The sequence below is a fragment of the Legionella busanensis genome, from assembly GCF_900461525.1.
Lineage (GTDB): Bacteria > Pseudomonadota > Gammaproteobacteria > Legionellales > Legionellaceae > Legionella_C > Legionella_C busanensis.
Window position 1 is genome coordinate 1,849,115 of sequence record NZ_UGOD01000001.1, and the last position, 230,686, is coordinate 2,079,800.

Below are 230,686 nucleotides of genomic sequence, written 5' to 3' on the forward strand. Positions count from 1 at the left end.
AGAAGCAAGAACGACGCCCATGGTTAAGAGGTTGGGCTCTATATTAAACAAATAAAATAGATAAAAAGCGATTAAAGGGTGCAAAATTAATTTAATGACGACTGGCACAATAAGAGCAGATAAATTCCTAACTCTAAATATAACAAGCATCTGCCCAATACCTAGTAATGCACAAGGTACGCCTGCTTCACCAAGTAGATGAGTAGTCTTTAGGATAAAATGAGGTAGATGCAAATTAGCATAAGAAATTAAAATACCTGCTGCAGCACCATATAATAGAGGATTTCTAACAATTCTTAGCAGCGTCTGCAAAAAAGCTTTTTGCATGCCATATTTGTTCCTCTCTAAAATAATAATTGCTAAAGAAAAAGGTATTAACGTTAACAGAGTAGATAAGGCAGCAGTAATTACCCCTTCTTGCCGAAACAAAATAAATAAAATAGGAATACCAATGAAACCACTATTTGGGAATACTGAACCTAAACTGGCTAAAGTAGCTAAGTTTATATTTTTAGTTTTATAAAAAACATAACTAAAAATAGGAATATATAAGCCTAACATCGATAAAATAAATGCAATAGAATAGTTCTCATAGCTACTAAAAGTAATAGATGCTGTGGCAAATGATGAAAATAAAAGTGCAGGAACCCCTAAATAATATGCAAATTTATTAAGTACTTTATACCCTTCCGTACCTAATATTTGGCTTTTTTCTATAATTACGCCACTTAAAATAATAAGAATAAAAGGTAGTAACTCCAAGATAACAGAATACATATTCTCCTTTTTGGACTTATGTTAACTCTAGCTATACTAATAGTATTATTACTCTAAATTTTCTTCTATGAATATTGCAGAGCATATTTGTAATTATTTAGCACTATATCAAGTTCGCTATATTTTTGGATACCCAGGCGCTGCAATTTTACCGCTTATGGAAGCAATAAAGAATCATCCCTCACTCGAATGGGTTTTAATGCGAAGTGAGTCAACTGCTGCTTTAGCTGCTTCAGCACAAGGTAAATTAACAAAAAGCTTAAGCGTGTGTGCCTCTACTTGTGGTCCAGGCGTAACTAATTTATTAACCGGCTTACTTGATGCACAATTAGATCATTCTCCTGTCCTCGTCATTTCAGGATTACCGATTACCAATAAGCATAGCTTAGGACATTTTCAGAGTGTTGATCAGCTAAAATTAACAGATGCTTGCTGCGGTTTTAATGCTATTTGTGAGAATGCTGCTCAAGTTCCTCAATTATTACAAACTGCAGTAGGCTATATTCTTCGTTATAACCGCCCTGCTCACTTAGCTATTACGCCAGATCTACAACTTACCAAATTCACTCGACAAGAATTGAAATCTGCGCGTTTACATTACCAACGCTTACACCGCAATATACAGCTTTACCGCCCGCCCGAAATGGCTTTGGATGTCGTTGCCGACACTATAAATTCTTTTAAGAAAATAGTTATTGGCGTCGGTGCTCGGGCACATGGTGCAGGTAAAGAAATTGAAAATTTTGCTGAGAAGATTTGTGCGCCAATAATCAGTACATTTGCTGGTAAAGGTGTAATTCGGGAAGATCATTCCCTTTATCTTGGTATTCTAGGCTTATTTGGCGCACCTGCAAATAACTTAGCTTTAGATGGTATAAGAGAGGCGGAAGTTATTATTACCTTTGGCGTTGATGATCTTATCTATTTATTAACAGATACAGATGTTGATCAAACGCGTGAATTAATACAATGTGAACCTAATTTTTCCTTATTAGATTATCAATTCATAAAAAAGAGAATGTTATTGGGTGATATCGCTGAGATTGCTCTAGGCCTTATAAATAAAGTAAATTCTCATTCAACCATTAGCCATAACATAAATTTACAACCCTCGCCACCAACTAAATTAAAGAAAGAAACACCCTTTGTTTCACAAGAATTATTTTTTAATAAGCTTAACAATTTTATCGACGCTCAAAAAACAATCATAGCGCTCGATATTGGTGATTCTACTGTTTGGGCAACGAAATACTTAAAACTAAAAAAACGTCAATTAGTTTTAGTAAGTAACCGATTAGGCGTTATGGGTTTTTGCTTACCTGCCTTAATCGCTGCAAAATTGACTAAACCTGAGGCAAAAGTTGTAGGAATTATTGGAGATGGAGCATTACAAATGGTCTTAGCTGATCTACTCACTGCCACCCAATATGATTTGAACGTTATAATCATTGTTTTTTGCAATAATCTCTTACAACGAGTGGCAGCACAACAAAAAGATAAATATGGCGTAGACTTGCTTAATCCTGATTACCGTTCCTTAGCTAAGAGTTGTCATATCACGGGTATAGACATTAAGAATAACAATGAAATAGAGGAAAAATTAAATGAGGCTTTTTCTATTTCAGAAGGACCGATCTTAGTGGCAGTTTATACCGACCCAACTGTCTTTGCACCGATGAGTCAATGGAATAATTAAAAATAGAGGATAGCGGTGATACAATACAGCGTAATTAAGACACCGCCACTATATTACGGTAACTTATTGATAATTTTTATTTTTATAAATTAAAAATAGTCCTTAATTAAAATCAGCTAGATAGTAGCTTTAATTTTCTAGCAAAAATTTAAAATTACTCCTACTTAATTGATTTTATCTAACTAACTCTTTATCACTTAAAAAAGATTAAAATTTAATTAATTTGTATAAATATTAACTATAATTTTATGTATCATGAGACTTACATAAGCGGAATTATAGATGTCGCAAGATAAAGTTGAAGATAAAGGTAGATATATACGAATAATTAAAAGTGATTATTATGTCATTATTCTTTCTAATCAGGAAATGGACGCAACTAATATTGCCGAAGTTTCTAAGAAAAATAATCATGTCGCAATCATTATCATTCAAGATAAGCAAGTGAAGATATATGGGTATCATCCTACCGTAGACAATATAGCCCCTGGAGAATGGCGTCTTCAACAATTTTGGCTGCCAGAAAATTTATTAAACGAGCTAAAAAACTGTATCAATTTAGACAACGAAGTCCAAAACTTAATTAAGTTATCTGAGCTACCCTTGGGAATCCAACAATTAATAACCGAGAATCATCAAGAAGTGCATACAAAGAGAAAACGTGTACCCACGTTAGATGATGAAAAAACTATTGGAAAAATAACAAAGGAACAAAAAAGTTTAAAGCCATTCCACACCGAAGTACGTCAGCAACATTTCTTTCATGAGGCTTCCTTAAAACCCTCTAAGCAATCAATGTCTACCCAAAATGAAGAATTTAAAATACCTTATATTGTAGCAATACAAGGCACAAATTATAAAGTACGTCGGGCTGAAAAAGTTATTAAGGAAATATCGTGGACTGAAAGTAGCCTGACTACCACTCCCTCGAAAGCTGAAATTGATGTAAGTTCTATAAGGATGGAAAACATTCCTACCTGTGTGCAGAATTTTAATCCAAATGATACTCATACACTCTTTATACCTAGTGAAGGACAAACCAAGGAAGATAAAGTGCAACAAGCTCTCGATATGAGACTAGGTGGACCCTTAAAAGGTTTATTACGCTCTTGTGGAGAGCAAGGAAAAATTGAAGCATTTCTGGGCGCTACTAAGGATATGATAAATTTTTATCGTAGTAGAGGCTACGAATTAGTAGAAGAAATATGGTTCCCCTCTACGGGCAGGTATTATACTTTTTTCAATAAGGCGAATACAGACTTCGTGATTACTTTAGGAGCAATTCAAAGTCAAGCTAATTTAATTTCACAATTGCTAACGCTTAAAATGGCAGCTGTTAATGTTGAGCACGTCAAAGTATATGGTGACACTAAAAGTGTAGAGCATGAAATTACCCAAGATATTTTAAAATTTAAAGAAAAAATTATAGCAATGGGAATAAATTTAGCAGAACAAAATACAGCGCTGGTTATTGCAGGGAATGGAGAGATTATTGGCAGGGAACTTGAAAAATTAAAGCATGATATTGATATTGAAAATAAAATAACATCCGACCCAGGAAGTAGATGTGTAATGACCTATTACCCACTCAAACAAGCAAAAGGTTCTGTACAAGGCATTATTAACTTAAGTATGCCTTATGGTGAAGTAATGGGGCCTATGTTGACTGACATGGCTGATTTTTTAAATGTACGTGAGGTATTTTTAGCTGGTATAGGAGGTGCAATTAATAAAAAGGATGAAAAATTAGAAGAGAAGGAAGTTGAGCGACATATTGGAACTTATCATGTTTTTTTCAAAACGACTAATCCGGAAAATGGTATGGAATACATTCTGGATAGGGATGAAGTAATTATGCCCCCTATAGAGCAAAAATGTTTAGGATGGCTTAATAATGAAAAGCAAGCCTTACATGTTCATGTGGATTCACCCTTTATAGAAACGTTCACGTGGCTTGAAAAACGTATAGAAGAAGGTTGTACTATAGTTGATTGCGAGACCTTCTTTGCTATCGAAAGAATTAAGGAATGGAATGATAAGCATCCAGAAGATAAGATACATATTATGCCTGGCCTTCTTGTATCAGATTATGTCGGACATAAATCACTTGAGGGCCTAACACCCGATACTTGTAAGCATGTAAGGCCTTTTATAAAGCATTTTATTAAAAGCATAAAAGCAATGGCGCAGGAACTATCCGAAACAGATCTAATGCAATTAGATATTAAAAATTAATTTATGGTATTTCTAAGATAATAAAAAAAAAATTAAATTTTACCTATCCCTTTGTGATATCAGTGATTGTTTTAAATTTTTGTTAAAAAGGCCTGATTTGCAACAACCTCTTGGCTTGTTGAATTAAAGAAAGCTTCCCCTAATTCTCGTTTGATCCCTAATAAATCTTTACTAATACGTGATTGATAGGTTGTAAAAATTGCCATTAATTTTTCACACATTGTTTTACAATAATGATCTTGACTTAAAGATGGCTTAAAGCCTAAAGAACTATAGGTGGATAATGTTTCAGCATGTAAAGTATCTAAAACGCCAAAGTGAATACGTTTTACTCCTAAATCATTGATAAGATTGGCACAAGCTGCTTCATCCTGAGCGCGAGCCTTTAACGCCTTTATACAGGGCGATAAAGTAATAACAAACACAGCATCTCTTGAAGGCTCACCATAGCGCTTTTTAAATTGATAATAAGCATTACGTTCAGCATGACGCCAATAGTTGCCATTACGGCTACTGGTAGCAAATACTTTTTTATCACCATCTAATAAACAACAAGCAACGATACCGGTGTCTGGATTATTTATCCATGTATTTTTCAAATACAATATTGTTTCTTTAAGAATGGTATCTAATACATCCAACGATTGATTACTAGAAGGCTTAAATTGTAACATCATATTCTCACTTAAATTGACAACGCTGCTTAAATTCAATACGTTTTTTTAATTTATCTTTGATCTTAGGCCATTCGCTTTTTAACATACTAAATAAAACGGTATCAGTCAGTTGGCCATTATGATTCATCATATGCTCGCGTAAATACCCCTCCTCTTTCGCACCTAAAGCCAAAATAGCTTGATAGGAACGTTGATTGTTAGGATCAGTGCTAATTTCAACTCGATTTATATCCCAATTATCAAAAGCTTGATTTAACATCAACATTTTTGCTTCAGGGTTAATTGCCGTGCCCCATACCGCTCTAATATACCAGCTAAACCCTAAGGCTAAGCGTCGGTGAAATAAATTAATATCATAATAAGCTGTACAACCTAATACAGAATTATTATCTTTTTGCCGGACAACATACGTTATTTGATTGCCTTGTTCTTGGTTGACAAGACAATCCTCAAACCATTTATGAAAATTAGAGCCAGCAGCAGAAATGGGCATAAACTGCCATATTGCCTCATCATTTGCTGCGTATTGTAAATCCTTTTTATGCAAGACAGAGATAGGTTCTAAATAAATAACGCTGCCTGTTAAAGTATCTTGAGTTAACATAAAATAAATCCCTAGAATTAACCCCTGTTATTGCTTAGCAAATAATTTGTTTTTAAACTAAATAGAGTAAATTTTGTATCAATATCATAAACATCTAGCTTTTCATAGTTTTTTAATTTTTGCGCTAAATAGACTGAAAAAGGCATCCCCATGCATTCTATAGCAACTTTAAAAAAGCACATTGTTCCTATAAGATACAATAAATTTTGTTGAGATATTAAACCATAAAAAGCAATATAACCGAATGCAACACTATCAAGTCCGCTCGCTATGACAGTTGATAGCAAAAAACGTCCTCCCATATAACGCCCTTGAAACCTAATTTTTAATTTTGCAAGAATATAGATATTTGTAGGTTCTGCCAGCCAATAACTAATAAATGAAGCAAATATTATACGGGTATTTAAAGTCATTAAATCATCAAATACGTTATTATTTGTTGCATAAGATGGGCTAGGAAGATGAGTAACAAGTTGACCATAAATAATAAATATTAGGTTACAAAGAAAAGCGAGCCAAATTGCTCGGCGCGTATGTTTATAGCCGTAAACTTCAGTAATTAAATCAGCCAGCAAAAAACTAAATGGAAAAATTAAGGTGCCAGCATCCGTATCTAAAGAAAAAAGATGTATTAAACGTATATCAAACCAATTTGCAAGTAAAAGGCAAAAGGTATAAGCCACCGTCAGTAACCAAAGAACATCTGAATGAATAAGTAAGCTTGATGAGTTGCCAGATTATTGAATTATCATGGATTACTGTTAATAATTAAACTTGCTTGTATATAAATTGACAATTATAACACTTTGTACTGTATTTATTCTAGTTTGGGACGAGAGTTAAGACAATCACTGGATAACATGTAGCCTTGATGCAGCGTAGCGAAATCAAGGTTGAGTTAATTAAATTATTTAATAGATAGTGACTATCTAAATATAGTTATGATAAAAGTCTTAAAAAAACCATTTTAAATATAAGTACTTAAAAAATAGCGTCCCTGAATGATAGTTAAATCCTTGATTACGTTGCGCTGCATTAAGGATACATATACTAATTATTAAATATTGCAAAAAATGTATATAATTTACTATAATTGTATAAATTATGATATATTTAGAAGTAATTTATGCCTGAAGACATCCAAAAATTACCTGAGGCTGAGGCTCTAATCAAGTATATAAGAGACACAGAGACTAAAAGACAAGAAGAGGCTAAGAATTCAGCACAAGATAATTCCAGTATGTTTGACAAAGCTAGAGCGGAAGTATCAAATGAGATTTTAAAATACGTCGATGAATTAGAATCAAATTTACTTGCAGCTAAAATCAATCAGGATAAAAAGGCCCAATCACAAATATTAAATTCACTTAGAATATTAAACTTTACTATTGATGCATATAATCTTCTTAATGGCTCTCTAGGTATTGTGGATTCAGCCCATAAACTATTTTTGGGAAATACCACCATGGTTGACCAGAAGCATTTAGTAAATCTAGGCAAAAACGTTATAAAAACCGCAGAAAATTTCAATAAGCTGCTTGATGCCTCATCAGTCAGTTTAGGCGAAAAAGTTTTGCTCACAATGAAAGCGTTTGCCTTTGCTGTAATAAGCGGTATAAGCGGATTTTTGAAGGGATTGGTAGAGGGCTTTAAAAAAGAAGATGGATTGCTAAATAAATTAAGTAGCATGGCCCAAAACTCGGTGGTACAAGGCTTGTCGAGTTTTCATGATAAATTTGCTGATGAATTAGGTAAAGCGGCTGAAAATACGACAAATTCATCAACAAATAGCGAAAAAGACATTGAGATGTTACCTATAGATTCTCGAAATTATCAGCAATAATAAAGTTAATATATTTTTCTAATAAAGCACTTTTTAATGTATTTTATTAAGTAGTAACCTAATTTACAGTAGCTTTTATCAACTTTTAATTTCGACTTAATTTTTTTAAAAATAGCTAAAATTAATAACCTTTGATTAAACTACGTCGCTTTAAGAGCAGGTATGCTTACTTTAAAATTAATACTTAGTTTATTCATTTTTTCCTAATATATTATATTGACAGAAAATAACCTATTGATTAATAATCGCACACCTTTTTGATAACTAAATTAACTCTAATCAAAATTTATTTTTTACTTTCGCTCGTTAACAATAGGAAATTTTGTATATGAAATATATTCAACTTCCAGAATTATATTCCAAATTTTCTCACCTTAGTAATACTAAATGGATCATCTCAAAATCTTATTTAGATGAAAATGATATAGATTCTCAATTATGCCTTCTAAAATGCGATTCTGAACTAACTGCACGAAAAATTGTAGAACAAACCCCATTAGGAAGAAGTTTACCGGGAAATGAATATAACATCGGATCTTTAAAGGTATTAGGTAGGTATGTACTCGCTACAAAAAGCTTATTAGAAAATTTTTTTGCTAGTAACGCTGTTTTTATTGCTCATAGAAAAGTCAAACCATTATTTTATATTACTCGCAATAATCACCTAATTAAATTAAAGATTAACGAACAATTTAGTGGGATGGATGATGAGGAAAATTATTTGGATGCCTTTTGGGGCGCAAAAAAAGCAACAGGAAAAACAGAAAATCCTATAACGACAGGCTATTTTTTTAATCATCTCTATGGAGAAGATTTTAGCCAAATTTTGTGGCTAGAAAGTGGTACTTATGATGGAGAAAAAATGGTATCTGCTTATGGTATCCAAGATAAAGAAGAAGCCACTACCCTTCAAAAGATAATTTTACAGAATGCTGCTGAAAAAGGAATTACTCTTACCCCTACTAACTTAGGTATTGAGCAAAATATTCTAGTCGTACCATTAAAATTGTTAACTAGTATTTATGGCCAAATTAGGCAGGTTGATTTGTGTAATACTTACACCAAACACGGTTTTGAAGATGAAAGCGCAAAAATGAGAGCCCCCTGTATTCGCACTATTTACATGAAATGGGATCAAAAAAAATCTACATCAAGTAATCATGGTATGAATTTAATTAATACAAGGGATACCGTTTTAAAAAACTATTCACCAGTATTTTTTAATCCTGAGTCTTCATCTACTCAAGAAAATACAAAAATTACTAGTCCTACATTAACTAACTAGTAACATTCATCATAGCAACAATGATACTGCCTTAAAATATGCAATTTTAAAGGCAGTATTTTTAACTAACCAATTTACTAATCTCTTACCCTCAATAATTATGGTTGAGCCATAAAATATTAAAACCTCTAATTATTTGTAACGTACTACATTGATCTAAAAGAGTATATAAATTATTTATCTAGAAATGTTTACATAAGAAATTATTAGTTTTTAATTTGCTAACATGTGTTTGCTTTGCAAATTGAATCTTCTAATAGATGCTTTTTTTGATTTTGATATTTATAATCTAGCCTTAATTTTACTTAATACTAAGGCTTTCTAATGCTCAACCATCACCTGATAAATGCAAAAAAAATTATCGTTATAGGTGATGGTCCTGCGGCTATGATAACTTGTATTAAACTCGCTCAATTGGGTGTTACTGATATAACCTTAATTGGCCCCCGTATTGGTTATTATATCCGTTCAGGAGAATTTAACCATGAAGTATTTGAGAGCGTAAACAAGATTATTTATCCTTTATCTATTAAAATCCCACCTAGTTACTATGGCTCTTCTGCCAATTACATTAGAAACTTAGAAAAGCAACTTTACACACATATAAAGCAGTTAAATATTAAATGCGTCAAGAAAAAATTTGTAACATTTATTAATAACAAACAGATAAAGTTGGCGAATCCTCAAAATTCAAGTGATACTGAATTAATCGAAACAGATTTAGTATTAGATTGTACAGGCGCTAAGCGCGCTATAATTAAAGAACTAAATAAGCAATCACCAACAGCACCTTTTCAAATTACACCCGTATCAGATATAAGTTATGACTTTGCTATGGCACGTTTTGACTATACTTCAAAAGATACTTCTCAAGTTAAGCAAGCAAAAAAAAATTTAGTAGATGAAATATTACTTTTAATAAAATTACGTCGACTTGGTTGGCCTTTTTATATCTTACCCGCCTTTTATCATTTCGATTGGGAATCCAATAATCCTAAACAAAATTTATATTTTCGATACCATCCGAATGCCACACCAGATACTATAAAAGAGATGGCATGTTTACTTGAAAGTTATCATAGTTTATATTTCGATGATGAAAAAATTAATGCTAACACTTTTTTTCATACGCCTTCCAAGAATTATCCTGATAAAAAAATAATTTCTACTTTTAAGCTTGCTCCCTGCTTAACCACGCCAAGCTGCTATGAAGGTAGCCCGTCTTTACCTATCGTAATTCCTCTGGGCGACTCATTATTGAATGTACCTTTTATTTATGCAAAAAGCCTTATTACCTTTACTCATGTTCTTAAGCAACTTACTTTATCTTTTATAATAGAAGATGGCGTGATTACTAAAGCTGACTTCCAACATTATGATCAACAAATACAAAATTGTTTAGCATCGCCCCTTAAAGAAATAAAAGAAGGTTTTTCAAACTTTGCAGAAAAGGAAAGTATGAGTTCAATATATGAAAAAACATCAAGTGTAAAATTATTATAACTGACTAAAAAGAGTGTTAAGTTAAAATACGCGAAAAAATAACTGTTTTTATCAATGGCAAAAAATAGATTTTATAAAATCATTACTGTCATAAATTACAGAGCAAATTTTAATATTTTTTGGTAATTTCTGAATCAATTTAATAGTAGTGCCACTATAGCTACAAGCTATCCAAAAATTATTGCCTCGCAATTGCCAAGTCATTTTATTTGTTTTGACATCCTCATTGTCTGGCGCAAGGCTTGCATTTTCACTGGGATGACCAGCATAAAACGTTACATGGCTAAATAACTGATCTGTTTGATTGATATCTAAAAAGGTTTCCCAACCCGCTTTGTGCGTTTTTATTGATTGAATAGTTTTAATAGCTTTGGGACAATTTATTGGCTGAGCTAGACTTTTAAAAGCCAACAGAATGCCGCTTATTAAAAAAATAATAAACCTGATAAATGCCTTCACAAAAACGTTTCCTTTCTATGTTGACCGTTTTTTTAAAAACTACTTTTAAGCTTTGAAGTTAAGGCAACCTAAAAAAATGAAGATAGTAAAATTCAATTGCAAACTTGTATATCTCAATAATTAATGACAATATACAAACATATTCACACTACTTCATCCGGTTCAACGAAAGCTACATTATTCCTTTGTAGCTTGTAACTCTTTATCCATTAATACTAATGCTTGTCTTTTAATATTGAAATATGATTCTTCACAAGAATCCCTAACTGTATCTTTAGAAATACACGTTGTGTAAATTGTATAAGCTAGCAACGCTTCTAATACTTCTAAAATATCTCGTGCTTTATCTTCATTATTATATTGTTCATCCTGACTTCCCACGTCTTCTATACATCTTGAAATATCATCAAACAATTGATCTTTGTAACTTTTACTCATCATTTTACCTCTATTAAAATAATCAAATTATCCATCATGCAAAAACAGCCGCCAGAGAGGGATTATGCTCTGATTCATCACGAAACTTTCTTTGCTCGGCAAAAAATCCTTGACGATAACGGCCAGGGTTTCCTGTAGCAACAGGTATATTTGTAAAATCCTTTGGATTATCGTTAAATAAAGCCTCTTCTTCCTGTGAACGCCAAAAGGCATGGATAGGATTGAGCCCTTCAATAAATCGACTACTTGCTCGCTCTAAATCTTCTGAAGTCTCTCGTATATGATGTCCTAACCATGAAGCCTTTCGAGAGATTGAGCGGCCGAATAATGTTAAATTCTCTGCAGCATGTTTGCCAACCCACGTGCTGGCGCGATAAATAGCACGCCCCGCTGTTTGCATGCCTTCTTTAAGATGATGGCCAGCAAAACCAAACGCACGCCCAATAGGTGTAGTTAATGTTTCAACGCATTCACGTGTTTGATGAGCCAACCAACCCGCTGCACGATAAAGCGTGCGACTTGCGGTAGCTAGGCTTTCTAAGACATGTCTGCCCACCCACGTACTAGCGCGATAAATAGCGCGCCCTGCCGTTTGTAAAGCTTCTTTAATATGGTGCCCTGCAAAGCTTAATAGATTTACAATTGGTCTTCCTAAATTTTCTAGACAATCTAAAATTTTGTGGGTTGCCCAACCTGCTGCACGATAAATTATCCGCCCAGCAGTCCCTAAACTTTCTAATGCATGCCGACCAGCCCAAGTAATAGCACGATATATTTTGCGAGTAGCTATTTGAATACTTTCTTCTGCGGTATACCAAAGCGATTGCAGTGGGCGATAAATATAGGCTGTAGAATCATATATCGTTTTTGATATAGATTTTGCTGCATTTGACCTAATTATTCCGTGTCTTAAGCTAAACTGTTTATCTTCACTATTTCGTTCAGTCTGTAGATCTCTCCAAAACTGGGTCCAAGTATCAGCACTGACTTTATCTTCATCTACATGACGTTTTTGTCGCATTTGCCAATACTGTTCACGTTTAAGCTTGCGATTTTGATCTTCTAATTGGTGCTGTTCACGTCGATTTTTCCAGAACAGGGTTTGTGTAATGGGCCTTTCACTCTCTTCTTTCTTTTGCTTAATAGCACGTGCTTCCCAAAACTCTTGGCGCTCTTTTATCCTTGTCTTATCTTCCTGAGCATGACTCTCTTTACGATTATCCCAGTATTGCTCACGTTCATTAAATCGTGCTTTATCTTCGACTTGATGTTGTTCATGACGGTCGTGCCAAAACGCTTCTCGCTTGGCAGGTCTTTCTGCATCTTCTCTTTTCTGATTAGCTAGACGGGTTTTCCAAAATATTTCTCGTGAAGATTTTCTTTCTTCATCTTCTTTAACATGCCGCTCTTTACGACTAGTCCAATATTGCTCACGTGCATTAAACCGTACTTTATCTTCGGCTTGATGTTGCTCATGACGGTCGTGCCAAAACGCTTCTCGCTTGGCAGGTCTTTCTGCATCTTCTCTTTTCTGATTAGCTAGACGGGTTTTCCAGAATAATTCTCGTGAATCTTTCCTCTCTTCATCTTCTTTAACATGCCGCTCTTTACGACTACTCCAATATTGTTCACGTTCATTAAATCGTGCTTTATCTTCGGCTTGATTTTGTTCATGACGGTGGTGCCAAAACGCTTTTCGCTCTTTACGCCTATTAACATCTTTTTCTTCATGCTTAATTGCTCGTTTTTCCCAAAACTCTTGGCGTTTCATTAAGCGTGTTTCATCTTCTTGAGCATGGCGTTTACTACGGTTATTCCAGTATTCCCGACGGGCAATGGTTCTATCTAGATCTTCATCAATGTGTAAGTTTAGGCGCCTTTTCCAAAACTCGGCACGTTCTTTGGGTCTATTAATATCTTCTTGTTGCAGCCTCGTTACCCACTTATGCCAAAACGCTTGGCGCTCTTTTATCCTTGTCTTATCTTCCTGAGCATGACTCTCTTTACGATTATCCCAGTATTGCTCACGTTCATTAAATCGTGCTTTATCTTCGACTTGATGTTGTTCATGACGGTCGTGCCAAAACGCTTCTCGCTTGGCAGGTCTTTCTGCATCTTCTCTTTTCTGATTAGCTAGACGGGTTTTCCAGAATACTTCTCGTGAAGATTTTCTTTCTTCATCTTCTTTAACATGCCGCTCTTTACGACTAGTCCAATATTGCTCACGTGCATTAAACCGTACTTTATCTTCGGCTTGATGTTGCTCATGACGGTCGTGCCAAAACGCCTCGCGCTTGGCAGGCCTTTCTGCATCTTCTCTTTTTTGATTAGTTACACGGGTTTTCCAGAATACTTCTCGTGAAGATTTTCTTTCCTCATCTTCTTTAACATGTCGGTCTTTACGACTAGCCCAATATTGTTGAGATTCAAGAATATGAAGTTTATCTTGCTCTTGATGTCTTATAATACGTGCTTGCCAAAAATTAGCTCGCTCTAAAGAGCGTGCCCTATCTTCATCCCGCCAAGTATTATCAACACGAAGATCGACATATAATTGACCATATTTTGCTTTATTTTCATCATTTTCCCAACTTACTTCTGGTCCTATGACTGAATATAGGCGTTGCCTAATCGTGTCGATATTTCGTGTTCTTCCCCACATATTTTTATTACTCTCAAAATCTTAATTATTTTAAGGCCATGAACTATAGCATTTGACTAATTTGAGATCAAGTAATTTATAAAAAGATCTAAAAATTACTTAATTACTCAATGTGAAAAATTTATGAAAAACAAGTCTAAATTTATTAGCATAAAAGGAGTTAAGGTACGTTTCTTTGGTAACTGGTAGATTAGGGCAAATGAGCTATTTATTCACCTGATATTGTATTTCATATCTAGTTTGGTTTTTATGGTCTTAGTAACAATAAAAAAAACTTAAATATTGTTAGTAAAGTAGATATAATCCCATGCTTTCTAGATAAGCAATCGTTACAGTAAAAATTACTGTTAGCAAAGTAAGCTAATCGTTTAACCTGTGGTTTAATGTTTCAGGACGAAGCACATGCGTATAATTGTTCTTTTAGTTGTATCATTTTTTTCCTTATCACTGGCTGCAAAACCTCACTGGGATCCTCACTTAATACCTCGGCAATCAGCTTTTTCACATAAAAACTATGTAACGAATGAAAAGATTAAATCCATTAATTACGAATCTAAAATTTCAGTATTACGCTTACAAATAAACTGGCTTCCTAATGAATCTTACCATTTAAGCAGCGCAAGCATAGAAAAATCGGGTACCCCAGCACTTTTAGCTAGGAGTACACTTAAACCTAAATGGGGAAGTTATTTAGGTATATTAAAAGACAAAAATGGCAAACACTTATATTATGATTCTATAGGTACAGGCAAAGAATATCGTAAATTAACACGCGCTATAAACTTACGCTTTCCAATCCCAAGAAATAATGTAATTTTTGAATTAATTGCTGAAAACCCACAGTCAGGGGTTATGGAAACAGTATTCGAACAAGAAATTGTCATTAGTAAATTAACAACTGATGACACTCATTATCCTGATCTTGAAGTAAAGCAGTTACTAATATCTCAGAAACCCAAAGCCCTTCGCATCAATATTTATGCTGAAGGTTATCGGCCACAAGATAAGGAACGTTTTTGGCAAGATGCTATTAAAACGGTAAACGACTTACATAGTAATAATTTTCCAGGTGTTGATTATTTTAGCTTTTATGCCGTCTTTCATCCTTCCAATAAAACACTAGGAAAACCTATAGATTTAGGACTTCCTATTCCGGAATTTGATTCTTTCTTAGGTTTATATTATCCCTATTGGAATGGCTTTGAGCGCTGGTATCATGCAGTCTATCCAACAAATGAAGATAAATTCCGCAAAGCGCTAGCAGCAGCACCTTATGATTATGCTTTAATCTTAACCAATCATGATGGCTACTGGGGCGTTGGTAATTATATGTCTCATACAGCTATACCAGCAGGCAATAAATACTATTTCACCTACCTATTATTGCATGAATTTGGACATTTTTTTGGACTTAATGAAGAATATGAAGGCGGAGGACGTACAGAATTAGAGTTTGCCCCAGATATCGACGAGCCATGGTCACAAAATATGACGTTTTTATCCGATCCTTCTTACCAAGGTTTAAAATGGCATGATCTAGTATCACCTCAAACTACAATTCCTACGCCGGATAGTGAGTGGCAAATTAATCCGCCTGTTTATGGTGCTTACAAAGGTGGTTATGGAGATTCAATCAGCACAAAAGGTGTTAATCATAAACCTGGCTTAGACTGTACTATGGAAGCAAGCGCCTCTTTTTGTGAGATATGTAAACGCGGAATCATGGATGTCATTTTATATAGTATGGGAGTAAAATCATGTATGCAAGAATGAAGAAGGCTGTTAGTACTTTCATGACATGATAATATAGCCAAAATAGACCTGTATGTGTTTATTTACTTTAAAGAGTAGCTACGATTTTATTATTAATAGCAATTTGCTCTGCTTTAAAAATTACTTAATCTTTAATTAAGCAATATGCTATATAATGCCCCCAAAAATTTATATTTTAATATGACTAATTTATCTATAAATTTTAAATCATTGATATAAAACAAATACTTCACTTATTATTTTATTTAGAAAAGCTAAGAAAACTTTCCTTTAACAGTAAAATTGAATACGTTATTTGGCAATATAATTGAATTTATTAAAAGCAGTCAGTTTAAGGTCTACTAAATGTCAAACCACTCACGACTATTTGTTGAGTTAACCAAAGATAATAAAATAATTACCAGTACTCATGAAGAAATTCAACTTAATCCCTATAAAGTTCGAGAAAAGTTAAACCATAGCGAATTAAATCTTCAAGCCTTATACAGAGAAATAATTGATTTACTCCGTGAAACTAATGATGCACAGTATGATATTGTTTCAACTTATAATAAAGAAAAAAATGCGTGGGTTAGAGATGCTACAAATGCTATACCTCTTGATCAGCGAATGCTACCAGATGCACCAGTCATTACTGCCAATAATATGCTATTACGTTGTTTATCTCGTTTACGTCCTATTGATTATGCTATTAGTAAAAAATATGAAAATAACAACCATATAGCTACTAAGTTCAGCGCCGAAATTAGAGAAAAATTTAGCCAACTAGCTTTTGAGGTACTGGTAATCGCCCAAGCCACCGATCATAATCCGATTAAGCAAGCCAAAATTAATACAAAAGAAGAAGAATTTAACACCTTTTTAGTACACAAACTCTATGACGCCAATTTAACTGCTGGTTGTAAAAACAAAGCTGATGCCAAAGACCTACTTTTTTATTATCGTAATTTATCCAGTGTCCTATATCCTGCTCGTACAATGGTCACTAAAACGTATGATAAACAGGCCAAAATTACCCAACTTGAAACACAATATCCTGTAACTTCAAAAACAGAAAAACAAAAGAGAGCCCTGCAAAAGCTAGAGACTATAATACCTTACCCTGATAAAGAGCAAAAAAATTCACATACTAGCCGTAAACCTGCTTTCCAAGAAGCAGATCAATTATTTAAGGACTTAATTGCTAGCGATGATACAGTACTTCCTGCGCAAGCACGTAAAACGCACTTGGTTAGTGCAAAAAATGCTTTTATTGTTAAAATTGAATTGATTAAGGGAAAACTTGAAAGTTCAGAACCACATTTTGAATCCTTTGATAAAGAAGAAAATAAAGGGCATGTACTTTGGCTTGCACGAATGGGCTCACCTGTTTTTGTTGGTTCTGGTGAAGATGAAAGTAATCTTCAAGAACAAACTCGAGAAAATTTAGAGCAGATTCGTAGGGCCGCAGCAGAAAAAATGGGGATTAAAGACTTTAATTTATTGAAAATCCATGTGACTTCGTTGAATACAGATAGCCCTTCTGAAAATCAGAATATTATTATTGATCATGTCTATCAAGCCACCCGTAAGAATAAAGGCAACCACGATGATGTATCATATGTTCCAACCAATTTTGATGGAACAAACCGAGCGCTCGATATCGCCCCAGGATTAGATTTTGAAGAGGAGAAGCAACCTCATGGAACAGCGCCTACCCAAAAAGCAACCCGTGTAGATAGTGCAGCCACAGTAATATTAGCTGCAAGCAATGATTCACGTACTATTAGCCTAACTCATTGCGCCAGTGGTCAAGATAGAACTGGAACAGCAATAGAGCGAGCTATCCAAAAATGGATGTATAAAATATATAAACAACTGCATGCAGAAACTAATAATATTGAATTAACCCGGGCAATTGGAGGTAATGCTGCAGAAATTACTTCTCATTACGTGCCAGGCTCACCTGGCATGAAAAGCGATTCCATTGCTAATAATTTTTTGGGTAGAACTACATTTTCATCCGAGGTTCAAGCTAGATTTTATTTAAAAAGTGCTGAAACAAATAAAAAGAACAAAGTGGGAAATGTTGATTTCCTTAATAGACCAAGCGCCCTTGCTGTAACTGAATATGAACGTTGGTATGAACAGCTTCAGAATACCTTAAAAGAAAAGCGACAATGTTCTATAAAACTAAGCAAAGCAGCTGATAATATTTTAAAGCAAGTAAGATCATTGTCAAAAGGTAAACCAGGAGAATTAGATGCGCAAAGCTTATATGATTTAACATGCGTACTGTCTACTGCATATGCTAGCTTAATCGATTTACCTAACAAAGAGAAAACCAAATATCATGCTAGAGAACTAGGAGCTTTATCACAGGGAATATCAGGCAAACCATCAAGAGCTTGGCAAGCTTTAGGCTTTGGTTTATTAGTATTTGCCTGTACTGCACTTTTAACCGTTGGCATTTTAGCTGCCATTCCATCTGGAGGCACAAGTATGCTAGCTGCAATTGCTGGTACTGCTGGGTTAATAACTGCTAGTGGTGCAGTAACTAGTTTCGGTATAGGAGTTGGTATTGGCACTGTTGCTACTGTTATTGGCGCGGCCACAGTTGGTAGTACTGCAATACATCAGGGGCGGGAAAAAGGCCTTGCTAAATCGGTAAGTAAGTTAAAACATGCCTTATGTGAAATAAAAAACGAGTTGCCCAATGAATCTATTGACCAAGGTCAAGTTTCAAGTCCCATTATTTAATTTTAACAAAATCTATTTTTCCTCAAAGCAAATTGTTCATTAATTTAAAATTTTTTCATCTAGTTTTAAAATACTCCTTAAGTATTAATAATCTTATTTAATGTTGAAAAAACTTTAATTTTTTTCCAATATTTAAATTATAATTTGCTCCCTTTTTTAATTTTATAAAAATTTATGATTACTTTGTCTTTTAGCCAAGCAATTTTACTTTTAATTAATTGCTACAAAAATGAGTTAACTGCTGAGAAGCTTAAAAAGTTATATTTAAAAGGCATAACGTCTAATGAAGACTTGCAATACGTCATAAATTTATTTAAAAGAAATCAATTCGATGAAAAATATCAAATTTCAACCAATGCCCGCGTGATCAATGAAGACCCTATTAGACGATATTTCGAAACTCATCTAGCTTTTGAAACGCTTTTAATTGTGCTTGATCAAATTGATTGGGAAGATCTTAGCACTTATTATGAAGCATTATATCGACTACTTCCTACAATAGAGCAAGCTAAATTTAAGGACTATTTAAATAAAACAACCTCAGATCATGAAGATTACCTTGTCGAAGAATATATAGATACACTATTTAAGCTTAAATCCAACACAAGTTATAATGATTTTTCTGAGATTCAAAAAAATAAATTATCTTTAATCTTTAAATGTGCATGGCTAAGCAGCTTTATTGTTAAGTTACCGAATATACCTCTTAAAAATGTATATCAAGTAGGCTTTTTTGCTGAGCAACAACGTGGCCGCCAAATAAAACTTCTTAAAGCTTCTGCTGAAACACATGGCCCGCAATTTAAAATAAGTTGCTATTCAAACAACTTTGGATTAATGAAAAATTACATGCCTATCCCAAAAAGTGATGTAATCTTTACCGAAAGTGGGTTTTCTTTTATAAAGTCAGTTGATAGAGTCAACTTTAATTTAGCAGCAGCATGGCCAAAAGAACATTTTTCAACGCTAGTGCACCCTTTTTCATGTTCTATTTCTGGCACCATGTTAAGTCAACTCCGCTGCATGAAAAAGTTAGAAAAAACTGCTCTTTTACCCTTTAACAATTTAGAAAAGTTCACTTCTTTCCTAAAATGTTTCACCTCCAGCCTGCTTTTTAGTAATGGTGGTCATAGCTATAATGAATTTCTAGCTGTGCTAAAAATACCTAAAGTTGTTTCAGCCTTTAAATTTATTGACCATTTTGAAGAGATAGATGCAATTAACCTAATGTTTAAAGGCAATGAGCTTCAATTCAACCGAGCTCTAGATAAAACAATTACCTATACCAAGGTAATTCTAGCAAAACAAGAAGTACATGATAGTTTACTTGCATCTGAAATAAGATAAATTTGCTTATAAAAATCAAATAGTTAATCTTACGAACTAAAATACAATTATTTTATCAAATAACTATTTATTATAATAATCATTAAGATATCAAAAAAGTGATAGCTATGAAAAAATATGAATTACGTTTCTGGAGCGAAACAGAAAGTGACTCTGCCCAGCAAGTAAAAAAACTACCAAAAGTAATTAATAGTAGTTCTTCTGTACTAGAAGAATTAAGACCCATGTCTGAAAGTAACGATATCGCGAAAAATATTTATACATTCATATTTTCCGCTTTAAAAGGTAGTAACCAAACAATTATACCTCTAACTAATTTTCAGTATGCAAAAGTAATTGAACTTTCAGTTATTCCAAAGAATAAGGATAATCAATTAATTCATTTAAGCATGTATAAGGTTTGCTATTCCGAGTCTAATCAACGAAAAATGAATTATTTCTTTCTAATTGATGAAAATCTTGAAGTTGCTGGTTATGCTCACTTTAGCTATATAAAAGAGGCTCAATATGTCCAATTGGCTTATCCAAATCTTAACTTTATAGCCATTGATACGATTGAATCTAAAAAAAGAGAAAGCTATTCACTAGGTACTGTTCTAGTTCAGGCAGTATTTGAGCAAAGTCTAGTAGAAGGAGCGGAAGGCCGACTTTGCCTTTTTTCAGTAAATAAATCTGGAGGATTTTACTTTAAACTCGGATTTACCGCTGTAGATGAATCCATTTTCGATAAATTATACTTCGAAGGAGCAAAGGATGTAGATGGAGGTATTATGTTTTTAACTTCTGATGCAATGACAGCATAGAAAGAAAGAGTTATGACGAACCCTATGTTAGCCAATGCTCCTAGTTTAAAGGACTCTTCAACTAATGCTCCTAGTCTAGAGACCTCTTCAATTATAAGATAACTTAATCTCATATTTAAATTTAATATATAAGAACAATAATAAAGCTTAGCTTAAGGTTATTCATTTTTTACCTATTATTTATACTAAGAATAAGGCTTTTTACAATAGAAATTTATGACTAAAAATGTTGATATTATCATTGTTGGGGCAGGAATTGGTGGTTTAACTACTGCAATTGCGTGTAATAAAGCCGGCTTTTCAACCTTAATTGTAGAAAAAGAATCACAGCCATCGGAAATAGGCGCAGGTATTTGGCTTGCTCCTAATGCTTTAGAAATATATGAGGAGCTTAACTTAACAATTAATCTCTTTGACTTAGGTTTTGCAATTAAACAAATCAAATTAGATTCTACTTATTCAGGATCATTACGCACACTTACTTTAGATAAATATAAGTTTAATATTTTAGCAATTCATCGAGGCAGACTGCAAAAATATTTAATTGATCAAATAGTACCAACTGACATTTATTTCGGAAAACGAATTACTTCTATTGAGCAAAATGAAACTGGAGTAAATGTTCAACTTAATACAGGCGAAATTTTATCTGGCAAAATTTTAGTGGGCGCAGATGGTCTGCATTCTCAGGTTCGCGATTTATTTTTTCAAAAAAATGTACTTCGTTATTCTGGCTCTAGTAGTTTTCGCGGTATAGTTAGTCTGACTACCCCTGCTGGTTCACCTGATTACACTAGTTATGAGATTTGGGCGCCAGGATGTAAATTTGGTTATTCCTTTATTAGTAATCATGAAAAGTACTGGTATATTAGTTTTAAATCTAAATCAGGAAATTATTTCCACAAAGATGAAGTTTATAACACTGCATTAGCCATTACCTCTAAATTTTTTGTTAATCACATCAATTTAATTGAACAAACTTACCCTTCTAACATCATTCAAACTGATATTTCTGATTTGCTGCCTCTTAAAGCTTGGCATAATAATCGGATATGTTTACTTGGCGATGCAGCACATGCAACCACCCCGCATCTAGGGCAAGGAGCCGCACAAGCAATTGAAGATGCTATGGCATTAGCCCTGTCGTTAAAAAAGCTAGGATTAAATAGCTGGGCATTAAAAAATTATCATAATATCCGTTATAAAAAGGCAGAATATTTAGTTAGAAAAGCAAAAATCTACGATAATATATCTGAATGGCACTACCCTGTCTTACAAGCTCTTAGAGATACCTTGATTAAAACAACTCCTAGGTTCTTTATTAATAAAACCACAGACAAGGTTTTTTTACCTGTTATTAAATAAATTACTGAGCGGCAGTAGAGAAATTTACTTTACAATAAAATAGTCTGTTCTAATCTGTTTATTTAATTAGCAAATTTAATTTGATAACATTCCAAATCATCTCGAATTAGGAATAAATTATGCTTTTAAATCAGTTTACTAAACAGCTCGCCTATCATAAAGATATTGTTTCTTCACTTTTTATAGCAGCTGCTGATAAAAATAATAATATGATTGAATCTTTATTAAAGTTAAGAGGCATAAGCTTAAATATCGTCAATGAAAACGGTGAAAATTTTATCAACACTTGGTGCAATGTCAATCCTCAACTTATTGGAGATAGAGATTTTCAACAATTAGAAATTTGGATTAATTCTGGAAAAATTGATTTAACATTTCAATTACAAGGTGCTGACATTATACAATGGTGTATAAATAAAATTGTTGAATCTAAATATGAAAGTACACAAAAAAAATATTTAAATTTAGCCGAAAAAATAATTCAATTTATGCCAACCAATCAAGAGTTACTAAACCGATACAATACTTTAGTGCTTAATAGCATGAAATCTTTATCTACCTTCAAAATAACAGAAACTTTATTATCTATTCCTGGTTTAGACTTACAAGCAAAAAATAATGATGATAAGGATATTTTCCAAGTTGCACTAGAGCTAAAAAATTTACCTGCAATTAACCTTTTAGCTGAAAAATTAAACCTTTTAAATCATAGTACTTCTCATCTTACAACAAAGGAAGTGCAATATAATCAGACAATTGAGAGATTAAAAGCATTAGTGTCAAGCTGCCTTAGTCTTATGCTTAATAACAAAATTGATGAACTGGAAGAACGATTAGTTCAAATAAACATAAAAGCTTTACATTTATTTGAAGACAAGGGTGAATACCCAGCTAACTTTGCTGAGCTTTTATTTGAATTATCAAACAACTTATCTGTTATAAATAATGGGCAATTTGCAGATGTCGCTTATAATTTAAGAAAAGTAGCTGCAGATTTAGGAGAGACGCGTGCACAAAATATTATTAGGAACTTCTCCAATAATACAGAACTAGTACAACAAGCTGCAGCAATCACTGAACTGCAAGAAGATGTAAAATCCATATACATTTCTACTTCTAGTTCTCAAGGAAAGTCACAATCATTTTTTAAACGAATCAAATCTAATTTGAAAGAAAAACCGCTTTTGGCTGGCCAATCTCATTCACATGGTGCAGTATAAGTATGGAGACAATTGCATTTATTTAGTTATAAAAAGAAATCCAAATTCTAAGCACGTTAATTAGATCGATTAGGGCACTTGTCAGGCAAAAGGTTTAAAATTAGAAAAAGTTAATAATAATAAATCCAATAGTTCACTTGTGCCCTAGAATAGCAAAATATTTCTATTTCATGGAGTAAGACTACTAATATATTCCTCAGCAAACTCTTGACGTTCTTCAAGATCATAGAGATTGAAGGCAAGTTGACTATTTTGTCTCTCGCTATAATAAAATTTGCCATTTGCATCAGCTTTGGCACTTTCCTCAAAAAATACGTATGAACTAAGTGTGTTTGTTTGTATTTTCTCAATTAATGTATTAAAGAAAGGTTGATGTTCTGGATACTTATTAGAGATAACTCGCAGAGCATTTACCATCTCTTTTTCGAACAGACCAGGATCTTTAGCAACGATAGAGCGTTCTAAAATGGATTGATGGCCGATATTATAACAGGATGTATGGACAGAGCCATATGTAAAGCGTTGAACTTGCCCTACTTTTACCGCTTGTAAAACAATTAAGAAAAATTGTTCTTGGTAATTTTCAAATGGAAAATCACTATCTTCTTCAGCCAATCCATTTAAAGAATCTAAACAATTTCTTGCAGCCACCTCTAGCTTCTGAGTTAAAGCTGTATTAGTTAGTTTTTTTTTACAACTAGCAAAAAACCAAAATTCATAGCAGCGCGATCGTCTTTGTTGATTCTCATTAAGATAATTAAAATTTTTTTTAAATTCATTAATGACTGCAGATAATAGAGCCATTATTTCTCTCCTATAATTGAAAAGCACGAATCTTAACTTGGTAAGAAATAAATTCCTACTGAAATTCAAAGTTAGAATTTTTCCAAAGATAAATATGCAATAACTCTTTATTAATTAACAAGAAGGTTCAATTAAAATAGAAGAGAATCTCAAAGCTAACAGCTTAATTTAATTAATTAAGCTGTAATTTTACAGTTTTGGTTCCTATTTCTAAAGTAATTATAAATCTTATCCGTAACTCGTTGAATTAATTAACACGTTAATTGAATAAATATTATCTTATTTGTTTATAATTTATATCCTATACTTATATTATTTAAACACCTTATTTTATATAAATGCCAAAAATTTCAACAAAAAAATCATTCGATGAACTTGTTGTCGGTATGGGCCCAATAGGTTTAGCTGCAGCCTACAATCTGGCCAGAAAGGGACATACTATTGTAATTATTGAGCAGCGTTCAGAAAATGATGTTGCGGTTAGGCCACAACCTGTCCTTATAATACCTTCGGTAAAAAAGCAATTATTAGAAATGATACGAGAAGGTGATGAGTTAAATGATAAAGATCTTAAATTCATTAATAATCTTTTAGTTTCATCAGAAGTTAAAATATCGAGTATACAAAAATTTATTTTACGCCGAATTAAATCGTTAAATAAGTATTATGAAGATAAAGGCAGTTTACCTCCTGTAACCCTATATTTTAATACTAAGCTTAAGCATCTTAATTTAGAGGCTGGCATAGCTACAACTGAATCTACTGAGAACAGTACACTTTCTACCCATCAAGCTACAAAGCAAGATGTAATAGACGAGTACACACAAATTCTTACATCTCCTGAAAGCCCAAGCCTTCAAGATTTTGTTACCTCAAAAGATATGGAAGAGGAATTGGATATTACCACAACAAATGACATTAAAGTGGATATGCAGCAAGCTACTCTAGAGCAAAAAGAGGAAATAAAAATCTTACCATCAACTAATCAAGGTGCTAAGCTTCATACTGCCCCAAGCCCTTTAAAAGAGGAAGAGCTACCTCAAATTTTTCATTTTAAACATATTATTGCTGCCGATGGCGCCTCAGCGCCTACTCTAGAACTAGCACATAAAGAGTCTCATGTAAAAATAGAAAGAAAAACACCAAAAAATAAAGAATACGTAGCTTCTGAATGTCACTTTGGTGCTTATTTAACTCTTAAAAGTAATAAACCTTTTGTACTTCCGGACAAAGATCTTCTAACTGTTTCTATAGATGGAAAGTTATGTTTATTACGTTTCTATCCTAAAAGCCATTCAAACAATAAAACTTCAGTAAAAATAGGCTTTGTTGGAGAAGTCCCCAACACTATTTATAACGAACCAAATGAAACGGAGCGTAGGGAAAAAGCATTAGCTTATGCAAAAATAGCTATAGCCAAGCGTCTAAAATTATCATCACATGAACTGGAAATAGAAATTACTCAAAGCCAGACATATAAATACTCAAAGGAAAAAGTAAAAATAGTATTTTTCAAAGGAAAAAGCTTACAGGCAACAAAAGCTTTCGAAAATCAAGGAGGCCATTATTTTTGCTTGGCAGGTGACAATTATTTTACACCTTATTACCGAGCAGGTCATGGTTTTAATGATGGTATGGAAGCTGTAGCTTTTTTAGCAAATATGCCTACAGACATTAATGACTTAGAACAATTTATGATTGATTATCAAAAATTAGTTGAGAAAAATGCTAAAGAAGCTCAAAAAGAAATGACTTTTCTCAGATATTTAAGCCCTATCCCCTTTATAGGCAGTAAACTACTTCCTCAGTATTTAGAAAACTCCGTAGCTAAATGGGAAGACAAGTATAAAATTAATATAACCTCTGTTACAAAATCAAAGCATATTAATGTACCTGTTCAGGCCGTTGAGCAAATATTCAATGACATAATGTCCTCTTTTACTTTAATTTGCAAGGGCTCGCCACAATATAAAATTGGGTTTATATCCGCTAAAAATTTAACTGATCCGATTGAACGAACATTAACTGATCTATCACTCGCGCACGGTGGTATTCCTATAGTTATTGTTGACCTAGAAAATAATAATGAGATAACAATTCAGTCCTTTATGAAAAGAGGTAGGAGCTATTTTTTAAGAAAGGAATATAGCACAGACTTTTTTCAGAATATTTATCAAGGACGACTTAGAGATAAACCAAGCACACAAAACTCTTTCGATCAAGCGCCGGAAACAGAGGATAAAGCTACTACTAAAAACCCCTTAGAAGAAGTTTTTATATCTGAAGAGCTTATCATAGTCAGGCCATCAGAAGATAATAAAGACTATTTTATACCGGAACATTATCAAAATTTATCCAATGAAGTCATAGAAAATATAAAATCAAAATTTATAACGATGCAGAATTTTGTCAAACAATACCCCAATATTTTTATACAGTATTATGTACAAATAATGACTGAATTTGTTAAAACTAAAGGCATTTTAATTAAATACCCTGAGCGTATTAGTCTTTATGGTACAGATGTCTTTAATGAAATGCAAAAAGCTGCAGCCTCATTCTTGTTTACTATTTTACACTCTGACACCTTCTATGACAAAGATACTATCCAGTTTTTTTTAAAAGGGGCTATCTCTTTAGATATCCCTGAAGTTATTCCACTTCTAGTCGCAAGAGGCGCATCCCAATTTTTACCTTTAAGCAATAATAAAACTCTATTGTTTAATCTATTAAATCTAGAGCCTCCTAATGAAGAATATCTTATAGCTTATGCAAATAAAGCTATAACGCTAGAATTTCTTATGCTCTTTGCTGAACCGTCTAACGAATTAAATAAAGAGGCTAGAAAGAATTTATCTTTAAAGGTGGTTGAAAAATTAATTATCCAAATTGGTAATGACGAAATATTTGACAATTTGAGTGAAGAAAGCCTTTTATCTTTAGTTACAAGATATGGATTATATACGAAAGACGTAAAGGAATCTTTAAAGAGCCATTTACTTAAATATTTACTTGATGACTTAAGGCCTAAACTTATCTCTGATCAAATTAAATTATCAGCCCAAGTCAAAAAGAAAGGCAGTAGTTTAGATTTTATCTCTAGCTTTACAAATGTAACTCAAAATGAAATCAGTCAATATTCTAAAACTAAACAATTAATTGATGCCATTTATTCAAGTATGCAATATAGATCTTCTTCCATAAGCAAAGAGGTTTGTAAACAATTAGTATATTTTTTATTAAGGGTTAGTAATAATTCAAAAGAAAGAGATACTGTAGTTGAGCAGGTCATTCAATTATTAAAAGAACCTCGGTTTAAAGATTACCGAGAAGCCATATTAAAAAATCTATTTAAGCAGCTTTCCCAACACATTCAAAAGTCCTCTCAAGTACTGGATGACTTAATTAATATCTTTTATTTATGCCAAAAGCTAAATTTATTAAGCACAAATCATCAAACAAGTTTTTCGAGTACAACATCTAAAGATTTGTTTAATAGTAACCTTATTACTATCCAACAACATATCAGTGTTTTACTAAGTTCAGCTACACTTGACTCGAAATTAACTCCTACTCAGGAAAAAGCTATTGACAAGATACTTAGCTTATCTTCTCCTAATTCTGGGAAAATATTTCGAGATGAGAATTCAACATCAGAATTTAAATATTTGTAATTTAATAGATAAGGTCAAAATTAAGCTAGTCATTTGTTAAATAACTAGCTTAAAAATAAATCTTTGCAAATAATATTTTCTACCATTACAGTTAATTATTTTATAGGGAAATTAATTTATTTATAATTAATAGAATAATTAATTCTATCTGATTGACTAGTTCTCGCAATGATATAATCACTAGGGGGTGAGATATCAGTGTGTTTACAAGTCTGATGGTCATTGACTAAATTAAATTTAATTGTAATTGTTCTAGAAGGTAGACTTATCGTATGAAAAACTATTTCACCCTTCATCACTCCACCTGCAGAACTCTTATTAACAGTCAAAACTTGCTCAGTTTGACTATCAAGTTTTTGCATACCACTTGGATTTAACTTGCCACCTTGTAATTTAACGGTGGTTATTAATAAATCATCTATTAAATTATTTCTTAATTTTATTTCATATCCATCACAAGGATGAGCAGAAACCATAAAAGGCACAAATGCCGCAACTAGACCGGCTAATTTGACTTTATTCATTCTTATTTTTTCCTTAAAACTATTCAACAAAGTTAAAAACAACCTATTAAATAATAAATTTATTACTTAATAGACAATGCATTATCAGGAAAAATAGCATGTTGTTCAATAGCCGAAAATGTAGCTCATTAATTATATGAGTTATTGACCTTAATATTTATTTAATTCATCTTAATGGCTTGTGTTTATTTATTAAAGGAGCTACATAAATAAGCATAAATAATTAAACATAGAAATAAAAGTCTGCAAATAGGAGAAAATAAACAATGATGTTAAACAAAATAACGCGACTAATTAATAAAAATAAGCTAATGCCTTTATTAGCCTTAAGCATGGCCTCGGCCAATTTATTTGCTTCTGTGGCTGAGGGTAATGGTACTTGGGTTTATGATACACTTTTTAGTAATCAAGGCAAAAGAATTGGCCACTCGCCAGGGCTTTTTGCTAATGATATTAATAACTTTAATCTCTCAGCAACTGGCACTCATACTATTACCAAATTATACAGTTATGGTGGAAGCCTTGAACTATATTGCAAAGGATCTGGTGGCACCTCAACAAGCACGCCTTGCACCACAAACACCATGTATGTTTATTATGATACGGGGAAGCTTTCTACAGCTGCTTATTATAATGTTTTAGGTAATGGATGTAAGCCAGTATCCATTATACCGGTTATTGATGGTAGGCTTGACGGAACCGGCGCAGATGATTATTTAAGTGCGCTTAATAATTTAGATCAGCCCACAGCCGCACTATTTGCTGATAAAGTAGCTCGAGCCCTTTGTAGTGATCCAAATGTTTCAGGCGTCCAATTTGATATTGAACCCTTTGATATTAGTAAGCCAGGGCAAGCTTATTTTTATCGACAAATAGCAAAAGATTTTGCCAGTCCTATGTGTATTGATAATGACCACCCCAAAGGTAGAACTTTTTCTGTCTTTACTTTCGCTAGTCGTGTTAATAGTACGCTTGCCCAGATTTTAAATCAGTATAACAATGGCTATGTTATAGATTCTCTTTATGATCTTGGCTCTAAACCGGGCGGCAGCGTTAATTCACCAACCGAATTTCGAAGCTATATTACCACTGAAATTCGTAATATGGTTGCTAAAGCTAACCAATATAATGTGAAATTTCAACTTGCTATTCCTGCTGGCGCATCTGTACACGAATTTGAAACTAAAAATGGTCGCTCCACAGGTTATGCCCAGCTAGATTATGTTAAAGCGGCTTATGATGTGTTTAACCAACTTAATGTTAAGTCAAATCCAAATTATATTGGTGTCGCCTTATGGGTGTGGTTAGATCAAATGTGGTGGGGAGGATCTCGATTTACACCATCTACACCTAATGAAGAAACTAAAGCATTTCTGGCTAAAAATCTATAAAGTCAATCTTTAAATTCTATCAGCAAGTAGCGTATCTTAAAATTAACTTGCTGATAAGTTTAATACTTCATCAACATCTATATTAAATAATGAATATCCTACTTAATTAACGTGAATTCGACACAAACTATATTTTATGTCAAATTTATGTTTAAACTGGATCCCGTGTAACTGCTTTGCATTTTACGGGATAACATTCGTTTAACGATACAAAAGAGCCTTTGTCTCTTTTATGTCGAACTCACGCTAATTATTTTTTTCTTTATCACCCTGATATTCTATAATATCACCTGGCTGGCAATTTAAATAAGAACAAATCGCATCAAGAGTAGTTAAACGAATCGCTTTCGCCTTGCCATTTTTTAGTATAGATAAATTAGCTTCAGTAATACCTATTGCTTCAGCTAATTCTTTTAAGCGACATTTCCTTTTTGCCATCATCACATCTAAATTAACAATGATTGTCATATCTACTCACTATATTGTTAATTGGGCATCTAATTTAAGTTGGTTCGCTTCTTTAACAATCCAAGAAGCAACTAAAATAACCATGGCGGTAATTAAAGTAGATACATTAGCTGAGCCTAAAGTAATACTTGCTATACGCTGGCCAGGAGGATTAGTAAATGTAAGTGCGGCGGTAATGAGAGGCTGATAGATTAATTGTATGACCTGCCCTACTATCATATATACACTAATACTTTTGATTAATTTTATATTAATTTGCTCAAATAACTTTCCTTCTGCATATAAGCGAAAAAGCTTAGCTAATTTATAACAAATCATAATTGTTATTGATAAAGGTAGAAATTGAATCGTTAGGATAATTAAACGATGCAGTAGAGAAAATTGCATTGCCTTATCAATATGTACTGCAGGCATCATGAGAACAAAAGTACTCATATCTAATAGTTTGGGTAATTTAAATAAAATTAAATAAATTGTAATTAAGGGGATAAACCAGCAAAAAAATTTAAAACATACAGAAAGTATTCGACTAGCTAATTGTATTTTACTCATAAAACCATCCAGTTAATTAATTTTTCTGTATTATAATAATAAAATATCGAATTACAATAATTTTTTATTAAATATTTTTTATTTTAATCTTTTTTATACTGATTATTTACGAAAAATGAGTGCTTTAAATATAATGTTAAAATCAAAATAATACCTCTTGATTACGATCTAAATGTAAAAATTTTATTTTATTAAAAAAAATTTTATTTAAAGCTATGAAAAAATTCATATTTATTACTATTATTAAAGGAAACCTAATTCTGTAATTCGTTATTTATATTTTCATCAAAACAAGGGAATGAATTAATGAAAATTGTATCAACTCGAGTATTAATTGGGCCTAACTATTGGTCGAATTTCAGACAAAAACTAATAGAGGTGCGTCTCGATCTAGAAAATTACGAATATTCCCCAAGTAATACGTTAGAAGGTTTTAATGAGCGATTAAAAAAGTTAATGCCGACTTTATATAATCATTATTGCTCTCCAGGAGTCGCCGGTGGCTTTTTTATGAGATTAGATGAAGGCACCTGGCTTGGGCATATCATGGAACATATTGCTCTAGAACTGCAAAACCTTGCCGGCATGGATTGTGCTTTTGGTCGAACCTATGGGACAGATACTGAAGGCGTTTATGACGTCATATTTACCTATGAAGCTGAAGGAGCGGGCTTATATGCAGCGACGGCAGCATTTAATATTATTGATTGCCTTGCTAAAGGCGAAGATTATTTAAATCTACAGCAAGACATTGCTCAATTAAAAACTATAGCCATGCATGAAAAAATAGGTCCGAGTACAGAGACTATTCTTAAAGAGGCTAAGAAAAAGAATATTCCCATTACCCGCTTTAAAGATACCTCATTAATTACCTTAGGCTATGGAAAGCATCAAAAACGTGTTTGGGCTACTATTTCTTCACAGACTAGCTCTATCGCTGTTGATATTGCTACCCATAAGGACATGACTAAACAGCTACTCTTAGCAAGTTCAATTCCTGTTCCAGAAGGTGTCACTATCCATTCGTTAGCTGAACTAGACGACGCCATTGATTATCTAGAATTTCCAATCGTGATAAAACCATTGAATGGTAATCATGGTCGTGGTGTTATCACAAATATTCAAACAAAAGAAAAGGCCATTTTAGCCTTTAATTTAGCTCAAAAAGTTTCATCAGAAGTCATTATTGAACAATTTATTGAAGGCTATGATTATCGTTTTTTAGTTATTAATTACAAACTTGTTGCTGTAGCGAAAAGAACACCGGCAAAAGTTATCGGTGATGGTATAAAAACTATTCAACAACTTATCGATGAGGTTAATGACGATCCTAAACGTGGATTAGCACATGAAAATTGCTTAACAACTATTAAAATTGATGAAGAAACACACTCAATTTTAGCTGAAAATAATTTAACCCTTCATAGTATTTTAAAACCAGGCGAAGTTTTTTATTTAAAATGTACAGCTAATTTAAGCTCAGGTGGTACAGCCTCCAATGTTACCCATCAAGTTCACCCTGATAATATTGCATTAGCTGAGCGAGTAGCTCGTTTAATTCAACTGGATGTATGCGGTATTGACATTGTTTGCAAGAACGTTCGCGTTCCCATTAATAAACAGCGAGGCGCAGTCATTGAAGTCAATGCTAGCCCTGGTTTTCGTATGCATGTTGCGCCCAATGAAGGTGATCCTATTAATGTAGGCGCGCCTTTTATTGATATGTTATTTCCAACAGGTAAACCCTCTCGGATACCTATTGTTGCAGTAACAGGTACCAATGGCAAAACAACCGTTGTTCGCTTAATTGCCCTTTTTGCAAAGCAAGCAAACCACTATGTTGGCTATACAACAACTGAAGGTATTTATTTAGATAATAAGTTAGTGTATCGAGGTGACTGCAGTGGTCCTTTGAGCGCTCGTACGATTCTTTTAGAACCTCAAGTGGATTTTGCTGTCTTAGAATGCGCGCGTGGCGGAATTATTCGTTCAGGATTAGGATTTGATCAATGCGATATTAGTATTATCACTAATATTACAGCTGATCATTTAGGTATTGATGGCATTGATACCTTAGAAAAATTAGTTGATGTTAAATCAGTTGTTGCTCGTAGCACGCATAAAAACGGTTATGCCATATTAAATGCTGAAAATGATTTAGTTTATGAATTAAGAACTGAATTAAACTGTAATATTGCCTTATTTGCTTTTGCCGAAAATCAACGAATTAAACAGCATTGTCAAGCTGGTGGCTTAGCAGCTTTCATAGAAGATGAAATGATTGTTGTACAGAGAGGCAAAGAAAAACTTGGCATTGCTAAGATAAAAGATATCCCGCTGACTTTTAATGGCACGGCAACATTTATGGCCTGCAATATTCTACCTGCTGTACTGGTGGGGATTATTCGCGGCTTTTCAATTAAAATGATGGCGCAAAACCTATATAGCTTTCAACCAACCGTTGAAAACACACCAGGCCGTATGAATTTATTTAATCTTGACCACTGTCAAGTCATGATTGATTACGCACACAACGAAGATGCCTATATTCAACTTAAGAAATTTCTAGACAACAAAGATTATACTAAGAAAGTAGGTATTATTGCTGCAAGTGGTGATCGTCGTGATGAAGATATCGAAAGGCTAGGCTACTATGCTGCGCAAATGTTTGATGAAATTATCATTCGTCACAATAAAAATGGTCGTGGCAGAACGAATGAAGAGCTAACAAATTTAATTACTAAAGGCATTAAATCAGTTAATCCAAAAGCAAATATAAAAGTCATTTCTAAAGAATTTGAGGCATTAAACTATGCCATGAATCATGCAGAACAAAATAGTTTAATCTATTGCTCCGTAGATGATGTATTTGATTCTGTTGAATTTATGCTGGGCCAAGAACATGTCCAACCAGCAATGCAACTTAATGAGAACATTTTTCTATGATACGACCCAAAGGAAAACTACTGATTATTGGAGGCGCTGAAGATAGAGCAAATAAGCCACCTGATATTTATGAACATCGGGAAGAAATGTCACGTTATGAAATTTTAAGTGAACTTTTATCAGATTGTAGGACTAAGCATGTTGAAGTAGTCACTACAGGCTCAGAAGTTCAAGAAGAAGTTAAAAACTCTTATAAACGTGTTTTTCAAGAAATGGGATATAATAAGGTTGGATTTTTACCCATAACGGAAAGACATGAAGCTCGCAAAAAAGAATATTTAGATCGCGTACATAAGGCCCGGGCTATTTTCTTTACAGGTGGCGACCAGTTTCGAATTTCTACTATTTTAGGCGGTACACCAATTGTTGAAATTATTAAACAACGCTACTTAGAAGATGATGATTTTATTGTGGCAGGAACTAGCGCCGGAGCGATGGTCATGTCTTCTGTAATGATCACGTCAGGTGGTTTGACTGAAGCACTTTTGTATAGAAATTTAGCCACATCTTCTGGTTTAGGGTTTTTGCCTACTTGTATTATTGATACTCACTTTATAAAACGTGGACGCTTTGGCCGTCTTGCTCATGCAATTATCATGAATCCTGAACAATTAGGCATTGGCCTAGGCGAAGATACTGCTTTAATTATTAAAAATGGCACTGATGCTGAATGCCGTGGTTCAGGTATGGTGGTTATTATTGATGGTCGATATATTAACCAAACTAATATTACTAAAGTGAAAGAAGGGCAAGCCGTTTACGTAGAAGACTTAAAAGTTCATCTTTTAGTAAAAGGATGTCATTTTTCTTTAACTAAGCGTCGACTAGCAAACCCCGCAACTTCAACTAATTTCGATTAATGATATATGGATAGACTATGAAAATAGCAATTGCAGTGCATGGCGGTGCCAGTAAAAACTCATATTTTCTTAAAGAAAATAAAGAGGCAACAAAAGAGGGTTTAGCGAAAGCTTGTCAAAAAGGATATAAAGTTTTGCAAGAAGGTGGCAGCGCACTTGATGCAGTTGAAGAAGCTGTAAAAGTACTTGAAGATAGCCCTTACTTTAATGCAGGTCGTGGCTCTGCTTTAAATTGTTGTGGTGAAATTGAAATGGATGCCTCTATTATGGATGGTAAAGAACTTGATGCAGGCGCTGTTTCCATGATACGGGAAGTCAAAAATCCTATTTCTCTTGCTCGCTCAATTATGACTAAAACCAAACATGTTTTTTTATCAGGTTATGGTGCGCTTGAATTTGCGAAAAAGGAAAACTTTTCTTTAAAACCGCAATCATATTTCATTACCACGCATCAATATGAAGAATATGAAAAACTTAATTCTCAAGAAAGCTATAAAGATTTATTAAACAAGAAAGAAACAGGTACTGTTGGCGCCGTTGCCTTAGATTCGCATGGCAATCTTGCTGCTGGGACATCAACAGGCGGCACAAGTAATAGCCTACCTGGTCGTATTGGTGATAGTTGCGTGATTGGCGCTGGTTGCTATGCAAATAACAAGACTTGCGCCGTCTCAGGAACTGGCGAAGGTGAATATTTAATAACGGGAGTTATTGCTCATACTATTTCAATGCTAACCGAATTAAATATTCCTTTACAGGAAATATGTGAACAAGTACTTAATGAGCGCAATAAAAATCAAGGTGAGATTGGCGTTATCTCTGTAAATCCTCAAGGGGATATTGGAATATCATTTAATACAGAAATAATGAAACGAGCCTGGATCGGCCTAGATGGCAAGCTACATGTGAAAATTAATAAATAACGTGAATTCGACATGAAAGAAACTAAATTTCTTTTATGGCGCTAATAAATGTTAACTTGTGAATGTGAAACATTTTTATTAGATCCAGAAATCTTATAATAATGCCAATAAAAATCTACTTAGCGCTTTTAATTAAAATTTTTCTTAATTTTTTAAAGAGTGATATTGTTTGCTTCTGATTATTTTTACTATAACTTTCAGTCTGTTGTAATCTTATCTGATCGTAACTTAATAAAAATGATAAAATTTCTTTATTAAGATGAGGTAATTTTTTTTGGAGAACTTTACATTGTTTTTGCAAAGTCATTGCAGGGCTTGTTGGAATATTAAAACGTTTAAATTCTCTCTGTAATTTTTGGTAAGCTTTGGCTAAAGGGTCTCTTCTCTTATACTGGTTCAGTGCGTAAATTAATCCTGTAAGAAAAGTAAAACATAAGAAAACAGCAACAGCGGCTCTTAATAAATCAGTTGTATTCCAATGTTCCAAGCCTAATTTTTTTAATAAGTCTAATTGCGTATCTTGATTATAAAAAAGCAGCCATCGGTCAGCAAAAAAACCAAGTGTTTCCATAAATAATTGTGAACGTTGTAACCAACTTAAACTAGCAAAGTAATTACTTTTTTGTTGAGCTAAATTAGAAGATTGTAAATCATGAATGACCTTATCAATTCGTTCTGGGGCTATAAAACTTGTGGGGTCCACTCGCTGCCAACCTACATTTTCATGCCAATATTCAATCCAAGCATGAGCATTATTTTGCTGCATATCTAAATAGCGTCCGACACTATTCCATAGTCCCCCTTGATAACCTACAACTACCCGACTAGGTATACCAATAGCTCGTAAAATAATAGCGACAGCACTTGCGTAATGTTCACAATAACCTTGCCTTGATTCAAACCAGAATTCATCCATTTGATCTTTAGAAATTAATTCACTCGGTGTTAACGTGTAGTAAAAAGGCTGCTGTTTAATATATTCTGCAAGACTTTTAATAATTTGTTCAGGATTATTTTTTAAGTTTAAAAAATTCTCTCTTGCCCAAGAAACCAGTTGGTTGTTGACATTAGCTGGTAACTGTGTGTTCTGTTGTAACTCACTTGTGCTTAAAGGGTGATAAAGTTCTTTTCCTAATTGGATCCCATAAATTAAACGCCGCTGAATTTTTTCTTGGCTGGTTAAAACTAAGCCACGATTAGCTATAAACAGTAATTTAGGGTAAGCCGCTATGGGAAACCCTAAATAAAATAACCACTTTTTTTGGTGAGGATCTAACATCACTTCATAAGCCACATTTTGACGTTCATTCAATTCTTTAAGGGGTCTTAAGTCGCTTTGCCTTGTACCTACCGAGCTCCAGCTAACACCGTTATAATAATTAAGTATCAATCCCTGCCAGTAACCATTTAAAATTGGTTTATCTCTAAAGGTGACTCGAAATGCCGTTCGATCATCGGTAAATAACTGGGTAATTGAACCTGGACTTAAATTTTCGCTAAAACCTATTTGATTTAGAGAGTGCGTAGGTACTTGCCAAAGTGGTTTTGCAATTCGAGGAAAAATATAAAAAAGTACTAAACTAAAAGGTATTGCTATCAATACATATCTAAAGCTTCTAGAGCTTAAACTCTTTAGCGAAATTTGCTGAGCATTAAGCTTTAACATTAGCAATACATTTACTAAGATGGCGATAAATAAATAAACAACCATCCAAAGATTTTGATCAACTATTAAGGAGGTAAGGATAAGATAAAAATTACAAATAATTAAAAATTTGATGTCACGAAGACTATGGATTTCAAGACATTTTAGACCAATAAACGTTGCTAGAAATCCTATAAAAAATCCGCTATTAAACATATTGCCATAATACATTTTTAATAAAATGACCGTCCCTATTATAAAAATTAATTTAATCCACCCAGGTAGCGGCGAAAAACTAAAGTAAGTAGCAATAAGCTTATAACTTATCGCGCCAATGAGTAAGAGCGTTACCCAATAGGGAGATTGAAAAAAATGAGGAAAATAACATATTAATGTTATAATTAGCATGTAACGGGTTAATAATAATAGGTGAGAATGCTTGCTCATTGTCTTCATGAGTAAGTAGCCAATTGGCGTAAGCATTGCTGAAGATGTGCTTTGCCATGAGAAAACTTAGTACTTTGTGCCCCTAATTTAAGACTATATAAATCATCTTTAGCATCAGCAGCTTGTACCCAGTAACTTAAAAAGCGAAGTTTTCCTTCTAGATCAATTGCAGGTAAATCTTGTAATTGAAAAAGCCAATAATCACCTTTTGTGCTATTCATTGTTTTGATGTACCAACCTTGGCCTTTAGCAACAGTTTTCCAAGCAATTAAATTAGGTTGAGCCCAAGGATTTTCGACTTGCTTTAACTCGTATATTTCATTATCGCCAGCTAAAGCCACTTCATTTTTTTCTGGTAGACTAACTGGCATTGGCCAAAAACCTGGAAAAACAGGCTTTGGGTATACGTAAAATTGCCTATTGAAATAAGCGTAACTCCAAACTTTAAATAATCCTAAAGGGTAAAGGCTAGTAATTTTTATAGCTGGTAATTTAAAACATCCTCTTTCCCCTGTTTTTATGGACAAAATAAATTTAAATTCTTCTAAGAGTACTTCTTCTATGGCAATTGGCTCTTGTTGTAAACAATGAAATGTTAAGTCATAACGTATTTTTTTATTAGGTTGAATTAAAAGATGGACGCGCGCTAAACTTTCTTCTTCTGTATCATCAACCGATAGTAATTTAAGCCCCAAATCTTTTAAGTTAGCATGGGCCTCCCAAGCACTTCCCATCCCGATTAAAGATAATAAAAATACCATTAAAAAAATTAAACTGATTTGATAGTTAATTGCCGCAGTAAATAAAGTGATTAATACAAAAGCGTAGGCCCAACCAAAAGCAGATGGAACGATATAGATATTTTTAGAACCAAATACCTGTGGATTGCCCTTTTGATTACGGGCTTTAAACCATTTTTCTAGTTGATTAGATAGCTTCTTGTTCATAGGTAATTATACAGGAACTTGCACACTATCAGCTAAAAGCTCTGCAGCTGATATATTATTAGGCGCTTTCTTAAGTAATAATCGATGGTTAACAACTGCTGGTAAAATAGCTTGTATATCGTCAGGCCGGATAAAAGTACGCCCTTCAATAAGGGCATAAGCCTGAGCTGCTCGAATGATACCTTTTCCAGCTCTAGGGCTTAATCCATGATTAAACCAATCTTGATTACGGCTCGCTGTCAGCAATAATTGTACATAGTCTAATACTAAATCAGATATAACAATTTTCTCACATTGTTTTTGTAGTGCCATTAATTGAGCAGGTTCAATAACTGGTTCTAAAGCTGTAAACTTTTTGTTATCTGCTGGCGACTTTAGAATTTCTCGTTCAGCATCTGGAGGCGGATAGCCAATAGCTAAACGCATTAAAAAGCGATCTAGTTGCGATTCTGGTAATAGATAAGTACCAATGTGATAAGAGGGATTTTGGGTGGCAATGACAAAAAAAGGTTCCGGTAAGAGTTCAGTTCCAGCATCTGTGGTTATTTGCTTTTCTTCCATCGCTTCAAGTAAAGCACTTTGTGTTTTAGGCGGTGCACGATTAATCTCATCAGCTAGGATTAATTGAGCAAAAATAGGACCTTTGTGAAAATTAAATGTCCTTAGTTGAGGATCAAAAATTGACACGCCTAAAAGATCGCTGGGTAATAAATCGCTAGTAAATTGAATCCTTCTATATTGCATACCAGTTAACTGCGCCAGCCCATGACTAAGCGTTGTTTTTCCCATACCTGGGCTATCTTCAAGAAGCAAGTTTCCATTTGCTATTAAACAGGTAATACCTAGTTTAATAACTTCCTCTTTACCTAAGAGAACATTGCTTAGCGCATCCTGCAAGTATTTAATCATATAAAATAAGCAATTTTTGGTAGCTATTCATTAGTATAGAACGATAAATTGGTTGTTGCTTATTATGAGCACTTTATTATCGATTTATTGGGTAGTTTTTCTTTAAAAGGGTGCTATGCTAAGACTTAAACGCTTTCTAATTTTAACTATAGACCTCGCCTAACTTGTATATTTTATGTAAGTGCAAGGCGCAAGTGTTTTGAGGAGCGGAGTTTACAGTAAATGAGCACCGGAGAAACACTTGTAACGCAGCAATCGTATAAAAGAGGCAGGTTAGCAAGAGGTCTTATATAAAACAATATTTAATTAAGGACAATCATGATTGAGCTATATTATTGGCCAACCCCAAATGGACACAAAATAACGATATTTTTAGAAGAATGTAATTTACCTTATCAAATTATTCCAATTGATATTACCAAAGGTGATCAATTTAAAGAGGAATTTTTAAAAATTTCACCGAATAATAGAATGCCTGCCATTATAGATCAGGACCCTAATCTAAATAAACCCCTGGCTATCTTTGAATCAGGTGCCATATTAATGTATCTAGCTGAAAAAACTGGAAAATTTTTGCCTACAGAGATGGCGCCTCGTTATGAATGTTTACAATGGTTGTTTTGGCAGGTTGGTGGTCTTGGTCCCATGGCTGGCCAAAATCATCATTTTTCCCTTTATGCTTCTGAAAAAATAACTTATGCAATTGAGCGATATGTACGAGAAACATCTAGATTATATGGGGTTCTTAACAAACAACTAGCAGATCGAGACTTTATTGCTAACGAATACTCCATTGCAGACATGGCTTGCTATCCTTGGATAGTACCTTATGAAAATCAGCAACAAGATTTAAACAATTTTCCTCATTTAAAGCGCTGGTTTCTTAAAATGCAAGAACGTCCGGGCGTTAAGCGCGCTTATGAGAAAGGAAATGAAATAAAAACAAGTCCGGTCATGAGTGAAGAGGCTAAACGTATCCTTTTTCAACGAGGGAACGATAGACAATCCGTGTAAACCTCATTATAGCATTTTTTACTAAGTTTTAGACAAGAGACAAGCTCATTTAGCAATGGAATGCACTAAAAGAATTAAACCAGCTTGTAAGGCAATAGGAGCTTAGGGAAAGATACTCGACTTTAAATGGTTGATATTTCTTTTACTGAAAGTAGTCCCTTAATTAAGTAATGTCATATTAACCTTATTATGATCTAATTTCATACATAAATTTGCTCTTTAAGTAGCAAATTCGCTGCTTTAATTATCAATTACATTTTACTTTAAAGTGAATTAATAAAAAGTCTATTGTATCTAGTTAATTTTAGTTATGATGTAGCAACGCTTCTTTAATGGTCGGTTAATGCGAAGATTTGGTTTAATCCTTTTAATAGGGTTTTGCTTTTCTGCTGTACAAGCTGCTGATTTTAAAATCAATAAGGTTATAGTAGATAACAAAACAGTTTATATGGTTGATGCCGGTGCTTTCCCTTATGAAAGTAATGCCGAGCAGCTTAAAGCTAAGCTGTCTACGACTTTTAAACAGCCGGTTGCTGTTAATTTTGACAAGACCAAAAAGCTCTATGTAGTAACGGTTGGCCCCATCGCAGATTTACAATTAGCAAAAACTATTCAACAAGACATAAGTGGAAGTAATACCCCTTTAACGCCTACCACCACAGCTACAACCAGTGTTCCCCTTCCTTCCTCTATACCGCCCATAAATACAGTAGTAGAAAAGAAATTATGGAATTTAAGAAATGCTGATATCCGCGCTGTTATAGCTGAAGTATCCAGAGTAACAGGCAAGAATTTTATTGTTGACCCACGCGTACAAGGTAAAATTTCAATAGTATCCGCTACACCAATTTCTGATAAAGAATTATATCAAGTTTTTTTATCTGTTTTACAAGTATCAGGTTATGCTGCTATTCCTAGTGGTCAAGTTATTAAAATTGTACCTAATATTGATGCCAAAACGGTAACAACTGATTTATTAGATGACTTACGTCATCCACCACGTGGGGATGATATGATGGTTGAAGTTGTTCCCGTACGCTTTGTACCTGCCGAACAACTCATTCCTGTATTAAGGCCGCTCATGCCTCAATGGAGTAATGTATCAGCTTACGGCCCCTCTAACATGTTAATTTTATCAGGGCGTGCAAGTAATATTCATCAGCTGGCTAATATTATCAGGCAAGTTGATACCTCAACCGCAAACGGCATAGACATGGTACCTTTAAAATATGCTCTTGCTATGGATATTGCAGGTACACTTAAAGACTTGATTAAAACCCAACCGGGCATGGCTGGCCATGCACAGGTTATGCTTGCAGCCGATGATCGTAGTAATTCTATTTTAATTAGTGGCAGCCGAACTGATCGATTGCGGTTACGCTTACTTATTTCTCGATTAGACAAACAAAATCCAAACGGTACAAATAGTAATACTCAAGTTGTTTATTTAAGCTATTTAAGAGCAGAAGATTTAGTTCCTATTTTAGCAGGTATCGCCCAAGCCAACTTTAGTGGTAATGTAGGCACAACCATTGGCACTATTACTAGACCAGAACTAGATAGTACTAATCCAGCTTCTAATCTTGTTAATAATAATTCTAATACCCAAACAACGACTACAACTACGCAAACTCCCGCCCCTTTTGCAGCCAACCCTTCTGCAACACCTAATACCAGCGGCGCTACTACTCAAAATGAAGGTACCACCAAGCCTACAGTACAAATTATTGCTGAACCTAATACCAATTCTATTATTATTAACGCCCCGGTTAGTTTAATTCGCATTCTAAAAAGCGTTATTGGTCAACTAGACATTAGACCAGCTCAATTATTAATAGAAGCATTAGTTGCAGAAGTTGATGCAGCAGATATCAATAGTTTAGGAATTGAGTGGGGAAGCGTTGGTGTTGGTTCTAGAGGAGATAATCTATTTGATTCTCCTGTGACCCCCTTTAGACCAGGATTTGCTATTATAAATTCGCAAATTAGTATTGATAATTTCCAAGCGCAGTTATATGGCTTAGTACAAAGACGAAAAGCTAATGTTTTATCGACACCCTCAGTCGTGGTACTCGATAATCGACAAGCTAAAATTTTAGTCGGTAAACAAATTTCTGTAGCAAGTACATCTTATCCGAATAATGGAGGCGGCACTACAGTAGCGAGCCCATATACTACATTTGATCGGGTAAATGTCGCTTTGCATTTATATGTAAGACCACAGATTACACGCGGTAATGGCATACATTTACAGATTGACCAAGGTAATGACACTATTGATCCGTCAACGGCTTTAGACTTAAGCAACCCTATTTTCAAAATAAGTAGTATTGTCACCTCTGTACATGTTGAAAGTGGTAATGTGGTTGTTTTAGGCGGCTTAACACAAGATAGCTTAGGAACGGATAATAATGGTATTCCGATTATTGGTGATATTCCAGGCTTGGGCAGATTTTTTCAACATAATGTGCGTTCACGTGAGAAACGTGTTTTAATGGTCTTTATTCGCCCTATTATTTTAAGAACACCACGTGACGCTGTTCATGTAACAGGCTCAAAATATAATGATTTAAGACAAGATGAGCTTGCTTTTTTACGCTCACAAGATTATGACCCGAACTACAGTAAAATGATTTTACCACCGCTTAAAGAAGCCGACTTACCCAAGCCATTTAGTCGCTCTGTGCAGCAAAAAGTAATTATGACCAAATGATAGAACCGGAAACACAAGTAGAGTTAACAAAAAAACAATTGCCCTATGCCTTTGCTAAAGCTAACGGTGTTATAGCAACGGTAGATGACAATGATCAATGCATTTTATTCCACTTGCCTAATCCATCCTTATCGATATTAGCTGAAGTTAAACGGTTTTTACAATGTGATCTAAGATTAAAAGAGGTTACAGAAAGTGAGTTTCAGCAGCATTTAACTAATTATTATCAATCTAAATCATCAATTTTAGATGCGGCAGAAGGCATGGAAGGCGATATTGATTTATCATTACTTGCAGGTCAATTACCTACTAGTGAAGACCTATTAGATAATCAAGATGATGCCCCTATCATTCGCTTACTAAATGCTTTATTTACTCAAGCTATCAAGCAAAAAGCATCTGATATCCATATTGAAACATATGAGAATCGCGTCATAGTACGTAACCGAATTGATGGTGTTTTGCATGAAGTTTTAGAAATTCAGCGAGCTATTGCGCCTTTAGTTATTTCTCGTGTTAAAGTAATGGCAAAATTAGATATCGCTGAAAAACGTATTCCACAAGATGGTCGAATTGCCTTGCGGATTGGGGGACATAATGTTGATGTACGAGTATCGACATTACCATCAAATCATGGTGAAAGGATTGTACTCCGTATTCTAGATAAGCAAGCTGCCCAATTAGACTTAGGCTTGTTAGGTATGGCGCCTGAGCCTTTGCGAATTATTCGCAACTTAATTTCGCAACCTCATGGTATTATTTTAGTAACAGGCCCCACAGGCTCTGGTAAAACGACTTCACTCTATGCCATGCTTACCGAATTAAATGAAGTAAGTCGTAATATCCTTACTATTGAAGATCCCATTGAATATGATTTACCTGGAATTGGGCAAACACAAGTAAATACAAAAGTTCAAATGACCTTTGCAAAAGGCTTAAGAGCCATTCTCCGTCAAGATCCTGACGTGGTCATGATTGGCGAAATTCGCGATTTAGAAACGGCTGAAATTGCTGTACAAGCAAGTTTAACAGGCCATTTAGTTTTATCTACTTTACATACTAATAGTGCGCTTGGGGCTTTGACCCGCTTAATAGATATGGGAGTAGAATCCTTTCTCCTTTCGTCAAGTATTATAGGATTAATGGCGCAAAGGCTGGTTAGAAAGCTCTGCTCAGCATGTAAAACGCCTCATAATTTACGTGATGATGAGAAAGAGTTAATGGGTATAACCAATGAAATAGATATTTCAAATGTATGCGAGCCTAAAGGCTGTGATATTTGTAATCAACTTGGTTACAGAGGCCGAACCGGCATTTATGAGTTAATTATTATTGATGAAAATTTACGTGGCATGATTCATAGAAATGATAGTTTGCAAACGATGGATAATTACTTACGTCCCCAAGTTCCAACAATTCGCCAAGATGGATTTAAACGGGTATTGGCTGGTGATACTTCTTTGGCAGAAATTTTACGCGTCACAAGTCAGCATTAATCAATTTTTGCTCAATTTGATATTTATTATAAATCTTAGTAGTATTAAAGATAATGCAAAAAACTTAATAAGCATTTAATTTAAAAAAAGGGGAAATGATGGATAAAGAAAAAAATCCCAACAAACCGCTTCCTGAAAATAATAAAGACAAGAAAGATATTGAACGTGAGGACGAAGAAGGTGAAGGTGGAAGGAAAGACGGACATGATAAAACATTAGAAGATACCTTTCCTGCTAGTGATCCACCAGCAACTTATTAGTTCTTTGTAAGCGTTTACTTTTAAATTTAATCTCCCCTCTAAGTATCACTGCGGGTTTGCAGCACCTAGGAGATTTGATTTCTAGATGCCGCGAACAAGTCGCGGCATCTAGGCCTTAAGTCGTAGCAGGTAGCTTTGGGTGCCGGCCTGCAAGGCCGGAACCCGGGTTTCACTGCGTTTCACCCAGGCTACTTATTGCTTATATCAAACAACTAGCTTCTTACGCCACGTAGTGCCAGTTGGCCCATCTTCTAATTCTATGTTGTGATTGAGTAAAGTTTCTCTTATCTCATCAGCTTGCTGCCAATTTTTGGCAATACGGGCTTCACGACGTTTTTCAATTAAACTTTCTATAAATTCTTTATCAATGTCAGCTGATTCGGCTTGCAAAAATTCAGCAGGGGAACTTTGTAATAAGCCCAATAGACCAGCTAATTTTTTTAAAGTATTAGCTAGTGCTGGCTTTTGAGTTTTATTAAATTCGTGGCTCAACTGAAATAAAATAGATAAAGCAATAGGCGTATTAAAGTCGTCGTTCATCGCCTTGTTAAATTCGTTTATCCATGCCTCATCCTCTTCATTCGTATTAGTAACATCTTTTATAGTCTGATAAAGCCTTGATAGCGCCTTCGCAGCATTATGAAGATTATCTTCTGAGTAATTAAGAGGGCTACGATAATGACTACTTAAGAGAAAATAACGAATAACTTCAGGATGATGATTTTTCAAAACGTCCTGGATAGTAAAAAAATTACCTGTTGATTTTGCCATCTTTTCATTGTTCACTTGCAGCATACCTACATGCAACCAATAATTGGAAAAAGGTTTATCACTAGCTGCTTCACTTTGAGCAATTTCATTTTCATGATGAGGAAATTGTAAATCTAGACCACCGCCATGGATATCAAACTGCTCGCCTAAAGCGTCCATAGCCATAGCTGAGCATTCGATGTGCCAACCTGGCCGCCCTTCTCCCCAAGGTGATGGCCAACTTGGTTCTTCGGGTTTAGCTCTTTTCCATAACACAAAATCAAGTGGTGAATGTTTTTCTTTAACCACTTTAATACGAGCGCCAGCGATAAGACCCTCTAAATCTTTATGAGATAACTTGCCATAATCTTTAAAATGCTCAACTTCAAAACAAATATCACCATTTGCACTTTGATAAGCATATCCCTTTGCAAGCAAACGTTCAATTAAATTAATAATTGAACTTATATACTCTGTAGCTCGTGGTTCAAAGTCTGGTGGTAAAATATTCAAAGCAGCTGTATCAGCATGCATAGCCCGAATATATTGTTGTGTCAGCTCTTGAATAGAAACACCACGCTCTCTAGCACGTAATATAATTTTATCGTCAATATCAGTAATATTACGTACAAATTTAACTGCATAGCCCTGACTTCTTAAAAACCTTACAATCACATCAAAACAAACCATTGATCGAGCATGCCCAAGATGACAATAATCATAAACAGTTATCCCGCAAGTATACAAACCAATTTTACCAGGTGTAATGGGATTAAAAACTTCTTTTTTACGGGTTAAGGAATTATATAAATAAAGCATGATCCTCTCTTTCTAAGCATTTAAATTGCCAGTTGTGACTAAAAAGTAATAAAACTAATAACTGTTAACTTATTTTTCCCCATGTGTCTTTTAAGTCGACTACGCGGTGAAATGCAGTGACTTTATTTTTATCAGATGTATTAACACAATAATAGCCTAAACGCTCAAATTGAAATACTTCTCCTAACGGTTGATTAACTAAGGAAGGTTCACATAGCGCTTCCTGCACTTTCATGGAATTAGGATTTAAAAATTGCAAAAAATCTTCTTCGCGAGCAGGATTTGAATCATTAAATAGTCGATCATATTGATAAACTGTTACTTTATGAGCATGCTTACATGAAACCCAATGTATAACACCTTTAACTTTTCGGCCTTCAGGATTTTTACCTAAGGTGTCAGGATCATAAGTGCAATGAATTTCCTTTATCTCATTATTATCATCATAAACTACGTGATTACAACGTATAACATAAGCATGTCTTAAACGTACTTCAGCCCCAGGTGATAAACGAAAATAACCTTTAGGTGGCTCTTCCATAAAATCACTGCGCTCTATAAAAATTTCACGGGTAAAGGGTAAGCAACGTGTTCCTGCGTCAGGATTATTTTGATGATAAGCTGCATACAGTTCTTGGGTTTCATCAGGGAAGTTATCAATGATAACTTTAACTGGATTAAGCACACATAATGCGCGCTTAGCCGTTTTATTTAATTCTTCTCGTACGCAAGCTTCTAAAATAGACATGTCAATCACAGAATCGCTACGGGAAAGACCTATCTCTTCACAAAATTGACGAATAGCAGCTGGCGGATATCCTCGTTGACGCATACCTCTTAATGTTGGCAAGCGAGGGTCATTCCAACCCTGCACAATTTTTTGTTCTACAAGCTGCCTTAATTTACGCTTACTTGTAACAGTGTGTGATAAGTTAAGTCGGGCAAACTCTGTTTGTATTGGCCTAGCAGGCACAGGTAGATTTTCGATAAACCAGTCATAAAGAGGTCGATGATCTTGAAACTCAAGCGTACACAATGAATGGGTTATTCTTTCTAATGCATCAGAAATAGGATGAGCATAATCATACATAGGATAAATACACCACTCATCTCCTGTGCGTTGATGCTGAGCATGTCGAATACGATATAAAACTGGATCACGCATATTAACGTTACCTGATTGCATATCAATGCGCGCACGTAAGACATGAGTACCATCAGGAAATTCGCCTGCTTTCATACGAGCAAATAAATCTAAATTTTCTTCAACCGTACGAGTGCGATAAGGACTTTCTTTTCCTGGTTCCTGTAATGTACCTCGGTAAGCGCGTATTTCTTCCATACTCAAACTATCTACATAGGCTTTGCCAGCTTTAATTAACAAAACAGCATAATCATAAAGTTGCTGATAATAATCTGAAGAATGAGTTATGTCTTTCCACTCAAAGCCAAGCCATTTAACATCATCAATAATCGCTTTGACATATTCATCTTCTTCTTTAATAGGATTAGTATCATCAAAACGAAGATAGCAAACGCCTTTAAATTCTTCTGCTATACCAAAGTTTAAGCAAATAGATTTAGCATGACCTACATGCAAATAGCCATTTGGTTCTGGTGGAAAACGAGTAACAACGGATTGATGTTTTCCCGTAGCTAAATCATCTGTTATCAGTTGTCGAATAAAATGTGTACGTTTTTCATTAATTTCTGTCATGGTTTACTCTATCTTATCGATGGCTTGTCGCATGTCTCTAATTAAGCTTGCACCTGCAGTATATATATCTTTATCTTCTTGATAAGCTTCTATAATTTGATTAATTAAAGCTGCTCCTACAATGACGCCATCTGCAAATTCAGCAACTTGTGCTGCAACAGCAGGTGTTTTAATGCCAAAGCCAACCATTAACGGCAAATTAGTTTGTTCTTTTCTCTGCTGATAAAGAGCCTTTACACTTGTTAAATCTAAAGCATTTGAGCCTGTCACGCCTTTTAAAGACACATAGTATAAATAACCGCGACCATATTGATTAATTAATTCCATGCGTTCAGTAGTTGTTGTAGGCGAACAGAGATAAATACTATATAAGTCATGGGCATCCCAAATGGCTGTCACTTCTTTTGCTTCTTCAGGCGGTAAATCAACTAAAATTGTACCATCAACACCTACTTCTTTGGCTCGCTTGGCAAAGCAATCATAGCCATAATATTCAATAGAATTAGTATAACCCATAAGTACAATGGGTGTGTCATTATCTTTATTACGAAAATCTTCTACCATTGTTAATACATCATCAGTCGTGATGTTATAACGCAGCGCTCGCTCCATAGCTGCTTGGATAACAGGACCTTCTGCCATAGGATCTGAGAATGGAATACCAAGCTCCAAAATATCTGCACTAGCTGCAACAAGAGAATGCATTAATGCTACAGTTGCTTCAGGATAAGGATCACCTGCAGTCAGATAAGGGCTTAACATCTTCTTTTTATTGGCTCGCAAGGCGGATATTGTTTTTTCAATACGACTCATTATAAACTCCAATTACCAAGCATTGATTTATATGCACAGACCATCAATACTTGCTACAGTATGGATGTCTTTATCACCCCGGCCCGATAAATTAACAATAATACTTTGCGTAGGTTGCATTGTTTTAGCTAATTTCATAGCATAAGCAACGGCATGGCTTGATTCTAAAGCAGGAATGATACCTTCTACTTTGGTTAAAGTCCGGAATGCATCAAGAGCCTCATCATCATTTATTGCTACATATTGCGCGCGACCTATATCTTTTAAATGCGCATGCTCAGGCCCAACGCCCGGATAATCAAGGCCTGCAGAGACAGAATGTGTATCTTTGACCTGCCCATACTCATCACAAAGTAAATAGGTACGATTACCATGTAATACACCTGGCTTACCCGCAATTAAAGAAGCTGAGTGCTGGCCAGTTTCAATCCCTTTTCCACCTGCTTCAACCCCATATATTTGCACAGTTTCATCATTTAAAAAGGGATAAAATAAGCCCATAGCATTCGAACCGCCACCAACACAAGCGACTAAAGCATCCGGGAGGCAAGCTTCTTTTTCTAAAAATTGTTGGCGTACTTCTTGGCCAATGATTGCTTGAAAATCTCTTACCATTTGTGGGTAAGGATGTGGTCCTGCAACAGTGCCAATAATATAATATGTATTATCGATATTACTTACCCAGTCACGCATCGCCTCATTAAGTGCGTCCTTTAATGTTTGCGACCCTGCAGTAACAGGAATGACTTCCGCACCTAACAATTTCATCCGATAAACATTGACTGCTTGCCGCTTAACATCCTCAGCGCCCATATATACAACGCATTCTAAACCTAGCTTCGCTGAAACAGTTGCAGTAGCAACCCCATGTTGGCCTGCACCCGTCTCAGCAATAATACGTGTTTTACCCATTCTTTTAGCTAATAAAGCTTGTCCTACCGTATTATTTATTTTGTGAGCACCGGTATGATTTAAATCTTCTCTTTTTAAATAAATTTTGGCACCTTGAGCTAAGCTTGTTAATCGCTTTGCAAGATATAAAGGAGATGGGCGACCAACATAATCTCGTAACTCCTCTTTTAACTCCGCTAAAAAGCTCTCATCATTTCGGTAAGTTGTATAGGCTGTTTGTAATTCATGCAGAGCATGCATTAGAGTATCGGCAACAAAAATACCGCCGTAAGGACCAAAATGCCCTTTTTCATCAGGGAGTTCTTTATTCATAATTTTCTCTTAATGCTTTAACAAATTGAACCATTTTATAATGATCTTTTATACCTGGCGACTGCTCGATACCACTGCAAACGTCAATAGCCGCAGGCGATACCTTGTTTATAGCTTCCTGAATATTAGCTGTCGTTAATCCTCCAGCTAAAATGATTGGTTTTAAACATGCCTCGGGAATATTATTCCAATCAAATATTATACCCGTACCACCATAATCATGCTGAGAAGGTGTATCTAATAAAAAAGCAGATGCCTGTGGATATAAGCTCATCATTTTGCTTACTTCATCTTTATTCTTTACTGGCAGCGCCTTAATATAAGGTAAATTAAATTGGCTGCAAAAGGATTCTGATTCGTTACCATGAAATTGTAACCACTGGACAGGTAATTCATGGATAACTTGCCAAACTTCTTCAACGCTAGGGTTAACAAAAACTGCAACAATATTAATAAATAAGGGTAAAGGCGTAATAAGCCTTTTAGCGTCGTCAACAGAAATCGCCCGTTTACTTCCCTTATAGAAAATTAAACCAATAGCATCAACACCTAATGATAGCGCATGGGCAATATCTTCTTGGCGCGTCATCCCACACATTTTAATCCTAGTCTTATAACTTTGCATTTAACGCTCCGACAGGAATAAAGGATTAGAAGCGTTGGCTATAATACCAAACTCTTTAGGATAAGTAACATTTACTAAATATAAACCATAAGGTGGTGCAGTTTCAGCGCCTAAACGTCTATCAGCCGCTTGTAATACTTCATGAACCCAAATAACCGGTTTTTTCCCTGAGCCCACCGCAATTAATACGCCAGCAATATTTCTAACCATATGATGCAAAAACGCATTGGCGATAATATCAATAATAACTAAGTCCCCTTGCCTTGTTACTTGTATATAATGAATGTTACGCATGGGTGTATTAGATTGACATTCTACTGAGCGAAATGAAGTAAAATCATTTTCTCCTAGTAAATATTGACTAGCTTCATGCATGTGCACATGATTTAATTGACGATATTGCCAGGTTACATTACCACGCAGCAAAGCAGGACGAATAGCTGAATTGTAAATAATATAGCGATACTGACGTGATAAGGCTGAATAGCGTGCATGAAAATTATCAGGCATTTCTTTGCCCCATCTTATACAAACATCTTTAGGCAAATAAGAATTAGCCCCTTGTATCCAAGAACGAATAGAGCGCTCTTTTATGCAATCAAAATGGATAATTTGGTTGGTTGCATGCACACCAGTGTCTGTCCGACCAGCACAAACAACATTTATCTTACAATCGGCAATACGACTAATCGCTGTTTCGATAACTTGTTGTACAGTATGTAGCCCTGTTTGCGCTTGCCAACCATGATATTGGCTTCCATCGTATTCAACCCCTAAGGCGATACGCATACGCATTTCCTACTAAAATTGGCCAATGTATAACACCATACTATATTTGTCTAGGGAATAAACGCTAAACATCTGAATATCTTCACAAAAAAATAATTAGTCTATTTCAGAGAAAATTAACCTATTTATTTAGCTGTTGTAATAATTTTTCTGCTTGTACTTTTTGTTCAGCATTACCAAACTTTATAACTTCTTCCAGAGATTGCTCAGCTGACTCAAAATCTTCCATAGCAATATAGGTTTCCGCTAGAGAAAGTAAGGTATTTAAGGCTGTTTGACTTTTAACTAATTGAGAATCAGATGATAAATTTTCTGTGTTGGCATTCTCAGCAGTGCTATTTTCCGACTTCATTTGATTTATACTTCCTGTTTCCTCAGTATTTAAAGTCTCATGCGAATCTGATAAATTTTCATTAACTGTATCTTTAGTTGTATCTAAAGAAGGATCAGTTGCTAATGGTACTGACGTTTCAGTCTTTGCAGAGTTTGCATCAGTTTTAGGCTTAATATTTTTTAATAAATCTTCTATTTGATCATCAATCACAAAATCCAAAGACTGCTCATCACGTATCATTTGCTTAGGCTTAGGTTTAATTAATTTATCTAGACCAGGCTCAAAATCAACAGCATAATCTTCTTCATTATTCAGCTTATATGGCATATGTGAATCAGTCGGCTGCTGGATTTCATTAAAAGATTCATCATTGGGCATTAAGGGGTCTTGCCCAATATCTGATTCTAATTCATTTGCCACATAATTAGCATCTTGATGTGGCTTGTTTTTTATACCAGAGGTAGCATTTTTAGTTAAATTCATCTCAGAGGAAGAATTTGCCTTCTTAATACTATTATTTACTTCCTCAATACTTACTTCCTTTGCTGATTCTGCTGGTGCTCTTGGTGCTTGAGAAATGGAGCTCTGTTGCTTTTCAATTACTTGATTATTTGCAATCGAAGCTTCATCATCACTTACTTTATCTGTATTATCTAATGAGCTTAAGGCTGGATTAGAGTGCTTTATTTCTACAGCTTTCTCCTGTTGGCTTAAGTCTATCGCTTCACTGTGGGGATTTTTTAACTGTTCCTTGTCATTATCAGTTTTAATAATTGCGGTTGGTTCAACTTCTGTAATAGGCGCAGAGTGTGCTTGCATTTTTTGTACTGTTAATGGCTCTACCGGTGAATTTTTGGTAGGTGATGTAGACTTATCTAATTCTGTTATACTGGCATTGGCCTGACTATAATCGCTTTCAGGCGATGTTTTTTTATAAGAATTATTAACAGTAGGCGGAACAATAACCGTCGTTTCAGCGTCCTCATTTAGCTCCTCTTCTTCAGCTTCGCGATGTCTAAGCCAAAGCCAGTAAAGCAGCCCATAGAGAATCACAATCGAACTTCCCCCCATAAGTAACCAATACAACCAAGGAAAACTATCAGATGAATTTAAGGAACTAGTTTGTGCATGCAAGCCCTGACGTTCTTGCATAATAACCTTTAACTGTTCCTGTAAAATCGCCATTGCTTTTTGTTGTTTCTTCACTTGCTGCTGTAACTGATTATTAGCAGCTTTTAATTTATCCAGCTGATCTTTTATTAAGGAGTTTTCTGTGCGTACAGTATCAAGTGCAGCCAAAGTAACACCGAGCCCCGCGCTAATCGCTATATTATTGCTTTTTTGTGCAGCTAAATTTTTAGACGATTTTGGAGTAATAGAAGGTATGGTGGTATTTGATGTAGTAAAGAATACTTCTGGTGCGGGTAAAGAAGCTGCGTCATTAGGTAAACTTGGGGTCTCTAAATTAAATTTTGGGAGGGGCACAATTTTAGATTCAAAGTAGGTCGTATCTGATTCCTTAATTTTAGAGTTCTTAGTAGAATTATTGATATAGGGAGGAAAAATAACATGCTTAATTTCTTGCTTATTGCGCCAAGCTACGTCATGAGCAGCTATTTCTTCTATTGCTAACCGCATAGGTATTTGAACTATCTGCTCACTAGAAGGAATTTTAAGGCGCTCACCAACTTGTAAACCATTTAAATTACCTTTGGTAAAAGCATCTAAATTTGCGCCAACAATAGCTAATATCACTTGAGGCAAGGTTGCCTCAGCAGTTTTATATCTTTGTGCAATCTGCCAAATACTTTCATTAGCTAATGTAGGCCCATAAGTTACTTCCAGACCTTCATTACCAATTTTACCATTCATATCTTGATAAACAGGTTTATCAACAACACCAGGTTCGCCAATATCTATTTTATTAATATTAACTTTTTTGCTGCCCGTTACAAAACTAGACTTTTTGACCTTATAACCTGGTGGATCTAACAAGATAGTATAGGCACGATAGATCTGTCCAGCAGGCCAGGCTAAATCAACTACAATTTGAAGATAAGGCTCTGGAATTCGTTCGGTAGAAGTGATAACAATAATGGGCTGACCATTGGGATCTTTTTTTATACTAAAGCGCAGAAATGACAATATTTCATTGGCAGTTAAGCCAATCCGTGCATATTCTTCCACTGAGGCTAGAGTTACTCTTATGTTATCTAAAGAAACCCCATCAATGTCTGTAATTGGAATCTCAGCATTAAAGGGCTGATTAAGATACGAATGTATCTCTATCTCACCCATTCCCATACCAAAAACTGATATAGGCAGCGATAATGATAAAATCGCAATACCAAGACAATTTAATTTCAAGCAGCGCTCCCTGCGAGGATTAATCCATTTAAATTATAGAAAAATAACATCTATATCCTTGTTATTCAACAAATTCACTACAAATCTCTTGCAAATAAGCATTTTGGAAAACTGTGAGTGAGAAGATAAGATTAGTCAAAAAAAATGGGCTAAAAAAAGCACTGCGTAGTGGAAGTACCCTTTCTTTCGCCTAAGTTTGGCTTTCAATAGCAATTTTAGAAAAAGACTAATAACTTATAAATTGCATCAAAACGATTAGTACTACATAATTCTTATACTTTAATTAAATAGATTAATATGAAAGCGACTCTTTTAAATGGTAGACAACTGGCATCAAAGTTAAGAACGGCTGTAGCACAAGAAATATCAGCAAGGAAAAAAACTGGTATTACTCCTCCAGCATTAGCAGTCATTTTAGTTGGTGATGATCCGGCATCTGAAATTTATGTAACCAATAAAAGGCGAGCTTGTGAGGAAGCTGGTATTACCTCTGTTGCTTTTAATCTTCCGGGCAGTACTAAAGAAGAAAAATTAGTCGATTTAATCCAAGAATTAAATCTTAATAATAATATCGACGGTATATTAGTCCAATTTCCCTTACCAGCAACTATAGATGGTGATCGCATTATTGAATGTATTACACCTTCTAAAGATGTGGATGGTTTTCATCCCTATAACGTAGGCCGTTTAGCGCAACGCATTCCTCTTCTAAGGCCATGCACACCGTTTGGTATTATTCAACTGCTTGATTTTTATGATATTCCTCTGCGGGGAAGAAATACTGTTGTCGTGGGCTCATCTAATATTGTTGGGCGCCCTATGGCTTTAGAGTTTTTACTTGCGGGTGCTACTGTAACGATTTGTCATCGCTTTACTAAAGATTTAGAACCTCATATTAAATTAGCCGATATTATTGTAGTCGCTACGGGTGTATGTGATTTGATTGAACCTCAGTGGTTAAGTAAATCGCAAGTTTTAGTCGATGTAGGCATACATAGATTAGACAGTGGTAAACTAAGAGGTGATGTTAACTTTGATGCTGCAAGTCAACAGGTAGGTTGGATAACGCCTGTACCTGGTGGCGTTGGTCCAATGACCATAGCAACTTTGCTGCAAAACACATTACATGCTCATAAGCAACAAAGGAAAGAATTATCGATCTAATTCATCCCAGTCAAATTCGCCATCCAATTCATCAATATTTTCACGTAAGCGTTTACGCTCTAGCTTATCCTCCAACATCTTACGAATACGCTTTTTATGCGCTAAATCCGCTTCCTCCTCTATTGGAAATTCAGAATAAGCATGGGCGTCATCATCAAATTCTCGATCATATTCTCTTGGTAAGTTCATCTTAGTTTCCACGTAGTTTAAATCAATTAATATCTGTTTAATTTTTTAACAATTGGTTCTTATATTTTCAATATAGATTATTTTGAAAAAAAATGTAAAAATAATTTTTGATTAATCTGCGTAGATTAGTAGCAGTTAAAGCCGTATACTTTATAAATTTTGCTAAATCAAAAAGTTATGCTCAGCTATCAACATGGCTATCATGCCGGAAATTTTGCAGATGTAGTTAAACATATTACTTTATGTCGTATCCTAAATTATTTAACCCAAAAAGATAAAGCTCTATTTTATCTCGAAACCCACGCAGGCTCTGGTTTTTACGATTTACAAGATAATAAAACAAAAAAAACAGGTGAAGTTAATACAGGTATCGTTCCTCTTTGGCAGGTCAGTAACACCTTACCACCGCTATTTGACCCGTATATAAGAGTAATTGAATCCTTAAATCCAGATAAACAATTACGTTACTATCCTGGGTCACCTTCCTTAGCTCTAGCAAGCTTGCGTAACCAAGATCGCGCCACCTGCCTTGAGTTACATCCGCAAGAATTTCATCAACTAAAAACTATACCACACTTTAATAAACGTGTTTTCTTCAGCAATACAAATGGAATTACAGCATTAGAGGCATTATTGCCACCGCCAGAGCGTCGTGGGCTTATTTTTATTGATCCCTCCTATGAAATTAAAACGGAATATAAAGAGCTTGCTAATGCAGTTAATAAAGCCCTACATCGTTTTGCAACAGGTGTTTATTGTATATGGTACCCAATACTAAGTCGGGGCCTACATGCGCAATTAATTGAAAAAATACAGGTTAATAAACCTAGGACTAAATTGCGTATTGAATTTTCATTAAGCTTACCTAATGAGGCAGGCATGACAGGTTGTGGCTTGTTAATTATTAATCCTCCTTATAACCTCGCTCAAGAAATGAAAATAATTTTGGAATATTTAACTAAAATTTTTAATCCTAATAAATCATTTTATTTAATTGAATAACGTGATATCTATAATTAAATAAATTTGTGACTTATGAAGGAATGTTGTGTTAGTAATACCATTATTAGCTTTTAGAGATAACTATATTTGGCTTCTTATTGACACTATTGGGAATGTAATTTGTGTTGATCCAGGTGAAGCACAGCCTGTTATAGATTATTTACAAAGAACTGGATTCTCCCTTAAAGCTATTTTACTTACGCATCACCATATGGATCATGTTGGCGGCGTTCCTGAGCTATGTTCAGCCAATCCTAAAACTATTGTCTATGGGCCACCCGATACAAGAATTCCTTTTGTTCAACACACTTTAAGTGATAATGACATAATTGAACTTGAACCTTGGTGTTTTCAGATTTTTAATATTCCTGGTCATACCTCAAGTCATATTTGTTATTTTGAAACCAATAAACGACTCCTATTCTGCGGGGATACTCTATTTTCTGCAGGGTGTGGTCGAGTTTTTGATGGAACCTATGAGCAATTACTTAATTCTTTAAATCTGATTAAAAATTTACCAGAGGAAACAAAAGTTTACTGTGGTCATGAATATACACGACAAAATCTACGTTTTGCTGCAACTGTAGAGCCCAAGAATTCAGCTATTCAAAAGCTGCAGCAGGAATTAGCACAAAATACTAGCACTTGTTCATTACCCTCTACTCTTTCTTTAGAAAAAGAAATTAATCCCTTTTTACGCATAAATGTGCTACCCGTAATAAACTATGCCAAAATGCATGGTTGCAAATCAGAAGAGCCTCTAGCAATTTTTAAACAAATAAGGGATTGCAAAGACAATTTTAGTTAAATTAATTCATAAATTCAAAAATTTAGCCAGAATAAAATGTAAAAAAATGTTCCTCACCTATTCTATATCGAGTACACTGTTAGGCCATTTGGCTAGAGACAGGCTTTAATATTGAAGGCTAAAAGAACTATTCGAATAAAACTAATTTTACTATTACAATTCTGCTTTCTTTTAAATCCAGTTCAAAGTGCTTCAGTTCCAACCGTTTGGGATGAGTTGCGTAATCATTTTTCAATGACTCATGAAGTTAATCAACCTGAAGTACAAGCACAGATACGCTGGCTAGTTTCTCATCCAGGCTATATTCAGAAACTTGCCCAGGCTGAGCCATATATCTATCATATAGTTACCGAAATAAAAAAGAGAAAGTTACCCGGAGAACTTGCTCTAATACCTATGCTTGAAAGTGCTTACGATCCATTTGCTTACTCTGGTGCAGGCGCTGCAGGTTTATGGCAGCTAATGCCAGGAACGGGTAGTGAGTTAGGTTTAAAACGTGATTGGTGGTTTGATGGCCGTCGTAGTATTGGCTTATCAACTAATGCTGCACTGAACTATTTAGCCTATTTAAATCGGTTTTTCCACGGTGATTGGGTGTTAGCGATTGCTGCTTATGACTCTGGGGAAGGAACTGTTCTGCGTGCCATAAAGCATAGCCGACAGAGATATCGCACACGCTTTTGGACCCTGCCTCTACCAAATGAAACGAGATTTTATGTTCCACGCTTTCTTGCTTTAGCTGAAATCATCAAATATCCGCAACGCTACCATGTTAGCTTACCCTATATTCCTTATACGCCCTATTTTGAAGAAGTAAATATTGGTAGCCAGATCGATTTAAATCATGCTGCAAAATTAGCAGGTATTACTTATAAAGATTTAATAAAATTAAATCCTGGCTTTAATCGCTGGGCAACAGCACCTTATCAACCTTTTAAATTATTAATTCCAGCTAATAAAGTAGCTGATTTTAATCGCAATCTTGCTAATTTTCCACAAGATAAACGTGTCAGCTGGACACGGCTTCAAGTACAAAAAAACGATAATATAAATGCCATTGCCAAACGCTACTTTACTACAGCAAAACTTATCCGTGAACTTAACCAACTCAAATCAGATAAAGTAAAAAAGGGACAGTATATACTCATACCTAGTACCCGCAATGCCCCTATTGCAGAACCTAAACCTGCTATGAATGTTATTGCTGATAGACCTCCAAGCACACAAAATTATAAAGTAATTCATATCGTTCAGCCTGGTGAGACATGGCAAACCTTAGAAAGAAAATATGGCATCAACGCTCAAGATATAAAAACTTGGAATAAGCTTGCGGCAAAGCAGAACTTAATTAAAGGAGAGCAATTAATTATTTGGCGTAAAACAACCACACCTGGCATTTATACAATTCTTGCCGGTGATAGTTTAAGTAAAATTGCTAAACAACATCATACTCAAATAGCAGTATTAGAAAAGTTAAATCCAAATATTAATAAGAAAGGATTAAAACCTGGACAAAAAATATTTATAGGCTAAAGCTGATAGTTGATTGTAATTAGCATTGAGCTCTCTTATATAAGAAGAGCTCTATTGACCTGTAATTTTGCCATAAAAGCGATACAATCTCTTGCAGCGTAATCTCATAAATTTTATGCAGAAGTTTAAAAAATAAACTAATATATTAGTAATTGTTTAATTATTAATGCAAAAATCTAAATTTACACTTGCAAGTTATATATAAATCATGTGTTATAATTGGTTAATTAACTAATTAAGTTGAATATTATGAAATTACTGTTTGACTTTTTTCCGGTATTTCTTTTCTTTATAGGCTACAAGCTTTTTGGCATTTATGTGGCTACAGCTATCGCTATGGTTGCTTCACTATTGCAAGTTATCCTTTTTAGATTGAGGCACCAGCGCTATGAGAAAATGCATTTATTTAGCTTAGCAATTATTTTAGTATTAGGTGGAGCCACCTTATTTTTCCATAATCCCTGGTTTATTAAATGGAAACCGACAGGTATTTATTGGTTAACTGCACTAGTGTTTCTTTTATCGCCTGTTTTTGCTACCAAACCTTTAATTCAAAAAATTATGGATAGCAATATTAGTTTGCCTACCAAAATCTGGTATAGGCTAAACTATGCATGGTCATTCTTTTTTATAATCATGGGCACAGCTAACATATATGTTGCATATCATTACGATACTAATGTATGGGTTAATTTTAAATTATTTGGTGGTGCTGGTTTAACACTAATATTCGTTTTCTTACAAGCTTTATATTTAACCCGACATGTACTAGATAAAGAAAAAGAGTCACAAAGTTCTGACTCTTCACATAGCTTATTAAAACCTGAGGAGCAACGATGAGATTGCTACTAGTTGAAGATGATGAATTACTGGGCGATGCTGTTAAAACAGGCTTAACTCAGTTTGGCTATGTTGTTGATTGGCTAAAAGATGGCGAAGCGGCTCGAGCAGCTGTGAAAGCTGAATCATTTGAATTAATTATTCTTGATTTAGGGTTACCCAAATTATCTGGTTTAGGCTTTTTACAATCGATTCGAAGCGACGGCCATACAACCCCTGTCATCATTCTGACTGCTAGAGAATCTATTGAAGATCGGGTTAAAGGTTTAGATAGCGGCGCAGATGATTATATTATTAAGCCTTTTGATTTAAATGAATTAAGTGCACGTGTTAGGGCCCTAGCTAGGCGATCGCAGGGTCGGGCTGATTCTATTTTACAATATCGCAATATTACGCTTGATCCAGCCGCTCATTCTGTTTATGTTGATGATGTTATGGTTAATGTACCAAGACGTGAGTTTGCTCTTTTACAAAAACTACTTGAAAATAGCGGCCAGGTCTTATCTCGTGAGCAATTGATGCAAAGTATCTATGGATGGGATGAAGATGTTGATAGTAATGCTCTGGAAGTTCATATCCATAACTTACGTAAGAAACTTAATGCAAATTTTATTCGTACCATTCGAGGTGTTGGATATATGGTAGAAAAGAATGAGAGCCACCACACCTGATGAAATCATCTATCCGTAAATTTTTATTAATTAACTTATTATTAGCTATCACAATTACTACAACTTTAACTGCAATCGGTAACTATTATTTAGATCAAAAAGATATTCAAGAACACCTAGATACTTTGATGGCTATTTCAGCACTGTCTTATCAAGCGTTACTAGGTGATGATGTACATCAACGCCCACTTACTAAAATCCAAGACAACTTGGAAGTTATTCCGCAAAAAATTGAAAATTTTTATCAACGTCGTTTCTTAAATGACCTACCACCTAAAAATTACTTAGACAAGTTTAACTTTCAAGTATGGACTAACGGTGGCAAATTACTGCTACATTCCTCAGCAGCACCAAGAATCCCATTAACAGCTGAAACTGATGGGTTTAGTGATAAAATAATAGCAAATCAAAAATGGCGTGTCTTTACCACTTATAATGCGCAAGCAGGCATTCGTACTGTCATTGCAGAGCGCTATGATACCCGTAATGAATTAGGTCATCGTATTGCTCAAGATGATCTTTATATCATGCTACTTACTTTTCCTCTTTCTGGCTTATTAATTTGGATTATTATTGGCCGCGGCTTAGATAGCTTAGATAGAGTTGCTCAAGAAGTAGCCAATAGAGCACCTACTCACTTAGAACCCGTAGATTTACAAGAAGTACCTGAAGAAATTAAACCCGTAATAGATGAATTAAATAAGTTATTTTTTCGATTACAAGAAGGTTTTGAAAGGGAAAAACGCTTTGCAGCTGATGCAGCACATGAGCTACGTACCCCATTAGCGGCTCTTAAAACACAAGCACAAGTTGCCTTGAATACCAACGATATTGAAGAAAAGAACCAAGCATTACAAAAACTAATTGCAAGTGTTAATCGCAGCACTCATATTGTGCAACAGTTATTAACTATGAGCAAATTAGTTCCTGAAGCAGCAAGTATCAATGATATTGATGAAGTGAATTTAGTTAAAATAACCCGCGAAATTTTAGCTATGTTAGCGCCGAGCGCTGTAGAGAAACAGATTGAACTTGAATTTGAGCATGACAAACTTCTTCCAAAATTCGAGGGAAATCCAACAGCACTCAGTATTTTAATTCGTAACCTTGTCGATAATGCCATTCGCTACTGTAAAGAAGCTGGCAAAGTTTTAGTTAAAGTTTATCAGCAAGATGAAGAATTGGTTTTACAAGTTCAAGATAATGGTCCTGGTATTCCTAGCGAATTACAAAGTCGAGTATTTGAACGTTTCTTTAGAGTGCTTGGTAATAAAACAACAGGTAGTGGTTTAGGCTTAGCAATCGTTAGGCAAATTTGTGATTTACACGGTGCTCGTGTTGAATTAGATTCGCCCAAAGAAGGTACAGGCCTTATTGTGCGCGTCTATTTTCCAATTAATTTACCTAATAAAAATGACGATCTAGATCAGTAGAGATATAGTTAAAATAATCTCAAAAATAACTTAGATTTGTTCAGCCCAGAAGAAGTTATGTTATACGCTATGAGTAGCTAATTGCCTTAATGCCTCTCTAATTAATTGTTCACAAGTTTTTTTGCCATCATCTAATTTCTTAACTACTCTTGTTGCTTCCTGGAATTTATAACCCAGGGCTTCTAAAGCACAAATTGCTTCATGTTGCTCTTGATGATTGCCTAACATACCTTGATCTGGCATTGCTAGTACTTCATTTTGTGCTAATTGATTGACGATATCTTTCATTTCAATAATAAGACGCTCAGCAGTTTTCTTACCTATACCAGGTAATTTAGTTAAAAAATTAGTATTATTTTGACTAATTGATTGAATAAGCTCTAAAGGAGTAACACTGGATAAAATTCCTATAGCTACGCGCGGGCCTACCCCATTTATCTTGATTAATGCTCTAAATACTGATCGTTCTAACTTATCTAAAAAACCATATAATAAAAAAGCATCTTCACGAACAACAGTGTGGATATGCAAACTTACAATATCATCACCACCATCCAGTTTAAAAAAGGTTTGCAAGGATGTTTCAACGTCATATCCTACACCTTGAACATTAATTACCAGCTTTCCTGGTTGTTGTTTATCAATAATCTTACCTTGCAACCAACCAATCATCTTCGTTTCCTTAAGCCTAATTGCTTATTAATATTATTTCGCATATGGCTGTGACAAATTGCAATAGCTAATGCATCAGCCGCATCTCTCTGAGGTGGGCGATTTAACAAAAGTAATCGCACAACCATATGATTAACTTGATCTTTTTCAGCTGCACCGTAGCCGACTATAGATTGCTTTACTTCTCGAGCTGAGTACTCACTGACCTTAATTCGATGAGATGCAGCAGCAACTAAAGCTGCTCCACGCGCATGACCTAATTTTAAAGCAGCATTCGGATTTTGATGCATAAAAACTTCCTCAATAGCGACTTCATCAGGGCTGTAATCATCCATGATTTGACAAATACCATCAAATATTTGTAAAAGCCGGCTGCTTAAATCTCCTTCAGATGTGCGAATACACCCACTATCAAGATAGTGTATATTACGTCTCTCTTCTTTAATAACACCATAGCCTGTTACGCGAGAGCCAGGATCAATACCTAATATGACACTCATTAATGGGCCGATTCAAATAGTGATTCAGGAAGCTCTGCATTACTATGTACTTCTTGCACATCATCTAAATCTTCCAGCATATCAATTAGCTTAACTAATGATTCTGCTGTTTCTTGGTCAAGTTTAACAGTCGTTTGAGCGCACATAGTTATATGAGATTGCTCGATTTCAAAACCTGCATTTTGTAATGCCTGCAAAACATTATGATAATTCTCAGCAGCTGTAATAATCTCAATTTGACCTTCCTCAGAATTGACATCTTCAGCACCTGCCTCAATAGCAACTTCCATTACTTTATCTTCTGGCTGACCAGTAGCAAGTAAAATTTCGCCTTGTTTAGTAAACAGATAGGAAACAGAGCCATCTGTACCTAAATTACCACCATGTTTAGTAAATGCATGACGTACTTCTGAGACAGTACGATTTTTATTATCAGATAAACAATCTACTAAAATAGCCACACCACCTGGGCCATAACCTTCGTAACGCATTTGCATCATATTATCGCCTTCAAGACCGCCTGCGCCACGCTTAATCGCATTATCAATTGTATCACGCTTCATATTAGCTTTAAGCGCTTTAACGATAGCATCCCTTAATCTTGGATTACTTGACTCATCCGCACCACCCATACGCGCTGAAACAGTAATTTCGCGAATTAATTTGGTAAAAACTTTTCCACGCTTGGCATCTTGAACACCTTTTCTAAATTTGATATTTGCCCATTTACTATGACCTGCCATAACCTACCTCTATCTACTCAGTGATAAATATTAAATTATATCCTGTCACGACTTTAAAAAGAATGACTATCAGAGACTAACTATGGTGTTAAGAACTAAAGAATAATTTAGTTTGTTTATAACTTTGAAAGACTTGTATAAAGTGACTTAGAATGCAACTATTAGCAAATTACGAAAATACAATAAATTGTAATTATTATAAGGAGAAAGGCGTGTTAGCAGGATTTGGTAACTATCATCAAACAGAAGCAATTGCTGGAGCCTTACCTCAAAATCAAAACTCCCCGCAGCAATGTGCTTACGGTCTTTACGCAGAACAACTCAGTGGTAGTGCTTTTACAAGACCTCGCCATCTTAATCTACATAGCTGGCTTTACCGCACTGCTCCTTCTGTAACCCAAGGTGATTATAGTTACCATCATGAGGCAGCATTAAAATTTATTGCCTTACAGCCGCCTAACCCTTATCGCTGGTCACCACTACCTATGCCTGCAACCGAAGTAGATTTCGTAGATGGTTTATTCTTTATTGCCGGTAATCAACTTGTAAACACTTATATTTATCAATGTAACCAATCCATGTCAGATCGCTACTTTAGCAATTATGATGGTGAAATATTATTTGTACCTTATCAAGGTAATATGGTTTTATTTACAGAATTTGGCCGTTTAGAAATTGGTCCTGGTCAAATTGCAGTAATTCCACGTGGTGTTAAATTCAAAGTAGAATTAAAAGATGATCTAGCCTGTGGCTATTTAGCTGAAAATCTAACACACCCCTTAACACTTCCGTCTTTAGGTGTCATAGGTTCTAACGGCTTGGCTAACCCACGTCATTTTCTCTATCCTGTTGCTGCCTTTGAAGACCTTAATCAACCTGTTGTATTAATTTGTAAAGCAGACCATCACTTTTGGCTTTGTCGCGGTAATTATTCACCGCTCAATGTCGTAGCCTGGCATGGTAATTATGCGCCTTACAGTTATGATTTATCCTTGTTTAATACGATTAATACAGTAAGTTTTGATCACCCAGATCCTTCTATATTTACTGTTTTGACCTCTGAAAGTAGTAGTAGCGGCATTGCTAATTTAGATTTTGTTATTTTCCCGCCTCGCTGGATGGTAGCTGAACATACCTTTAGACCACCTTACTTTCACCGCAATATCATGAGTGAATTAATGGGCTTAATTAAAGGCGAATATGATGCTAAAAAAGAAGGTTTTCTACCTGGCGGCATTAGCATACATAACTGCATGACTGCGCATGGACCAGATAGTCAGACCTATAAAACTATGGTTAATGAAGAACAAAAGCCTACTCGTTATGACAATACCTTAGCCTTTATGTTTGAAACTTCTCAGCCGTGGCTAATAAGTGAGAAAGCATACATGCATCCTGCTAGGCAAGAAGATTATTCAAGTTGTTGGCGAGGATTAGATATTGTTAGGCTATAAACAAAATACCTTAAAATTTAACCTGGTAACAGGATATCTTCATAAGGGCGATATTTAACTTCAATAGCATCCATAAATAAATTGAAATAAGGGTTATCAAAATTGCATGTCACTAAACGTAATTTACTTCTAAATCCTAGGTCATCAAAGCTATTTGGTAAGGCTTGAACTAATATTTTTACATCTAATTTTCCGTTTTCCTTTTCAAATAATCCTAATAAATTTTCTAACTCCTGCACCCATTCTTGTAAAATTTTACCTGACTCCGGATTAAGGAAATTGATTTGTAAAAATTTCCTAGCAAGGGCTTCAAGACTTACGCTTAAAAAGTTATGATTGGCTGGGGTTATAAAAAAAGCATCAGAGTGCCTAGGTTTCTTAGTAGTTACGTTTCTTAAATCGGAATTCTGTTCGGAAATTTCAATTCCCTGAGCCAAATCAGAAGAATAATTTTGTGAGTTATGAGGTGAAAAAAAACTATACCAACTTTCGTAATTTTCATTGCTGCCCTTTTTTATTAACATAAAATGTTTATAGCTTTTCAAAAAAATAGCAAGGAAGCGATTATCAGGCTCACCTTTTATAAGATTAGATAATAACTTATAATTATAATCAGTAGGAGTGTGAGTTGTTCTTTGCAATATCACAGTAATATCTTCTGCGCTTTCCCACTCCGAACCGAAACTAGTATTTAAAACCCCGCTAATATCTTGGCTCCAAAAGGATAATAATTGTTCCTCATTTGCTTGAATATCAGACAAGCGTTGTAAAAGAAAGATTAACTTACCTTGTAAGGAAGTAAGTTGCTCAATATATAAGCCTGTAAGTTGATGTTCAGGTAATTTAGTTGAATGAACCTGCTCAGATGGCTCCAAATCTATAGGAATGTTTGATACAGAAAAATCAATTTCGGAATTATTTTCTTGAGATCTATCTTGCGCTTTATAAAGACTACAAAATTCAATTAGGTAGGAGTTAGTGGTTCTCATTTCTGCTACTCTAAGCAACAATTGATACAAATAGTCATTATAAGGAATTAAACAGGCATCAATAATCCGCCTTACAGGTTTCTCCTCCGAGTGAGATTTTAAAAAGGGAGTTATCTCTTTTACCCATGCATTAACTTTATCGCTGTCTGTAAAATCTAGCATTGCTAGATTATCAAAAAATTGTTCTAACCGTTGTTTGGTAACTTGCTTTCGCAATTTTAATACATCATTTATAAAACCTTGAACTTTTCCATAATCTTCCGCTTTTAAATGTTTATTACTAAAGAGAGAAAGTATTATCCCTTTCTTATTCAATTTATCGATAATGGTAGTAACATCTGTTGAAAAAATTCCTGCAATAGTATTTTTATTAAATTCTAAGAGTTCTTCAGCTTTTTCCTTACTTATAAGGTCGAAATCTTTTATTTTTAATAAATAGTCAGATAAATCATTATTACCCAAAAATTGTTGCAGTTTATCTTTGGAGTCATCGTCTAACTCAGCTAGACCTGCTATATCAGTTCCGAGCAAACCTAAAAAGCCATATAGTCGCTTTACACTAATTTTTAGTTTTCTTGACAAAACGAGGACATCACCTGGCTCTTTAACAACGCTAAGGAGATCATTAAAAGTCACTTTAGTCGTCATGCTAATTAACCTACAAGCTAAATCAAATTTAATATAGTTAGTATAGCAATGAAAATGTAGCTATTTTTATACATTTTAATTAAATTTTAATATTTTTTTGTCAATTAAATAATCTATTTTTAGCAAAATTTATTTTGCTAAATTAAACAACAATACAATTTTTGTAATGTGCTAAATTGAAACACAAGTTACCTATTCTGGTAACTTGTTTTAACTCTTATGAATCTATTTGTAAAAACACTTTTTAGTAGAAACTAAAATAAATCTTCCTGCGTTAAACCAACCCGCTCTAATAAACCTCGCAATGTTTTTAAAGCCTCAACTTGAATTTGTCGAACCCGCTCTCTTGTTAAATCGATTTCTTTACCAACATCTTCCAAAGTTGCTTTCTCAAAACCACGCAAACCAAAGCGCCTTGCTATAACTTGCTGTTGGTTCTCAGTCAATTTATCTAGTAAAGATTCAATATGGATACGTAAATCCTCATCGGTCAACAATTCTGCTGGATTCATACTATTTTCATCAGGAATAGTATCTAGAAGAGATTTATTTTCATCATAACCAATAGGTGTATCAATTGAGGTGACTTTATCATTGAGGCCTAAAAGCTTTTGTACGTCCTCTAAAGGTCTATCAACTAGATCTGCAATCTCTTCAGGTGAAGGTTCGTGATCTAGTTTTTGGGTTAAATGTCTTGCAGCACGCAAATAAACATTAAGCTCTTTAACCACATGAATTGGCAAACGTATCGTGCGTGTTTGATTCATAATAGCACGCTCAATTGTTTGTCTAATCCACCAAGTGGCATAAGTAGAAAAACGAAAGCCACGATTAGGGTCGAATTTTTCGACTGATTTCATGAGACCGAGGTTACCCTCTTCTATTAAATCTAAGAGTGGAAGACCGCGGTTTAGATAACGTCTAGCAATTTTAACTACTAAACGTAAATTTGACTCAATCATCTTTTTTCGAGCGTCAACATCCCCTTTTAAAGCTAATTTAGCATAATGAACTTCTTCCTCAGCTGAAAGGAGCGGCGAAAAACCAATTTCACTTAAATACAACTGTGTCGCATCCATTATTTTACTTGCTTGGCGGCCGCGCTGAAAAGTTGGAAATGCTTCTTCATCGGAAAAATCAGGCTCAAACTCAACAGGCTCAATTTCGATGTCAAGACTTATATCATCAGAGGCAAGTAGGTCTTCGGCTGGCTCATTCCATTCTTCATCTGGTAATTCAGATTCTTTAATTGAATCATTATCTGCCTGCATGATTTCACCTTTGTGTTGAATTCTGTTCTGAGAAATTGGCTTTACTTTGAAACTTAATCTATATAAATATTAAATAATTATTAAATTATACCCGCGGCAAAAATTCAGTTGGATTAACTGGTTGCCCTGCTTTTCTAATTTCAAAGTGAACCCCCCAAAATTTCCTATTCACAATACCCATGTCGGCAATAATCTGGCCAGCTTTAACAATTTGGCCCTCTTTCACGCGATTATGCGAATTATTTCCATATGCGGTAAGAAATTGATCACTATGTTTAATTATAATCAAATTTCCATAACCTGCTAACCCATTTCCTGCATAAGCGACAATCCCTGATGACGCTGCATAAACAACGCCACCTTTTTTACCAGCAATATTTATGCCTTTTTTACCAAAATTTGGATTAAAGTTACTAACTACCTTACCATATGCTGGCCAAACCCAATGTCCTGTGGCTTTAGAAGGAACTTTTTGGTGAGTTAAAGGCTTAGCGATATATCTAGATTCAAGCTGCCAAGATAACGCTTTAGAGCTGTAATGTGGTATTTTTAATACTTGTCCAACATGAAGCCTTGATTTTTGTAAGTGGTTATATCTTAATAGCTCCCGAAAATCTAAATCATAGCGAAAAGCTATTGCATAAATAGTTTCTTCAGAGCGAACAACATGTTTTGCAGGCCTGCCTAGATATGAATGCCATTTTAACTCTTCTACAGGCGCCACATAATCTCGTTCATGACAACCTACTAACCCAGGAAGTAGAAATAAATAAAAAAATTTCCGCATAATCTCCTTGAAAAACAAATTAGCCTAAACAATTAAGTTAGCTATTCTAGATGTAATATTATTCGCTGATTTTTATTTCTATTTAACCTTTCTTAAACAACTAAGTCAGCTCAATCTTTTCTACCCATGTCGTTAATTCTTTAAATACTTTAAGGTGAGTCATATCTAAATGAAGTGGGGTGATAGAGACAAAGTTATGGCTAACGGCATAAAAATCTGTACCAGGGCCTGCATCAGCTTCTATACCAGGAGGGCCAATCCAATAAATAGGACGACCACGTGGGTCAACATCTTTAACGATAGGCTCTGCACCATGACGAGCGCCTAGCCGAGTTACCTGAAACCCTTTAATTTTAGATAAAGGTAAATCAGGGACATTAACATTTAATATCGTTTGTATAGGTAACATTTTAGGTCGCATTTTAGAGACTAATTTACGCGCAATTATCGCAGCAGTATCAAAATGCTTAATATTATCGCCTACCATTGAAAAAGCTAGTGCAGGGAAACCTAAATATCGTCCTTCAACGGCAGCAGCAACTGTACCTGAATACAGCGTATCATCTCCTAAATTTGCACCATCATTAATGCCTGAAACAACAATGTCTGCAACATTATCTAGGAGCCCTGTTAAAGCTAAATGCACACAATCTGTAGGCGTACCCTCTACACTATAAAAACCATTCTCAAGCCTTGCCACATGTACAGGTTTTGTTAAAGTTAAAGAATTACTAGAACCACTTTGGTTTCTATCAGGCGCTACAACATCAATGTCTGCAATTTTAGCCATTTCGTTAGCCAATGCGCGAATACCGGGTGCATATACTCCATCATCATTACTTATTAAAATTCTCATGGCCTACTCTCAGGTGATTCCAACCACTTTACTATAGCTAAACGTGTTTTTAATTCTTGCTTATCTTGATCAATTTTCTCTTTTAACATAGATTGTTTGGGATTTTGCTCCAATTCATTTTGTGTTTTTGCTAATTGTATTTGTAAGCTTAAGATTTTTTGGCCAAATCGTTGTGGATTTAACTGCAATTCAAAAGCAAAACGGTTCATATCTTTAGCGATATCATTAAGTTTGTCACAGCTTATAGAAGGCTGCTTACCAGGGCACTCTTTAAGTGTAGCTTGCAATACGCGTGGATTATTACGATAATATTCTTCATCATGAGCCATACAGCTTGTTAAAAAAAGCATCATAAGGCATCCTATTAAGCGTTTAACCATATTAACCTCTTGGTTATAAAATTAAAGATGTTAACATTAGTTACCTCGTTCTGCCATGTGCGGTTCTTGATTATTTTTGTAAGCCACTTTAATTGAATTAATTGTACCAATTGGCTATTTTACGCAATTTATTTTAAAGATAATAATTATGTTAGATTTTGATATTTCTCGAGATGAAGAAACAGGTGAGCTATATCTTGAAACGTCCATCACTGGTAAAGCGCTATTAACCTTACCTCAACTAAATAAAAGCACTGCTTTTACTTTTGATGAAAGACGAGAATTTGGCTTACTAGGAAAATTACCACATCGCGTTGAAACACTTGAAGAACAAGTCAAACGTACTTATTTGCAGTTTTCAAGTTATAAAACGAGCCTACAGCAAAATATTTATCTCAATAACTTACATGATAAAAATCAAATTTTATTTTATAAACTGGTTAGCCGCCATTTAGCGGAAATGCTGCCAACCATTTATACGCCAATTGTAGGTACAGCTGTAAAACGCTTTAGTCATGAATACCGTCAATCAAGAGGGTTATATATTGCCCACTCGGACAAAAATCAAATTGAAGAAATTCTTGGCAATCGCTCTAATCCTGAAATTGATGTTATCGTTGTTACCGATGGTGAAGGGGTTCTTGGCATTGGTGATCAAGGCATTGGTGGCATGGATATACCTGTCGCGAAACTTATGGTTTACAGCTTATGCGGCGGAATTAACCCAACCCGCACTTTGCCCGTCTTTTTAGATGTTGGCACTAATAATACCGAACTACTTAGCGATCCTTTTTATCTAGGCTGTAGACACCCTAGAATTAATGCCGAACAATATGATGCATTTATCGAAACATTTGTTAAAGCTGTTCACAAAAACTTTCCTAATGCTTTTTTACATTGGGAAGACTTTGGTCGTGGTAATGCAAGACGAATTTTAGATCGGTTTAAAAATGAATTATGTACCTTTAATGATGATATTCAAGGAACAGGCGCTGTTACATTAGCCGCTTTACTTGCAGCTTGTGATGTGACTGGCAAGAAAATACACGAACATCGTATTGTTGTTTTTGGTGCCGGCTCAGCAGGTACAGGAATTAGCGATCAAATTGTTGATGCTTTTGTGAGGCTTGGTATAAAAGCAGAAGAAGCTTACGATAATTTTTGGTTAATTGATCGCCAAGGCCTGTTAATGGAGCATGATTTAGAACTTACTAATGCGCAAAAACCTTATGCTCGCAAACTCGATGATATTGCTGATTGGTCTATTAATGAAAAACAATATCCTTCTTTAACGGATACCATTCGACATGTTAAACCGTCTATATTAATTGGTTGTTCAGCACAACCCGGCGCTTTTTCGCAAGATATTGTTGAAATTATGACTAATAATTGCGAACGACCTATTATTTTCCCACTTTCTAATCCTGATGATAAATGTGAAGCGCAGCCGGCAGATATTTTAAACTGGAGCCAAGGCAAAGCTCTTATTGCAACAGGAACTGCTTTTCCAGCTGTTGAATATCAAAATCGCCTAGTTGAGATAGCCCAATGCAATAATGCCTTAGTCTTTCCAGGAATTGGATTAGGTGTTTTAGCAGTTCAAGCTAGTCGCCTTTCAAAAAGAATGATCTGGGCAGCCGCCGAAGCCTTAAGTGAATTTGCCCCCAGTAGAAAAGATAGCTTCCTACCTCTTCTTCCTTCACTAGATGATGCCCAAACAGTTGCAAAATATATCGCCATTGCAGTTGCTAAAACAGCCCTTGAAGAAAATTTAGCCGAGCAAAATCAAGAAGCGGACTTAGAAAGAATAATTAATGATTTATTTTGGGAGCCTCGCTATTTACCGTTTCGCAAAAGAAAATCAAAAGTAGATAATTACTTATAGAATAAGTTAGTAGTGGTTTAATTTATAAACTATTTATCATTGTATTTAAGTAAAAAATTATTGCGCACTAACAGGTGTATCTCGAAATCGAACTGTCACGATTTGGGACCTTCCTCCCTGATTTTCCCAAGGTCTTGCATAGCTAAAAATAAGGGAGGTAACACTTGGAGTGACAGCACCATTTATTATTTCAAAAGTAAAAACAGTTTGACCACCGGCACCCATTAGCTCTGAGTTAGGTGGATTAAATTGATTAGAAACCAAACGCAATAATGATCTATCGTAGTTATGCAAAGTCCATTGATAACCTGTCGTTGGATTAGCAGGTAATATCACTTGAAATTGAGTATCTGTCGGCTTAAGATTTATGGTCATAGGCTTATAACTTGTAGCAGCATAAGTAGCTGTAATAATACATAGTAATATTGTAGTAGCACATATCGCTTTCATATTAACCTCCTAAGCGTTATCTACTTAAATATAAGTTCAAAATACAGGCTATAAACCATCTTTGTCTTTTATATATCACAAGACTTTCGTGTTGGTCTGATATATAGACTAAGCATCTTATATTTTAAGTTTAATGGATATAGAAAGCGTTTTGTCCCTTATACCTGACTTATTATTTTAAGTATAAGCTGAATTTAAAAACTAGTTTAGTCATCGCTTTACAAGCTATGCTAACTTGCAAAACTAAGGAAGAGTTACTGATGAAAGCAATTGGATACAAAAGAGCTGGTGCGCCTGATGTTTTAGAGGATTTAGATTTACCTATACCTAAAGCTCAAGGGCATGATTTATTAGTAGAAATAAAAGCCATTGCAGTTAATCCTGTTGACTGTAAAGCCCGGGCTTATCTTGTTCTACCTAAAGAAGGGCAATATCAAATTCCAGGTTGGGACGCAGTAGGTATTGTGAAAGAAGTGGGCGATCAAGTTTCTTTATTTAAACCTGGTGATGAAGTTTGGTATGCAGGTGCTATTAATCGCCAAGGTTGTAATAGTGAATACCATTTAGTTGATGAACGAATCGTAGGTTTTAAACCTAAAGCGCTTTCCTATAGCCAAGCTGCTGCATTACCTTTAACAACGCTCACTGCTTGGGAGTTGTTATTTGATCGTTTAAATATTAAAAAAGATGAAAAATCGACTATCCTTATCACGGGTACCGCCGGGGGCGTAGGTTCTATCTTAACTCAATTGGCAAGACAGTTAACGTCTTTAACCATTATTGGTACTGCTTCTAGACCTGAATCTCAAACGTGGGTAAAAAATAATGGCGCTCATCATGTTTTAAATCATAATCAACCTCTTAAACCCCAGTTAACTAACGTCGGAATAGATGAAGTCGATTATGTGATTAGCTTAACTCATACAGATCAACATGCTTTAGATTTAATAAATTGCCTTAAACCACAAGGTAAATTTGCTCTGATTGATGATCCTATGCAATTAGACTTTAAAGCCTTCAAACTAAAAAGTATTTCTATCCATTGGGAACTTATGTTCACTCGATCAATGTTTATGACTGCTGATTTAATTAAACAACATGAAATTTTAAACGAAGCTGCACAATTAGTTGAAAAGGGTTTAATTAAAACAACACTTAATGAGCAATTTGGTGTTATTAATGCTGCTAATTTACGTCGTGCCCATGCCTTACTTGAAAGTGAACGTTCCGTAGGTAAGATTGTCTTAGAGGGATTTAATTAGAAAGCTAGTCACTATAAAATAGTTTGAGGCTTAAATTTATTAAGCCTCAAAGTAACCTAACTGTAAGGATTTGTTAAAATTAATTAAATTTAAGTTTAATAAACTTTGTCTAACTCTTATTCTACCCTTTTATTACCGAAAACTAACTACCATCATTAAAAATGGTTGGTTGACAGGTTTTTTTTCTTGATAAATACTAGAGCCTGATGACATTAAGTATCACCCAATGTCAACAGGCCCTAACTTTTGTCTAATTTATCAGACAAATAAAACTTACTTTTATTTATTAGTAAGATATTCAAAATGAAATTATTAAAAAACGGTAAACATACTACTCTCTCGAATAGTTCATGATTTGATATCCAAATGTAAGTTTATCATTAATAAGTTTTAATCATAAAACTAAAAAGTTAAGTTTAATTTATAGCTTGTTGTCTTATCTAGTAAATCTTATTAACTCAAAAAAGGAGTTTTGAATGAAATATCTTTTATGTGGGTTAAGTGCTTTAATTTCTTTTTCAGCTTCTGCTGCTATATCTTCTAAAGCACTAACGATCGCCCAACCAACAACCTGCGTTGCTGCACAATTTTCATCTTCAGGCACTCAACATTGGAAACAAGTCACTTTAAAATTAACAAATAATTGCGGAAAACCTGTCGATTTTCAAAATGTGAGTATTACATTTAAAAGTAAAACCGCTGTGAATACAGATTTTTGGGGAGACTTTGCGCCACTTCCTTATCCGGATAATAATTTAACTATTACTTCACAGCTACAATCTGATAATAACTTTTTAGCAACACTTAACCTTCATTTCCCTACCTATCCTGGCATCCCTATCAATCCCAGCACAACAATGTTACCCGTAGGTAGTTCTATTCTAATTAAATACGGTGTTCCATCCGAAGATCATATTGAGGGAACCACCAACGTTTACCTACAAACTGCACCTAGCACCGGAACAATTCGTTTAAAGAATAGCTCTACAAAACCTACCAATGTCACTCAGAATTATGCGCTTGTTCACATTACAATGAATGGACAAAATGTACGAGATGTACAGTTAGGTTGGGGAGCAACTTTAGATCTTACTGGTTTAGCAACAGGAAATTATACTATTTCACCTGAAAATGTAACAAATACGACCGGCAGTACTTATCAAGGTAGTGCTGCACCAAGTACTGTACAACTTTCTGCTGATCAAACTGTTACTTCTACAATCACTTATACTTTAGTGCAAAATGCGGGCAAGATTAGTTTCAGAGTACAAGCCTTACCAGCGGAGTTAACTGGGTATACTGCTAATCCTAGTGTTTTATTGACAGACACAGCAACTAATACCTCCGTTTCCCAAGCCGTAACTTGGAATTCTACAACCACTGCTTCGCAATTAAAGAATGGTAGTACATATCGCTTTTCTACAGCACCAATTAATTATAACAATTATAATTGTACACCTACGTTTGCGCCGACTAGCGCTATAGCGAATGCAACAACGCCACCTATTGTTAATTTAACTTATCGTTGTGTTCAAGTTGCTCAAGCGGCCGTTACTATTAATGTACGTAATGCACCTACTACACTTACATCATTGAGAGTCACATTGACACCTAATGATAATACGGCACCTATTGCGCAAGTTATTAACCTAACAAATGGATCCGGCTCTAAAGTAATTAATTTAACGCAAGGCGCTATATATACTGTATCAGCTGAAAATGTGGCTGGCTATTCTGTTACTTTTTCACCACAGCCTTTAACTGCAACAGCTAATGCGATTGAAACAATTACATTTACTAAAAATACCGAACCTGCGGGAGGTAGGTTAATCACCTATATACCTGGTTGGAAAACACCACCTACTGCTCAAGCTTTAGCAAGTGCCGGTTATACCCATGCTATGATTGCCTTTGGTGTATTTAGTACATCCACGCCCGGCGTTATTGTTCCTGCTTTTGATACAGTTACCAAAGAATATATTCAATCTCTGCATAATGCCGGTATTAAAGCTATTCTTTCTCTAGGCGGGGCTTTAACCAGTATTCCAAATACCAGCGTTGATTTTCATCAAGTTCTAAGCGCTGCATCTTCGCCACAAGCTTTTCAACAGACTTTTATCAATTCATTAAATGGATTAATAACACAGTATGGTTTTGATGGCTTTGATATTGATATCGAACATGGCATAAATGCTGGTGGCACTTTTTCACAACCACAAGGTGATATTGCTGTTTTAGCTAGTATAATTAACACCATGTATCAGCAAAAACCTTCTTTATTAATTACCCTAACACCGCAAGTCGCAAACGTTGCAGCAACAAGTGGCTTTGATGCGACCTGGGGAAATTATGCCTCTCTAGTAATGCAAACTCACAATTCTTTAGCATGGGTTGGGATTCAATTATATAACACTGGCTGTGCATTCGGCATTGATTTAGTTTGCTATGGTCCTACTCCAACTAGCTCACCAAATTTCAGCGTCGCTATGGCTACTGACTTACTTGAAAATTGGCCCGCTACTGTTAATGGTCGCGCTACTGGTTTTCAACCCTATATTAGTTATTTAAAGCCAAGTCAAGTCGTTATTGGTTATCCAGCACCGAATGCAAGTGGCGCTAGTGATGGCTCGCCTGTGACACCCACTAGTACTATTAAGCGTGCTATTCAATGTTTAAAAACAGCAACAATAGGCAGCACAAGTTGTGATACTTATGTGCCCCCCCGTGCTTATGGCTTAATTGGTGGTGTTTTTAATTGGGAAGTGACTTATGATCAAAACAATAACTTTAAGTTTGCGACTGATCTTAAAAATTGTGTAATTAATGGTAATTGTTCTTAACTCTTCTGTGCGCCCTAAAGGCGCACATTCTCCCTTTCCAATTTACTTCCTAGTTCATAAGCTTTCTGCCTAAACTATTAAAGATAAGACAAGACCTTTAGCAAAAAACAAAAAACGCGCAGCGCACAAAACCACATGTGCATCTCGAAGATATTTTTTTAAAAACTGGCTATCTATAGCAGTTTGGAAAGAGGTCTATTTTAAAACTTGATCTTATTTACTAGACAAGCGATCATTTTGTTTTTGCCTTAAGAAGGAATTCAGCGTGGAACGTGAAATAATGGAATACGATGTTATTATTGTCGGCGGAGGCCCTTCAGGCTTAAGTGCTGCAATTAAATTAAAACAATTAGCTTCCCTTGCTAAAACTGACATAAGTATTTGTATTTTAGAAAAAGGCGCCCAGATAGGTGCTCATATTATTTCAGGAGCTATTCTTGAACCTAGAAGCCTAAAAGAGTTATTACCTGACAACTGGCAAGAGGCTCCTTTTAATACCCCCGTTAAGGAAGATATCTTTTATCTTTTTACTGCGAAAAAAGCTATTCGTTTTCCAAAGCCACCACAAATGCATAATGATGGTAATTTTATTATTAGTTTAGGTGAGTTATGTCAATTTTTAGCAAAAAAAGCTGAGGAACTAGGATGCGAAATTTATCCAGGATTCCCCGCAGCTGACATTCTTTATAACCCACAAGGCGAAGTTATCGGTGTGGCTACAGGTGAAGTTGGCATAGATAAACAAGGCAATAAGACTCCCAATTATCAACCAGGTATGCATTTACTCGCAAAACAGACCTTATTTGCTGAAGGTTGTCGAGGACAACTTAGCCAAAATCTGATGAATCGTTTTAATTTAAGACAAGACTCTCAACCGCAAACATATGGCATTGGCATTAAAGAAGTCTGGCAGGTTAAATCAGAAAAACATCAGGCTGGAAAAGTGATCCACTCTTTTGGCTGGCCTTTAAATCAGAAAACTTATGGCGGCTCTTTTATTTATCATATGGCAAATAATCAAGTTGCTTTGGGTTTTGTCATAGGATTAGATTACGAAAATCCATGGCTTAATCCCTTTAATGAGATGCAGCGTTTAAAGACGCATCCCTTTGTAAGTGATTTGTTAGCAGGCGGGGAACGAATTAACTATGGCGCTCGTGCGATTAATGAGGGAGGATGGCAATCTTTACCAAAGTTTACTTTTCCAGGCGGTGCTTTAATTGGTGATGCAGCAGGTTTTTTAAATGTACCTAAGATTAAAGGGATTCATGCAGCTATGAAATCCGGTATGTTGGCAGCAGAGGCTTGTTTTGAAACCTTAAAGAGTTCTCAAGAATCTGAAAATAAACCTATAGAGTTAACACTCTATTCGCAAAAGTTTAAAGAATCTTGGCTTGCACAAGAGTTATTTAGAGTTCGTAATATTCGCCCAGGATTTAAATATGGTTTATGGGCCGGATTAGCAAATGGCGTTTTTGAAACTATTACCCAAGGTTATGTACCTTGGACACTTAAACATCGAGCTGATCACACAACTTTACATTTAGCAGATAAAAGTAAAAAAATTGATTACCCTAAGCCTGATGGTGTTTTAACATTTGATCGCCTCTCCTCTGTTTTTTTAACCAACACCTATCATGAAGAAAATCAGCCTTCTCATCTTAAACTTCGGGAGCCTGAACTTGCTATCGACATTAATTATAAACTTTATGCTTCTCCTGAAATAAGGTATTGCCCTGCTGGCGTTTATGAAATAATTGAAGAAGAAACAGGACCACGACTACAAATTAATGCCCAAAACTGCATACATTGTAAAACATGCGATATTAAAGATCCAAAGCAGAATATTATTTGGACTGCACCGGAAGGCGGCGGTGGTCCTAATTATGTTAATATGTAAGGCCTATTTACAATACACCTATCGCCTACGTGCCGCGAACATATCGCGGCATATAGACGTAAGAATTTACTAACAAATCACTTAGCTCATCTGAATTTCATTAGTATAATTAACAATAGTTTGAGTTGGTGCTATTGCTTTTACCTTGTTGAGTAAATCAGGCATTAAACTTGAAAGCCAATTTACCATAGGATCAAAATGTGCATATAATTGTGACTGGGCGCTATATTGTTGATGAGGTAAAGAGGTCATCTTAACGATGACCATAATTAAAGCAACCATAAAAATACCTCTTACAAATCCAAATACCATGCCTAATAACCGATCAGTTCCACTTAAACCTGAGCGCTTTAACAGAAACCCTAGTAATGTATTAACTATGGCACCAATAAAAATTGTGGCTATAAGTAACGCGACAAAAGTAACAATGTTTCGTGCTGTTTTATCCTGAATATAATTTTGCAGCCATGGATCTAAATAATGTGAATAGCGAAAAGCAACCCACAAAGCGATGGCCCATACGCACAGGGCAACTAACTCTTTTACAAAACCACGAAATAGGCCCGTTAATACAGACAGTAAAATAATACTAAGTATAACTAAATCAATCCAATTCCATTGCATAATTAACTTATCCTTGTAGTAACAATGAGCCCCTGCAATTGCATTGTATTTGCTAAACGCTGTTGCAGAAGTATTGCTTGTTGCTTTTGATTTAGCTGACCTACTATAACTCGATATACCACACCATTTTTACTAGCTACTTTAGTATAAGAGGCTTGATAACCTTTGCTTTTCAATTTATTAACTAAGGCAAGGGCATTACTTTGCTGTGAAAAAGTCCCTAGCTGTACAGCATAATAATTATTGCTATTGCTTGTCTTTAAAGACTTCCCTTTCACTAATAGATTTTTTGAATTCTGAACCGGTGCAATATAACTATTGGGAAGTTGTTGCTTTTTAACAGTGGCAACTGTAACTTTTACACTTGAAGTAGGTTCCGGTGTTTTTAGTCTTTGAGTAACTATGATTTGATCATTAGGTTTAAGTGTTTCTTTAGTAGCAATAACAATTGTTGATTTTAAATCATTTAGAGCGCTAATAGGTTCAGCCTTTACTATAACAGCAGATTTACTATCATCTGGAACCGCTGGAATATTAACATGAGCAACTTTCATAGTCTTAAAGACTTGCTGTTTTTCCGGAAGAGCTACTTTAGGAGCAATAGGTTTTGGCGGTAATTGAATAGAAATAGTTTGATCAAAACGATGGCTAGATTTTTTTATAAGAGCAGGGGCAAAAATAGTGCCAATAGACACAATAACCGCAACGCCGATTAATCTATGTTTTAATCGTTCATCAATTATTAATTTCATAGCCATTCCTTAAAGTGCTAAAACTATTTTTAAAATAGTTGCTCTCATTAAGAGAGGCAGATAAGATTGCGCCCACTATTATAAAAGAGCCAAAAACTACAATTAAATCATGACCTTCTGCCTCTTTACAAGCAGCTTGATATGCCAAAAATGGACTATTATAACATATATTTAAATTTATATCGTTGGCAGCTAAAGATGAAATCAACTGATTAGCTGACGCTGCTCTTTTTCCAGGTAGTAATGTGGGATACCAAAAATGAACAACATCTTTAAGCGGTTTAATCATTCCTATAATATCTTTATCAGCAAATGCTGAAAAAACAGCATGCACCTTTACATTAGGATAATGAGTCTTTAGATAATGAGCTAAGTATTGAACTGCTTGCGGATTATGAGCTACATCTAAGAGTGTGCGCTTAAGTTTAGTAATAATTTGACAACGTCCAGCGAGTTTGATTTTTTTGATTCCATCAACATAACTATCAGCTTTAATGGGTAGATATTTTTTTAGACAAAAAGTGGCCATTAATGCAGCTGCAATTGAATTTGGATGAAAAGACATTTGAGGTATCGTAAGATTAATATTTTGATAGGAAAACTTTATTTTATCATCGACTAACTCATAGCTGAATTCTTGGTTTTTGCGATAAACAGGCGCTTCACAACTTGCTGCTTTATTTAATATACTTTTTGGTGGATTTTCATCAGCATAAATAACAGGTTTATTAGGACGAATAATACCTGCTTTTTCATAACCAATTTTTTCTAATGTATTCCCTAAGTAATCTTCATGATCATAATCAACAGTTGTAATAATTGCTAAATCAGCGTCAATACAATTGACTGCATCAAGACGGCCGCCTAATCCTACTTCAAGTATAATTAAATCTAAACATTGCTGCTTAAAATGCCATAAAGCTGCTAACGTTGCGATTTCAAAATAAGTTAATGCAATGGAACCCCTTGCTTTATCGATAATATTAAATGCTTCTATTAGTTCTAAATCGGTAATAGGCTTTTGATTAACACAAATACGTTCGTTAAAATTTATTAAATGGGGCGATGTATAGGTCGCTACTTTGTACCCTGCTTGTTTATAAATTGCTTCCAAAGAAGCAACTGTTGAACCCTTTCCATTTGTACCACCAACAGTAATAATAACTGCATTGAAATTAAGGACATCTAAGGTAGTTGCAACTTCCGTAATACGCTCTAAGCCCAGCTGGATAGTTTGCACATGACGACGCTCTAAATCATCAAGCCACTGCGATAAATTTTTTTCTTTAATCATATTACTATTTATGAATTAATTTAGAGATCAACTCTGCAATAGTAGGTCGTAGTGATTTGCGTTCTAAAATCATATCAATGTGACCATGTTCTAATAAAAATTCACTACGTTGAAAACCTTCTGGTAGCGTCTGTCGCACAGTTTGCTCAATAACACGTGGTCCAGCAAATCCTATTAAGGCATTAGGTTCAGCAATGATAATATCACCTAAACTGGCAAAGCTTGCTGACACGCCGCCCATTGTAGGATCTGTTAAAACCACAATAAAGGGAAGTTTAGTTTCGCCAAAACGAGCTAAAGCTGCAGATGTTTTAGCCATTTGCATCAAAGAAAACAGCCCTTCTTGCATGCGCGCGCCACCACTTGCAGTAAAGCAAATATAAGGACGTTGTTCATCCGTAGCTATATTTATGGCTCTGACAAATTTTTCACCAACAGTGGCGCCCATAGAGCCACCCATAAAATTAAATTCAAATGCACTAACTACAACTGGATGGGACTCCAAGTTGCCTTTCATAACTATTAACGCTTCTTTCTCACCTGTTGCTTTTTGAGCTTGGCTAATTCTATCTTTATATTTTTTTGAATCTTTAAACTTTAACCGATCAACAGGTTCTAAATTAGCTGCAATTTCTTCTCGAGGTGATTTATCTAAAAATTGATCTAGGCGCTCTCTTGCTGTAATTCGATGATGGTAATTGCAGGTTGGGCAGATTGATAAATTTTTTATAAGCTCAGTGCTATATAAAACTGAATTACACCCCTGACATTTCACCCATAACCCTTCCGGTACTCCTTTTTTTTGACTAGATTCCGTCTTAATAATAGAAGGTAATAATTTCTTAAGCCAACTCATAAACTAAACCTATACATATTGAATGGTGATAGTATAACGCGAAATTAAATTAAAAGTTAGCAGGCATTTCATAACTAACTTAAAACAGAAATTACGCCTTATAATAACTTAAAGTACCTAACGTTTAACTAAATCAAGTATCTATTAAATTTTCAATGGATCAAATTGAAATTGCCTTAGTCTATCTATAAGATTGGCAAGCTTTTTATCTTAAAAATTTGGACTTAAGCAAGGATTTGGAACATGTATTTTAAATTAAATATAAGTGATGATTTACTTACTGATATTAAAGCAATTGACCCTCATATAACTATACTTGATTTAAGCCAAATTAATTTTAGCGATAAAACAGGATTAGAAATAACTCAAATTTTTAAAGCTATTCCTCCCAAAGTTCATTACCTTAAATTAGGTTGGAATCAACTTGGTGATAAGGCTGCCGAAGATTTAGTAGCAGCTTTCGTAGCTATTCCGGCCCATATAACTACGCTTGATTTACGATGGAACAGACTAAATAAGCTTGGGGCTAACTTGAAGAAAGCGTTTGCTGCTATTCCTATGAATGTAATAGCCTTAAATTTAAGCGTCAATGATTTAGGAAACCTAAATGGCCAAGACTTGCTCGATGCTCTAGCAACTATCCCAGCAAATATAAATTCTCTTAATTTAAGTGCAAACAATTTATCTAATAGAACTACAAAAGAATTAATGCAATTACTTGCATCACTTCCTGCAACTATTACTAAACTCGATTTAGGTGAAAATGAGTTTTATATTAAAACAGGGATTGAATTAGCTAAAATATTTTCCGCTCTTCCATTTAAGCTTACTTGTCTTAATTTAAGTGGCAATGACCTAGCTAATCTTACAGCTGGAGGCTTTTCTAAAATTTTTTTTAATATCTCAGCTAAGATAAGTATACTCAATTTAAGTTCGAATAACTTAGGCAATATAAATAGTGAAGAGTTAGCACAACTTTTTGCTGCTATTCCAACAAGTGTCGTAGAGCTTAATTTAAGTAATAACGACTTCTCAAACATGTCGGGTGAAGAATTAGCATCTACACTTGCTGCGGTTTCTAAACATGTCATTACACTAAATTTAAGTGGTAATAATTTATCAAGTATGACTAGTAAAGACTTAGCAGAAGCCTTGGCATCTATTCCACCAAATGTAACCAGCTTAGATTTAAGCTACAACCATTTTGCTGAAATGAGTGGGAAAAACTTAAAACAAGTTTTAGCTGCTATTCCCTTAAGTGTCACCCATCTTAATTTAAGTTGGAATGACTTCAATTTAGAGTGGCTACAAGATGGTGTATCAAATGATTTGTTACAAATTTTTTCAGAAATGCCTACAAATATAAATAGCTTAGACTTAAGCGGAAGTAAATTGAATACTGAAAATATACTGGATTTATCTCGGTTTTTCATTGCTATACCAGCTAATATTAAAAATTTAAATTTACAAAGAACAGGCTTAAATTTAATTTCTGCAGAGAATTTTCAAAAATTAAAAGGCTCTTTAACTTATATTAAAACTTTAACACTTAGTTATAATGAAATTCATGCCATGTCACCCTGCCAACGCCAATCATTAAAGGCAATCATTCCTAATATTCGACAGATAATATTAAGTGAAAATGATCAAGATATATTAGAGCCCTTTAGTAATTTACTTTATCAACGATATTTATGGGAGCTTGGTGATAGAAATAATCCCCCTTCTCTACTTAATTGGTGTACGTTTTACACAGTAAAGAAAATGCTTAATACTGAAAGTACACCTAATAAAATCGTTTTACCTGATGAAATAAAAGAACTGACAGGCCAAGTTCCTATTGATTATCTAGAGAACGCTATACTATAACTTTTATTAATAAGCAATTTTTAAAAACTGATAGCGTAAAAGAGGATTTTATATAAAACTTAATTTAAAGTTTTGCAAAAAAAAGCCGCTAATATCATTAACCAGCAATCTCGGAGTAGTTATGATAAGATTATTCTTAATAATTATAACGATGATAGCCTGCTTAAACTCTGGCTGGGCAATAACTCGTTATGGAGAAACGCTCTGTCAGCAATCGGATTATTTCTGCCTTAAAGTTAAATCTGGCGATAGCTGGGAAAAATTATTCCCTAATTCTGAAGCATTAGATATTGTAAAAAGAGTTAATCGCATGAATGTTAGATTACGCCATGGCATGGTCATTGCCATTCCTAAAAATTTAGACCGATTAAGTGTTTATGATGTTTCACCTTTTCCGCGTTATATTGAAGGCAATAATGAAAAAACGATTTATGTTAGTCAGCAAAGGCTAGCTTGGGCAGCCTACGATGAATCAGGCGAATTAGTCTGGTGGGGACCAATTTCTTCAGGCCTTGACAAATGTCCGGGTGTTTATGGCGGCTGTACAACACCAACAGGCTCTTTTCGAGTTATAAGAAAACAAGACCTCGACTGTATTTCTACAGCTTTTCCTAGGCGAGCAGATGGAGATAATGGTGGCGCTATAATGCCCTTTTGTATGCATTTTTTCCGTGGTTATGCTCTTCATGGCAGCGATGAAGTTCCAGGCTACCGTGCAAGTCATGGTTGCATTAGAATGTTTACTGAGGACGCTCGTTGGTTAAATGAAGAATTTGTTGATTTGCCAGGTGGAGGAATGCCAGGCACTCGAGTCGTTATCGACTCTCCTAATGGATAATCAAAGTTAACTTACAAAATTAAGCCAGAAATATAAGGCTAATTACATGCAACAGAAAGAACATCATCAAGCCCTTCGTATTGGTTGGTTACGTGCTGCTGTATTAGGCGCAAATGATGGAATTATTTCTACTGCAAGCTTATTAATGGGTATGGCTGCTGCCCACACCGCTGATAAAGGGATCTTGGTTGCAGGTATTGCAGGGTTAATTGCTGGTGCTATGTCGATGGCTACAGGTGAATATGTATCAGTAAGCTCGCAAGCCGATACTGAAAAATCAGCATTACAACGAGAAAAGAAAGAGCTTGAAGAAAACTTACCTAGCGAGATTGAAGAGCTCACATCTATCTACATTAATCGGGGCTTAGAACACCGTTTAGCAAAAGAAGTTGTGCAACAATTAATGGCCAAAGATGCATTAGGAACCCATGTTCGTGATGAACTAGGCATTACAGAAATAGCAAGTGCCCAACCGCTCCAGGCTGCGCTATTTTCTGCTGGTAGTTTTACCATTGGCGCACTATTACCCTTATTAACCTTTCTTATTGTTCCTCGCTCATACCTCATTCCTGCTATGTCAGTCATGACTATAATTTTTTTAGCACTACTTGGGGCGATTGCTGCAAAGATAGGTGGGGCAAACATCATGTTAGGCGCATTACGAGTCGTAGTTTGGGGAGCAATAGCGATGGCTATAAGTGCAAGTATTGGCTTACTATTAGGTATAGTGATATAAAAAAGAGCTCAATTATTATTAAACTTTAAAATAGATACATTACCTAACTACTGTAACATAGTAAACGAACCTTCTATGCCATGTGCTGCTAACTGCATTTTAAAAGACTCTGTCATCTTTTTGTCCGAGAAAGGCCCAACTTTGACTATAAAGCGCTCTTTATGCTTTTCAATCAAAACTGGCGATGGCGTAAATTTAGTAAGTTTTTTTTGCAATATATTAGCTAAATCTTTAGAAGAAAAAGCACCTGCTTGTACATAATAATGTGCCAAAATTGATTTACCTGGAAAATCAAGCGCCTCTATTTCCACAGGTGCAGTTCCATGGGTCAACAAACCTAATTTGCTCGCTGCTGCATAAGATAAATCAATGATTCGATCCTTACGAAATGGCCCTCTATCATTAACTTTTACAATGGCTTCACGCCCATTGTTTAAATTTTTTACCCTAACATAAGTAGGAAGAGGTAATGTCTTATGTGCAGCCGTCATAGAATACATGTCATAACTTTCACCGCTTGAGGTTCGTTGACTATGAAATTTGGTACCATACCAAGAAGCAATACCTCGCGTTTTATAACCTTTGGCTGTTCTTAATACAGCGTATTTACGTCCTTCCACAGCATAAGTTTCAGGATTACCATAATGGCTTAAAGGTTCATAAATAGGTTTTACATGCTTAAATTTAGTAGGTGGTGGCCCTGGTGGAGCGCCATCATTTATATATGTTGAAGCACGGTTATTAACTAGTTTGGGTTTGCTAGCAACATTCGTAAGCTTAGCTTGCTGTCTTGAAGAAGTTTTTATAAGACGTGGCTGAGGATAACAACCAGCTATCATTATTAATGAAATCAAAATCAATACACGCATTCAGTATACTCTTTAATATTTAATATTAGACTTCTTACGAAACTCGCTGTAGGGAATCATGTAGGATGTAGCAGCGCATAAGACCTAAATACCCATAGAGTACAAGACGATTCAAGCACTACTGCAGCCTGCAAATTAGCTACTACATTAGAGTTTTCCAAAGAAGTCTACTATATACAATGCTTTGTCTGAATAAAATACTTGTCATAGGGAATTGGATGGCTAGTTAAGGCTGTGATACTATGACAACATTTTGGAATAGCGAGTATAAAAATGAGGATTTTACATACTTCCATTAAGCTAGCATTAGCTACATCATTAATTTTAAATTCAACTAACTTTTATGCTAATTCTTCTTTATCAACCGTAGCACCTTCTCCCAGCTCATCAATAGCAAACAAACCTCTTATTACACCTGCGCCTCCCATCATTAATGCTCAAGCTTTTATATTAATTGATGTTAATAGTGGTAAAATAATTGCTGAAAAAAATAGTGAACAAAAATTACCACCGGCCAGTTTAACTAAAATGATGACGCTCTATGTTATTTCAAATGCCCTACGTAATGAACAAATTCATCTTAATGATAATGTACGTATAAGCCATGATGCATGGAAAACCGGTGGTTCACGTATGTTTGTCAAAGAAGGTCAAGAAGTTTCTGTAGAAGACTTACTTAAAGGAATCATCGTTGATTCAGGTAACGATGCTTGTGTAGCTATGGCAGAACATCTAGGTGGTAGTGAACCTGGCTTTGCTGAAATTATGAATCAGCAAGCTCAATTATTAGGCATGAAAAATAGTCATTTCACCGATAGCACAGGTTTACCTGATGAAAAACTATATACTACTGCTAAAGATTTAGCGATTTTAGGTAAAGCCTTAATAAATGATTTTCCACAATATTACCATTGGTATAAGCAAAAATGGTTTACTTTTAATGGCATTCGTCAACCAAATCGCAATCGGTTATTATGGCGAAATAGCCAAGTTGATGGTGTCAAAACTGGTCATACAAGTGAGGCTGGCTTTTGTTTAGTCTCTTCTGCTAAACGCGATAATATGCGTTTATTAGCGGTTGTTATGGGCTCACCGAGTGACTCAATTCGTGCTGATGACAGTGAACGGTTATTAAATTATGGTTTTCGCTTTTATGAAACTCATGAATTGTATAAAGCTAATCAGACAGTTTCAGAGTTACCTATTTATAAAGGCAAGAATAGTAAACTTAATGTGGGTCTGTTACACGATCAAGCTATAACTATCCCTAATGGTCAGTATCAGCGCCTCAGCATTAAAACTCAAATACCTTCCACCATTGAAGCGCCTATAAAAAAAGGCGATCGTATTGGTAATTTAGTTGTTCATTTTGATGATAAAGTCCTAGATACCTATCCTTTATATGCTTTAGAAGATGTACCTACTGGCGGCTTTATTACACGGTGCAAAGATTCCGTACACTTAATGTTTAAACATTGGTTTGGTTGAGGTCTTAATGAATTCTGTTGTCTATTTAAATGGTGAATATTGTCCTGCAAATGAGGCAAAAATTTCTATTTTTGATCGCGGCCTTCTTTTTGGTGATGCTGTCTATGAAGTTATTCCTGTATATAATAGTAAGCCCTACTTCTTAGATTTACATTTAGAGCGATTAAAAACAAATATTAAGAAATTAAAAATCAATTTACCATTTCATAATTGGGATGATATTTTTTTAGAATTAATTCAGCGCAACGGTGGTGGCAATCTGCAACTATATGTGCAGATTACGCGTGGTAATTCAGGCGGGCGTAAACATGATATTCCTCAAAATATAAGCCCTACTTGCTTTGTTTTTACCTTACATAATTCTTACCCTACTTTAGAAGAAAAGCAGCGCGGTTTACATGCAAAATTATTAGAAGATATACGCTGGTTAAGATGCGATATTAAAACAACGTCACTTTTAGGTAATATCTTACTTAATGAAGAAGCTTTATCCTCCGGTGCAAATGTAGCACTACTCGTTCGGGATGGTTTTCTGACTGAAGGAAGCGCTGCAAATGTCTTTATAGCTGATAAACAAGGTATTATTAAAACGCCCCCTTTATCTAACCTTTGTTTACCAGGTGTTACAAGACATATTATTATTGAATTAATTACCGAGCTTAAGTTACCCTTTAAAGAAGAACCTATTTCTGTTGAAGCCATTTTTGATGCAAATGAAGTTTGGATAACGAGTACAACAAAAGAAATATATCCTATCACACTCATTGATGATATACCTGTTGGCACCAACTCACATAGTTCTTTTTGGGTACAATTACATAATAAATATGAACAATTAATAAAAGGTTTTAATGACAGATAAACTAATTATTGAATTCCCCTGTGATTTTCCAATTAAAATTATTGGCATCCATTCTAATAATTTTAATTCAGATATTACAGAAATTATTTTAAAACATTTTCCTAACACAGAAAGTAATCGGATAACTTATAAAACGAGTGAAAAAGGAAATTATGCTGCTATTACAGCAACAGTGTATCCTACCTGTCAGCAAGAGTTAGATGCACTTTACCGAGAACTTACTCAATATCCTGGCATAAAGATGGTGTTATGATGTTGATAATTCGTCATTTAGGTCTCCAAGACTATCTTTCTACTTGGGAAAAAATGAAACAGTTTACACTCAGTCGTGTACCTACAACAATAGATGAATGTTGGCTACTTGAGCATCCAGCAGTTTATACTCAAGGACAAGCAGGTAAAGCAGAGCATATCATTAATCCTGGCAATATTCCGATAATTCAATCAGATAGAGGTGGGCAAGTAACCTATCATGGACCAGGCCAAATTGTAGCGTATCTATTAATGGATCTTAATAGGCGAGGCTTAAGCATTCGAGCTTTAGTTAACCACTTGGAGCAAATTTTGATTTCACTTCTCACACAGCACAGTATTTTAGCAGCGACTCAAGAAAAAGCACCTGGTGTTTATGTTGATGGAAAAAAAATAGCGTCTCTCGGGTTGCGGGTAAAAAATGGCTGTACTTACCATGGCATTGCTTTAAATGTAAATATGGACTTAACCCCTTTTGCTGGGATTAATCCCTGTGGTTTTGATAAGTTAAAAATGACACAAATAAGTGACTATGTACCTGATATTAATTTTGCAGAGATTAATAATCAATTAGCAGAACTACTTTCAAGCTCCTTTAATTAACACACTATGCAATTATTTTCAGAATATGTACAACCTATTACTCACTGGCTTGAGAATCATCCTCATTGGGCCTTGCTGTTTACGTTTCTTGTTTCCTTCTCTGAGTCTTTAGCAATTGTTGGTAGTATTGTTCCTGGTTCAGTAACTATGACCGCCGTAGGTATATTAGCCGGATCAGGCATAATGCGGGTAGATTTAACGTTGTTAGCAGCTATTTTAGGCGCCATTGGTGGCGATAGTTTTAGTTATTTATTAGGTTATATTTTTAAAGATCGAATACGGAACATGTGGCCTTTTAGCAAAAAACCTACCTGGCTTACCTATGGTCAAAATTATTTCCAACGTCATGGCGGGAAAAGCGTTTTATTAGGCCGTTTCATAGGTCCCCTACGTTCCCTTATTCCTCTTATTGCCGGCATGATGCATATGAGTCAATGGCGTTTTTTGACAGCCAATGTGTTATCAGCTATTGGTTGGTCCATTTTATATGTTATGCCCGGCGTGTTTATTGGCGCCGCCAGTAGTGAGCTGTCACCTGAGATAGCTACGCGTTTATTTATAGTTGTTTTAATTTTTCTAGCAGCGTTATGGATTGTTTCTATTAGTATTAAATGGTTAATTACTAAATTAAATTATTTTTTACGTATTCAACTCCATGATTTTTGGACTTGGTCAGGCAAACATCCAAGGCTTGCGAAGTTGATTCAATTTTTAACGCCTCCAGGTGAAAGCAAGCATTATCAAACAGCTTCATTATGTTTGGGATTTGTCTTAAGTTTTTTCCTTTTTTGTTTATTAAGTTTCTTTGTTAGTCATGGTATAGGACATAAATCACTTGATGAACCTATTCACTTTTTCCTACAAAGTTTAAAAACCTATCCTTTTGATGTGTATTTTATTAGCGTAAGTCAATTTGTTAGTAATTTTAGCTTAGTAACGCTATTTCTATTTATTTCTTTCATAACTATTTTCTTTAGAGATAAGCGAACCTTTATTTTTTGGCTCAGTATTAATTTAACCTGCGCTATATTGTTATTAATTACTCATTTTTGGATTGAGAGCCCTAGGCCTACTGATCTTTTAGAAATTAAGTCAAGTAATTCTTATCCTGCTATTCATTTAACATTTGCAACGGCTCAATTTATGGGAATTATTTTATTCCTTAATAAATATGGCAAATGCCGCTTTAATCAATTTCTAACTGTTTTGTTACCTATTATTTTACTTAGTGCAGGCATTGCCTATATCTATCTAGGCGATAACTGGGTAATGGATATACTAGGTTCATATCTCGCTGGCCTAAGTATTACTTTATTTTATTGGCTTTTATATCGACGTCATGGCAGGCCTTTAGAATATAAAGGCTTTTTATCACCAGTTTTATTCTTAATGTTAATTTTAGGAACGACTATCTCTTTAATATTTAATTTTGATCCAGCTGTTCGTTCTCATCAGGTATATTTAGCACAATATGTTTTAACAGATGATGCATGGTGGAACCAGCAAAAAAATTTATTACCAATTTATCGAACTAATCGATTTGGTAAACGTATTAGTTTATTTAATATTCAATATGCGGGGATATTAAAGCATTTAGAAGCTGCCTTATTAAATGCAGGATGGCGAAAAGAAAATGAATCTTTTTTTAAGTCATTTGTTAAACGAATTAGTGGCGGCCATTCTTCCTTAGACTCACCACTTATGGCACAACTCTATTTAAATAGAAAACCAACTTTGGTGATGACTTATCAACCTGACTCTAATGGCGCAGCTGTCATTTTAAGAATCTGGCGTTCAAATTATCATTTAAAAAATTTTTATCAACCTATTTGGCTTGGATCAGTTAATGTTTACTCTACAGCAAAGAATGAAACAAGTAATGTAGCTGCTATAGATTATGTTAGCGCCTCTTTGACACACTTTTTACAAAAACGTAATATTGTACAAATTAGTTTGCCTCGCAAATTAAGGCGCGCTCCGTACTCTGTTGAACCGGTTATTTTATTAATTAAGGAAAATTTACCTCCTTTAAATGAGAATAGTAAATAGAAATTTTCCTAATGAGGGCTTTCATTATAACTTATCCTTATACTATGATTTTATAGTAGATGGACAGAAAGGAAATTAAGATGAATTATGTTAGGGATTCAATCCATATTATTTTGCCCTTAATAAGTATATTTTTACTCATACTAGGAATTAGGTATAAATATAAGAACTATGTTATTTTAGCGCTGTGGGTAACAGTTATTTCTATTGCCCTTCACTATCACCTGGCTGGTGGAGAGATACTTGGTTATTACTTTGACTATATACAAGCTTTTATTTATTCAATAAATCTTTTAACTTTACTTGCTTGTATCCTTTACTTAATTTTTTATTTTGGTAGTGAAACAAGAGCCTTTCGTTATATCAGTAGTCTACTTGGCGCTATTTCCATTATTGGTATTGGCTTACTACTCATTAATCTTTGGATTAATGCCTCGTTTATAGAAAACAGAATGCCGGGTACACCTATTCTGCAAGTAGCTGCTTTTAAAAAGTTAGATTACTGTTCTTATCGATATGTATTTTATAAAATAAGTCAGGATGGTACCTTAAAATTTATGTGCCCAAATTATTATGGATTAATCCCTGCTGTAGGTGTTTTAACTTCGGCCCCTGATTTTATTTTAAGACAGCTACCACCTAATTTGCAGAAGAAATTTCAAAGCGCAAATTTAATAAAGCATCATCCTCAGATAACAGTTTAAATAATCTATTTTTTAAAATGACCAGAATGCCTACGTTCCGAGACTTATTTGTGGAACGTAGAGTCTAACATTTTGCTTAATGGATCCCGTGAACAAGCTGACTGCGTTGATACATCATTACTTGAATCATAAATGTCTTTCCCGCGTAGGCGGGAATCCATGTACAAGTTAGCCTCATTCCTCATTAAAGGATAGATCCCCGCTTGCGCGGGGATGGCAAATAGTTTGTAAGGGATAACTTAGATACATTTTAGCTACGGTTAGCTCTTAAAATTATTTACGTAACAATACTGACTGTTTGCGGAATCTAGAATTTTTGGCTGACGTGACAAGTCGCAACCTATAGACTTACTTGAGCAACCGTAAGATATTTACATGCTCTAGGCACAAAAGGAAACGCGAAGTGATGTTCTAATGTTTAATAATTTTTGATAACATGCTGAAAAATCTTTTTTCTTAGTATTATGCGCTTCTTAGTTTTCTGCCTCCTAGCAATCTTAAGTAGCTTTGTACTTGGCATGGCTCCAAAAGTAAATTGGGATAAAGCAGTTGATAATGCCATCATTCGTTATGGACTTCGTACTGAACCTGAAATGATTCGTTTTTTTGATAAAGCCCATGTTAGCTATCCTCCTAAAGAAATCGCTCTTCTTACGTTTAAAAAAGAAAGAAAAATAGAGCTATGGGCAAAAAATGATAATCAACCATGGCATTTTATTCATACCTATTCTTTAACAGCTTTCAGTGGCCGTCTGGGACCTAAATTAAAAGAGAGAGATGGGCAAATTCCAGAAGGCGTATATCGCTTAGTTACTTTTAATCCTTTCAGTAATATGCACCTATCTATGATGATCGATTATCCTAATCATTTTGATCGTCTGCAGGCCAGTAAAGATGGGCGACACAACTTAGGCAATAATATTTTCCTACATGGCAAATCTTTTTCTGTAGGCTGTCTAGCAGTTGGTGATTGGGCAATTGATCAACTCTTTCTCTTAACGCGACGTGTTGGATTAAATCACGTTAAACTAATCATAGCACCTAATGATTTACGTATTGGTAAGGCAGCAACTTCAAACTTTGCTCAACCACGCTGGCTGCCCGAATTATATAAACAGATTCATACAGCACTTAATGAATTTCCTAGCTCAAGGAAATATATTTAAATGTGTTCTAATTAAAAGCATTATATTTTTGATTGGGGTCGCGTCTGAATGCCGCGAATAAGTCGCGGCACGTAGAAGTGCGAAGCTAAATTACACTAAGCATCTCTTAAGCTTTAATTCTAGCTTGATTAGCTTAACTTTACTCATGTTCCGGGGCTACAACAAATATTCCAGGTGCATTGCGCAAATATTCATTATAATCCATTCCATAACCAAATATATAATGATCATCTACATGGAGGCCCACAAAATCTGCATTTTCCAAGCCGTTCGGATCACGTTTATGATGCTTATCAACTAGCACTGCACTATAAACTTTTGCAGCACCCATTGCCTCTACATTTTTAATAATGGCAGCTAAAGTAAGCCCCCCATCAAGAATGTCATCAATAACTAGAACTGTGCGTCCTGTTAAGTTAAGGCTTGGCTTAACTTTCCATACCAAGTCACTCGCTTTAATATCGCCCTTATATCGAGTAGCGTGAACATAATCCACTTCTAATGGGAAGTCTAATCTAGGTAAGAGATTTCCCATAGGGATTAATCCGCCAATCATTACGCATAAGATAATAGGATTTTTATCATAAAGCTCCTGATGTATATTAATTGCCATCCTGTCAAGAGCGGCTTCTACCTCTTTAGTTGTATATAAACAAGTAGATTTTTCATAAACTTCTTTAATTTTGCTTGGAATCGACATTTAAGGACCTACTACTTTGATGGTTAATTAACGCTTTTCAGGTACAGGAAATAGGCTAACTGTACTATCTTTTCCTGACTTCTCTTTAACTTTCCCCACTCCTTGTTTACTAACTTCATCTATTCTATAGATAAAATGCATAGGAATAAATGTCCGTTTGACACTACCAAACTCAAGCTTTAAACGTTCCTCAGAAGGATCAACAACTAGAGAAGTGTTTTCACCAAAAACAAATTCTTCAACTTCGAGAAAGCCAAACATTTCACTTTCACAAATCTTACGCGCATAAATTTCATAAACCACATCTTGATTGGCGAAAATTAAACGGTATAAAGATTTTTTGGACATTAAATATAACCAGAAAATTAAATGGCTACATTATACAGCGAAAACTTATTTTTCCTACCTTCTCTTGTCAAGAAACTTAATGTTTACATGTAGGTTGAAGCGCAACCGGATTGGCACTAATTAAGGCCTCTTTATCAGTTTCTAGAGAAATTGGACCGATTAAATTTTCTTCCAATTTCCGCATAACCAAGCAATAAAAACCTGCAGGAAAAGGCGAAATCATTTTTCCTATTTCATTAAAAATCTCGAATCTTGCTAGCCATTTTTCTGACTTACAAGGCGGTATATAATAGAAAGTAGATAAATGGCATTGCATGTAGCCCCGACGCAACATAGCCCGCTTAACTGACAAAATGGAAACGGGTTTACCTAATAGGACCTGAAAATCTTTTTTACTGGTTTTACGTAACCAGTATGCCCATAGACTAAATGGATTTATACCAAAAAAAATAACATAACCTAAAGGCTTCAGTACCCGATCAATTTCATCAAATATATTCTTTGATCCCAGAATCTCTAAAGTTAATGGCGCAATAAGACAATCAATACTATCCCTATCTAATGGCAGTTGATTAAGTAACGTTACAGCAGTAGAAGTATTATTTAAATAAGGTGTTACCAGCCATTTATGTTGAAAACGAAGCTTATAAAAAAAATTATCGCCCAAACTTCCTAATTGTAGCAATGTGTCCCCATGAAGAAGCTCTTTAAGAGGACTTAATTCTGCAAAAAAGGCTTTATTAACATCGCCTCCCTGCTTAGTTGAGCACCAATCCTTTAAAGCATGAAATTTACTTCGCTGTTCCTCTAAAGACAAAATGGCGTCCTAGGCAATAAATTTATCTTTTTACCACAGAGGCTATAATACAGCAAGTTCCATCATTAAGAATAAAGCTTTAAAAGCTAGCAAAATCAATGGAACCAATAATACATAAGCTTTTTCAAATTTACTTATCTGGCTGAATTTTAAGCCTAAAAGATACAGAAAGAATATTAATGGTAATAAATTTAGCAAATAATATAAAGGGTTATAGAGTTTGTTAATTTTAAATCTGGGCTTTGAGAAAAGATTTTATTAAAGCTAATAAGAGTAAGTCCTTATTTTTATTTTAATTCTTTTATATATTTAATGCACTCTAACATAATTTTGTCTAAAATTAAGCATAGGATTATAAAAAGCCAACTACGCTATGAAAGCAACATCAGAGGACCAGTCCTTGCAAGGAATTGCCCAATTAATGGTGCATGAAAATCTTCTAGATAAGGTTAAAGCCTTAGAGTATCAGCGTATTGCTCAAAATAATCGCCAAACATTACTGCAATATCTTGTCTCTAATCATATTTTAGAATCAAGTAGAATAGCCTTAATTATTGCGAAAAATTTTGGTGTTCCTTTATTAGACTTAGATAGTATCGACCCAGATATTATCCCGATTTCTCTTGTTAATGATAAGTTAATTGGACGTCATTGTATTATTCCTCTCTATACACACGGTAATCATTTATATTTAGCAACTGACGATCCAAGTAAACAAACAGCCTTAAAAGAAGTCCAATTTCATACAGGCTTACATACCAACGCCATTGTGGTTGAAACAGATAAATTAGCTAAATTAATTGATAAGTTTCTCTATGAGAAGGAAAATGAAGGATTAGCTAGCTATGGTGCCAGCGACGAGGGCTACGAAGGTATAGAAATTAATTCAGGTGAAGAAGAGCCTGAAGAAAATACACTTAAACAGGAAGATGCGCCCATCGTAAGATTTGTCAATAAAATTATTTTAGAAGCTATAAAAAAAGGGGTTTCTGATATTCATTTTGAGCCTTTTGAGAAAGATTATCGCATTCGTTATCGTTTAGATGGCATTTTAACAGAAGTAGCAATGCCCCCAGCTAGCTTAGCAAGCAGAATAACCTCAAGAATCAAAGTTATGTCTAACTTAGATATTTCAGAGAGACGTGTACCACAAGATGGTCGTTTTAAAATGAGGCTATCTAAATCACGCGCTATTGATTTTCGAATTAGTACCTGCCCTACTGTGGGCGGTGAAAAAGTAGTTATGCGTATTCTAGATCCAAGCGCTACCAAACTTGGCATCGAATCACTAGGATTTAATCCTGTTCAAAAACAGCATTTTTTACAGACCATAGAAAAACCGCAAGGGATGATTCTAGTTACAGGTCCAACAGGTAGCGGTAAAACTGTTACGCTTTATACAGCTTTAAATCTGCTTAATACACAAGAAGTTAATATCTCTACTGCCGAAGATCCTGTAGAAATTAAACTGCAAGGCGTTAACCAAGTCAATATTAACCCTAAAGCCGGACTAACCTTTTCTGGCACATTACGGGCCTTCTTACGTCAAGACCCTGATATTATCATGGTTGGAGAAATCAGGGACTTAGAAACAGCAGAAATTAGTATTAAAGCCGCACAAACAGGACATTTAGTACTATCTACATTACACACGAACAGTGCCGCGGAAACCTTAACACGCTTAAGTAATATGGGGGTTCCAACTTTTAATATTGCTAGCTCTGTAAGTCTAATTATTGCTCAACGTTTAGCCCGGCGTTTATGCGATCAATGCAAGTCAATACGAGATGATTTAACGCCTCAAAGCTTAGTCGAGCTAGGATTTAGCGAAAAAGAAGCCCAAAGTATACAATTATATAAAGCAATGGGTTGTCATTATTGTTCAAATAAAGGTTATAGAGGACGAATTGGTCTTTTTGAAGTTATGCCAATGTCAAAAGAAATTGGCAAAGTTATTATGTCTGGCGGTAATTCATTTGATATTTTACGCCAAGCTCAAGCAGAAGGATTAACCACAATCTATCAAGCTGGACTTGAAAAAATTAAAGAAGGTATTACAACACTTGAAGAGGTCAATCGAGTAACAATTGAGTAAAATTTATGGATAAAACTAAAACTACAGTTGATACATATCGTTGGGAAGGAGTAAACCGTTCAGGCCAAAAGGTAAGTGGTTTAATTGAGTCCAATAGTATTGCTATTGCTAAAGCTAGCTTAAGAAAACAAGGCATTATTACTAATAAAGTAATTAAAAAACGTAAATCACTTTTTGATAAAAAGAAACGTAAGATTACCACTGCCGATATTACCGCTTTTACTCGCCAACTAGCGACTATGCTTAATGCAGGCATACCCCTTATACAATCTTTTGATATTATTGCACGAGGTCAAACCAACCAAAAAGTTAAGACTCTTATTGAAGAAATAAAAAAGGATGTGGAATCAGGGTTAACATTAACAGAAGCGTTAAAAAAGCATCCTAAATTTTTTAATGAACTTTATTATAATTTAGTCGATGCCGGCGAGAAATCAGGTTCACTTGATATTATGCTTGCTAAAATTGCTACTTATAAGGAAAAAATAGAAAAAATTAAGAAAAAAATTAAAAAGGCCCTAACCTATCCAATAGCGGTGGTTATTATAGCTTTTTTAGTTACGGCTGCATTATTAATTTTTGTGGTACCGCAATTTGAATCCCTTTTTAAGGGTTTCGGCGCCGATTTACCTGCCTTAACAAGAGGTGTTATTAGTTTGTCTGAATTCTTTCAAGCTTATTGGTATATCATCTTTGGGGTCATTGGTATAGCTATATTTGCTTTTATTCGGGCAAAGAATACTTCCCCTCATTTTGCCCATACAATTGATCGGCTAATGCTTAAATTTCCCATTATTGGGACTATTTTACAGAAAGCAGCAATTGCGCGTTTTGCGCGAACATTATCAATCACGTTTGCAGCAGGACTACCTTTAGTGGATGCTTTACGTGCGGTTGCTGGCGCAACTGGTAATATTATTTATGCGCAAGCAACAGATAAAATTCGCGAGGAAGTTTCAAATGGCCAGCAAATTCGTGTAGCCATGGATAATACTCATTTATTTCCAAGTATGGTTGTTCAAATGATTGCAATTGGTGAAGAATCAGGTGCGCTAGAACAAATGCTTTCAAAAGTAGCTGACTTTTATGAGGAAGAAGTTGATAATGCTGTAGATTCCTTAAGTAGCTTAATTGAACCTATTATTATGTCAATATTAGGAATTCTTGTAGGGGGGTTAGTCGTTGCTATGTACTTACCTATCTTTAAACTAGGCTCAGTGGTCTAATGGTGATTTTCGATAATCAATTTATAGAATTAAACAGTCCTTTATTTTATTTTTTTATTGCTCTTCTAGCACTCATTATTGGTAGCCTATTAAATGTTATTATTTACAGGCTTCCTATAATGCTAAAACAAGAGCAGTTGGCTGATTGTGCTGATTTATTAAATTTACCTGAAGTCAAAGATAAAAATATTAATCTTTTTATGCCTCGATCGTTTTGTCCTAACTGTCATAAAACAATTAAAGCTATTCATAATATTCCTATTATTAGTTACCTTTTTTTACGGGGTCGTTGCCATTCTTGTCGTACTTCTATTCCTTGGCGTTACCCGCTAATTGAACTATCCAGTATGTTGTTAGCTTCATATGCAAGCTGGCATTTTGGCTTTAACCTTTCTTTAGTTTTTGCTTTATTATTTATTTGGATAAATATTTGTTTAATTTTTATTGATCTTGATCATCAATTATTGCCTGACAGTTTAACTTTACTTTTATTATGGCTTGGTTTAATTGCTAATACCCAAGCTTTATTTATATCGTTACCTAATGCCGTATTAAGTGCTGCTGGCGCTTATTTATTACTCTGGTTATTAATAAAAACCTATTATCTTATTACTGGTAAAATCGGCATGGGCCATGGTGATTTTAAATTGTTCGCCGCTTTTGGAGCCTGGTTTGGTTGGACAGCATTACCTTTAATACTTCTATTTTCATCTATCACAGGTACTATAATTGGTTTAATTTATTTAAATTTTAAAAAACAATCTAAGAATACACCTATTTCTTTTGGGCCATTCCTTTGCCTTGCAGGACTTATTACCTTATTTTGGGGACAAAAAATCCTTACTTGGTATTTAAATTACTGGCATTAAAATAGTTAAAAAAAATATTTAATTTAAATTTACCATTAGCTTTTATTACGATGCTTCGCTAATGCTGAGAAAAATTCAGGTTTATTAAGTCCTATTTCTGCAAAGATTTGTGGAACTTTATCCCAGCTATTTTCTTTATCAATACTTTCAACGATAAGGTCAAAGCCTTTTCTCTTGTCAGAATCAACACCCCAACCATTGATATAGCAAAGGCCTCGTAAACGTTTTGCCTTAATATGACCTAAATTATCTGCAGCTAACAAATAAGCATGAGCTTCTTCATATAGTTGTTGCTGCTGGCGTTTATTACTAAGATTTGCAAATAATTCTTCCTGTTCTATTTTCTCGCGGAATTTTCCCTCCTCTAGAAGTTTGCTACCTAATATATACTGTGCCTCAACAGAATCTAAAGAGGCCGCAGCGCGGTAACATTCATCTACCATAACTTCGGCAAAAGGAAATTTTTTTCTGTTTTTTACCGAGCGATAAATTTTAGCCAGATTCATGTATAGATTAATTTCTTTTGCGATCGCTTCGTCAGAGGTAGGATTAAGTGCACGATCATGCTTCAAAGCTTTAATCTTTTTTTTCATGGAGCGGATAGTAAATCGAGTAAAAAAATTCATGAATATCTCCTACTAAGTTGGCGGAGGTACAGAAATTAACCAATGCAAGGTATATATACCACTAATAATTAGCACTATAAAAATCAATATTTGTAAAATTACTAACCAAGTCTCTTTACTACTATTTTTTATAGTATTTTTTCGAGGGCTGTTTTCTTCTGCTGTAGTCAAGCCATATAATTCATTTTCTATAGAATTTGAGGTTAGATAAGCAATAAACGTAGCTAAAATAGCCGGCAAGAAAAAAATTAAAAAAACAATAGTATGAGCCCCTATATCGCTAAAATTATAATGTTGTTTAAGGTTTTCACTCCAAATATAAATAAAGGATGGAACATTATAATGAAGGTGCCAAATTAAATTGGGTAAAATAAAAAGCGAAAAAATAAGCAAAGATAAACCAGCAACTAAGCTAATTATACTAATAATAAATAAAGTTTTATTATGCTGGTATCTATCATATTCCATAATTTCACCTACAAGCTTCAGCCAATTAATCAAAAATTGTATAGCCTTTTTTTACCTCTAATAATTTAATTATTGTCGCTATTTGCTGTTTTGTAATCCTATTTTTTGATAAAGGAGGCAATTTATCAATAGAAAAAAAGCTAATGTCAATAATTTCATGATCACTGGCAAATTGACCACCTAGTACTTCACACTCAAAGATACATTTATAAGTGTATGGCCAGTGAGGTGGATGCTCATGTCGCGCTGTATCCCAGAGAGCAAGGAGCCTTGTAGCTCTACATAGTAAGCCCGTTTCTTCTTGAACTTCTTTTACAATACATTCTGAGGGTGATAAATTTACATCAGCCCAACCTCCAGGTAAAGACCATTTGCCATCTTGTTTTTCTCGTACAAACAATAATTTATTTTCTTTAAAAATCACTGCCCTAACATCAATTTTAGGTGAAGCATACCCAGATTCAGCTAAAAATTTTACCTTTAAGGCACTTGCCTCTTCATCTTTTATAGTAAATAACTTTGCTGCTACACCCATCAATTGCTTATAGCGCTCTCTATCATAAATATCATTACAATAAGATAGCCCGGTTTGTGCAATAGCTTGTATTTCATTAGCAATAGCTAGTAGATTTTTGGTATTTAAAAAGGTTTCTTTCATAGTTTGTTTAGATGATTTACCATGTTGGTTTTTCAAACACTTTAAAGTCGAAATCAATTTAAAGAAGCGCCCTATAAGTAATATATAAACATTTTAGCGCTAATTTCCTGCTGCCATTTAAGGAAAGAGCCGTTTGAAAGAACTTTATTTGCCCTCTTTGAAAACCTGGTTCAAAGAAGTCTGTTATTCAAAATAGCAGAAGAAATGTTGGTTGCCAAGCAATACTCAATTTGGCATTAAATTCCATTTGCTATAGCTTTATATCCTTCATTTCCTGTTATGATAGAAATTGATTAAATTGGTGGATTTTTCATGAAACGTCATGCATTTATAATTTCAGATGGAACTGGAATTACAGCTGAAAACTTAGCGCATAGCTTACTAACTCAGTTTAGTAATATTGAATTTGAGAAACATATTACACCCTATATTGATACTTTACCAAAAGCTCAAACAGCTGTTGAGCAAATTAATCGCATTTTTGCAGAAACAGGTATTAAACCTTTAGTGTTTATGACTTTAATTAACTCTGATATAACAAATACTATTAAACAAGCAAATGCTTGTGTATTAGATTTATTTAATACTTTTCTTGGTCCCTTAGAAAAAGAATTAGGTGAAAAATCATCTTATACTGTAGGACGAGCGCATGGGTTCTCCCAAGCTTATACTTATCGAATTATTGCGGTTGATTATGCGTTAGCACATGATGATGGCATAAAAATAAAAGGCTATGAACAAGCTGATATTATTCTAATAGGTGTTTCTCGCTGCGGTAAAACACCAAGTTGTTTATATATGGCACTGCATTTTGGCATTCTTGCAGCTAATTATCCTTTTACTGAAGATGAGTTAAACTATTCACGCCTGCCTGAATGCTTACGCCCTTATAAAAATAAATTATTTGGCTTATCTATCGAGCCAGAAAGACTACAGCAAATACGTACTGAACGCAGACCTCATAGCCGTTATGCTTCTGCTGAGCAATGCCGGTTAGAAGTTGCCGAAGTAGAAGTGATGTATAAACGGGAAAATATTCCTTACCTAAATACCACTCGTTATTCTGTAGAGGAAATAGCGACCAAAATTATTAGTATAGCAGGGATACCACGTAAGTTTTGAGTACATTTATACGAGAATAATGTTGGGCCAGCTGGCCCAACCTATCACATACGATTAATTAGTAGTTTGCCAAAGTGACATAAAATCAGTAACAGGTAACGTACTTAAGACATTCGTGTCATTCATGATTTTGGCAATTTCATTAAATTTTTCATTACTAAAGCGGCTCTTAAGATTACGCTCAAATTTTTCTAATAAAACAGGTATGCCTTCTTGCCGACGACGTTTATGACCAATTGGATATTCGACTGTAATCAAATCGGTTTCACTATCATCTTTAAAAATTATTTTAAGGCTATTAGCAATAGAACGTTTCTCCGGATCATGATAATCCTTTGAAAACTGCTGATTTTCTGTGACAACCATTTTTGCTCGTAACTCATCAATACGAGGATCAATAGCTACGCTATCTTCATAATGTTCCGCTTTTAAATTACCATAAATTAAACCTACAGCTATCATGTATTGCAAACAGTGGTCTCTATCTGCTGGATTATGCAGTACTCCTTGCTTACTAATAATTCTTATGGCTGATTCATGAGTTATTATTTCAACGCGCGCAATACTATCTAATTTTTCTTGCACTTGTGGATGCAATTTAACAGCACATTCAACAGCTGTCTGAGCATGGAATTCAGCAGGGTAGGATAATTTAAACAAAACATTTTCCATTACATAACTGCTATAGGACCTTTGGAATTTAAATTCATTTTGCTTGAATAAGACATCATAAAAGCCCCATTTAGGTGCTGTTAAAGCACTTGGATAGCCCATTTCCTTTTGCTTTGCTATTAACGCCAACCTAACTGCTCGTGATGTAGCATCACCGGCAGCCCAAGATTTTCTTGAGCCTGCATTAGGCGCATGCCGATAGGTCCTTAGACTTTGACCGTCTACAAAAACTTGAGAAAGAGCACTTAACATCATGTCACGATCGCATCCTAACAGCCAACTTGCAACAACAGTACTAGCGATCTTAACTAAAAAAACATGATCAAGTCCAACTCGATTAAAACTGTTCTCAAGGGCAAGACATCCTTGGATTTCATGTGCCTTAATCATTGCAGTAAGCACATCATACATAGAAAGACCTGGACGGCCTTTATTTTGAGCTTGACGACTTACATAGTCTGCTACAGCAAGGATAGCACCTAAATTATCCGATGGATGACCCCATTCAGCTGCTAACCAAGTATCATTAAAATCAAGCCATCTAATCATAGCACCAATGTTAAAAGCGGCTTGAACAGGATCTAGTTCATAACTTGTACCTGGAACTCGTGCGCCTCCAGGAAAATCTGCACCCGGAACGATAGGTCCTAATAATTTTGCACACTCAGGAAAATTAAGAGCTAATATGCCGCAGCCTAAAGTATCCATTAGACAAAAGCGCGCCGTTTCATAAGCCGTGACACTGTCAATCTGATAATTTAAAACATAGTCAACAATATCGACAATAACCTGATCATACTCAGGCTTAATATTATCTTCAACATAGGTATTCATTTATTCTCTATCCTTAATAGCTACAAAAGGACGTGGTGCAGGGCCTGTATATTCTGAACTTGGCCTAATCAAACGATTATCTGCTCGTTGTTCAAAAACGTGGGCTGCCCAACCTGTAATTCGTGACATAACAAAAATAGGTGTAAATAAGGGCGTCGGTATATCTCCATAATGGTAAGCAGAAGCACTATAAAAATCTAAATTAGGAAATAATTTCTTTTCTCGACGCATAACTAATTCAACGTGTTCAGAAATTTCAAATAATAAAGTATCTTTTTTGGCTTGTGCTAATTTTTTTGACCAAGCCTTAATAATATCAGAGCGTGGATCAGAGTCTTTATATACCCGATGTCCAAATCCCATAATTTTTGCTTTGTTAGCTAACATAAGCATTAATTTTTCTTCAGCGTCATCTGGCGATTTAAATTGTTCTAATAATTCCATAGCAGCCTCATTTGCTCCGCCATGTAAAGGTCCTCGTAGGGTGCCTATTGCTGAAGTAATTGCAGAATAAAAATCAGCCAAAGTAGCAGCCGTTACTCTAGCTGCAAAAGTAGATGCATTAAACTCATGCTCAGCATATAAAATCAAAGAAACATCCATCATTTGCCGCTCAAGCTCAGTCGGCTCTCGACCGTGGAGTAATGAAAGAAAATGACCTCCAACCGTTTTTTCCTCACTTAAACCATTAATTTCTTTACCATGAAAATGGTAGATATACCAAAAACACATAATCCCAGGAAATAACGCAAGTAACCTGTCAGCAATATCATACTGTTGAGAAAACTCTTGCTCTGGTTCTAATGTGCCTAAAACTGAGCAGGCAGTGCGGAGTACATCCATAGGATGAGCTTGCTTTGGAATAAGCTTTAACACATTTATTAAAATAGTTGGTATATGCCTTAAGCCAATAAGCTTTTCCGTATAAGTATTTAATTCATTTTGATTGGGCAGGCGACCATAATGGAGTAAGTATGCTACCTCTTCAAAAGAAGCTCGTTCAGCTAAATCATCAATAGAATATCCACGATAATTTAGGCCACTTCCTTCTTGCCCTACAGTAGCAATAGCTGATTGTCCAACAATAACGCCAGCCAATCCGGCTGTATTATTTACCATCTTGTTCCTCCATTAATTGATCTAACTGCCTTTCATAATTATGGTAACCTAATACTTCATAGAGTTCATTCCTTGTCTGCATAGCCTCAAGCATTTTTACTTGCGTCCCGTCAGCTAATAATGTTTTATAAACTGCTAGAGCAGCTTTAGACATGGCTCGAAAAGCACTTAAAGGATAAAGAATTAATTTTATACCTACTTCAGCTAACTCTTGGGTAGTAAACATCGGCGTTTTACCAAACTCAGTAATATTTGCTAAAACGGGTACCCTAACAGCTTGGGTAAACTGCCGATAATCTGCTAAAGAGGTAATCGCTTCAGCAAAAATCATATCCGCACCTATTTCAGCATAATACTGGGCTCTCTCAATTGCGGCATTTAACCCCTCCATTGCACAGGCATCGGTTCTAGCCATAATAACAAAATTTTCATCTATGCGTGCATCGACTGCAGCTTTAATTCGGTTGCCCATTTCAGTTTTCGAAACCACTTCTTTATTAGGCCTATGTCCGCAACGTTTAGCAAGCACTTGATCTTCAATATGAATAGCAGCTACACCAGCGCTTTCCATAAGCTTTATCGTACGCGCAATATTAAAAGCATGTCCCCAGCCTGTATCAACATCAACTAATAATGGCAAAGAAGACGCTTGAACAATACGTCGCACATCTTCCAAAACATCTGTTAAATTTGTCATACCTAAATCAGGTAGGCCATAAGAGGCATTAGCAACACCTGCGCCTGAGAGATAAATTGCCTGACACCCAGCCTGCTCAGCTAACATGGCACAATATGCGTTAATAGTTCCTACAATTTGCAAGGGAGGTTGTTTTGCAACTAACTCACGAAAGACCCGTCCTTTTGAACTAACCATTACCTAGTTCCTTTTAGTCAGTAAATGAACTTTTTATCATGACATTAAACTGATGGCAACTTAAAGTTATGGCAGCATAATTTAAGAAATAAATCTGATGCTAAGATAAGATTTTAAATCTAGACCAAGCTATTTGAATTGAAGTAAAAATCAGGCAACAGGAAAATTTTTACATTGAATTAAATAAGAGGCATAAAAATGCCTCTTATTTGCTAAGCCTATTACTTGGGTGAAACTTCTTTCCACCAACTTGTTTTAGTCTCAGTAGCCCAATGCTGGTCACGCATACGTGAAACAAATGCTTCAGTTTTCTCAGGTGTAGAAGAGTCTTGATTAAGTTTAATACACCAATCCCAATCACCCATAGTGGACCACATTTTTTCTACGCCGTCCCATTTTGCCATAGCATTTATTTCAGACCAAGGCTTATTTGTTTTCATAAAAATTACGCTATTCCATGCTTTCATTTTAGTCCTCATTAAAAAATTAATAAAAGCTGAAGTTATATATAACTTCAGCTTATTTAGCTTAGTCTAATTCTTTAAATCTTGCTAAATTTTAGTAAGGCTTATTTCACTTGCATAAGAAATTAAATTTATTCAAAATTAGAGGCTAACTAATTTGCTAGTATTTATTAATGAAAAAAGGATTTTTTCTAGCTTGTGCTGCATGGCTCCTACCCTTGACCTCTTTTGCTGCTCAAACTGAAGTAGCTAAAAGTTGGAATACTGTAACTTTTAATATAAAGCACAATAACTACCGCTTTTATTTAGAGCCACAATTACGTATTCAAGATGCACCAAATAAATTAGATCAAGTACTAAATAATGTAGGGTTAGGCTATCTTATTACTCCGACACTAACCTTATGGGCAGGAACAACATCACTGATTATTGGTTCATTATCTGATGAGATACCGCATAGTAGAGAGTTTAGAATTTGGCAGCAAATAAGCACATCACATAAAATTCAACAATACGATTTACAATGGCGGACAAGGCTTGAAGAACGTAAACGAGAACACTTTTCTGATTTAAATTATCGTCTGCGCACTCGATTAACTGTTGAGCACCCTTTCTATAAAGTCTTTAGCGTAGTCTGGTATGATGAATTTTTTATCAATTTAAATAGACCTATTTGGATTACTAGCAAAAGGGCCGATCAAAATCGATTCTTTATTGGCATGGATTATCAAGCTACTAAAACTTGGACAGTAGGATTGGGCTATTTGAATCAATACATTTTTACTAAGCTACCTATAATAGGCCATGTTGCTTCACTTCATCTTAAGTGGGAAAATAATTAAGCAAAAAAATCTGTCTTAAATGACAAGTTGGCCTTTTAGATACCACCTACAATAGCCTGACATATAAACTCGTTTATCTTTTACCTCACAAAAAATATCTCCTTTACGCTCTAAACCTTGTATGGCATGTAACTGGCTTTTACCTAGTCGGTTTGACCAATAAGGTGCTAATACACAATGCGCGGAGCCTGTAACTGGATCTTCAGCAATATTATGTTTAGGATAAAAGCATCGTGAATAAAAATCCGCTTCACTACTTACACTAGATAAAATTAATCCGCGTTTAGGTAAATTAGATAATATAATTAAGTTAACTTGTGCCTGCGTAACATGCCCTTCTTCGGCAAAAATGGCTAAATAGTCTAATTCACTTTCATATAATTCAATGATTGGTTGATCTACGACCGACTTAATTAGCTCTGCATCTTTAGAATGTTGATAAGTAAGACGTGGAAAGTCTAATGTATAGAGTGCACCTCGCTTTTCTACGCTAATAGCACCACTTAAACTAGAAAACTCAATAGTATCTTTTACAGTTTTACCTAACTCAAACAAAACAAATCCTGCCGCCAACGTTGCATGCCCACATAAACTAACCTCACCTTTAGGAGTAAACCAACGAATAGATAGGCCAAAAGGATCCTCTATAATAAAAGCGGTTTCAGAAAGATTATTTTCAGAAGCAATAGCCTGCATTAATTCATCGTTAAGCCACTGATCAAGAAGACATACAGCTGCAGGATTACCATGAAATATTTTATCGGTAAATGCATCTATTTGAAAAATTTCAATACAGTCCATGACTGACCTCTAAAATTGAACTTTAGAGTTCTAACTTAACTTGTAAATTTTACTTTAGCGTAAATCATAAATATTTCAACAAGAAGCGGAGTTTGTATAGCGTGGGAGCACCGCTGCACTAAAGTAAAGAGACAAGTTAGACAAGAACTCTTTTAAAGAATGAGGGTGAAGATTACCTATCTCAACTTAAATTATCAAGTTCATTAAAAAATAAAACAAGAGAAATGATAGATAACTATTATGTCAAAGAATTAAATAAATTTTTTAAAATAGAATTCTCTTAAAATGCGTTGCAAGGCGCTATTTAGTCTCAAGTTGTAATAGATTTTACAACTAGACTTAATAAATAATTAAGCTATAAAGAATTACGATTTACATTATTAATATATGTAAATTGTATACCCTTAACATAGCTCTGGTTTGCTTCTTTCTGAATTAAGGAATCAATTAATGTGCTTAATTCTATCATCTCTATCTTAGAATTATTATGCTCTTTGCTTTCAACACTATGTCTTAAAAATGGCGAACATTTTTTTACAGTCTGCATAATTTTCTTATTTAAAATAGGTAAATCTAAACTCGACAGATCTTGAAATAGGCTCTTAAATAAACGTAATAACTCAATAAAATTGTCTTCCCGGGTCATAGAAAAAGGTTTTTTATCCTCTTTAAAATCAGCATTATGTATTACATTAATAACTTGATTGTAAGCAGCTTGAAGTTGTTCTACTAATGCTTGTTCGAATTCTTTTTTTGAAAAAAGACTAGCTTGATAAGCCATATTTAGACAACCCTCTTGTCTATAATAGGTTATTAATTCTTTCTTAGTTGAGCGTTTTAAATTTAAAGAAGAAACCATTAATCTGAATTGATCATGGAGATGGGCACTATTTATAATGTTTACAGCTTTATTTATATCAATACCACTGCTAAGTAACTCACAGGTCTTAAAAAAAAGTTTTTGTTTTTCTATATCTTGGCTCATTCGAGAAATATCTTTAATTATGGCCTTTCTTACTGCTTCGCATAAATAGCCATCAGCTACCTCTTTAGCTGAAAAAAACCCGTAATGATAACCCCAAGAAAAAGCTTCATTATTAATTAATTCATCAAGGACTGGTTTTAAAACTTGATAGATTATTTCTAATATATTTGTTTGAATAGGAAAATTAATTTCCATGGTAGGAAGCGTTAATTTTTTAGCTAAGTGGCCTACTTCTATAAGCTCATTTTCTTGGGTAGAAAAAGGCCTAGAGGGGTTTAATTGGCCCTCCCTTAATTGCTCGAGATACTGCGCCAATGTCCATATTTTCATAATATACTCCCTTCATATCCTATCTTTAAAGTATAGAACATTGATTTTAGACGTTATAAAAGAACTGAATACAAAGGAAACTGATATAGATGGATTATTTTTGTTTAATTTTCAATAACTTATTTTTTATCGCTTAAATTTGCTGAATGTTTTACTATATCTTTAAGTAAAAATCGAGCCGGTGATAAAAAGCGAATAAACGAAGAAGGTAAAGCAAATGGTTGTCGAGTAATTAGAGCACTTAACCAATCAGCGCATAATGGTATAGTTGTTAAACCTCGAGAACCAAAACCTGTAAACGCATATAAACCTTGATAGACATCACTGGTTATTGGTAACCATCGTTTTGGATCTTTAGCTAAGGGAGAAAAAAGGTCTTTAAAAACATACTCCTTAGGTATGGGCCCTACTATAGGAAAATAATCTGGCGTTGTAGTACGTACTCCCATCCAGTGGCCAACAACCGCTTTAGATCTTTTGCAACTAGGCAATAAGATATTTAACTTAGCCAAATTTTTGTCATCTTCGGTGTGTAAATCCTCTAGATTTGTTTTATTCGGATGATAAGTAGCACCAATAGCATGCTTATTATTTAAATTAGGTAAAATATGACCTTGGCCACAAATAGGGATAGCTAGTTTTGCTAACTCAGAATTAGTCTTAATAAAGGTAACCAGTCCACTTGTAGGTATAAGCGGCAAAAAAGAAGACTCATCAAATTGATTCGCTTGATAACCATTAGCAAGTATGACTGCATCTGCAGAAATCTCATTACAAAACCAGGTCTTATCATCGTAATATAAGGAATTAATTTCACAATTAGAGATATGATATATTTGCGAATCTGACAGTAACATTTTGCAAAGCTCTTTAGAGTTTATCCAACCAGATAAAGGTAAAAATAAAGCGTCATATGCCATTTCTAAATTGGCATATAATTTTACGTCTTCTGCAGAAATGAACTGTCCTAACTCAGGATAATGCGCAAAAATATGTGTATTAATTTTCTCTATTAATTTTTGCTCGTGACTATTATAAGCAAGCTGTAAAATACCTTTTAATTCACCAATAGGATGACCTAATAAAGCTTGTTTGTAAAAGGAATAAGCATATAAATAAGCAGTTAACATAAACTGCGATATAGGCGATTGATAAGCGGAAAACTGAGGATATAAAATAGCTTGCGGATTGCCAGAGGCGCCACTTGCTAATTCTTCTTGATTATCGATTAAGAAAACCTCACACCCTTTTTTAGCCAAAAAATGTGCCATAGTACATCCTGCTAATCCGCCCCCAATTACTATTGCTTTACCTACATGTTCGATTTTAATTGGAGGCAGATACCAAGGTGTTTTTTTTATCTTAAGAGATTGAGATACCTTATTAAATTGAGCATAAAAAATTTGTTCCTTATAATTTAAACAACTTTTCTTTTTAATTTTAAAACCGACATTTTGCAAAGCAGCTTGCACTTCTTTCGGCATCGCTATAGCAGTTAATGTGGCTTTAGGAGAAGATAAGAGCGCAATCTTAGTAAAAAATTCCTGACTTTTTAAAAGATTATGAAAACTATATTTTTTAAGCAACCAAGCATCAATACTAAATTGCCTTAATTTATACTCTAAATCTTTTGTACCGCAAATAATTAATTCCTGAAGATTGGAATCTAAATCGCCTAACATTAAAATTAAATTAATTCTACCTTGCTCAAAGCTTAGATAATGAAAACCTGGAGTTAAAATAGGATATTGCTCTACTAATAAAGTTGCTTGCAATTCTAATTTTGGAAATACTTTTAAAATCCTAACTAAATCCTCTTTTTTTAAAGGCTCGCTCTCACACGAAAAATAATAAAGAGATGCTTTTTCTGGCGCATATTTTAGCCAATTTTGCCAACTTAATAAGAAAGTTAAACCCGCTTTAAATTGGGTATCAGCTAAGGTGAAGTGATTATATTGACTAGTGGGTTGTTGCCATTGTTTGATAAGTTTATTGCTGATAATACAAGCTTCTGTAAACTCTAACTGGGTATCAAAAGGCAAATAGAGATTATCGGTCGCGATGGAATAAGGCAAATCATCACCCCATTCCAATTCCATCGTTTTTACTGGACTAAATATATGGCTCAACTAAAACTCTAACTAAGCAGCTATTAAAGAAATATCATCTTTAGCGACTTGGCTTTTGTCATTCATCCATCTTTTTACAGTAGGTGATAAAAGGAATAAGGAAATACTTGCGGCAATTGCTATACAACCTAGAATTAAAAAGACATGACTATAACCAGCGTTCGTTATCAATGGGTTAACTGTATTATGGCCTACAGTCATCCAATTAGAACTATAACTTGATAAAGTTGCACCTACACCAGTTGAAAGCATCCAAATACCCATCATTACACCTTGCAATGAACTTGGTGCTAAAGCACCAACCATAGCATAACCAATTGGAGAAATAAGTAATTCGCCAGCGCTTTGTAAAATAAAACTCATAACTATCCATTCTGGCCCTACTAATCCTTTATCATTGGCACTAGCAATACCTATAGGTAAAATAGCAAAGGCAGCACCAATTAAAAACAAGGCAAAAGCAAATTGCATTGGGATATTAATATAAATCCCACGGGCACGCATACGATTAAATAATAAGCTTAACAAAGGACCACCTATAACAATACAAATGGTATTAATGTTTTGAAACCACTGTGGCGGAATAGTTAACATCAACCAATGGCGTTGTACATTGTGATCAATAAAATGAGTTAGACCCATTGGGCCAATTTGGTAAAGCATCCAAAAAACAATACCTATTATCATTAATATGCCAAATGCAAAGATTTTTTCGCGGGCTTCTTGCTCTGGTTGCTTAAATGCCAACCAATATATAACGCCAACCATGGCAATTCCGGTAAAAAGTACTAACTTATTAGCTAAATCTGCAAAATGCAGTAAAGGACTTAAAATGAAAGGAAGGCAACAAACCATTAGCAAGCCTTTTAAAGAAGAGCGAATTTGTTTACTTTTATCGAGCTGCGCATAAAGACTGTATTTATCGGCCAAAGCATGCCAGTAATATAAACAAATTAAGAGAGCCGCCAAATTACCAATACTGCTTAATAAAAATAAACGATGATAATTGTTTAATAATTGGAAATAACCACTTAAACTAAAGCCAGCAAAAAAACCAATATTCATACCAGCATAATTATAAAGAAAAGCACTTTCGCGTCTTATATCTTCTGGCTTAAATCGCTGGGTTAGCATGCAATTTAGGCAAGTTACATTTAATCCAGCACCTGTTAAAAAAGCAGCCAATCCATAATATAAGTAATCTAATTTAACAAAAGCAAGTAACAAACAACCTACAATTTGTGCTAACATTCCTACACAAAATAAAGCCCGATAAGATAAAAAGCGTCCGCCCCAATACCCACCTAATAGATGTAATGCAAAATTGAATGCTACAAAGACACCCATAATGCTATTAGCATATTGGGCTGCTAAGTGTAAAGGGCCGGTCATATAAAGAACTAAGGTTGAATATAAAACGCTAAAACTTAAGGTAGAGAAAATTTGAATACAAAAAAGTGCAAAAATACTTTGAGAAAAAAAACCACCCAGTGATTTATTGCTATCTTTCATGGACATTTAATATTTCCTCTAATTACCCTAATCTTTGACTATGCCATGCAATTTTTTAACTGTCTATGTTCACTTTCAAGGAAAACTCTAAACTGCATTATCTTTTAACAATAAATATCATTTTATTTACAAAATGATATTTTTAACGCACATCGATATATTTTGAACAAAAAATTATCTATACTTCTTGCCAATAAAAAAAGTCTGAAGACAGCAACGACATTTAGGTAAGTATAGTTATTCCCTAAATTTCTTTGACTTTCTGCTAAAGTATATTATGAATAAAAAGGTTACCAAATGCATAGAAAAATTTATTTATCAGGCATTGAAAAAAGGCCTGGAAAATCATTCATTTCATTAGGAATTGTCACTATTTTACAAAAGCATTATTTGCTGCACTGCGTCAAGTTATTTAAAGAACTTGATAATAATCAAACCGCCCTATTACAAAGCTTAACACATCATTTTATATCGCCAACTATGTCTATTGATCAAGCTATTAATCTAATGCGTGAAGAACCAGATATTTTATTTTCCACAATTTTTGAAATGATTAATGGGGACAAAGATTATGAAATCACTTATATAGAAGGAAGCGATTTTGAAAGCGATAATGATGTTTTTGAATACGAATTTAATTTAACGTTGGCGGCACAACTAAATTGTGAAGTTATTCTTACTATTTCAGCTAAAGATAGATCGTTAAATCATATGCTGTCTATTATTGCAACTGCACTAGAAATTAGTAAACGCAATCACGCCCAAGTTATTGGAATTATCGTTAATCGTGTGCCGCTTAAAGATGAATTTAAAGCTTATGAGCTTTTTAAAAATCAATTTCCATTCTTAACATTTATTATCATTCCGGAATTTGAAAATTTAGCAAATCCCTCTATGCAAGAAATTGCTAATAAATTAAATGCTATTGTCTTATGCGGGAAAGATGAGTTGCATCGTAGTGCGAAACAATTTACGGTCGCTGCTAAAACAATTGGTAATTTTCTTGAATCCAGGCTTAAACGGGACGGTATGTTAATTATTACTCCTGATGATCGTATCGATATTTTATTAGGTTCATTGTTAGCCGATCAATCAAGCTCTTATCCAAAAATTGCAGGTATTGTGCTCACAGGCGGTGAAATGCTCGGTAAAACAATACGAGAAATTATTTCTGGCTTAGAGCGCCCTTTTCCAGTCCTATTAACATCTCATCACACGTACGAGACAGCCACTTCATTATTTACTGCTAAGTTTGGTCTAAGTAAAGATAATTCTACAAAAGTAAAAGCAGCCATTGATGCCATGGAAACTTATCTTTCTCCACCTATTTTAAAATTAATTAACCAAACTAAAAAAAGCTCAGATTTAACACCTGCAATTTTTTTGCATGAATTAGTTAATAAAGCACGCTCTAGTAAGCGTCATATTGTTTTACCAGAAGGAACTGACTCTCGGATTTTAATTGCGGCTGACTATCTTTTGAAACGTAATATAGTCAAAATTACTATACTCGGTAATAAAGAGAAAATTAAACTTCTAGAAAAAAGGATGCAGCTAGATTTAAGTCATGCCAAAATTATTGATGTTAACGAATCAGAAAAAAAAGTGAGCTATGCAAAACAATATTGGCAGCTTCGGCAACATAAAAATGTAAATTTACCTATAGCACTTGAGCGAATGGCTGATGTTAACTATTTCGCTGCCATGATGGTTTATTGTGGTGATGCTGATGGTATGGTATCAGGTGCTGAACATACTACAGCCAGTACTGTTAGACCTGCTTTAGAAATTATAAAAACTAAGCCTGGTGTAACTAAAGTTTCCTCCATTTTTATAATGTGTTTACCTACCAGAGTCTTAATTTATGGTGATTGTGCAATAAACCCTGACCCAGATAGTCCAACGTTAGCTGAAATTACCCTACAAGCTGTAGAGATTGCTAAACATCTAGGTATTGAGCCTAAGGCTGCACTTTTATCTTATTCCTCTGGCACGTCTGGAAGTGGCAAAAGCGTAGATAAAGTTATTAAAGCAGTTGAGATTATTCATCGAGACTTCCCCGAAATATCTGTTGAAGGACCAATGCAATATGATGCTGCTGTAGATGATGAAGTAGCTGCGAAAAAGCTTCCCGGCTCAAAAATTGCAGGCAAAGCCAATGTGTTAATTTTTCCCGATTTAAATACAGGTAATAACACCTATAAAGCGGTACAACGAGAAACAGGCGCTCTAGCCATTGGTCCTATTTTATTAGGTTTAAATAAACCTGTTAATGACTTAAGCCGTGGTTGTACGCCACAAGATATAATCAATACTATTTTAGTTACAGCATTACAAGCAGAGGATAATCATGAGCATTAATCAGATAACTAACCAAGATTGTATTCTAACAATTAATGCTGGTAGTTCATCCATTAAATACAAAGTATTTAGTCAACAAAACGATTATCAAATTATCCCTTTATTATCTGGACTCATTGAAGGCATTACTGAAGAATCAGGACTTTGGCATCATTATACGAAGAAAAAAGAGCAGCGCGCTCATTATTTTGTTAATCATGAAGAAGCATTTGCTGCATTAGCTAAGCAGCTTCAACTCGATTTAGTTAATAAAAAAATTGTTGGTGTTGGCCATCGAGTCGTTCATGGTGGACCCAATCTATGCCAACCAACAATTATAACGTCAAAGATATTGCAAGAAATTAAAGCCTTAGCAAAATTAGCACCGCTACATAATCCTATCAATGCCGCAGGTATTGAATACGCTCAAACATACTTTAAAGAAGCAATACATGTGGCTATTTTTGATACAGGTTTTCACCATAACATGCCTAAGCATATTCATTCTTATGCCATCGATGCTCGCCTAGCCCAACAACTTAATATTAGGCGCTATGGTTTTCATGGGATTAATCATGAATATGTAAGTAATAAGGCGGCTAAATTTTTAAATAAACCTATGCCCGAGTGTAATTTTATTTCCTTACACTTGGGAAATGGGGCAAGTGCTTGTCTAATTAAAAATGGAAAATCCTTCGATACCTCAATGGGCATGACACCTTTAGCTGGATTAATAATGGGAACTCGTTGCGGCGATATTGATCCAGCCATTCCTATTTATCTTCAAGAGCAAGGATTAGAGTTATCTACAGTCAATACTGTACTTAATAAGCAAAGTGGTCTAAAGGGAATTGCGAATAATAATGATATGCGAGCTGTTTTGGAAAATTATCATGCTGGCGATGAAGATGCTATTCTTGCTATAGAAATGTATGTTTATGCCATTCAAAAATTCATTGGCGCTTACCTAACTCAAATAAATAAGCTAAACGCTTTAATTTTTACTGGAGGCATAGGCGAAAACTCAGCTTTTATCCGCGCAAAAATTATATCTTCTCTAAAGCATTTAGGTTTTATTCTAGATAATGATTTAAATCAAAAAAATAAACAAAAAGAGTGTTCTGTAATATCAAAAGGCGAAGTACCTATTTTGATAATACCGAGCGATGAAGAAGGTTGGATAATGCAAAAAGTCTTTGAAAAACTAGACTGTAATTAATACTTAGACTCATGCAAATAATATTAATACATTCGATTTTTCAGTTCCGTTGCTTTTACTAAAACTTATTTACACTACTAATTTCATTTTGGCAAAATTACTCAAACTTTTTAGCAAAAATAAGTTTAAACTAATTATGCTCATTCTGGTAAGAATAACTTATATCTTCTTGAGGTGATTGAGATTCGCTAAGCGTTTGCGCTACAAAAAAGGTATTTCTTTGATTACTAGTATTAGAGTAAAAAGTCATTGACGTATTTTCTTGTTTTGTACTATTTATTAGCTTATATTCTGCAAGGAATTTATTACAATTTATTCGGATTAACTTCGATTTACTATCGATGTCCATATAGGTTTCTTGAACTAAGTTTTTTCTATAGTTGCCAGAAATACCTGGTTTACCGTTATTACTTTTAACATCACCAAGGCAAGCAACTAAATCCAACCCTTGCGGGAATTCTTTTTCTTCTTTACTAAAAGATTCTGCTAATTTTAAAATAAAATACTCAGCAAAACTCATTTGACCATATTTAAATCTTTCTTTGCTGCCCGTTATACTTAAACGCTCTGCTAAAGTTTTTTTATCACTTTCTATAGGAGGAAGACCTGATTTACAAGCATATAAGTTTAGTCTTTTAATAGTTGGGCAATGAATTAATATATCTTTAAATTTTTCAATAAGAATATGGTTAGAGGTGTTATAAAAATGATACATAGTCATTGTATGTTCCATATAAACACCATGACCAACTTTAGTTAAAATTTTTGGATTTATTGGAAATAAATCCTCCTCATGATTACCAACTTTAATAATTTTAGCACCATTTTTTTCTCTTTTTTTAACCCAGTTTTCTTCAAATTTATCTGCTTCCTCACTCATTAAAATTATTTCTTCTTCCATACCGTGGGTATTAATATCTTGTACTTGCGCATTATTTTTGGATGGCATAAATTTTTAAATAAAATTGTTAAATAAGGGCCAGCATGATAACAACAAATAAGCAGATGATCAGCAAAAATTGCTAAAATTACCCACATATTATTAAATTAGCACCAATAACGCATAAGTACACGCTTAGAGAATTTTTATTAAGAATAAAGCAATTGGCGCACTATTAATTAAGCGCCAACTGCTATGTTATTTTACTGCTGACTGACACCGCTTAACTCAGCTGCCCAATAGGTAGCACCTGGTAGAGTATCCCACGGATTGGGCAATGCATCAGGTGTAATATAAACCCAACCGGCATGCCGTTGTTTAGTTAAACTTATAGCATTCGTTAAAGAACTATACGGTGTAGCATACAATAAATGCCAAAAACGAGAGGCAGGATATTTTGTTTCCCAGCCACTAGGACGCCAATTAAGATAAGCGTTATAGTTTGATTCAAAAGTGACTAAAATATCCGTCGTGTTAATGTAACATTCTGGTGTACTAGTACCAAAATTCACAATTGTAATCGCCTTACCACCTTTGGCTTTTACATAGTTATTTAAATTTTGGTAATAGGTAAATTTGGTACAATTTTCAGAAAAACCTTCGTCAAAAAAAATACCATCAACTTGATACCAGTTATAATATCTATTGATATCAGCTCGAATAGCAGTAAGACTACGCTGACCATAGCTTGTATAAACATAACCTAATACTGATTGACCTGCGTTATGACTTCTTACCACTTGCGCTGCATAGGCAGGATCTTTTGTTGAACCAGGGCCATTAAATGGATTTATTAAAGCGATATTAGCAGTTGGTGCGCCTTTTATTAATTGGTCCCAGTAGCAATTGGCTGTCCCAGTACATGGATAAAAATAAGAAGGAACAGCAATCTTTTGTGAGGTATCATTACAATTTGAATTAGCAGGATAAGAAAGCGTCATTTTAGTCAGAGAAGATATACCCGCAGGTGATTCTACTTGATAAAGATAATCTAAGCTTCCTGCACAATTTTTATTAGGAAGGATATCTTCCCGTTGGATAACCCATGTTTTAACATTCCCTGAGGTTACAGAAACAGCTTTAACAGGCGTCCAATTCCAACCAGGTCCTACATATTTATAAAGCGTTTGGTTCTCAATGAGGTAATTGGCCATTAATCCGCCTTGCGGAAAACCATTATCTCCTTTTGGTTGAACATCAATATAAACTCGATAAAAATCCTGCGTAGTGGTTACTTCATAAGAAAAGGTTATTACATTAGCATCTGCACTTGCCTTAGGATTAATAATTAAATTATCAGGCAAAGGCGATGACCATAACGAACTAACATACAAAAACAGAAAAATTACACTGATTTTTTTTAAACTCATTTTATATCCTTATTTTGTTTTAAATTCCTTTAAAAAATAATTTTTTTAAAGTTTTTTTTAACCAAAAGATCAGTATAAATGAGGTAGGATGATTTACTAAAGAAATCTTTTAAAATTTAAAAAAATAAAATTTATATCAAAGATAAAATTCACTTATTTTTGATATAAATTTTTTAATAATTTATTGATTAAATTAATTTTTTTTTAAATCACTAAAAACTTTTTCTGCTGCTTCAATAGTTAATCGAATTTCATCTTGCTTATGTGCACTAGATAAAAAGCCTGCTTCATACATAGACGGAGCAAAGTAAATTCCTCGTTCCAGCATCTTGTGATAGAAGCGCTTGAATAAAGCTTCATCTGAAGCAGCAACATCTTGATAACTCCATACTTGTGAATTTTGCGTAAAGCAAAAACCAAACATGCCCCCTATGGATGCCTGACAAAAAGGGATAGAAAAAGCTTGTGCTAATTCAGCTAAGCTAGTCATTAATAATTGAGTATAGGAAGCTAATTGCTCATAAAATCCTGGTTTTTCTATTTCACTTAACGTCGCTAATCCAGCTGCCATAGCTAAGGGATTTCCTGATAAAGTACCTGCCTGATACACGCTACCTTCAGGTGCTAAATAAGACATAATATCAGCACGACCACCCACAGCACCTACAGGCATACCGCCCCCAATAACTTTCCCAAGCGTAGTTATATCAGGTGTCACATTATAAAGCGCTTGTGCGCCGCCTAATCCAACCCTAAATCCAGTCATTACTTCATCAAAAATTAATAAAGTTTGATAAGTATCACATAATTTACGAAGCTCATTTAAAAAACCCAGCTTAGGTTGTACAAAACCCATATTGCCTGCAATAGGTTCAATGATAATAGCAGCAATATCTTTAGGATACTGATCAAATAATGCTTCAACTTGCGCTAAGCTATTAAAATCAGCCGTTAAAGTATGTTCGGTAATACTTGGAGGAATACCAGGAGATGCGGGAATGCCCAATGTCAAAACTCCAGAGCCCGCTTTTACTAACAGACTATCATTATGCCCATGATAGCAGCCATTAAACTTAATAATTTTATTTTTTTCCGTATAACCGCGCGCTAAACGGATAGCAGTCATCGTAGCCTCAGTACCAGAATTAACCATCCTTATTTTTTCGATAGCAGGCATTAGGTGAATTATTTTTTGTGCTAATTTAATTTCAAGTTCAGTAGGAGCACCAAAACTCATACCTTGCTGTAATACCTCTTCCACTGCTTGAATAACCTTCGGATGACAGTGGCCTAAAATTAAAGGACCCCAAGAACCTACATAATCAATATACTGACGCTCATCAACATCCACTAAGTAAGCGCCCTTGCCCTGTTTAAAAAAGACAGGATTTCCGCCTACGCCCTTAAAAGCACGTACTGGAGAATTTACACCTCCAGGAATTATAGATTGGGCTTGCGTGAATAACTGCTCAGATTTAATCATTATGGCTTCCTTTAAACAAAATGCCCTCTATTTTACTTCATTTAAAGGCTCATAAGAAATACAAATTTATCATTTATCTTTACATTGAGAGTCTCTATCGGCAAAATTACTTTCTTTTTAAAGTTGAGATACAGAATGCAAGATTATAAACGCTATATTTGTGTCATTTGTGGTTTTATTTATGATGAAGCAGAAGGTTGGCCAGAAGATGGTATTGAACCAGGCACACGTTGGGAAGATGTACCAGAAAATTGGTTTTGCCCAGATTGTGGCGCTGGTAAAGAGGATTTTGAAATGGTAGAAATAGAATAAGCTTAGAAAGGCTTAGTCACTACTAGCAAAACAATACCAGTTAACAAAACCGTTGGGATCTCATTAAATATGCGAAAAAATACAACGGCTCTACAGTTAGAATCACTAGCAAAGCATCTTAGGAAATGTCCGCAACTTAAGTGATAGCACCATACAATAATAACTAATGTAAGCTTGGCATGCATCCACGGTGCTTTTAAATAATAAGGATAATTAAAAGTAATAAGCCAGATTCCTAAAATAGTGGTTAATAAAGCAGCAGGCCAAGTAATTCCATAGTAAAGCCGGCGCTCCATCAACTTAAAGCGGGTATCACTTATTTTATCAGTTGTATCAGCATGATAAACAAATAAACGTGGTAAATAGAATAAACCTGCAAACCAGGCAACCATGGCAATAATATGAAATGCTTTAATAACTAACATAACTACTTTTTCTTATTTTTTTGACGATTTTTTCGTGAGTGCTTAAGTAAGTTTAAACCTTCTACACTTAATGAAAAACCCATAGCGAAATAAATATAAGCCCGAGGAATATGGAATTTAAAGCTATCAGCTATTAAAACCATACCTATTAATATTAAAAAACTTAATGCTAGCATTTTTATAGTCGGATGTTTATCAATAAATCGACTTACGGGCTCACTAGCATAAATCATCACTAAAATAGCACAGGTTATTGCTATTGCCATAACCCATAATCGAGTAGTTAAACCAATAGCGGTTAGAACACTATCAAGTGAAAAAACAATATCCATAATACCGACTTGAATAACAACACTTCTAAACGTAACTAATTTCTTCTTTATCTCTCTAATTTCAACAATATCTTCATCTACTTCATGTCTTATTTCTTGTGTTGCTTTAACAATTAGAAAACCGCCTCCGGCAAATAAAAATATATCTCGAGCCGACAGAGCAAAATTACCAATTTCAATAAGGGGCGTTGTAAGTTTTACAAGCCATACTGCAGAAGCTAATAAAGCTAAGCGAGTCATCCAAGCAAAAGTAAGACCCCAACGTCTAGCACTACGACGTTGTTCAACTGGAAGTTTCTCGGTAAGTATCGATAAAAATACTAAGTTATCAATACCTAGAACAATTTCCAAAACAATTAGGGCGCTTAAACTTAATAATATATCTACAAATTCCATGTGTTGATCTCTGAATTAATTATCCATTAATTTCGCAATGGTAAAAGATTAACAATAACGCTATCTATATCTTTTATGCAATAAATTATTAATCTATAAAAAAATTCTAAAAGTTTTAAATTATTATAATTTTAGCTATAATGTGGTCCGTTATACCTATTAACTGTGAGTACTGGCAATAATTAAATTAATTAAAAAGCTATTACGTAAGTCTCGAGGCAAAAATACGCCTACAGTAGCTAATTATATAATTCCTCGTAATCAGCATAATATATCTAAGACTGATATTAGTACAAATGCGCTAAAAGTATTAAATCGTCTTAATAGTGCGGATTTTCAAGCCTATTTAGTTGGCGGAAGTGTAAGGGATTTACTATTGGGTAAATCACCTAAGGATTTTGACGTTGCTACTAATGCTACGCCTAATGAGATTAAAGCTCTCTTTAGAAACAGCCGAATTATTGGTCGCCGTTTTAAATTAGTTCATATTATCTTTCACCGTGACATTATTGAAGTAGCTACCTTTCGCGGCAACAGTGAATTAGATAATAATCAAGTGCAATTAACCAATGAACGCGGTATGCTCATTCGTGATAATGTTTATGGCACGATAGACGAGGATGCTTGGCGACGTGATTTTACAATCAATTCACTTTATTACAGTGTAAAAGATGCTGCAATTGTAGACTTTACTGGCGGTGTTAAAGACATTCACGATCAGACTTTACGTATTATTGGCAACCCAGAAATACGTTATCAAGAAGATCCAGTAAGAATGTTAAGAGCAATTCGCTTTAGCGCAAAACTTCATTTTAAACTTGCTCCTGAGACTGCTGAACCCTTAGAAAAACTTAGCTCGTTAATTTTGCACATTTCAAGTTCTCGTTTGTTTGATGAAATGACCAAACTGTATCAATGCGGTGAATCAGAATCAGTACAACGTTTATTAATCCAATATGGCTTATTTCAACATCTATTCCCTCAGACATATGCCTTATTTGATAGTTCTTATCCAGTAAAAGCTTTTTTAGGTGTTGCTTTAGAAAATACAGATGCACGCATTCGTGATAATAAACCCATTACGCCTGCTTTTTTATTTGCCGTATTACTTTGGTTTCCACTACTTAATCAGGCAGCCAATTATCAACGTGATGAACAATTACCGCCTTTACCCGCTTTAGAAAAGGCAATGTCTCAGGTTATTGGTGAACAGAATAAAATTATTGGTATTCCGAAACGCTTTAGTCAAGTTATACGAGAAATTTGGCTATTACAATTTCGATTCCCTAAACGTTGGGGCGGTCGAGCAACTAATTTATTAAAACATCCTCGTTTTCGTGCTGCATATGATTTTTTATCGCTTAGAGCTTTAGCTGGCGATGAATCACTTGAATTAGCGCAGTGGTGGGCAGTTTTTCAAGAGACATCAGAAGAAGAGCAAACTCAAATGATTAGTAACCTTCCTACGCCGCCAGGGCGAAAATCAAGGCGTAGAAAAAAACCACAAGCATCTTCATGATTAAATGTTATTTGGCTTTAGGTAGTAATTTAGCTTCACCTGAACGCCAACTTAGAATGGCGATCAAACGTTTACAAGCGCTACCAAATAGTTATGTTATTAAGGTTGCTCCTTTTTATGCAAATGAAGCCTGGGGCAGAAAATCGCAACCCAAATTTTACAATACGGTTGTCGCTCTTTTAACAACTCTGCCACCAGAAAAATTACTGATTGCATGTCAAGCAATAGAGAATAAACAAGGACGAGTTCGACGCGTTAAATGGGGCGCCAGAACCATAGATATAGATATTTTACTCTATGATAAAAAAAATATTAAAAGGCCGTTTCTTACGGTCCCACATCCTTTTTTACTTTATAGGGATTTTGTTTTAAATCCTTTATTTAAAATTGCGCCCTTCGCCTGCTTACCAAATGGGCTACCCATTAGTAAAATTAAAAAAATCTAAATCGTTCTATATAAATAATATAAAAAAACTTTTATATTAAATATTGAGCCCGATTAAATTAACTTAGGCCACTTTAAGGAGAAAGACGTTGTATAAAACAATTTTGCATGCAACTGATTTAAGTGATAACCATTATAATCTTTGTCAGCAAGCAGTAAGGTTAGCTCAATGTTTTAAGGCCGAACTTCATTTTATCCATGTCATTGAAACACCTGCTTCCCTTCAATGGGCACAAAGTCTTGGCTTTGCTGAATTAGCAACCCCCATTAAAGATGATGCCTTAACCACAATGGCTACTTTAGGTGAAGCACTTAATATTCCACTCGCTAACCAACATGTGGAAATTGGCACTGCTTACAATCACATAATAGCGAAAGCAGGCGAATTAAACTGTGATTTAATTATTGTAGGTAGTCATCATTCAACTCATACTCTTCCATCGTTTTTAGGAAGTACCGCTGACGCTGTAGTACGTCATGCACCTTGTGCTGTCTTAACTTTAAGAGCGAGCTAATTGATTAATAGCAGCTTTAGGCTTGAATGCCGAAGGGAAAGCCAACTCAAATTAGGCAACAAACCTGAAGTTTTTTACATAAACTGCCACATCTTAATTTTTTTTACAGATTTTTACATTTAAGCTGATCTGCCCCTCACCCGTGAAAGGAATTTGAATAATATTATGATGTTTTTCACGTGAGAGGGAGCAGGTCGGAGTAAATTCAAAAATCTATAAAAACTTTAAGATGCGACAGTGTGTATAAAAAACTTTCAGGACTTTGTCTAACGTTTCTTAACATGTTTCATCAAACGTTTTTTTCGTTTAAGCTGTCTTGGCGTTAATTTATTTTTTTTATCTTTAAACGGGTTAACGCTGCCTTTAAATTCTAACTTTAATGGTGTGCCGACAAGCCCTAACTGGGTAGTAAAATTATTGATTAAATATCGCTTATAACTATCTGGTAAAGAATCTAGCTGATTACCGTGAATTACAATAAGAGGTGGATTATGACCACCAACATGAGCGTAACGAAGTTTAATTCTTCTTCCTTGTACTAAAGGCGGTTGATGCTGACTAACTAAATCTTGTAGTAACCGAGTTAACTTAGGGGTTGAGAAAGTCTGAATAGCACAGGCATAAGCTTCATCTATGTCCTTAAATAAAAGACCTACGCCACTACCATGCAAGGCTGAGATAAAACGCATCTTAGCAAAATTTGCAAATTGTAATCGGCGAGCTAATTCATTTTTTACATGTTCTTTATGCTCTTCTTCCAAACCATCCCATTTATTAACTGCAATCACTAACGCTTTACCAGATTCAATGATAAAACCTAATAAATGCATATCTTGTTCAGTTAACCCTTCTTTGGCATCTAGAAGCATTAAACAAACATGCGATTCTCGAATAGATTGTAATGTTTTAATAACGGAAAATTTTTCTATTTTCTCATCAATTCGGGCTCGACGCCTAATTCCTGCTGTATCAACAAGAATATATTGCTTTTCATTGCGACTAAATGGAATAGCAATACTATCACGGGTTGTACCTGGCATGTCATAAACCACGACTCTTTCTTCACCTAAAATACGATTAACTAGAGTGGACTTGCCAACATTTGGACGACCAACGAAGGTAATTTTGATTGCTTGGCTACTCGTCTCTGATTCAACATTTACATCAAACTCAGTAGTCAAAATTTTAAGGAAATGATCTATTCCTTGGCCATGCGCTGATGAAATAGAATATACATTATTAAAACCTAGGCGTTGAAATTCAGCACAAGCAATTTGTTCATCTAAACCTTCTGCTTTATTTACTAATAGAAAAACTAGCTTATTTAATTTACGCAAGGCCTTTGCAATATTTTCATCAATACCTGTCAGACCAGCTCTACCATCTACTAAAAATAAAATAATATTGGCTTCATCAAGTGCTGCTGCAGATTGCTTAGACATCAATTCATCAACGGCAATATCATCAACACCAATACCACCCGTATCAACCACTATAAATGGTTTATCCTCAAATACTGCTTCACCATATTGGCGATCACGCGTTAAGCCAGGAAAATCAGCAACCAATGCATTTTGTGTGCGAGTTAAACGGTTAAATAAGGTCGATTTACCTACATTGGGCCGACCTACTAAAGCTACAACAGGAATCATATTAACCTACAGTAAAATGACTTAATTTGCCATTGTTAGTCATAACATAAATATTATTACCAGAAACGCTAGGTGCTACATAAATAGCACTACCCAAATTTGTCCGCGAAATAAACTCACCAGTTTCAGTGGATAAAACATGTAAGATACCTGTTTTATCACCAACAATTAAATAATTACCCATTAAAACAGGTTCAGTTAAATGTCGCGCTTTTAAAGCATCTTGCTTCCATTCCACCCGGCCATTTGTCTTATTAAAAGCCCAAATCACATCATCACTATCGGTCATAAAGAGAGTTTTATTTTTAAGTGCTAGATTAGTATACGTTGAAGCAGGTTTACGCCAAAGAAACTGCCCATCCGATAATGATAATGCACCCACATAACCTTGATAGCTTGCAAGTAAAGCAACATCACCTTGAACGATTGGATCAGCATCAATATCTACTAGGCGCTCAATATCACTAGAACCACTTGCAAAAGCAATACTTCGCTGCCATAAAATTTGCCCTGTTTGAATATCTACAGCGTCCATTTTTCCATCTGAATAACCAACTAAAACGGTATTATTATTAAGGATGACAGGTGATGAGCTAGCTTTTAAGATTAAATTAGGTGCGCCATGCTCAGATATCCAAAGCTTATTTCCCGTTTTTAGATCAAAGGCATATAAATTACCATCAATTGTTTTAGCAATTACTTTATTTTGTGCAATAGCAGCCTGACCTAGCACATCACTTGAAACTTTACTATGCCATAGCTCTTCACCATTTGCTTGATTTAAAGCAATAATACTTGAAGAATCTGTGCTAAGGATTAATAATCCTTGGGCAATTGTAGGACCACTAACTACACCGGTAGTTAATTTTTTAGACCAAATTACTTTACCAGTTCTTTTATCCACTGCTTCAACAGCGCCACTACTATCAGCCATATAGACTGTGTTTTCATAAATAACTGGCTTTAATTTTAAATAGGCTGTTTTATTTTTTTGGCCAGACCCTACTGAAACGGACCACTTTTCTTTTAATTGCGCTTTATCAGCAACGGGCTCTAAAGTCTGGGGCATAGGTGTATTATCTTTACCCAACATATAGTCATCAATTTTTGTGCAACCCAACAAAGAAAGAGACATAAGCAAAGAATAAAGCGTTGTTCTTTTCAGATTTAACATAAAACCTCTTACACTGTTTTAGAAACGTGATTATCTATAGTTTGAGCTAACGCAGCCAATTCATTAGTTTTCATTTCTAAATAAAGATTGCCCATACCTTGCGTACGTACTTCCGAAATAGCTTTTTTATAATAGTTAATTGCTTGTTGATATTGGCCTGTCTCTGTATATATATCACCTTTAATTTCATTTACTATGGGAATATAAGCTAAATCATCGACCCTGCCTAATTCAGCAAGCGCTTTATCATATGATTTTTGAGCAGTATAAACTCTGGCAATACGAATACGTGCTACATCTTTAAGAGGCTTTACTGGACAATGATTAGCAACATAATCAAGTAATTGACTTGCTTTATTAAAGTTTTCCTTGGCAACATATAATTTTGCTAACGTCAATCGTGCTGCATGCGCATAAACGGTATTACTATATTCCTTAATTAATTGATTAGCATATGTCTTAACATTTTTATCGTCCTGATTAGAAAAGGCTATCATTAGGTGCTCATAAGCATTCGATGCCTCAGTAATCACTTTTTCTTTATGCCAATGCCAATACTTATAACCAGATAGACTAAGTAATAACACAGAAAGCAAAATGGTAATTGGTGTACTATATTTATGCCACCATCTCTTAATTGCTTCCAACTGCTCTTCTTCTGTCATATATACTGACATGCTTTTTATCTCCCATAAAGGACTGTATAGCGCCCACTATTAAAATTAATAGTTAACGTTATACTTAGTTTTAAATCACGACAAATAGTATTTAACTAGGGGGCTATAGTTAATTCATTTTTAAATTACCTAAAATTCTATATAGCTAGCTTGTATAAAAATCCTTAACTTCCTAGATAGTACAAACAAGCTTAGCCCTATAGAGTGTATAGGGTAATTATTAATAGTCCTAGCAAAAATCCATTTCAAACCAATCATGGTTTAAAATGTATAATTTTGTAAATAGTTAATTAATTCATTTTGCGAAATAGTGACTTGTTGGTCATTATTACGCAAGTTTTTAATACTAATTTGGTTATTATTTACCTCATCATCACCCAGAATAAGTGCTATATCCGCACCTGCTTTATCAGCTTTTTTAAACTGACTTTTAAAACTTCCCCCTGAAGTATTAGTAATGATTTGCCATGTTTTATTATAATTATGTAATTGCTCAGCAACAATAAGCGCTTGCTGCAAGCCATCATGATCTGTGGCTATTAAAAATAGGCTTAGTGGAGATTTAGAAGCTAAGCTAACATCTAGGGTTTCCATTAATAGCAATAATCGCTCCGCACCCATGGCAAATCCCACAGCTGGTGTTGCATTGCCACCTAATTGATTAATTAAGGAGTCATAACGACCACCAGCACATACAGTTGCTTGGCTACCTAGCTTATCTGTAACCCACTCAAACACCGTATGACCATAATAATCTAAACCACGAACAAGAAGTGGGTTAATCTCGTAGTTTATACCCATTTTGTCTAAACCAGCGCATAAACTCAAAAAATGTCCTTTACTATCTTTTCCTAAAGAGTCTATGAGTTTAGGCGCTTCCCTAAGCAAAGCCTGCATATCAGGATTTTTACTATCTAATATTCGTAAAGGATTTTTTGTTAAACGTCGTTGGCTATCCTCATCTAATTCATTGTAATGCTTATTAAAAAAAGAAACCAACTGTTCTTTATAAGTTTGGCGCTCACTTAACTCACCTAAAGTATTAATTTGTAAACAAACTGCCTTATCTAACCCTAACTCTTGCCAAAGACGATTACAAATAGCAATTAATTCTAGCTCAATCCCAACCCCTGCTATTCCTAATGCCTCAACGCCTAATTGATTAAATTGTCGATAACGCCCTTTTTGTGGCCGTTCATAACGAAACATAGGGCCAATATACCAAAGCTTTTGTTGTTGATTATATAAAAGGCCATGCTCCAGGCAAGCTCTAAGACAACCAGCTGTTCCCTCAGGACGTAATGTTATACTATCACCGTTTAAATCTTGAAAAGTGTACATTTCCTTTTCAACAATATCTGTTACTTCGCCAATCGTACGTTTAAATAAGGATGTATTTTCAAGAAAAGGGAAACGAATTTCTTGATAAGCATAACTGGTTAAGCAATTTATAAAAGTTTGCTCTAATAATCTCCATGCACCCGTTTCATGAGGTAAAATATCATTCATACCCCGTATCGCACGAATTTTCTCAACCACTCTGCTTCTCCACCACATCATCATTATCACTGTCGCTTGTAGCAAACATTGACTGCATTCTTGAAAGGGCTGTTAGTTTTGTTTCAGGCACTTCATTTTGTGCATTTATCGTAGGTTTGACTGGGTTTGCTGTTTCTTGATGCTTTGTAAACACAGGCTGCATACTATCTTTATTTTTCTGCCACCATAATCCAATGGCTACCATTGCTGCAATAGCTACAAGCCCTGTAAACCAACGCACGAAACGCTCACCTCTATTTGTTTCCCGCCTGCTTTGCCATAATGCTTTTTCAGGTTTTCGTTCATAGATATAGCGACTATTAAAAATTTGTAGAAAAGGTTCAGGAGAGACCCCTAACAATTTCGCATAAGCACGCAAATAACCCTTTATAAATACCGGCTCCGGCATATTGTCATAATCATCAGACTCGAGTAGTTCAATTACTTTAACTCTTAAATGCAATTTTCCTGCTACATACTCTTGGGTAAACCCCTTTTTTTCGCGAAGTCGTGCCAATTGTAAACCTGGACTGTCGGGCGTTTGATTCACCTCATCCATTATTGTTGTTGTACTCATTTATTACTCCAGAATTATTCGTTAAGTAAGATAGTCTACTTAACCGTAACTTATAATCGGCTTCTAAATCAGTTTTTCCTGCTTTATTTGCCACTTCTGCAGCCAAGCTTAATAAAGCCTGATCACTCAGTGATATTTCATGATATTTTTGCAAATAATTTAGAGCTTTGTCAGGCTTACTTTGCTTAAGTTGAATAGATACTAATTCAACAAGTGACTGCTTACGCCCTGGATCTTGCTCTAAAGCTTTTAGAAAATAATTTTCGGCTTTCACATAATCAGGAATAGCAGCAGCACACAAACCTGCATTCTCATAAGCACCGGCTGTATGAATATACTTAACATCATTCACAGCTTTCAAAAAATAATTTTCTGCCTCTTGGTAAGAACCAATACGGCAAAGAAAAGTGCCATAATTATTTAACTGCACGCCACTTTCAGGCGCTAAAGCCAGTGCTTTCTTATAAAAAACTTTAGCTTCATTAATCTCACCTGTTTTTTCCATATAAAATGCCATGGCTGCATTTGCTTCTGGCGATTTTGGTGATAATTCTAAGGCTTTAAGAAGTTTCTTTTTTGCCCTGGGACGGTTACCTTTCTGAAGATAGCCTAAACCTAGCTGAATATTATAAGCTGCTGTATTATTACGTTTGGTAACTTGCAAAGCCTTTTCAGCCCTCTCTTCACTATTAATCTGGCATCCCTGTAAACCTAGTAAAATCAGTAAAAATAATAACTGTACTACTCTAAACAAAGTACTATCCATCCTGCTTTATTATTAATTGGGCATTATAACCGCGAATGGTAAAATTAAAAAAGACTATTCTTAGTCAAAAACCTTCCCTATCACCATACCTATGGCCAATTAGCTAAATTGTAAATTTTATAATAAGTAAATAATTAAGAAACATCATTTTAAAATTATTTAGGCCCATATATTAGGTCGTTCTCTTCTTTTCTAACAGCAAATGTGCCTTTTTCATTTGTTGATATTGATTATCATTTATCACTTTATGATAAACAGAAAGAAAAATTTGAGCTGATTGAGCTTTAGGAGAACTTTCAGAATGACTATCTTGCGCCTTTATTGTGCCGTCATTATTATACTTACGTCCATCAGCATGATTGGCATATCGCCTTGAGCGTGTAAAGCCCATTTGCAGAAATTTCCTTGCCATATCCATGCCTACAAAATCATTTTTTTCACGATAATCTAAATATAACTCATAAATCGCCTCGGCAGATTTTTGCGCAATTTCTGGTGTTTTAAATCGCCAATGAGGGAGAATTTCACTTTTATAAGGCTCAGCAATTAATACACCCTGCTCACCTTTCCCAATAGTATAAAGCTCAGGATGCGCCCTGAAGTCTATATTACGATACTTATTAGCATAGGAAGTCTTATCCATATATTTTCAAATTTATTTAGTGATTAAAAATTTTTGCTGGTTTTAGCTAAAAGAACGGTGTCTATGATAAATTTTTTCACATAGACTAGCTATCGTTTCTAGCAAATTGAAGCAATCAAGATTATTAATATAGTATATTAAATAAAACCAAGGAAAAATTTACACTAATTTAAATTTACCCTGCCTTAACAACTAATGATTTCGATACAATCATGTTACTGAGCAACCTACCATAGGGTCTTCTAGCTCTGATAGCTCGTCTTTATCCTTATTAATCTTTTGAAAAAAAAATGGTATTGTATTTGAACTTTGACTCCATAGTTTATGTAAACAAGAGTCAATTTTTCGGATATGCTTCTTAATTAAATCTGCCATCTTTTCATGCCCCATAATTTTAGCTATATCATAAGGAGCAATTAAAATCTCGGCAGTATCTTCTTTACCATTAAGGAATGAGTCTAGATATACTTTGTTGTAGGTTTTGTTCTGCAAGTTAGAGACAAATTCTTTAACTGTCATTTTTACTTGAATACTACAATCAGCATTAGCTTTTAATAGTAACTCTACAATAGGAAAATAACCATTTTGCGCCGCTACAAAAACTGCTGTTGCACCTTGTATAGTCGCTCTATTAATAGCTGCACCGTACTTAATTAGTTTTTCTACAACTTCAAGATGCCCCTTGTAAGCTGCAATAATGAGAGGGGTTATATTACCGCCATCAGCCCAAACCTCATCTAAATCTGCTTTACACTGAGCTAAAATTTCTACTATTTCTGTATCTCCATTTTGCGCAGCTAAATAAATTGGGGTTGAATTTTCATCATTCTTTTGATTTACATTAGCACCAGCTTTAGAAAGAATTTTAATTATCTCACCTCTTTTTAAACTAGTAGCCATATAAAGAGGCGTTCTTTTTTCAGCATCGACTTGATTTAAATTGGTGCCAGCTTTTATTAAAGAATCTACAATAGTAAAGTGGTTAGATAAAGCAGCATAATACAGTAAATTGACTGTTTTTGTTTGCCTTAGAGCTATCTCTTCTGTAATAAGATGACACTTTTTAAATTCTTCTAATTTTTTTTCTAGAAGTAAACTACGTGGATCAGAACCAGTCAATACAAGTTGAGCATTAAAGGCTATAAATTCATTACTATTAGTAAAACCTCGCCTAATTTTTTCTAACACGGATGGATATGGATAGCCTTCGGGTTTCTGAGATACACCTTCTAGCCACTCATTACTATCTCGATATATCCATCCACCGCCTGGTTTATAAATTAAAGCTACAGCATGCCCTTCACCAGATAATAAAACGCCTATAAATTTTTTAGAAGATGGCTCTTCTGACGCTTTTTCTAACTGCTTACCTAAGTCACTCAAATAAGCTTTAATTTCTTCATCATTAAGTATTAATGACTCTGAATAGGGCGCTTTTAATCCTCCTTGATATCGTATTGCTTCAGTAGAAGCTAAAGCACTTATATCGACAAATTGATCTTGATTATCAAGTTTTTGATTAATTAAAAAGGACCATTTTTTTGGTTTAGTAAACAAAGCTACACTATCAAGAAAACTCAAAATCTCAAGTATTTTACGGTCTACTTGCGTTAGATTTTCACCCTTCTTTGCCTTAACATCATTAATGTCTTGTAACAAAGTTTCTAGCTTGTTTGAGGTTATAAGTTCCATTCGCTTTTCAAAGCATTGAAGTTCTTTATCACCCAATAAAGCAGCTTCTAACCAGCGCAACGAAAAAGCGTGGCATAAACCCTCCGCCTTAGGATAACGCAAGGCATTATATAAATTTAGTAAAGATTGATGAGGGTGATTTGGCATAATATTATTGTTTTTAAATTCTAAAGTAGCATAACTTAAATGGCTTAAGGGATTATTAACTAAAAGTATTTATTTTAAACAAATAGTTATTGCAAGCAACGTAGGTTAGGCTACACAAAGTGCAGCCCTAAAAATGATGAATATAATATACCCTTTGTGACTGAAATTGTTGGGTGGCGCTATATTTAGCCCAACCTACCAGATAGGATCTCATTAATACCCTTATTGTTCTTGTTTTGCAGTATCTAGGGGTTTGAAATGTAGTTTTTGCCATCTTGATGAGCGACTGGTTTTATCTTTAACAGAGCCGGCTAATTGACCGCAGGCTGCATCAATATCATCCCCTCGCGTTTTACGAGTAATGGTATTAATGCCTTTAGCTATTAAAATATCTCGAAATTTATTAATTGTCGCTTCTGGGGAACGTTCATATTGAGTTAAAGGAAAAGGATTAAATGGAATTAGATTAACCTTAGCAGGGATATTATGCAAAAGTTTAACTAACTGGAAAGCATGTTCCGGTTGATCATTAACGCCTTTGAGCATGACATATTCAAAGGTCACTTTGCGGCGTGGCTCATCTTTAAAATAACGTTTACAAAGTGCCATTAGTTCAGCCAAAGGATATTTTTTATTAATTGGAACTAGTTCATCACGTAACTTATCATTTGGTGCATGCAGTGAAACAGCTAATGCAACCGGGCTTACTTCTCGTAAACGCTCTAAATCAGGTAACACACCTGATGTACTAAGTGTAACCCTGCGCTTAGATAGTCCATATGCGAAATCATCCATCATAATATCCATCGCAGTTACAACATTATCAAAATTAAGTAAGGGCTCGCCCATACCCATCATAACTACATTAGTGACCTGTTTATCATGGACACCTTTACTTTTCGAAAGTTCGCGTACGGCTAACCATACTTGGCCAATAATCTCTGCTGTTGATAAATTACGATTAAAACCTTGCTTTGCAGTCGAGCAAAAACTACAGTTCAACGCACAACCTACTTGAGAAGATACACAAAGGGTCCCACGGTTTTTTTCAGGAATGAAAACTGTTTCAATACAATTATTGCATTCAAGTTTTAATAGCCACTTGTAGGTCCCATCATTTGATTTTTGCCAGGAAGTAATCTCTGGCAGACGAATTTCAGCAACTTCTGATAATTGTTCACGAAGCGATTTACCAAGGTTAGTCATTAGAGAGAAATCATCAAAACCATATTGATGAATCCATTGCATAACTTGTTGCGCGCGAAATGGTTTTTCACCTAATTGGTGAAAAAACTCTCGCATCTGTTGATAGTTAAAATTCAACAAGTTAATCTTATTACTCATAACCACCCTCAAAACCTACTACTTAACTTAAGTTTAGCAATTTATAATTAGTATCAACCAAATTGTATACAATGACCTGTTAATAATTATTTTATAGTCCTACCTAGTACGGCTAGCCATACCGTACAGAAAATCCGGATTCCGCGGACAAGCCGCAGAACATATACCTTTTGAAGTATTGACAATAAATTATTAACAACAGGTTTTACTAATTATTATTACCTTTAGTTTACTGTCTTACACAAATTTCATGTGGTTCAAAAAAAAAGGCTATTTCTTGCGCCGCTGTTTCAGCGCTATCTGAACCATGTACAGCGTTAGCATCAATGCTGTCAGCAAAATCCGCACGAATTGTTCCTTTAGCTGCTTCTTTTGGATTAGTAGCACCCATAATCTCACGATTTTTAGCAATCGCATTTTCACCATGTAAGACTTGAATCATAACAGGGCCAGAAATCATAAACGTCACTAAATCATTAAAAAAAGGACGCTCTTTATGCACCGCATAAAAGCCTTCTGCTTGCTCACGTGACAATTGTGCCATTTTTGCAGCAACAATATTTAAGCCAGCCTTTTCAAAACGAGTATAAATTTCACCAATTACTGATTTTTTCACAGCGTCAGGCTTAATTATAGACAAAGTAAATTCAGCAGCCATTCATGTACTCCATGATTAATTAAAAGGCGCTATTATACATGATCAATTATCAATGTGGATAATATTAATTCGCAGTCAGAGTAAAATCCTGTTTCAAAAATAAAAAATAGTTCAAGAAAATGAAATTTTTCTACTAGCATCTTGGTCATTTCCGCATAATATTAATTTACAAAAAGAATAGGTAGCCTGGGTGCAGGCCCAAAGGGCCGAAACCAGGGTTTCACTTCGCTTCACCTAGGCCACTATCTACAACTATTTTTATTTTCAAAGCAACATTGCTACATGAGAATGATAAAAATATTGATTGCAAGCAAATAAGTACCTTTATAATCCTAAAACAAGATTATATTTAATTAAATTATTAATTAAATTCAGAATCACCTAATTTAGCATTAAAAAGTAGGGATTCTTTATTTGCTGCTTCTTGAGCTAAATCAAGTCGATAGTCAGGTAATAAGTAAATAATTTCTTTCGCGCGTAAAATTAAATTATAAAAATTATCGCGAAATTCACGCAATCGCTTGCCAATGTAACTAACTTGCTCAGCAAAATCAGCAAGATTATTATCAAAATCTTCAGTGTAATTACCAAGATCACTAAGTTTATCAAGGATTTGATGCCTCAGTTCTTCATTAAGCGAGGTATTTAAAATTTTTTCAGTACGCTGCCACGCATCAGGTTTAGTTAGGGTATTTGCTTTAAAATTAAAATTACATAATAAAGCAGGAAGCGCTTGATTAATGATCTCTTCGTTTATGGAAATACCTCCTCTTTGCAAGCCTGCTCTAATCTCCCGAATAATAGCCATTAGCTTTTTATGCCAATCATTAGCTCTTTCTATTAACTTTGCTTGGCTGTTGGCAATTAATTTTTCATGTTCAAGTTCAAGTTCATGAAATTCTGTGTTTAAACTAACTAGAACCTGCCTTTCTTGTTCTAAATCATTCCTTGCCCCTTCGCCTGGTGTACCCTCTTCTCGGCTACTTTCACCAGATAACAAATAATCAATAATTAATTTCTGAGCATAAAGTTGGTAATCTTGCACTTGCTGTAAAATAATGCCATTAAAAACATGCCCTAGAGGCAATCTTAGTAATTGATGATAAAAAGTCTCTGGTGTTTTTAAGGCACACAGCAAATCTTCTTGATGTAATTTTATTCTATAGCGCTCAAGAATACGCTGTGCAGTGATTAAGCCGTAGGTTGAAAACCATCCAGATAACTCATTTTCTGATTGTTCACTCATTATCAATCCAACTTGATTTTACAATTATGTATGATATAACGCCGCCTATATTTCTTATTTTTTATTTTTTATTTTTTATGTTTAGCGTACCTCTTCAAAGTATACCTGATTTTTCTTCTTTTTTACGTGTACCTACACCACGAGCATGGCTAGAAATCGCCATAGCAAATATTCCCTTGTTGCTGCTAGATCATGCGCATTGCGAACGAAAGGCTGCTGCTAATGCCATAAATTTTATGAGTAAGTATCCAGCCTATCCAGAATTAGTCAATATGATGTCACCTTTAGCCCGGGAAGAATTACTTCATTTTGAAAAGGTTCTAACTATTATGGCTGAACGAAATATTGGATTTGGCCCCTTACCGCCCTCAAATTATGCTCAACATCTACATTTGTTAGCCGCAAAGCAAAATACGCCTGAGCGTTTATGTGATTTATTACTAATTGGAGCCATCATTGAAGCCCGGTCTTGTGAACGCTTTAATGCCTTAGTTCCTAAACTGACTAACGAACCTCAATTAGCCAGGTTTTATGCAACCCTGGTAAAAGCAGAAGCAAGACATTTTGAAGATTATTTAAAGCTTGCTCATTTATATGGCAAGCACACTGAAAAGCGTTTAGATTACTTTCTTAGCGTTGAAAATGAATTAATTGCAGGTTCAGATACAGTATTCCGCTTTCATAGCGGAATACCAGTTTTATCTTAGGAAGGAGACATTGAAGGAGGAGTTGGGCCCGTATCGAGCGCTTGATCAATTTTTAATTTATAGCTACCTGAAAAGAAAGCTTTAAGGCCTCTATCATCGTCTTTGTTAATTTCTTCAAACATTTGTGGCGTCATTACCTTGCCAGTTTTCTCATCCTTTATTACACCGTCTTTATCTATATCGAATCCCCGTTGTTTTAGCCAAGCTGAGACTCCTATGTCAAATTGCTGTTTAAATTCCCTTTCATTAGGGTTGTCTGGCGATATTAATATGTTATTTATGTAGACATCTGTGGTTAACACGCCTTTATCATTGACAGTTAGCTTATAATCTACATGTTGTGATGGTGAACCAAATTTTGTACCAAATTGTAATGTAAAAAAATCTCTGACACCCCCTAACGCGTCTTTTGTACTACTAGCTGCCTTCACAATAAGAGAAGGTGAATTGCCTTTTGCTTGGGAAAGAGTATACATAGCACCAAAAATATCCATTATCCCAGTGTGCCATTCTACATAAGAAGCTTGACCTGAAGGACTAGTAAATTCATGAGCCTTTTTTTTAACCTGCTCCCAATATGGAGTCATATTACCATGTTGATCTAACCCAGCTGCTGCGAATCCTGCTTCATCTGCTGCAGCTCTTGCCAATTTATTCTCACCTCTGGCTTTCTGTCTAGCTATGATCTCTAATTGGAGGAGTACACTTGAATACTTCTTTTTAAATTCTTTATTTGCTTCTTCAGTTTGATTATCACCATTAGGCATCTTAAATTCTCTATAACAAAATTTGATTAAAATAAAAACCCTTTGCTTTATGATAACACAATATTTGCGGCTTGTCATCCCAGTCACTCAACACATATTGCTCAAATTGATCACCCTGAAATGTATGTTTTACTAAGCCAGGTTGGTGTGTGTGACCGTGAATAAGTGTCTTAACTTGATGTTGCTGCATATGACTTAACATAGCTTTAGGCTCAATAGCCATCATAGCTGTTGATTTAGTACGATTATTCTGACTATGCTGCCTAACTCTATTAACCATCTTTTGTCTTATTCTTCTAGGTATAAAGGAGAATAAAGTAACAAATAAGTCATTACGGGTTAATTTACGGAATCGCTGATGTGCTTTATCATAGATACAGTAACGATCACCATGTACTAATAAAACGGGTTTATCTACTAAGGTGATAATCGTAGGCTCTTTTAATAATGTCATACCCGCCTTAGCTGCAAATTGTCTCCCAACTAAAAAATCTCGATTACCATGCATGAAAAATACATTAATTCCTTGATTTACTAGCGATTTAAGGGCAGCTGCAACAGCTATACTCCATTCCTCAAGCGTGTCATCACCAGCCCAAGCATGAAAAAAATCACCTAATATATACACAGTGCGTGTATTTATAGCCGCCCATCTAATAAAGGATTTAAATCTGTTATATATTAATTCTTCATTAGGGTGCAAATGTAAATCTGAAATAAATACAGCTTCTAACATAGTGGCTCAATTAAAATATGCTCATCTTGCAAGAAAATTTGGCAAGGCTTATCTTGTGGCTGAATTGCATCACTTAAGCGATAAAACCCTGCAATCGAAACAAGTTCTGCCTCCAACGATTGACAAAAAATACGGGCATTTTTATCACCTGATATACCAGCTAATGCTCGTCCACGAAGAGCACCATAGACGTGGATATTACCATCGGCCAATAGCTCTGCTCCATGGCTTACCGAGGCAGTAATGATGAGATCGCCGCCCTTACTAACCACTTGTTGGCCTGATCGCACTGGGGTTGTTAATAATTTTGCCTTTGACTCATCAGAACTCACCGTCTGTGTTTCTCCACTTAGCATTTGTTCTGAAGGGGTATCATTCAAAGGCTTATCATGTGTAGAAGAAGCATACAAAACAGCCATCCCTTGTGATTGAGCTAATGTTGCAATAAATGAATTAGCGCCTTGAATACCAACTGGGAAAATACTATGCAGACGTAGATATTGACAAAAAGAGTCTAAATCAAAGTCTTCATTTTGTAAGGCGCTACAATCAATCACAACAGGTGTTTTATTAAATAATTTAGGCGCTTGCGCTACCACTTCATCTAATTGCTGAGCAAATAAATCCTTATCTGTGCTTAGCAATTGAAGGACCGTAAAGGTATATAATCTACCTTTAAGCTTAAATACTTGTGTTTTCAATGAATTATCTATCATGCTTACAATATCCATGGCCTCCATTTTTGTTTATACTACCACGAGGGGATTCATAACAGAAGGACATCATCGTGGAGAAAATTTGGTTAAAAAATTATCAGCAAGGCGTACCCCATGAAATTGATCCTAGTCAATATAGCTCGCTAGTCGAATTATTTGAGAAATCTTGTCACCAATTTGCTGATCGGGTTGCGTATGTTAATTTAGGTTATCAATTAACTTACGCGCAATTAGAAAAAAAGAGCAGGCAATTTGCGCATTTTTTGCAAAGCCTCGGATTAAAAAAAGGCTCGCGTGTTGCAATCATGATGCCTAATTTACTGCAATATCCCATTGCACTATTTGGTATCCTTAGAGCAGGACTAGTCGTTGTTAATACTAATCCCTTATATACTGCGGATGAGGTTACTCATCAAATGAATGACTCTGGCGCAGAAGTCCTCATTGTTTTAGCAAATTTTGCCAAGACAATAGAAAAGGCATTACCTCATACAACGCTTAAACATGTGATTATAACGGAGATTGGTGACGTTTTATCGCCTATAAAGCGAACAATTGTTAATATGGTCGTTAAATACATAAAAAAAATGGTTCCGGCTTATAAGTTACCACAAGCAATAAAATTTAATGCTGCCTTTAAGCATAAAACAGATAAACCTCTAACTACACCGCCACTTAGCCACAAAGATATTGCCTTTTTACAATATACAGGTGGCACCACCGGTGTTGCTAAAGGGGCTATTTTAACTCATGGCAATATGGTAGCGAATGTTTTACAAGCTCATTCCTGGATCAATCCTTTAGACTTAGCTAAACAAGATATTATTGTCACTGCCTTGCCTCTCTATCATATTTTTTCTTTGACCGCTAATTGTTTAACTTTTATAAAAATAGGCGCTAAAAATATTTTAATAACAAATCCTCGCGATATCCCACGTTTTATCGATGAAATAAAAAACAGTAAATTTACCGCACTTACAGGCGTAAATACCCTATTTAATGCTTTATTAAATCATTCTAAATTTAAAGAAATTGATTTTTCCCATGTTAAGCTTACTCTCTCAGGTGGTATGGCTTTACAAAAAAGTGTGGCAAAAAAATGGCACGATGTGACTAAAACTCGTATTTTAGAAGCCTATGGCTTAACAGAGACTTGCCCCGCCGTAACTATTAATCCTATGTACCTTGAAGATTATAATGGCAGTGTAGGCCTTCCCTTACCTTCAACAGAAATATCTATTCGTGATGATAGTGGAAAAGAGCTTGATATCAATGAAGTTGGTGAGCTTTGTATAAAGGGCCCGCAAGTCATGGCAGGTTACTGGCAACGCCCTGATGAAACAGCCCTCGTTATGACTGCAGATGGATTCTTAAAAACAGGCGATATTGCTAGGGTAGATGAAAATGGTTACGTTTATTTAGTAGATAGAAAGAAAGATTTAATTATTGTTTCAGGTTTTAACGTTTATCCCAATGAAGTTGAACAAGTCATAAGTCAACATCCTGGTGTCCTTGAAGTAGGCGTCATCGGTGTAAAAAATGATAAAATTGGCGAACGCGTTAAAGCATGTGTTGTAAAAAGAGATGAAAAACTAACATCAGAAGAACTTATTGCTCACTGCCGTGAACACCTGACTTCTTATAAAGTACCGAAAGAAATTGAATTTTACAAAGAATTACCTAAAACAAATGTAGGTAAAATCTTAAGGCGAGCTTTACATTAATAGCATTGATCATTCTACAAAAGAACAGCTGACTTAATACAATATATTAAACTAGCTGTTCTATAAATATTAGCAAGCCTGATACGTGGTCGAAAAGAATAAATCTTGGTGAATAGTTGGGGGCAGGTTGTGAGAAAAATTAGTAAAAAAAGCGCAGTATAGCTATCTAGGTAAGCAGTTTTTTACTAATTTTTCTTACAAGATGTTCCAAAGACAGCTGTTCGATGAGAAAGGCTGAATGATTAAGATTGGAGTCCTTGCAAGTAGGCCTCCGTCGATCTTGCCAACGCCTCTAAGTGATATCCCCCTTCAAGTACTGAGATGATAGTATCATTTGCATACCTATTAGCAATTTCACTTAATTTTTTACCTATCCAAAAGAAATCCTCTTCATCTAAATTTAAACCACCTATAGGATCTAAATGATGCGCATCAAAGCCCGCTGAAACAAATAAAATTTCAGGTCTAAACTGTTCAAGACGTGACAGAAATATCTTTTCAAATTGCGTGCGATATTCTTTTCCTTCAGTAGCTGCTGCTAGTGGGAGATGAGTGATAATAGGATGTTCAATAATGACGGGATCAAAAGGATAAAAAGGATGTTGGAAAGACGAACAAAATAATACATGTGAATTATTTTGTAAAATATTTTGTGTACCATTACCATGATGCACATCAAAATCCACTATACCAATACGCTGCACTTGATATTTTTGTATAGCATACAAAACCCCACAAACGAGATTATTAAGAAAACAAAAACCCATTGCTTGTGCACGCATCGCATGATGACCAGGTGGCCTAACTAAACAAAATAATTTTTTAGCTCCATTTAGATAAATTTTATCAATTGCGTCAATAACACTTCCTGCTGCATGCAGTGCTGCGGTTAGGGTTTTTGTATTCATAATAGCGTCTGAACCTACATGCATGTAACCCTCAATTGGAGCAGACAAATCTAACATGTTTAAATAAGACGATGCATGAATGTTTTCTAGAAGTTGATAAGAAATAGCCTGTGAGACATGCCAGCTCAATGGCAATGCGGATGTTTTTAGCTCATCAATTATCGTACTAAGCCGTGCTGGTGATTCAGGGTGTTCAGGACCCATTTCATGCAAAAGACAGCTATTATGAGTGATTAAGTGAATTGTATCATTAGCCATTGGTATCCAGAATAATCCTTTATTACATACACTATAGCAACTTAGCTCAAGTTAACTCTAAACTAGTGAATATTTATTTTTGCTTTCACACAATTGCATCATAATACGTACTGTCGCACCCCATACGAAACGTGTTTCCTCGGTAAATTGATAAGATATAATTTTAAATCCGCGCCTTTCTACTTCTATTTTTTGATAATGATTTATGTTACAGACGCTATCGATTGGAATTCGCAATATATCGGTTACCTCTTCACTAAATTCATACGGTTCGATTGTTTCAATAGATGCTAACCATGGATAAATTAGATAGCCAGTTAAGGTCTGCTCTGGTGCCAAGGATTTTATTAATTTAACGCGATCTGCAGTTATTCCTAACTCTTCCTGAAGTTCTCTTAGTGCAGTAGCAAAAAGAGTTTCATCTTCCTCTTCCCATAGCCCGCCAGGAAAACATATTTCACCAGGATGGTTTTTTAATTGACTACTACGCTCAGTCAATATAATTGAATTAGTTAGCTTTTCATGCAAAACAAGTACAGCTGCATTACGACGTTGCATGCCTTATCCTTGTAAACGCTCTTAATTAATTGATTAAGCTTAAGTATAAGACAAAGTTAAAATTGAGAAACTATTAAATAGCCTTTTTATCTAAGACCAGTATCCTTTTTCTTTAGATATCTCTCACGCAAATCTGTTTTTTATTATCTATTACTTTTCTAACCATCCTTTGTGGTTTATCCGCAGACTCCAATCAAATAGCTAAATCCTAGATTCCGCGAACAGGTCGCGAAACGTAGGCGGTGGAGTATTTCAATGCCTACCTTTTATTGACAAGGCAAATTTACGCCCACGTCCCGCGGCTTGTCCGCAAGATCCATTATGGCAATTAGCTCTTAATTTTCGCAATAAGTCACAAGTTTAAGTAAAAAGCCTCTATTAATTATAAGCCTTTTAAAATAGCAGCAATTTTAGTGAAACATTCGTCATACTCATCCTCACAAATTGAGTCAATAACAATAGCCCCCCCTGCAGCAAGGTAAAGTTCATTGTCCGCAGCAACAATAGTTCGAATGGCAATATTGGTATCAAATCGTCCGTGAGCAGAGAAGTAACCTATACTGCCACAGTAAACGCCACGACGATAAGGCTCAAGTTCTGCAATAACTTGCATAGCTTCACGCTTTGGTGTACCTGTAATTGAACCGCCGGGAAAACAATTAGCAAAGGCGGCCACAGGCGAAACAATGTCAACACACTCTGCTGTAATATGACTAACTAGATGATGTACAGCTTGATAACTTTCTACCTCACATAAGGCAGGTACTTTAACTGTACCAACTTTAGCAATTTTACCTAAGTCATTACGCATTAAATCAACAATCATCACATTTTCAGCTCGATTTTTAGGGCAGGTACTTAATGCTTGTTGCAACTGAATATCTTCTGCATTAGTTTTACCACGCGGTTTTGTCCCTTTAATGGGCGAGGCAAGTAACTGTCCATTTTCGAATTTAATAAACCGTTCTGGTGAAAAACTTAAAATAGTTACATTACCTATTTTCATAAAGGCGCCAAATGGCACAGGATTGCAAGCTCTTATTTTGCTATAAATTGCCCAAGGCTCGCCTTGAAAATAGGCTTTAAAAGGCTGTGTATAGTTAACTTGATAACAGCGTCCCTGTTGCAAGGCTTGATGGATATTGTCAAAAGCCTTTTGATATTGCGCTTTGGTAATTAAAGGCGAGAATGTTTTTTGCGGGACAATGCCTTTGGCCGTTAATGCCTGCCCATGCCATTTAAGTAAAACCTCTTGAACAATTGCTGGCGTTTCAGTTTGCGTATTAGCAGCAAAAAGAGAAATTTTTTTTAAATCATGATCAACGATAATCGCCCAATCATATAAACCGATTTGAGCGCTTGGCATATTGGCCAATGATTGTTGTTTCTTACAGGAAATTTCAGCTAACTCACAACCAAAATCATAAGAAAAAAACCCGATTGCCCCACCCTGAAAGGGTAAATCTAATTGATAATCTACTAAAGGTATATTTCGTTGTAGTGCATCTAAAAAGGCATTAGCGGTGAAATGCTTAGTGGAGAGAATATTATAAGGATAAGCGCTTATAATATCATAACGACCTCGAGTAGAATCAGCGCTTTCTAATAAAATAAATCCAGGCAACTGGGTTAACTTGGTATAATAGTCATTGACTTTATTAGGATAAGGAATATCAATTATTGAAAACTTCGTCATAATTCTCTACCAAGACTACTTTATATTTTAATTCGCCATGCAATGTTGCCTTTTTTTTTCACAAAAGTAAAAAAAAATTATAAAAGTCCTTTAGTAGCCAGTTCTACCTTTATATAGTTTGATTCCCTTAACTAGAGTTAGCTTTATAAGCCACAATCTAAGCAAAACTTTTTAAGCGAAATTCAAAAAAGTAAATGGCACAAATGATAGCAAAGATTTAAACCGAACGTCTAAAGATGGTGTTTAGGAAAATTTATGAGTATTCTATAACCCTATGCTTAGAAAAGGAGATGTAGTGTGACAATAATCGCACATTTTGAAATAGCATTTAAACAATTTTTAGATGAACAAGGAAAGTTACATAATTCACTGCCTACTTGGGCAGAAGAAGGCTCTATTTTGCAGGAGCTCTACCGTATTATGGTGCGTACACGCACCTTTGATAAAAAAGCAATTGCATTGCAGCGTACGGGTAGAATGGGTACTTATGCGCCTATTAATGGCCAAGAAGCCATTTCTACTGCCATTGGCCATGTCATGCACAAAGAAGATGTCTTAATTCCCTATTACCGTGATTATGCAGCCCAACTGCAACGCGGTGTTAAAATGGCTGAAATTTTAGCCTATTGGGGTGGTGATGAAAGGGGTAGCCAATTTAGCTGCAATTCAGAAGATTTACCTATTTGCGTACCCATTGCCTCTCAGTGCCTTCATGCTACAGGTGTTGCATTTGCTTTTAAATATCGAAAAGAACCACGCGTTGCTGTTACCTGCATTGGCGAAGGCGGAACATCAGAAGGTGATTTTTATGAAGCAATTAATGTTGCTGGTGCCTGGCATCTACCTGTAGTTTTTGTGGTTAACAATAATCGTTGGGCTATTTCTGTGCCGCTATCCAAACAAACTGCATGTAAAACAATTGCGCAAAAAGCCATTGCTGCTGGCTTTACAGGTATTCAAGTAGATGGTAATGATGTCATAGCTTGTCGCGATGTGGTTATGCAAGCTATTGAAAAAGCGCGTCAAGGTGGTGGCCCAACTTTAATTGAAGCCCTTACTTATCGTTTATGTGATCATACAACCGCAGATGACGCGACACGCTACCAACCTGCTTGCGAAGTTGAAGAAGCACAATTGAAAGAGCCCATTGCCCGATTAAAAAATTTTCTAGTCGAAAGAAAATTATGGGATGATGAGCAAGAAAAAAAATTGATTGATGAAAGTAATGAATTTGTTCAACAACAGGTTGATGAATACTTAAAGAGGACACCACAAACTGTCAATACAGTATTTGATTATCATTATGCAGAACTACCTGATTATTTAGTAGAACAGCGCGCAATAGCTATGGAGGAGGCCACAAATGCCTGATATTACCCTTGTTGAGGCAGTTACCCAAGCGCTAGCTTACGAATTAGCTCAAGATGAAAATGTTATCGTATTTGGTGAGGATGTTGGTAAAAACGGTGGCGTTTTTCGTGCAACTGTGGGCTTACAAGAGCGTTTTGGAGAACACCGTGTATTTGACTCCCCTTTAGCTGAATCAATGATTGGCGGGCTGGCAGTTGGCATGTCAATTCAAGGCTTAAAGCCGGTTGCTGAATTTCAATTTATGGGGTTTATTTACCCTGCTATGAATCAAATTATTTCGCATGCTGCTAGAATGCGCAATCGTACCCGTGGCCGCTTACACTGTCCTTTAGTATTTCGTGCGCCTTTTGGCGGTGGTATACGAGCCCCAGAACATCACTCTGAAAGTACCGAGGCCTTATTCGCGCATATTCCTGGTTTACAAGTGGTTATTCCTTCATCGCCAAAGCGCGCTTATGGTTTACTTCTTGCGGCTATCAGAAATCCTGACCCAGTTATTTTTCTAGAACCTAAGCGTATTTATCGATTAGTCAAGCAGCCTGTAGAAGATAACGGTGAAGCATTACCCATCGGTAAGTGTTTTACTCTTATGCAAGGTGATGATGTAACACTGGTAAGCTGGGGCGCTAGTATTCATGAAACTATGCAGGCTGCCAAACAATTAAATGAAGAAGGGTTATCGTGTGAAGTTATCGATGTGGCAACAATTAAACCTTTAGATATTGAAACCATCTTAAATTCAGTTGAAAAAACAGGCCGCTGTGTGATTGTACATGAAGCGGCTAAAACAGGTGGTGTTGGCGCTGAAATTTCAGCTCTGTTGATGGAAAATTGTTTAGATAGTTTACTTGCACCTGTGCAACGAGTCACTGGGTATGATACGGTGATGCCTTATTTTCAACTAGAAAAATACTATATTCCTAGTGTTAAGCGAATCAAAGACACTGTTATCAGCATAATGGAGTAATAATGAATATTTTTAATTTACCTGATTTAGGTGAAGGTTTACCCGATGCAGAAATTCATGAATGGTTTGTCAAAGAAGGCGATACTGTTAAAGCTGATCAACCATTAGTATCAATGGAAACCGCAAAAGCCGTGGTTGACGTTCCTTGCCCACAAGATGGTGTAATTGCCAAGCTTTATGGGAAACCGGGAGACGTATTAAAAACAGGTACACCGCTTGTCGCTTTTGAAGCAACTGCTGAAACAAAGGCTGATAAAGGAACAGTGGTTGGTAACTTGGAAGAAAGCCATGATGTAAGTGAGGATAATTTTACAATTGGTGCAAGTAAAACAAATACCACTCGCGCTAAAGCAACACCAGCAGTGCGCATGCTAGCAAAAAAACTAGGGGTTAACTTAGCCACTTTATTAGGAAGTGGCGAACATGGCATGATTACCCGTGAAGATGTGGAACGCGCGGCTTCTAATCAAACACAATTGCCAGAAGGTTTTGAAGCTTTACGCGGTGTTAGAAGAACGATGCTAAATAGCATGATGCAATCTCATCGTGATGTCGTGCCCGTTACTATTTTTGATGAAGCAGATATTCATGCATGGACTGCAGAGAGTGATATTACCGTTCGTCTTATCGCAGCCCTCACCCAAGCATGTCAATTAGAACCTGCTTTAAATGCTTGGTTTGATACACTACATAATGCCCGCAAGTGTTTTAAAGAAATGCATTTAGGGTTAGCCATGGATACAGAAGATGGGCTTTTTGTACCTGTGATTCGTAATGCAAATACCTTATCAGCAACTGACTTACGAAAGCAGATTGACGAATATAAGAAAACGGTCCGTGAGCGTTCAGTTCCTGCTGATAATTTAAAAGGTGCGACCATTACTTTATCTAATTTTGGTAAATTTGCTGGCCGTTTTGCCAGTCCTATTATCGTGCCACCGACAGTTGCGATTCTTGCCGTTGGTCGTTTGTACGAAGCGCCAGTAGTAGACAATGGAAAAGTTGTCGCCCATCGCATGCTACCTTTATCATTAAGTTTTGATCATCGTGCGGTGACTGGTGGTGAAGCGACCCGGTTTTTAGGGGCTGTAATTAAGGCGTTGCAACAAGCTTAATAAGCTATATTTCAAATAAAAACCCCGCTTTAGTCGGGGTTTATACTAATATGACTAGCTTAGCAATTTTAGAAAAGTGTTTTATCAAATATAAAATTTTTAACCATATTATTATTGCTAAAACAAATTTAAATCTACCCAACTACCTTTTTGCATTGCCAAATGTACGGTTCCTAAAAAACCCATACCTCTCACACCTGCATCTAAATCTGGATAGTCTAATTCGCTTTCTTGCTTTCCTAAATTTTTGATAGCTAAATAAAATAAATAGTAATGATTAGCAAAAACTTCAATCATTCCTTCAGGATGACCGGCTGGTAGACGGCAGTTGGCTAAAGCTTCTTCTGATAGATAGGGATTGTTATTGCCTGCTTCATAAATTTGTATTGGGGCATTTAAGTTGGCGTATTTTAATTGATGATGGTTAGTATGTTCCCATTGTAAGCTACCTTCTTCGCCTACTACCTGAATGATTAAATTGGCGCTATCACCAATGGTTATTTGAGAGGCAAGCAAACTACCTTTAGTACCATTGCTAAATCGTAATAAAATAGTGCCATCATCATCTAATAATCGATTAGGCACGCAGGTATTAATTTCAGCAAAAAGGGACTCCGTTTGTAAGCCGGTAACATACTCTATTAAATGAAACGCATGAATGCCAATATCAGCCATTGTGCCTAATGTCCCTGCATAATTAGGATTTTGCCGCCAACTTGCCTGTTTATTACTTGGCTCATTAAATTGACTTAACCAGCCTTGAGTAAAACTCACATGTACTTTTCTTACTGCACCTATTTTACCCATTCTAATTTGTTCACGCATTTCCTTAATCATAGGGTAACCAGCATAAGTGTATAAAACATAGCCCAAAAGATTTTTCTCTTTAGCTAAATCCCTTAAAATGATTGCTTCTTCTAAATTAAGGGTCATTGGTTTTTCTAAAATGATATGAAAGCCATTCTCTAGTGCAGATTTTGCAATAGGAAAATGGAGATGATTAGGTGTAACAATAGAAATAACCTCAATCCGTTGCTCTTGTGGTAAGCTTTTTTCTTTTTCTAACATTGTTTGGTAATCTGGATAAATTCTTGATTCATTTAAGCCTAGGGTTTGCCCTAATTGTTTTGATTTATTAATATCTTGACTAAAGGAACCAGCAACTAAATCATATACATTATCTAATCTCGCAGCATAACGATGGATTGGACCAATCATTGAACCCAACCCACCACCAATCATTCCCCAGCGCAGTTTTTTCATAGTATTTAAATTGTCCCTAGTAAAAATTATAATTATTATGAATAATTAGCTTAGCAAATTTAGCCTTACTTAAAATACAGGAAAATTACAGTATGGAAACACTTAATCATTATCTTTTTAAGGATTTTTACCTTGTTAAACAAATTCCTGGATTTTTATTTATCAAAGATTTGCAAGGCCGAATCGTTAATGCAAGTTCTGACTTTATAGCAGCGACAGGTTATAAAACCCTGCGTGATGTAAGCGGTAAAACTGATTTTGATTTACCCTGGGCTACTCATGCTTTGGAATATTTACGCTGGGATCAGGAAGTAGCTAAAGGTTATCTTTTAATGAATCATTTAGAACAGCATTGTCATGCAAACTCATCTTATTTCGAAGTAGTCGTTAATAAATCTCCCTTAACTAATGCTGCTGGAGAAATTATAGGTATTATAGGTTTATACACTATGTCACCTCAGGTTAAAGCCAATGACCTCTTGGAAACGAATTTGCAAACAATCTATGGGCAACAAAAGAAATGCCTTAAATATGTTATTCAAGGGTTATCAGCAAAAGAGATCGCGAAGAAGATGGACCTCTCTCACCGAACTATAGAGTATTATTTGCAAATTTTACGCAGGAAACTGGCTTGTCGAAATAAAGCTGAGCTAATTATCAAAGCGAGTCGTTTTCTGCAAACAAATGAATTTGAGTAGCGGTAGTTTTATAGACCTCTTGTAATGAAGTTCTTTAATGGTTAAAGCTTACCGTCCAATAAACGGAATTTATAATTAATCTTTGCATTTGTGGCATAAAATAAATTGGATAATCTTCATGGCCGGCGCGAATATAAACAATTTTGCCCTGATGAATTTGCCAAGTTAAAACTTCTCGACTTATTAGATTCTCATTCCATTTACCCTGCATGATGACTTCATCAGGTGGTGGCACTTCAAAAGGTTCTTCATAAATTTCTGTTTGTGGAATAGTAAAGTTAGTTATACCCGCAGCAATAGGATGATGCGGTAGAAGTATTTCAATATGCTCAGGCTCTCCTGTGTCTCTGTAACTCTGCCATTGACCGCTAGTGTTGAGAATTTTTTTAAATGGTTTAGAAAAATGTGAGGAATGCAGAGCAATAAAGCCCATGCCTCGTTCGACAGCCTCCCTAATTTGATTAGCTATTTCATCTGGTAAATCCTGATGTTTTTTATGGCCAAACCAAATTAATACATCCGCTTGTTTGAGCGTATCTTTTTTAATACCAAAGCTATCATCACTAAAGCTTATAGCTTGACTATCTATATCAGCTTTTTCTGCTAAAAAACTAGCAATATGACCATTAATCCCCATAGGATATATTTCTTTTGGTTCTGTTCCTTCAGACCATACTAATACACTTAGCTTGTTTTTTAATCTCGCGGCCATTCTACATCTCCCTTGTATTCTTAGATGATTATTAGAATAGAAAAAAGTAGTAAAAGTATCTATATCGTAAAACTACGTTATTTTATATTTTGTTAGATAAAAAAATAGTGTAGTAATAAATAAGCACAAAGTGGTAAGAATATGTTATCAAAACCTTTGCTACAAGCACCCTCTAGAAGCGTAAGAAAAATTGCAAGTAACAATGAATCAATTAAAAGGAATGTAGAGTTAACTAAAAAAAAGGGAACAGCAATACAAAAGAAGCTTACTATCAGAAAAGCTACTGATCCCTCTAAAGATTTTTTACTTTTAAAGAACGAATATTGAATGCGGTGATATTTAACACCAATAATGCTTGCCGCAGCATCAGCAAGAGAAAGAATTAAAATAGGAATAGCAAAGAGTAAATAATTATCTTTAGCTAAATAGAAAAGTAAAATGATACTGATTGGAAAATAGATTTCGCCTAAAGATAAGTGTCTTAAATTAAAAACTGAATTAAAAGTTTGTTTAAAATAAGGCAGACGCAATATTAAAAAAAATACAATAGTTAAACCCATAATTATGATAACAGATAAAATACTATTAAATAAAATGGGATAAGTAAGGCAAGTTAAACCACAAAGTATATGAATAAATTTTCTTGAATATTCTGGATGAATCTGGATAAATTTTTGTAATATGTATAAGCTTAGAAATATAGTTAAATAGAGAATGATAAAAAATAATATCGTAAATGGCCTGATTTCATTTAACATTAAACTCTCCAGTTCAATTGTCTCCTAATTCAACCAAAACTGTTTCTAAAACGTGCATATTATTACTTTGCCTTCACGACCTGCGTGCCTCGGCTTGTCCGAGGCATCCAGAGAAACATTCAATTAAGAACAAATTTTATCATATAAATCTTCCCAGGCAGGATTTAATTCTTCGATCAAATTTAATTTCCATTGTCTAGGCCAGTTTTAAGCGTTTTTCACGTCTGGCTGCCACCACATAAGATTCATGTACTTCATAATAAACTAATATATGTACATTATATTTGGCTGTGAAGCCTAGTTACCAGTTATTTATGTTCCCAGATACGTTTAATAAGCTCTGATGTTGATCCAGTATATAAGGTACCATTACGCCTACTTGCCATGATATAAACATAGAATGATTTCATTGCGGTTCCTTGTTATTGAGTTTGGACTCCATAAGAAAAATATCGTGTTACTGACTTTAATTACATAGGAAACCAACTATAACAACATGCAATCATTAATCTTAAGATTGTCTTTATCAATGAATTAGAGATTTATTAGCATGCAGGCATTTTCTAGACGCCTCGGACAAGCTGAGGCACATAGGCGGTGAGTAACAATTTCAACCCCATGCATTTAGGTTGTGAGCAGCATTTTTAAGTTGACATATTTAGGTGGTGAGCGACCACCTTATCTTACTTAAAATACTTTTAAGCTTAAATTGTTTTGCACCACACTATCCAATGCATGCTCTACAGCATCAACTTTTTGCATACGTTTAGTTTGCTGGAAGAAAAATGTAGCTTGATGAGTTTTTATTTTACTTACAGTAAGTTTAATAAGACTAAAAATATTTAATGCCGTATTGGCCACTATTGGTTTCCATGCTTCCCTATGTTTACTTAACTTATCATCTTCACTGTGTAAAAGTGTTTTAAATTGTTCATGAAAAGAAAGAAGTAACTGTTTACGAACTATTCCCCCTTTTATCAGTTCATCTTCGTTTTTCACCATAAATTCATCTAAACTATTTTTTAAACGGGATGCTAAGTCTAAAGCAGTTTGACCTGGGTTAATTTTGTTGCCTTTAAGATACTCGGCATCATTTATATCGATACCATACTTATGCATGCCTTCAATGTTGGTATATAAACTTTTTATTCCTAAAGCCAAGTCTTTTGTTTCATTATTATTAAACAATCTCTTTAAGACAGAGCTAGCATTCCTAAGATTAACAGCGGGTGCATAAATTTCTGAACTAAAATCGTCACTGTAATCGATAGGCAATGTTTTGTCGTAATCTCTAACAGCTAATATTAATCGATTCAATAAAGGCTGTAAGTGTTGGCCAGGAAAGTTTGATTTATTAGTATTAATAAATTTTATTAATTTTTGGCTATTACCATCGTTAACGTAGTTGTCTAAAGCGTTTTTTAACCCTTCTTTTGTTGGAGAACCATTAATAAATAACATCCGAGCTTGACTATCATGCCAAAGCAATGTGTCTTTGACACTAAATTTTTTTGTACGATTTACCAGATAATCATCTAACTCTTGTTTAAAGTGACTAGCTAATATCATACGTGTTGCAATACGGCTTAGCGCGCTAAACGTACAACCTTCTTTAATAGCTAATTCATTTTTAACTCTATTACTGCTTTGTTCAGTATCTTCAATACTTCTAAGTATTTCTTGCCTTACAGCTAATTTATCTTCTGATAAAAAGGTTTTTAATTTCGTTATTTCAGAGCTAGCTCTTTTAATGAATAAGTTGGCTTTCTCTAGGTCTTGTCTATAATTTTCATTAATATCTTCTCTATGCACATCGATAATATTAATAGTCACTCGATCGCTGTTTTCTTTAGCTTGATTAATTAAACTTTGAATTTGGTTTTGTAATTTTTTTACTAAAGACATAGTTAATTCAGTAGAATCAGCGGTTATTGCATCTAGTTTTTCTTGTAAAGAAAATTTTATAGGTTTCATTTGTTCGTCAATTTTTCTTACCGCTTTTTCTATATCCTTAAGCTTATTTAGTAGCGTATTAAAACCAGCAAAATTGGGTTCTGAATTTTGCTGATATATTTTTACCAATTGATTAAAGTTATCTTTCGCAATCTGTACTTTATTAATTTCTGTATCAAATAAGTTAACTATTTTTTTATGATAAAAATTCTGAAGCTCAGTTAAATTATTTTGTAGTACTAAACAAAGATTATTTAGTTGCTTAAATTTGGCTTGATAGCTTTTAGAATCCACTAATTTTAATAATAAATTTAATTCTTGTAATTCTTTACTTATAACTTTTAAACTTACTTGAAAACCTTCAACTGCAGCTTGCTTGCTTTTAAGATTTTCGATTAAATCGGGTGAGTCATCTAATTTATTTTTTAAATCATTAATTTCACTTCCCAAAAGTTGTATTTCTTCAGATAAAGTAATTAACTTATCTAAAATTTGAATTTCCTGCTGTAAAGTAAATAATTCTTTTTCTTTTTTTTCTACAACCTTAATTTCTTCCTGGAATTGTAATTCTTGCTGTAGAGTAGCAATATTTACATTATCCTCCGTAATTTCTTTATCAATATTTTTTAATTTACTAATTATTTCTTTTACAGGATTGACTATTGATAAAATCTTATGGGTATCTGCCGCTAATTTTTTTAGTCGCTCTAACTTTAATGCGTTATTTACCTTTGTCGATTCACTTTGAAAAATTGAAGGATTAAATATTTTTTTAAGGCGCTGATAAAATTCCTTCCAATGATTAGGGTCGTTAACTTCTACATCTGGGCAAACAATATCAAAAAATAATTTTTTTATGTGCGGGTTATTAAATGCTTTCGTTTCTGCAAATAAACCTCCGATTTGACTGAGAGGTAGATCCCTTTTAGCGGATGGAATCAGTTTTGTATCTATCCACGTGGCAATTTTGTCTAACTCAGTTAGTCCTTCATTTTTAATATCATCTTCATAAATTTGCTCTAGTGTTTCAATATATTTTATGACGGCTAAGCGATCTGTGTCAGCTAATTGCTCTAAAACCTCAATAACTTCACCTCTCTTTTCTATGGTAATATTCTTAGCAAGGATAGCTAAAGATTTAGAGAAATCAGCCAGGCTTTCTTTGAAATCGAGTATGTTGTCACCAACTCTCTTTTGTAAACTATTTATCCTGTCTTTTGGTTTTATTATTTGAGGCGATTTAAGTTCTTCTTGTTTTTTTAGTAAGTTTCCGGGTTTAAAATTTTTATGTAACTCATTTAGGGAGTGCAGTTTATTTTCCAATATATCCCTAAGTTCATTGACATTACCTTCACTCATTTTTCTTTCAAATTGCAATTTTTCATCTAGCTGCTTTAACATGCTATCTTGTTCTATTAGTGTTTTTTCAATTTGCTTAATGACAGCCTTTATTTTAACTAACTGATCGTGTTCTGCTTCATATAACTGCTGAAACTCTTTTTGGATTTTCGTACCGAATAGAGCAACTAGATCTTCTGATATCGTTGCATTCACACTATGCTCTTTTAAATTTCTTTCTTGTAAATCTAATTCCTGATGTAAAGTTTGAACCACCTGGTTTTTACTATCTAACTCAATAAATTTTTTAGCAACATAGTCTAGTTTCAATTCTAAAGGATCAGGTAAAATGCCTATTTCAAATCTAATCTGCTCTGCTTGTGTTTTTATTTCTTTACAGGAAGCACTTATCGCGGTCGTTGCCTTAAGATGCTCTTGTCTTTCTTCCTCTATCCACTTACGCCATAGTTCATTCATTTGTGCAACTATTTCTTTTTGAGTTTGGTTAAGTGGTTGTTCAATTTCAGTTTGAAAAGATTTAAAAATATTATCGATATACTCTTTAACGGTTGTTAAATGTGTTATAGAACCTGTATTAACAAACTTAGTTGTTAATAGTTCTGGCTGCATAGAAAGCGCAGCAAAACCAAGTCTTTGATACTTGACAAATAAAGAAGCTAGTTGGCCTTGAGATTCTTTAGTTACTTCGCTTAAAAGTGTTTTTGACTTCAACCTAGTAATTAAATCATTTTTAGATTGAATTAAATGCTCATGTGCAAGTAAATCAAGTTTCTCTAATTGCCTAAATTTATCAACCAAGTTAAATAAAGATTTTTTTGGATTTTCAGACTGGATAGGTCCGTCAACTGTCAAGCCCCTTATCTGTAAGGTTATCTCACTTAGCTTTGTTTTAAAGTCTTGAACTAAATAGCTAATCGTTTCCTGAATCAACTCAGCCTTTGCTTTTTCACTTTTTACTTTTGGCGTCTCAGCAAAGTCGCTAAAATAATTTGCAATTGTTATATCAATTAACTGGTAGCTTTGTGGGGCGTATTGTTTGTACAATCCATTAATATCAAGCAATTCTTTCGTCTCACCGTCTTTAAATACAAAATTGCCTTGATGAATAATGAGTTTGCCTAGTAATTTTGAAGTATCCTCAATTGCCATAGGATTTAAAAAAGAAACTAACTTTTGAAGATCATCTTTAGGAACAGTCGATAATAATTGAGATACATCAGCCACAATATCAAACATAATGGGATGTTTAATTTGAAAAGCATAGCGTTGTAATAAGGAATTTAAATATAGGTGTTTAAAATTTTTTAAGAATGTCTGAGTAATATCACTTATAAGATTATTTTTATTTCTAATATAGTTTAACGTAAGAAAAGGAAAATTAATGTTTTTCAATAAATCTTCAATGATTGTTTCGACACCAAAGCTTTGTACAGTTGTATTTTTTAAAAGATTTGCTTTTATTTGTATCTTTAATTCATTTATCGTTCCTGCTAAATCCTGTTCATTCTGTGGAATTTCTCGTAAACTCTGTGCTACAGCTATTTGAATGATATTAGCTAAATTCTTTTTAAGAAAACGATATAACTTATAAGTTGGACTTGTGTAATCTTTAGTTGAACTTTTTAAACTTATCAGTTTTGGAATTACCAGTATGTCAGTTAAACCAGGCCCACTACCTTGATTGTAAATACCCATAACACTACGCAATTGATCGATTAGCTTTAACAATTTATTAATTTGGCTAGCCGTTTCTTTTGCCAATTCTGTTTTATCTGCTTTAAACTCTTTATTATTTTTGGCTAATTTAAGTCGCTCTTCTATTGATGAAAGTAATTGATTAAGGGGACTATCTGTTACATTTGTATAAGGCATAGTAAAGCTCACAAAAATTTAATTGTTCTTCAATTAAAACGCGACAATTGTGAGCATTTTTTTTGCAAAAATCAATAAAAATAGATGAATATGTTAATTTTTAGCAAGTTTATTTAATAAATTTCCAAGTCGGCACCCCGCTGTAGCTAACCGTTGCTTAACTGTCGTTTTGACAGAATGCTGGTATGCCTTAGATGGTTTATCGCCATTCTTTACTAAATAAGCCAACTCAACTGCTAACTGATGTGATTCTTCAGCCCACTGGCTTGGGTTTAATACTTCAACATTTGTTTCGCAAGGCCAGCGCTTTTCTAAATTACGAGCTTTTTTTACTATTTCCTGATAAGTAGATTGCTTCTTTAAATATCCACCACCATTATCCCAAAAGGCATGTAAATTATTAGCTACCGAATTAGATGCTAACATAATCAAATTTCCGCCCTGGTCCCCGTTAGGGTAAGCTTTACTAAATAAACTAACTGCATGCATTGGTTGATGAATATCCCCAATTACATGTAACAAAACACGCAAACTGAAACCCTTATCATAAGTAGTGGTTGTTTTATTTTTTAAAATAGCAGTGGCTTCATTGATAGCAAATATAGCATTAATTTTATCAGGCTCAGCAATAGGCGTTTTATCAATTGAATAAGGAATATCAACATAATGTAATGGCTGCAGCCACAGTTCATTTCGATAGCGTAAACGATCTAGCCAAGGTGCGGCGCTAACAAGTGATTTAGGACCATACACTTCATCAAGTGCATGGTTATATGAATTATAAATTTGTTTTGCCTGCGGCGTTAATTGATCGTAAGCAATTTGAGCAACAATACGATGACCTGTACTATTCCAAGCAAACGTACTTACACTAAATCCTAAACTTATCCCTAAACCTATTACGGAAACTTTTTTTTTCATCATTTATCCTAAATATGGCGACCATGCGGGTTCTTGTACATCTCCTTCCCGAGTAGGAAGACGTACTTTAACGCGGCCATCAATTGAAACCATCCCTAATATACCTTTATCCTGATAGCGAGTTGCATATAAAATGAGTCGACCATTTGGTGAAACAGAAGGTGACTCAGCTACCGGCGAAAAGGTTAATTGATTTATATAATTTTTACCAATTTCCTGTACGGCAATGGTAAAGCGACTCGTATCATCGCGATGCAACATAACAATATGTTTTTGATCAGGCGTATAAGATGCGCGCGCATTATAATTACCTTCATAAGTTACCCGACTGATATTACCATCAGCAAGTGATAACTTATAAATTTGCGGTGAGCCCCCACGTCCAGAAGTAAAGAGTAAAGAACGATTATCAGGCGCAAACCTGGGTTCAGTGTCGATAGATTCCCCAAACGTTAATTGTTTTAAACTACCATTGCTTAAATCAACGCTATATATTTTAGGGCTACCCCCTTTAGAAAGCACTACAGCAAGTTGTCGTCCATCAGGCGACCAAGATGGAGCGCCATTTATACCCATAAAATCAGTGACTAATGTTCTTCGTCCAGTAGCAACATTGACGATAAAAACTTGGGCTTTTTTCTTTTCAAAAGAAACATAGGCAATCTGACGACCATCAGGAGACCATGAAGGTGACATAAGCGGCGCTGTTGATACAAGTAAACTTTGCGGATTATGGCCATCAACATCTGCCACTTCAAGGAAATATCTAGAACGTCCGCCTTGTCTTTGTACCAGTACATAGGCAATGCGAGTAGAAAAAACACCTTTTTCACCAGTTAGTTTCTCATACACTAAGTCACTAATATGGTGAGCTAATGAACGCATCTCTTTAGCGCCCACTTGAAAGCTTTGCGTTAACAATACGCGGCCTTGTGCTACCGCATCAATGAGCTTGAAACTAACTTCATAATGATTAAATCCAGTTTTTATAACATGGCCTGTTAATAAGCTATCTGCCCCTGCCTGACGCCATACATTAAATGACACATCTTCAGCTGAATTACTGGGTAGCGTAACTAGTTTAAAGCGACCCGAAAAACGTAAGTCATTATTAATTACATTAGTTAATTCTTGACTTACACTATCATAACCAAACGAATTAATAGCAATTGGTAAAGCGGAATTAACACCTTGTGTTAGTTCCAAATCCAATGCAAACAAAGATTTTGCAAACACAATAAATAGTAGTGCTATAACTTTCTTAAGCATTTACCTACCCCCTAACATTTTCAGGTCTTACGGTTAAACTAATATCGCGGAATAAATCAAAAGTGGTTGGGTCAGTTGGCACAGGTAATGGTGATGCTTTATAAATAGCTGTTTGTGCTGAGCGATCAAGTATTGGATCACCACTACTGCGTATTAAACTTACTTCCAAAACCTCTCCACTAGGAGCCAAACGAATCCTAAATTGACTGGATAAATTATCATTTACATTTTCAGGCAGAATCCATTGCTGGCTAATGGCATTAATAATCATCGCCTTATATTTATTAACCTCGCCTGCAATCTTTGCTTTGTCTGCAGCCTCTTTAGCTGCTTGTTCTGCACGATATCGCTCTGCTTGCGCTTTTGCTTCCTTCTCAAGCTCTTCTTTTTCTTTTTTTTCTTGCTCTGCACGAGCTAAATTTATTTGTTCCTCTTGTTTAAGCAATGCAAGCTTTTCTGCCTCTTGGCGCTGTTTCTGCTCTAATTGCTTCTGTTTATTTTTGAGGTCCTCTAAACGCTTCGTTTCTTGCTCTCTTTGTAACGCCAATTGTTTTAAACGTTTTTGCTCTTCTTCTATTGCTTTCTTTTTAGCTAAAGCTAATTTAGCAGCCTCTTCCTTTAATTTAGCTAACCGCTGTTGCTCTTGCAAACGTGCCTTACGAGCAGCTTCAGCTTGTTTTTTTAATTCAAGTTGACGATCTTGCTCCGCTTTTTGTTGTTTAACTCGCTCTTCTTTTAAGTGATTTACCGTGTCCATGACTTCTTTACTGTCAACACTTACTGCTTTTACAATCTCAGGCTTAGGCTGATCTGCTACCTCTGCAGTTATTATCTGGCCTGGCTTATTTTCAGTTTCTTTAACTAAAACAGGTCTACTGCTCATCGATTCAGTGAATAGTAAAATACCTAAAACAAGATGTAAAAAAAGAGCAATAAAAAATGATTTACGATAACTATTATCAATCATCCCTGATACTCCTGTGTTACATTTGCAGAATCTGTTAATAAGCCAACCTGCTCTGCTCCTGCTTGTTTAAGTAATCCCATAGCAGCAACAACTTTACCATAAGAAACACCTTGATCACCTTTAACAAGGACGTTTAGAGCCTGGTGTGTTTGTTTTGCTAATTCTAATTCAGCAGCAACGCGTACCATAAGAGCATGTGGTTCAATAGGATTATTAGGCTGGCTATGAATATTTAGAAAATAATCACCTTGCTGATTCACAGATACAATAATAGGCTCTCGGTCGCCAGATGCTAAGGACTCACTGGCAGCTTTAGGTAAGTCAACCGTCACGCCTTGTGTAAGTAGAGGTGCGGTAATCATAAAGATAACTAATAAAACAAGCATAACATCAATATAAGGCACCACATTTATTTCAGCTACTGGACGTATACTAGTTCGCTTTTTTCTTAACATATTACCCTCTAACTGGCACTGCAGTTTGCTGTTCAATTAAAGCAACTAATTCATCTTGAAATAAATCGTACTGATTTAATAAATGATTTGCCCGAGTTGAATAACGATTATAAGCAATCACAGCAGGAATGGCGGTAAATAAGCCTAATGCTGTTGCTACTAAAGCTTCTGAAATACCAGGCGCTACCATGCCAATCGTTGCCTGTTGAGCTTGGCCTAATGCTTGCAATGACGTCATTATTCCCCAAACTGTTCCAAATAAACCAATATAAGGTGCAATAGATCCTACTGAGGCAAAATAAGGGAGGTGGCGCTCAAGTTTATTGGCTTCTTTAGTATGATTAATTTGCATTACGCGCTGAATAGGTTCAAGTATGACAGCACCATGTTTTCTAATCCGAATATACTCTTTAAAGCCTGCATGAAAAATTGAGGCTAATCCATGTTTTTCGCGGGGGCTACTATCGATGTCACTGTATAACTTACTTAAATCTGTGCTTTCCCAAAACCGCTTAGTAAAATCGTTATATTCGCGTCGTTTACGACTAAAATACCAAGCTCGTTGTAATATAAGTGTCCATGAAAAAATTGATGCAACAAGTAAAATCAACATTACAAGTTTTACAACAATACCTGCTTGTACAAAATAACCCAAAACACTGGCATGGCTACCCATGTTTTTATTCCTCCAATAATTAGGTATGTTAAAATTAATTTAAAACGTTAGCTAAGTTATCTGGTAAACGCTTTGGTTTCATTTCCTTATTTATACATACAACTTTAATAGTGCCCTGGCAGAGCAACTTTTCTTTAGCTTCCATTGTTTGTTCAAACAACAAACTACAGCTCGTTTTATCGCTAATAAAAGTGCTGATAGATAATACATCATCTAAGCGCGCAGGGTAATAGTAATGCAATTTAATATCTGAAATTGAAAAATAATAATCAAGCATTGCGAGCTTAGTTAAAGGTAAACCAGCCTGCCTTAACATTTCTGAACGTGCACGCTCAAAAAAGCGAAGATAATTAGCATGATAAACAATACCCATAGCATCGGTATCTTCGATGTAGACGCGAAAGTTAGTTTGATAAGTTTCTTTAAGATTCATCAACGGGCTCATGAGTGGGCGATACTATTCCCAAATGCTGATAGGCTAACTCAGAGGCTACTCTACCTCGTGCCGTACGCATCAGAAAACCTTGTTGAATAAGATAAGGTTCAATAACATCTTCAATCGTTCCTTTTTCTTCACCAATAGCGGCAGCAATACTCTCAACACCTACAGGCCCCCCTGCAAATCGTTCAATTACGGCCATTAATAATTTTCTATCCATAATATCAAAACCATGTTGATCAACCTCTAACATTTGTAAAGCAAGTTTTGCTATTTCTAAGGTTATGATACCTTTACCGCATACTTCAGCATAATCCCGTACTCGTCTTAAAAGGCGATTAGCAATTCGAGGCGTTCCTCGCGAACGTATTGCAATTTCACGTGCGCCTTCTTCATCTGTTGAAACTTTCAATAAACGAGCTGAGCGAGCTACAATTTTTGTGAGGGCATCTACGGAATAAAATTCTAAACGTTGTACAATGCCAAAGCGATCGCGCAAAGGTGAAGTTAAGGACCCTGCCCGAGTCGTAGCTCCAATTAAAGTAAAAGGTGGTAATTCAAGTTTAATAGAACGAGCTGATGGACCCTCACCAATCATAATATCTAATTTATAATCTTCCATCGCTGGGTAAAGTACTTCTTCAATGACTGGGTTTAAACGATGAATTTCGTCAATGAAAAGAACATCATTTTCTTCAAGATTAGTAAGAAGTGCAGCAATATCGCCAGCACGTTCCAACACAGGGCCGGAGGTTTGTTTTAAATTGACCCCAAGCTCATGAGCAATAATCCCTGCTAATGTTGTTTTTCCCAGTCCCGGCGGCCCAAAAACCAATACATGATCAAGGGCGTCTTGCCTATTTTTGGCAGCATCAATAAAAATGCGCATTTGTTGGCGAACCGCATCTTGCCCAATATAATCTTCAAGACTTAAAGGACGAATAGCTCGCTCAATAGCATCTTCTTGACCAGCGGTAGCACTTATGAGGCGATCACTTTGCAACATAATTTTCATTCTTATAATCTATTTTGCTGCATTCTAGCATACTTCTTTAGATAGGTTGATGGTCTTTTTGTATTTATATTGTGTAGGTTTATTTATACTTAAAAAGTTTTAAATATATTTGTTATTATTTATGATTGCCAGATTAAGCTGAATTCAAAATTAATTGAAATTAATATAATCACACTCTTAATTATTAATTTTAGTGTACCTTTTCAATTAATCTTAAAAGACGTTTTTTATCATGTGAAAGTTGGTCTGCAAAAATAACTATTACTTTACGTGTTGCATTGCTACGTAATTCCATTAAAAAGAAAAGGCCACAATCTAGAATAATGCGCATTTTTTCATATTTAAGCTCCAAACCAGAATTACCAGCTAAAATCCACTCATCTTTTAGAAAGATTAATTTTTTAAAATGTTTATAAGGGATGGGATTATTGTAAACAGAAATAAAATTTAAAACTAAGCATAATATTAAACAAATGTTAATAGTCCATCCTAGGCGACTATTAACTAACATATAAGCTGCAAAACTATAGATTACACAAGTAAGGCGCAGGTAAGACGTCGACTTATTTAACTCGATTATGCATCTGGATAAGTTCAACAATGGCTAACATCTCCTTATCAGCTGGTTTTTCACTACCCATTAACCAACAGTATAATTCCGGGTCAGATGTATTAAGTAGCTGCTCAAATACACTGACTTGATTATCTTGTAGTTTATCTAATGATTGTTCAATAAATTGGTTAAGTAGTAAATCAAGCTCTAGCATTCCACGACGGCAGTGCCACTTTATTTTCGCTTTTCGAGTTTGATCAATCATTGTGTTTTAATTGTCAAAAAAGGCGATATTACACTAAAATTTGTACTCATCGCAATTAAGGTTAATATAAATATGAACCAAGAGTCTTACGTCATCAATACACGCGTCTATAACACGTTTCAAAATATCAATCAGGAACTTATTTTAAATAGTAATAAAAATTATCTTTTTGATTTATCCTATTTAGCAATATTAAGTATTGAAGGCAACCAAGCTGAATCTTTTTTACAAGGACAATTAACTTGTGATGTGCGGGATATAAACCATACTACTATGCGTCAAGGCGCATTATGTAATTTAAAAGGACGCATCCAAGCATTACTGGATATTGTTAAATCTACAACTTACCAGCTCATTTTACCCACCGATCTCATTGCAGATACACAAACAAGTTTGAGTAAAGTGGCTATGTTATCGCGCGTGCAATTAAGTATTAAGAATAACTATAAAGTATATGGTTTTTATTTAGGTAACAAGCATGACAAATTACTACCTAAAACTCACTTACCCACCGAAAAATATGGTTTATCTATAAATGAGAATGGTTATTGTTATTGTATTGACGGATCGCATTTTATAATTATTAGCTCTATAGCTAATCAAGATGCCTTAACAGCGCCATTTATAAGTAATCAACAATTTTGTGGCTCATTGGCTTGGCATTATCTACGAATCAAACAAGCAAAAGTAGAGATTTATCCTAATACGCGTGGTTTATTCTTACCTCATCGCCTTGAGCTTCATAATCAAGGCTATATCAATTTTAATAAGGGATGTTATAAAGGACAAGAAATTATTGCGCGTACTCATTATCGAGCTAAACTCAAACATCACTTAGCAGTTTTTACAATTAAAATTGAGCAACCCTTCAATGCCGGGGATAAACTCTTTGATGAATCAGCTCAGCGCGAAGTAGGAGAAGTTATTGATTATTGCCCTTTATCAACAGATGGTGAATTTTTAATCGCAGCAAGTATTCTACACGACCATCCTAATAAAGTTATTATTGCAGGCCAACAACAACCTATTACATTAGAGAAAAGATAACCTGGGTTGATTGCTTACATCTTGTGAATGATGAATGCTCTCTATGATTAAAATCCTCTGGATTTTGCGAATAAGTCGCGGAACGTAGATAGTATTTAGAATGCTGTATAGGTGATGAAAGCAAAAAATAGGCAATGGTTAAAATGCACTGTAGATGATAGTTAGAGTAAGCCATAGGTAGGCCAAATGAAAAGTAAGAAGCACACAAAAATTCCGCTTCCCTTTATGCCTACGTCTCGCAGCTTGTCTGCCGGATCCAGTGTTAGAAGTGATTCCTGGATCCCAAGACAAGTTACGGAACATTGGCGAAAGTTTTATGTTTACAAGGTAGCCTGGGTGCACGAAGTGAAACCCGGGTTACGGCTAAAAGGCCTGCACCCAGGCTACTTCTTTAACGCATCACCTACGTCGAACTTAAACAATGGAATGTAAGCACTGTCTTCGCCCCCTATGTCCCGTGGCTTGTCCAAGGATCCAATAAGACTACTTATGTCTAGATTCCGCAAACAAGTCGCGGAATCTAAGCAATGGCTAAAGCAGAACAATTTAACTATTTAACATCAACAACCGTAGTATCTTTTTCAGCCATTTGTATAGTCGTTTGAGTAAGGGCTAATAATTCACGTATTGCAACAAAAAACATTGTATAGTTAAGGGTAGTTGAAGCACGTAAATCAGTTAAGATATGACGCCATCTATTAATCAATCCTGCATGCTGCTCTGACCATTCTCTAAAGCAGGTCATGTAGTCTCGTTTATTATCACCTAACTTGATAATACCGGCAGTCAATTGGCGCTGTTGCCAATCCAAATCATCGCGCAGTGCTTCTCTTGATAATGACTCCCAATTATTTTCAGCTGGATGAGCAATAACCTGGTTGCGTATCCAAGCTAAGTCTAAAAATTCACCAATACCAAAATAAACTTCAGCAACGCTTGTTACACTAATATCAAGTTGTTGTGAAACTTCAATGATATCCATGGCAGAAAATAAGGGTCGCGTTAAAGCTATTTCATGGGCTAAACTTGCTGGAATACCTAATTCTAAATACTGATTTAAATATTCTTCATATTGAACACGATTATTTTCACCAAAAATAAGAGGGATTGCACCTTTTAACTCAAGCACACCAGGCGAATAATTTTTGATTGCTTTACCAATATTTAAGCGCATGCGTTGATTACGTAAGAACCAGCGCGTAACACGTCTTAATAATCGGATATAAAGCATAATTAATTCCATTTGCTTTTCAGCCGTTACACACGATTCAATACTTTCAATTTGCTTCCAAATATTATCTACTTCAAGCACACGACGAGCGATGATATATGCACGTACAATAGCCGCTACTGATGCACCTGTTTCTTCTTGCATTCTAAATATAAAAACAAAGCTCATCTCATTTAAGATAATATTGCTTAATTTAGTAGCAATAATTTCTCTCTTTAGAGGATGATCTTGCATTTCCTTACTAAACTTTTCTTGTAATGGTTTAGGGAAATAGTTAATTAACAAGGCTTTAAGGTAAGAATCTTCAGGTACGTCCGAAGCTAAAATTTGCTCTTTTAATATCATTTTGCTATAGCAAAGCAATACTGAAATAGTAGGAGTCGTTAGACCTTTACCCATTAGCTTTCGCTCTATCAATAACTTTTCAGTTGGTAAAAATTCAACTGCTCTATCAATCTTACCCGTACGCTCCAATTCATTAATATACCGATTATGCAATTCAAATGTACGTAGGCCCTGGCCTGCTGTCAGACTAATAGCCCGTGTTTGCATAAAATTATCGGCAAGTACTAAAGAAGCCACTTCACCTGTCATTTCGCTTAATAATTCATTACGCTGTTTAAACGTTAAATCGCCAGCTGTTACTATGCTATTAAGTAAAATTTTGATATTCACTTCTTTATCTGAACAACTTACCCCAGCAGAATTATCAATAAAGTCGGTATAAATAAGGCCATTATTTAAAGCATATTCAACTCGCGCTAACTGAGTTAAACCAAGATTACCCCCCTCTGCCACAACTTTACAACGTAACTGGTTAGCATTAATACGGGTAGCATCATTCGTTCTATCACCTACATCAATATGACTCTCATTTTGAGCTTTGACAAAGGTACCGATGCCAGCGCTCCAAAGTAAATCAACTCTTGCTTTTAAAATAACTTTAATTAGTTCATTAGGTTCAATTTCATTAACGGTAATATCAAATACTTGTTTCATTTCCTTACTAACAGGAATTGATTTTGCAGTTCGATTAAAAACACCGCCACCTTTTGAAATTAATTTTTTCTGATAATCCATCCAAGTTGAGCGAGGTAGGTGAAATAGACGTGCGCGCTCTTGGAAACTCACCTCAGTATCAGGATGGGGATCAATAAAAATATGAACATGATTAAAGGCAGCAACTAACTTGATATGCTTAGAAAGCAGCATACCATTACCAAACACATCCCCTGACATATCACCAATGCCAACTACGGTAAAATCAGTTTTATTAATATCAACGTTCATTTCATAAAAATGACGCTTTACTGACTCCCAGGCGCCACGAGCGGTAATACCCATTTTCTTATGGTCATAACCTACTGATCCGCCTGATGCAAACGCATCACCCAACCAAAAGTTGTACTCTAAAGAAATAGCATTGGCTATATCAGAAAAGGTTGCAGTTCCTTTATCAGCAGCAACAACTAAATAAGGATCATCTTCATCAAAACAGATAACTTGTGGTGGTTTAATAACTGTTCCTTCCCTGTAATTATCCGTAATATCAAGCAAACTACGTATAAATAATTGATAACAAGCAATCGCTTCAGCTTGTATATCCTCTCTATTACCTGTGCTAGGCAGCCGCTTAGGTACGAATCCTCCTTTAGCGCCCGAAGGTACAATAACGGCATTTTTAACTTGTTGGGCTTTCATTAGCCCTAATATTTCGGTACGGAAATCTTCACGGCGATCTGACCAACGCAATCCACCTCGTGCCACTTTGCCGCCTCGTAAATGTACCCCCTCGAATCGAGGTGAATAAACAAAAATCTCAAACATTGGATAAGGTTTAGGTAATCTCGGAATTAATTTGCTATTAAGTTTAATAGCAATACAGGACTTATGTTTACCTTGACTATCAACTTGGTAGAAATTAGTTCTTACAGTTGCAGTAATAGCTTGAATATATTGCCTAATAATTTTATCTTCGTCTAAATTTGAGACATCATCTAATGACTTAAGAATTTGATTAAGCTGATCTGTAAACTGCATGTCGCGAGTAGTGGTTTCTTGAGGATTAAATCGAATCTCAAAAAGCTGAACCAATTTCCTCGCAATGGCTGCATTATTATTAAGGGCAGTTTCTATATATTCTTGGCTAAAGGTAAATCCAATTTGCTTGAAGTATTTTGCATAAGTACGAAGAATAGCCACCTGTCGCCAATTTAAGCCAGCACCAAGCACTAATTGATTAAACCCATCATTATCTGCTTCGCCTGTCCATATATTGGCAAACGCATTTTGAAAAAGTTCCTTAATTTCATCAATATCAAAAGCCATTTGCTTAGTATATTGCAAAGCAAAATCATTAATCCAAGTAATACGACCATCTTCAAATTTTAAAACATAGGGTCTTTCACTAATAGCACGCATCCCTAAGTGCTCAACAATAGGTAAAACGTCAGATAAGGGAATAGTGACATCATGTTGATATATTTTTAACCGAAAACTATCAGCCATTTCATGCATTGGGCGATAAAAATTCATCACTAGTGGGTTATCTTGAGACAAAGCTTCCACATGCTTAATATCGTAAACTGCTGTACGGGCAGTGAAGTTATCACGATAATTACTAGGAAAAGCATTTTTATAGCGTGAATAGAGTCGATTGGCTATCTCTTCTCCAAATGCATCACTTAGAAAATGAAGTAAATCATCTATCCAAGAGCGTCCGACTTCGATTAGTTTTCGCTCAATTTCTTTAAAATCCCATTGAGTATTATCATCAGGGTTAGTTCTAATTAAAAAATGAATTCGAGCTAGAATAGATTCGGTAAATGTAGTGGAAAATGTTATTTCTAAAGCATGGAAACTTTCTGCTAATATTTTTTCCATTGCATGGCGCAATTCAGAAGTAAAGTGATCTTTAGGTACATACACTAAACAAGATACAAAACGTCGATATGGATCAGTTCGTACGAATAACCGAATACGTCGACGCTCCTGCATATAATAAATGCCCATTGCAATTTCTAATAATTCATCTTCAGAAGCTTGAATGAGTTCATCTCTAGGCAATGTTTCTAAAATATTTAAAAGTATTTTTCCTGCGTGGCTTCGCGGCTCAAGATTAGAATTTTTCATTACCTGCGCCACTTTATGACGCAAAAATGGAATATGCTTAGGATTAGTGTTATAAGCAGCTGAGGTGTAAAGGCCTATAATACGTCGCTCGCCTATTACTTCTCCTTTCTTATTAAAACGTTTAACACCAATATAATCAGTGTAGGTTCGACGATGTACTGTCGCTTCCGTATTGGTCTTAGACATCACTAATATACGTGGTGATAGGGTTAGTTCACGTGCCTCAGGTGTCATTGATGAAATACTACGGGCGTTTGATTTACTTAAACTGGGTCTCAGTACGCCTAATCCTGTCTCAGGTATAGGCTGCAAAACCATCTCATCACCTTTTTTTACTAATTCATAGTCTCGTAAGCCTAAAAAAGTAAAATGATGGTCTTCAATCCAGCGGAGAAAGGCTTTAGTTTCTTCGGCTTCAGCTGGATCAAGGCCTTTAAGTTGATCAATTTCCTCAATTGCTTCACATACCTTTTTACGCATTTCTGGCCAATCTTCGACCACAGCACGGTTATCGTCTAAAACCCTTTCAATATTACGATGTAATTCCTCAAGGATAGTGGGATTAGTTTGCCTATCAATTTCCATAAAAATGGGGGCTTCAACTAAAACGTCTTGTTTCTTTCCACTGCCATGCGGTAAAACAGCTACAACATTATTTTCTTTATCCCTTTTAACACATAAGCCACCTAAATAAATTACTAGATGAGAAGCAAGGCCTAAACGCGTAATTACCATGCGCAATGAATCAACTAAAAATGGAATATCTTTAGTAATTATTTCAACTACAGTATGTGTTGTTTGCCAACCGTGTCGTTCAAACTCTGGATTATAAATGCGAACTTTTGTTTCATTGGGTGCTCTATTTTGCATAAAAGCCCAAAAGTTAATAGTGGCACCGTATAAATCATCAATATCCCACTCTTGAAGATCATCTAAGGCGACAGTACCTAAAAATTGCTGAACAAAAGCAGCACACAACTCTGCCTGCTTTGAATTCATTTTTTGCTTAATTTTAGCCACCACTGCATCAATAATTAAGACTTTGCTCTCTTCAAATTTGTAAGACATTCATTCACCTCATTAGGCATGAAAAAAATTGTACGAATTATATACCGTTGGTGTAAGATGGTATATATGAAGTTCTTAAATTGTTAATTTTTTAACAGCTAATTTTCTTGTTTCTCTTAAGTCTTTAGGCAATACCATGCAATAACGTCTTAAAAAACTACTAATCTTCTTCTTAATTTCTCATTTATATTTAATACTAGCCTTACTTCTACTCAATACATACATACGTATTAAGTTTGACCCAATCAGCAAATCTTATAATATCGATATTACGCATACGTATACAACCGTGTGATTGAGGCTTACTTATATCAGTATCATCCGCTATACCATGAATGTAAATATAACGCCCTAAACTATCGACATTACCCTCTTTATTACGGCCTTTTTCCATCCCATCTAATTGTATAATTCTTGATAAAATCCAATCACGTTTCGTATGATTTTTACCTAATTCAGACGAATAGATTTCACCTGTCCATTTTCTACCTACAAAAATACTATTTATTGGTGCATCCTTGCCAATATGCGAATAAATTTGATGCCACCCTCTTGGTGTACATTCAGTTCCTGTTAACTCACCTAATCCATTTTTTGCTGTTGAAACAGGATAGATTTCTAAAAGAATATCATTATCATAGCAGTACAATTGCTGTTTTTTAACTGAAATGAAAATAAACTGATTTGTCATTTAATTATCTATCCTAAAATATTTACATACTACTTAATGGAAACTGTTTTAGTGTTAACAAACTCCAAAATGCCTTCCTTTGATAACTCTCGCCCATAACCTGAAAATTTCACCCCACCAAAAGGCACCCTGGGATCTGACGAAACAAACGCATTTACAAAACAAACGCCAGTATTTATGTCATTTTTAGCAATTGCTTCACCACGCTCTAAGTCACGTGTAAAAATGGCAGCTGCTAAGCCATATCGACTCTTATTAGCAAGTGAAATCGCTTCTTCTTCATTTTTACAGCGACTAATAGCAATAACAGGCCCAAATAATTCTTCATCAAAAGCAGGCATACCAGGTTTTACATCTATAAGTAAAGTAGGCGGATAATAATAGCCTTTTCCTAAAGGTATCTGTCCACCAGTCAGCAAAACAGCCCCTTTTTTAATACTTTCTTCTACTTGTTTATGTAGTGTATCTCGTAAATCTTTACGAGCCATAGGCCCAAGTTTAGTTGCAGGATTTTTAGGGTCACCTGAAGTATAGGTTGGTAATAAAGATAAAATTTTTGCAACTAATTCATCATGAATACTTTCTTCAACAATAATCCGTTTTGCCGCAATACAGACTTGACCACAGTTATTTAAACGTGATGTCAAAATATTTTGCGCAGCTAACTCAATATCTGCATCAGCTAAAATTAAATAAGGGTCATTACCGCCAAGCTCTAGAACAGATTTTTTTAAATTTGCTGCAGCAAGACTGGCAACTAAACGGCCTGTTTTCTCACTACCGGTAAAGCTTAATGCTGCAATTTTAGGATGAGAAATTGCTTTTGCGGTAACGTCATTTTCTAAAATCATATGCTGAAATAAGTTAGGTAAAAAACCAGCATCCTTAAATAATTGCTCAATGGCATTTCCGGCACCAATTGAATTTGGCGCATGTTTTAAAATAACAGCGTTACCTGCCATAATAGTTGGAATCGCAAAGCGAAAGACCTGCCAAAAAGGAAAATTCCAAGGCATTATTGCTAAAATAACACCAATAGGTTCATGAGAAACAAATGTTTTAGTCATTTCTGTTTGAACAATACGAGGCTTAAGAAATTCTTCTGCATACTCAGCATAATACTGACAAACCCAAGCACATTTCTCAATTTCCGCTTGGCTTTGACAAATAGGTTTACCCATTTCTTGAGTAATAAGGTTACTTAATGTTTCTTTCTTTGCTTGCAATAAATTTATCAAATTAGTCATTAATAAACTACGTTGTGAAAAAGGTACTTGGCGCCATTCTTCAAATGCTGCATGACCCTGGTCAATAACTTGCTGCATCTCTGCCTCATCAAGCGGAGTATAACTTTGTAACACATCCTCAGTAGCAGGATTAATAGTTTGAATCATCATAGCTCATCCTTTCAAATTATTTTTAAAGTGTAGACCACGAGTTAGCTGAAGCCAATATAAGAGCAGTAAGTCAGGACTTTCAAAAAACGGCAAACTTTACGTTGAAAGACATATAACTTAGTCTTTTAGCTTAGCTAAACTTCCTCATTAAAATATTTTTTTTCTTCTGGCTTTATATTTTTTGTGAGTTCTATAGATAAAATTGATAAGTTGACTAAAATATAACAATTAATTTATTAAATCATTCTTCTCCTTTGCAAATTCTTGCGTATTCGATTTAATTGTTGTTACTATTTTGCGTGTTGGATTGTTTGAACCTGAAATAGGTTTTGTTTTAGGCAAATAACATTATTTTGCACAAATTATTTTTTAATCAAATTGTTTGAATAATTCTTTAATAGATATTTATAATTAAAAACTGCATGAATATTAGACATTTAAAACTATTGCTTAGGAGCTTAGGATAAAAAATGACCAACAAAACGCTAAGCTACCATCCTACTCATTATCTCGCTGCCTGGGCTGTACACGCTTTTACAGCAAGTGCTGCCTGTGCTGGGCTTTTTACACTTATCAAAATTTATCAACATGAATACCTTCATGCCCTTTGGTTTATGGCAGCTGCTGTCGTTATTGATGCGGTTGATGGAACTTTAGCTAGATTAGTAGGGGTTAAAAGAGTGTTACCCTACTTTGATGGCGCATTGCTAGACAATATCGTAGACTATTTAAATTATGTCATTACACCTTGCTTTTTTCTTTTTGTTAAAGCAGACATGCTTCCACCAGACTTAGCAATTACAATTATTGTGGCAATTATTATCACTTCTTCATATCAATTTTGCCAAGCTGATGCAAAAACGCCTGATCACTTTTTTAAAGGCTTTCCATGCTATTGGAATATTGCACTTTTCTATATGTTTATTTTTAACACATCCATGAACGCTAACGCTTGGATTTTATCAATTCTTTGTGTTTTAATCTTTGTACCTATTAAATATGTTTACCCTTCTCGATTAGATTACCTTACTGAGTCAAAGTTATTAAAAATATTAATGCATAGTTTCTCACTTTTATATGGGATTTGCTCAGGGGTTGTTTTATGGACTTATCCTACTATTAATCGACTCTGTTTAGTCTTATCATTAGGTTATATAATAATGTATTTGACTTTAAGTGTTTATCGGACTTACTCACCTATGCTGTTGTCGAAAATTGCTTCTTATAAAGATTAATTTAACGGAAGTTAAATTCTTATTATTTAAAGAGGCTTTCATTAATAAATAGCCATTGAAAATACTTTCAATCACATTAAAATAATAACATTACTTAAGGTAAAGGTAAAAAAGTATTATGTTTATAAGTAGATTAACATTAATGGCGGTAATTTTATCGGTAAATACATTAACCTATGCTAATTTTCCTCGCGGCTGTGAGGTGACAGGTTTTGGTTATAACGGACCTAACCTTGTAGTCAATGATAAAGGCGGGCAAACTTTCTATTTAATGCAAAATCGCAGTGATCAACTCGTTGAGCTAAAAAGAGTAGAGACAGAAGATATCTTTATGAGCCCGTCACTAACCGCTAAAATAAATCCCAAAAACTGGGCAGCTTTTGCATCAGATATAGAAAATTTATATTTTCAATGTTTTCATATTGAGAATAATAATGCAAAACAGGTCGACTGTCGGGAAGTTTTAGATGTTTGTCAGTATCCGCGAGTAAAATTTGCACTTAGTAATATGGGTAATTATTGGGTATCTGTTAATAAAGAACAACGTAGTGTAATTAATGATTCAACAGCAAAAGGTATCTATTTGCGTTGGTAATCTTAAAATTAAACTGCCAATACTAAAAAAGCCATTTAAACCTAGTGAACTAATTATTATTTTCAATAAATTTCAATAAAAATGTTTATTGGAGAGGAAAAACAAAGGAATACAATGTTGAAAAAGGAGGTTGTTTTTCTTAGCATTGGAATTTTAGGCGCATTTATTTCTCTTATTGGCTTAACACAAAGCTTTGCAGCTATTTTTTATGTTATTGGCTCAACTCTACTACTTATTACAGCAATTTATTTTAAGTTATTTTATTTTATTGCGCTTGAAATTATTTTGGCGGCCGGGCACGGTGCAAAATTATTAGGTATAGGTTCTATTGTGCAAGCTGCTATACCTATCCTACTTTGTATTCAATTATTGGTATTTTATTTTTTAAGTGGACAATTAAGTAATATTTTATTAATTATAGGTATTGTTGGTATTGCTGCCCTATCTATTGGGTTATCCTATGAGGACCAACGAGTTTTTTTTCTTGGTAGTACAGCAATTGCAATTTTTGCCTATTCGTATTCATACAAAAAGCCACCTGCTCTAATATGGGCAATTATGAATACAATTTTTGCTTTAACAGCACTTATTAGAATTATTTTTTTTCATAATTAGTTAGGATAAAAAATGGCTAAAACAGCTTCTAAAATGGTACCCCTAGGCAGCACAGCGTCTGCATTTTGTTTACTAGATGTTATCAGCGGAAATAATGTCAGTTTAGGCCAACAAGAAGATATTAAATGTACGGTTATTATGTTTATATGTAATCACTGCCCCTATGTTAAACATCTTAATAGAGGCCTTGTTCAATTAACAAATTCCTATCAAGATAAGGTACGTTTTATTGCGATTAATTCTAATGATATTGATAGCTATCCTGATGATTCGCCAGAACATATGAAATTGACAGCCTTAAAGGAGGGCTATTCTTTTCCTTATCTTTTTGATGAAACTCAGGAAATTGCAAAAGCATATCAAGCTGCTTGTACCCCGGATTTCTTTGTTTATGATACAAATTTAAAGTTAGTTTATCGTGGTCAATTTGATGACTCACGCCCAGGAAATCAAATTCCTGTTACGGGTGAATCTTTACGTCAAGTTATTGACTGTCTTTTAACTGATCAACCTGTTACGGAAATCCAAAAACCTAGTTTAGGATGTAACATTAAATGGAAAAAGTAGACTTTAATTATAAGTTATCTTTTTATGTTCCAGAAAGTCATTTAGAGATAGTAAAAGAAGCTCTATTTGCCATAGGCGCAGGTTCCCAAGGTAATTATGACAAAACATGTTGGCAATGCTTAGGTCAGAGCCAATTTCGTCCTATAGGTAATGCGCATCCAAATATAGGGAAAACCTACACATTAAATTATGTCCCTGAATATAAAGTAGAAATGTTGTGTCATGCGACTATCATAGAAAAAGCTATTCTCATGCTACGTCACTATCATCCTTATGAAGTGCCTGCCTATGATGTTATACGTGTAGAAATTATTTGAACTTAGAAAATTGAATTATTTTAGCAATACTAATCAAAATTGTTTAGTTAGAACTGATAAAAACCTTGGGTTACAACTAAATTTTGTAACCCAGGTATTTAGATTATTTTGCTGAAACAACTTGTACTTGAACTTGAGCAGTGATATCGCTATGAACATGAATATCAATTACATAGTCGCCAACAGAATGAATTGGGCCTTCCGGTAAAGAAATTTCACGCTTACTAACTTCTACATCTTTAGCAACTAAAGCATCTCTGATTTCACTAGCACCAATGGAGCCATAAAGCTTACCTTCATCACTAGCTAAAGCAGAAATAACAATTGAAGTATCATTTAACTTAGCTGCACGTTGTTCAGCACGAGCCTGATCTTGCTGAGCTTTCTTTTCTAATTCAGCACGGCGTTTTTCAAAATATTCAATGTTTTTCTCTGTTGCAAAAACTGCTTTATTCAGTGGGATTAAATAGTTGCGGCCATAACCAGCTTTGACATCAACTCTATCACCTAGATTACCTAAGTTTCTTACCTTCTCTAATAAAATAACTTCCATCATTCACCTCTTAATTCTTGAATTTTCTACCTAAGGATAAATGTAACCTTAGATTAAATAAACTATCTAATGAGCCGAAAAACACATAGATTGGGAGCATTATATAAGGCACAATTATAAGCGGCACAAATAATAGAAAAATAGTTATTAAATCTCTTTTTCTAGCCATTATATTAAAAAATAAGCTAATCCCAGCAAACATTAGGTAAACCACTAACAGTGGTAGACAACTAATGGCAATAGGATTACCTTGATATACTCCAAAAACAGCAATAATCAGTAAAAATACACCGACACAACTTGCTCGAAACGCAAGCATTTCTTCTCTAAAACCACCGGGATAAAACAACAGCGATTGAATTCCTCGCGCTAGCATTAATGAACCTAGGGCGGAAAAAACTAGGCTTAATACTCTAATACCCAGTAAGGAATTAACGATCAAATTTGGATTAGTGTGCTGTTGGCTTTCTAAAAGCTGCACCAACATATGATTTGGATCTATTTCCTTTAACACAGTAAGTAATAAAGCATATTGTTCATTGGCATACGTTGGTAAAAGTCCATGAATCAAGCTAATAATTACTAATGCAGCAATTAAAATTCCAAATATTACTACTTTCCAATTTGCTGTTAATCTCAATATTAAGGCAGCACTAAAGCCTATAATAAATGTTATTATAGTCATAGAGAAAGCGTGCCCCAAATTAGCATTAAACTGATAAGAAATATAGCTTGCGATAATTCCACAAATAAATACCTTAGCGCCATCAACAAACCCCTTTCGTAAGGTAACCAAGGTTATCACTGCTAAGGATAACCAAGTAGTAAGAGGTGTTAAGGCCAATATTGCAGCTACAAAAAATGCACAAATCTCATTTTTTAGTAGATATTGACCCTGATTACGCAAAAAGGTATTCATAAATTTCTGTTATCGATGACTGTCACAATAAGGCAATAACCCTAAGAATCGAGCACGTTTAATCGCCTGTGCTAACTGCCGCTGAAAACGAGTGGGTACACCTGTAATTCGGCTTGGTACAATTTTTCCAGTTTCAGTAATATAATTTTTTAATAGATTAATATCTTTGTAATCGATTTCGCTTGAGCCTTCGGCATTGAAACGACACATTTTTTTACGACGGAAATAAGTTGACATTTCAATTCTCCTTAAGCTGCTCTGGTATCTTTTTCTTTATCTTTATCTTTTTTCATTAATGCAGATTCACCCGTTATCGCTTCCTTTTTAAGGATAATAAGATTACGAAGAATAGCATCATTAAATTTAAAAGCATTTTTTAATTCATCAATGGCAGCTTGATTACATTCAACATTCATTAAAATATAATGCGCTTTATGAACATCTTTAATTGAATAAGCTAATTGACGGCGGCCCCAATCTTCTCGACGATGAATAACACCATCTTGCTTGGTAATAATACCTTCGTAACGTTCAATCATACCTGGGACTTGTTCACTTTGATCGGGGTGAACGAGGAACACTATTTCATAATGTCTCATGAATTCTCCTTATGGATTAAAGCCTTCTTTCAAAAAATAAAGTAAGGCAAGGTTTTAAACTGGCCGATTTTAACTTATTTTTGGGCAGGGGGCAAACTTCATCACTGGTCAATTAAGAACGTCTATATTTGTAATTTTAGCAAATTTTTATTTCCTTTTAACTGTAAGGCTCTTTTTTTATTTAATTTAGATAACTTCATTTGAGGGCAAATCAATTAAAATATTCAACCACTTATAATTAAAACCATTTGAATTAATTATGTCTTATATAATTTTTTTTATGCAAAATATTTATAAAAAAAGCCAAATTGTTAATATTTTATTAATTTTCATCTTTTACGATTCAACTAATTTAATTGTTGTAAGTTTAATTTATTATGGCAAAAGGTAAAAAAAGAAAAACATTAAATGAACGAACTCGTATTATTAGAAATATTTTAACTAATCGCTTAGCGACACTAAAATCTTTAAAATTAACCACTAAAGATGATTCTATAAAGGCAATTGATTTGTTAGAAGGTAATATTAGTTATTCTTCTAGTGCCATTATTTCAGCTAATGATTTTTTATCCCCGGCGTCTAAATATAAGCAAGCTGTACCCAAAGGGTATCAAAAACTTTTAAAAAATTTACATGATTTACAAAAAGCAGCTGAAAATTCATCGCCCTTAAGGGAACCATTACTTCTACATGAAATACCCTTGTTTGAGAACACTCAGCTTATAAAATGGCACAAAGATGGGCGGACAAATCAGTTGAATCGCTTAGTCATTGCTATCAAGCACGTTGTTCATCAAGATACTAAGGGCTATATTAGGGCTGAGGATATACTTAAACATACTGAAAAAATTTGGTCCATTTCGGGTTTACCTTTTCCATCAAGTTCAAATAAAGATCCCTTTTTTAATTCTTATTGGCTACTTTTTAAGGAAGCAATAAAAAAATATGCTGAAATTGAGGGCTTTGCCTTTGATAAGTTAGATTTAAGTGGAAAAAAACTTGAGCAAATTCATTTATTACGTTTTAAAACACTCCTATCAGAAAAAAATCCCCAAAAGATAAACACTGAAAATAAAGATGCTGCTACACAACAAGAGCAAAAAACAATTAAGAAATCTCAATCAAATGATCTTGAACGCGTTACAGATTCCTTTGATGTCCTTGAGGAAGCTTGTCATGTTCGCTCTGATAAACAAGAATTTACCCAAAAGGCTTTGTCTTTATATTTAAGTCCGAACCAAGATGTGACATATCAATCAATACCTAATATTTTGGTAGGTCGTCTATTTATAGGATGTGGATTTGCTGGAATGACTTTGATGAGCACCGACCCAACTGTACCTGCAGTAGCTCGCTCAGCCTTTCAACAATTAAGAAACTACCTTGATAATCCAGTAGTTGATAAAGATCTTATACTCGATACGCTTCTCATTTCGGAATATAAAACGGGGCACTGGACTAAGGCTGATCATAGAGCAGAGCAAGAGCATCCTTTACTTGAAATTCCTGGTAATGCCAATGCAGGTGATTTCGTTCCAGAGTCACAAAGTATAAATCGTGACAAAAGAACAAATACTCGCCACTTATACTATAACAATACTGTAAATATGGCTTTAAAGGATACCCCTCCCCCTTTATTTGGTGTAAAGGTTGAAAAGCTTGAGAGAAAAACAAAACACCTAAAAGATTGGTGTGGTGAGGCTTTAGATTATAATTTTCGCGTTAAAGTTTCCATAACAATTAATGATAGTATTCACCATGCTTATATCTATGCTCAATTAATGGAATTTGCTTTAGGCATGGGGGAAGGACAAAATACTTCTTTTGAAGATGCCTGTCAGTACGAAATTCAACGAAATTCTTCAAAAAATTCTGGGATCAATAAAGACAAACTTGGTAAGGAATTCCTAGCACAATATTCTACTTATGATAAAAACCGAGGATTTACTCCTATTATTCATGGTAATGATTTTGATTTAAGTAATCAGGAAAGACAAACTGTTGCAGAGGTAAAGACAAGAAGAGTAGTAGTTATTGGTGGCGCTGGCGGTGCGGCCACAGCTTATCGCATCTCGGTACTTGGTACCGATAAGCTAGGGTATAGGTTACAAAATGATAACGGTGATTTTCTAGAAGATAGGCCTGGTATATCACTTAACCCTAATGTTAAAATTTTTGCACGCGGCACAGTAAGTTATAGAAATTTAGCTCGGCAGGCAACTGAATCATTTGAATACGCAAAAGGGAAAAATGCGCTCTATGAAGGTTATTTACTTATTGGTATCAAAGTTGAACAAGATGAAATCGTTTTACGTTTTCATAAACGAGAAGGTGCGGCAGAAATAAGTCAAGAGTTAGCAGCTGATTTACAAGGAAAAGGCCAAAACACTGAGATAGTAAAAGATAATGATAAATACTATCTTTTGAATTTACATACAGAACGCTGCGATCAATTGATTTCTGGTATGGGACAAGATGCAAGTAAAATTCGCTCACTGGTACTTACTGAAATAGAAGAAAATGAGTTAAAAATTGTTCGGGGACGCGATGGACATTTCGTATGTTTAAGTACGATATGTGAAAGTATTCGTTTCCATGGCGCGATGGCCGGTAACATAAGCCGTAAATTTACGGAAGAACTAACTGATAGCCTGCGTAAAAGCAAACTTCCTCGAAATGGTAATGATCAAAATATTATGCCTTGTGTTTTAGGAAAATTATTTTCATTTTTTTCCTCTAGGCCAAATCAACCACGTCGTGTAAGCTTTAATGTTAATACTTGCCATCTTTCCCGAGGTGACCTCCGTGAGCAGCCAACGGAATTTCAGCTTTTCTTAGAAGCTGCTGGTCTTAAAAACAAGGAAATAAAAGCATTTGTAAATTATTTATTAGAGCAACGTACTGAGGATAAGTCAGGCGCAGGTATATCTAAAACAAATTTATGCAATTATATTAAGGATAAGGGCCTCTCTAATAGGTTGGAAGTTGTCTCTGCTTGTAATCTAATTGCTGTTAAAGACTTAGGGCTAGCTAATACTGTGAGAAGAGACTTTAATTAACACTACAAAAAATTGATTTATTTTTTAAAACAGAATACTGTAAGCTCAATAAGATATAATGCTGCAATAAGATGCTTTTTGCAGTAGAATTTGATTTAATACGTAAGTATGTATTTATAGTATTCACTGGCTAGGAAGTAGAAATGAGTGGATTATTTTCATCAATAAGTTGTTTCTTTAATAAGCAGGTTACTTTTCCCCAATTAAAGGCTGCTGTTATATCGGGAGATGTGAATTTTGTAAAGTTTTACTTATCTCAACCTAAATGTCCTTTATCAAATCCTATGGAAGATACAGGTTATCCAGATGAAGATGGCTATAACTCTACAGTTGTTAATAGTTTATTGTATGAAGCAATCCCACATCCAGAAGTCTTAAAAATACTACTTAATGATGGTCGCTTTGATCCGAATGAAAATAACAAAGATGCTTTCTATCGTTGTTTATACGAAGGTTCAATTGAATGTCTACAACTTTTTTATAATAATAAGCGTTTTTCTTTTCCACAAGATACTTTAGTTAAGGCAGCAGAAGTTGGTGGCAAAGATTTGATTAAATTTTTATTAAAATTGGATACATTAGAAAATTACCAGCTCTTCTCTGAAGATACAAAAGTAGAAGCACGAAATATTGCCGGGTTACATTCAGACACAGATATTATGGACATGATAGAAAAGCATTATCAACATGCATCCTATTATTATCCTTCGCATCCTTAATAACTAACTATTAAAAATTATTAAGTAATTTAACGAATACTTTGATTGCTTTCCCAAGCCATTATTTGAGATCACCTTTTATTTTAATAAATTTAAGTGAACGGATGATGGCTTTATTAGGATATTACTCAAACAATGTAAATTACGTGCATTAAAGCATATTGCTTTTGCCCATCCTATACGTTATAACCTGTTAAAAAAGAGATTTATATGGATATCATTACAGTAGACTTTGAAGAAACGTTAGTGATTAATGTAAAAAATAATAATATCTTACTGGTGGCGTTTAAAACCCTGGAGCATGGCAATATCAAATTTGGTGTTGAAGCACCCCGCTCAGTAAAAATTCATCGAGAAGAGATTTATCAAGCTATTCAATCAAAAGAGAAACAAAGTGAAGTTACCTAACTTTACAGCTTTCAAACATCCCGATAGAGCCTGCTCGATTATAACAAGCTTATTAATAGCGATACTTTCCAGCCTTGCTTTTTACGTTAATTCTCATTATTACCACTATATAGGTAACAACTATTTTCCACCCTTCGCTTTATGGGCCGGCATTAGTTTGTGTCTGATTTTAATTGGCCTAAGATTACAATTTAGCCTTAATGATTATTTTATTGAAATTACCTATGCCTTTGCTGGTCTTTATTTCTCTATGTTATTTATTGCTTTAGCAACAAATGCCGCACAATACAGTCCTTTTCCACCTATTGATAAATATATAGTTGCTTTAGAGTCTAAATTCTACATTGATTTACCTGCTTTAATGGCTTGGACTAATCAATATCCTAATTTTAAATTAATACTGGGCTTAGCTTATGATAGCTTGGCTTGGCAAATGGGATTTCTACCGTTGTTAGTCGCATTATTAGGTCAATTTTCTAAAGTTTGGGAATATTTTTGTTTATTATTAATTTCGGCAATGATTGGCTTTACTTTTTACTATTTTTTTCCAACTACCGCACCAGCTAGTATCTTAAAAAGTCCTTTTTTCTTACCAGAGCAATATATTACTGGCATAAAATTTACGCAAATTCATCACCATCAACAACCGACTTCACTTGAAGGTGGTATGATTGCTCTACCCTCTTTTCATTTTATTTGGGCTTGGTTATGCTTATATGTTGTTAGAGGTTTTAAACCATTATTTATACTAATATTAATTATTAATTTTTTTCTTGCTTTATCTTGTATTTTATTAGGTTGGCATTATCCTTTAGATTTAGTTGGGAGTATTATTGTGCTACTTATTACCCACTTTATTTATAATTATCTTAAAGAGAAAAATGATAGCGTTTCTCACTAAGTTTCAGACAAGACACAAGTTCATTCGGCAAAGTAATGTACAAACAAGTACTGTACTTCCTGAGTGAGCTCTTAACGAAGTATGAAGCTTAGTGCGAATGCCAGACCTTAGCCGATCTTGACAGGAATTCCAGAAGGAAAATGAATTTCAGTTTGAATTACTTTATTATTTTTATCTCGTATATTGTTTTTTGTTGCCAACAAGCTAGCCACTAATTTACTTAAATTCGTACCTTGCTGCTCTACTAAAAGTGGATGTGCTTCAAGAAAGATTGCACCATTAGCATAACCTAATTTAACGGGTTCATTAATAACTCGCACAGAAGTGCCTACTTTTACGTAGTCAAATAAAGATTCAATATCTTCTGGCATCATACGAATACATCCAGCACTTACACGTGAGCCAACGATATCACGACGATTAGTACCATGAATTAAGTAAGTTGGCCAACCCAATCTTAAAACATGCCTACCAAGAGGGTTTCCTTCACCTGGAGGAAACTCTTGAGGAATAGGAGTACCATGTCGGGCAGCCTCCGCTCTTACATTAGCAGTAGGCCGCCAGTGAGGATCACGTTCCTTTGCAATAATTTTGGTAACGCCAATAGGCGTTTTCCAACCTTCCCGCCCAATACCTACTGGCATTGTGATAACAATGTTATCGCCTGGTACATAATAGTAAAGTCTAAATTCAGCTAAATTAATAACTAAACCTTGGTGTGGCCCAGGCGGTAAAATATATTGTGAAGGAATAATAACTTGAGTTTGAGGGTAGAGAGGCCGTAATGGATCAAGTTTAGGATTAGCTTGTACCATCTCATGATAGCCAATATCGTAACGTATTCCCACATCACTTAACGTTTCTCCGGCTTGTACAGTGGCATATTGTACTTTGCCAATTAAATCACTACGTTCTGAAAAAACCCAAGTCGACGCGTAATTGGTAGAGGTAATTATTAAAAACAACAAGCAGATTAGATATTTGATGAGTATCATTGCAGCTGCTCTCTTTGTCATAGTTCTAACCTGAATACTGGAAAAGTTCCAGCATTCAGATTTCCAAACTACTTTTAACTTGAACTTTCACTAAATTGCTTATCCAGCTTAAAACGCTGACCATATTGATTTTCTAATTTAGCAAATAATTCATTTAATTTATCATGACCAAAGTGCTTAGCATAATTCATTGGTCCACCACGGAAAGGAGCAAACCCTGCTGCAAAGATCATTGCGCCATCTAAAAGGTCACTATCCGCTACGACGCCTTCTCTTAGACAAGCAGCTGACTCATTTACCATTCGTAAAATTAAACGGTTAGCAATTTCAGGATAAGATTTATCAGTTTGTGGCTTTTTCTTAATTGGTTTACCATCTTTATATTTATAAAAGCCTTCCCCTGTCTTACGACCAAGTTTACCGGCTTTAACCATATCACGTAATTTTTGCGGAACACTACCACCGTAATATTTAGTTAAATTCTCAGCAACCGCTAAGCATACATCCATACCGACTGTATCTGCTAATTCAACAGGCCCCATAAACATACCAAATTCTTTTGCTGCTTCATCAATAGTTTCACCTGCGTAACCTTCTTCAAGTAATTGCACGCATTCCATTAAATAAGGCATGAGAACTCGATTCACTAAAAAGCCCGGACTTGATTTTACAGGCAATGGCAGACGGCTAATTTGATTGACAAAAGCACAAGCCTTGTCGCGAATATCACTTGCTGTTTTATTACTACTAACTACTTCAACTAACTCCATTTTGGCAACAGGGTTAAAATAATGAATACCAACCAAACGACTTGGATTGGTCATCACTTGGCTAATTTCATCTAAAGGAATGCTTGAAGTATTTGTTGCTATGATAGCATCTGCTTTTGCCTTTTCTTCTACCTGCTTCATAATAGTCTGTTTGACTTCTAAATTCTCAAATACAGCTTCAATAATGACATCAGCACCCGCTACACCAAAACCTTCTGGATCAGCGATTAACCTATCCATTGCTGCTTGCACTAAGCGCGGCTGCTTTAACTTCTTTTTATATAACGAATAAGCGCGTGCTTTCGCTGCCCCAATTTGAGTATAAGATTTATCTTGTAAAGTAACTCTAAGTCCACGCAATGCACACCAAGCTGCAATATCACCACCCATGACACCTGCACCAATCACATGCACATGCTCTGCTTTAAATTCACTAGCCTTGGCAAAACTCTTCATACGCTCTCTTAGTAAAAACGCACGAATTAAATTTTTAGCGGTTTCATTTCGCGTAACCAGCTGTTCGACTGAATCTATTTCCTTTAAATAAGCTCGCTCACCATATCCTCCTTCCTTTTCCCATAAATCAATTACGGCATAGGGGGCAGGATAATGCTGTTTTCGAACTCGCTTTGCTACATTATAACGAATGATTGGCGCAACAATAGGCCGAACCCAAGCAAAATTAGTAAAAGATTGCATAAACGTGGGTTGATGTTTTTTAGGTTTATTTTTAATAAAATAAACAGCAGCACGCTTTAACTGACGTAGAGGAACAACATCATCCACAAAACCCATTGCTTTCGCTTTATAAGCTGCAATAGGTGCACCGGTTAAAATAACTTTGGTTAATGCGTCAAAGCCACCAATTAATTGGACTAAGCGAACTGTTCCTCCCCAACCAGGATGAATGCCTAATAATATTTCAGGCAACCCTAGGCGAGTATCAGGTTCATCAGAAGCTATACGATAATCGCAAGCCAATGCTAGCTCTAGGCCACCTCCCATACAAAACCCATCAATCATAGCGACAGTAGGTATTTTTAAGCCCTCTAAACGAGCAAAAACAGTTTGCCCTTTTCTCAAAAAATCAACTGCTTCATCAGGAGTTTGAAATTTAGAAAAGGCATTAATGTCAGCGCCAGCAATAAAGCCTTTATCTTTGGTTGAATAAATAACTAAACCCTGGGCTGAAGGTTGGTTAACAACTTCTTGTAAAATACTATTTAATTCATCTAAAACTTCTGAGTTGATAGAATTTAACGCTGTATCAGCACGATTAAGACCTAACCAAATAATATTATCTGCGTCAGTTTCAAATTCCCAATGTTTGTAATTATTCATTATCCTTTCACCCCAGTCACTCTTTCTAAATACATTGCGCCGCCCTGGCCACCGCCAATGCAAATTGCAGCCATACCATGCGTACCATTTGTTTGTTGTAAGGATTGTAATGTGTGTAAAACAATTCTTGCACCACTTGCACCAATTGGATGACCCACAGCAATTGCCCCACCATCTTTATTTACTTTATCGATAGATGGCGCACCTAATGCCTGTTTTAAGCCCAGCTGCGTACGGCAATAATCTTCATCATCCCAAGCTCTCAAACAACCTAGAACTTGAGCTGCAAATGCTTCATTAATTTCCCAACAGTCTAAATCCGCAGGCTTTAAATTATGGCGCTCTAAAATAGGTGTCGCTGCATGGACAGGCCCTAATCCCATGTGAGCTGGATCTAAAGCAGCCCAGTGAACATCAACAATACGACCAAGTACAGGTAAATCATATTTTTTAACTGCATCAGCACTCGCTAAAAGTAATAAACAAGCCCCATCTGTTACTTGAGAACTGTTACCTGGGGTTACCATACCGTATTTCTTATCAAAGAAAGGTTTAAGCGTTGCAAGCTTCTCTGGCGTTGAATCTTTTCTTAAGCCAGTATCTTCAGTATAGACTTGCCCTTTATTATCAATAATTGGCGTAATCTCAGTCATCCTTCCCTCATCATAAGCACGTGCTAAACGCTGATGACTTTCATAGGCAAATGCATCCATTTGCTCACGAGTAATATTAAAACGATAAGCAACCTTTTCAGCAGTTTGGCCCATATTTAAACCAACTATTGGATCGGTCAAGCCACGCATAAGAGCAATAACAGGTGCTAAGTAGCCAGGTTTAAACTGCATAATTAGCCGTGCACGCTGTCCCGCACTTTTAGCGCCCATCCAATTAGCTAACCAACCAGCCATTTTTTGATTAAATAGCAAAGGAGCATGACTCATCGCTTCCGTACCCCCCGCTAAAACTAAATCACTTCGACCTGAAGCAATTTGTAAGGCAGCATTATCTAATGCTTGCATACCAGAAGCACAATTACGCATGACAGTAAAAGCAGGCATACGTTCACCGCAGCCTAAGCGTAAAGAGATTACACGTGCAATATTAGCTTCATCGGGACCTGGCATTGCAGCGCCAATAATAACTTCATCTAGATCAGTAGGAGAAAAAGGCTGACGGCTTAACAGAGACATACCTGCGGCAACAGCTAGGTCCGAGCCGCTAAAGGGTCCGATATTTTTAGCCTTAAGAAAAGGGGTACGATTCCCATCAACAACATATACTTCTCTACCATCTAAATACGATTTGTGTTTCATTAATCCTCCTATCATTCATCCTGCGCCACAAAGTAATAACCAGTCATTCAGTTTATAAAGATGTACCCTAAGCTAATTTTTTAATATCAGGAGTTTACACTAAATTTTATTAAAATCAGAATGAAATGGATTCTTAAGATCAATCGTTTGTTAAGCCAAAGCTCAATATACACAAAATTAATATGACGCTGAGTTTCACTAATTCATTACTATATATGAAAGATAGCAGTTAATTAAATAATATGTAAATGCCACTTAATCATTAAAATAATATTTTTTATCATGAATTTTATACCTGCGATTGACGTAAGCAAAATAACTGATATACTCGCCGCATTACCTGGAGAGATGGCCGAGTGGTCGAAGGCGCTCCCCTGCTAAGGGAGTATGGGAGAAATCCCATCGAGGGTTCGAATCCCTCTCTCTCCGCCAGTCGTTTACGCGCCCGTAGCTCAGTTGGATAGAGTATCTGGCTACGAACCAGGAGGTCGGAGGTTCGAATCCTTCCGGGCGCGCCATTTTCTTATATATATCAATGGCTTATATCTCACGTAATTTTATCGACGAGCTGGTTATGTAGCAAATTTGTAACAATTTTTGGTCCTATACCATACAACAGGGTCTTCCCCAATTACAGTGCGCATTAATCAAACACATCAGACTTCGAACTTATACGGTAATTTTCAAAATTTTAAAGTATAAGCAGGTTTTTGGATAAATTGGATTTCCCAAATGTTGGCTAATCGGCACAACCTACGCTTACAAAGTAAATATCATGGACTTCGACATGAGTATGCCCAAAAAAATATCTGATTACCAAGCACTATAAGCCAAATGGCCATGGCCTACTATGTTCCATTTAAGGAGGTAAGCCTTATAAAGAACTTAACTCTCTTGAAAAAAAATTGAGATAGAATTGCTCGTGAAAAGGATTAGCTAAGAGCTAAGGCACTCGAGGTTGAGTATTACTAAAATTTATTGTGGTTAAATAATAAATTTTAATAGATTTTTATTCATTAACTTTGCTAAGCTTGTTAATGTTTATGATATCAAATAGCTCATATTTTCTTCTGTATTAGTTCTCATTTAATACCTAGTAATATTTCAAAACAAAATGGAAAAATATTACTTAAATAGAACCTGTATTATGTTAAACAAATTATCAGGTGACTTAATGAAAGTTGGGACTTCATCAATCAAATTTAAATAATCATCTTCCCTGTTAAAGATATAAGGATTCTCATAGCCTTCTATATTGGCAACTGCTTGAGCCCATTGTATTTCTATATCATTAGGTGGAAATTGTTTATCCCAATTTAAAAATAATAGACGTTGTGCTTCACTTAACCGAATATTATATTTATGCGACATAAATAAATTTGCTCTTGCCACAATCCCTTTAGCATAGTCAGCTGGCTCAACGCGCTTAGTAACCGGATCAATTGTAATAGGACACCCATAAAAAGTCGTATGAATATCTAATATACTATAGCGATAATTTGAGCGAGCTTGGTTAACTAAACCTACTGCAGGCCATAGATTATAAAGCTCAGCTTCAGCTTGTCTAAACTTAGGATCAATACGCTCGCAGCAAGCGCGGCCTCTATATCGTTTACCGTTTTGCTTCTGACAAAGTAGTTCACGCCAACAAGCAAACTGATTACCAAAATTCTCAGCAGGCATCATATGTTCCCATTCAATTCGGTGTGCTCGCTTAAATTTAGCTGCTGATTGCATATTGCAACTTTTTAAATCAACTTGCAGGCGTTCGTCAAAACGGCAATGACAATAGAGTGTTTCCCGATGAAATGCAAAAAGTACTCGAGCGCTCCTTTTAGCTTGCCCAAAGTTTTTTATAAGCTGACTGACAACTACAGCTGAAAAGAGTAAAAGACATATAATGCTACATATTTTGCGCAGTAATGTCATAAGTATATTTTTAAATATTTTAAAATTTAGTGTAGCAAGGCCTTTATAATTATGCAGCTAAATAGAATAGAATTACGAGTGATTTATAAGTTAGATAAATAGTAGTTTTACTATTTTCAGCACCATTATAGCACAAATTGGGATTGTTTTTCTTTAAAAATTAGTTTAATTATTAAAATAAAGGAGTTTTTATAAAGATAAAAATAATTTGAACATAATATTGACATACTTAATTACCTTATTTTACAATTGAACGTTAATTAGACAAAATTTTCTAAAAGTAGGTTTATATCATCATGGAAATTACATCTTAAGTACGCCCAATCTATAGGGCAAAGCGAACGAAGTCATTTTTGACTTTTTTGTTTTTTTTATGTCCTAACAGACATACTTAAGAGTAAATCATGAACCATAAATCAATTCTATCTAAAGACCTACGCCTTATTTATTCTCAAACCAATTTTAAAGCCAATGATTTACCAAATCACTTAGGCTCCTTTATATGGTATTTTTTAAAGCCGTATCGAGCTGTCGTTTTTTTGTTTATCCTGCTTGCTGTACTTGCTGGCTTGTGGGGGCCATTTAACAGTTTATTGGTGAAATCTTTCATTAATACCCTAACAGCGAAAACAAACCAGCATATGTCTGCCTTGTATTGGATAGCCAGCTTGTTGGTATTGAACTTTATTATTTTTGATAATATCACTTGGCGAACGCTTGAGTTTTTAAATTATAAATATGAAGCGGTTATCAAAAATAAAATTATTAGCCAAACGTTTGAATATGTATTAGCCGCAAGCTCGCAGTTTTTTCAGGATAATTTATCGGGACGCATTGCTGATCAAATCACAACCCTTGCTGATAATATTGAAATTATTCTTCATCGCGTATCGATGGATTTTTTGCGCGGCTCATCTCTGCTAGTTGTCTCCTTTATTACAGCTTATTCTGTTAATGTTTTATTCTTTTATATTTTATTACTTTGGTTTGTTGCGTTTGGATTGTTTAGCATCTGGATGTCTAAGCGTTTAGTGCAGATGTCTGATGATCATGCTAGTTCAGAATCGCAGTTATCTGGCCAATTAGTAGATAGTCTTTCTAATCAAGCGAATATTCGCCTTTTTGCACAAAAAGGTTATGAACTAAATAGAATGAATCAGTTCTTTCATTTAGTGCAAAAGGCGTTTCAACGAAAAGAGCTCTTTATTATTTTGTTATGTTGTGGTCAAGGTGGAATGATTGCAGTGATGATGGGGTTGGCTTCCTTTACTCTAATTCATTTGTATGGCAAAGGGCTGATTAGTATTGGTGACTTTGCATTAATCCTTGGTATTTCAATGGAGCTAGGGCATATGATGTGGTACACCATGTCCCAAGTGGACCAACTTAACCAAGCTTTAGGAAAGGCAAGACAAAGTTTAAACGCATTGATTGTAGCGCATGATATTTCAGATAAAAATAAAGAGACTTCATTAGAAATTACGCAAGGAAAAATTGTATTTTCTAATGTTAAATTTCATTACCCAGATGGACATTGTCTTTTCCAAAATAAATCAGTCACCATTCTGCCTGGCCAAAAAGTGGGTTTAGTAGGTTTTTCAGGAAGTGGCAAATCAACTTTTGTAAATCTCATTTTAAGGCTCTACGATGTTGTAGATGGCCAAATTTTAATTGATGGTCAAGATATAGCTACTGTTACTCAAGAGAGCTTAAGACGTGCTATTGCCATGATTCCGCAAGACCCAACCCTATTTCATCGCAGTCTTATGGATAATATCCGTTATAGCAAGTCAGATGCTACTGATGAAGAAGTCATTTATGCCGCTAAAAAAGCACATGCTCATGAGTTTATACATCTCTTATCAGAAGGCTATGAAGCCTTAGTTGGCGAGCGTGGAGTTAAGCTTTCAGGTGGCCAGCGTCAACGTATTGCAATTGCACGCGCTATCTTAAAAAATGCACCTATTTTAATACTTGATGAGGCAACTTCCCAGCTCGATTCCATCACGGAAGCAACTATTCAGGAGAGTCTCTGGGAACTTATGCAAGGAAAAACAACGTTAGTTATTGCACATCGTTTATCGACACTTTTACAGATGGACCGAATATTGGTTTTTGATAAAGGACACATTATTGAAGATGGCGCACATCATGTATTGCTTAAGAAAGGTGGCTTATATAAAACCCTCTGGGATGCTCAGGTAGGTGGATTTTTACCAGATAAGCAAAATGAGGAGCGCCAAAAAAACTTGGCTAATGAGGTAGTTTATGAATAAGCATATTCAAGAAGGAGACTAAGTTATGTCAGCTAAGCATGAGCAACGACGCATCGAAGTAGTACCTTATAATACTAATTGGCCTATAGAGTTTGCAGAAGAAGCAGGGAAAATTAAAGAAGCGTTAGGTAATAATTGTATCGAGATTCATCATATCGGTTCAACATCTGTACCGGATTTAGCTGCAAAACCAGTCATTGATATGATCCCTGTGGTTTTAGATATTACCAAGGTAGAAAATGCCAATACTGCCATGCAAACGCTTGGCTATGAAGCAAAAGGAGAATATGGAATGCCCTTTCGCCGCTATTTCCAAAAAGGGAGTAATCAACGAACACATCATGTTCATGTTTATGAACTGGGCAATTCTGAAATTGATCGGCATTTAAAATTTAGAGATTGGCTGAGAGCGCATCCAAAAGATAAAGAGGCTTATGCGCGCTTAAAAGAAACGTTGGCGCATCAACATCCTTACGATATTAACACCTATTGTTTGGGAAAAGAGAGCTTTATTGCAGCCACTGATAAAAAAGCAGGATTTAATGGATTAAGAATAGTTAAAGCTCTAACGCCTCGTGAATGGGATAAGGTACGCTATTTCAGGCAATTTTATTTTTTTGATGCAGCTGGGCTTTCAGATCCCTACCTTTGGACTTTTGATCATCACGCTCATGCTCATTTTGTTTTATTTCATGGTAGTGACATCATTGGTTATACTCACTTGCAACTTTGGCCTTATAACAGAGCAGCATTAAGGATCATTGTTATTGATGAGCCTAAAAGAAGCTGTCAATACGGTAGCCAATTTTTGGCTTTATGCGAAAAGTGGCTCAAAAGCCAAAACTATTCTAGCTTGCATGTTGAATCCTCACCTGCTGCGCTAAGATTTTATAGAAATAATGGTTATATTAATATGCCGTTTAATGATCCGGATGGCCATAAAGGGGACGTTCGAGATATTGCAGTAGGAAAAATATTATGATGCTTACCAACCTAATAACCACATTTTAAATTCTAATCAAAGCAGGATTGACTTCATGACACAATTATATTTTATAGGTGGTGCTAGTGGCAGTGGTAAGACAGCTGTAATACCCAATTTAAAAGAACTATTAGGCGATAATATTGCCGTTTATGATTTTGATGATATTGGTGTTCCTGAGAATGCCGATAAAAAATGGCGTCAGGAATCCACTGAACAATGGATTAAAAAATTACTAAACGAAGGCAAAGACGCTTGTTTATTGGGACAAATCGTTTTAGGTGAAATCCTAAGCAGCCCTTCTGCCAGGCAAATTAACAGAATTAACTTTTGTCTTTTAGATGTTAATGACTTTGAGCGTATCCAGCGTCTTAGAAAGCGCAACACCTATGGCGCAGATCAAAATATGCTTAACTGGTCTGCGTGGCTTCGTATGCATCATCAAGATCCAAAATGGGCTGTTAATGTTATTCAAGAAGCTGCAGCAAGTATTATGGATTTTAGGCGATTTAACCAATTAGCAAATTATAATGATTTAGCTAATATTCTGATTCTTGATACCACAGATCTCGCTTTAAAAGAAGTTGCTTGGAAGATAGCAGACTGGATAAGGAATACCGCAGTAATTTAGAGGGCCGTAAATGAACCAATCAGTAAATACTTACCTAAATCTATGTACACAAGTATATGATTTGAGTAAACCAAATCCACCCAAAGAAGCTTATGATTTCTATTTAAGTTATGTTAAAGAAGCTAATGGCACCGTTTTAGAACCTATGTGTGGCTCTGGACGATTTCTGCTACCTATGCTAGCCGACGGATTTACTATTGAAGGTTTCGATGCAAGTCCTAGTATGTTAAATGCATTGATAGCAAAAGCCAGTGCAAGAAAAATTAAGCCTGTTATTTGGCAAGGTTTGATTGAAAATCTTAATCAACCTAAAACATATCAACTAATTTTTATTCCAAGTGGCTCGTTTGGCTTAATAACAAATTGGGAAACAATCAAAATTGCCTTAACAGCAATTTATAGGCATTTAGCGCCAGATGGATTTTTTATATTTGAAACAGAAACCTCTGCTGCATTACCAAAAGAATTAGGGCTTTGGCGTGGTTCCAAATGGCGCTTAGACGATAATAAATTTATTTTATTAAGTCAGTTAGCCATGCTTGAAGACGATATTTGTTACTCAATTGGTAAATATGAACTCATTCATGGTCACTCTATTATGCAAACTGAAATCGAAGAATACAAAATTCGTCTTTATAATGACGCTACCTTTTTACTTGACCTACTTAAAGCAGTTGGTTTTAAGCAAATTCAATTAATTAAAGCCTTTGACCGCTCCCAATCTCCCAGTACAAATGATGAAAGTATCATTTATGAATGTAGAAAATAATTGAGGCTACAAATGAAAACACAGTTTATACCACAGGACTATCAGCACACCTCACCAGCAGGTGCAGAAGTACGTTTATTGATGAATAATCATCTAGGTGGCATGGCGCATTGTACTTTAAGAGCTGGAACTATTTCAAAAGTAGTCCGCCACAAAACTGTTACTGAATTTTGGCATATTCTATCTGGCAAAGGCGCAATTTGGCGAAAGAATAGCGAGGAAGAGAAAATTACACCCTTATCAGCAGGAATTAGTATCGATATACCTTTAGGGACAAGCTTTCAATATCGAAGTGATGAAGATGATCTCGTATTTATTTGTATCACCATGCCGCCCTGGCCAGGCAGTGATGAAGTTAATTATATTTCTCCTGGCGCTTGGTAATTTACCGTAGGAGCCTGCCATTTCTTCATAAATGTTGGGCCATGTGGTCCAACCTACACTTGTTTAAAATTTAATTAATGCTTACAAGTATTAGCAGCCTTTATATTATTTTCTTGATCTTTTATTATTGCGTCTAATGCCTTGTCTGAAGAAGTTTGTAGTCCTAATGGCCCTAATAGCTTTGTTGCATGTCCCTGCCCAGTTTTAATAACTGCATATTCTTCTGTGAGTCCTTTTTTAGGATCACCCTCCTTATATTTTAATTTATCGACAATTTTTTTTAGGTCCTCTGTGCTAGTAGCCTTATTAATTTCGGATTTAAAATTTAAAAGAATCTGGGTTTTTAAATGATCCCCCTTTAAAGTGTGAAGCTGCTCTTTCATACCACGGTAACTTGCTGCAAAGGTATGATTTCTGCTTTTGTTTGAGTCATGGACTTCGTATTCGTAATGAATATCTGAGGAAGCTTTCTTCTGTAGGGGAGCTTCTATCTTTTCCTGTGTTGACCTTCCACGGTTTACAGGTAGCGCAGTAGAAGTTACATGCTCTGGTGGTAGCTGCTTTATCATTACAGGTAGTACAGTAGAAGTTACATGCTCTGGTGGTAGCTGCTTTATCATTACAGGTAGTGCAGTAGAAGTTACATGCTCTGATGGTAGCTGCTTTATCATTACAGGCAGCGCAGGATCAGATCTTCCTATTATCCCCTTCTCTTCATTCGGACAATCTCTAGCCAATTTGCCAAAAATACCATTATTTTTATCTCTCGAACATTGAACAGCCTCCCTTTTTTTAATATCCCATTTTAATTCCGGGTAAATCATGTTTTCTAAACTGTAGGAGGGGTTTCCTGTTGCTAACTTATCTTTTAAAGCACGAATGTGCTCAAGAGTAAGATTATCTTTTGTTATTGCAAGTACACCTTTAGGTGGTTTCGGATCGTTATAATCAAAATCCTGCCAACCCGTTTCGGTTAACCACAAACGTTTAGGATTTTGTGGTTCCCACTTATTAGGAGCGGTACCATTATACCTTCTGGATTCAATAGTTATGACACCCTCTTGGTTACTCTCGCGAAGTAGCCAGAAAAGACGGTTGTCAAATTTAGAGATTAATTTCTGAGCATTCTCTACAATCAAATTTTGAGCTGCTCTTGAATCTTTTATAGGATAGATGTCAAAACTAATTTCTTGCTCTGTTTTTTCGGTTTTAAACTGCATCTTTCTCGGCTATACCAACTGTATTTACTTAATTCTAGGTCAATTATTCACCAATTTGTATGTTTTTTTTATAAGTTTTAATGAAAATAGTATGTTTACAATAAAAAAATTAGCTCGGGTAGCCTTGGTAAAACCGTGCATAATCCTAAAGTTTAACAAATATAATGGTTAGGCAGTAAAAGATTAAATGTTAAAATCATGAATTTACATTAAATTGTAATTGTATATCTTAGATTGTTTAGTGAGAAAAGATATTTTAGTTAGGCTAAATTAGCTGTTTTTTTGTAAGATGTTGGGCCATTTAGCCCAATTTACGCTTGTATGTTAAATTAATATTGCAAAGATATTGCAGTTTCATTATCCAAAGCATGTTCATTAGCAAAAGTAGTAATCTTTTCTAACAGCTGTTGTTTGAGCGATTCAGGGGCAAAGCTGTGTTCAATAGCGCGTTGAGTGATTTTAAGTAAATCTTTAGGTTTAAGATTTAATAAATTTTTAACATAGTCATATTCATACTGTAAATTTGTACCAAAAAATGGTGGATCATCTGTGCTCAGCGAATAACTAACATTTGCTTCATGAATAATAGTTAATGGATGCTCTAAATCTTTATGTTCATGAGGATAAGATGCCCGCGTTTGTAATTTATGATTACTTGTTGGACATACTTCCAGGTGGATGTTTCGTTCTTTTAATATTTGCAATAAATTTTCATCAAAAGCTGCATGAATCCCATGCCCAATCCGTTGCACACCTAATAATTCAATAGCTTGTAATACATTATCTGAATTGGTAAGCTCACCCGCATGAGCAGTTAGTTTTAATCCTGCTTCTTTTGCTTTTTTAAAAGCATTGACAAATAATTCTGGATGAAAATTAATTTCATCGCCTGCTAGACCAATACCACAGACATAATCATGTTTATTTTGAATAATCTGATCAACGAGTTCTTCACATGCTTTTTGGCCAAGATGTCTTACTAATACCACAATAATGCGTGATTCTATTCCAAACTCTTGCTGCGCTTTTTTTATTCCCTCTTCCACCGCATTAATTGTTTCTATATAGGGAACTTTAAACCGCGATAAATGATCAGGAGAAACAGTTAGCTCTGTATAAATAGAGCCTTGCGCATGACTAAGTTTTAAATATTCATAAGTTATTTGTGTCAGTGCTTGTTTACTATTAACTACGCTACTGATTTCATCATATTGCTGTAGAAATTCTGGGAAATTTGTCCATGTAAAACCTTTACCATCCTCTGAAAATAGTGAAGGTGATAAGGAAACCTTGTAATCTTCACTCATTTTCTTTACTAACCCAGGTGGCATTGTTCCTTCAAGATGAACATGCAATTCAGCTTTTGGCAGTAATTTCATTAAGTCTATTTTTTGTGGTTGAGTATTTGCAAAAAAGCGAGGAGATTTAGCTCCATATTTATACATACTGACTCTCTATTTATTATAAAATTAACCCGAGAATATAAATTGTGAGTAATAAGTTTGCAACTCAGTTAAAGAAAAATATCTCGCTAATTTATTGCAGTGATATTGCATAGAAATAACTGTAATCATTTAAGATAAACTTTATTAATATTAATAATTGAGTGCAGTTAAGCAAAGCGTCCTCAGTGCTGCTCTTATAATCTTTAATCAATTGATTATTTAATATTTTTCTTACCTATGAATAGGCCGTGATACAAGGAAAATTAAGGTACTTCCATTATATTTTCTGCTTTATTTTTGTCTATAATTAGGACAAGGCTTTGTCCAATAGAGTACTAATATGAAAAAAGTAGCTGCTACATTTGTTCTCTATTTCTCCTGGATAATAATTTCTTCAAGCACAACTGCCTACGACACTTATGAGAATGCTAGGTTTAATTATCAAATAAGTTACCCTTTATTCTTAAAACCTCAAGGTGAATCCCAAAATGGTGACGGTCAAGGATTTATTGGAAAAAATGCAACCCTGTCAGTGTATGGTTCTTTTTTCCCAAATATTGAATCACAAAAAGATGAAAAGAATTACAAAATCCAGGATGAGTTTAATTATGAAAAAATAGGTATTAAACAAAAGGGATTTACGCTAGATTTTTGGCTTTTAAAGAAAGATTTTTATGTCATTTCAGCGTTCAATAGCACTACCATTGTGTATATGAAAAAGATATTTGCTAAACCTTGTGGTGTACATGCTTATTTTTGGCTTTATTATCCGAAGGAAGCAGAAAAACAATGGATTCCTATTGTAACGATAATTAGCAAATCATTTCAATTTAGTACGCATAAATGTCAAGGCGATTATAAAATACCTAATTAATAGCTTAATATGCACATCGAAGCGATTTTGTGTCATGACTGATAGTCTCTTTACAGTATTATATGCGTCATCAATTAGAGTATTATTTATTCTATAAAGAAAAATTCTCCTTAATTATCAATAGAACATCCTAATAATCTAAAATCTCTTCTTCTCCAACCAATGTAATAGGCAAATAAGTAGCACCTGATCCATTTAAATAACGAGTTAGATTTTTATTAATGAGAAATATAGCTTTCATGTATAGCTTCATATACACTACCCGGCTAATTTTAAGAAATAATTTTATTCTAATTACTCAATTATTGGTCGGAAGTTACTATGTTACCTACCTTTACTTCAGCAAAATCGCTTTCTGACTGGATGAACGACAAAGTCTATCCGCTTATTGATTGTTATAAGGCAAGATTAGCGGTTATATGCAATTGCAATTTTTAAGTGATGTAAAGCAATTACCGGCAGTTATGTTAGATAAAGCATTAGATAGTGAGCAATTTACCTGGAATTCTATAAACTTTGCTCGTTGTCTTAAAGGGTTAAAGAAACTGCCAGTCATTTCTCCATTACAAGCAGTGCTGCAGGCATTGACAATTAAGCTAAACCAATCATAAGAGGCTTTTGGAGTTCAAGCAATTGGTAATGTCTTGTATGGCTTGCAACGCTAGTCTAATAATTTAATAATTACTGATTAAAATGAAACTAATAATCTCGTACAAACTTGATAGTATCGAAAATGTCATACCAGAAAAGCAGATTGAAATAATAAAACTATTTAGCTACAGTAAAAGCGACTTTATTGTAAGGAAAATTATTGAAGCATGTAATTTAAAGCATCCTAACCTCGAAAAAATACCTGCTTATAACATTTTAAAAAATAACTTAAATGAAATTATAAATAATTGCTTAGATAGCATTGCTGAAAAAAGATTGGTAAATAATCAATTTGATATGGCAATTATTGAAGTAGTTATTATTGATAATGGTCATACTTTGATAATGAAGCTTAAAGATAATGGGATTGGATTAGGAGAGAATTACTTACACAAGTTATCTTATCCTGAATTTAAGCATACGAAATCCCAAGAGCATTTTAAAAAGAAAGAAAAAGATTATTGTATTGGTGGATGCGGTATAGGTTTATTTCACCTTAATGCAAAGTTGGCAAAAAATGATGCGAAATTATACCTTAAATCCAGAAAAGAGGCTGGAGCCACAATTGAGATTTCCATGAAAAAGCCTTATTAATTATTACAAACTTAATAAAAAGAGGATAAGGTTAATTAAAACCTCTATAAATCTATTAGGGACAAATAGTAGCAAGCTTTGATGAAATAAAATTACTCTTATGAAATATTTTCTCTGAAAACAAGATTGAAGAATCCCGTTGAAATAAGATTATTGTAGAATTTACAGTACCATATTTCGCTTGTGGCACATGCACAAATATAGAGCTTAATGATTTTTCTAAATCATGTGCAATTCCCGTTTTAGGAAGCTGATTGTCCGGCGCTAAGCTTTTATCAGATAATATTGTATAGAGAAAGTCAATTTTTTCTTGGTTGTTTGTATATTTATCTAATTCTCCAATATGTTTTTTAAATAACGCTTTAGCTTTTTCCGTTTTAGGCCAAGAAGTATTGAGCAAATGGTTGCTAAGACTATAAATACCAGAAGATAACGTCTGTATTGTATTTTGAATATTAGAATAATAAACAATTTGATTAATACTACCGACAATTAAGTTGAACTTGTTGTACTTATCTGAACAAGATTGAATTTTTTGCAAATATTGAAGAGGCGATATTGACTCACAGGTAAAAAGATAATCACTGACCAGCTTACCTCGAGACTCTAATGACAAGTCATATAATTGTGGATCTCTATAGTTTGTAAGTAAGGCAAAATAACCCGATCGAGTAATACCTAGCCAAGTTCCACCTTCTTTTAAGTCTCTTCCAGCAAAAACGTTTAAATTGTCCTGCCAAAAATGGGCCGATGAAGTAGGGCGCGCGTAGAATTCATCTCTATTAGATAAAATGATAAGAGGGTATTTCGGATGTTTGTTAATAGCTATTAAGGCAAGACACATTGTTATAAATCCGTAATGACTACTTATTAGTATATTTAGTCTAAGAGTGCGTAGTCAAATCATGACATTTTAACTTTTTTAATAAAAATCTCAGTATTTTTTATAAGCAACGCAAAAACTAGTATAATGAAAAATGAATTACCCCATACACTAAAAACGCACATTAAAACTAGATTGCAAGTTATGCATAGTTGTAGCAATATCTTTAATTAAAACATTAAACGTCTACAGTTAAATGAAATATAGATCTCATACCAGTGCAAAACCATCACATTACAATGCTGAGGCTGCTAATTACGATGCCTTTAATGAAGAAAACTCAAAAATAATCAACCAAACAATCGAAAATATTCTTAAACAACATCATGTAAAAACTGTACTTGATTTAACGTGCGGTACTGGCTCGCAAGTCTTTTGGTTAACAAAACGTGGCTATCAAGTAACCGGTGCTGATATTAATACTAATATGCTTAAAATAGCGCAAAACAAAGCCAAACAGGAGAATTTCAATGTTCCCTTTATTAAAGGCGACATGCGTTCTTTAAAAATTGGTAGCGAATTTGATGCAGTTATTACGATTTTTAATGCCATAGGTCATTTAACAAAAGATGACTTTCGAGTTGCTTTGCAAAATATTCATATAAATTTAAAACCTAACGGTTTCTATGTATTTGATATTTTCAATTTACGTTATTTTTTAACTGATAATAATATCACTAACCTTACTATCGACTGGTTTAAAGTCGACAAGGAAAAGAAAATACGCGAAATACAATATAGTACTATAGATGAAGATGGCATCCTTGCATCATTTACGACGGCCATTGAGCAATACGGTTCTAGCCAACCTAAAATGTCTAAAAGTTCTCAAACACTGCAGATTTATACAGCAAAACAGTTACAAGAACTTTTGCACCAGTGTGGCTTTAAAACTTTAAGTCAATGTAATGTTGATGGCTTACCTTTTGTTGAAGATAAATCAGAACGGATATTGACTGTTGCACAGAAAATATAAGATTGATTAATACGCCTAATCAAAATTAATTGACGCCCGCTACGCGGGCATAGCAAATTATATACTTACAAAATAAGTACAGTTACATTTAGATCAATAGCAAAATAATAGTGTCTATTTTTACTCTTTAACTCTAAATCGTTCAACCAATTTTGCAGTAACTCTTTATTAAAACTCGATTCAGCAATGTCAAAAATTAATTGTGCCATTAAAAAGCCATAATTTCCTGGCTGGAAATCATATTCAACAATACGCCATGTTTCACATTTACTTGTTTTACTAAAAAAACTAGAGGCAATTAAACCTGGAAGCTTTCTACCCATTTGACCATCACAATGTGCTTGCCAACTTTGCTTTATATCAGCAAATGTGTGAATAAGATTACGTGTCAACTCTTTATATTGGCTATTATAAATGGCTGAATCAAAATCATAATGAGAAAGGATGCACACGCCATTTTTATTTAGTAGATTTTTAAACTCATTAATGAAATCGAGCTTGTTATCAATGCATTCAAGCACATTATTACAGACGATTTTATCGAATTTATTAGGTTTTAGCGAAGCTAGATTTGAATATTGTTTCGGTACTAAAAGACCTAGCTCTATTTCTTTAGCATAATTTTTCTTGATACCTTGAATCATTGTCTTGCTAGAGTCAATCGCAAAAATTGTTTTTGGCCGTGTATCTTCTGCTGCAAGCAATAGCTTAATAAAATCGCCTTTTCCGCACCCATAATCTAAAAACGCAGTATTTTTAGTACTTCCTAATTTCTTAATCAGATTCTGTTTATAGAAGGTAATTCTATCTAACACTTCATGCACCTAGTTATGTTTAATTTCAGAAGCGGCCTTTTTATTTATATTAGATAATTTTTCTGGCCAAGATCACCTGATTTCCAGATTGATCTATTCTATCCATAAAATCAAATCCTTTATCTTTAAGATACTTTGCAATTGGTTTACCCGAATCACAACCAATTAAATCTCACTATTAATAAAAATAAATTATTATGATCAGGAGACTTAGATGGAGAAAGGCGCTTAAGAATAGTTTCTAAAGTATTACTTACCTACTGCAAATGCTCCTTTTGCTTTTTAAGCACTTTCTGCTGCGCTTGAAGATGTGTATAGATATTGTGAGCCTTTTGCAAAATATCTTTTATGATCTTTAAACTAAAACCAAAGTAATTCAAAGCAATAATTTGCTGTAATTTTGCTAAATCAGGCTTAGTATAACAACGATACCCATTTGCTTCACGAAAGGAAGGTTTTAATAAACCAATTTTATCGTAGTGTCTCAGCGTCCGGGTGGATGTTTGAGCTAACTCACTTATTTCTTTAATATAACATTTCATTATCTTAAATCTCCTGTCATGACTGAGAATAGAGGATGACATCATGTCAGGGTCAAGAGAAATTTTTAAAATTCTGTGAAGGTTTTTAAAGTCGGATAGAAACTATCTTGGGCTCGAGGCAAGCTACATCAAGACTACGTTTACTAAAGCTATTTAATTTATTTTATTCCGCATTAAGAAAAGCCAAATACTTGTTCTATTTTTTTATGAGCGGAATCCTTAAGTATGTTTTTAAATAAGGCGTTAGAATTAAATAAAACTTGATTTGCTATTAATTTATTAAATTCCTCACCAAATAAAAAATCTTGAATTAAATCGTCTTTAATGTTTAGTTTACTCATTAATTTAGGTAAGAGCTCAAAATAATAAACTCTTTTAGAACTTAAAAAATTAGCAGTTGAATTTGATAGGTATTGATTAAACAAACCTTCAAAATATTGAATCATAGGTTCGCCATCTCTGGGCCCTTGTGGCCCTACAATAACAACGCGGGTATGCATTAATTGAATTTTATTTTTTAAATGCCATTTATTTATTTGATGATCTAGTTCATTTATAATAGCTTCGCCGCCTAAGTCAATATTTTTATCTAAAAAATAATTTATTTTATTAAAATAATCTGTAGTTTTTTGTGATAACTGTTCAACATTGTAATCATTGATGGCTATTAAAATAAAATATTGTGTTTCAATTAAAATTTTTCTCTGAATTTCTATAATTTCATCATTAAAAATACTAGGTAATTCTTTTAGAATAAGAGGCAACCTATCATCGATGTCTTTCATCATTTTTTTAAATTCACTTACTTCTATTAGACCCTCATTCAATTGCTTAACATACTCTAAAATAAGCAGCGGTATATGAGAAATCTGTTTTACTCTACTATAAACTCCTTGTGGAGAAGGTATAATAGCTGAATCCTTTTGTACAAATTGATTATCCTGCTTAACCCATAAAGAAAGTTTTCCAGATAAATTAACAATAACTTGTTTGATTTCTTTACGACTGGCTTGTGCGGCTTTATGATGATTAATTAAAAATTGTTTATTAAGCTCTTCTAAAGAAACTTCAACTAATTTACTTAAATTTGATCGTTTATTTATATTATTACTGGAGAATTTATTACATGATTTTATTGCATCAATAACCAAATTTTTAAGTGATTTTGCTTCAATCTCTCGTTTATTAGGATAAGAAAAAGCACTTATAGGTATAAGAATTAATATTATTAATATTTTTCTCATATTTATTCCTTACATATACACTGAACAATGTTAGCAATACTATAAACAGATATTTAGCAACTTTTGGTGAAATGTAGCCAAATCAAATTTATTATATAAAGCCACAATTAATATGCTTTAATTTAGAACAGCAAGTAAGTGTTTGATTGATAAACTACTGAATGAACATTGATTGCACTTCGCTGCATTAAGGCTACATATATACCTAAACTAATTTAAAAGTTAATACTTTATAAAGGCTACCATTGTATTATAATATGCGCTCTATACCTACGTATTATCATGCAAATTAAGGCTTATTGGCTGTAGAATGACTCTCTTTAATACCTTCCATAAACTTGAGCATCAGTTTTTTTCGCTACTTAGTTTTGAACAAATGAATTTAAGTTGTTTAAACGCCTATGCCACAGGGGTAAAAGCGTCCAACTTAAACCCCGCTATTCTAAATACAGTTAATTCTTGTCTTAAGGAAGATATTTTAAGCTGTGCATCGTTTTATAGACAAAAAAGTTTGCCTTGGTCAATAATTTTGCCTGATTATTTATGCACTAAAGACATTTTATCTCTACTTAATACAGAAAAATTGTTGCTGATAGATAAAGGTATAGCAATGCAGATCGTTTTAAATCCATCTAACTTTGTGCCATCATTACTAAACATTAGTGAGATGAAACAAGCACTAGAGACATGGAGTATTCCCCTACTTCATGGATTTGAGTCTACACCTGATATTATGGATATTTATATTAAGCAGCATCAAATGGCCGTACAAACAAATGACAATATTTATCATTTCACTGGTTTTATTAAAGGAAAACCTATCTGTTCACTAACTTTATCTATTTATGAAGATAGTGCTCGACTAGATGATATTGCAACAATACCTGCTTATCAAAAAAAAGGTTATGCTACCGAACTTACTCATGCAGCTTTGCATCATGCCTTTTGTTTGGGAATAAAAACATGCTTTTTAGAGGCTGCAACATCAGGCCTAAATGTATATAAGCGAATAGGTTTTCAACCCCTTTTTACGAATTTGTATTATGAAGATGACAAAGAATTTGTAGGATGATGTAGAGTTTGCGGGGATACTACTTTACAAGGATAAAGGGAATTAGATTTGATTTAATACTTTTTTAGTTAAATTTTCATCTTCAATATTACCTGTATTGATTGTGGTTTTCGGCTCAAGTAGCAGGACATGAACTTCGTCTTGGGCTATGGGTTTATGTTCAACGACTTTAGGAATAATAACAAACTCACCTTTATTCAAATAAATATCTCTGTCTTTAAGCTGAATTAATAATTGTCCTTCTATCACTAAGAATAATTCATCTTCACTTTCAGGCACATGCCAAACAAATTCGCCTTTAAATTTAGCTAACTTTACATGAGTGTCATTTATTTCACCGATAATTTTTGGTGACCAATAATCATTAAATAATGCAAATTTCTCTTTAAGATTAATTGCTTGCATAATCTTTTCCTCCCCGATACACATAAAATTTAGTATCTACAGTCATAATGGGAAAATTATCTGGTAATTTACATTGTCTAATTTCACTAAAACCATTTTTTAAATAAAATTTTTGCGCTGCAATAAAAATTGAAACTGTGCCCAAATAAATTTCATCAATTTGCCTATCTGCACACCAGCCTAAGACTTTATTTAATAATAATTGAGCAATGCCTTGTTCTTTCCCTCTATAATTTTTAGCTACAAACATCTTACGCAAGACGCCTTGCCCATTTCCTATATCTATTAAACCAATCGTCCCAATAACGTGACTGTCTATTATCGCGCACCAGAAATTACCATTATCTACCTGATAATAATTAAGAATATTTAATAGATCAGGCTGATCTTCAATAGATAAGGGAATATTAAATTCTTGTTGCTGTATGCTACTTATAAGTTTTATAACCTGATCTTTTAAATGCTCTTGATAAGTTACCACTTGTATATCTTTCATATTAATTAATAATTTTTGCTTGTTTCCTGTATTTTAAGTATACAGCTATTAAGAAAAATTAAGTTTAGTAAAAAATACTAAACTTAACTAGGTACTGTATAATTTATAATCATATATAAAAATCTAACAGCTATGGCGAGAAAATATGCTTTTGATGTAAGTAAAGAAATGCAAATAATAAGGTATGAAAATGGCGTTAAATTAATTAAACCTACGCCCTTAGTTTATCCTTCAGTAGATGATTTGTTTAGCTTGCCTTTCAATATTTATTTTTTATCTCCAGAGAGTATTATTCAAGATATGAGCGAAACAACTGCTAATCTATGTGGTTTTTACTCAAGAAAAGATGCTATTGGTAAAACAGCACGCGCAGTTTCAAAGAGAGAATCTGCTGAATTCTCTATTCAACATAATAATGAAGTCCTAACTAACAAATCTATCGTAATTAAAAATGAACACTTTTTAAGATTAGATGACTTTGAATTTTATGACTTAGCTATCAAATACCCGCTTTTTAATGACAATGGAAAAATTATAGGTATTTTTGGCTGTTCTATACCCTTAGATATATTGGCTCAATCAGTCCAAACGTTAATTAAAACAGGTTTACTGTCAGATAATCGGATGTTTCACAGCAATACTAATTTAATTTTTTTAGATGATAAAAGTGACCATTATCCATATACAATTGAAAAAATAAAATCTTTATTTACTAAAAAATTTAAGCAGCATATAAGGCAGCGGGAAGCAGAATGCTTATTTTATATACTTAAAGGTAAATCAGCACGTGAAATTGGCCCTATTCTCAATTTATCACCAAGGACAATTGAATATTATTTAAATACGCTTAAAGATAAATTAAATTGTAAAAAAAAGTCAGAAATGATTAATATGGTTATCGATTTATTAAGTTATTAAAATAAATAGATTTTTTTCTAATTTAAAAAGATACAAGACTAGTTTTGCTATAATTTTTAGAGGATGTTGTGTTGATTATTAGATTAAACCTTAAAATTAAATCTTATTTTACTTCTTTAAAGGTCTTTTAATGAAAACATCTTTTCGTTGTGTGGTTACTGGCAAAAAATCAGATGGTACTTCCTTTATAGAAGAAGATTACAGTGCATCAAAAAGCCCTCTAGGGATTTATGATTTTTGGGCAACCGAAGAAATGCCACCCTCAAGCCAAGCTAAAAATAGTTTGTTAAATAAACCTACATCTCTTGAACCATCAGAAAACGGAACTATTTTTCGTTTCTTTGAAATTCCCCCTACAGATAAAAATTGCTCACGTGAAGAAGCTGAAAAACAAGCGCAAGAAGCGTTTACTGCTGCTAAAGGAGCACATTGTCGAATTAATACTAAGCGCCATCCTATGATGCATACAACAAATACAATTGATTATGTGGTTGTATTAAAGGGAGAAGTAACCTTATTGCTTGATGAAGGTGAAGTTAAACTTAAACCTTTTGATGCTGTAGTTCAACGCTCAACCAATCATTATTGGATTAATGAAGGTAAAGAACCTGTATTAATGCTAGGTGTTTTATTAACGACGAAAAAATAGTAGAAATTCAATTGGCTCAGCGTTAAAGCAAAATGAGAGTCTTCTTTCAATTGAGGTTATGCTTTCAATTGACTCGTAGTCAATAAATCATCAATGACTTCCATAGCAATTTCGGGAAATTTATGTGTTTGATCAATACAATTTTGTATGGTCACAATAGCTTTTTTAATTTTACCAGGTAAAATTTCTGATGGCGCATTTTCCCCTGGCCAAGAAGCATCTCTAGTAACTTTATCAGGCCAACGAGAGTAAGCAAGCCACATCCCTTCCTGAGTTTTATGCAGACAAGAGCCTAGAGCGCCCCGATATTGCACAAAATAAGAGGCAACCTGACGCCAAGCATCTTGGTATTGCGCCTCATAGCCAGGTTTAATAAAAGCTCGATAGATAACAGCAAACATTTTTAACTCTAATAACAAAATTTTAAAGTTTACTGGATAAGTAAAAAAATCTAGATTTTAATAGCCTTAATAAACACTTATTATGAAGAATGGCACTATTCTTTTTGGTTTAGAGATAACAATCCATTCTTTTTTTGCCTTTCTAATTAAACCATTAAATCTGAAACGTTTAGTCTCATAAAGTATTTTCAATCAATAACTTATTCTTTATTGGCAACTGAAAGCCTCTATAAAATGTTAATTATGATAATATTGTCCATAAAATGCACTTTTTATTCGTATTTTGTACAAATTTTACAAATTGCTTATACTTATACTGTCTTTCTACAAATTTTTTCATTTACAAGGAGTGTATATGGCAACGTTCACAAAACTTAAATTTCTTAGTGTTTCCATAGCCTTAGCAGTCTCTCCAATAGCAATTGCTTCTCCCCATACTAACCTCCCAACAAATCAGCTTATATTAGCCGATAATAATGGTGAATGGGGCGGGTATGGTGGCAGTGGAGGAAAAATAGGTAGTGGAAAAGGTGGTAATGACGGTAACTGGGATAATAAAGGTGGAAAAAGCGGTAAAAATGGCGACTGGGGTGGTAAAGGCGGCGGATATGGTGGCGGTGGGAAGGTAGGTGGCTATGGTGGGGGCGGCGGCTATGGCGGGGGTGGTGGATATGGCGGAGGACACCATCATAAACATCATCACGGACATGGACACTATTGGTACCCAGGCTGGAGAAATGTATTTTGGTATCCCAATGTATACTTCTGGAAACATGGTCGTGAATGCCTTAAATCTTGTTACCGAAATAAATGGGGTGAAAAAATTTGTAATGTAGAATGTTATGATTAATTCCCTCCACTCTATAAGTGACTTAAAAGTCACTTATAGAGCTTCATATGTATATGTGCTTATTTTAAATAACAATAGGCTATAAACATTTCTGCAACCTAGCAAATCAATAAAAATCACTTATCATACCCATGTGGCTTTGCAACTTGAATAATAAATGACTTTTCCGTGTAGACGAGAATTTATTATGCTAATTAAATATTTAGTTAATTGAGCTTAGACCGTTATACTTTATGGAAATATGAGCTGTTTTATTATCTACCTGATAATAGTCTTAAATTGATAGTAGTACCTGCTGCATGAAATATGATACTTCTTATGTTTTCAGTCTATTTTAATTTAGGAATTGATATGCGACGCAATGAATTAAAATGTTCTGACCCGCAATTAATTAATCTTCTCAAGCAAACATATGCTCTTCAAGGAACTCAGGTTCACTTTATTAATACAGGGTCTTTCTACAGCTTTGTTGTTGAAACTGCCAATAATAAAAAATTTTTTTTAAAAATTTATCCAAAAGAGCAAACATTAGTACCTATTCATCCTAATCTTGAATCAATTAATTACGCTGCGATTGCACTCTATCGATTTAGATGTGAGTTTGAATTTAAATATATTCCGTATATCATACAAACGACAGCAGGTACATTTTGTTTGAATACACCTGAGCTTATTTTGCTGCTTTCTAATTACATTGAAGGCTCACATCCCTCCTACTATCCAAACCAATTATTAGCTGAAAAACTTGCTTCTATACTTGCTAAGCTTCATCAAATTCCGATTAGTGAATTTCCTAAATTTAAGCAAGAAGATTTTGATATTTCCTATGCACTTGGCTTGGAAAATTGGCTTAAACCCCAGATTTCTGCTAAAGATGAGATTTACGCATCTACTTTATTATCTCGATTAAATAACTACGAAGATATACTAAAAGAAAAACTAGCCCAGCTTAAAATATGGCAAACTCAATTTCAACAAAGAGATATACCATTAGCCCTTACCCATGGTGATCCTCACCACTATAATGTTTTACAGACCGAACATGAGGTATGGTTAGTTGATTGGGACGGTATTAAAATTGCTCCTATCGAACGCGATCTCTGGCATTACCAGGAGAGTTCTTTACTTAATTTCTATGCCAAATTAAATATACAATCAATTGATTTAGAATTATGTAAATTTTATCAACTGCAACGATTTTTTGAAGATACCCGTTATTATCTAGAGCAGATTATCTTAAAAAAAAATGCAACTAAGCAGCAAGATGAATTAGATAAAGAGACTTTTTTAAATCATTGGGGCTGGCAATATTGCTTAAAGAAGTAATATTTTGGGTGAATAAACTAGAGCCTATAATGAGTTTGATCCATGACATATGATAAAAATCGCCAAAAAAATAATTGGCATGTACGTATTAATAATTATCATTTAATTAGACAAGAATTAAATAAGTTAAGTGAAGAAGGGCTCTTAAAAGCGTTTTTGCAAATTAATTCGCAAGTATCAAGCTTAGGTAACATTAACGCTTTAATGCAAATTAGTAAGCAAACCGTTTTTATTAAAGCAATCTACTTATCAGAGCTAGAGTGTTTACCTGAAAATTACTTGTCTACAACCAATTTTTTTCAATTACCCCTTTATTACCAATATGGTATTGGTTCGCTTGGCTTTGGTGCTTGGCGTGAATTAAGCGCCCAACAAATGGCTAGTAACTGGGTGTTATCTGGCCAATGCAGCTATTTTCCTCTGCTTTATCAATGGCGCATCATTAATATTCCACCACATACTATCAACTCAACTATATTAGACTCAGTAGAAAAAGAAGTCTCAATTTGGCATAAAGAACCTACTATTTGCTATCGACATTTAGCCAGGCATACGGGGCAAAAAGTACTGCTACTCTTTTTAGAACATATCCCTTTTACACTACATGATTGGCTGTTATCCATAAAAAAAGAAAGCCTATTATCAGGAACGCTATTTCAGGAAATTGACAACGCTCTTACTTCTATTTTTTCCTTTATTAATAAACAAGGTATGCAGCATTTTGATGCCCATTTTAAAAATATTCTAACCGATGGCCAGCAAGTTTATCTATCTGATTTTGGTTTAGCGATAAGTGATCAATTTAAACTTTCTGAATCAGAAAAAACATACTTTAAGCAACATCAAACTTATGATCAAACATATAAAGCTTTTTTCCTAATTTATTGGTTAATTGAATATCTCCTAAAACCTGAATTAAATTCAAATAAAGATTTTTCTATTCTTTTGCAAGAATTTACTCAGAAAAATACAACTGACCTACCAACCTATCTAAAAATGTTTGAACATTATTTACCAATTGCCTTGCGCATGGATAAATTTTATCAAAAATTAAAAGCAAACTTAGGAAGTACTCCATATCCTTTAAATGATGATTAAAGCACCCGCGTAAGACTAATAATGAGCAAGCCCAACACAATATTTGAAAAATTATTGACTATTTTAATCGAAAAATGTAATATCTATTCAATTTAAAACCGGCACATAGCAATGCATACAATTCTATTACATCATTTGCCAATGCAACTTGCAGCAATCATTGTCGGTATTTCTTATGCATTAAATGCACATCGTCCTTTCAAACGTTTTCTCTTAGCTGTTTAGCTACGCTCAATTTCTATTAATTTTATTCTGTCTTCAGGCTGACTGAAGTTTTTATCTATTTTTTGAGCGTAATTATGAATACTCTAAATTTTTTTCATGAATTGTACTCTTGGTTTAATGCGATAGCTAATAAGGAAATTGCTATTTCCAAAGATGCTATAGATTATTTTTTTGACCCCTATTTTAATATGACAGTTAATGGACAAATTGTAGTTAATTCAAGCCAAGAGCTCTCTAATCATTTCCAGCAAATTATCCAAAACACAGATAACATTGAGTTAATAATGCCTTTCGATGACTTTATTACTGCACAAGCAAAAGTAATTTTACGTTATCGAATAAAGCAAAAAAATAAGCAATTAATTACGCATGTTATTGGAATTTATACCCTAGCACCAGATAGAAGAGCCCAATCAAAATGGGAACTTAATTATACCCTTCCGGAAGAGGGAGTAAAATCATGAAAACGTTTGATTACATTATTATTGGGGGTGGAACAGCAGGTTGCGTTTTAGCCAATCGTTTATCAAAAAACCCTAATCATTCTGTACTTTTACTTGAAGCAGGACATAACTCAAGCCATATTTTCTCCCAACTTCCTGTTGGTCAAGCAAAAGTAGTGGGCAATCCTAATTGGGATTGGCAATTTCTTGCCGAGCCTGATCTTTCATGTGCAAATCGACAAATGCGCTGGCCTGCTGGCAAGTGCTTAGGTGGTAGTAGTTCAATTAACGGTATGGTTTATGTCCGTGGGCATAAATTAGATTATGATCATTGGCATTCTCTTGGTAATCAAGGTTGGGCTTATGAAGAAGTTTTGCCATTTTTTAAAAAGATGGAATTGTTTGCTTATGGTGATTTAAATTATCGTGGTGATTGTGGTCCTCTAAAGGTCCGAGAAATTATCAAACCTCATCCTTTAACTCAGGTATTTATTGCAGCAGCCCAAGAGTTAAAAATTCCTTTTAATCCAGATTATAATAGCCGCGAACAAGAAGGGGTTGGGATTTGCCAGACTAATCAGACTAAACGCATCCGACATAGCACTGCTGCTGCTTACTTAAAGCCTGCTCGACATCGTAAAAATTTAATTGTTTTAACAAAAGCGTTTGTTCATAAAATTCATTTATTAAATCAGCGAGCTTATCGTGTAAGCGTCCAATTAAGCCATGGTTTAGAAGATTTTTTTGCAACTAAGGAAATAATACTTTGTGCTGGAAGCATTCAATCTCCTAAAATATTATTACAATCGGGAATTGGCTCGCCAGAGGAGCTTCACTCTTCTTGTATTCATGCATTACCCGGGGTAGGAAAAAATTTACAAGAACATCCAAATACCTGGATTAGTGCATTTGTAAATACATCTACTTATAATACTGATCTCCATATTTGGCGTGCAACAAAACATTTAAGACAATGGCTTATAAAAGGCGGCGGTGCTATAGCAACCCCTATTGCGCATGCTATTTGTTTTATCAAAACAGCTCTAGGCATTCAGCAACCTGATATCCAAATTCATTTTACCCCCTTTTCTTATGAGTTTGATAATGGCAAATTGTCTTTGACAAAGCGGCCAGCTATTGTACTTACGCCTAATATTTGTCGCCCTGTAACCCGAGGATCAATTACGCTATCGAGTGCTGATCCTACATCGCCTCCTCTCATTAATTATCAAGCTTTAGCTGAAGAGAAAGATGTAGAAACGTTAGTTGCAGGATGCCGCATTGCACGTAAAATTATTAATACGTCAGCGTTTAAACCTTATCTTGTCGCGGAGCGTTTTCCTGGAAAAGATGTTGATGATGTTCAGCTGATAGATTATATCCGTCATCACTCCTCTTTAGGTTACCACCCTGCTGGAACATGTAAGATGGGTTGTGATCCTATGGCAGTAGTGGATGCTTCACTTAAAATACATGGTTTAATGGGGCTGCGCGTTGCGGACGCCTCTATTATGCCTGTAATTACGAGTGGGAATACAAACGCGCCTACTATCATGATCGCAGAAAAAGCTGCCTATTTAATTTTACAGGAGCACTCTAAATAATCGCAAACTACCCTTATAAATTTGCTTAAAATTTGCAAGGGTAGAAAATTAATAGCTGTTTAAAATATAATGAATCTCTATTAGACCGCTTTCCATTTTGGAAAGAGTTTATTTAAAAGGATTAAGGGCGTTTGTCGTTTTTTCTACTTGCTGACAATCCTTTGGTTTATTTATTTTTAATGACCAAATACTAAATTTTGGAAAAATATTTGTAATTTCTTCATGTAATTGTATTTTTTTATCATGTATTTTTTTTCTATCAATCATCGCTTCTTTTGCAGTTTGAACCCGCTGCTGATCATCTTCTTTTTCCGGTAAGAGAATAGGTAACCTGCTCACAATATCAAAATAATTTTTAAGGGCTTTGGGTGACTGACTGTGTTTGATATATTCATCAGCTATTAGTGAATAAGCCCAGTAATCTATAAAACTAAAACTTAAATTATCTTTATTGTCGTTAAGCATGCTATATACCTTAGTAAAATCACCATGTTTAGCATAGGCAAGCATCCGTTCTGGTATTGATAATTGCTGAGATAAGTTAACTAATTCTCGTGTATTAATACTAACATCACTAATAACAGGTTCTAAACTTAATTTTGCTGCGCAAATATTTAAAGCTCGAATGTTTGCTGGTGAGAAATAAGCGTGTGTAAAGTTAAAAAAATTGGTTAAATCAACTGGTTTTCCGGCCTGTAAATTAGCAAATAACTCATTTGTGTATTTGCCTGTATCATGTTTAATTACACTCCCAATTTTAAATTGCCAATTATCTTGCTCATCTTTAAAAAAGAGAATATTTTCATAACCCATGGCATCTAAAATAATATTAGTTTTTTTATAGAAATCTCGATAATGATTTAAAAACTCAGCCATCACTTGTCTGAGCTCAAGATCATTATCTAAGCGCTGCAAAATTGCGCCAATTCGTCTATCAAACAATGCATAATCATTTAAATTAAAATCAATTTCATCTGTTGGATGAATAAGATATTCGCTTATCTTCTCAAAAAAATCCTGCTTATGTTCTATTAAATATGGATCCAGCTCTGATGGCTCTATTTTAAAATCAAACTTTATTTTTGCTGTAAAACACTTTTCGTAGGGGACAATGGATAGTGCTGCAATTTGAGCTTTTTTCCCTGGCAGTTGTACTAAAAACGTAAAGTGTTTTTCCCTAATACATCTTTGTTTTCCTTCCTTATCAAAACAGGCATATAAAACAGTATATTTTTCCTCTAACTTTGCTAGTTCTTCCGGAGCTGGATTCTGTTTCATTAATTTAATAACAAAAGGTGCATTTGGGAAACGATATAATATGTGAGTTCCACCTTCAGCGATTCGCTCAGCTTTTGTTAAATCAATTGCACCTGCTGCAGTTGTTGGGATTAAATTAAGCTCGAAAGCTGTACTTAGCGTAGTTATATTAGAGCTTGTACTTTCTAATTCTGGCGTTTCATACATAATACAAATTACTTGAATTTAACCAAAGTGTATTTTAGAACGAACAAAATTGAAAATTATTAGAATAAAGCTTAATTTTACAAATTTTTTGCAGTTTCTTTTAAATCAAATAACTAAAGCTGTTCATCTAATACTAATTTTATCTAACTAAACAAAGCTATAATTATTAATCTCTTCTTTCGATTGTTCCTGTGGCGTTATTGTAGGAGTAAGCAACGTTTTAATAAGCATTTCTGTCTGTTTTTTATTGACTGCTTCTGTATAGCCGCCTTCAAGGCTAACATAAACAAAGGGAATTTTATACTTATTAATAACTTCTCTTAACTGCTTATAAAAATGCTCAAAATCGCCATCATTAAATCTTTGTTCCTTAATTTCTTGGTCATAAATATTTCTATATTCAAATTCTTTAGTTGTTTTATTTATTCCACGATAAATATCTTTAGAACACCCTGCTTTTTCTTTACCATGTGAATCCCAACCAAGTACTAAATAGATAGCAGTATCCCTAGGATTATTTTGACAAGCCTGCTCAATTTGAGTTAATAAATCTTCCATAATAGGATGTAAATCACGAGAGTTTTCTCTGACATAATTTGGGTCATCTAGCTGAAGCGGCAGATAGATGTACTGTTCATTTATCACTTTATCATATTTTACATTACCACTAGCAGAATAAGGGTAAACACGAGAATCATAACTATCTAGATGAAGAATGGTACGCGATTTAGAAAAATTACTGGTGCTTAAGGTATTGCGCAGACCATCATCTTCATTAACATCTAGGCCACAAATCACATTATTAACGTGTCCAAAATAATGAATAAGTACTGCAACTTTATTAAAAATACAAAAACCGGCTGCTTTTTCACGATATGCGTGATGAGTAGGCAAACCTATCCCAAATATCATATTATGATGTTGTTTAAAGCCTTCTATGGTTGTGGCAATATCTTTAATTAATACTTTAAACGTTTGATTATTAATATGAATATCAGTATCTTCTTCATCTGAATCTTCATCAGAATTAACACATTTATCTATTATAGATTTAATATAGTCTGCACTGTGAGTAGCTAGTAATGCTCTCTTTATGGGGTCATTTGGATCAATCTCATCAAATAAATTTTTGGCTCTAGAATTATGTTCAGTGATACTTGCAAACAAACCTTTCCAATTTTTTAACATTGCATCACTCGTAGGTTTTAAAGTGAAATTATGTCTTTTAACTACATCAATGATTTTACTTATCCGCTGCTGTTGATCTTGTGTTTTTTTCTCAGCGGCTGCACACATACCACGATATGTAACAAAATCAGTATCACTAGGGATTTGTACAATACTGGATAGTTGCAGGTTTTCCACTTCCATACTGGATTCATCATCTTCTTTTTTTAAATTTTGTTTAGGGATTTCTGGAGTAGACAATGCTACTGCAGCCTCTGTTTGTTGATGTTCAATATCTTTATTAGCCTTTGCATGGATTTTTTTCACTGAAAAAAATCCTATAGAATCATTTACCTTTAAAGAGCGCTTACTTTGCGCCGTTGTTTTTTTTACTATTGACTCTTCAGGATATTGAGTATTAGCGGTTGATTTTGACTCAGTTTCAAGATGCATAGCACCAGTTTCTCGACGTTTGGTTCGGGTTGCTTCCCGCTTATTCTTCTTATTTTTAACGCTTGGTTCCCTAGTTTTCAACTTTTTAGGTTTTTTCTCATCTTGATTAGATAGGAGCTCATTTTCTTCTTGTAAATTAAGAGAAGCAGAAGTAACGTGCTTCCTTTTTTTTACTTTCTTTTCCTCTACCTCTTCTGTAGTTGGCTTAGGCATGCGCCTTGTATTATATATTCTCTTCTTCTCATCTTTTCCCATAGCTCCTAACCTTTATTAACCAATAATATGTTTACATTTTATACAATTAATAGTAGTACAATATTAACTTCAACTGATCGATAAATTTTTTAAAGATTAAGCAAGAAAAAGCGCTGCTTAAGAATTAAGTAAATATCCCTTTACTTTAAAGCCACTAAAAAGCCTCTTTGGTAGCATTCCTATAACAGCAGAATATAGGTAGGAAATAGCAATAAATTTTGGTGAAAGATTTTATCATAACTAAATTAACTAGTTGGATCTACTCTTAAATTTAGGTCATTTTCTGTATGATTTGTTCTATTATCACTATTTTATAGTTTTAATTCTGATTTTATTATATTAAAGTGACCGTTGTTATTTTTGTTATGACTGAAATAAATACTTAGTTTCCCAGATATTTATGTGATACTAGATTTAATAATGCTGTTAGCCACTTTTTGCCCACCACTTAGATAAACATATTGGCTATGCTAATTTTAGGATTAAATGTAGCTGATCTAACTAAAGATGTTGAAGCCATCTTAAGCCCAGACTCATCTCGACTTACTATGTGACTAAGCTAGTTAAATAAGCTGTGTAATAGCTAAAAATTCAACAACTCAAGGAATTTAAAGATTATTAAGTTACGTGCCCATTCAGATATAACCCCCCTATTTGTTTAAATTTATTACAAAATGGTTATTATTTAATATTTTATTAAGCCTACTATGGTATTATGAGCTCATATTGAAATTTATTAAATCTAATAATGATTGAAGTAAATATTTGGTTTCCTAGTACGCACATATTCGGTAGAAGAGTCAAAAATGCACTTGGTTCTTTCTTCGCGGGTCCTTTAAATGAAAATGCAGGCCATGTTAACTTCAAAATGGATATCCTTGAAGGAAGCAATGAATTTTCAAAGGTACAAAATAGCGAAGGGCAGTGGATTTATGAAAAGAGCTTTGCTCGTGTAGGTGAAAAAAATGAAGGTAAAGCTGCTGAGATTACTCCTAACGGCGGCACTCATAAACAAAGGACAATTAAACTTGAGCACCGTCAAGTTAAAAAAGTACGAGTGAATGTGGTACACCATAGTTTTTGGCCTGGACCAAAACCTTCTGTAAGTTCTGTTGTTAAAGATGTTTTGCACTTAATGGGCCTAAGTCGACCATCAAAAGGGGTAGCTTCTGAGGTTAGTAGACATGACATAGATATGAACAGAGAAAACAATAAAAAGGGCGCTAACATCATAGAACGTCGAATCGATACTACTTACACTGATTCAGTTATAGAAGAACAAAAACGCCTTAAGGTTCTGCTTGTAAAAGCGTTAATTTTGAAAAAACAGGAACTAGTAGCCGAACATGGGAAACAAGTAAACGCAATTAAATCAGAAAGAGAAAACCTTGCACAGCAGGTAACAACTGAAAAAGGACTAAAAAGCCCTTCTTTTAGCCCTAATCTATTTATAAAAACTGAACAAGCAAAACCAATTTCAGTAAAACAAAAAATTTCCTATTTTGAAACTCAAACCGCCACACTTCCTAAGAAACAAAAGGAAAACGAGCGTATAGAGCTTGAAAGAAAGTTAGATGCAGAGCTTAAGCAACTAAATACTAAATTTGCTAAACAAATTGCAGAATATGACAAAGAAATAAAACAGATTCAATCTACAATAAGTCCCCATGACCGCGCTATCTTACAGGAGTTAGATATAAATCGAGCCCAAGGACAAATAAGAATAGATGCTAATTCATTAATGAGCGAATACGAACTAAGGAAAGCACTTCTAGAAGAAGCTAAGCTCAATCAGGAAATAGCTACCTTTCAGCAAAGATTAAAGGAAATTTCCTTTAGTGGAAACAATCTAGATAAAAGTAAAAAGCAGCAAATAGAAAGTATCAATTTTAATATTGAGACAACGACAGTTAACCTCCTAACGGTACAAGAACGCCTTGAAGCTATTAAAAGGAATTTAAAAGGAAGTATTTTACTGCAGTCTATCGATGATATACGAAAAAAATATAGGCAATACTATGAAGATAGTGATAGAGAAATGAATTATCACTTAAGTTCAAATATAACAAATGGTTGCCATTCTGATACACCGATAATGTTACCCACCAAAGAAACTAACCAGCGTTTTTGTCTTGATGAGGCACGAGTACTTGAGGAAGTTACGCGCGAACGTACAAAAAACTACAGTTTTATTACCAATAATTGTGTAAGTAGTGCCAAACGCTGTCTTATAGCTGGCCTTACTGACGAAGTAAGAGAAGCACTTAAAAAACATGCAAACTTTAATGAGACAGATTTTGAGGTAAGCACCAGTCAAGTAGAAACACTTGCATCATTTCAAGCTTGGTTATTCCGGCTAAATGAGGGCTTACGTCATCTAAATTCACTACCAATGAATTATAATCCAGAAGTAGCATTAATTGCATCAAGCACTTGTTAAGTTATTTGCCTAGCTAATTTTAAAGAATTAACGATTATTAGCCAGTCAAATGGATAAATTATGCCGGGGACGGCGTTTGGCAAGATGACAGAGATGAAAAGAACGATAATGCAAGCCCCTTTACATTAAGATCTTAAACTTTTTATTAACTTAGTTTTAATTGCTAATTCTTTATGCTTAACCTTATATTCATTTATTTTTCACCTACTTTAACTCAACAATCATTTCATCCCTTTAGGCCAGACTTTAAAATTTAAAATTAATCATGTCTCATATTCAATCTTTCCTATTTTAAAAAATTAATATAAATTAAGGCCAGCCTACATAGGCTTTTAATTATAAATATATAAATTTAATTCAAAGAATTAAGGATGACTCACAATGAAAGGACTACTACAAAAGTGTAGGGTACTCATTTTATTAAATGCTTTTCCCTGCTTTCTCTTTGCTGCAGAACCAAATGCTGTTTATTTAACCTGGCAATCTGATCCACATACAACGATGACAATCAATTGGATTACCAAAACTAACGACAATAATGATGCTTTACAATACCGTCCTTCTGCAACTGCAGCCTGGATTCCTGTTAATGGTAATCATAATGTTTTACCTGTTGATAAAAGTTATCAAGTACACCGCGTAAGTTTAAATGGATTAAAACCCGGTGCAATTTATGAATTTTCATTAAAAACAGATAATAATCAAATTTATACCTTTAAAACCATGTCAGAAACCTTTGATAAACCTGTTCGCTTTGTCCTAGGAGGTGACACATATGGTGATGATAATCGTGATGAAAATTTTGCTGCTATGAATACTCGTGCTGCGAGTTATGATCCTTTATGTGCTTTTCTCGGCGGTGATTTATCTTATGCAGGCAATCTAAAATCTGAGTTTAAATATTGGATTAAATGGTTCAATATTTGGTGGAAAACAATGCGCGGACCTAATGCACGGTTAATCCCTATTATCCCTGCTATTGGCAACCATGAAGTAGAAGGTGGCGAAGGCCAGCCCGTTAATAAACTTGTTTATTATAACTTTTTCCCTACAACCAATCCCAAAGATAAAACCTATTATGCTCTCAAATTTGGCAAAGAGATGTTAATGGTTATGTTAGACGCTGATAATGTAAGTGATATTAGCGGTTCACAAAGTAGATGGTTAGACACGGTTCTTGCCGAAAATCAATCACGGCCTCATCTTTTTGCTCTTTATCATCAAGGTGCTTATCCTTCCGTACGCTCCTTTAATCGCTCGAAAGCTAAAGAAATTCGCAAATATTGGGGAACAGTTTTCGAAAAATATGGCTTAGATATTGCTTTTGAACACCACGATCACGCTTATAAAAGAACATATCCTTTATATCAAGGCGAAATAAATCATTCTAAAGGCGTAATTTATGTTGGGGATGGCGCTTGGGGAGTTGAACCTCGCGAAGTACAAAATGGTAATCGTCCAGAGTTTGTAAGAACAAACAGTACTCGTCATTTTATTTTAATGGAAATTCAGGGGCGAAATCGTAAGATGTTTGCAATCAAATCGGATGGCACTATCGTTGATCAATGGGAAATGACAGCAAAACGATAATTTATAAATATAATTATTTAATAAAAGTATTACCTAATTAAAACTCGCTGATAAGTTATTAAAATTGACAGGATTTTACTGATTTAAGAAATTTAAATCAGCGAGTTTAAACGTGTATCAGATCCTTTTTATCTTATAAAAATTAGTCAAAAAATGATTTTTCTTTGAAATTTCCCTCAGAAATAAATTTTAATTGCTACACTTAAATTATTTAATAACGCATTAAGCGGATAATTTCTTTGCTGTTTGTTTCTGTTTGTCATTCCCGCGTAGGCAGGAATCTATCTCAGGAGATACTACAGTACTAAATTTAAAATGGATTTCCGCCTAAGTGGGAATAACAAAGATTGGGGTTGCTAAAGAAAATAACTATTTTGTTAAAAATATTAACCTAAACCTAATGTGATGTTATTGATTGATAATTAATTTTTAAGTTAAATCGGTTGTTACAGACTTAGTGTGAAAATAAATAAAAAAATGCCTAAGGAACCTGATTTATAAGGGTACTGGTATGCGTAAAAAACTGGATTTTAATAATGTAATTGATTTATTCAATGATCGCTGGCAAATCTCTCCTCATCATCCCTTATATTTCTATTCTACTACAGGCCATACAAAAGACAGTATTTGCTATTCATATGATGGGATGAGACATAAAATTCTATCTATTGCTGCCTTAATACAAGCCAATACCCAACCCGGTGATCGAGTTTTAATGATTTTTGCACCGGGAATAGATTATATTACCACCTTTTGGGCTTGTCTTTTTGCAGGCGTGCTCGCCGTACCTGCTTATCCTCCCTTTGATAAAAATACCGTTGAAAAATTACAGGCCATTATAAACAATGCTACGCCAAAGCTTATCTTATCAAACCAAGAAATCATTTCTAATATAAAGAAGTTAAGCCTATTTAAAACCTTTGCTACCAATAAATTATTAAAAAATTTAGCTTATAAATTTTCCAATAAAACAAGCGAATTATGTGAGTGGGACTTTGAAAAATTTCGCTGGTTAGATATTGGCAAAGCGAATAAAAATTGGGCTGAGAAATATAAGCCAATAACTATTAAACCTAATGATGTTGCCTATTTACAGTACACTTCAGGATCAACGGCAATGCCAAAAGGCGTGATGGTCACTCATCGCAATATACTAGCTAATTTAAGTTTAGTGTTGCAAACTATCGGGGAACAAGAAAATGATCGTATGGTTTCTTGGTTACCACCTTATCATGATATGGGATTGATTGGTAATCTACTTTTCCCTGTATATGCGCAAATTCCCATCTTAATGATGTCCCCTATTACTTTTCTCCGCCATCCATATTTATGGTTAAATGCCATTTCAGATTTTAAAGCAACAGTCAGTGGTGGGCCAAATTTTGCTTTCGAATTATGTGAAAGAAAAATTGATCCCAAACAACTTGCACCTAATTTTAGCTTAGCTTCCTGGCGTGTCGCTTATAATGGCGCAGAACCTATTAATTATCATACCTTAGAAAATTTTTACCTTAAATTTAAAGAATATTGTTTTAAAAAACAGGCTTATTATCCACTTTATGGACTTGCTGAAGCGACAGTGTTTGTCAGTGGTAAAGATAAAGATGATCATCTTACTTATTTACCTGTGAAAAAAAGTAGCTTACAGCAACATAATATTGTTCTTAATGATAAACAAGTTAATTCCACCGTATTAGTTAGTTGTGGTAAACCCAAAGTACCAACAATTATTATCTCTGAAACCTTGCAACCATGCGCCGAAGGTGAAATTGGTGAGATTTGGCTACAAGGAGATAGTGTTACTTTAGGTTATTGGCAAAAAGAACAAGACACTAAAGAGGCCTATCAAGCAACCCTCCCTGGTGATGACTCTAACCAAACTTACTTAAGAACAGGTGATCTTGGCTTTTTATATTATGGGAACTTATACATTACAGGCAGGATTAAAGATTTAATCATTATTAATGGCAAGAACCACTATCCACATGATATTGAATTAGTTGTACATGCTACTCATCCTTTAATTCGTTTGGGTTGTACTGCTGCTTTTTCGCTTGTCTCTGATGGTCAAGAAAAATTAGCAATTGTGGCAGAATTAAAAGAGCCGGCAAATCTAAATGTTTATTTAATTATTATTCAGAAAATAAGAGCGATTGTTAATTTGCATCATAGCTTAGACCCGTTTTCGATAGCTCTTCTTCCACCTAAAACACTTCCTAAAACAACAAGTGGCAAACTGAGACGAAATTATACCAAGCAACTCTTAGAAAATAATCAATTGGAATTACTTTATAATTGGTGTTTAGAAGCTGAGGTCGTACAATGAGTAGAGAACAAATTTATCAAAATGATATTGAGCAATGGCTAACGTTTAAAATAGCCAATTGTTTAAAACAAAAGCCGCATCGGATAGATAGAGAACAACCTTTGATTAGTTTTGGTTTTGACTCTTTACATTTACAGTCACTTTTTGCTGAAATTGAGGATACCTTTTTAATCACGATTGATGATAATTTTATTTTAAATCAAGAAAATATTAGCGAACTTTCTCAATCGATATACGTACATATAACTGATCAAAATATAAATCCTAAGTTAGAAATTGCAACCATTGAGCTTGTGCCCAAACAAGCTAATAAAAAAATGGATTACTCGATGTATACGGACTTTAAACAATTTTCGCCTTATCAACAGTTAAAAAAAATGCAACAAGCTTTAGGTAATGATATCTTTTTTGATAAACAGGAAGGCATCGCAAGTGATACTTGTGTTATTCAAGGTAAAAAATATATCAATTTTACCTCTTATAATTATTTAGGCTTAAATAATCACCCTATTATTTTAAAAGCCGCTATTGATGCCACTAAAAAATATGGTACTTCTGTCTCTGCGAGTCGATTAGTATCGGGGGAAAAAGTTATTCATCAACAATTAGAACAAGAACTAGCAAATTTTATAGGTGTTGATGATACTATTGTGTTTAATACAGGACATGCCACTAATGTTAGTACAATTGCCCACTTATATGGTCCTGACGACTTAATTTTGCATGATGAATTAGCTCATAATAGCCTAATTTTAGGCGCTGTTTATTCAAAAGCGACTCGTATGGCTTTCCCGCATAATGATTGGCAATTAGCTGATAAAATTTTAAAAGAAAACCGGCATCACTATAAGCGCGTCTTAATTATTTTAGAAGGTATCTATAGCATGGATGGCGATATACCTAACCTTGCACATTTTATTGATATTAAAAACTCACATGCTGCCTGGCTTATGGTAGATGAGGCACATTCTTTAGGGGTATTAGGCAAACATGGCAAAGGTATTAGTGAACATTTTAGTATAGACCCTAAGGAGGTGGAAATCTGGATGGGTACTTTAAGTAAATCCCTTGCAAGTATTGGTGGCTATATCGCCGGAAAAAAAGAGCTCATTGAGTATTTAAAATTTACCTGTCCTGGTTTTATCTTTTCTGTAGGCATATCACCTGCTAGCGCTGCAGCAGCCTTAGCGGCTCTCAAAGTCTTAAAAAAAGAACCCGAGCGAGTTGCTCATTTAAAAGAATTAAGCACGTTAGCAAGAGAAACAGCACTGCATTATGATTTTCACATAGGATTAAATGATTACACACCTATCTTACCGATCATTATTGGCGACTCAAAAAAGTGTATTGCTATTTCAAAACAATGTATGGACCAGGGAATCAATGTAAAGCCTATTATTTATCCTGCTGTACCAGATAATCTAGCGCGCTTGCGATTTTTTATTTCTGCCAAACACAAACAGACTCAAATTAAAAAAGCGTTTTCGACGTTAGCAGCGGTGGTTAAAAATTGTTAAATTTTGTTTGGAAAATGATTCTTAGCGCAGCCAGATAAAGATTGATATACTATCACTCTAAAATTTGTGATATCAACCAATCTACTTTTTAACAGTAAACAGATTGACATGAATATTAATTAATAATTTGCCTTCTAAAGTTCCTTTTAAATAATCCATCATAAAGAGAAATAACTACATCCGTTTCGTTCTTTCAGAAACTTCTATAAACTCTTTGGGAGCAGGCTTTTTTGCTTGTTCTTGAGTCACTTGGTTACTAAAAAATGTAAGACCAGATTGCACGCGCTCATGAACTTTATCAATTTGTTTTTCAGCGTCATTTCTTTCATCAAAGAGTTTACTTTCAGTCACTATACTTACTAATTTATTGCCAAGCCTTGCTAATATTTCTCTAATTCCACGGCTTTGAATAAATTGAGTTTGCCTCTTTATAGTTGACTGTGCTTCCTCTATAAAATATGCTAATTTTGGATGCTGCACATTTCTTTTACCATGCCAAAAATTGGCTACCTTCTCTTCGATTTCGCTTACTATTATTAAAACTGCAAGTGCTTCTGCCCCAGCAGATGCATTATATTGTTTCTCTGTTATGATCATATCTATAGTTGTCTTTAACTTAGTTAATGTATCTGAAGGATTACGTTGATAAGCAGAGACTGCAGTTAATAGACTAGCTTTTAATTGCGGGCTTTTCGTTACTTCAATAAGCTTTAAAGCACCTATTATTCTTAGATTGTTAATTTCTTCCTGAATATAAAGAATATAATCTAATTTTTGTCTATCAATTAAGTCATTACAATAAAATTTAAAAAAATTCTTACTCATTATAGGAGGTAGATTATCAGAACTAGTATCATGATATCGTTGCATAAGCGGGTCATTGTTATCAAAATCAATAGATAACGGAGCTAAGTCTTTTAAGCTCTTTAATTGTCGATGCCTCTTTAATAAATTATCATATGACTCTTCTTCAAGGGGCTTAAATTTGGAAGCAAATTTCTTCATGTGCTTTGTATAGTTAAAATTAGGATGCGCTTTCGCAAAACTAGCTTTCCTTTCCTCAAGATTATCTCGGTCTCGGTTAAGTAAAGTGCCTTCCCGAACTTTTTCATCAAAATTAGTTGAAGATGTTAACTTTTTCAGTCTTGCTGCTAGTGCTGCGCCCTCTATTTCGATTAATTCAGCCTCTCTTGCTACAAACTCTGCTTTAGTTAATTCAGCGTATTTTGAGATTATTGCACTTGCAATAACTGCATTCTGTGCCTCGACAGCTAAATCAAACAAATATCTTTCATGTTTATCTTTTTTTTCAAGATCTGCTTGACCTAACTGACTCACTATCGTCAATGCAACTTTTATTTCATTTTTTGATAGCTTAGGGCGATTTAATAAAGTCGCAAGTCTGTCGTAATGGGTTTGAGATGGCACAATATTTTGTACATGAATTATTAGCTTATATATATTATACGTATAGATTATTAAAGATACATTAAGTTTATTTTTTATTCAAAACTAGTAAAATTAAGGTTCATTATTAGGTATAATGTAGGGAGTTTGAATAGCAATAAAACTTTTTTCTACTTGTGTGGTATTTTGGTCTCGCACACTAAAAAAGCCTAAATTAATCCTTTCCTGGTCTTTTATACAGGCAACTTGGTTCTCAGCGTCATTAACATTAATCCTGTTATCTTTTATATTTTCTATTTTATCAGCAAGTCGCTTTAATATTTCTTCAATCTCATAACATTTAAAGACTCTAGCATCACTTAACTTCAAGGAAGATATTATTTGATCTATAAAAACATTCAAGGGCTTATGAAACCCATCTCGTTGTTCATCTAAAAATTCGTCTGCTAATCTTTCTAAATCATCCGCTACATTTATAGCCGCAATTGCTACCTGTCCTTTATGGCTATTTATCTACTGATAATCATTTTTTTAACTTGATTTATGGTTTTTTTTATAGCTTTATTTAAGTTTGCTAATACTGTTGTTTCATTTACATCCACTGAGTGCACTCAGTGTACAAAGCTTTGTTTTAATACCTCACCTGTTAGCTCGATATCAATAAATAACTCTAAAAATTTTATAACACCTATTATTTTAAGATTTTTAATTTCTTCCTTTATAAATTGGATATATTTTTCTTTTTGCAGGTCTATTAAAGTGATATAAGCAGGGGCTGAAAAACGGCACATAATAGGGGGTAAACAATTTAAATGATAAAACTGAATGAAAGGCTCATTATTACTAAAATCAATTTGCAAAGGTTTAAGCTTAGTATTGTTAGTTAATTTCGCATATCTAGTGATTATTGCATTTGCAATCTCTACATTATCCGCAAAAATAGCTAGATCAAAATAAATGAGTCCCGATGCTATTTGGCTTTTCAATATCTGATTGACTCAATTCTTCTACAAGTATAACTGCTAATTGCACATTCTTTTCGTTTGATAAATCAAAATTTTGTAATATATCCCTTAGTTTTTCGAAAGAAAAAGCTTGTTTAATATTAGAAATCATATTAATACAAATACTGATTAAAATTTAAACTTAAATTTTTATAAATAATCAATAAAACATTAAATTTTTAAAAAATGACTTAATTTACCTAATTAAAGTGAGCAATGCAAAAAAAGAAGTTGCTATGCATATACTATATTCTTTAATCTAGTTTTTATTATAAATCCGTACTGAAATCAGAGATTGTGGATAACGTAAACAAACCAACGTCCGTAGATCTGAAGACGCGACTTTGTACTCTCTTTTATTTTTAAGAAAATAGATTATGAAAAAATCCAACAAAAACCTCTTACCCACATTAATCCCAGCGACATTAGAGGATTACCCCATTATTCAAAATATGGCTCGTTTTTATGTTTATGATCTCTCGCGGGAGTGTGGTTTTATCTCAAAAGATTGGGCATGTCCTGAAGATGGCCTTTATAAAAGCTATGATTTTAAAAATTATTTCATAAAAGCAAATCGCTGCGCTTATTTAATTCAAGTTGATAATGAATTGGCGGGATTTGCACTATTAAATCAAGAAGGCTTTTTTACTGACACAACTTGGAATATGGGTGAATTTTTTATATTAGCAAAATTTCAAAATAAAGGCATAAGTTGCGTTATAGCTTCTCAACTTTGGCGACAACATCAAGGCCGCTGGGAAGTTTCTGTGATACCAGAAAATAAAAGAGCACTTCCTTTTTGGCGCAAATGTATTAGTCGTTACACTCATGAGCAGTATAAAGAAACAATTGAAAAAATTGACTATGACCCCTATCAACCTAAACGCTATATTTTCCGCTTTAATACAGCTATGCATACACAGATTGAAGAACATCAGGGAAATAGCGATTATAAAATAGAATTTGTTGATAAACTTGATGAAAATCTTGAGCAACATATGCTGAAAGATTTAATCGCTTATGAGTTTAAACATGGTATTTATGTTAACTATAAACCTTTTTCCCTCGTTTTATATCATAAAAATAAAATTCCTTGCGGAGTAATTAAAGCTTTTACCGCCTTTGCAGAAATTTATATTGATGACATTTGGGTAGACAGTACCTATCGTGGTAAAGGTTATGGCCGAGCCTTAATTGAAGCGCTTGAAAACCAATTTTCAGATAAAGGATTTAATAATATTAATTTATGTACTAGCGCGTTTCAGGCACCGGAATTTTACAAAAAATGCGGCTTTACAGAAGAGTTTACTCAAATAAATAAAATTAATCCTAAACTAAGCAAAACCTTCTTTGTAAAATTTTTTACAAATAAAAAACAAACGCAAGGTTTAATAACCTAATATGTACCGCTATTATTTGAAATAAGATATTACTCATATAATTATAATACGAGTAATATCTTTAAACTAATGTAATTTTATATTAGTAGCCTTAAATAGGTCTAATTAAATAACTTCAACTTGCTCAGCTTGTGGGCCTTTCTGACCTTGCGCAGGTTTAAATAAAACTTCAGCACCTTCTGAAAGTGTTTTAAAACCACTGCTCATAATTGCACTAAAATGAACAAAATAATCTTTACCATTGCTTTCAATAAAACCAAAGCCCTTGTCTTCCTTAAACCACTTTACTGTCCCACGAGTTTTATCTGACATAAAATTAAGTACCTTAAAAGTTAAATGGCTATATTAACATCTTTAAAAGCCAATTTTAAAGTAAATTTGAATTTTTAAATAAATATAAATTTTAAAATTACCCTTATAAATTGAAAAAGTCCTTATTTTTTAACTATTTTTCGCCCTAAAGCTGATTAAAACATTTTGATAGCATATAATTTAGAATATTTTATAAACTAAGATTGTAATGGAAGTTTTTTAAACTACAAATATTATACATATCAATTATATTTTAGGATAAGCATGAACAGTAAATTTTTAGTAGATGTTGAAGCCATACGGAAGCAAGCACGAAATAACTTACAAAAAGGTGCCGTTACCGAAAATTATAAAATTGGCTTAGACACAATGTACGAAATGTTAAATAGTGCTCTAGCAACAGAGATGATATGTACTCTACGTTATAAGCAACACTATTATAAAGCTACCGAGCTTGGAGCAACGATTGCTGCGGAAGAATTTTTAGAACATTCAAACCAAGAACAACAACATGCTGATCAAATTGCTGAGCGGATTGTGCAATTAGGCGGTCAACCTAATTTTAACCCGGCAATATTTCCCGCTCACTCTCATGCTGATTATGTAGATTGTGATACAGTTGCTGAGATGATTAGAGAAAATTTAGTTGCAGAACGTATAGCAATTGATATCTATCGAGAAATGATTCTTTTTCTTGGAGATAATGATTCAACAACCAGAAAATTGATAGAAGAGATTCTTGCAGTTGAAGAAGAACATGCTGATGACTTATTAGATATTGCTAAAGAATATGATATTAATTTAATGGAAAAATAAACCTTTACTAATAAATATCTTCATAACCTTGTGAGCTTTGTACTACAAGGTTATGAAAGAAACCAATAATTACACCGGATGCCCTGCGCCAATAAGCTTCTCTTCCCAGCCCGCAAGTTTTGTACCTGCCTTATAGGTTGATTCTAGAAATATTAATAAATCATCTTCAGGCGTCTTTGATTTTTGTAAATCATCATAATCTAAAATGAATAACTTCATAGTATCATCCCATCGTGCTGAAGCTGGTTTAATTTTACATTGTTCAATTCCCTTTGGTTCTGGATAAATAAAGGAATAATAGGCAGGACGAGGATAGTTGGCATTGCCGCTCCACCATCCAGATTCAACTTGTGCTTCATTCATGGCATTGCGACGAATATACCCTGAATTAATACCTTCAGTAGGAACAACAACGCCTTGATAACGCGCATCTCGCAAATCAAACGTGCCCCACATAAAACCAATGGGCGGCGTTTTTCCATTAAAACGAGCGTGATAACGTTGCATCACCCGATAAGAGCTCACTAAAATTCGCCACCAGGCATTTGCATATTCGCTATGATAAAACTGTTCTTTTGTATCTTCATTAAAGGGAATTGGATTGGGAACTTCCTGTGGCATACAATTTATTTTTATATCTATACCGGCTTTCGCTAATAGCCCAAAAAGCGTTTCAGTAAATTTGGCTACAGACATTGATTGCAATTGGAATTCACTTACATATTGCCAACTAGTTGCACAAATAACTTTATGCGCAATAAGATCGAGATCAATTGTAAAAATTCCTGTTTTATAAGGAATTGGGCCCGTACTTAAACCACGACTGGTTAAACTAAATGCAACATTTGCCCATTGGGGTTCAAAGGGCGTTGTTAACTTTAATTTTCCAATAGCTTGCATGCCCATATGCAATAAATAAGATGTGGTTGCAAAATCTTTGTATGGCAATGTCGGCCATGGTTCATATTGATCCACTGATTTCATAGTTCCCTCTTATTTAACTTTATGTTTTGCTTATCTTTAATATAGTTAAAGTACGACTTTATTTTGCAATTAATGAATTGTATAAGCTCTTTAAATCAAGTTAATTCACTATTTTATTAAGTTTTCTTCAATTCGCTTATCAGGAATAAACCATATGATTGCCACAATGACATAAATTAATTGAGCAGCCCATGGTAAGATATAGGCCATAAGAATTGCGAAGGCATATAAAAAAATTGAAATTTTTCCTTTAAAATCCTTGCCAATGGCATTCCCTATAAACGACTGTTTTCCTTCATGCTCAATAAGAACATGCACCAAAATATAATAAGAAATAGCGGCTAGAAAAAGCACTACACCATAAATTGCAGTTGGGGTAGCCGTAAATTGATTTTCACCCATCCATCCTGTGGTAAAAGGAAATAGTGACAGCCAAAACAATAAATTTAAATTAGCCCAAAGCACTTTACCTGAAATACTTTCGACAGCAGTAAATAAGTGATGATGATTATTTCAATAGATACCGATATAAATAAAACTTAGTAGATAGCTTAAGAACACGGGTACAAGAAGTATAAGACTTATTAAATTATCATTATGCGGAATTTTAATTTCTAACACCATAATAGTAATTATGATTGCTAATACCCCATCGCTAAATGCTTCCAGCCGAGTTACTCTCACTCTATATCCTTTCTTGCTTAAAATTTATTAATAGTAGTATTTTTATTTCTTCTCTTTTTCTTCCAATTTATGATTATCTAGATGACGCCTATCATGTATATTATTTTGTTTCTCTAACTGCTTTTCTTTTTTTGTTCTTCCAAACTTAATCCGATTCTCAGCAGCCTTTTTTTCCTTTGCTAAACGAACTTTAGCCTTTCTTTTTTTATTAAGATTAATAATATTTACCATCGTACTCTCAATTATATATTTATTTATAATATAGCGCATAAATAATCATACTAATTATTTAATACAGGAATATATTAAAACCAAAGCCTCTGTACACTAATAATTTACTTCCTACTTCCTTTTTTACATTATTCTTAATTTGATAGATACTCATTGCAGGATGATATTAAATTATTTATAGTGCCA

Annotated in this window: 205 protein-coding genes, 2 tRNA genes and 2 pseudogenes (1 of these 209 only partly in view); 94 read left to right on the forward strand and 115 right to left on the reverse strand. The window is 34.6% G+C overall.

The annotated features are described in order from the left end of the window. Positions 1–777, reverse strand: the 5' portion of a protein-coding gene (locus DYH30_RS08270) for an AEC family transporter (RefSeq protein ID WP_115331207.1). 153 nt of this gene lie to the left of the window's left edge; only the first 777 of its 930 coding nucleotides appear in the window; it begins with the start codon at positions 775–777; the stop codon falls past the left edge of the window. 67 nt (positions 778–844) lie between these two features. On the opposite strand from DYH30_RS08270, the gene DYH30_RS08275 reads away from it, so the two are divergent. Continuing rightward, positions 845–2,473, forward strand: coding sequence for a thiamine pyrophosphate-binding protein (locus DYH30_RS08275; protein ID WP_115331208.1), 1,629 nt, complete (start codon positions 845–847; stop codon positions 2,471–2,473). A gap of 282 nt (positions 2,474–2,755) precedes the next feature. Then, a complete protein-coding gene (locus tag DYH30_RS08280; RefSeq protein ID WP_115331209.1) occupies positions 2,756–4,708 on the forward strand; it encodes a hypothetical protein in 1,953 nt (650 codons plus the stop codon). A 71-nt stretch (positions 4,709–4,779) separates the two neighbouring features. On the opposite strand, the gene DYH30_RS08285 is transcribed toward DYH30_RS08280, so the two are convergent. The 3 genes from DYH30_RS08285 to DYH30_RS08295 are packed head-to-tail and all read right to left on the reverse strand — an operon-like array spanning position 4,780 to position 6,672. Next, a complete protein-coding gene (locus DYH30_RS08285; protein WP_115331210.1) occupies positions 4,780–5,385 on the reverse strand; it encodes a cytidine/deoxycytidylate deaminase family protein in 606 nt (201 codons plus the stop codon). Between the two features lie 4 nt (positions 5,386–5,389). Then, complete coding sequence (locus tag DYH30_RS08290) at positions 5,390–5,989, reverse strand: GNAT family N-acetyltransferase (RefSeq protein WP_115331211.1); 600 nt, start codon at positions 5,987–5,989, stop codon at positions 5,390–5,392. 17 nt (positions 5,990–6,006) lie between these two features. Further along, the gene (locus DYH30_RS08295; protein WP_242604653.1) at positions 6,007–6,672 is read right to left on the reverse strand and encodes a queuosine precursor transporter; all 666 of its coding nucleotides are present in this window, start codon (positions 6,670–6,672) and stop codon (positions 6,007–6,009) included. A gap of 443 nt (positions 6,673–7,115) precedes the next feature. Between DYH30_RS08295 and DYH30_RS08300 the strand changes: the two genes are divergently transcribed. From DYH30_RS08300 to DYH30_RS08310, 3 genes are all read left to right on the forward strand, one after another. After that, on the forward strand, positions 7,116–7,832 hold the full coding sequence (locus DYH30_RS08300) for a hypothetical protein (RefSeq protein ID WP_115331213.1): 717 nt from the start codon (positions 7,116–7,118) through the stop codon (positions 7,830–7,832). Between the two features lie 328 nt (positions 7,833–8,160). Next, positions 8,161–9,117 carry a hypothetical protein gene (locus DYH30_RS08305; RefSeq protein WP_115331214.1) on the forward strand — a complete coding sequence of 319 codons (957 nt, stop codon included), beginning with the start codon at positions 8,161–8,163 and terminating at the stop codon, positions 9,115–9,117. 324 nt (positions 9,118–9,441) lie between these two features. Further along, positions 9,442–10,620 (forward strand): hypothetical protein, encoded by a 1,179-nt coding sequence (locus tag DYH30_RS08310; protein WP_115331215.1) that lies wholly within the window; start codon positions 9,442–9,444, stop codon positions 10,618–10,620. A gap of 51 nt (positions 10,621–10,671) precedes the next feature. On the opposite strand, the gene DYH30_RS08315 is transcribed toward DYH30_RS08310, so the two are convergent. The 3 genes from DYH30_RS08315 to DYH30_RS08325 all read right to left on the reverse strand — a co-directional run bounded on the left by DYH30_RS08315 (position 10,672) and on the right by DYH30_RS08325 (position 14,179). After that, entirely contained in the window at positions 10,672–11,079 is a 408-nt protein-coding gene (locus DYH30_RS08315) for an STY0301 family protein (protein ID WP_242604654.1), read from the reverse strand. Positions 11,080–11,256: 177 nt separating this feature from the next. Further along, on the reverse strand, positions 11,257–11,517 hold the full coding sequence (locus DYH30_RS08320) for a hypothetical protein (protein WP_131740613.1): 261 nt from the start codon (positions 11,515–11,517) through the stop codon (positions 11,257–11,259). Between the two features lie 34 nt (positions 11,518–11,551). Then, complete coding sequence (locus DYH30_RS08325) at positions 11,552–14,179, reverse strand: hypothetical protein (protein ID WP_115331217.1); 2,628 nt, start codon at positions 14,177–14,179, stop codon at positions 11,552–11,554. 402 nt (positions 14,180–14,581) lie between these two features. Between DYH30_RS08325 and DYH30_RS08330 the strand changes: the two genes are divergently transcribed. From DYH30_RS08330 to DYH30_RS08355, 6 genes are all read left to right on the forward strand, one after another. Beyond that, the gene (locus DYH30_RS08330) at positions 14,582–15,952 is read left to right on the forward strand and encodes a M64 family metallopeptidase (RefSeq protein WP_115331218.1); all 1,371 of its coding nucleotides are present in this window, start codon (positions 14,582–14,584) and stop codon (positions 15,950–15,952) included. Positions 15,953–16,297: 345 nt separating this feature from the next. Continuing rightward, entirely contained in the window at positions 16,298–18,691 is a 2,394-nt protein-coding gene (locus DYH30_RS08335; protein WP_115331219.1) for a hypothetical protein, read from the forward strand. Positions 18,692–18,865: 174 nt separating this feature from the next. Beyond that, positions 18,866–20,038, forward strand: a complete 1,173-nt coding sequence (locus DYH30_RS08340) for a hypothetical protein (RefSeq protein ID WP_115331220.1) — start codon at positions 18,866–18,868, stop codon at positions 20,036–20,038. A 107-nt stretch (positions 20,039–20,145) separates the two neighbouring features. Beyond that, on the forward strand, positions 20,146–20,841 hold the full coding sequence (locus tag DYH30_RS08345) for a hypothetical protein (protein ID WP_115331221.1): 696 nt from the start codon (positions 20,146–20,148) through the stop codon (positions 20,839–20,841). 216 nt (positions 20,842–21,057) lie between these two features. Next, entirely contained in the window at positions 21,058–22,206 is a 1,149-nt protein-coding gene (locus tag DYH30_RS08350; protein WP_115331222.1) for an FAD-dependent monooxygenase, read from the forward strand. 119 nt (positions 22,207–22,325) lie between these two features. After that, on the forward strand, positions 22,326–23,426 hold the full coding sequence (locus tag DYH30_RS08355; protein ID WP_115331223.1) for a hypothetical protein: 1,101 nt from the start codon (positions 22,326–22,328) through the stop codon (positions 23,424–23,426). A 168-nt stretch (positions 23,427–23,594) separates the two neighbouring features. Here the strand turns inward: DYH30_RS08355 and DYH30_RS08360 are convergent, their stop codons facing one another. Next, a complete protein-coding gene (locus tag DYH30_RS08360) occupies positions 23,595–24,230 on the reverse strand; it encodes a hypothetical protein (RefSeq protein WP_115331224.1) in 636 nt (211 codons plus the stop codon). A gap of 338 nt (positions 24,231–24,568) precedes the next feature. Between DYH30_RS08360 and DYH30_RS08365 the strand changes: the two genes are divergently transcribed. After that, on the forward strand, positions 24,569–27,904 hold the full coding sequence (locus DYH30_RS08365; protein ID WP_115331225.1) for a hypothetical protein: 3,336 nt from the start codon (positions 24,569–24,571) through the stop codon (positions 27,902–27,904). 116 nt (positions 27,905–28,020) lie between these two features. Here DYH30_RS08365 and DYH30_RS08370 read toward each other — a convergent pair whose 3' ends face one another. Beyond that, on the reverse strand, positions 28,021–28,428 hold the full coding sequence (locus tag DYH30_RS08370) for a hypothetical protein (protein ID WP_115331226.1): 408 nt from the start codon (positions 28,426–28,428) through the stop codon (positions 28,021–28,023). 266 nt (positions 28,429–28,694) lie between these two features. On the opposite strand from DYH30_RS08370, the gene DYH30_RS08375 reads away from it, so the two are divergent. Next, a complete protein-coding gene (locus DYH30_RS08375) occupies positions 28,695–29,819 on the forward strand; it encodes a hypothetical protein (RefSeq protein ID WP_115331227.1) in 1,125 nt (374 codons plus the stop codon). Positions 29,820–30,065: 246 nt separating this feature from the next. On the opposite strand, the gene DYH30_RS08380 is transcribed toward DYH30_RS08375, so the two are convergent. Continuing rightward, entirely contained in the window at positions 30,066–30,287 is a 222-nt protein-coding gene (locus DYH30_RS08380; RefSeq protein ID WP_115331228.1) for a helix-turn-helix domain-containing protein, read from the reverse strand. 9 nt (positions 30,288–30,296) lie between these two features. Beyond that, entirely contained in the window at positions 30,297–30,839 is a 543-nt protein-coding gene (locus DYH30_RS08385; protein ID WP_115331229.1) for a DUF2975 domain-containing protein, read from the reverse strand. A gap of 306 nt (positions 30,840–31,145) precedes the next feature. On the opposite strand from DYH30_RS08385, the gene cphA reads away from it, so the two are divergent. Genes cphA through DYH30_RS08400 form a run of 3 tightly spaced genes read left to right on the forward strand, consistent with a single transcriptional unit; the run spans position 31,146 to position 35,568 of the window. Beyond that, complete coding sequence (gene cphA / locus DYH30_RS08390; RefSeq protein WP_115331230.1) at positions 31,146–33,785, forward strand: cyanophycin synthetase; 2,640 nt, start codon at positions 31,146–31,148, stop codon at positions 33,783–33,785. Further along, a complete protein-coding gene (locus tag DYH30_RS08395) occupies positions 33,782–34,645 on the forward strand; it encodes a cyanophycinase (RefSeq protein WP_242604679.1) in 864 nt (287 codons plus the stop codon). Before cphA ends, DYH30_RS08395 begins: the two co-directional genes overlap by 4 nt. A gap of 17 nt (positions 34,646–34,662) precedes the next feature. Continuing rightward, positions 34,663–35,568: an isoaspartyl peptidase/L-asparaginase family protein gene (locus tag DYH30_RS08400; RefSeq protein ID WP_115331231.1), complete on the forward strand. Its 906-nt coding sequence runs from the start codon at positions 34,663–34,665 to the stop codon at positions 35,566–35,568. Between the two features lie 115 nt (positions 35,569–35,683). Here the strand turns inward: DYH30_RS08400 and DYH30_RS08405 are convergent, their stop codons facing one another. The 3 genes from DYH30_RS08405 to DYH30_RS08415 are packed head-to-tail and all read right to left on the reverse strand — an operon-like array spanning position 35,684 to position 39,516. After that, positions 35,684–37,660, reverse strand: coding sequence for a transglutaminase TgpA family protein (locus DYH30_RS08405; RefSeq protein WP_242604678.1), 1,977 nt, complete (start codon positions 37,658–37,660; stop codon positions 35,684–35,686). Positions 37,661–37,665: 5 nt separating this feature from the next. Then, entirely contained in the window at positions 37,666–38,607 is a 942-nt protein-coding gene (locus DYH30_RS08410; RefSeq protein WP_115331233.1) for a hypothetical protein, read from the reverse strand. Between the two features lie 6 nt (positions 38,608–38,613). After that, positions 38,614–39,516 (reverse strand): AAA family ATPase, encoded by a 903-nt coding sequence (locus tag DYH30_RS08415; protein WP_115331234.1) that lies wholly within the window; start codon positions 39,514–39,516, stop codon positions 38,614–38,616. A gap of 318 nt (positions 39,517–39,834) precedes the next feature. On the opposite strand from DYH30_RS08415, the gene DYH30_RS08420 reads away from it, so the two are divergent. The 4 genes from DYH30_RS08420 (at position 39,835) to DYH30_RS17950 (ending at position 44,999) form a co-directional block, all read left to right on the forward strand. Continuing rightward, positions 39,835–40,530, forward strand: a complete 696-nt coding sequence (locus DYH30_RS08420) for a glutathione S-transferase N-terminal domain-containing protein (RefSeq protein WP_115331235.1) — start codon at positions 39,835–39,837, stop codon at positions 40,528–40,530. A gap of 343 nt (positions 40,531–40,873) precedes the next feature. Beyond that, entirely contained in the window at positions 40,874–43,243 is a 2,370-nt protein-coding gene (lspD, locus tag DYH30_RS08425; RefSeq protein ID WP_115331236.1) for a GspD family T2SS secretin variant LspD, read from the forward strand. Then, complete coding sequence (lspE, locus tag DYH30_RS08430; protein ID WP_115331237.1) at positions 43,240–44,739, forward strand: GspE family T2SS ATPase variant LspE; 1,500 nt, start codon at positions 43,240–43,242, stop codon at positions 44,737–44,739. Before lspD ends, lspE begins: the two co-directional genes overlap by 4 nt. Before the next feature lie 98 nt (positions 44,740–44,837). Then, the gene (locus DYH30_RS17950) at positions 44,838–44,999 is read left to right on the forward strand and encodes a hypothetical protein (RefSeq protein ID WP_160116181.1); all 162 of its coding nucleotides are present in this window, start codon (positions 44,838–44,840) and stop codon (positions 44,997–44,999) included. 204 nt (positions 45,000–45,203) lie between these two features. Here DYH30_RS17950 and cysS read toward each other — a convergent pair whose 3' ends face one another. The 7 genes from cysS to DYH30_RS08465 form a co-directional block, all read right to left on the reverse strand. Beyond that, positions 45,204–46,568: a cysteine--tRNA ligase gene (gene cysS, locus DYH30_RS08435; RefSeq protein ID WP_115331238.1), complete on the reverse strand. Its 1,365-nt coding sequence runs from the start codon at positions 46,566–46,568 to the stop codon at positions 45,204–45,206. Positions 46,569–46,632: 64 nt separating this feature from the next. Then, complete coding sequence (locus tag DYH30_RS08440) at positions 46,633–48,285, reverse strand: glutamine--tRNA ligase/YqeY domain fusion protein (protein ID WP_115331239.1); 1,653 nt, start codon at positions 48,283–48,285, stop codon at positions 46,633–46,635. A gap of 3 nt (positions 48,286–48,288) precedes the next feature. Then, on the reverse strand, positions 48,289–49,098 hold the full coding sequence (gene trpA, locus DYH30_RS08445) for a tryptophan synthase subunit alpha (RefSeq protein ID WP_115331240.1): 810 nt from the start codon (positions 49,096–49,098) through the stop codon (positions 48,289–48,291). A 27-nt stretch (positions 49,099–49,125) separates the two neighbouring features. Beyond that, a complete protein-coding gene (trpB, locus tag DYH30_RS08450) occupies positions 49,126–50,325 on the reverse strand; it encodes a tryptophan synthase subunit beta (protein ID WP_115331241.1) in 1,200 nt (399 codons plus the stop codon). Beyond that, positions 50,315–50,947, reverse strand: coding sequence for a phosphoribosylanthranilate isomerase (locus tag DYH30_RS08455; RefSeq protein ID WP_115331242.1), 633 nt, complete (start codon positions 50,945–50,947; stop codon positions 50,315–50,317). Before DYH30_RS08455 ends, trpB begins: the two co-directional genes overlap by 11 nt. Next, complete coding sequence (gene truA, locus DYH30_RS08460; RefSeq protein WP_115331243.1) at positions 50,948–51,736, reverse strand: tRNA pseudouridine(38-40) synthase TruA; 789 nt, start codon at positions 51,734–51,736, stop codon at positions 50,948–50,950. Between the two features lie 121 nt (positions 51,737–51,857). Then, complete coding sequence (locus DYH30_RS08465; RefSeq protein ID WP_115331244.1) at positions 51,858–54,437, reverse strand: motility hub landmark protein FimV; 2,580 nt, start codon at positions 54,435–54,437, stop codon at positions 51,858–51,860. Between the two features lie 297 nt (positions 54,438–54,734). On the opposite strand from DYH30_RS08465, the gene folD reads away from it, so the two are divergent. Beyond that, positions 54,735–55,601, forward strand: coding sequence for a bifunctional methylenetetrahydrofolate dehydrogenase/methenyltetrahydrofolate cyclohydrolase FolD (gene folD / locus DYH30_RS08470; protein ID WP_115331245.1), 867 nt, complete (start codon positions 54,735–54,737; stop codon positions 55,599–55,601). Here folD and DYH30_RS08475 read toward each other — a convergent pair. Further along, positions 55,590–55,790, reverse strand: coding sequence for a hypothetical protein (locus DYH30_RS08475; protein ID WP_115331246.1), 201 nt, complete (start codon positions 55,788–55,790; stop codon positions 55,590–55,592). The two genes, folD and DYH30_RS08475, sit on opposite strands and share 12 nt — an antisense overlap. A gap of 177 nt (positions 55,791–55,967) precedes the next feature. Between DYH30_RS08475 and DYH30_RS08480 the strand changes: the two genes are divergently transcribed. From DYH30_RS08480 to DYH30_RS08505, 6 genes are all read left to right on the forward strand, one after another. Further along, positions 55,968–56,792: a 23S rRNA (adenine(2030)-N(6))-methyltransferase RlmJ gene (locus tag DYH30_RS08480; protein WP_115331247.1), complete on the forward strand. Its 825-nt coding sequence runs from the start codon at positions 55,968–55,970 to the stop codon at positions 56,790–56,792. A 46-nt stretch (positions 56,793–56,838) separates the two neighbouring features. Further along, a complete protein-coding gene (gene gloB / locus DYH30_RS08485) occupies positions 56,839–57,600 on the forward strand; it encodes a hydroxyacylglutathione hydrolase (RefSeq protein WP_115331248.1) in 762 nt (253 codons plus the stop codon). 108 nt (positions 57,601–57,708) lie between these two features. Beyond that, complete coding sequence (locus DYH30_RS08490; protein WP_423202816.1) at positions 57,709–59,133, forward strand: lytic transglycosylase; 1,425 nt, start codon at positions 57,709–57,711, stop codon at positions 59,131–59,133. Between the two features lie 249 nt (positions 59,134–59,382). Then, positions 59,383–59,973 (forward strand): septation protein A, encoded by a 591-nt coding sequence (locus tag DYH30_RS08495; RefSeq protein ID WP_115331249.1) that lies wholly within the window; start codon positions 59,383–59,385, stop codon positions 59,971–59,973. Then, positions 59,970–60,644: a response regulator gene (locus DYH30_RS08500; protein ID WP_115331250.1), complete on the forward strand. Its 675-nt coding sequence runs from the start codon at positions 59,970–59,972 to the stop codon at positions 60,642–60,644. Before DYH30_RS08495 ends, DYH30_RS08500 begins: the two co-directional genes overlap by 4 nt. Beyond that, positions 60,644–62,077, forward strand: coding sequence for an ATP-binding protein (locus tag DYH30_RS08505; protein WP_115331251.1), 1,434 nt, complete (start codon positions 60,644–60,646; stop codon positions 62,075–62,077). The genes DYH30_RS08500 and DYH30_RS08505 overlap by 1 nt, the downstream gene beginning before the upstream one ends. A gap of 60 nt (positions 62,078–62,137) precedes the next feature. Here the strand turns inward: DYH30_RS08505 and ruvA are convergent, their stop codons facing one another. The 3 genes from ruvA to DYH30_RS08520 are packed head-to-tail and all read right to left on the reverse strand — an operon-like array spanning position 62,138 to position 63,992. Beyond that, positions 62,138–62,749 (reverse strand): Holliday junction branch migration protein RuvA, encoded by a 612-nt coding sequence (gene ruvA, locus DYH30_RS08510; protein WP_115331252.1) that lies wholly within the window; start codon positions 62,747–62,749, stop codon positions 62,138–62,140. Further along, positions 62,746–63,249, reverse strand: a complete 504-nt coding sequence (gene ruvC / locus DYH30_RS08515; RefSeq protein WP_115331253.1) for a crossover junction endodeoxyribonuclease RuvC — start codon at positions 63,247–63,249, stop codon at positions 62,746–62,748. The genes ruvA and ruvC overlap by 4 nt, the downstream gene beginning before the upstream one ends. After that, positions 63,249–63,992 carry a YebC/PmpR family DNA-binding transcriptional regulator gene (locus tag DYH30_RS08520; protein WP_115331254.1) on the reverse strand — a complete coding sequence of 248 codons (744 nt, stop codon included), beginning with the start codon at positions 63,990–63,992 and terminating at the stop codon, positions 63,249–63,251. Before DYH30_RS08520 ends, ruvC begins: the two co-directional genes overlap by 1 nt. A 212-nt stretch (positions 63,993–64,204) precedes the next feature. Between DYH30_RS08520 and hmgA the strand changes: the two genes are divergently transcribed. Continuing rightward, a complete protein-coding gene (hmgA, locus tag DYH30_RS08525) occupies positions 64,205–65,446 on the forward strand; it encodes a homogentisate 1,2-dioxygenase (protein ID WP_242604676.1) in 1,242 nt (413 codons plus the stop codon). A 17-nt stretch (positions 65,447–65,463) separates the two neighbouring features. Here hmgA and DYH30_RS08530 read toward each other — a convergent pair whose 3' ends face one another. From DYH30_RS08530 to DYH30_RS08550, 5 genes are all read right to left on the reverse strand, one after another. Further along, the gene (locus DYH30_RS08530; protein ID WP_115331256.1) at positions 65,464–67,083 is read right to left on the reverse strand and encodes a hypothetical protein; all 1,620 of its coding nucleotides are present in this window, start codon (positions 67,081–67,083) and stop codon (positions 65,464–65,466) included. Positions 67,084–67,337: 254 nt separating this feature from the next. Next, positions 67,338–68,354 (reverse strand): RNA polymerase sigma factor RpoS, encoded by a 1,017-nt coding sequence (rpoS, locus tag DYH30_RS08535; protein ID WP_115331257.1) that lies wholly within the window; start codon positions 68,352–68,354, stop codon positions 67,338–67,340. 85 nt (positions 68,355–68,439) lie between these two features. Beyond that, positions 68,440–69,141 (reverse strand): peptidoglycan DD-metalloendopeptidase family protein, encoded by a 702-nt coding sequence (locus DYH30_RS08540; protein WP_115331258.1) that lies wholly within the window; start codon positions 69,139–69,141, stop codon positions 68,440–68,442. 100 nt (positions 69,142–69,241) lie between these two features. Continuing rightward, entirely contained in the window at positions 69,242–69,997 is a 756-nt protein-coding gene (surE, locus tag DYH30_RS08545; protein WP_115331259.1) for a 5'/3'-nucleotidase SurE, read from the reverse strand. After that, positions 69,994–70,350 (reverse strand): hypothetical protein, encoded by a 357-nt coding sequence (locus tag DYH30_RS08550; protein WP_115331260.1) that lies wholly within the window; start codon positions 70,348–70,350, stop codon positions 69,994–69,996. Before DYH30_RS08550 ends, surE begins: the two co-directional genes overlap by 4 nt. Positions 70,351–70,525: 175 nt before the next feature. On the opposite strand from DYH30_RS08550, the gene DYH30_RS08555 reads away from it, so the two are divergent. Further along, positions 70,526–72,262, forward strand: a complete 1,737-nt coding sequence (locus tag DYH30_RS08555; protein WP_115331261.1) for an NAD-dependent malic enzyme — start codon at positions 70,526–70,528, stop codon at positions 72,260–72,262. Between the two features lie 57 nt (positions 72,263–72,319). On the opposite strand, the gene DYH30_RS08560 is transcribed toward DYH30_RS08555, so the two are convergent. Further along, positions 72,320–72,712: a protease inhibitor I42 family protein gene (locus tag DYH30_RS08560; RefSeq protein ID WP_207385764.1), complete on the reverse strand. Its 393-nt coding sequence runs from the start codon at positions 72,710–72,712 to the stop codon at positions 72,320–72,322. Between the two features lie 260 nt (positions 72,713–72,972). Here DYH30_RS08560 and DYH30_RS08565 point away from each other — a divergent pair, with 260 nt between their 5' ends. From DYH30_RS08565 to DYH30_RS08575, 3 genes are all read left to right on the forward strand, one after another. Next, positions 72,973–73,974, forward strand: coding sequence for a zinc-binding alcohol dehydrogenase family protein (locus DYH30_RS08565; protein ID WP_115331262.1), 1,002 nt, complete (start codon positions 72,973–72,975; stop codon positions 73,972–73,974). Between the two features lie 476 nt (positions 73,975–74,450). Beyond that, positions 74,451–76,814: a glycosyl hydrolase family 18 protein gene (locus tag DYH30_RS08570; RefSeq protein WP_115331263.1), complete on the forward strand. Its 2,364-nt coding sequence runs from the start codon at positions 74,451–74,453 to the stop codon at positions 76,812–76,814. 265 nt (positions 76,815–77,079) lie between these two features. Next, positions 77,080–78,714 (forward strand): electron transfer flavoprotein-ubiquinone oxidoreductase, encoded by a 1,635-nt coding sequence (locus DYH30_RS08575; RefSeq protein WP_115331264.1) that lies wholly within the window; start codon positions 77,080–77,082, stop codon positions 78,712–78,714. 81 nt (positions 78,715–78,795) lie between these two features. On the opposite strand, the gene DYH30_RS08580 is transcribed toward DYH30_RS08575, so the two are convergent. The 4 genes from DYH30_RS08580 to accD are packed head-to-tail and all read right to left on the reverse strand — an operon-like array spanning position 78,796 to position 82,240. Next, a complete protein-coding gene (locus tag DYH30_RS08580; RefSeq protein ID WP_115331265.1) occupies positions 78,796–79,338 on the reverse strand; it encodes a CvpA family protein in 543 nt (180 codons plus the stop codon). Positions 79,339–79,340: 2 nt separating this feature from the next. Next, the gene (locus DYH30_RS08585; protein ID WP_160116182.1) at positions 79,341–80,090 is read right to left on the reverse strand and encodes an SPOR domain-containing protein; all 750 of its coding nucleotides are present in this window, start codon (positions 80,088–80,090) and stop codon (positions 79,341–79,343) included. Continuing rightward, positions 80,074–81,384, reverse strand: coding sequence for a bifunctional tetrahydrofolate synthase/dihydrofolate synthase (folC, locus tag DYH30_RS08590; protein ID WP_115331267.1), 1,311 nt, complete (start codon positions 81,382–81,384; stop codon positions 80,074–80,076). The genes DYH30_RS08585 and folC overlap by 17 nt, the downstream gene beginning before the upstream one ends. Positions 81,385–81,388: 4 nt before the next feature. Further along, positions 81,389–82,240: an acetyl-CoA carboxylase, carboxyltransferase subunit beta gene (accD, locus tag DYH30_RS08595; protein ID WP_115331268.1), complete on the reverse strand. Its 852-nt coding sequence runs from the start codon at positions 82,238–82,240 to the stop codon at positions 81,389–81,391. 243 nt (positions 82,241–82,483) lie between these two features. Here accD and DYH30_RS08600 point away from each other — a divergent pair, with 243 nt between their 5' ends. From DYH30_RS08600 to DYH30_RS08610, 3 genes are all read left to right on the forward strand, one after another. Then, the gene (locus tag DYH30_RS08600; RefSeq protein WP_115331269.1) at positions 82,484–84,109 is read left to right on the forward strand and encodes a leucine-rich repeat domain-containing protein; all 1,626 of its coding nucleotides are present in this window, start codon (positions 82,484–82,486) and stop codon (positions 84,107–84,109) included. A gap of 121 nt (positions 84,110–84,230) precedes the next feature. Then, positions 84,231–84,947, forward strand: a complete 717-nt coding sequence (locus DYH30_RS08605) for a L,D-transpeptidase (protein WP_115331270.1) — start codon at positions 84,231–84,233, stop codon at positions 84,945–84,947. Positions 84,948–84,993: 46 nt separating this feature from the next. Next, positions 84,994–85,683 carry a VIT1/CCC1 transporter family protein gene (locus DYH30_RS08610; protein ID WP_115331271.1) on the forward strand — a complete coding sequence of 230 codons (690 nt, stop codon included), beginning with the start codon at positions 84,994–84,996 and terminating at the stop codon, positions 85,681–85,683. Positions 85,684–85,730: 47 nt separating this feature from the next. Here DYH30_RS08610 and DYH30_RS08615 read toward each other — a convergent pair whose 3' ends face one another. Next, a complete protein-coding gene (locus DYH30_RS08615) occupies positions 85,731–86,552 on the reverse strand; it encodes a septal ring lytic transglycosylase RlpA family protein (RefSeq protein WP_115331272.1) in 822 nt (273 codons plus the stop codon). 273 nt (positions 86,553–86,825) lie between these two features. On the opposite strand from DYH30_RS08615, the gene DYH30_RS08620 reads away from it, so the two are divergent. From DYH30_RS08620 to DYH30_RS08650, 7 genes are all read left to right on the forward strand, one after another. Then, on the forward strand, positions 86,826–88,040 hold the full coding sequence (locus DYH30_RS08620; protein ID WP_115331273.1) for a D-alanyl-D-alanine carboxypeptidase family protein: 1,215 nt from the start codon (positions 86,826–86,828) through the stop codon (positions 88,038–88,040). A gap of 7 nt (positions 88,041–88,047) precedes the next feature. Further along, the gene (locus DYH30_RS08625; RefSeq protein ID WP_115331274.1) at positions 88,048–88,902 is read left to right on the forward strand and encodes a D-amino acid aminotransferase; all 855 of its coding nucleotides are present in this window, start codon (positions 88,048–88,050) and stop codon (positions 88,900–88,902) included. Then, positions 88,892–89,155, forward strand: coding sequence for a YbeD family protein (locus DYH30_RS08630; protein ID WP_115331275.1), 264 nt, complete (start codon positions 88,892–88,894; stop codon positions 89,153–89,155). The genes DYH30_RS08625 and DYH30_RS08630 overlap by 11 nt, the downstream gene beginning before the upstream one ends. A 2-nt stretch (positions 89,156–89,157) precedes the next feature. Beyond that, positions 89,158–89,757: a lipoyl(octanoyl) transferase LipB gene (gene lipB, locus DYH30_RS08635; RefSeq protein WP_115332535.1), complete on the forward strand. Its 600-nt coding sequence runs from the start codon at positions 89,158–89,160 to the stop codon at positions 89,755–89,757. 6 nt (positions 89,758–89,763) lie between these two features. After that, positions 89,764–91,806, forward strand: a complete 2,043-nt coding sequence (locus tag DYH30_RS08640) for a VTT domain-containing protein (protein ID WP_115331276.1) — start codon at positions 89,764–89,766, stop codon at positions 91,804–91,806. A gap of 80 nt (positions 91,807–91,886) precedes the next feature. Continuing rightward, positions 91,887–92,510, forward strand: a complete 624-nt coding sequence (locus DYH30_RS08645; protein ID WP_115331277.1) for a type I secretion system protein LssZ — start codon at positions 91,887–91,889, stop codon at positions 92,508–92,510. A gap of 518 nt (positions 92,511–93,028) precedes the next feature. Beyond that, positions 93,029–93,676 (forward strand): L,D-transpeptidase family protein, encoded by a 648-nt coding sequence (locus DYH30_RS08650; RefSeq protein ID WP_115331278.1) that lies wholly within the window; start codon positions 93,029–93,031, stop codon positions 93,674–93,676. 139 nt (positions 93,677–93,815) lie between these two features. On the opposite strand, the gene DYH30_RS08655 is transcribed toward DYH30_RS08650, so the two are convergent. From DYH30_RS08655 to DYH30_RS08665, 3 genes are all read right to left on the reverse strand, one after another. Further along, a complete protein-coding gene (locus tag DYH30_RS08655; protein ID WP_115331279.1) occupies positions 93,816–94,376 on the reverse strand; it encodes a hypoxanthine-guanine phosphoribosyltransferase in 561 nt (186 codons plus the stop codon). A gap of 27 nt (positions 94,377–94,403) precedes the next feature. Continuing rightward, positions 94,404–94,724 carry a DUF1820 family protein gene (locus DYH30_RS08660; RefSeq protein ID WP_115331280.1) on the reverse strand — a complete coding sequence of 107 codons (321 nt, stop codon included), beginning with the start codon at positions 94,722–94,724 and terminating at the stop codon, positions 94,404–94,406. A gap of 76 nt (positions 94,725–94,800) precedes the next feature. Beyond that, positions 94,801–95,541 (reverse strand): methyltransferase domain-containing protein, encoded by a 741-nt coding sequence (locus DYH30_RS08665; RefSeq protein WP_115331281.1) that lies wholly within the window; start codon positions 95,539–95,541, stop codon positions 94,801–94,803. A gap of 373 nt (positions 95,542–95,914) precedes the next feature. Here DYH30_RS08665 and pilB point away from each other — a divergent pair, with 373 nt between their 5' ends. Genes pilB through DYH30_RS08680 form a run of 3 tightly spaced genes read left to right on the forward strand, consistent with a single transcriptional unit; the run spans position 95,915 to position 99,731 of the window. After that, positions 95,915–97,636: a type IV-A pilus assembly ATPase PilB gene (gene pilB, locus DYH30_RS08670; protein WP_115331282.1), complete on the forward strand. Its 1,722-nt coding sequence runs from the start codon at positions 95,915–95,917 to the stop codon at positions 97,634–97,636. Positions 97,637–97,641: 5 nt separating this feature from the next. Next, a complete protein-coding gene (locus tag DYH30_RS08675; RefSeq protein ID WP_115331283.1) occupies positions 97,642–98,862 on the forward strand; it encodes a type II secretion system F family protein in 1,221 nt (406 codons plus the stop codon). Further along, a complete protein-coding gene (locus DYH30_RS08680; protein ID WP_115331284.1) occupies positions 98,862–99,731 on the forward strand; it encodes a prepilin peptidase in 870 nt (289 codons plus the stop codon). Before DYH30_RS08675 ends, DYH30_RS08680 begins: the two co-directional genes overlap by 1 nt. Positions 99,732–99,766: 35 nt before the next feature. On the opposite strand, the gene DYH30_RS08685 is transcribed toward DYH30_RS08680, so the two are convergent. From DYH30_RS08685 to DYH30_RS08695, 3 genes are read right to left on the reverse strand one after another with little or no spacing between them, the layout of a single operon-like run. Next, positions 99,767–100,357, reverse strand: coding sequence for an SEL1-like repeat protein (locus DYH30_RS08685; RefSeq protein WP_115331285.1), 591 nt, complete (start codon positions 100,355–100,357; stop codon positions 99,767–99,769). Between the two features lie 12 nt (positions 100,358–100,369). Continuing rightward, positions 100,370–100,825, reverse strand: coding sequence for a hypothetical protein (locus DYH30_RS08690; protein WP_131740630.1), 456 nt, complete (start codon positions 100,823–100,825; stop codon positions 100,370–100,372). A gap of 25 nt (positions 100,826–100,850) precedes the next feature. Continuing rightward, on the reverse strand, positions 100,851–101,540 hold the full coding sequence (locus DYH30_RS08695; RefSeq protein ID WP_242604675.1) for an NUDIX hydrolase: 690 nt from the start codon (positions 101,538–101,540) through the stop codon (positions 100,851–100,853). Between the two features lie 255 nt (positions 101,541–101,795). Between DYH30_RS08695 and ppsR the strand changes: the two genes are divergently transcribed. Further along, the gene (gene ppsR, locus DYH30_RS08700; RefSeq protein WP_115331287.1) at positions 101,796–102,605 is read left to right on the forward strand and encodes a posphoenolpyruvate synthetase regulatory kinase/phosphorylase PpsR; all 810 of its coding nucleotides are present in this window, start codon (positions 101,796–101,798) and stop codon (positions 102,603–102,605) included. A 54-nt stretch (positions 102,606–102,659) separates the two neighbouring features. Here the strand turns inward: ppsR and DYH30_RS08705 are convergent, their stop codons facing one another. The 4 genes from DYH30_RS08705 to DYH30_RS08720 form a co-directional block, all read right to left on the reverse strand. Continuing rightward, positions 102,660–104,111, reverse strand: a complete 1,452-nt coding sequence (locus tag DYH30_RS08705) for a bifunctional 2-methylcitrate dehydratase/aconitate hydratase (RefSeq protein ID WP_115331288.1) — start codon at positions 104,109–104,111, stop codon at positions 102,660–102,662. After that, positions 104,112–105,230: a bifunctional 2-methylcitrate synthase/citrate synthase gene (prpC, locus tag DYH30_RS08710; RefSeq protein WP_115331289.1), complete on the reverse strand. Its 1,119-nt coding sequence runs from the start codon at positions 105,228–105,230 to the stop codon at positions 104,112–104,114. It lies immediately after the preceding gene. Further along, positions 105,220–106,104, reverse strand: a complete 885-nt coding sequence (prpB, locus tag DYH30_RS08715; RefSeq protein ID WP_115331290.1) for a methylisocitrate lyase — start codon at positions 106,102–106,104, stop codon at positions 105,220–105,222. The genes prpC and prpB overlap by 11 nt, the downstream gene beginning before the upstream one ends. A gap of 221 nt (positions 106,105–106,325) precedes the next feature. After that, positions 106,326–106,571 (reverse strand): hypothetical protein, encoded by a 246-nt coding sequence (locus DYH30_RS08720; protein WP_115331291.1) that lies wholly within the window; start codon positions 106,569–106,571, stop codon positions 106,326–106,328. Between the two features lie 170 nt (positions 106,572–106,741). Between DYH30_RS08720 and DYH30_RS08725 the strand changes: the two genes are divergently transcribed. Further along, positions 106,742–107,410 carry a DUF2490 domain-containing protein gene (locus DYH30_RS08725; RefSeq protein ID WP_115331292.1) on the forward strand — a complete coding sequence of 223 codons (669 nt, stop codon included), beginning with the start codon at positions 106,742–106,744 and terminating at the stop codon, positions 107,408–107,410. A gap of 15 nt (positions 107,411–107,425) precedes the next feature. Here DYH30_RS08725 and DYH30_RS08730 read toward each other — a convergent pair whose 3' ends face one another. The 4 genes from DYH30_RS08730 to DYH30_RS08745 all read right to left on the reverse strand — a co-directional run bounded on the left by DYH30_RS08730 (position 107,426) and on the right by DYH30_RS08745 (position 113,173). Further along, positions 107,426–108,211, reverse strand: a complete 786-nt coding sequence (locus DYH30_RS08730) for a PhzF family phenazine biosynthesis protein (protein WP_115331293.1) — start codon at positions 108,209–108,211, stop codon at positions 107,426–107,428. A 355-nt stretch (positions 108,212–108,566) separates the two neighbouring features. Further along, positions 108,567–109,526 carry a hypothetical protein gene (locus DYH30_RS08735; RefSeq protein WP_115331294.1) on the reverse strand — a complete coding sequence of 320 codons (960 nt, stop codon included), beginning with the start codon at positions 109,524–109,526 and terminating at the stop codon, positions 108,567–108,569. Between the two features lie 119 nt (positions 109,527–109,645). Beyond that, positions 109,646–111,625, reverse strand: a complete 1,980-nt coding sequence (gene mnmC1, locus DYH30_RS08740) for an FAD-dependent 5-carboxymethylaminomethyl-2-thiouridine(34) oxidoreductase MnmC1 (RefSeq protein ID WP_115331295.1) — start codon at positions 111,623–111,625, stop codon at positions 109,646–109,648. A gap of 42 nt (positions 111,626–111,667) precedes the next feature. Then, positions 111,668–113,173 carry a peptide MFS transporter gene (locus DYH30_RS08745; RefSeq protein ID WP_115331296.1) on the reverse strand — a complete coding sequence of 502 codons (1,506 nt, stop codon included), beginning with the start codon at positions 113,171–113,173 and terminating at the stop codon, positions 111,668–111,670. A 291-nt stretch (positions 113,174–113,464) separates the two neighbouring features. Between DYH30_RS08745 and pta the strand changes: the two genes are divergently transcribed. Then, positions 113,465–115,528, forward strand: coding sequence for a phosphate acetyltransferase (pta, locus tag DYH30_RS08750; protein ID WP_115331297.1), 2,064 nt, complete (start codon positions 113,465–113,467; stop codon positions 115,526–115,528). Further along, positions 115,518–116,726, forward strand: a complete 1,209-nt coding sequence (locus tag DYH30_RS08755) for an acetate/propionate family kinase (RefSeq protein ID WP_115331298.1) — start codon at positions 115,518–115,520, stop codon at positions 116,724–116,726. The genes pta and DYH30_RS08755 overlap by 11 nt, the downstream gene beginning before the upstream one ends. 130 nt (positions 116,727–116,856) lie before the next feature. On the opposite strand, the gene DYH30_RS08760 is transcribed toward DYH30_RS08755, so the two are convergent. The 3 genes from DYH30_RS08760 to hemL form a co-directional block, all read right to left on the reverse strand. Next, on the reverse strand, positions 116,857–117,675 hold the full coding sequence (locus tag DYH30_RS08760) for a hypothetical protein (RefSeq protein ID WP_115331299.1): 819 nt from the start codon (positions 117,673–117,675) through the stop codon (positions 116,857–116,859). A gap of 194 nt (positions 117,676–117,869) precedes the next feature. Next, positions 117,870–119,036: a spherulation-specific family 4 protein gene (locus DYH30_RS08765; protein WP_115331300.1), complete on the reverse strand. Its 1,167-nt coding sequence runs from the start codon at positions 119,034–119,036 to the stop codon at positions 117,870–117,872. A 193-nt stretch (positions 119,037–119,229) separates the two neighbouring features. Beyond that, positions 119,230–120,519, reverse strand: a complete 1,290-nt coding sequence (gene hemL / locus DYH30_RS08770; protein ID WP_115331301.1) for a glutamate-1-semialdehyde 2,1-aminomutase — start codon at positions 120,517–120,519, stop codon at positions 119,230–119,232. A 135-nt stretch (positions 120,520–120,654) separates the two neighbouring features. Between hemL and DYH30_RS08775 the strand changes: the two genes are divergently transcribed. After that, positions 120,655–120,831: a rubredoxin gene (locus DYH30_RS08775; protein WP_115331302.1), complete on the forward strand. Its 177-nt coding sequence runs from the start codon at positions 120,655–120,657 to the stop codon at positions 120,829–120,831. Between the two features lie 2 nt (positions 120,832–120,833). Here DYH30_RS08775 and DYH30_RS08780 read toward each other — a convergent pair whose 3' ends face one another. Next, complete coding sequence (locus tag DYH30_RS08780) at positions 120,834–121,256, reverse strand: CopD family protein (protein ID WP_115331303.1); 423 nt, start codon at positions 121,254–121,256, stop codon at positions 120,834–120,836. 2 nt (positions 121,257–121,258) lie between these two features. Beyond that, complete coding sequence (locus DYH30_RS08785; protein ID WP_115331304.1) at positions 121,259–121,984, reverse strand: TerC family protein; 726 nt, start codon at positions 121,982–121,984, stop codon at positions 121,259–121,261. Positions 121,985–122,174: 190 nt separating this feature from the next. Between DYH30_RS08785 and pcnB the strand changes: the two genes are divergently transcribed. The 3 genes from pcnB (at position 122,175) to DYH30_RS08800 (ending at position 124,463) form a co-directional block, all read left to right on the forward strand. Further along, positions 122,175–123,503: a polynucleotide adenylyltransferase PcnB gene (pcnB, locus tag DYH30_RS08790; protein WP_174233276.1), complete on the forward strand. Its 1,329-nt coding sequence runs from the start codon at positions 122,175–122,177 to the stop codon at positions 123,501–123,503. Further along, complete coding sequence (gene folK / locus DYH30_RS08795; protein ID WP_115331306.1) at positions 123,500–123,949, forward strand: 2-amino-4-hydroxy-6-hydroxymethyldihydropteridine diphosphokinase; 450 nt, start codon at positions 123,500–123,502, stop codon at positions 123,947–123,949. The genes pcnB and folK overlap by 4 nt, the downstream gene beginning before the upstream one ends. 88 nt (positions 123,950–124,037) lie before the next feature. Further along, the gene (locus tag DYH30_RS08800) at positions 124,038–124,463 is read left to right on the forward strand and encodes a universal stress protein (protein ID WP_115331307.1); all 426 of its coding nucleotides are present in this window, start codon (positions 124,038–124,040) and stop codon (positions 124,461–124,463) included. Between the two features lie 266 nt (positions 124,464–124,729). Here the strand turns inward: DYH30_RS08800 and der are convergent, their stop codons facing one another. The 11 genes from der to DYH30_RS08855 form a co-directional block, all read right to left on the reverse strand. Further along, positions 124,730–126,115, reverse strand: coding sequence for a ribosome biogenesis GTPase Der (gene der / locus DYH30_RS08805; RefSeq protein ID WP_115331308.1), 1,386 nt, complete (start codon positions 126,113–126,115; stop codon positions 124,730–124,732). A 1-nt stretch (position 126,116) separates the two neighbouring features. Continuing rightward, complete coding sequence (gene bamB, locus DYH30_RS08810) at positions 126,117–127,289, reverse strand: outer membrane protein assembly factor BamB (protein WP_115331309.1); 1,173 nt, start codon at positions 127,287–127,289, stop codon at positions 126,117–126,119. An 8-nt stretch (positions 127,290–127,297) separates the two neighbouring features. Next, positions 127,298–127,966 (reverse strand): YfgM family protein, encoded by a 669-nt coding sequence (locus tag DYH30_RS08815; RefSeq protein WP_115331310.1) that lies wholly within the window; start codon positions 127,964–127,966, stop codon positions 127,298–127,300. Positions 127,967–128,227: 261 nt separating this feature from the next. Further along, positions 128,228–129,475 (reverse strand): histidine--tRNA ligase, encoded by a 1,248-nt coding sequence (hisS, locus tag DYH30_RS08820; RefSeq protein ID WP_242604682.1) that lies wholly within the window; start codon positions 129,473–129,475, stop codon positions 128,228–128,230. A 22-nt stretch (positions 129,476–129,497) separates the two neighbouring features. Then, positions 129,498–130,082 (reverse strand): helix-turn-helix domain-containing protein, encoded by a 585-nt coding sequence (locus tag DYH30_RS08825; protein ID WP_115331312.1) that lies wholly within the window; start codon positions 130,080–130,082, stop codon positions 129,498–129,500. Further along, the gene (gene pilW, locus DYH30_RS08830; RefSeq protein WP_115332537.1) at positions 130,057–130,836 is read right to left on the reverse strand and encodes a type IV pilus biogenesis/stability protein PilW; all 780 of its coding nucleotides are present in this window, start codon (positions 130,834–130,836) and stop codon (positions 130,057–130,059) included. Before pilW ends, DYH30_RS08825 begins: the two co-directional genes overlap by 26 nt. Before the next feature lie 184 nt (positions 130,837–131,020). After that, positions 131,021–131,491 carry a DUF4385 domain-containing protein gene (locus DYH30_RS08835; RefSeq protein WP_115331313.1) on the reverse strand — a complete coding sequence of 157 codons (471 nt, stop codon included), beginning with the start codon at positions 131,489–131,491 and terminating at the stop codon, positions 131,021–131,023. A 210-nt stretch (positions 131,492–131,701) separates the two neighbouring features. Next, positions 131,702–133,330: an ankyrin repeat domain-containing protein gene (locus DYH30_RS08840; RefSeq protein WP_115331314.1), complete on the reverse strand. Its 1,629-nt coding sequence runs from the start codon at positions 133,328–133,330 to the stop codon at positions 131,702–131,704. A gap of 222 nt (positions 133,331–133,552) precedes the next feature. Beyond that, entirely contained in the window at positions 133,553–134,674 is a 1,122-nt protein-coding gene (gene rlmN, locus DYH30_RS08845) for a dual-specificity RNA methyltransferase RlmN (protein WP_115331315.1), read from the reverse strand. 229 nt (positions 134,675–134,903) lie between these two features. Continuing rightward, positions 134,904–135,332, reverse strand: a complete 429-nt coding sequence (gene ndk / locus DYH30_RS08850) for a nucleoside-diphosphate kinase (protein WP_115331316.1) — start codon at positions 135,330–135,332, stop codon at positions 134,904–134,906. Positions 135,333–135,693: 361 nt separating this feature from the next. After that, a complete protein-coding gene (locus DYH30_RS08855) occupies positions 135,694–136,578 on the reverse strand; it encodes a hypothetical protein (protein ID WP_115331317.1) in 885 nt (294 codons plus the stop codon). 77 nt (positions 136,579–136,655) lie between these two features. Here DYH30_RS08855 and DYH30_RS08860 point away from each other — a divergent pair, with 77 nt between their 5' ends. Continuing rightward, on the forward strand, positions 136,656–137,285 hold the full coding sequence (locus DYH30_RS08860) for a MiaE family protein (protein ID WP_115332538.1): 630 nt from the start codon (positions 136,656–136,658) through the stop codon (positions 137,283–137,285). On the opposite strand, the gene DYH30_RS08865 is transcribed toward DYH30_RS08860, so the two are convergent. The 3 genes from DYH30_RS08865 to minC are packed head-to-tail and all read right to left on the reverse strand — an operon-like array spanning position 137,282 to position 139,504. Beyond that, complete coding sequence (locus DYH30_RS08865) at positions 137,282–138,052, reverse strand: hypothetical protein (RefSeq protein ID WP_115331318.1); 771 nt, start codon at positions 138,050–138,052, stop codon at positions 137,282–137,284. The genes DYH30_RS08860 and DYH30_RS08865 overlap by 4 nt on opposite strands. Before the next feature lie 10 nt (positions 138,053–138,062). Beyond that, on the reverse strand, positions 138,063–138,788 hold the full coding sequence (locus tag DYH30_RS08870) for a UDP-2,3-diacylglucosamine diphosphatase (protein ID WP_115331319.1): 726 nt from the start codon (positions 138,786–138,788) through the stop codon (positions 138,063–138,065). Continuing rightward, positions 138,782–139,504, reverse strand: coding sequence for a septum site-determining protein MinC (gene minC, locus DYH30_RS08875; RefSeq protein WP_115332539.1), 723 nt, complete (start codon positions 139,502–139,504; stop codon positions 138,782–138,784). The genes DYH30_RS08870 and minC overlap by 7 nt, the downstream gene beginning before the upstream one ends. 71 nt (positions 139,505–139,575) lie before the next feature. Here minC and DYH30_RS08880 point away from each other — a divergent pair, with 71 nt between their 5' ends. Beyond that, positions 139,576–141,228 (forward strand): AMP-binding protein, encoded by a 1,653-nt coding sequence (locus DYH30_RS08880; protein WP_115331320.1) that lies wholly within the window; start codon positions 139,576–139,578, stop codon positions 141,226–141,228. A gap of 242 nt (positions 141,229–141,470) precedes the next feature. Here the strand turns inward: DYH30_RS08880 and DYH30_RS08885 are convergent, their stop codons facing one another. The 3 genes from DYH30_RS08885 to pabB all read right to left on the reverse strand — a co-directional run bounded on the left by DYH30_RS08885 (position 141,471) and on the right by pabB (position 144,648). Next, entirely contained in the window at positions 141,471–142,394 is a 924-nt protein-coding gene (locus DYH30_RS08885) for a histone deacetylase family protein (protein WP_115331321.1), read from the reverse strand. A gap of 57 nt (positions 142,395–142,451) precedes the next feature. After that, positions 142,452–142,952: an NUDIX hydrolase gene (locus DYH30_RS08890; RefSeq protein ID WP_115331322.1), complete on the reverse strand. Its 501-nt coding sequence runs from the start codon at positions 142,950–142,952 to the stop codon at positions 142,452–142,454. A 382-nt stretch (positions 142,953–143,334) separates the two neighbouring features. Continuing rightward, entirely contained in the window at positions 143,335–144,648 is a 1,314-nt protein-coding gene (gene pabB / locus DYH30_RS08895; RefSeq protein ID WP_115331323.1) for an aminodeoxychorismate synthase component I, read from the reverse strand. Positions 144,649–144,945: 297 nt separating this feature from the next. Between pabB and pdhA the strand changes: the two genes are divergently transcribed. The 3 genes from pdhA to DYH30_RS08910 are packed head-to-tail and all read left to right on the forward strand — an operon-like array spanning position 144,946 to position 148,101. Next, positions 144,946–146,019 carry a pyruvate dehydrogenase (acetyl-transferring) E1 component subunit alpha gene (gene pdhA / locus DYH30_RS08900; RefSeq protein ID WP_115331324.1) on the forward strand — a complete coding sequence of 358 codons (1,074 nt, stop codon included), beginning with the start codon at positions 144,946–144,948 and terminating at the stop codon, positions 146,017–146,019. Beyond that, entirely contained in the window at positions 146,012–146,986 is a 975-nt protein-coding gene (locus tag DYH30_RS08905; RefSeq protein ID WP_115331325.1) for an alpha-ketoacid dehydrogenase subunit beta, read from the forward strand. Before pdhA ends, DYH30_RS08905 begins: the two co-directional genes overlap by 8 nt. Positions 146,987–146,988: 2 nt before the next feature. Continuing rightward, complete coding sequence (locus DYH30_RS08910; RefSeq protein ID WP_115331326.1) at positions 146,989–148,101, forward strand: dihydrolipoamide acetyltransferase family protein; 1,113 nt, start codon at positions 146,989–146,991, stop codon at positions 148,099–148,101. A 117-nt stretch (positions 148,102–148,218) separates the two neighbouring features. Here the strand turns inward: DYH30_RS08910 and DYH30_RS08915 are convergent, their stop codons facing one another. After that, positions 148,219–149,364, reverse strand: coding sequence for a Gfo/Idh/MocA family protein (locus DYH30_RS08915; RefSeq protein ID WP_115331327.1), 1,146 nt, complete (start codon positions 149,362–149,364; stop codon positions 148,219–148,221). Between the two features lie 92 nt (positions 149,365–149,456). Between DYH30_RS08915 and DYH30_RS08920 the strand changes: the two genes are divergently transcribed. Continuing rightward, positions 149,457–150,062, forward strand: coding sequence for a helix-turn-helix transcriptional regulator (locus DYH30_RS08920; RefSeq protein ID WP_115331328.1), 606 nt, complete (start codon positions 149,457–149,459; stop codon positions 150,060–150,062). A gap of 34 nt (positions 150,063–150,096) precedes the next feature. On the opposite strand, the gene DYH30_RS08925 is transcribed toward DYH30_RS08920, so the two are convergent. From DYH30_RS08925 to DYH30_RS08985, 13 genes and pseudogenes are all read right to left on the reverse strand, one after another. After that, positions 150,097–150,774, reverse strand: a complete 678-nt coding sequence (locus DYH30_RS08925) for a ThuA domain-containing protein (RefSeq protein WP_115331329.1) — start codon at positions 150,772–150,774, stop codon at positions 150,097–150,099. Positions 150,775–150,866: 92 nt separating this feature from the next. Beyond that, positions 150,867–151,532 carry a diacylglycerol/polyprenol kinase family protein gene (locus DYH30_RS08930; protein ID WP_115331330.1) on the reverse strand — a complete coding sequence of 222 codons (666 nt, stop codon included), beginning with the start codon at positions 151,530–151,532 and terminating at the stop codon, positions 150,867–150,869. A 123-nt stretch (positions 151,533–151,655) separates the two neighbouring features. Further along, a pseudogene (locus DYH30_RS08935) lies at positions 151,656–151,942 on the reverse strand (GIY-YIG nuclease family protein). 277 nt (positions 151,943–152,219) lie between these two features. Continuing rightward, positions 152,220–156,716: a coiled-coil domain-containing protein gene (locus tag DYH30_RS08940; RefSeq protein WP_115331331.1), complete on the reverse strand. Its 4,497-nt coding sequence runs from the start codon at positions 156,714–156,716 to the stop codon at positions 152,220–152,222. A 93-nt stretch (positions 156,717–156,809) separates the two neighbouring features. Next, the gene (locus DYH30_RS08945) at positions 156,810–157,637 is read right to left on the reverse strand and encodes a S1/P1 nuclease (RefSeq protein WP_160116183.1); all 828 of its coding nucleotides are present in this window, start codon (positions 157,635–157,637) and stop codon (positions 156,810–156,812) included. A 3-nt stretch (positions 157,638–157,640) separates the two neighbouring features. Continuing rightward, positions 157,641–158,906, reverse strand: coding sequence for a Tol-Pal system beta propeller repeat protein TolB (gene tolB / locus DYH30_RS08950; RefSeq protein WP_115331333.1), 1,266 nt, complete (start codon positions 158,904–158,906; stop codon positions 157,641–157,643). Between the two features lie 4 nt (positions 158,907–158,910). After that, complete coding sequence (gene tolA, locus DYH30_RS08955; RefSeq protein ID WP_115331334.1) at positions 158,911–159,873, reverse strand: cell envelope integrity protein TolA; 963 nt, start codon at positions 159,871–159,873, stop codon at positions 158,911–158,913. After that, complete coding sequence (gene tolR / locus DYH30_RS08960) at positions 159,870–160,328, reverse strand: protein TolR (protein WP_115331335.1); 459 nt, start codon at positions 160,326–160,328, stop codon at positions 159,870–159,872. The genes tolA and tolR overlap by 4 nt, the downstream gene beginning before the upstream one ends. Position 160,329: 1 nt before the next feature. After that, a complete protein-coding gene (gene tolQ, locus DYH30_RS08965; RefSeq protein ID WP_115331336.1) occupies positions 160,330–161,004 on the reverse strand; it encodes a protein TolQ in 675 nt (224 codons plus the stop codon). 34 nt (positions 161,005–161,038) lie between these two features. Further along, positions 161,039–161,437, reverse strand: a complete 399-nt coding sequence (ybgC, locus tag DYH30_RS08970; RefSeq protein WP_115331337.1) for a tol-pal system-associated acyl-CoA thioesterase — start codon at positions 161,435–161,437, stop codon at positions 161,039–161,041. After that, a complete protein-coding gene (ruvB, locus tag DYH30_RS08975) occupies positions 161,427–162,449 on the reverse strand; it encodes a Holliday junction branch migration DNA helicase RuvB (RefSeq protein ID WP_115332540.1) in 1,023 nt (340 codons plus the stop codon). The genes ybgC and ruvB overlap by 11 nt, the downstream gene beginning before the upstream one ends. A gap of 199 nt (positions 162,450–162,648) precedes the next feature. Next, a complete protein-coding gene (locus DYH30_RS08980) occupies positions 162,649–162,969 on the reverse strand; it encodes a hypothetical protein (protein ID WP_115331338.1) in 321 nt (106 codons plus the stop codon). A gap of 52 nt (positions 162,970–163,021) precedes the next feature. Further along, positions 163,022–163,273, reverse strand: a complete 252-nt coding sequence (locus DYH30_RS08985) for a succinate dehydrogenase assembly factor 2 (RefSeq protein ID WP_174233277.1) — start codon at positions 163,271–163,273, stop codon at positions 163,022–163,024. 75 nt (positions 163,274–163,348) lie between these two features. Here DYH30_RS08985 and ygfZ point away from each other — a divergent pair, with 75 nt between their 5' ends. Beyond that, positions 163,349–164,323 carry a CAF17-like 4Fe-4S cluster assembly/insertion protein YgfZ gene (gene ygfZ / locus DYH30_RS08990; protein WP_115331340.1) on the forward strand — a complete coding sequence of 325 codons (975 nt, stop codon included), beginning with the start codon at positions 163,349–163,351 and terminating at the stop codon, positions 164,321–164,323. 550 nt (positions 164,324–164,873) lie between these two features. On the opposite strand, the gene DYH30_RS08995 is transcribed toward ygfZ, so the two are convergent. From DYH30_RS08995 to DYH30_RS09005, 3 genes are all read right to left on the reverse strand, one after another. Next, positions 164,874–169,754, reverse strand: a complete 4,881-nt coding sequence (locus DYH30_RS08995; RefSeq protein ID WP_115331341.1) for an NAD-glutamate dehydrogenase — start codon at positions 169,752–169,754, stop codon at positions 164,874–164,876. A 208-nt stretch (positions 169,755–169,962) separates the two neighbouring features. Continuing rightward, a complete protein-coding gene (locus DYH30_RS09000) occupies positions 169,963–170,445 on the reverse strand; it encodes a L,D-transpeptidase (protein ID WP_115331342.1) in 483 nt (160 codons plus the stop codon). Positions 170,446–170,474: 29 nt separating this feature from the next. Then, the gene (locus tag DYH30_RS09005; protein ID WP_115331343.1) at positions 170,475–171,842 is read right to left on the reverse strand and encodes an NAD-dependent succinate-semialdehyde dehydrogenase; all 1,368 of its coding nucleotides are present in this window, start codon (positions 171,840–171,842) and stop codon (positions 170,475–170,477) included. 470 nt (positions 171,843–172,312) lie between these two features. Here DYH30_RS09005 and pcsA point away from each other — a divergent pair, with 470 nt between their 5' ends. The 5 genes from pcsA to DYH30_RS09030 all read left to right on the forward strand — a co-directional run bounded on the left by pcsA (position 172,313) and on the right by DYH30_RS09030 (position 175,171). Continuing rightward, complete coding sequence (gene pcsA, locus DYH30_RS09010; RefSeq protein ID WP_115331344.1) at positions 172,313–173,077, forward strand: phosphatidylcholine synthase; 765 nt, start codon at positions 172,313–172,315, stop codon at positions 173,075–173,077. Positions 173,078–173,195: 118 nt separating this feature from the next. Then, the gene (locus DYH30_RS09015; protein WP_115331345.1) at positions 173,196–173,672 is read left to right on the forward strand and encodes an enhanced entry protein EnhB; all 477 of its coding nucleotides are present in this window, start codon (positions 173,196–173,198) and stop codon (positions 173,670–173,672) included. 114 nt (positions 173,673–173,786) lie between these two features. Further along, a complete protein-coding gene (locus DYH30_RS09020; protein WP_115331346.1) occupies positions 173,787–174,287 on the forward strand; it encodes a hypothetical protein in 501 nt (166 codons plus the stop codon). Between the two features lie 12 nt (positions 174,288–174,299). Next, entirely contained in the window at positions 174,300–174,854 is a 555-nt protein-coding gene (locus tag DYH30_RS09025) for a thioredoxin family protein (protein WP_115331347.1), read from the forward strand. Further along, positions 174,842–175,171: a YqfO family protein gene (locus DYH30_RS09030; RefSeq protein WP_115331348.1), complete on the forward strand. Its 330-nt coding sequence runs from the start codon at positions 174,842–174,844 to the stop codon at positions 175,169–175,171. The genes DYH30_RS09025 and DYH30_RS09030 overlap by 13 nt, the downstream gene beginning before the upstream one ends. A 103-nt stretch (positions 175,172–175,274) precedes the next feature. Here the strand turns inward: DYH30_RS09030 and rplI are convergent, their stop codons facing one another. Genes rplI through rpsF form a run of 4 tightly spaced genes read right to left on the reverse strand, consistent with a single transcriptional unit; the run spans position 175,275 to position 177,242 of the window. Beyond that, positions 175,275–175,724, reverse strand: coding sequence for a 50S ribosomal protein L9 (rplI, locus tag DYH30_RS09035; RefSeq protein WP_115331349.1), 450 nt, complete (start codon positions 175,722–175,724; stop codon positions 175,275–175,277). A gap of 10 nt (positions 175,725–175,734) precedes the next feature. Further along, positions 175,735–176,643 (reverse strand): hypothetical protein, encoded by a 909-nt coding sequence (locus DYH30_RS09040; protein WP_115331350.1) that lies wholly within the window; start codon positions 176,641–176,643, stop codon positions 175,735–175,737. A 9-nt stretch (positions 176,644–176,652) separates the two neighbouring features. Continuing rightward, a complete protein-coding gene (gene rpsR, locus DYH30_RS09045; protein ID WP_115331351.1) occupies positions 176,653–176,880 on the reverse strand; it encodes a 30S ribosomal protein S18 in 228 nt (75 codons plus the stop codon). A gap of 11 nt (positions 176,881–176,891) precedes the next feature. After that, positions 176,892–177,242, reverse strand: coding sequence for a 30S ribosomal protein S6 (gene rpsF / locus DYH30_RS09050; RefSeq protein ID WP_115331352.1), 351 nt, complete (start codon positions 177,240–177,242; stop codon positions 176,892–176,894). A gap of 377 nt (positions 177,243–177,619) precedes the next feature. Between rpsF and DYH30_RS09055 the strand changes: the two genes are divergently transcribed. The 4 genes from DYH30_RS09055 (at position 177,620) to DYH30_RS09070 (ending at position 182,329) form a co-directional block, all read left to right on the forward strand. Continuing rightward, positions 177,620–180,301 (forward strand): hypothetical protein, encoded by a 2,682-nt coding sequence (locus DYH30_RS09055; RefSeq protein ID WP_115331353.1) that lies wholly within the window; start codon positions 177,620–177,622, stop codon positions 180,299–180,301. Positions 180,302–180,444: 143 nt separating this feature from the next. Next, complete coding sequence (locus DYH30_RS09060) at positions 180,445–181,020, forward strand: ankyrin repeat domain-containing protein (RefSeq protein ID WP_115331354.1); 576 nt, start codon at positions 180,445–180,447, stop codon at positions 181,018–181,020. A gap of 210 nt (positions 181,021–181,230) precedes the next feature. Continuing rightward, positions 181,231–181,428 carry a carbon storage regulator gene (locus DYH30_RS09065; protein ID WP_115331355.1) on the forward strand — a complete coding sequence of 66 codons (198 nt, stop codon included), beginning with the start codon at positions 181,231–181,233 and terminating at the stop codon, positions 181,426–181,428. Continuing rightward, on the forward strand, positions 181,415–182,329 hold the full coding sequence (locus tag DYH30_RS09070; protein WP_115331356.1) for a phosphatase PAP2 family protein: 915 nt from the start codon (positions 181,415–181,417) through the stop codon (positions 182,327–182,329). Before DYH30_RS09065 ends, DYH30_RS09070 begins: the two co-directional genes overlap by 14 nt. Positions 182,330–182,436: 107 nt before the next feature. On the opposite strand, the gene DYH30_RS09075 is transcribed toward DYH30_RS09070, so the two are convergent. Genes DYH30_RS09075 through DYH30_RS09085 form a run of 3 tightly spaced genes read right to left on the reverse strand, consistent with a single transcriptional unit; the run spans position 182,437 to position 186,748 of the window. Beyond that, positions 182,437–183,345, reverse strand: a complete 909-nt coding sequence (locus DYH30_RS09075; RefSeq protein WP_115331357.1) for a L,D-transpeptidase family protein — start codon at positions 183,343–183,345, stop codon at positions 182,437–182,439. 53 nt (positions 183,346–183,398) lie between these two features. Then, a complete protein-coding gene (locus tag DYH30_RS09080) occupies positions 183,399–185,435 on the reverse strand; it encodes a 3-hydroxyacyl-CoA dehydrogenase NAD-binding domain-containing protein (protein WP_115331358.1) in 2,037 nt (678 codons plus the stop codon). Further along, positions 185,435–186,748 carry an acetyl-CoA C-acetyltransferase gene (locus DYH30_RS09085; RefSeq protein ID WP_115331359.1) on the reverse strand — a complete coding sequence of 438 codons (1,314 nt, stop codon included), beginning with the start codon at positions 186,746–186,748 and terminating at the stop codon, positions 185,435–185,437. Before DYH30_RS09085 ends, DYH30_RS09080 begins: the two co-directional genes overlap by 1 nt. Before the next feature lie 342 nt (positions 186,749–187,090). On the opposite strand from DYH30_RS09085, the gene DYH30_RS09090 reads away from it, so the two are divergent. Both DYH30_RS09090 and DYH30_RS09095 read left to right on the forward strand, forming a co-directional pair. Further along, a tRNA-Ser gene (locus tag DYH30_RS09090) sits at positions 187,091–187,180 on the forward strand. Between the two features lie 9 nt (positions 187,181–187,189). After that, positions 187,190–187,266, forward strand: a tRNA-Arg gene (locus DYH30_RS09095). Positions 187,267–187,873: 607 nt separating this feature from the next. Here DYH30_RS09095 and DYH30_RS09100 read toward each other — a convergent pair. Then, positions 187,874–188,677, reverse strand: coding sequence for an endonuclease (locus DYH30_RS09100; RefSeq protein WP_115331360.1), 804 nt, complete (start codon positions 188,675–188,677; stop codon positions 187,874–187,876). 404 nt (positions 188,678–189,081) lie between these two features. On the opposite strand from DYH30_RS09100, the gene DYH30_RS09105 reads away from it, so the two are divergent. From DYH30_RS09105 to DYH30_RS09125, 5 genes are read left to right on the forward strand one after another with little or no spacing between them, the layout of a single operon-like run. Next, a complete protein-coding gene (locus DYH30_RS09105) occupies positions 189,082–190,953 on the forward strand; it encodes an ABC transporter ATP-binding protein (protein WP_115331361.1) in 1,872 nt (623 codons plus the stop codon). A gap of 25 nt (positions 190,954–190,978) precedes the next feature. Continuing rightward, positions 190,979–191,935 (forward strand): GNAT family N-acetyltransferase, encoded by a 957-nt coding sequence (locus DYH30_RS09110; protein ID WP_115331362.1) that lies wholly within the window; start codon positions 190,979–190,981, stop codon positions 191,933–191,935. Between the two features lie 55 nt (positions 191,936–191,990). Continuing rightward, positions 191,991–192,566 (forward strand): AAA family ATPase, encoded by a 576-nt coding sequence (locus tag DYH30_RS09115; RefSeq protein ID WP_115331363.1) that lies wholly within the window; start codon positions 191,991–191,993, stop codon positions 192,564–192,566. 10 nt (positions 192,567–192,576) lie between these two features. Next, positions 192,577–193,335 carry a class I SAM-dependent methyltransferase gene (locus DYH30_RS09120; RefSeq protein ID WP_115331364.1) on the forward strand — a complete coding sequence of 253 codons (759 nt, stop codon included), beginning with the start codon at positions 192,577–192,579 and terminating at the stop codon, positions 193,333–193,335. 12 nt (positions 193,336–193,347) lie between these two features. Continuing rightward, positions 193,348–193,719 carry a cupin domain-containing protein gene (locus DYH30_RS09125; RefSeq protein WP_115331365.1) on the forward strand — a complete coding sequence of 124 codons (372 nt, stop codon included), beginning with the start codon at positions 193,348–193,350 and terminating at the stop codon, positions 193,717–193,719. A 74-nt stretch (positions 193,720–193,793) separates the two neighbouring features. Here DYH30_RS09125 and DYH30_RS09130 read toward each other — a convergent pair whose 3' ends face one another. After that, entirely contained in the window at positions 193,794–194,939 is a 1,146-nt protein-coding gene (locus DYH30_RS09130; RefSeq protein ID WP_115331366.1) for a hypothetical protein, read from the reverse strand. 329 nt (positions 194,940–195,268) lie between these two features. Then, entirely contained in the window at positions 195,269–196,384 is a 1,116-nt protein-coding gene (gene add / locus DYH30_RS09135; RefSeq protein ID WP_115331367.1) for an adenosine deaminase, read from the reverse strand. Between the two features lie 340 nt (positions 196,385–196,724). Here add and DYH30_RS09140 point away from each other — a divergent pair, with 340 nt between their 5' ends. From DYH30_RS09140 to DYH30_RS09150, 3 genes are all read left to right on the forward strand, one after another. After that, positions 196,725–197,258: a hypothetical protein gene (locus tag DYH30_RS09140; protein WP_115331368.1), complete on the forward strand. Its 534-nt coding sequence runs from the start codon at positions 196,725–196,727 to the stop codon at positions 197,256–197,258. A 419-nt stretch (positions 197,259–197,677) separates the two neighbouring features. Further along, positions 197,678–197,869: a hypothetical protein gene (locus DYH30_RS09145; RefSeq protein WP_115331369.1), complete on the forward strand. Its 192-nt coding sequence runs from the start codon at positions 197,678–197,680 to the stop codon at positions 197,867–197,869. An 82-nt stretch (positions 197,870–197,951) separates the two neighbouring features. Continuing rightward, positions 197,952–198,503 (forward strand): ATP-binding protein, encoded by a 552-nt coding sequence (locus tag DYH30_RS09150; protein ID WP_115331370.1) that lies wholly within the window; start codon positions 197,952–197,954, stop codon positions 198,501–198,503. A 55-nt stretch (positions 198,504–198,558) separates the two neighbouring features. Here DYH30_RS09150 and DYH30_RS09155 read toward each other — a convergent pair whose 3' ends face one another. Next, entirely contained in the window at positions 198,559–199,347 is a 789-nt protein-coding gene (locus tag DYH30_RS09155; RefSeq protein ID WP_115331371.1) for an NRDE family protein, read from the reverse strand. Between the two features lie 235 nt (positions 199,348–199,582). Here DYH30_RS09155 and DYH30_RS09160 point away from each other — a divergent pair, with 235 nt between their 5' ends. Next, positions 199,583–200,362, forward strand: coding sequence for a class I SAM-dependent methyltransferase (locus DYH30_RS09160; RefSeq protein WP_115331372.1), 780 nt, complete (start codon positions 199,583–199,585; stop codon positions 200,360–200,362). Between the two features lie 65 nt (positions 200,363–200,427). Here DYH30_RS09160 and DYH30_RS09165 read toward each other — a convergent pair whose 3' ends face one another. The 3 genes from DYH30_RS09165 to DYH30_RS09175 form a co-directional block, all read right to left on the reverse strand. Then, positions 200,428–201,177, reverse strand: coding sequence for a methyltransferase domain-containing protein (locus DYH30_RS09165; protein WP_160116184.1), 750 nt, complete (start codon positions 201,175–201,177; stop codon positions 200,428–200,430). A 257-nt stretch (positions 201,178–201,434) separates the two neighbouring features. Next, positions 201,435–201,719, reverse strand: a complete 285-nt coding sequence (locus DYH30_RS09170) for a MerR family transcriptional regulator (protein ID WP_160116185.1) — start codon at positions 201,717–201,719, stop codon at positions 201,435–201,437. A 173-nt stretch (positions 201,720–201,892) separates the two neighbouring features. Further along, entirely contained in the window at positions 201,893–202,963 is a 1,071-nt protein-coding gene (locus DYH30_RS09175) for a hypothetical protein (protein WP_115331375.1), read from the reverse strand. Positions 202,964–203,273: 310 nt separating this feature from the next. Between DYH30_RS09175 and DYH30_RS09180 the strand changes: the two genes are divergently transcribed. Beyond that, complete coding sequence (locus tag DYH30_RS09180; protein ID WP_115331376.1) at positions 203,274–204,035, forward strand: GNAT family N-acetyltransferase; 762 nt, start codon at positions 203,274–203,276, stop codon at positions 204,033–204,035. A 42-nt stretch (positions 204,036–204,077) separates the two neighbouring features. On the opposite strand, the gene DYH30_RS09185 is transcribed toward DYH30_RS09180, so the two are convergent. Beyond that, entirely contained in the window at positions 204,078–204,440 is a 363-nt protein-coding gene (locus DYH30_RS09185; RefSeq protein ID WP_115331377.1) for a cupin domain-containing protein, read from the reverse strand. After that, the gene (locus tag DYH30_RS09190; protein WP_115331378.1) at positions 204,427–204,936 is read right to left on the reverse strand and encodes a GNAT family N-acetyltransferase; all 510 of its coding nucleotides are present in this window, start codon (positions 204,934–204,936) and stop codon (positions 204,427–204,429) included. The genes DYH30_RS09185 and DYH30_RS09190 overlap by 14 nt, the downstream gene beginning before the upstream one ends. 132 nt (positions 204,937–205,068) lie before the next feature. Between DYH30_RS09190 and DYH30_RS09195 the strand changes: the two genes are divergently transcribed. Together DYH30_RS09195 and DYH30_RS09200 are read left to right on the forward strand one after the other, a co-directional pair. Then, on the forward strand, positions 205,069–205,854 hold the full coding sequence (locus DYH30_RS09195; protein ID WP_115331379.1) for a LuxR C-terminal-related transcriptional regulator: 786 nt from the start codon (positions 205,069–205,071) through the stop codon (positions 205,852–205,854). Positions 205,855–205,984: 130 nt separating this feature from the next. Continuing rightward, positions 205,985–206,503, forward strand: a complete 519-nt coding sequence (locus DYH30_RS09200; RefSeq protein ID WP_115331380.1) for a cupin domain-containing protein — start codon at positions 205,985–205,987, stop codon at positions 206,501–206,503. A 56-nt stretch (positions 206,504–206,559) separates the two neighbouring features. On the opposite strand, the gene DYH30_RS09205 is transcribed toward DYH30_RS09200, so the two are convergent. Continuing rightward, positions 206,560–206,904 (reverse strand): antibiotic biosynthesis monooxygenase family protein, encoded by a 345-nt coding sequence (locus DYH30_RS09205; RefSeq protein WP_115331381.1) that lies wholly within the window; start codon positions 206,902–206,904, stop codon positions 206,560–206,562. Between the two features lie 355 nt (positions 206,905–207,259). Here DYH30_RS09205 and DYH30_RS18150 point away from each other — a divergent pair, with 355 nt between their 5' ends. The 5 genes from DYH30_RS18150 (at position 207,260) to DYH30_RS09230 (ending at position 212,450) form a co-directional block, all read left to right on the forward strand. Next, positions 207,260–207,754 (forward strand): hypothetical protein, encoded by a 495-nt coding sequence (locus DYH30_RS18150; protein WP_176579739.1) that lies wholly within the window; start codon positions 207,260–207,262, stop codon positions 207,752–207,754. Positions 207,755–208,105: 351 nt separating this feature from the next. Further along, positions 208,106–209,080 carry a phosphotransferase gene (locus DYH30_RS09215; protein WP_115332541.1) on the forward strand — a complete coding sequence of 325 codons (975 nt, stop codon included), beginning with the start codon at positions 208,106–208,108 and terminating at the stop codon, positions 209,078–209,080. Positions 209,081–209,122: 42 nt separating this feature from the next. Continuing rightward, positions 209,123–210,178, forward strand: coding sequence for a protein kinase family protein (locus DYH30_RS09220; RefSeq protein ID WP_115331382.1), 1,056 nt, complete (start codon positions 209,123–209,125; stop codon positions 210,176–210,178). Positions 210,179–210,477: 299 nt separating this feature from the next. Further along, a complete protein-coding gene (locus DYH30_RS09225) occupies positions 210,478–210,867 on the forward strand; it encodes a hypothetical protein (protein ID WP_115331383.1) in 390 nt (129 codons plus the stop codon). Then, positions 210,864–212,450: a GMC family oxidoreductase gene (locus DYH30_RS09230; protein WP_115331384.1), complete on the forward strand. Its 1,587-nt coding sequence runs from the start codon at positions 210,864–210,866 to the stop codon at positions 212,448–212,450. Before DYH30_RS09225 ends, DYH30_RS09230 begins: the two co-directional genes overlap by 4 nt. Positions 212,451–212,558: 108 nt before the next feature. Here DYH30_RS09230 and DYH30_RS09235 read toward each other — a convergent pair whose 3' ends face one another. Then, a complete protein-coding gene (locus tag DYH30_RS09235; RefSeq protein WP_115331385.1) occupies positions 212,559–213,914 on the reverse strand; it encodes a hypothetical protein in 1,356 nt (451 codons plus the stop codon). Positions 213,915–214,061: 147 nt separating this feature from the next. Continuing rightward, positions 214,062–215,789, reverse strand: coding sequence for an arginase family protein (locus DYH30_RS09240; RefSeq protein ID WP_115331386.1), 1,728 nt, complete (start codon positions 215,787–215,789; stop codon positions 214,062–214,064). A 748-nt stretch (positions 215,790–216,537) separates the two neighbouring features. On the opposite strand from DYH30_RS09240, the gene DYH30_RS09245 reads away from it, so the two are divergent. From DYH30_RS09245 to DYH30_RS09260, 4 genes are all read left to right on the forward strand, one after another. Beyond that, positions 216,538–218,229 carry a hypothetical protein gene (locus tag DYH30_RS09245; RefSeq protein ID WP_115331387.1) on the forward strand — a complete coding sequence of 564 codons (1,692 nt, stop codon included), beginning with the start codon at positions 216,538–216,540 and terminating at the stop codon, positions 218,227–218,229. 381 nt (positions 218,230–218,610) lie between these two features. Beyond that, entirely contained in the window at positions 218,611–219,819 is a 1,209-nt protein-coding gene (locus DYH30_RS09250; protein ID WP_115331388.1) for a purple acid phosphatase family protein, read from the forward strand. A gap of 511 nt (positions 219,820–220,330) precedes the next feature. Then, complete coding sequence (locus DYH30_RS09255) at positions 220,331–222,145, forward strand: fatty acyl-AMP ligase (protein WP_115331389.1); 1,815 nt, start codon at positions 220,331–220,333, stop codon at positions 222,143–222,145. Next, positions 222,142–223,662 (forward strand): aminotransferase class I/II-fold pyridoxal phosphate-dependent enzyme, encoded by a 1,521-nt coding sequence (locus DYH30_RS09260; RefSeq protein WP_115331390.1) that lies wholly within the window; start codon positions 222,142–222,144, stop codon positions 223,660–223,662. Before DYH30_RS09255 ends, DYH30_RS09260 begins: the two co-directional genes overlap by 4 nt. A gap of 174 nt (positions 223,663–223,836) precedes the next feature. Here the strand turns inward: DYH30_RS09260 and DYH30_RS09265 are convergent, their stop codons facing one another. The 3 genes from DYH30_RS09265 to DYH30_RS09275 form a co-directional block, all read right to left on the reverse strand. Further along, positions 223,837–225,090 carry a hypothetical protein gene (locus DYH30_RS09265; RefSeq protein WP_115331391.1) on the reverse strand — a complete coding sequence of 418 codons (1,254 nt, stop codon included), beginning with the start codon at positions 225,088–225,090 and terminating at the stop codon, positions 223,837–223,839. A 93-nt stretch (positions 225,091–225,183) separates the two neighbouring features. Beyond that, entirely contained in the window at positions 225,184–225,438 is a 255-nt protein-coding gene (locus tag DYH30_RS09270; protein WP_115331392.1) for a hypothetical protein, read from the reverse strand. Positions 225,439–225,680: 242 nt separating this feature from the next. After that, complete coding sequence (locus DYH30_RS09275) at positions 225,681–226,055, reverse strand: hypothetical protein (RefSeq protein ID WP_115331393.1); 375 nt, start codon at positions 226,053–226,055, stop codon at positions 225,681–225,683. Positions 226,056–226,450: 395 nt separating this feature from the next. Here DYH30_RS09275 and DYH30_RS09280 point away from each other — a divergent pair, with 395 nt between their 5' ends. Beyond that, positions 226,451–227,473 (forward strand): GNAT family N-acetyltransferase, encoded by a 1,023-nt coding sequence (locus DYH30_RS09280; RefSeq protein ID WP_115331394.1) that lies wholly within the window; start codon positions 226,451–226,453, stop codon positions 227,471–227,473. 105 nt (positions 227,474–227,578) lie between these two features. Here DYH30_RS09280 and DYH30_RS09285 read toward each other — a convergent pair whose 3' ends face one another. After that, positions 227,579–227,785: a cold-shock protein gene (locus tag DYH30_RS09285; RefSeq protein ID WP_115331395.1), complete on the reverse strand. Its 207-nt coding sequence runs from the start codon at positions 227,783–227,785 to the stop codon at positions 227,579–227,581. Between the two features lie 264 nt (positions 227,786–228,049). Here DYH30_RS09285 and DYH30_RS09290 point away from each other — a divergent pair, with 264 nt between their 5' ends. Beyond that, positions 228,050–228,601 (forward strand): ferritin-like domain-containing protein, encoded by a 552-nt coding sequence (locus DYH30_RS09290; protein ID WP_115331396.1) that lies wholly within the window; start codon positions 228,050–228,052, stop codon positions 228,599–228,601. 69 nt (positions 228,602–228,670) lie between these two features. Here the strand turns inward: DYH30_RS09290 and DYH30_RS09295 are convergent, their stop codons facing one another. The 3 genes and pseudogenes from DYH30_RS09295 to DYH30_RS09305 form a co-directional block, all read right to left on the reverse strand. Then, on the reverse strand, positions 228,671–229,585 hold the full coding sequence (locus tag DYH30_RS09295) for a DUF5996 family protein (protein WP_115331397.1): 915 nt from the start codon (positions 229,583–229,585) through the stop codon (positions 228,671–228,673). 108 nt (positions 229,586–229,693) lie between these two features. Continuing rightward, positions 229,694–230,269 (reverse strand): annotated as a pseudogene (locus tag DYH30_RS18640) (TMEM175 family protein). 42 nt (positions 230,270–230,311) lie between these two features. Continuing rightward, the gene (locus tag DYH30_RS09305) at positions 230,312–230,500 is read right to left on the reverse strand and encodes a DUF4169 family protein (protein ID WP_115332542.1); all 189 of its coding nucleotides are present in this window, start codon (positions 230,498–230,500) and stop codon (positions 230,312–230,314) included. Positions 230,501–230,686 lie beyond the last annotated feature (186 nt).

Coding starts and splice junctions, on each gene's coding strand:
- DYH30_RS08925 (WP_115331329.1), bottom strand. CDS start 150,774: ATGGCCGCGAGATTAAAAAACAAGCTAAGTGTATTAGTATGGTCTGAA.
- DYH30_RS09115 (WP_115331363.1), top strand. CDS start 191,991: ATGACACAATTATATTTTATAGGTGGTGCTAGTGGCAGTGGTAAGACA.
- DYH30_RS08725 (WP_115331292.1), top strand. CDS start 106,742: ATGAAAAAAGGATTTTTTCTAGCTTGTGCTGCATGGCTCCTACCCTTG.
- DYH30_RS09130 (WP_115331366.1), bottom strand. CDS start 194,939: ATGCAGTTTAAAACCGAAAAAACAGAGCAAGAAATTAGTTTTGACATC.
- DYH30_RS08870 (WP_115331319.1), bottom strand. CDS start 138,788: ATGTTAGAAGCTGTATTTATTTCAGATTTACATTTGCACCCTAATGAA.
- DYH30_RS09205 (WP_115331381.1), bottom strand. CDS start 206,904: ATGTTTGCTGTTATCTATCGAGCTTTTATTAAACCTGGCTATGAGGCG.
- DYH30_RS18150 (WP_176579739.1), top strand. CDS start 207,260: ATGGCAACGTTCACAAAACTTAAATTTCTTAGTGTTTCCATAGCCTTA.
- DYH30_RS08565 (WP_115331262.1), top strand. CDS start 72,973: ATGAAAGCAATTGGATACAAAAGAGCTGGTGCGCCTGATGTTTTAGAG.
- DYH30_RS08355 (WP_115331223.1), top strand. CDS start 22,326: ATGCTTTTAAATCAGTTTACTAAACAGCTCGCCTATCATAAAGATATT.
- DYH30_RS09105 (WP_115331361.1), top strand. CDS start 189,082: ATGAACCATAAATCAATTCTATCTAAAGACCTACGCCTTATTTATTCT.
- DYH30_RS08415 (WP_115331234.1), bottom strand. CDS start 39,516: ATGATTAAATACTTGCAGGATGCGCTAAGCAATGTTCTCTTAGGTAAA.
- DYH30_RS08375 (WP_115331227.1), top strand. CDS start 28,695: ATGATGTTAAACAAAATAACGCGACTAATTAATAAAAATAAGCTAATG.
- DYH30_RS09140 (WP_115331368.1), top strand. CDS start 196,725: ATGAAAAAAGTAGCTGCTACATTTGTTCTCTATTTCTCCTGGATAATA.
- minC (WP_115332539.1), bottom strand. CDS start 139,504: ATGATAGATAATTCATTGAAAACACAAGTATTTAAGCTTAAAGGTAGA.
- accD (WP_115331268.1), bottom strand. CDS start 82,240: ATGAGTTGGCTTAAGAAATTATTACCTTCTATTATTAAGACGGAATCT.
- ruvC (WP_115331253.1), bottom strand. CDS start 63,249: ATGAGTGTCATATTAGGTATTGATCCTGGCTCTCGCGTAACAGGCTAT.
- cysS (WP_115331238.1), bottom strand. CDS start 46,568: ATGCTTTATTTATATAATTCCTTAACCCGTAAAAAAGAAGTTTTTAAT.
- DYH30_RS08280 (WP_115331209.1), top strand. CDS start 2,756: ATGTCGCAAGATAAAGTTGAAGATAAAGGTAGATATATACGAATAATT.
- DYH30_RS08405 (WP_242604678.1), bottom strand. CDS start 37,660: ATGAGCAAGCATTCTCACCTATTATTATTAACCCGTTACATGCTAATT.
- folC (WP_115331267.1), bottom strand. CDS start 81,384: ATGATTAAAGAAAAAAATTTATCGCAGTGGCTTGATGATTTAGAGCGT.
- DYH30_RS09005 (WP_115331343.1), bottom strand. CDS start 171,842: ATGATGATTCAAACTATTAATCCTGCTACTGAGGATGTGTTACAAAGT.
- DYH30_RS08500 (WP_115331250.1), top strand. CDS start 59,970: ATGAGATTGCTACTAGTTGAAGATGATGAATTACTGGGCGATGCTGTT.
- DYH30_RS09040 (WP_115331350.1), bottom strand. CDS start 176,643: ATGAATACCTTTTTGCGTAATCAGGGTCAATATCTACTAAAAAATGAG.
- DYH30_RS08910 (WP_115331326.1), top strand. CDS start 146,989: ATGAATATTTTTAATTTACCTGATTTAGGTGAAGGTTTACCCGATGCA.
- lspE (WP_115331237.1), top strand. CDS start 43,240: ATGATAGAACCGGAAACACAAGTAGAGTTAACAAAAAAACAATTGCCC.
- pilB (WP_115331282.1), top strand. CDS start 95,915: ATGAAAGCAACATCAGAGGACCAGTCCTTGCAAGGAATTGCCCAATTA.
- prpC (WP_115331289.1), bottom strand. CDS start 105,230: ATGGTAAATAATACAGCCGGATTGGCTGGCGTTATTGTTGGACAATCA.
- DYH30_RS08760 (WP_115331299.1), bottom strand. CDS start 117,675: ATGCCATCCAAAAATAATGCGCAAGTACAAGATATTAATACCCACGGT.
- DYH30_RS08690 (WP_131740630.1), bottom strand. CDS start 100,825: ATGGAATATGATAGATACCAGCATAATAAAACTTTATTTATTATTAGT.
- pcsA (WP_115331344.1), top strand. CDS start 172,313: ATGACCAACAAAACGCTAAGCTACCATCCTACTCATTATCTCGCTGCC.
- DYH30_RS08290 (WP_115331211.1), bottom strand. CDS start 5,989: ATGTTAACTCAAGATACTTTAACAGGCAGCGTTATTTATTTAGAACCT.
- DYH30_RS09160 (WP_115331372.1), top strand. CDS start 199,583: ATGAAATATAGATCTCATACCAGTGCAAAACCATCACATTACAATGCT.
- DYH30_RS08550 (WP_115331260.1), bottom strand. CDS start 70,350: ATGATGCTTTTTTTAACAAGCTGTATGGCTCATGATGAAGAATATTAT.
- DYH30_RS08915 (WP_115331327.1), bottom strand. CDS start 149,364: ATGAAAAAACTGCGCTGGGGAATGATTGGTGGTGGGTTGGGTTCAATG.
- DYH30_RS08865 (WP_115331318.1), bottom strand. CDS start 138,052: ATGCCTAATGGTGATAATCAAACTGAAGAAGCAAATAAAGAATTTAAA.
- DYH30_RS09235 (WP_115331385.1), bottom strand. CDS start 213,914: ATGTATGAAACGCCAGAATTAGAAAGTACAAGCTCTAATATAACTACG.
- DYH30_RS08580 (WP_115331265.1), bottom strand. CDS start 79,338: ATGCAATGGAATTGGATTGATTTAGTTATACTTAGTATTATTTTACTG.
- DYH30_RS08930 (WP_115331330.1), bottom strand. CDS start 151,532: ATGTTAAATGAAATCAGGCCATTTACGATATTATTTTTTATCATTCTC.
- DYH30_RS09085 (WP_115331359.1), bottom strand. CDS start 186,748: ATGAAACACAAATCGTATTTAGATGGTAGAGAAGTATATGTTGTTGAT.
- DYH30_RS08395 (WP_242604679.1), top strand. CDS start 33,782: ATGATACGACCCAAAGGAAAACTACTGATTATTGGAGGCGCTGAAGAT.
- DYH30_RS08920 (WP_115331328.1), top strand. CDS start 149,457: ATGGAAACACTTAATCATTATCTTTTTAAGGATTTTTACCTTGTTAAA.
- DYH30_RS08480 (WP_115331247.1), top strand. CDS start 55,968: ATGCTCAGCTATCAACATGGCTATCATGCCGGAAATTTTGCAGATGTA.
- DYH30_RS08360 (WP_115331224.1), bottom strand. CDS start 24,230: ATGGCTCTATTATCTGCAGTCATTAATGAATTTAAAAAAAATTTTAAT.
- DYH30_RS08835 (WP_115331313.1), bottom strand. CDS start 131,491: ATGGATAAGACTTCCTATGCTAATAAGTATCGTAATATAGACTTCAGG.
- ybgC (WP_115331337.1), bottom strand. CDS start 161,437: ATGAATCTTAAAGAAACTTATCAAACTAACTTTCGCGTCTACATCGAA.
- DYH30_RS08530 (WP_115331256.1), bottom strand. CDS start 67,083: ATGACGACTAAAGTGACTTTTAATGATCTCCTTAGCGTTGTTAAAGAG.
- DYH30_RS08650 (WP_115331278.1), top strand. CDS start 93,029: ATGGCTCCAAAAGTAAATTGGGATAAAGCAGTTGATAATGCCATCATT.
- DYH30_RS08780 (WP_115331303.1), bottom strand. CDS start 121,256: ATGTTAGTTATTAAAGCATTTCATATTATTGCCATGGTTGCCTGGTTT.
- folD (WP_115331245.1), top strand. CDS start 54,735: ATGAAAGCGACTCTTTTAAATGGTAGACAACTGGCATCAAAGTTAAGA.
- DYH30_RS09255 (WP_115331389.1), top strand. CDS start 220,331: ATGCGTAAAAAACTGGATTTTAATAATGTAATTGATTTATTCAATGAT.
- bamB (WP_115331309.1), bottom strand. CDS start 127,289: ATGTTAAATCTGAAAAGAACAACGCTTTATTCTTTGCTTATGTCTCTT.
- DYH30_RS08555 (WP_115331261.1), top strand. CDS start 70,526: ATGTTAGATTTTGATATTTCTCGAGATGAAGAAACAGGTGAGCTATAT.
- DYH30_RS08420 (WP_115331235.1), top strand. CDS start 39,835: ATGATTGAGCTATATTATTGGCCAACCCCAAATGGACACAAAATAACG.
- DYH30_RS08585 (WP_160116182.1), bottom strand. CDS start 80,090: ATGAAATTAATAATTGATGAACGATTAAAACATAGATTAATCGGCGTT.
- DYH30_RS08660 (WP_115331280.1), bottom strand. CDS start 94,724: ATGTCCAAAAAATCTTTATACCGTTTAATTTTCGCCAATCAAGATGTG.
- DYH30_RS09000 (WP_115331342.1), bottom strand. CDS start 170,445: ATGACAAATCAGTTTATTTTCATTTCAGTTAAAAAACAGCAATTGTAC.
- DYH30_RS08940 (WP_115331331.1), bottom strand. CDS start 156,716: ATGCCTTATACAAATGTAACAGATAGTCCCCTTAATCAATTACTTTCA.
- DYH30_RS09110 (WP_115331362.1), top strand. CDS start 190,979: ATGTCAGCTAAGCATGAGCAACGACGCATCGAAGTAGTACCTTATAAT.
- DYH30_RS08705 (WP_115331288.1), bottom strand. CDS start 104,111: ATGAATACCTATGTTGAAGATAATATTAAGCCTGAGTATGATCAGGTT.
- DYH30_RS09190 (WP_115331378.1), bottom strand. CDS start 204,936: ATGAAAGATATACAAGTGGTAACTTATCAAGAGCATTTAAAAGATCAG.
- tolR (WP_115331335.1), bottom strand. CDS start 160,328: ATGTTAAGAAAAAAGCGAACTAGTATACGTCCAGTAGCTGAAATAAAT.
- DYH30_RS08825 (WP_115331312.1), bottom strand. CDS start 130,082: ATGAGTACAACAACAATAATGGATGAGGTGAATCAAACGCCCGACAGT.
- DYH30_RS08540 (WP_115331258.1), bottom strand. CDS start 69,141: ATGCGGAAATTTTTTTATTTATTTCTACTTCCTGGGTTAGTAGGTTGT.
- DYH30_RS08945 (WP_160116183.1), bottom strand. CDS start 157,637: ATGAAAAAAAAAGTTTCCGTAATAGGTTTAGGGATAAGTTTAGGATTT.
- DYH30_RS08980 (WP_115331338.1), bottom strand. CDS start 162,969: ATGTTAGTTAATAGTCGCCTAGGATGGACTATTAACATTTGTTTAATA.
- DYH30_RS08785 (WP_115331304.1), bottom strand. CDS start 121,984: ATGGAATTTGTAGATATATTATTAAGTTTAAGCGCCCTAATTGTTTTG.
- ppsR (WP_115331287.1), top strand. CDS start 101,796: ATGAAACGTCATGCATTTATAATTTCAGATGGAACTGGAATTACAGCT.
- DYH30_RS08345 (WP_115331221.1), top strand. CDS start 20,146: ATGAAAAAATATGAATTACGTTTCTGGAGCGAAACAGAAAGTGACTCT.
- DYH30_RS09120 (WP_115331364.1), top strand. CDS start 192,577: ATGAACCAATCAGTAAATACTTACCTAAATCTATGTACACAAGTATAT.
- DYH30_RS09220 (WP_115331382.1), top strand. CDS start 209,123: ATGACATATGATAAAAATCGCCAAAAAAATAATTGGCATGTACGTATT.
- DYH30_RS09290 (WP_115331396.1), top strand. CDS start 228,050: ATGAACAGTAAATTTTTAGTAGATGTTGAAGCCATACGGAAGCAAGCA.
- tolA (WP_115331334.1), bottom strand. CDS start 159,873: ATGATTGATAATAGTTATCGTAAATCATTTTTTATTGCTCTTTTTTTA.
- DYH30_RS08495 (WP_115331249.1), top strand. CDS start 59,383: ATGAAATTACTGTTTGACTTTTTTCCGGTATTTCTTTTCTTTATAGGC.
- DYH30_RS09240 (WP_115331386.1), bottom strand. CDS start 215,789: ATGGGAAAAGATGAGAAGAAGAGAATATATAATACAAGGCGCATGCCT.
- DYH30_RS08560 (WP_207385764.1), bottom strand. CDS start 72,712: ATGAAAGCGATATGTGCTACTACAATATTACTATGTATTATTACAGCT.
- DYH30_RS09185 (WP_115331377.1), bottom strand. CDS start 204,440: ATGCAAGCAATTAATCTTAAAGAGAAATTTGCATTATTTAATGATTAT.
- DYH30_RS08745 (WP_115331296.1), bottom strand. CDS start 113,173: ATGTCCATGAAAGATAGCAATAAATCACTGGGTGGTTTTTTTTCTCAA.
- DYH30_RS08320 (WP_131740613.1), bottom strand. CDS start 11,517: ATGAGTAAAAGTTACAAAGATCAATTGTTTGATGATATTTCAAGATGT.
- DYH30_RS09245 (WP_115331387.1), top strand. CDS start 216,538: ATGATTGAAGTAAATATTTGGTTTCCTAGTACGCACATATTCGGTAGA.
- DYH30_RS08860 (WP_115332538.1), top strand. CDS start 136,656: ATGTTTAGCGTACCTCTTCAAAGTATACCTGATTTTTCTTCTTTTTTA.
- DYH30_RS08610 (WP_115331271.1), top strand. CDS start 84,994: ATGCAACAGAAAGAACATCATCAAGCCCTTCGTATTGGTTGGTTACGT.
- DYH30_RS08400 (WP_115331231.1), top strand. CDS start 34,663: ATGAAAATAGCAATTGCAGTGCATGGCGGTGCCAGTAAAAACTCATAT.
- DYH30_RS09125 (WP_115331365.1), top strand. CDS start 193,348: ATGAAAACACAGTTTATACCACAGGACTATCAGCACACCTCACCAGCA.
- DYH30_RS08330 (WP_115331218.1), top strand. CDS start 14,582: ATGCGTATAATTGTTCTTTTAGTTGTATCATTTTTTTCCTTATCACTG.
- DYH30_RS08685 (WP_115331285.1), bottom strand. CDS start 100,357: ATGAATTTTTTTACTCGATTTACTATCCGCTCCATGAAAAAAAAGATT.
- DYH30_RS09080 (WP_115331358.1), bottom strand. CDS start 185,435: ATGAATAATTACAAACATTGGGAATTTGAAACTGACGCAGATAATATT.
- DYH30_RS08365 (WP_115331225.1), top strand. CDS start 24,569: ATGCCAAAAATTTCAACAAAAAAATCATTCGATGAACTTGTTGTCGGT.
- DYH30_RS08310 (WP_115331215.1), top strand. CDS start 9,442: ATGCTCAACCATCACCTGATAAATGCAAAAAAAATTATCGTTATAGGT.
- DYH30_RS08605 (WP_115331270.1), top strand. CDS start 84,231: ATGATAAGATTATTCTTAATAATTATAACGATGATAGCCTGCTTAAAC.
- rpsF (WP_115331352.1), bottom strand. CDS start 177,242: ATGAGACATTATGAAATAGTGTTCCTCGTTCACCCCGATCAAAGTGAA.
- DYH30_RS08380 (WP_115331228.1), bottom strand. CDS start 30,287: ATGACAATCATTGTTAATTTAGATGTGATGATGGCAAAAAGGAAATGT.
- DYH30_RS08885 (WP_115331321.1), bottom strand. CDS start 142,394: ATGGCTAATGATACAATTCACTTAATCACTCATAATAGCTGTCTTTTG.
- ruvB (WP_115332540.1), bottom strand. CDS start 162,449: ATGTTGCAAAGTGATCGCCTCATAAGTGCTACCGCTGGTCAAGAAGAT.
- DYH30_RS09180 (WP_115331376.1), top strand. CDS start 203,274: ATGACTCTCTTTAATACCTTCCATAAACTTGAGCATCAGTTTTTTTCG.
- DYH30_RS08600 (WP_115331269.1), top strand. CDS start 82,484: ATGTATTTTAAATTAAATATAAGTGATGATTTACTTACTGATATTAAA.
- ygfZ (WP_115331340.1), top strand. CDS start 163,349: ATGAACCAAGAGTCTTACGTCATCAATACACGCGTCTATAACACGTTT.
- DYH30_RS09065 (WP_115331355.1), top strand. CDS start 181,231: ATGGATATCATTACAGTAGACTTTGAAGAAACGTTAGTGATTAATGTA.
- cphA (WP_115331230.1), top strand. CDS start 31,146: ATGAAAATTGTATCAACTCGAGTATTAATTGGGCCTAACTATTGGTCG.
- DYH30_RS08440 (WP_115331239.1), bottom strand. CDS start 48,285: ATGACAGAAATTAATGAAAAACGTACACATTTTATTCGACAACTGATA.
- DYH30_RS09030 (WP_115331348.1), top strand. CDS start 174,842: ATGGAAAAAGTAGACTTTAATTATAAGTTATCTTTTTATGTTCCAGAA.
- lspD (WP_115331236.1), top strand. CDS start 40,874: ATGCGAAGATTTGGTTTAATCCTTTTAATAGGGTTTTGCTTTTCTGCT.
- tolQ (WP_115331336.1), bottom strand. CDS start 161,004: ATGGGTAGCCATGCCAGTGTTTTGGGTTATTTTGTACAAGCAGGTATT.
- DYH30_RS08305 (WP_115331214.1), top strand. CDS start 8,161: ATGAAATATATTCAACTTCCAGAATTATATTCCAAATTTTCTCACCTT.
- DYH30_RS08300 (WP_115331213.1), top strand. CDS start 7,116: ATGCCTGAAGACATCCAAAAATTACCTGAGGCTGAGGCTCTAATCAAG.
- DYH30_RS08335 (WP_115331219.1), top strand. CDS start 16,298: ATGTCAAACCACTCACGACTATTTGTTGAGTTAACCAAAGATAATAAA.
- DYH30_RS08995 (WP_115331341.1), bottom strand. CDS start 169,754: ATGTCTTACAAATTTGAAGAGAGCAAAGTCTTAATTATTGATGCAGTG.
- DYH30_RS09280 (WP_115331394.1), top strand. CDS start 226,451: ATGAAAAAATCCAACAAAAACCTCTTACCCACATTAATCCCAGCGACA.
- DYH30_RS09295 (WP_115331397.1), bottom strand. CDS start 229,585: ATGAAATCAGTGGATCAATATGAACCATGGCCGACATTGCCATACAAA.
- DYH30_RS08680 (WP_115331284.1), top strand. CDS start 98,862: ATGGTGATTTTCGATAATCAATTTATAGAATTAAACAGTCCTTTATTT.
- trpA (WP_115331240.1), bottom strand. CDS start 49,098: ATGAGTCGTATTGAAAAAACAATATCCGCCTTGCGAGCCAATAAAAAG.
- DYH30_RS08720 (WP_115331291.1), bottom strand. CDS start 106,571: ATGAAAGCATGGAATAGCGTAATTTTTATGAAAACAAATAAGCCTTGG.
- DYH30_RS09145 (WP_115331369.1), top strand. CDS start 197,678: ATGCAATTGCAATTTTTAAGTGATGTAAAGCAATTACCGGCAGTTATG.
- DYH30_RS08675 (WP_115331283.1), top strand. CDS start 97,642: ATGGATAAAACTAAAACTACAGTTGATACATATCGTTGGGAAGGAGTA.
- DYH30_RS08455 (WP_115331242.1), bottom strand. CDS start 50,947: ATGCAAAGTTATAAGACTAGGATTAAAATGTGTGGGATGACGCGCCAA.
- tolB (WP_115331333.1), bottom strand. CDS start 158,906: ATGCTTAAGAAAGTTATAGCACTACTATTTATTGTGTTTGCAAAATCT.
- DYH30_RS08275 (WP_115331208.1), top strand. CDS start 845: ATGAATATTGCAGAGCATATTTGTAATTATTTAGCACTATATCAAGTT.
- der (WP_115331308.1), bottom strand. CDS start 126,115: ATGATTCCTGTTGTAGCTTTAGTAGGTCGGCCCAATGTAGGTAAATCG.
- DYH30_RS08815 (WP_115331310.1), bottom strand. CDS start 127,966: ATGTCAGTATATATGACAGAAGAAGAGCAGTTGGAAGCAATTAAGAGA.
- ruvA (WP_115331252.1), bottom strand. CDS start 62,749: ATGATTGGTTGGTTGCAAGGTAAGATTATTGATAAACAACAACCAGGA.
- DYH30_RS08505 (WP_115331251.1), top strand. CDS start 60,644: ATGAAATCATCTATCCGTAAATTTTTATTAATTAACTTATTATTAGCT.
- DYH30_RS09150 (WP_115331370.1), top strand. CDS start 197,952: ATGAAACTAATAATCTCGTACAAACTTGATAGTATCGAAAATGTCATA.
- DYH30_RS09175 (WP_115331375.1), bottom strand. CDS start 202,963: ATGAGAAAAATATTAATAATATTAATTCTTATACCTATAAGTGCTTTT.
- DYH30_RS08385 (WP_115331229.1), bottom strand. CDS start 30,839: ATGAGTAAAATACAATTAGCTAGTCGAATACTTTCTGTATGTTTTAAA.
- DYH30_RS09020 (WP_115331346.1), top strand. CDS start 173,787: ATGTTGAAAAAGGAGGTTGTTTTTCTTAGCATTGGAATTTTAGGCGCA.
- DYH30_RS08730 (WP_115331293.1), bottom strand. CDS start 108,211: ATGGACTGTATTGAAATTTTTCAAATAGATGCATTTACCGATAAAATA.
- DYH30_RS08645 (WP_115331277.1), top strand. CDS start 91,887: ATGAATTATGTTAGGGATTCAATCCATATTATTTTGCCCTTAATAAGT.
- DYH30_RS08475 (WP_115331246.1), bottom strand. CDS start 55,790: ATGAACTTACCAAGAGAATATGATCGAGAATTTGATGATGACGCCCAT.
- DYH30_RS08410 (WP_115331233.1), bottom strand. CDS start 38,607: ATGAACAAGAAGCTATCTAATCAACTAGAAAAATGGTTTAAAGCCCGT.
- DYH30_RS09225 (WP_115331383.1), top strand. CDS start 210,478: ATGAATACTCTAAATTTTTTTCATGAATTGTACTCTTGGTTTAATGCG.
- DYH30_RS17950 (WP_160116181.1), top strand. CDS start 44,838: ATGGATAAAGAAAAAAATCCCAACAAACCGCTTCCTGAAAATAATAAA.
- pabB (WP_115331323.1), bottom strand. CDS start 144,648: ATGACGAAGTTTTCAATAATTGATATTCCTTATCCTAATAAAGTCAAT.
- truA (WP_115331243.1), bottom strand. CDS start 51,736: ATGCGTATCGCCTTAGGGGTTGAATACGATGGAAGCCAATATCATGGT.
- DYH30_RS09200 (WP_115331380.1), top strand. CDS start 205,985: ATGAAAACATCTTTTCGTTGTGTGGTTACTGGCAAAAAATCAGATGGT.
- DYH30_RS08840 (WP_115331314.1), bottom strand. CDS start 133,330: ATGCCAAATCACCCTCATCAATCTTTACTAAATTTATATAATGCCTTG.
- DYH30_RS08905 (WP_115331325.1), top strand. CDS start 146,012: ATGCCTGATATTACCCTTGTTGAGGCAGTTACCCAAGCGCTAGCTTAC.
- DYH30_RS08735 (WP_115331294.1), bottom strand. CDS start 109,526: ATGAAAATATGGACATTGGCGCAGTATCTCGAGCAATTAAGGGAGGGC.
- DYH30_RS09195 (WP_115331379.1), top strand. CDS start 205,069: ATGGCGAGAAAATATGCTTTTGATGTAAGTAAAGAAATGCAAATAATA.
- hisS (WP_242604682.1), bottom strand. CDS start 129,475: ATGAATGATATTTTACCTCATGAAACGGGTGCATGGAGATTATTAGAG.
- DYH30_RS08640 (WP_115331276.1), top strand. CDS start 89,764: ATGCAATTATTTTCAGAATATGTACAACCTATTACTCACTGGCTTGAG.
- DYH30_RS08340 (WP_115331220.1), top strand. CDS start 18,866: ATGATTACTTTGTCTTTTAGCCAAGCAATTTTACTTTTAATTAATTGC.
- folK (WP_115331306.1), top strand. CDS start 123,500: ATGATTAAATGTTATTTGGCTTTAGGTAGTAATTTAGCTTCACCTGAA.
- DYH30_RS09305 (WP_115332542.1), bottom strand. CDS start 230,500: ATGGTAAATATTATTAATCTTAATAAAAAAAGAAAGGCTAAAGTTCGT.
- hemL (WP_115331301.1), bottom strand. CDS start 120,519: ATGATTAAATCTGAGCAGTTATTCACGCAAGCCCAATCTATAATTCCT.
- DYH30_RS09170 (WP_160116185.1), bottom strand. CDS start 201,719: ATGAAATGTTATATTAAAGAAATAAGTGAGTTAGCTCAAACATCCACC.
- DYH30_RS09155 (WP_115331371.1), bottom strand. CDS start 199,347: ATGTGTCTTGCCTTAATAGCTATTAACAAACATCCGAAATACCCTCTT.
- DYH30_RS08615 (WP_115331272.1), bottom strand. CDS start 86,552: ATGCGTGTATTGATTTTGATTTCATTAATAATGATAGCTGGTTGTTAT.
- DYH30_RS08855 (WP_115331317.1), bottom strand. CDS start 136,578: ATGAGTGAACAATCAGAAAATGAGTTATCTGGATGGTTTTCAACCTAC.
- DYH30_RS09025 (WP_115331347.1), top strand. CDS start 174,300: ATGGCTAAAACAGCTTCTAAAATGGTACCCCTAGGCAGCACAGCGTCT.
- DYH30_RS08775 (WP_115331302.1), top strand. CDS start 120,655: ATGCAAGATTATAAACGCTATATTTGTGTCATTTGTGGTTTTATTTAT.
- DYH30_RS09075 (WP_115331357.1), bottom strand. CDS start 183,345: ATGACAAAGAGAGCAGCTGCAATGATACTCATCAAATATCTAATCTGC.
- DYH30_RS08325 (WP_115331217.1), bottom strand. CDS start 14,179: ATGTGGGGAAGAACACGAAATATCGACACGATTAGGCAACGCCTATAT.
- prpB (WP_115331290.1), bottom strand. CDS start 106,104: ATGGTTAGTTCAAAAGGACGGGTCTTTCGTGAGTTAGTTGCAAAACAA.
- DYH30_RS09055 (WP_115331353.1), top strand. CDS start 177,620: ATGGCAAAAGGTAAAAAAAGAAAAACATTAAATGAACGAACTCGTATT.
- add (WP_115331367.1), bottom strand. CDS start 196,384: ATGTATAAATATGGAGCTAAATCTCCTCGCTTTTTTGCAAATACTCAA.
- DYH30_RS08630 (WP_115331275.1), top strand. CDS start 88,892: ATGACAGATAAACTAATTATTGAATTCCCCTGTGATTTTCCAATTAAA.
- DYH30_RS08655 (WP_115331279.1), bottom strand. CDS start 94,376: ATGTCGATTCCAAGCAAAATTAAAGAAGTTTATGAAAAATCTACTTGT.
- rplI (WP_115331349.1), bottom strand. CDS start 175,724: ATGGAAGTTATTTTATTAGAGAAGGTAAGAAACTTAGGTAATCTAGGT.
- rpoS (WP_115331257.1), bottom strand. CDS start 68,354: ATGCAGGCAGATAATGATTCAATTAAAGAATCTGAATTACCAGATGAA.
- DYH30_RS08890 (WP_115331322.1), bottom strand. CDS start 142,952: ATGCAACGTCGTAATGCAGCTGTACTTGTTTTGCATGAAAAGCTAACT.
- pta (WP_115331297.1), top strand. CDS start 113,465: ATGCATAGAAAAATTTATTTATCAGGCATTGAAAAAAGGCCTGGAAAA.
- DYH30_RS09260 (WP_115331390.1), top strand. CDS start 222,142: ATGAGTAGAGAACAAATTTATCAAAATGATATTGAGCAATGGCTAACG.
- DYH30_RS09015 (WP_115331345.1), top strand. CDS start 173,196: ATGTTTATAAGTAGATTAACATTAATGGCGGTAATTTTATCGGTAAAT.
- DYH30_RS08285 (WP_115331210.1), bottom strand. CDS start 5,385: ATGATGTTACAATTTAAGCCTTCTAGTAATCAATCGTTGGATGTATTA.
- DYH30_RS08520 (WP_115331254.1), bottom strand. CDS start 63,992: ATGGCAGGTCATAGTAAATGGGCAAATATCAAATTTAGAAAAGGTGTT.
- DYH30_RS08765 (WP_115331300.1), bottom strand. CDS start 119,036: ATGAGTTTAAAAAAAATCAGTGTAATTTTTCTGTTTTTGTATGTTAGT.
- DYH30_RS09060 (WP_115331354.1), top strand. CDS start 180,445: ATGAGTGGATTATTTTCATCAATAAGTTGTTTCTTTAATAAGCAGGTT.
- DYH30_RS09100 (WP_115331360.1), bottom strand. CDS start 188,677: ATGACATTACTGCGCAAAATATGTAGCATTATATGTCTTTTACTCTTT.
- DYH30_RS09250 (WP_115331388.1), top strand. CDS start 218,611: ATGAAAGGACTACTACAAAAGTGTAGGGTACTCATTTTATTAAATGCT.
- surE (WP_115331259.1), bottom strand. CDS start 69,997: ATGAGAATTTTAATAAGTAATGATGATGGAGTATATGCACCCGGTATT.
- DYH30_RS08625 (WP_115331274.1), top strand. CDS start 88,048: ATGAATTCTGTTGTCTATTTAAATGGTGAATATTGTCCTGCAAATGAG.
- DYH30_RS08755 (WP_115331298.1), top strand. CDS start 115,518: ATGAGCATTAATCAGATAACTAACCAAGATTGTATTCTAACAATTAAT.
- DYH30_RS08570 (WP_115331263.1), top strand. CDS start 74,451: ATGAAATATCTTTTATGTGGGTTAAGTGCTTTAATTTCTTTTTCAGCT.
- DYH30_RS08350 (WP_115331222.1), top strand. CDS start 21,058: ATGACTAAAAATGTTGATATTATCATTGTTGGGGCAGGAATTGGTGGT.
- rlmN (WP_115331315.1), bottom strand. CDS start 134,674: ATGAGTAATAAGATTAACTTGTTGAATTTTAACTATCAACAGATGCGA.
- rpsR (WP_115331351.1), bottom strand. CDS start 176,880: ATGTCAACTTATTTCCGTCGTAAAAAAATGTGTCGTTTCAATGCCGAA.
- DYH30_RS09230 (WP_115331384.1), top strand. CDS start 210,864: ATGAAAACGTTTGATTACATTATTATTGGGGGTGGAACAGCAGGTTGC.
- mnmC1 (WP_115331295.1), bottom strand. CDS start 111,625: ATGGAATTGGAATGGGGTGATGATTTGCCTTATTCCATCGCGACCGAT.
- DYH30_RS08370 (WP_115331226.1), bottom strand. CDS start 28,428: ATGAATAAAGTCAAATTAGCCGGTCTAGTTGCGGCATTTGTGCCTTTT.
- DYH30_RS08620 (WP_115331273.1), top strand. CDS start 86,826: ATGAGGATTTTACATACTTCCATTAAGCTAGCATTAGCTACATCATTA.
- ndk (WP_115331316.1), bottom strand. CDS start 135,332: ATGGCTGCTGAATTTACTTTGTCTATAATTAAGCCTGACGCTGTGAAA.
- DYH30_RS09285 (WP_115331395.1), bottom strand. CDS start 227,785: ATGTCAGATAAAACTCGTGGGACAGTAAAGTGGTTTAAGGAAGACAAG.
- DYH30_RS09215 (WP_115332541.1), top strand. CDS start 208,106: ATGCGACGCAATGAATTAAAATGTTCTGACCCGCAATTAATTAATCTT.